196 protein-coding genes, 2 pseudogenes and 1 riboswitch (2 of these 199 cut by a window edge) are annotated in these 228537 nt (G+C 73.0%); of the genes and pseudogenes, 98 read left to right on the top strand and 100 right to left on the bottom strand.

Annotated features, from left to right (window positions below; translation table 11 throughout):
• The 3 genes from OHA99_RS01535 to OHA99_RS01525 all read left to right on the top strand — a co-directional run.
• A protein-coding gene (locus tag OHA99_RS01535) for a DUF1996 domain-containing protein (protein ID WP_405698875.1) crosses the window boundary here: on the top strand, nt 1-294 show its 3' end. Its footprint begins 1677 nt before the window's first position; only the last 294 of its 1971 coding nucleotides appear in the window; the start codon falls outside the window, past its left edge; its stop codon occupies nt 292-294.
• A 247-nt stretch (nt 295-541) separates the two neighbouring features.
• Nucleotides 542-1228 carry a lytic polysaccharide monooxygenase gene (locus tag OHA99_RS01530; RefSeq protein ID WP_165683685.1) on the top strand — a complete coding sequence of 229 codons (687 nt, stop codon included), beginning with the start codon at nt 542-544 and terminating at the stop codon, nt 1226-1228.
• A gap of 133 nt (nt 1229-1361) precedes the next feature.
• Nucleotides 1362-3059: a hypothetical protein gene (locus OHA99_RS01525; RefSeq protein WP_405693584.1), complete on the top strand. Its 1698-nt coding sequence runs from the start codon at nt 1362-1364 to the stop codon at nt 3057-3059.
• A 16-nt stretch (nt 3060-3075) separates the two neighbouring features.
• On the opposite strand, the gene OHA99_RS01520 is transcribed toward OHA99_RS01525, so the two are convergent.
• Nucleotides 3076-3651 (bottom strand): TerD family protein, encoded by a 576-nt coding sequence (locus tag OHA99_RS01520; RefSeq protein WP_087788390.1) that lies wholly within the window; start codon nt 3649-3651, stop codon nt 3076-3078.
• Between the two features lie 90 nt (nt 3652-3741).
• On the opposite strand from OHA99_RS01520, the gene OHA99_RS01515 reads away from it, so the two are divergent.
• The 6 genes from OHA99_RS01515 (at nt 3742) to OHA99_RS01490 (ending at nt 9337) form a co-directional block, all read left to right on the top strand.
• A complete protein-coding gene (locus tag OHA99_RS01515) occupies nt 3742-4170 on the top strand; it encodes a BlaI/MecI/CopY family transcriptional regulator (RefSeq protein WP_051005786.1) in 429 nt (142 codons plus the stop codon).
• Between the two features lie 6 nt (nt 4171-4176).
• Nucleotides 4177-5109, top strand: a complete 933-nt coding sequence (locus OHA99_RS01510; RefSeq protein ID WP_405693582.1) for a M56 family metallopeptidase — start codon at nt 4177-4179, stop codon at nt 5107-5109.
• Nucleotides 5110-5418: 309 nt separating this feature from the next.
• Complete coding sequence (locus OHA99_RS01505) at nt 5419-6078, top strand: fasciclin domain-containing protein (RefSeq protein WP_153176348.1); 660 nt, start codon at nt 5419-5421, stop codon at nt 6076-6078.
• Between the two features lie 60 nt (nt 6079-6138).
• Nucleotides 6139-6325, top strand: a riboswitch (cobalamin riboswitch).
• A 62-nt stretch (nt 6326-6387) separates the two neighbouring features.
• On the top strand, nt 6388-7500 hold the full coding sequence (locus OHA99_RS01500) for an ABC transporter substrate-binding protein (RefSeq protein ID WP_405693581.1): 1113 nt from the start codon (nt 6388-6390) through the stop codon (nt 7498-7500).
• Nucleotides 7497-8567, top strand: a complete 1071-nt coding sequence (locus OHA99_RS01495) for a FecCD family ABC transporter permease (protein WP_405693580.1) — start codon at nt 7497-7499, stop codon at nt 8565-8567. The genes OHA99_RS01500 and OHA99_RS01495 overlap by 4 nt, the downstream gene beginning before the upstream one ends.
• Nucleotides 8564-9337, top strand: coding sequence for an ABC transporter ATP-binding protein (locus OHA99_RS01490; RefSeq protein ID WP_153176345.1), 774 nt, complete (start codon nt 8564-8566; stop codon nt 9335-9337). Before OHA99_RS01495 ends, OHA99_RS01490 begins: the two co-directional genes overlap by 4 nt.
• 46 nt (nt 9338-9383) lie before the next feature.
• Here the strand turns inward: OHA99_RS01490 and OHA99_RS01485 are convergent, their stop codons facing one another.
• The 3 genes from OHA99_RS01485 to OHA99_RS01475 form a co-directional block, all read right to left on the bottom strand.
• Nucleotides 9384-9839, bottom strand: coding sequence for a flavodoxin family protein (locus tag OHA99_RS01485; RefSeq protein WP_164380973.1), 456 nt, complete (start codon nt 9837-9839; stop codon nt 9384-9386).
• Nucleotides 9840-9917: 78 nt separating this feature from the next.
• Nucleotides 9918-11552: a ribosomal protection-like ABC-F family protein gene (gene abc-f / locus OHA99_RS01480; protein WP_405693577.1), complete on the bottom strand. Its 1635-nt coding sequence runs from the start codon at nt 11550-11552 to the stop codon at nt 9918-9920.
• A 203-nt stretch (nt 11553-11755) separates the two neighbouring features.
• On the bottom strand, nt 11756-12523 hold the full coding sequence (locus OHA99_RS01475; protein WP_366471598.1) for an alpha/beta fold hydrolase: 768 nt from the start codon (nt 12521-12523) through the stop codon (nt 11756-11758).
• A 187-nt stretch (nt 12524-12710) separates the two neighbouring features.
• On the opposite strand from OHA99_RS01475, the gene OHA99_RS01470 reads away from it, so the two are divergent.
• From OHA99_RS01470 to OHA99_RS01450, 5 genes are read left to right on the top strand one after another with little or no spacing between them, the layout of a single operon-like run.
• Entirely contained in the window at nt 12711-13991 is a 1281-nt protein-coding gene (locus OHA99_RS01470) for an FAD-dependent oxidoreductase (RefSeq protein WP_366471599.1), read from the top strand.
• Nucleotides 13988-14731 (top strand): DUF1365 domain-containing protein, encoded by a 744-nt coding sequence (locus tag OHA99_RS01465; RefSeq protein ID WP_165683676.1) that lies wholly within the window; start codon nt 13988-13990, stop codon nt 14729-14731. Before OHA99_RS01470 ends, OHA99_RS01465 begins: the two co-directional genes overlap by 4 nt.
• A complete protein-coding gene (locus tag OHA99_RS01460) occupies nt 14728-16014 on the top strand; it encodes a cyclopropane-fatty-acyl-phospholipid synthase family protein (RefSeq protein ID WP_366471600.1) in 1287 nt (428 codons plus the stop codon). Before OHA99_RS01465 ends, OHA99_RS01460 begins: the two co-directional genes overlap by 4 nt.
• On the top strand, nt 16011-17321 hold the full coding sequence (locus tag OHA99_RS01455; RefSeq protein ID WP_405693574.1) for a class I SAM-dependent methyltransferase: 1311 nt from the start codon (nt 16011-16013) through the stop codon (nt 17319-17321). Before OHA99_RS01460 ends, OHA99_RS01455 begins: the two co-directional genes overlap by 4 nt.
• A complete protein-coding gene (locus OHA99_RS01450; RefSeq protein ID WP_153176336.1) occupies nt 17318-18166 on the top strand; it encodes a DUF1295 domain-containing protein in 849 nt (282 codons plus the stop codon). Before OHA99_RS01455 ends, OHA99_RS01450 begins: the two co-directional genes overlap by 4 nt.
• A 41-nt stretch (nt 18167-18207) precedes the next feature.
• On the opposite strand, the gene OHA99_RS01445 is transcribed toward OHA99_RS01450, so the two are convergent.
• On the bottom strand, nt 18208-18960 hold the full coding sequence (locus OHA99_RS01445; protein WP_366471602.1) for an anti-sigma factor: 753 nt from the start codon (nt 18958-18960) through the stop codon (nt 18208-18210).
• Entirely contained in the window at nt 18960-19544 is a 585-nt protein-coding gene (locus OHA99_RS01440; RefSeq protein WP_007442114.1) for a sigma-70 family RNA polymerase sigma factor, read from the bottom strand. The genes OHA99_RS01445 and OHA99_RS01440 overlap by 1 nt, the downstream gene beginning before the upstream one ends.
• A gap of 316 nt (nt 19545-19860) precedes the next feature.
• Here OHA99_RS01440 and OHA99_RS01435 point away from each other — a divergent pair, with 316 nt between their 5' ends.
• From OHA99_RS01435 to OHA99_RS01405, 7 genes are all read left to right on the top strand, one after another.
• Complete coding sequence (locus OHA99_RS01435; protein ID WP_405693571.1) at nt 19861-20373, top strand: GNAT family N-acetyltransferase; 513 nt, start codon at nt 19861-19863, stop codon at nt 20371-20373.
• 241 nt (nt 20374-20614) lie between these two features.
• On the top strand, nt 20615-21637 hold the full coding sequence (locus OHA99_RS01430; RefSeq protein ID WP_165683671.1) for a LacI family DNA-binding transcriptional regulator: 1023 nt from the start codon (nt 20615-20617) through the stop codon (nt 21635-21637).
• 48 nt (nt 21638-21685) lie between these two features.
• Complete coding sequence (locus tag OHA99_RS01425) at nt 21686-23284, top strand: FAD-dependent oxidoreductase (protein ID WP_153176332.1); 1599 nt, start codon at nt 21686-21688, stop codon at nt 23282-23284.
• A gap of 101 nt (nt 23285-23385) precedes the next feature.
• Nucleotides 23386-25515 (top strand): hydantoinase/oxoprolinase family protein, encoded by a 2130-nt coding sequence (locus OHA99_RS01420; protein ID WP_153176331.1) that lies wholly within the window; start codon nt 23386-23388, stop codon nt 25513-25515.
• Nucleotides 25512-26126, top strand: a complete 615-nt coding sequence (locus tag OHA99_RS01415; protein WP_405693568.1) for a hypothetical protein — start codon at nt 25512-25514, stop codon at nt 26124-26126. Before OHA99_RS01420 ends, OHA99_RS01415 begins: the two co-directional genes overlap by 4 nt.
• Before the next feature lie 3 nt (nt 26127-26129).
• Entirely contained in the window at nt 26130-27410 is a 1281-nt protein-coding gene (locus tag OHA99_RS01410; protein WP_153176329.1) for a TRAP transporter large permease subunit, read from the top strand.
• 40 nt (nt 27411-27450) lie between these two features.
• On the top strand, nt 27451-28455 hold the full coding sequence (locus tag OHA99_RS01405) for a twin-arginine translocation signal domain-containing protein (RefSeq protein WP_153176328.1): 1005 nt from the start codon (nt 27451-27453) through the stop codon (nt 28453-28455).
• A gap of 72 nt (nt 28456-28527) precedes the next feature.
• Here the strand turns inward: OHA99_RS01405 and OHA99_RS01400 are convergent, their stop codons facing one another.
• From OHA99_RS01400 to OHA99_RS01390, 3 genes are all read right to left on the bottom strand, one after another.
• Nucleotides 28528-30144: an MDR family MFS transporter gene (locus OHA99_RS01400; protein WP_153176327.1), complete on the bottom strand. Its 1617-nt coding sequence runs from the start codon at nt 30142-30144 to the stop codon at nt 28528-28530.
• A gap of 50 nt (nt 30145-30194) precedes the next feature.
• On the bottom strand, nt 30195-30836 hold the full coding sequence (locus OHA99_RS01395; RefSeq protein WP_153176326.1) for a TetR/AcrR family transcriptional regulator: 642 nt from the start codon (nt 30834-30836) through the stop codon (nt 30195-30197).
• Nucleotides 30837-30916: 80 nt separating this feature from the next.
• A complete protein-coding gene (locus OHA99_RS01390; protein ID WP_153176325.1) occupies nt 30917-31510 on the bottom strand; it encodes a rhodanese-like domain-containing protein in 594 nt (197 codons plus the stop codon).
• A 99-nt stretch (nt 31511-31609) separates the two neighbouring features.
• Here OHA99_RS01390 and OHA99_RS01385 point away from each other — a divergent pair, with 99 nt between their 5' ends.
• A complete protein-coding gene (locus OHA99_RS01385) occupies nt 31610-31888 on the top strand; it encodes a metal-sensitive transcriptional regulator (RefSeq protein ID WP_003978241.1) in 279 nt (92 codons plus the stop codon).
• Nucleotides 31889-31926: 38 nt separating this feature from the next.
• Here the strand turns inward: OHA99_RS01385 and OHA99_RS01380 are convergent, their stop codons facing one another.
• A complete protein-coding gene (locus OHA99_RS01380) occupies nt 31927-32670 on the bottom strand; it encodes a sulfite exporter TauE/SafE family protein (protein ID WP_153176324.1) in 744 nt (247 codons plus the stop codon).
• Nucleotides 32667-34049: a rhodanese-like domain-containing protein gene (locus OHA99_RS01375; RefSeq protein ID WP_153176323.1), complete on the bottom strand. Its 1383-nt coding sequence runs from the start codon at nt 34047-34049 to the stop codon at nt 32667-32669. Before OHA99_RS01375 ends, OHA99_RS01380 begins: the two co-directional genes overlap by 4 nt.
• A 417-nt stretch (nt 34050-34466) precedes the next feature.
• Here OHA99_RS01375 and OHA99_RS01370 point away from each other — a divergent pair, with 417 nt between their 5' ends.
• Together OHA99_RS01370 and OHA99_RS01365 are read left to right on the top strand one after the other, a co-directional pair.
• Nucleotides 34467-36857, top strand: coding sequence for a phosphoketolase (locus tag OHA99_RS01370; RefSeq protein WP_405693565.1), 2391 nt, complete (start codon nt 34467-34469; stop codon nt 36855-36857).
• Nucleotides 36854-39229 (top strand): glycoside hydrolase family 65 protein, encoded by a 2376-nt coding sequence (locus tag OHA99_RS01365; protein WP_153176321.1) that lies wholly within the window; start codon nt 36854-36856, stop codon nt 39227-39229. The genes OHA99_RS01370 and OHA99_RS01365 overlap by 4 nt, the downstream gene beginning before the upstream one ends.
• A gap of 21 nt (nt 39230-39250) precedes the next feature.
• On the opposite strand, the gene OHA99_RS01360 is transcribed toward OHA99_RS01365, so the two are convergent.
• On the bottom strand, nt 39251-39709 hold the full coding sequence (locus tag OHA99_RS01360) for a hypothetical protein (protein WP_153176320.1): 459 nt from the start codon (nt 39707-39709) through the stop codon (nt 39251-39253).
• Between the two features lie 283 nt (nt 39710-39992).
• Here OHA99_RS01360 and OHA99_RS01355 point away from each other — a divergent pair, with 283 nt between their 5' ends.
• Nucleotides 39993-40277: a hypothetical protein gene (locus OHA99_RS01355; protein WP_153176319.1), complete on the top strand. Its 285-nt coding sequence runs from the start codon at nt 39993-39995 to the stop codon at nt 40275-40277.
• A gap of 74 nt (nt 40278-40351) precedes the next feature.
• Here OHA99_RS01355 and OHA99_RS01350 read toward each other — a convergent pair whose 3' ends face one another.
• From OHA99_RS01350 to OHA99_RS01325, 6 genes are all read right to left on the bottom strand, one after another.
• Complete coding sequence (locus OHA99_RS01350; RefSeq protein ID WP_405693562.1) at nt 40352-41614, bottom strand: arginine deiminase; 1263 nt, start codon at nt 41612-41614, stop codon at nt 40352-40354.
• 120 nt (nt 41615-41734) lie between these two features.
• Nucleotides 41735-42598, bottom strand: coding sequence for a DMT family transporter (locus OHA99_RS01345; RefSeq protein WP_405693560.1), 864 nt, complete (start codon nt 42596-42598; stop codon nt 41735-41737).
• Nucleotides 42599-42674: 76 nt separating this feature from the next.
• On the bottom strand, nt 42675-43532 hold the full coding sequence (locus OHA99_RS01340; RefSeq protein WP_405693558.1) for a hypothetical protein: 858 nt from the start codon (nt 43530-43532) through the stop codon (nt 42675-42677).
• A gap of 154 nt (nt 43533-43686) precedes the next feature.
• A complete protein-coding gene (locus OHA99_RS01335) occupies nt 43687-44025 on the bottom strand; it encodes an SCO0607 family lipoprotein (RefSeq protein ID WP_381506582.1) in 339 nt (112 codons plus the stop codon).
• A 73-nt stretch (nt 44026-44098) separates the two neighbouring features.
• Nucleotides 44099-45070 (bottom strand): hypothetical protein, encoded by a 972-nt coding sequence (locus tag OHA99_RS01330; protein WP_381502624.1) that lies wholly within the window; start codon nt 45068-45070, stop codon nt 44099-44101.
• A gap of 24 nt (nt 45071-45094) precedes the next feature.
• Complete coding sequence (locus OHA99_RS01325; protein ID WP_228125998.1) at nt 45095-46126, bottom strand: GlxA family transcriptional regulator; 1032 nt, start codon at nt 46124-46126, stop codon at nt 45095-45097.
• Between the two features lie 227 nt (nt 46127-46353).
• On the opposite strand from OHA99_RS01325, the gene OHA99_RS01320 reads away from it, so the two are divergent.
• The gene (locus OHA99_RS01320) at nt 46354-47520 is read left to right on the top strand and encodes a GDSL-type esterase/lipase family protein (RefSeq protein WP_381502627.1); all 1167 of its coding nucleotides are present in this window, start codon (nt 46354-46356) and stop codon (nt 47518-47520) included.
• A 46-nt stretch (nt 47521-47566) separates the two neighbouring features.
• Here OHA99_RS01320 and OHA99_RS01315 read toward each other — a convergent pair whose 3' ends face one another.
• Together OHA99_RS01315 and OHA99_RS01310 are read right to left on the bottom strand one after the other, a co-directional pair.
• The gene (locus tag OHA99_RS01315; RefSeq protein WP_153176313.1) at nt 47567-48268 is read right to left on the bottom strand and encodes a type 1 glutamine amidotransferase; all 702 of its coding nucleotides are present in this window, start codon (nt 48266-48268) and stop codon (nt 47567-47569) included.
• 25 nt (nt 48269-48293) lie between these two features.
• Entirely contained in the window at nt 48294-49415 is a 1122-nt protein-coding gene (locus OHA99_RS01310; RefSeq protein WP_381502629.1) for a lipid II:glycine glycyltransferase FemX, read from the bottom strand.
• Nucleotides 49416-49681: 266 nt separating this feature from the next.
• Here OHA99_RS01310 and OHA99_RS01305 point away from each other — a divergent pair, with 266 nt between their 5' ends.
• Nucleotides 49682-50737, top strand: a complete 1056-nt coding sequence (locus tag OHA99_RS01305; RefSeq protein WP_366471612.1) for a Ku protein — start codon at nt 49682-49684, stop codon at nt 50735-50737.
• Nucleotides 50738-50766: 29 nt separating this feature from the next.
• Here OHA99_RS01305 and OHA99_RS01300 read toward each other — a convergent pair whose 3' ends face one another.
• From OHA99_RS01300 to OHA99_RS01290, 3 genes are all read right to left on the bottom strand, one after another.
• Nucleotides 50767-51612: an RNA polymerase sigma factor SigF gene (locus tag OHA99_RS01300; protein ID WP_366471613.1), complete on the bottom strand. Its 846-nt coding sequence runs from the start codon at nt 51610-51612 to the stop codon at nt 50767-50769.
• A 177-nt stretch (nt 51613-51789) separates the two neighbouring features.
• A complete protein-coding gene (locus tag OHA99_RS01295; protein WP_153176309.1) occupies nt 51790-52719 on the bottom strand; it encodes an anti-sigma factor RsbA family regulatory protein in 930 nt (309 codons plus the stop codon).
• Nucleotides 52716-53060 carry a hypothetical protein gene (locus tag OHA99_RS01290; protein WP_381502634.1) on the bottom strand — a complete coding sequence of 115 codons (345 nt, stop codon included), beginning with the start codon at nt 53058-53060 and terminating at the stop codon, nt 52716-52718. Before OHA99_RS01290 ends, OHA99_RS01295 begins: the two co-directional genes overlap by 4 nt.
• 183 nt (nt 53061-53243) lie before the next feature.
• Here OHA99_RS01290 and OHA99_RS01285 point away from each other — a divergent pair, with 183 nt between their 5' ends.
• Entirely contained in the window at nt 53244-53600 is a 357-nt protein-coding gene (locus tag OHA99_RS01285) for a PRC-barrel domain-containing protein (RefSeq protein WP_164141569.1), read from the top strand.
• A gap of 75 nt (nt 53601-53675) precedes the next feature.
• On the opposite strand, the gene OHA99_RS01280 is transcribed toward OHA99_RS01285, so the two are convergent.
• Both OHA99_RS01280 and OHA99_RS01275 read right to left on the bottom strand, forming a co-directional pair.
• Complete coding sequence (locus OHA99_RS01280) at nt 53676-54239, bottom strand: Dps family protein (RefSeq protein WP_007389544.1); 564 nt, start codon at nt 54237-54239, stop codon at nt 53676-53678.
• A 94-nt stretch (nt 54240-54333) separates the two neighbouring features.
• Nucleotides 54334-54939 (bottom strand): flavodoxin family protein, encoded by a 606-nt coding sequence (locus OHA99_RS01275; RefSeq protein ID WP_007389545.1) that lies wholly within the window; start codon nt 54937-54939, stop codon nt 54334-54336.
• Between the two features lie 44 nt (nt 54940-54983).
• On the opposite strand from OHA99_RS01275, the gene OHA99_RS01270 reads away from it, so the two are divergent.
• The 4 genes from OHA99_RS01270 to OHA99_RS01255 all read left to right on the top strand — a co-directional run bounded on the left by OHA99_RS01270 (nt 54984) and on the right by OHA99_RS01255 (nt 58340).
• On the top strand, nt 54984-55724 hold the full coding sequence (locus OHA99_RS01270) for a class I SAM-dependent methyltransferase (protein ID WP_405693554.1): 741 nt from the start codon (nt 54984-54986) through the stop codon (nt 55722-55724).
• Nucleotides 55725-55830: 106 nt separating this feature from the next.
• Nucleotides 55831-56622: a hypothetical protein gene (locus OHA99_RS01265; RefSeq protein WP_228125997.1), complete on the top strand. Its 792-nt coding sequence runs from the start codon at nt 55831-55833 to the stop codon at nt 56620-56622.
• Nucleotides 56623-56665: 43 nt separating this feature from the next.
• On the top strand, nt 56666-57469 hold the full coding sequence (locus OHA99_RS01260; RefSeq protein WP_405693552.1) for an alpha/beta fold hydrolase: 804 nt from the start codon (nt 56666-56668) through the stop codon (nt 57467-57469).
• A 148-nt stretch (nt 57470-57617) separates the two neighbouring features.
• Nucleotides 57618-58340 (top strand): FAD binding domain-containing protein, encoded by a 723-nt coding sequence (locus OHA99_RS01255; RefSeq protein WP_405693550.1) that lies wholly within the window; start codon nt 57618-57620, stop codon nt 58338-58340.
• Between the two features lie 28 nt (nt 58341-58368).
• On the opposite strand, the gene OHA99_RS01250 is transcribed toward OHA99_RS01255, so the two are convergent.
• Nucleotides 58369-59220, bottom strand: coding sequence for a lysozyme (locus OHA99_RS01250; protein ID WP_153176303.1), 852 nt, complete (start codon nt 59218-59220; stop codon nt 58369-58371).
• A gap of 320 nt (nt 59221-59540) precedes the next feature.
• On the opposite strand from OHA99_RS01250, the gene OHA99_RS01245 reads away from it, so the two are divergent.
• The 5 genes from OHA99_RS01245 to OHA99_RS01225 all read left to right on the top strand — a co-directional run bounded on the left by OHA99_RS01245 (nt 59541) and on the right by OHA99_RS01225 (nt 64043).
• Nucleotides 59541-61271, top strand: coding sequence for an ATP-binding protein (locus OHA99_RS01245; protein ID WP_405693548.1), 1731 nt, complete (start codon nt 59541-59543; stop codon nt 61269-61271).
• A 151-nt stretch (nt 61272-61422) separates the two neighbouring features.
• The gene (locus tag OHA99_RS01240; RefSeq protein WP_194280244.1) at nt 61423-61842 is read left to right on the top strand and encodes a roadblock/LC7 domain-containing protein; all 420 of its coding nucleotides are present in this window, start codon (nt 61423-61425) and stop codon (nt 61840-61842) included.
• Nucleotides 61839-62195 (top strand): DUF742 domain-containing protein, encoded by a 357-nt coding sequence (locus OHA99_RS01235; protein WP_164380896.1) that lies wholly within the window; start codon nt 61839-61841, stop codon nt 62193-62195. The genes OHA99_RS01240 and OHA99_RS01235 overlap by 4 nt, the downstream gene beginning before the upstream one ends.
• Nucleotides 62176-62784: an ATP/GTP-binding protein gene (locus OHA99_RS01230; protein ID WP_165683648.1), complete on the top strand. Its 609-nt coding sequence runs from the start codon at nt 62176-62178 to the stop codon at nt 62782-62784. The genes OHA99_RS01235 and OHA99_RS01230 overlap by 20 nt, the downstream gene beginning before the upstream one ends.
• The gene (locus OHA99_RS01225) at nt 62781-64043 is read left to right on the top strand and encodes a cytochrome P450 (RefSeq protein WP_164380894.1); all 1263 of its coding nucleotides are present in this window, start codon (nt 62781-62783) and stop codon (nt 64041-64043) included. The genes OHA99_RS01230 and OHA99_RS01225 overlap by 4 nt, the downstream gene beginning before the upstream one ends.
• Nucleotides 64044-64056: 13 nt before the next feature.
• On the opposite strand, the gene OHA99_RS01220 is transcribed toward OHA99_RS01225, so the two are convergent.
• Both OHA99_RS01220 and OHA99_RS01215 read right to left on the bottom strand, forming a co-directional pair.
• Nucleotides 64057-65280 (bottom strand): cytochrome P450, encoded by a 1224-nt coding sequence (locus tag OHA99_RS01220; protein WP_405693545.1) that lies wholly within the window; start codon nt 65278-65280, stop codon nt 64057-64059.
• A gap of 128 nt (nt 65281-65408) precedes the next feature.
• The gene (locus tag OHA99_RS01215) at nt 65409-66182 is read right to left on the bottom strand and encodes a FadR/GntR family transcriptional regulator (protein WP_153176297.1); all 774 of its coding nucleotides are present in this window, start codon (nt 66180-66182) and stop codon (nt 65409-65411) included.
• A 237-nt stretch (nt 66183-66419) separates the two neighbouring features.
• On the opposite strand from OHA99_RS01215, the gene OHA99_RS01210 reads away from it, so the two are divergent.
• From OHA99_RS01210 to OHA99_RS01185, 6 genes are read left to right on the top strand one after another with little or no spacing between them, the layout of a single operon-like run.
• Nucleotides 66420-67784: an MFS transporter gene (locus OHA99_RS01210; RefSeq protein WP_381502392.1), complete on the top strand. Its 1365-nt coding sequence runs from the start codon at nt 66420-66422 to the stop codon at nt 67782-67784.
• Entirely contained in the window at nt 67781-69547 is a 1767-nt protein-coding gene (locus OHA99_RS01205) for a dihydroxyacetone kinase family protein (RefSeq protein WP_405693543.1), read from the top strand. The genes OHA99_RS01210 and OHA99_RS01205 overlap by 4 nt, the downstream gene beginning before the upstream one ends.
• Before the next feature lie 11 nt (nt 69548-69558).
• Entirely contained in the window at nt 69559-70068 is a 510-nt protein-coding gene (locus tag OHA99_RS01200) for a ribose-5-phosphate isomerase (protein WP_153176294.1), read from the top strand.
• On the top strand, nt 70068-70859 hold the full coding sequence (locus OHA99_RS01195) for a triose-phosphate isomerase family protein (protein ID WP_153176293.1): 792 nt from the start codon (nt 70068-70070) through the stop codon (nt 70857-70859). Before OHA99_RS01200 ends, OHA99_RS01195 begins: the two co-directional genes overlap by 1 nt.
• A complete protein-coding gene (locus OHA99_RS01190; RefSeq protein ID WP_381502384.1) occupies nt 70859-71668 on the top strand; it encodes a sugar phosphate isomerase/epimerase family protein in 810 nt (269 codons plus the stop codon). Before OHA99_RS01195 ends, OHA99_RS01190 begins: the two co-directional genes overlap by 1 nt.
• Complete coding sequence (locus OHA99_RS01185; protein WP_381502381.1) at nt 71668-72543, top strand: phosphogluconate dehydrogenase C-terminal domain-containing protein; 876 nt, start codon at nt 71668-71670, stop codon at nt 72541-72543. Before OHA99_RS01190 ends, OHA99_RS01185 begins: the two co-directional genes overlap by 1 nt.
• Before the next feature lie 57 nt (nt 72544-72600).
• Here OHA99_RS01185 and pepE read toward each other — a convergent pair whose 3' ends face one another.
• Both pepE and OHA99_RS01175 read right to left on the bottom strand, forming a co-directional pair.
• Nucleotides 72601-73326 (bottom strand): dipeptidase PepE, encoded by a 726-nt coding sequence (pepE, locus tag OHA99_RS01180; protein WP_381502377.1) that lies wholly within the window; start codon nt 73324-73326, stop codon nt 72601-72603.
• 37 nt (nt 73327-73363) lie between these two features.
• Nucleotides 73364-74197: an IclR family transcriptional regulator gene (locus OHA99_RS01175; RefSeq protein ID WP_165683642.1), complete on the bottom strand. Its 834-nt coding sequence runs from the start codon at nt 74195-74197 to the stop codon at nt 73364-73366.
• A 131-nt stretch (nt 74198-74328) separates the two neighbouring features.
• On the opposite strand from OHA99_RS01175, the gene OHA99_RS01170 reads away from it, so the two are divergent.
• The 5 genes from OHA99_RS01170 to ykgO all read left to right on the top strand — a co-directional run bounded on the left by OHA99_RS01170 (nt 74329) and on the right by ykgO (nt 78426).
• Nucleotides 74329-75282: a DUF1177 domain-containing protein gene (locus tag OHA99_RS01170; protein ID WP_153176288.1), complete on the top strand. Its 954-nt coding sequence runs from the start codon at nt 74329-74331 to the stop codon at nt 75280-75282.
• Between the two features lie 2 nt (nt 75283-75284).
• Nucleotides 75285-76682, top strand: coding sequence for a cytosine permease (locus OHA99_RS01165; RefSeq protein WP_194279810.1), 1398 nt, complete (start codon nt 75285-75287; stop codon nt 76680-76682).
• Complete coding sequence (locus OHA99_RS01160; RefSeq protein WP_381502374.1) at nt 76679-78007, top strand: M20/M25/M40 family metallo-hydrolase; 1329 nt, start codon at nt 76679-76681, stop codon at nt 78005-78007. The genes OHA99_RS01165 and OHA99_RS01160 overlap by 4 nt, the downstream gene beginning before the upstream one ends.
• A gap of 104 nt (nt 78008-78111) precedes the next feature.
• Nucleotides 78112-78276: a 50S ribosomal protein L33 gene (rpmG, locus tag OHA99_RS01155; RefSeq protein WP_007389579.1), complete on the top strand. Its 165-nt coding sequence runs from the start codon at nt 78112-78114 to the stop codon at nt 78274-78276.
• A 27-nt stretch (nt 78277-78303) separates the two neighbouring features.
• Complete coding sequence (gene ykgO / locus OHA99_RS01150) at nt 78304-78426, top strand: type B 50S ribosomal protein L36 (protein WP_003978293.1); 123 nt, start codon at nt 78304-78306, stop codon at nt 78424-78426.
• A gap of 85 nt (nt 78427-78511) precedes the next feature.
• On the opposite strand, the gene OHA99_RS01145 is transcribed toward ykgO, so the two are convergent.
• Nucleotides 78512-80428 (bottom strand): TerD family protein, encoded by a 1917-nt coding sequence (locus OHA99_RS01145; RefSeq protein WP_381503332.1) that lies wholly within the window; start codon nt 80426-80428, stop codon nt 78512-78514.
• A 152-nt stretch (nt 80429-80580) separates the two neighbouring features.
• On the opposite strand from OHA99_RS01145, the gene OHA99_RS01140 reads away from it, so the two are divergent.
• Nucleotides 80581-81654, top strand: coding sequence for a polyprenyl synthetase family protein (locus OHA99_RS01140; protein WP_153176285.1), 1074 nt, complete (start codon nt 80581-80583; stop codon nt 81652-81654).
• Nucleotides 81655-81703: 49 nt separating this feature from the next.
• On the opposite strand, the gene OHA99_RS01135 is transcribed toward OHA99_RS01140, so the two are convergent.
• The 3 genes from OHA99_RS01135 to OHA99_RS01125 form a co-directional block, all read right to left on the bottom strand.
• Nucleotides 81704-83473: an urease subunit alpha gene (locus OHA99_RS01135; protein WP_405693536.1), complete on the bottom strand. Its 1770-nt coding sequence runs from the start codon at nt 83471-83473 to the stop codon at nt 81704-81706.
• The gene (locus tag OHA99_RS01130) at nt 83466-83810 is read right to left on the bottom strand and encodes an urease subunit beta (RefSeq protein ID WP_405698874.1); all 345 of its coding nucleotides are present in this window, start codon (nt 83808-83810) and stop codon (nt 83466-83468) included. The genes OHA99_RS01135 and OHA99_RS01130 overlap by 8 nt, the downstream gene beginning before the upstream one ends.
• Nucleotides 83811-83884: 74 nt before the next feature.
• Entirely contained in the window at nt 83885-84187 is a 303-nt protein-coding gene (locus tag OHA99_RS01125; protein ID WP_007389584.1) for an urease subunit gamma, read from the bottom strand.
• Nucleotides 84188-84407: 220 nt separating this feature from the next.
• Here OHA99_RS01125 and OHA99_RS01120 point away from each other — a divergent pair, with 220 nt between their 5' ends.
• Nucleotides 84408-85841 (top strand): WGR domain-containing protein, encoded by a 1434-nt coding sequence (locus tag OHA99_RS01120; RefSeq protein WP_165683635.1) that lies wholly within the window; start codon nt 84408-84410, stop codon nt 85839-85841.
• 25 nt (nt 85842-85866) lie between these two features.
• On the opposite strand, the gene OHA99_RS01115 is transcribed toward OHA99_RS01120, so the two are convergent.
• Complete coding sequence (locus tag OHA99_RS01115; RefSeq protein ID WP_153176282.1) at nt 85867-86967, bottom strand: DUF475 domain-containing protein; 1101 nt, start codon at nt 86965-86967, stop codon at nt 85867-85869.
• A 192-nt stretch (nt 86968-87159) separates the two neighbouring features.
• On the opposite strand from OHA99_RS01115, the gene OHA99_RS01110 reads away from it, so the two are divergent.
• The 5 genes from OHA99_RS01110 to OHA99_RS01090 all read left to right on the top strand — a co-directional run bounded on the left by OHA99_RS01110 (nt 87160) and on the right by OHA99_RS01090 (nt 93051).
• Nucleotides 87160-87615, top strand: coding sequence for a Fur family transcriptional regulator (locus tag OHA99_RS01110; RefSeq protein WP_153176281.1), 456 nt, complete (start codon nt 87160-87162; stop codon nt 87613-87615).
• Between the two features lie 24 nt (nt 87616-87639).
• Nucleotides 87640-89862 (top strand): catalase/peroxidase HPI, encoded by a 2223-nt coding sequence (gene katG / locus OHA99_RS01105; RefSeq protein ID WP_405693533.1) that lies wholly within the window; start codon nt 87640-87642, stop codon nt 89860-89862.
• 155 nt (nt 89863-90017) lie between these two features.
• Nucleotides 90018-91019: a phosphotransferase gene (locus OHA99_RS01100; protein ID WP_153176279.1), complete on the top strand. Its 1002-nt coding sequence runs from the start codon at nt 90018-90020 to the stop codon at nt 91017-91019.
• A 59-nt stretch (nt 91020-91078) separates the two neighbouring features.
• Nucleotides 91079-91345: a hypothetical protein gene (locus tag OHA99_RS01095; protein WP_153176278.1), complete on the top strand. Its 267-nt coding sequence runs from the start codon at nt 91079-91081 to the stop codon at nt 91343-91345.
• 107 nt (nt 91346-91452) lie between these two features.
• The gene (locus OHA99_RS01090) at nt 91453-93051 is read left to right on the top strand and encodes a molybdopterin-dependent oxidoreductase (RefSeq protein WP_381547061.1); all 1599 of its coding nucleotides are present in this window, start codon (nt 91453-91455) and stop codon (nt 93049-93051) included.
• Nucleotides 93052-93066: 15 nt separating this feature from the next.
• Here the strand turns inward: OHA99_RS01090 and OHA99_RS01085 are convergent, their stop codons facing one another.
• Nucleotides 93067-93963: an RNA polymerase sigma-70 factor gene (locus tag OHA99_RS01085; protein ID WP_165683630.1), complete on the bottom strand. Its 897-nt coding sequence runs from the start codon at nt 93961-93963 to the stop codon at nt 93067-93069.
• Nucleotides 93964-94107: 144 nt separating this feature from the next.
• Entirely contained in the window at nt 94108-94581 is a 474-nt protein-coding gene (locus tag OHA99_RS01080) for a carboxymuconolactone decarboxylase family protein (protein WP_153176275.1), read from the bottom strand.
• A 123-nt stretch (nt 94582-94704) separates the two neighbouring features.
• Between OHA99_RS01080 and OHA99_RS01075 the strand changes: the two genes are divergently transcribed.
• Both OHA99_RS01075 and OHA99_RS01070 read left to right on the top strand, forming a co-directional pair.
• Nucleotides 94705-95382: a hypothetical protein gene (locus OHA99_RS01075; protein ID WP_153176274.1), complete on the top strand. Its 678-nt coding sequence runs from the start codon at nt 94705-94707 to the stop codon at nt 95380-95382.
• Between the two features lie 147 nt (nt 95383-95529).
• Nucleotides 95530-97236: a cellulase family glycosylhydrolase gene (locus tag OHA99_RS01070; protein WP_405693530.1), complete on the top strand. Its 1707-nt coding sequence runs from the start codon at nt 95530-95532 to the stop codon at nt 97234-97236.
• Nucleotides 97237-97263: 27 nt separating this feature from the next.
• Here OHA99_RS01070 and OHA99_RS01065 read toward each other — a convergent pair whose 3' ends face one another.
• Nucleotides 97264-97485, bottom strand: coding sequence for a hypothetical protein (locus OHA99_RS01065; RefSeq protein ID WP_153176272.1), 222 nt, complete (start codon nt 97483-97485; stop codon nt 97264-97266).
• Here OHA99_RS01065 and OHA99_RS01060 point away from each other — a divergent pair.
• The 3 genes from OHA99_RS01060 to OHA99_RS01050 are packed head-to-tail and all read left to right on the top strand — an operon-like array spanning nt 97478 to nt 99896.
• Nucleotides 97478-97828 (top strand): hypothetical protein, encoded by a 351-nt coding sequence (locus OHA99_RS01060; RefSeq protein ID WP_228125996.1) that lies wholly within the window; start codon nt 97478-97480, stop codon nt 97826-97828. The two genes, OHA99_RS01065 and OHA99_RS01060, sit on opposite strands and share 8 nt — an antisense overlap.
• A 53-nt stretch (nt 97829-97881) precedes the next feature.
• Nucleotides 97882-98571, top strand: coding sequence for a response regulator transcription factor (locus OHA99_RS01055; RefSeq protein WP_007389603.1), 690 nt, complete (start codon nt 97882-97884; stop codon nt 98569-98571).
• Nucleotides 98568-99896, top strand: coding sequence for an ATP-binding protein (locus tag OHA99_RS01050; protein ID WP_405693528.1), 1329 nt, complete (start codon nt 98568-98570; stop codon nt 99894-99896). The genes OHA99_RS01055 and OHA99_RS01050 overlap by 4 nt, the downstream gene beginning before the upstream one ends.
• A 50-nt stretch (nt 99897-99946) precedes the next feature.
• Here the strand turns inward: OHA99_RS01050 and OHA99_RS01045 are convergent, their stop codons facing one another.
• Nucleotides 99947-100828, bottom strand: coding sequence for a CAP domain-containing protein (locus OHA99_RS01045; protein WP_381500969.1), 882 nt, complete (start codon nt 100826-100828; stop codon nt 99947-99949).
• A 465-nt stretch (nt 100829-101293) separates the two neighbouring features.
• Between OHA99_RS01045 and OHA99_RS01040 the strand changes: the two genes are divergently transcribed.
• The 4 genes from OHA99_RS01040 (at nt 101294) to OHA99_RS01025 (ending at nt 107357) form a co-directional block, all read left to right on the top strand.
• Nucleotides 101294-101572 carry an acyl carrier protein gene (locus tag OHA99_RS01040; RefSeq protein ID WP_405693526.1) on the top strand — a complete coding sequence of 93 codons (279 nt, stop codon included), beginning with the start codon at nt 101294-101296 and terminating at the stop codon, nt 101570-101572.
• A complete protein-coding gene (locus tag OHA99_RS01035) occupies nt 101569-102855 on the top strand; it encodes a beta-ketoacyl synthase (RefSeq protein ID WP_153176266.1) in 1287 nt (428 codons plus the stop codon). Before OHA99_RS01040 ends, OHA99_RS01035 begins: the two co-directional genes overlap by 4 nt.
• Entirely contained in the window at nt 102852-103853 is a 1002-nt protein-coding gene (locus OHA99_RS01030; RefSeq protein WP_405693524.1) for an ACP S-malonyltransferase, read from the top strand. Before OHA99_RS01035 ends, OHA99_RS01030 begins: the two co-directional genes overlap by 4 nt.
• 129 nt (nt 103854-103982) lie before the next feature.
• On the top strand, nt 103983-107357 hold the full coding sequence (locus OHA99_RS01025; protein WP_153181610.1) for a pyruvate carboxylase: 3375 nt from the start codon (nt 103983-103985) through the stop codon (nt 107355-107357).
• Nucleotides 107358-107420: 63 nt separating this feature from the next.
• Here the strand turns inward: OHA99_RS01025 and OHA99_RS01020 are convergent, their stop codons facing one another.
• On the bottom strand, nt 107421-109967 hold the full coding sequence (locus tag OHA99_RS01020; protein WP_405693522.1) for a discoidin domain-containing protein: 2547 nt from the start codon (nt 109965-109967) through the stop codon (nt 107421-107423).
• Between the two features lie 210 nt (nt 109968-110177).
• Here OHA99_RS01020 and OHA99_RS01015 point away from each other — a divergent pair, with 210 nt between their 5' ends.
• Nucleotides 110178-110546, top strand: a complete 369-nt coding sequence (locus OHA99_RS01015) for a hypothetical protein (protein WP_153176263.1) — start codon at nt 110178-110180, stop codon at nt 110544-110546.
• Between the two features lie 48 nt (nt 110547-110594).
• On the opposite strand, the gene OHA99_RS01010 is transcribed toward OHA99_RS01015, so the two are convergent.
• The 9 genes from OHA99_RS01010 to OHA99_RS00970 all read right to left on the bottom strand — a co-directional run bounded on the left by OHA99_RS01010 (nt 110595) and on the right by OHA99_RS00970 (nt 122759).
• The gene (locus OHA99_RS01010; protein WP_405693520.1) at nt 110595-112121 is read right to left on the bottom strand and encodes a CHAD domain-containing protein; all 1527 of its coding nucleotides are present in this window, start codon (nt 112119-112121) and stop codon (nt 110595-110597) included.
• A 28-nt stretch (nt 112122-112149) separates the two neighbouring features.
• Entirely contained in the window at nt 112150-113322 is a 1173-nt protein-coding gene (locus tag OHA99_RS01005; protein ID WP_153176261.1) for a M23 family metallopeptidase, read from the bottom strand.
• A gap of 129 nt (nt 113323-113451) precedes the next feature.
• Nucleotides 113452-116115: a SpoIIE family protein phosphatase gene (locus OHA99_RS01000; RefSeq protein WP_405693518.1), complete on the bottom strand. Its 2664-nt coding sequence runs from the start codon at nt 116113-116115 to the stop codon at nt 113452-113454.
• Nucleotides 116116-116382: 267 nt separating this feature from the next.
• The gene (locus tag OHA99_RS00995; protein ID WP_366471637.1) at nt 116383-117708 is read right to left on the bottom strand and encodes an alpha-glucosidase/alpha-galactosidase; all 1326 of its coding nucleotides are present in this window, start codon (nt 117706-117708) and stop codon (nt 116383-116385) included.
• Nucleotides 117705-118661: a carbohydrate kinase family protein gene (locus OHA99_RS00990; RefSeq protein ID WP_405693515.1), complete on the bottom strand. Its 957-nt coding sequence runs from the start codon at nt 118659-118661 to the stop codon at nt 117705-117707. The genes OHA99_RS00995 and OHA99_RS00990 overlap by 4 nt, the downstream gene beginning before the upstream one ends.
• Before the next feature lie 43 nt (nt 118662-118704).
• Nucleotides 118705-119604: a carbohydrate ABC transporter permease gene (locus OHA99_RS00985; RefSeq protein ID WP_153176257.1), complete on the bottom strand. Its 900-nt coding sequence runs from the start codon at nt 119602-119604 to the stop codon at nt 118705-118707.
• On the bottom strand, nt 119601-120551 hold the full coding sequence (locus OHA99_RS00980; RefSeq protein ID WP_007389616.1) for a carbohydrate ABC transporter permease: 951 nt from the start codon (nt 120549-120551) through the stop codon (nt 119601-119603). The genes OHA99_RS00985 and OHA99_RS00980 overlap by 4 nt, the downstream gene beginning before the upstream one ends.
• A gap of 14 nt (nt 120552-120565) precedes the next feature.
• Entirely contained in the window at nt 120566-121894 is a 1329-nt protein-coding gene (locus OHA99_RS00975) for an ABC transporter substrate-binding protein (protein WP_381500953.1), read from the bottom strand.
• Between the two features lie 37 nt (nt 121895-121931).
• Nucleotides 121932-122759, bottom strand: coding sequence for an endo alpha-1,4 polygalactosaminidase (locus tag OHA99_RS00970; RefSeq protein WP_366471639.1), 828 nt, complete (start codon nt 122757-122759; stop codon nt 121932-121934).
• Nucleotides 122760-123131: 372 nt separating this feature from the next.
• On the opposite strand from OHA99_RS00970, the gene OHA99_RS00965 reads away from it, so the two are divergent.
• The gene (locus tag OHA99_RS00965; RefSeq protein ID WP_054101081.1) at nt 123132-123353 is read left to right on the top strand and encodes a hypothetical protein; all 222 of its coding nucleotides are present in this window, start codon (nt 123132-123134) and stop codon (nt 123351-123353) included.
• A gap of 16 nt (nt 123354-123369) precedes the next feature.
• Here the strand turns inward: OHA99_RS00965 and OHA99_RS00960 are convergent, their stop codons facing one another.
• The 5 genes from OHA99_RS00960 to OHA99_RS00940 form a co-directional block, all read right to left on the bottom strand.
• Nucleotides 123370-124800: a cellulose binding domain-containing protein gene (locus OHA99_RS00960; protein ID WP_405693512.1), complete on the bottom strand. Its 1431-nt coding sequence runs from the start codon at nt 124798-124800 to the stop codon at nt 123370-123372.
• Entirely contained in the window at nt 124797-126416 is a 1620-nt protein-coding gene (locus OHA99_RS00955; protein ID WP_381500948.1) for a beta-N-acetylhexosaminidase, read from the bottom strand. Before OHA99_RS00955 ends, OHA99_RS00960 begins: the two co-directional genes overlap by 4 nt.
• Before the next feature lie 73 nt (nt 126417-126489).
• A complete protein-coding gene (locus OHA99_RS00950) occupies nt 126490-127341 on the bottom strand; it encodes a carbohydrate ABC transporter permease (RefSeq protein WP_405693510.1) in 852 nt (283 codons plus the stop codon).
• Complete coding sequence (locus OHA99_RS00945) at nt 127338-128252, bottom strand: carbohydrate ABC transporter permease (protein WP_153176251.1); 915 nt, start codon at nt 128250-128252, stop codon at nt 127338-127340. Before OHA99_RS00945 ends, OHA99_RS00950 begins: the two co-directional genes overlap by 4 nt.
• A gap of 29 nt (nt 128253-128281) precedes the next feature.
• Complete coding sequence (locus tag OHA99_RS00940; RefSeq protein ID WP_153176250.1) at nt 128282-129550, bottom strand: extracellular solute-binding protein; 1269 nt, start codon at nt 129548-129550, stop codon at nt 128282-128284.
• A 226-nt stretch (nt 129551-129776) separates the two neighbouring features.
• On the opposite strand from OHA99_RS00940, the gene OHA99_RS00935 reads away from it, so the two are divergent.
• A complete protein-coding gene (locus OHA99_RS00935; protein ID WP_153176249.1) occupies nt 129777-130622 on the top strand; it encodes a GntR family transcriptional regulator in 846 nt (281 codons plus the stop codon).
• A gap of 205 nt (nt 130623-130827) precedes the next feature.
• Nucleotides 130828-132249, top strand: a complete 1422-nt coding sequence (locus OHA99_RS00930; RefSeq protein ID WP_366471644.1) for a Gfo/Idh/MocA family oxidoreductase — start codon at nt 130828-130830, stop codon at nt 132247-132249.
• A gap of 36 nt (nt 132250-132285) precedes the next feature.
• On the opposite strand, the gene OHA99_RS00925 is transcribed toward OHA99_RS00930, so the two are convergent.
• On the bottom strand, nt 132286-133044 hold the full coding sequence (locus tag OHA99_RS00925; RefSeq protein WP_153176247.1) for a hypothetical protein: 759 nt from the start codon (nt 133042-133044) through the stop codon (nt 132286-132288).
• A 331-nt stretch (nt 133045-133375) separates the two neighbouring features.
• On the opposite strand from OHA99_RS00925, the gene OHA99_RS00920 reads away from it, so the two are divergent.
• Nucleotides 133376-133579, top strand: a complete 204-nt coding sequence (locus tag OHA99_RS00920; RefSeq protein ID WP_003978336.1) for a cold-shock protein — start codon at nt 133376-133378, stop codon at nt 133577-133579.
• Nucleotides 133580-133674: 95 nt separating this feature from the next.
• Here the strand turns inward: OHA99_RS00920 and OHA99_RS00915 are convergent, their stop codons facing one another.
• The 7 genes from OHA99_RS00915 to OHA99_RS00885 form a co-directional block, all read right to left on the bottom strand.
• A complete protein-coding gene (locus tag OHA99_RS00915; RefSeq protein WP_282880253.1) occupies nt 133675-134508 on the bottom strand; it encodes an alpha/beta fold hydrolase in 834 nt (277 codons plus the stop codon).
• A 34-nt stretch (nt 134509-134542) separates the two neighbouring features.
• Nucleotides 134543-135358 carry an SAM-dependent methyltransferase gene (locus tag OHA99_RS00910; protein WP_405693505.1) on the bottom strand — a complete coding sequence of 272 codons (816 nt, stop codon included), beginning with the start codon at nt 135356-135358 and terminating at the stop codon, nt 134543-134545.
• A gap of 108 nt (nt 135359-135466) precedes the next feature.
• On the bottom strand, nt 135467-136048 hold the full coding sequence (locus tag OHA99_RS00905) for a helix-turn-helix domain-containing protein (protein WP_381572243.1): 582 nt from the start codon (nt 136046-136048) through the stop codon (nt 135467-135469).
• Between the two features lie 97 nt (nt 136049-136145).
• Nucleotides 136146-136913, bottom strand: coding sequence for a respiratory nitrate reductase subunit gamma (narI, locus tag OHA99_RS00900; protein WP_405693502.1), 768 nt, complete (start codon nt 136911-136913; stop codon nt 136146-136148).
• Nucleotides 136910-137695 (bottom strand): nitrate reductase molybdenum cofactor assembly chaperone, encoded by a 786-nt coding sequence (narJ, locus tag OHA99_RS00895; RefSeq protein ID WP_405693501.1) that lies wholly within the window; start codon nt 137693-137695, stop codon nt 136910-136912. The genes narI and narJ overlap by 4 nt, the downstream gene beginning before the upstream one ends.
• On the bottom strand, nt 137692-139239 hold the full coding sequence (narH, locus tag OHA99_RS00890) for a nitrate reductase subunit beta (RefSeq protein WP_405693500.1): 1548 nt from the start codon (nt 139237-139239) through the stop codon (nt 137692-137694). Before narH ends, narJ begins: the two co-directional genes overlap by 4 nt.
• Nucleotide 139240: 1 nt before the next feature.
• Nucleotides 139241-142939: a nitrate reductase subunit alpha gene (locus OHA99_RS00885; RefSeq protein WP_405693498.1), complete on the bottom strand. Its 3699-nt coding sequence runs from the start codon at nt 142937-142939 to the stop codon at nt 139241-139243.
• A 483-nt stretch (nt 142940-143422) separates the two neighbouring features.
• On the opposite strand from OHA99_RS00885, the gene OHA99_RS00880 reads away from it, so the two are divergent.
• Together OHA99_RS00880 and OHA99_RS00875 are read left to right on the top strand one after the other, a co-directional pair.
• Entirely contained in the window at nt 143423-144487 is a 1065-nt protein-coding gene (locus OHA99_RS00880; protein WP_381606206.1) for an Acg family FMN-binding oxidoreductase, read from the top strand.
• 133 nt (nt 144488-144620) lie between these two features.
• Entirely contained in the window at nt 144621-145775 is a 1155-nt protein-coding gene (locus OHA99_RS00875; protein WP_405698873.1) for an MFS transporter, read from the top strand.
• Between the two features lie 123 nt (nt 145776-145898).
• On the opposite strand, the gene OHA99_RS00870 is transcribed toward OHA99_RS00875, so the two are convergent.
• Both OHA99_RS00870 and OHA99_RS00865 read right to left on the bottom strand, forming a co-directional pair.
• On the bottom strand, nt 145899-147128 hold the full coding sequence (locus OHA99_RS00870) for a globin domain-containing protein (protein WP_405693496.1): 1230 nt from the start codon (nt 147126-147128) through the stop codon (nt 145899-145901).
• Nucleotides 147129-147363: 235 nt separating this feature from the next.
• Nucleotides 147364-147828 carry a pyridoxamine 5'-phosphate oxidase family protein gene (locus OHA99_RS00865; protein WP_153176236.1) on the bottom strand — a complete coding sequence of 155 codons (465 nt, stop codon included), beginning with the start codon at nt 147826-147828 and terminating at the stop codon, nt 147364-147366.
• A gap of 240 nt (nt 147829-148068) precedes the next feature.
• On the opposite strand from OHA99_RS00865, the gene OHA99_RS00860 reads away from it, so the two are divergent.
• Together OHA99_RS00860 and OHA99_RS00855 are read left to right on the top strand one after the other, a co-directional pair.
• Complete coding sequence (locus tag OHA99_RS00860; RefSeq protein ID WP_405693494.1) at nt 148069-148761, top strand: response regulator; 693 nt, start codon at nt 148069-148071, stop codon at nt 148759-148761.
• A 94-nt stretch (nt 148762-148855) separates the two neighbouring features.
• Nucleotides 148856-150583 (top strand): GAF domain-containing protein, encoded by a 1728-nt coding sequence (locus OHA99_RS00855; protein ID WP_366471651.1) that lies wholly within the window; start codon nt 148856-148858, stop codon nt 150581-150583.
• 18 nt (nt 150584-150601) lie between these two features.
• Here the strand turns inward: OHA99_RS00855 and OHA99_RS00850 are convergent, their stop codons facing one another.
• The 11 genes from OHA99_RS00850 to OHA99_RS00800 all read right to left on the bottom strand — a co-directional run bounded on the left by OHA99_RS00850 (nt 150602) and on the right by OHA99_RS00800 (nt 164218).
• Entirely contained in the window at nt 150602-151060 is a 459-nt protein-coding gene (locus OHA99_RS00850) for a Crp/Fnr family transcriptional regulator (protein ID WP_153176233.1), read from the bottom strand.
• A gap of 228 nt (nt 151061-151288) precedes the next feature.
• Nucleotides 151289-152467 carry a hypothetical protein gene (locus OHA99_RS00845; protein WP_405693492.1) on the bottom strand — a complete coding sequence of 393 codons (1179 nt, stop codon included), beginning with the start codon at nt 152465-152467 and terminating at the stop codon, nt 151289-151291.
• Entirely contained in the window at nt 152464-153117 is a 654-nt protein-coding gene (locus OHA99_RS00840) for an ankyrin repeat domain-containing protein (RefSeq protein ID WP_405693490.1), read from the bottom strand. The genes OHA99_RS00845 and OHA99_RS00840 overlap by 4 nt, the downstream gene beginning before the upstream one ends.
• A 305-nt stretch (nt 153118-153422) precedes the next feature.
• The gene (locus OHA99_RS00835) at nt 153423-154076 is read right to left on the bottom strand and encodes a maleylpyruvate isomerase N-terminal domain-containing protein (protein WP_381594144.1); all 654 of its coding nucleotides are present in this window, start codon (nt 154074-154076) and stop codon (nt 153423-153425) included.
• 87 nt (nt 154077-154163) lie between these two features.
• Nucleotides 154164-155255, bottom strand: a complete 1092-nt coding sequence (locus OHA99_RS00830; RefSeq protein WP_153176229.1) for an AI-2E family transporter — start codon at nt 155253-155255, stop codon at nt 154164-154166.
• A gap of 93 nt (nt 155256-155348) precedes the next feature.
• The gene (gene glpK, locus OHA99_RS00825) at nt 155349-156872 is read right to left on the bottom strand and encodes a glycerol kinase GlpK (RefSeq protein ID WP_153176228.1); all 1524 of its coding nucleotides are present in this window, start codon (nt 156870-156872) and stop codon (nt 155349-155351) included.
• A 145-nt stretch (nt 156873-157017) separates the two neighbouring features.
• Entirely contained in the window at nt 157018-157848 is an 831-nt protein-coding gene (gene nadE / locus OHA99_RS00820) for an ammonia-dependent NAD(+) synthetase (RefSeq protein WP_153176227.1), read from the bottom strand.
• Between the two features lie 135 nt (nt 157849-157983).
• Nucleotides 157984-161001, bottom strand: a complete 3018-nt coding sequence (locus tag OHA99_RS00815; protein WP_405693487.1) for a family 16 glycoside hydrolase — start codon at nt 160999-161001, stop codon at nt 157984-157986.
• A 190-nt stretch (nt 161002-161191) separates the two neighbouring features.
• On the bottom strand, nt 161192-162511 hold the full coding sequence (locus OHA99_RS00810) for a DEAD/DEAH box helicase (RefSeq protein ID WP_405693485.1): 1320 nt from the start codon (nt 162509-162511) through the stop codon (nt 161192-161194).
• Nucleotides 162512-162642: 131 nt separating this feature from the next.
• Nucleotides 162643-163602, bottom strand: coding sequence for a chlorophyllase (locus OHA99_RS00805; protein ID WP_366471657.1), 960 nt, complete (start codon nt 163600-163602; stop codon nt 162643-162645).
• Nucleotides 163603-163783: 181 nt separating this feature from the next.
• The gene (locus OHA99_RS00800) at nt 163784-164218 is read right to left on the bottom strand and encodes a PGPGW domain-containing protein (protein ID WP_153176223.1); all 435 of its coding nucleotides are present in this window, start codon (nt 164216-164218) and stop codon (nt 163784-163786) included.
• Nucleotides 164219-164488: 270 nt separating this feature from the next.
• Between OHA99_RS00800 and OHA99_RS00795 the strand changes: the two genes are divergently transcribed.
• Nucleotides 164489-166354, top strand: a complete 1866-nt coding sequence (locus OHA99_RS00795) for a CocE/NonD family hydrolase (protein WP_366471658.1) — start codon at nt 164489-164491, stop codon at nt 166352-166354.
• A gap of 38 nt (nt 166355-166392) precedes the next feature.
• The gene (locus OHA99_RS00790) at nt 166393-166632 is read left to right on the top strand and encodes a DUF5302 domain-containing protein (RefSeq protein WP_153176221.1); all 240 of its coding nucleotides are present in this window, start codon (nt 166393-166395) and stop codon (nt 166630-166632) included.
• Between the two features lie 85 nt (nt 166633-166717).
• Here OHA99_RS00790 and OHA99_RS00785 read toward each other — a convergent pair whose 3' ends face one another.
• Nucleotides 166718-167665, bottom strand: coding sequence for a methionyl-tRNA formyltransferase (locus OHA99_RS00785; RefSeq protein ID WP_366471659.1), 948 nt, complete (start codon nt 167663-167665; stop codon nt 166718-166720).
• 189 nt (nt 167666-167854) lie between these two features.
• On the opposite strand from OHA99_RS00785, the gene OHA99_RS00780 reads away from it, so the two are divergent.
• The 9 genes from OHA99_RS00780 to OHA99_RS00740 all read left to right on the top strand — a co-directional run bounded on the left by OHA99_RS00780 (nt 167855) and on the right by OHA99_RS00740 (nt 188161).
• Nucleotides 167855-169210 carry a lysine N(6)-hydroxylase/L-ornithine N(5)-oxygenase family protein gene (locus OHA99_RS00780; RefSeq protein ID WP_405693482.1) on the top strand — a complete coding sequence of 452 codons (1356 nt, stop codon included), beginning with the start codon at nt 167855-167857 and terminating at the stop codon, nt 169208-169210.
• Nucleotides 169211-169221: 11 nt separating this feature from the next.
• Nucleotides 169222-170280, top strand: a complete 1059-nt coding sequence (locus OHA99_RS00775) for an iron ABC transporter permease (protein WP_164380754.1) — start codon at nt 169222-169224, stop codon at nt 170278-170280.
• A gap of 11 nt (nt 170281-170291) precedes the next feature.
• The gene (locus tag OHA99_RS00770; protein ID WP_194279806.1) at nt 170292-171383 is read left to right on the top strand and encodes an iron chelate uptake ABC transporter family permease subunit; all 1092 of its coding nucleotides are present in this window, start codon (nt 170292-170294) and stop codon (nt 171381-171383) included.
• 38 nt (nt 171384-171421) lie between these two features.
• Nucleotides 171422-172285, top strand: coding sequence for an ABC transporter ATP-binding protein (locus tag OHA99_RS00765; RefSeq protein WP_153176216.1), 864 nt, complete (start codon nt 171422-171424; stop codon nt 172283-172285).
• Between the two features lie 50 nt (nt 172286-172335).
• Nucleotides 172336-173388, top strand: coding sequence for an iron-siderophore ABC transporter substrate-binding protein (locus OHA99_RS00760; protein ID WP_405693480.1), 1053 nt, complete (start codon nt 172336-172338; stop codon nt 173386-173388).
• A gap of 2 nt (nt 173389-173390) precedes the next feature.
• Nucleotides 173391-175184 (top strand): ABC transporter ATP-binding protein, encoded by a 1794-nt coding sequence (locus tag OHA99_RS00755; RefSeq protein WP_153176214.1) that lies wholly within the window; start codon nt 173391-173393, stop codon nt 175182-175184.
• A gap of 64 nt (nt 175185-175248) precedes the next feature.
• Nucleotides 175249-186264 (top strand): amino acid adenylation domain-containing protein, encoded by an 11016-nt coding sequence (locus OHA99_RS00750; RefSeq protein WP_405693478.1) that lies wholly within the window; start codon nt 175249-175251, stop codon nt 186262-186264.
• Nucleotides 186251-187951: an ABC transporter ATP-binding protein gene (locus tag OHA99_RS00745; protein WP_194279805.1), complete on the top strand. Its 1701-nt coding sequence runs from the start codon at nt 186251-186253 to the stop codon at nt 187949-187951. Before OHA99_RS00750 ends, OHA99_RS00745 begins: the two co-directional genes overlap by 14 nt.
• A 132-nt stretch (nt 187952-188083) precedes the next feature.
• The gene (locus OHA99_RS00740) at nt 188084-188161 is read left to right on the top strand and encodes a 50S ribosomal protein bL37 (protein ID WP_370454205.1); all 78 of its coding nucleotides are present in this window, start codon (nt 188084-188086) and stop codon (nt 188159-188161) included.
• Between the two features lie 51 nt (nt 188162-188212).
• Here the strand turns inward: OHA99_RS00740 and OHA99_RS00735 are convergent, their stop codons facing one another.
• Complete coding sequence (locus OHA99_RS00735) at nt 188213-189319, bottom strand: alpha/beta hydrolase-fold protein (protein WP_405693475.1); 1107 nt, start codon at nt 189317-189319, stop codon at nt 188213-188215.
• A gap of 114 nt (nt 189320-189433) precedes the next feature.
• Between OHA99_RS00735 and OHA99_RS00730 the strand changes: the two genes are divergently transcribed.
• Entirely contained in the window at nt 189434-189646 is a 213-nt protein-coding gene (locus tag OHA99_RS00730) for an MbtH family protein (protein WP_007389609.1), read from the top strand.
• A gap of 44 nt (nt 189647-189690) precedes the next feature.
• On the opposite strand, the gene OHA99_RS00725 is transcribed toward OHA99_RS00730, so the two are convergent.
• Nucleotides 189691-192996, bottom strand: coding sequence for a family 78 glycoside hydrolase catalytic domain (locus OHA99_RS00725; protein ID WP_405693473.1), 3306 nt, complete (start codon nt 192994-192996; stop codon nt 189691-189693).
• A gap of 437 nt (nt 192997-193433) precedes the next feature.
• Here OHA99_RS00725 and OHA99_RS00720 point away from each other — a divergent pair, with 437 nt between their 5' ends.
• The 3 genes from OHA99_RS00720 (at nt 193434) to OHA99_RS00710 (ending at nt 196412) form a co-directional block, all read left to right on the top strand.
• The gene (locus OHA99_RS00720) at nt 193434-194579 is read left to right on the top strand and encodes a S1 family peptidase (RefSeq protein ID WP_405693472.1); all 1146 of its coding nucleotides are present in this window, start codon (nt 193434-193436) and stop codon (nt 194577-194579) included.
• A gap of 159 nt (nt 194580-194738) precedes the next feature.
• Nucleotides 194739-195839, top strand: a complete 1101-nt coding sequence (locus OHA99_RS00715; RefSeq protein WP_405693470.1) for a hypothetical protein — start codon at nt 194739-194741, stop codon at nt 195837-195839.
• Nucleotides 195840-195854: 15 nt separating this feature from the next.
• Complete coding sequence (locus OHA99_RS00710; protein WP_405693468.1) at nt 195855-196412, top strand: ATP-binding protein; 558 nt, start codon at nt 195855-195857, stop codon at nt 196410-196412.
• Between the two features lie 41 nt (nt 196413-196453).
• Here OHA99_RS00710 and OHA99_RS00705 read toward each other — a convergent pair whose 3' ends face one another.
• Nucleotides 196454-197026: a TetR/AcrR family transcriptional regulator gene (locus OHA99_RS00705; RefSeq protein WP_164380732.1), complete on the bottom strand. Its 573-nt coding sequence runs from the start codon at nt 197024-197026 to the stop codon at nt 196454-196456.
• 147 nt (nt 197027-197173) lie between these two features.
• Between OHA99_RS00705 and OHA99_RS00700 the strand changes: the two genes are divergently transcribed.
• Nucleotides 197174-198322 (top strand): FAD-dependent oxidoreductase, encoded by a 1149-nt coding sequence (locus tag OHA99_RS00700; RefSeq protein ID WP_405693466.1) that lies wholly within the window; start codon nt 197174-197176, stop codon nt 198320-198322.
• Here the strand turns inward: OHA99_RS00700 and OHA99_RS00695 are convergent.
• The gene (locus OHA99_RS00695; protein WP_405693465.1) at nt 198312-199064 is read right to left on the bottom strand and encodes a chitinase; all 753 of its coding nucleotides are present in this window, start codon (nt 199062-199064) and stop codon (nt 198312-198314) included. The genes OHA99_RS00700 and OHA99_RS00695 overlap by 11 nt on opposite strands.
• Nucleotides 199065-199189: 125 nt before the next feature.
• A complete protein-coding gene (locus OHA99_RS00690) occupies nt 199190-199708 on the bottom strand; it encodes a lytic polysaccharide monooxygenase auxiliary activity family 9 protein (RefSeq protein ID WP_007389633.1) in 519 nt (172 codons plus the stop codon).
• Between the two features lie 227 nt (nt 199709-199935).
• Between OHA99_RS00690 and OHA99_RS00685 the strand changes: the two are divergent.
• Nucleotides 199936-200324, top strand: a pseudogene (locus tag OHA99_RS00685) (hypothetical protein); the annotation flags it as partial.
• A gap of 173 nt (nt 200325-200497) precedes the next feature.
• Complete coding sequence (locus OHA99_RS00680) at nt 200498-201649, top strand: ferritin-like protein (RefSeq protein ID WP_405693463.1); 1152 nt, start codon at nt 200498-200500, stop codon at nt 201647-201649.
• 35 nt (nt 201650-201684) lie between these two features.
• On the opposite strand, the gene OHA99_RS00675 is transcribed toward OHA99_RS00680, so the two are convergent.
• Nucleotides 201685-203190, bottom strand: coding sequence for a SulP family inorganic anion transporter (locus OHA99_RS00675; RefSeq protein ID WP_153176204.1), 1506 nt, complete (start codon nt 203188-203190; stop codon nt 201685-201687).
• 429 nt (nt 203191-203619) lie between these two features.
• Here OHA99_RS00675 and OHA99_RS00670 point away from each other — a divergent pair, with 429 nt between their 5' ends.
• Entirely contained in the window at nt 203620-204060 is a 441-nt protein-coding gene (locus OHA99_RS00670) for a MerR family transcriptional regulator (protein WP_345964529.1), read from the top strand.
• Here OHA99_RS00670 and OHA99_RS00665 read toward each other — a convergent pair.
• The 4 genes from OHA99_RS00665 to OHA99_RS00650 form a co-directional block, all read right to left on the bottom strand.
• The gene (locus OHA99_RS00665) at nt 204044-204436 is read right to left on the bottom strand and encodes a VOC family protein (RefSeq protein ID WP_153176203.1); all 393 of its coding nucleotides are present in this window, start codon (nt 204434-204436) and stop codon (nt 204044-204046) included. The two genes, OHA99_RS00670 and OHA99_RS00665, sit on opposite strands and share 17 nt — an antisense overlap.
• Before the next feature lie 88 nt (nt 204437-204524).
• A complete protein-coding gene (locus tag OHA99_RS00660) occupies nt 204525-205601 on the bottom strand; it encodes a P1 family peptidase (RefSeq protein WP_405693460.1) in 1077 nt (358 codons plus the stop codon).
• Nucleotides 205602-205778: 177 nt separating this feature from the next.
• A complete protein-coding gene (locus tag OHA99_RS00655) occupies nt 205779-206729 on the bottom strand; it encodes an AraC family transcriptional regulator (RefSeq protein ID WP_228125993.1) in 951 nt (316 codons plus the stop codon).
• Between the two features lie 9 nt (nt 206730-206738).
• Nucleotides 206739-207575 carry an alpha/beta fold hydrolase gene (locus OHA99_RS00650; protein ID WP_405693458.1) on the bottom strand — a complete coding sequence of 279 codons (837 nt, stop codon included), beginning with the start codon at nt 207573-207575 and terminating at the stop codon, nt 206739-206741.
• Nucleotides 207576-207685: 110 nt separating this feature from the next.
• Here OHA99_RS00650 and OHA99_RS00645 point away from each other — a divergent pair, with 110 nt between their 5' ends.
• Complete coding sequence (locus OHA99_RS00645) at nt 207686-208279, top strand: TetR family transcriptional regulator (protein ID WP_381585777.1); 594 nt, start codon at nt 207686-207688, stop codon at nt 208277-208279.
• Nucleotides 208280-208291: 12 nt separating this feature from the next.
• Here the strand turns inward: OHA99_RS00645 and OHA99_RS00640 are convergent, their stop codons facing one another.
• On the bottom strand, nt 208292-209320 hold the full coding sequence (locus OHA99_RS00640) for an SMP-30/gluconolactonase/LRE family protein (protein ID WP_381497996.1): 1029 nt from the start codon (nt 209318-209320) through the stop codon (nt 208292-208294).
• Between the two features lie 164 nt (nt 209321-209484).
• Between OHA99_RS00640 and OHA99_RS00635 the strand changes: the two genes are divergently transcribed.
• On the top strand, nt 209485-211293 hold the full coding sequence (locus OHA99_RS00635; protein ID WP_405693455.1) for a flavin-containing monooxygenase: 1809 nt from the start codon (nt 209485-209487) through the stop codon (nt 211291-211293).
• Nucleotides 211294-211333: 40 nt separating this feature from the next.
• Here OHA99_RS00635 and OHA99_RS00630 read toward each other — a convergent pair.
• From OHA99_RS00630 to OHA99_RS00620, 3 genes and pseudogenes are all read right to left on the bottom strand, one after another.
• Nucleotides 211334-211492 (bottom strand): annotated as a pseudogene (locus OHA99_RS00630) (SDR family oxidoreductase); the annotation flags it as partial.
• Between the two features lie 242 nt (nt 211493-211734).
• Nucleotides 211735-212373, bottom strand: a complete 639-nt coding sequence (locus OHA99_RS00625) for an HD domain-containing protein (RefSeq protein ID WP_228125992.1) — start codon at nt 212371-212373, stop codon at nt 211735-211737.
• A gap of 101 nt (nt 212374-212474) precedes the next feature.
• A complete protein-coding gene (locus tag OHA99_RS00620; protein WP_153176196.1) occupies nt 212475-213443 on the bottom strand; it encodes a GlxA family transcriptional regulator in 969 nt (322 codons plus the stop codon).
• A 148-nt stretch (nt 213444-213591) separates the two neighbouring features.
• On the opposite strand from OHA99_RS00620, the gene OHA99_RS00615 reads away from it, so the two are divergent.
• Nucleotides 213592-214422, top strand: a complete 831-nt coding sequence (locus tag OHA99_RS00615) for an alpha/beta fold hydrolase (protein WP_153176195.1) — start codon at nt 213592-213594, stop codon at nt 214420-214422.
• An 11-nt stretch (nt 214423-214433) separates the two neighbouring features.
• On the opposite strand, the gene OHA99_RS00610 is transcribed toward OHA99_RS00615, so the two are convergent.
• On the bottom strand, nt 214434-215045 hold the full coding sequence (locus OHA99_RS00610) for an ABATE domain-containing protein (protein WP_153176194.1): 612 nt from the start codon (nt 215043-215045) through the stop codon (nt 214434-214436).
• Nucleotides 215046-215095: 50 nt separating this feature from the next.
• On the opposite strand from OHA99_RS00610, the gene OHA99_RS00605 reads away from it, so the two are divergent.
• On the top strand, nt 215096-216025 hold the full coding sequence (locus OHA99_RS00605; protein ID WP_153176193.1) for a ketopantoate reductase family protein: 930 nt from the start codon (nt 215096-215098) through the stop codon (nt 216023-216025).
• A gap of 13 nt (nt 216026-216038) precedes the next feature.
• On the opposite strand, the gene OHA99_RS00600 is transcribed toward OHA99_RS00605, so the two are convergent.
• The gene (locus tag OHA99_RS00600) at nt 216039-216908 is read right to left on the bottom strand and encodes an alpha/beta fold hydrolase (protein ID WP_153176192.1); all 870 of its coding nucleotides are present in this window, start codon (nt 216906-216908) and stop codon (nt 216039-216041) included.
• A gap of 140 nt (nt 216909-217048) precedes the next feature.
• Between OHA99_RS00600 and OHA99_RS00595 the strand changes: the two genes are divergently transcribed.
• The gene (locus tag OHA99_RS00595; protein ID WP_153176191.1) at nt 217049-217558 is read left to right on the top strand and encodes a CGNR zinc finger domain-containing protein; all 510 of its coding nucleotides are present in this window, start codon (nt 217049-217051) and stop codon (nt 217556-217558) included.
• Nucleotides 217559-217573: 15 nt separating this feature from the next.
• Here the strand turns inward: OHA99_RS00595 and OHA99_RS00590 are convergent, their stop codons facing one another.
• From OHA99_RS00590 to OHA99_RS00555, 8 genes are all read right to left on the bottom strand, one after another.
• Nucleotides 217574-218392, bottom strand: coding sequence for a siderophore-interacting protein (locus OHA99_RS00590; protein ID WP_194279802.1), 819 nt, complete (start codon nt 218390-218392; stop codon nt 217574-217576).
• Between the two features lie 15 nt (nt 218393-218407).
• The gene (locus tag OHA99_RS00585) at nt 218408-220696 is read right to left on the bottom strand and encodes a glycoside hydrolase family 3 N-terminal domain-containing protein (protein WP_405693451.1); all 2289 of its coding nucleotides are present in this window, start codon (nt 220694-220696) and stop codon (nt 218408-218410) included.
• The gene (locus OHA99_RS00580; RefSeq protein WP_153176189.1) at nt 220693-222627 is read right to left on the bottom strand and encodes a cellulase family glycosylhydrolase; all 1935 of its coding nucleotides are present in this window, start codon (nt 222625-222627) and stop codon (nt 220693-220695) included. The genes OHA99_RS00585 and OHA99_RS00580 overlap by 4 nt, the downstream gene beginning before the upstream one ends.
• A 68-nt stretch (nt 222628-222695) precedes the next feature.
• Nucleotides 222696-223739: a LacI family DNA-binding transcriptional regulator gene (locus OHA99_RS00575; protein WP_153176188.1), complete on the bottom strand. Its 1044-nt coding sequence runs from the start codon at nt 223737-223739 to the stop codon at nt 222696-222698.
• Nucleotides 223736-224563 (bottom strand): carbohydrate ABC transporter permease, encoded by an 828-nt coding sequence (locus tag OHA99_RS00570; protein WP_405693448.1) that lies wholly within the window; start codon nt 224561-224563, stop codon nt 223736-223738. Before OHA99_RS00570 ends, OHA99_RS00575 begins: the two co-directional genes overlap by 4 nt.
• Nucleotides 224564-224577: 14 nt before the next feature.
• Nucleotides 224578-225519 (bottom strand): carbohydrate ABC transporter permease, encoded by a 942-nt coding sequence (locus tag OHA99_RS00565; protein ID WP_153176187.1) that lies wholly within the window; start codon nt 225517-225519, stop codon nt 224578-224580.
• Nucleotides 225520-225595: 76 nt separating this feature from the next.
• Nucleotides 225596-226885: an ABC transporter substrate-binding protein gene (locus OHA99_RS00560; RefSeq protein ID WP_153176186.1), complete on the bottom strand. Its 1290-nt coding sequence runs from the start codon at nt 226883-226885 to the stop codon at nt 225596-225598.
• A 142-nt stretch (nt 226886-227027) separates the two neighbouring features.
• Nucleotides 227028-227927, bottom strand: coding sequence for an NAD-dependent protein deacetylase (locus OHA99_RS00555; RefSeq protein ID WP_153176185.1), 900 nt, complete (start codon nt 227925-227927; stop codon nt 227028-227030).
• A 157-nt stretch (nt 227928-228084) separates the two neighbouring features.
• Here OHA99_RS00555 and OHA99_RS00550 point away from each other — a divergent pair, with 157 nt between their 5' ends.
• Nucleotides 228085-228537 carry the 5' portion of a PP2C family protein-serine/threonine phosphatase gene (locus OHA99_RS00550; protein ID WP_153176184.1) on the top strand. The gene runs 378 nt beyond the window's last position, so the window shows 453 of its 831 coding nt (coding positions 1-453); the start codon lies at nt 228085-228087; its stop codon lies off the right edge, out of view.

The following is a 228537-nucleotide window of genomic DNA, read 5'->3' as shown; positions in this document are numbered from 1 at the left end:
GAGTCCGAGGGCACCGAGGCCTCCGCGAGCGCCGAGCCCAGGGCCGCGACGACAGCGGCCGAGGCCCCGGACGACGCGACCAGCGCCGAGGCCGCACCCGAGAAGAACGGCGACGCCGGGGACGCCGGGAACGGTCGCGACGGCGCCGCCGCCGGTTCGGCGCCCGAACCGCAGGCGCAGGGCGGGCTCGCCGAGACGGGCTCCGGGCTCGGCCTGTGGCCCGCGGCGGTCGGCGGCGTGCTCTTCGCCGGCGGATGTGTGCTGCTGGTCCGTTCCAGGCGGCGTGCCCTGTGACAGCAGTGGCAGCGGCATGACGACGGGTGGGCGGGGCCTCTTTCCCCGCCCACCCGTCGGGCCGGAACACGTCGAGCACGCCGAGGACGCCGCACACGCCACCGCGCGGCGGGAACTGTCTCATTCAGGGTGTTGCCAATCTCTCCACCCGGGCGCAGCCTGGTCTCCGACCGACCTTTGGGAGCGCTCCCACTCGCTCGGTCGGAGCCCTGCCCCGCACCGTCCCCCCACCGGAAAGAAGGACTCCATGGATTGTCATGAGCACTCCAAAAATGTGCCGGCCGGAAGGACCCGCCGGGCGACGACCCTCGCCCTCAGCACCCTGACCGCGGCCCTGCTCACCCTGATCCCCTGGAGCGGCACCGCCGTCGCCCACGGCTCGGTCGTCGACCCCGCCTCCCGCAACTACGGATGCTGGGACCGCTGGGGCGACGACTTCCAGAACCCCGCCATGGCGGACGAGGACCCCATGTGCTGGCAGGCGTGGCAGGACAACCCCAACGCCATGTGGAACTGGAACGGCCTCTACCGCAACGGCTCGGCCGGTGACTTCGAGGCCGTCGTGCCCGACGGGCAGCTCTGCAGCGGCGGCCGCACCGAGAGCGGACGCTACAACTCCCTCGACGCCGTGGGCCCCTGGCAGACCACCGACGTCACCGACGACTTCACCGTCAAGCTGTACGACCAGGCCAGCCACGGCGCCGACTACTTCCAGGTCTATGTCACCAAGCAGGGCTTCGACCCGGCCACCCAGGCCCTGACCTGGGACAGTCTCCAGCAGGTGGCGCGGACGGGCAGTTACGCGCCCAGCCAGAACTACGAGATCCCGGTGAGCACCTCGGGGCTGAGCGGCCGGCACGTCGTCTACACGATCTGGCAGGCGTCGCACATGGACCAGACGTACTTCCTGTGCAGCGACGTCGACTTCGGCTGACCCGCGCCACTCCCGTCCCCCCACCCCCGCCGGGCGCGCCGCGTCCGGCGGGGACACCGGTCGGGGCACGGCGCGGTACGGTCGCGGGCCGAAGCGCCCCGCGACCGTACCCGGGTGCGGTATACGTCCCCTCATGGACTACTACGACCTGGGTGGCCACGGCCGCCCGGTGACGACCTCGTCGCCCGAGGCCCAGCGGTGGTTCGACCGCGGGCTCGTGTGGACGTACGCCTTCCATCACGAGGAGGCCGTCGCGTGCTTCGAGGCCGCCGTCGCGGCCGACCCGGACTGCGCCATGGCCCACTGGGGCATCGCCCACGCACTCGGCCCCAACTACAACAAGCCGTGGGAGGCCTTCGACGCCGAGGAACTGACCCGGACGGTCGACCGCACCCACGCCGCCGTCGAACGCGCACACGACCTGGCCGGCCGGGCCGACCCCGTCGAACGCGCCCTCGTCGGGGCCCTGCGGGCCCGTTACCCCCGGGCGAGCGCCGTCGAGGACTGCTCGGTCTGGAACGAGCCGTACGCCGACGGCATGCGCGCCGTGTACGAACTGGCCCCCGACGACCTGGACGTGGCCGCCCTCTACGCGGACGCCCTGATGAACCTGACGCCCTGGCGGCTGTGGGACCTGCGCACCGGACGGCCCGCCGAGGGAGCGCGCACTCTCGCGGCGAAGACGGTGCTCGACCGGGCCCTCGCCGCCGACGGCGGCCGCGACCACCCCGGCCTCCTGCACCTCTACATCCACCTGATGGAGATGTCCCCCACCCCGGAGGCGGCCCTCACCGTCGCCGGCCGGCTGCGCGGCCTGGTCCCCGACGCGGGCCACCTCCAGCACATGCCTTCGCACCTCGAAGTGCTGTGCGGCGACTACCGCCGCGTGGTGTCGGACAACGAGGCCGCGATCACCGCCGACGAGAAGTACCGCGCACGGTCGGGGGCGATGAACTTCTACACCCTCTACCGCTCGCACAACTACCACTTCAGGATCTACGGCGCGATGTTCCTGGGCCAGTACGAGGTCGCCCTCGACACCGCGGCCCGCCTCGAGGCGTCCGTGCCCGAGGAACTGCTGCGGGTGGAGAGCCCGCCCATGGCCGACTGGCTCGAGGCGTTCCCGGCCATGCGGGTGCACGTCCTCATCCGTTTCGGCCGCTGGGCGGACATCCTCGCCCTGCCGCTGCCGGACGACCCGCGCCTGTACTGCGTGACGACCGCCATGCTGCACTACGCCCGCGGCGTCGCCCTCTCGGCCACCGGGCGGGTGGCCGAGGCGGAGGCCGAACGCGCGCTGTTCCGCGCGGCGGTCGCCCGGGTGCCGGAGTCACGCACGCTGTTCAACAACACCTGCGCGGACCTCCTCGCCATCGCCTCGGCCATGCTCGACGGTGAACTGGAATACCGCCGGGGCGACCACGCCGCCGCCTTCGCCGCCCTGGAGCGCTCGATCGAGCTGGACGACAACCTGCCCTACGACGAACCCTGGGGCTGGATGCAGCCCACGCGGCACGCCTACGGCGCCCTGCTCCTGGAGCGGGGCCGGATCGCCGAGGCCGAGGCGGTCTACCGGGCCGACCTGGGCCTGGACGACACCCTGCCCCGCCCGCTTCAGCACCCGAACAACGTCTGGGCCCTGCACGGACTCCACGAGTGCCTCGTACGGCTCGGCAGGGCGGGGGAGGCGCGGATCGTGGCGCAGCAGCTGAAGCTGGCCACCGCGCTGGCGGACGTGCCGGTCGAGGCGTCCTGCTTCTGCCGCCTCGGCACCGCCCGCGCCGCCCCGGCCGCCGACGGCGGCACCGGCTGCTGCGGCACGGACCACTGACCCCCCGGAGTCCGGGTCAGACGTTGACGCCGAAGTCCGCGGCGATGCCCGCGAGACCCGAGGCGTACCCCTGCCCGACCGCCCGGAACTTCCACTCGGCGCCGTGCCGGTACAGCTCGCCGAAGACCATCGCGGTCTCGGTCGAGGCGTCCTCGGACAGGTCGTAGCGGGCGAGCTCCTGGTTGTTCGCCTGGTTGACGACCCGGATGAAGGCGTTGCGGACCTGGCCGAAGCTCTGGCCGCGGTTCTCCGCGTCGTGGATGGAGACCGGGAAGACGATTCGGTCCACCTCGGCCGGGACCGTGGCGAGGTTCACCTTGACCGCCTCGTCGTCGCCCTCGCCCTCACCGGTGAGGTTGTCACCGGTGTGCTCGACCGAGCCGTCGGGGCTGGTGAGATTGTTGTAGAAGACGAAGTGCCCGTCCGAGAGCACCTTGCCCGCCGCGTCGAGGAGCAGCGCGGAGGCGTCGAGGTCGTAGTCGGTGCCCGTCGTGGTGCGCACGTCCCAGCCCAGACCGACCAGCACGGCGGTCAGGCCGGGCGCCTCCTTGCTGAGCGAGACGTTGCCGCCCTTGGCCAGGGAAACTCCCACTGCGTTCTCCTTCGTCGAGTTCGTCGAGTTCGTCGTACTCCGTGTTCCCGGTTTCAATCTACAACACTGTAGAAGAAAGCCTTCTATACGATGTCGCCCCGGAAGACGATCGGCGGCGGAAGGAGGCGGGCGGTGACGGATGACCGGCGTCCGCGGCGACGGGGCCAGGGTGAGCTGGAGGCACTGGTGCTGTCCGCGCTGCGCGGGGCGGACGGGCCCGCGACGGCCGGCTGGGTGCAGGAGCGCCTCGGCGGCGACCTCGCCTACACCACGGTGATCACGATCCTGACCCGGCTGCTCGAGAAGGGCGCCGTCAGCCGTGAGCGCGCGGGCCGGTCCTTCGCCTGGACGCCCGCCTCGGACCAGGCCGGCCTGGCCGCGCGGAAGATGCGCAAGGTCCTGGACGCCGAGAGCGACCGGGAAGCGGTGCTGGCCAGCTTCGTCACGGGCCTCGACCCGGACGACGAGCGACTGCTGCGCGCGCTGCTCGGACACGCGCGCGCGGCGGAGGACGGCTGACACCGCATGGGCGTCTTCGTCTTCCTGCCCCTGGTCCTGCCGCTGACGGCGTGGCCGATCGCCAGGCTGGCCGAGCAGCACCTGCACCCGCGGACCGCGACCAGGCTGCTCACCGCTGTCGCCGCCGTGATGGCCCTGTGCAGCACGCTCTGCCTGGCCCTGGTGATGGTGGTCGGCACCGCGCAACTGCCGGGCAACCCGCTGCCCGACGGCTGGTCGGACCCCGAGGTGCGGGCGGCGGTGCCCTACGACGAGGTCGTCGGCAAGGCGGCGATTCCCGCGCTCTGCGCGGTGGTCGCGGCCTCGGCGCGGGCCCTGTGGCGACACGGCAGGGTGTGCCGCCGTGCCCACCGTGCCCTGGCCGGGCTGCCGGGCACCGGGGTGGCCGTACTGCCGGACGACGTGCCCTACGCGTACGCGCTGCCCGGCGGGCGCCGGGACCGCGTGGTGGTGAGCACGGCCCTGCTCGACTGCCTCGAACCCGGCGAACGGCGCGCGCTGTTCGCCCACGAGCGGGCCCATCTCGCCGCCGGGCACCACCGCTTCCTGCTCGCCGTCCGGCTCGCCGCGCTGGCCAACCCGTTCCTGCGCCCCCTGCGGACGGCCGTGTCCTACACGGCGGAGCGGTGGGCGGACGAGGCGGCCGCACGGGCGGTCGGTGACCGGCGCGCGGTGGCGACCGCGATCGGCAAGGCGGCCCTCGTCTCCCGCGGCACCCCCGTCGCCACCCTCGCCGGCCTGGCGGCGCCCGGCCCGGTGCCCCGCCGGGTGGCCGCCCTGCTGGGCCCCGCCCCCGCCGTCCGCACCTGGCCCCCGGCGTTCACGTCGGTGGGGCTGGCGGCATGGGCCGCGGCCGCCGGAACCGCCGTCTCGGCGATGTCGTCCGCGAACGCCGCCGTCACGATGTTCCTCATCCTGCGGGCCGCGACGCCGTTCTGAGCGGCCCTCACTCCCTGACGGGCGGGATCGGGATTTCAGGAACGTGCAGGTCGCAGAGGTGCTGCCGAAACTTCCTCACTCGATCGGGTGAGGAACCAATCCGGGCCGGGGCCTGCTCCGGATTCCCCGTGTGAGGGAAGAACCGAGACCGTGCCGACAGCGAACCGGCGGCTGACCCCGGATCCGGGTCGGCCGGCCGCCGCGTAACGGCACCGCCAACTCGGCGGTCCGCCGCACACCACTTCAGTTCCGTACCACGCCTCCGCACCAACGCAGCCTTCGCGCTGCCCGTTTTCAGGGAGATTATCCATGAACGCCCGTATTCGTCGCTCTGCCGTCGCCGTCGTCGCGGCCGCCCTCCTGCCCCTGTCCCTGGCCGCCTGCTCCGACGACGGCGACAGCGGCTCCTCGGACTCCGCGCAGGCCGCCTCCTCGGCCCCCGCGGCGACCGACGACCAGTCGGCCGACACCTCCGGCGGCATGGAGGACTCCGACGAGCCCTTCGGTCCGGCCTGCTCCACGGTGCCGAAGGAGGGCGCCGGTTCGTTCGACGGCATGGCCAAGGACCCGGTCGCCACGGCCGCCTCGAACAACCCGGCCCTGTCCACGCTGGTGACCGCGGTGAAGAAGGCCGGTCTGGTCGACACGCTCAACAACGCCGAGAACATCACCGTGTTCGCGCCCACCAACGACGCCTTCGCCAAGATTCCGAAGGCCGACCTGGACAAGGTCCTGAACGACAAGGAGATGCTCACCAACATCCTGACCTACCACGTCGTCGGCCAGAAGCTCGCGCCCAAGGACCTGGAGAACGGCTCCTTCGAGACGCTTCAGAAGTCCAAGCTGACCACCTCGGGCTCGGACGAGTCCTACAAGGTCAACGACTCCGCCAAGGTCGTCTGCGGCAACGTGAAGACCGCCAACGCCAACGTGTACATCATCGACACGGTCCTCATGCCCAAGAGCTGACGCGCGGGCCCCGGGAGCGGGTCGGGCAGTGGCCCGCTTCCCGGCGGGGCGGTGGCCCTGTGGTAGCTTGCGGAAGCCAGTCGAACCCACCTGGTGGGTCAGGGAATCCGGTGCGAATCCGGAACTGACGCGCAGCGGTGAGGGGGACGGGCGGAACACGGGCCACTGGGCGGCGCAGGCCGTCCGGGAAGGCGTTCCGTCCGGCCGAACCCGAGTCCGAAGACCTGCTGGCACCCGTGCCGCGTGCGGCGCGGGCCGCATCGTACGGACGGGCTTCGCGCATGAGCCCTCGACGCCAGAGGATCCTCCTTGCCCGCAGCACGCCCCGCCGGCCCCCGGCGACTTCTCCTTCCCTGGCTTCCTCGGCATTCCCGGCTTTCCCGCCGCGCCCTCCGCGGTCCCGTACTGCTGCTGTCCGGCGCCCTGCTGGCCTCCGGCTGCGGTTCCGGTGCGGCCACCGACGACGCGGGTGTCGCGTCCGGGGCGACCGACGCGGCCGGCTACCCGCGCACCGTCCGGGACTGCGGGCAGGACGTCCGGGTCACCGCCCCGCCGCGACGGGCGGTCTCCCTCAACCAGGGCACCACGGAGATCCTGCTGTCGCTCGGCCTCGCCGACCGCATGGCGGGCACCGCCACCTGGACCGACCCGGTCATGAAGGGACTGGAGAAGACGAACGCCGGTGTCCCCCGGCTCGCCGACGACATGCCGTCCTTCGAGACGGTCCTGGACGCGGAACCCGACTTCGTCGCCGCCTCCTTCGCCTCCACCCTCGGCACCGGCGGGGTGGCCACCCGGGAACGGTTCACGGAACTCGGCGTGCCGGCCTACCTGTCCCCGTCCGACTGCGTGGGCAAGGACAACAGCGGCGACGGCGACGGCGTCCGGGACCAGGCCCTGACCATGGACACCGTCTACGGCGAAGTCCGCGACCTGGCCCGCCTCTTCGGTGTGGAGCGGCGCGGCGACGAACTCGTCGCCGACCTCAAGTCCCGGATCGACAGGGCCACGTCGGGCGTCGACGCCTCCGGTGTCTCCCTCATGTACTGGTTCGCCAACTCCACCTCGCCCTACCTGGCGGGCTGCTGCGGCGCACCCGGCGTCATCACCCGCGCGGTCGGCGCCGAGAACGCCATGGACGACACCCACGAGGAGTGGCCGCAGGTGGGCTGGGAGACCGTCGCCGACCGGGACCCCGACGTCCTGGTCCTCGGCGACCTCACCCGCAAGTCACAGACGGCCGAGACCGCGGCGAAGAAGATCGAGTTCCTGGAGTCCGACCCCGTGACCAGGAACATGACCGCCGTCCGCGAGAAGCGCTACGTGCTGCTCAGCGGGCAGGCCATGAACCCCACCATCCGGACCGTCGAGGGCGTCGAACAGGTGGCGGCGGCGCTGCGCGAGTTCGGGCTCGCCGAGTGACGTCCGCGAGCGAGGCGGCCCCCGCCTCCGTCCCCGGCGTCCGCGCCTCCCGCCGCGCGCCCCTCGCGTGGGCGGCGGCCGGGATCGTGGCCCTCGCCGCATCCGTGGCCGTGGCCGTCACCATCGGCCCGGCGGACATCGAGGTCGCCGACGTGTGGTCCGTGATCGCCGCCCACCTCGGCGCCGGCACCACCGCCGGGGAGGTGTCGCCGATCCGCGACGGCATCGTCTGGGACCTGCGGCTGCCCCGCACCCTCCTCGCCGCGGTGTGCGGTGCCGGACTCGCCGTGTGCGGGGCCGTGCTCCAGTCCCTGCTGCGCAACCCGCTCGCCGACCCCTTCGTCCTGGGGGTCTCCTCCGGCGCCTCGACGGGCGCCGTCCTGGTCGTCGTGCTCGGCGTGGGCGGCGGTGCCCTGTCCGTGCCGGGCGGGGCCTTCATCGGTGCGGTCTGCTCCTTCGCGCTGGTGCTGCTGCTCAGCCACAGCCTCGGCGGCACCACGGACCGCGTGGTGCTCGCGGGCGTGGCGGCGATGCAGCTCTTCTCCGCGCTCACCTCCTTCGTGATCATGACCGCCGCCGACGCCGAGACCACCCGCGGCGTGCTGTTCTGGCTGCTCGGCTCGCTCGGCGGCGCCGGCTGGAGCGACGTGTGGACCACCGCCGCGGTCCTGGCCCTCGTCCTGGCCGTGTGCCTCGGCCACGCCAGGACGCTGGACGCCTTCGCCTTCGGCCGGGACGCGGCGGCCGCGCTCGGCGTCCGGGTGGCCCGCACCCGGCTGGTGCTGCTGTGCGCCACCGCCCTGCTCACCGCCGCCCTGGTCGCCTCGGCCGGCGCCATCGGCTTCGTCGGCCTGGTGCTGCCGCACGCGGTACGGGCGCTCACCGGGCCCGGTCACGCCAGGCTGCTGCCGGTCTGCGCACTCGCCGGCGCCGTGTTCCTGGTGTGGGTCGACACCCTGGCCCGTACCGTCCTCGCCCCCCAGGAGGTCCCGGTGGGCGTGGTGACGTCGCTGATCGGCGTGCCGGCCTTCGTGCTCGTCCTGTACCGGGGCCGGAGGACACGGTGACCCTGAACGCCGAGCGGGTCTCCCGCACCGCCGGTGGCCGGCTCGTCCTGGACGGCGTCGACCTGAGCCCGCGCACCGGCGCCACGACGGGGCTGCTCGGCCCCAACGGCTCCGGCAAGTCCACCCTGTTGCGGCTGCTCGCCGGGGTACTCGCCCCGACCGCCGGCCTGGTCACCCTGGACGGACGCCCCCTGGACCGGGTGGCCCGCCGGGACGTCGCCCGGCGTGTCGCGGTGGTCGAACAGCAGACGGACACCCAGGTGGAACTGACGGTCCTGGACGTCGTCCGGCTCGGCCGCATCCCGCACCGCCGGGCCTGGGCACCGGCGTCGGCCGCCGACGAGGAGGCGGTCCTGGACGCCCTCGACCGCACCGGTCTCACCGACCGGGCCGACCGCCTCTGGCACACCCTCTCCGGCGGCGAACGCCAGCGCGTCCAGATCGCCCGCGCCCTCGCCCAGCAGCCGCGCGAACTCCTACTCGACGAGCCGACCAACCACCTCGACATCCAGCACCAGCTGGACGTGCTGGCCCTCGTCGCAGCCCTGCCCGTCACCGGCGTGATCGCCCTGCACGACCTCAACCTCGCCGCGATGTACTGCGACCACCTCGTCGTCCTCTCCGAGGGACGCGTCGTGGCCTGCGGAGAACCGGCGGAGGTGCTGACCACGGACCTGGTCGCGAAGGTCTACCGGGTCGACGCCGAGATCACCGGCACCGGCCCGGGCGGCCGCCCGCACGTACGCTTCCTGGGCACCCTGCCCGGCTAGGGCTCGGTGCGAGCGGTCACCCGGGGCGGCGGCAGCGCCCGGAGGATCAGTCGTCCATCAGACCGGCGGCGAGCGTGGCACCCAGCTCCCAGCAGGCTTGCAGCTCGGCCTTGCCCGGCTCACCGGCCACGTTCACCGCGGGCGCCGCACGCTGCCAGCCGAGGCCGGTCGTGACCGACTCGATGGCGCGCACCGCCCCCGTGGTGTCGCTGCCGCCGTGCACGTAGTAGCCGAAGGGGCGGCCACGCGTCTCGTCCAGGCAGGGGTAGTAGACCTGGTCGAAGAAGTGCTTGAGCGCACCCGACATGTAGCCCAGGTTGGCCGGGGTGCCGAGCAGAAGGCCGTCCGCCTCCAGCACGTCGACGGCCGTGGCAGCCAGGGCCGCCCGCCGGACCACCCGCACCCCTTCGATCTCGGGCGCGGTCGCCCCGGACACGACGGACTCCAGCATCGCCTGGCAGTTCGGCGACGGCGTGTGATGCACGATCAGCAAAGTGGCCACACCGGCAGCCTGCCGCCCGGCACCCTCCGACCGCAAACGGACACCGTGCCACCCGGCAGGTCCGCCCCCGCCGGCGACCTACTCCCCGGGCGCCCCCGCCTCCGTCAGCTCGCCGCCGGCCAGCCCCAGCCATCGGCCGACACCGATCTCGCGCAGGAACCGCCGGTCGTGGCTGACGACCACGAACGCACCCCGGTAGGAGTTCAGGGCGCTCTCCAACTGGCCCACACCGACCAGGTCGAGGTTGTTCGTCGGCTCGTCCAGGAGCAGCAGGTGCGGCGCCGGTTCCGCGCACAGCACGCAGGCCAGCGTGGCCCGCAGCCGCTCGCCGCCGGAGAGCAGGCCGACCGGCAGATGGGCGCGGGCGCCGCGGAAGAGGAAGCGCGCGAGGAGGTTCATCCGCTCGGCCTCCGGCCGCTCGGGGGCGTAGGCGGCGAAGGTCTCGGCGACGGTGCGCTCCTCGTCCAGCAGGTCGAGCCGCTGGGAGAGGTACGCGACCCGCCCGTCGGCGCGCCTGACGTCGCCGCCCTCCGGCTCCAGGTCGCCGTTGAGCAGCCGCAGCAGCGTGCTCTTGCCCGCGCCGTTGGCCCCGGTCAGGGCGATCCGCTCGGGCCCCCGGACCGTCAGGTCGACGCCCTGTGGGGCGAACACCTCGCGCTCGCCGAGCCGGATCCGGAGCCCCTGACCCAGGAAGAGGGTGCGGCCCGCGGGGACACGGGTCTCCGGCAGGTCCAGCGTGATGCGCTGTTCCTCCCGCAGCGACCGCTCCGCCTCGTCCAGCCGCGCCTTCGCCTCACCCACCCGGTTGGCGTGGGTCTGGCCCGCCCGGCCCGCGGACTCCTGCGCCCCGCGCTTCATGTTGCCCGCGAAGATGCGGGGGAGCCCGGCGCTCTTGAGATTGCGGGCGGCGTTGCTCGCGCGGCGGTCGGCCCGCTCACGGGCCTGCTGAAGTTCCCGCTTCTCCCGCTTCAACTCCTGTTCGGCGTTGCGGACGTTCTTCTCCGCGACCTCCTGTCCGGCGCGGACGGCCTCTTCGTACGCGCTGAAGTTGCCGCCGTAAAAGCGCAGTTCACCGCGGTCGAGTTCGGCGATGCGCTCCATGCGGTCGAGCAGCTCCCGGTCGTGGCTGACCAGGAGCAGGCAGCCGCTGTAGTCCGTGAGGACGTCGTGGAGTCTGCTCCGGGCGGCCATGTCGAGGTTGTTGGTGGGCTCGTCGAGCAGGAGCACGTCGGGCCGCTTCAGCAGTTGGGCGGCGAGTCCCAGGGAGACGACCTGACCGCCGCTGAGCGTGTTGAGCCGCCGGTCCAGGGCCAGGTCGCCCAGGCCCAGGCGGTCGAGCTGGGCGCGGGAGCGCTCCTCGACGTCCCAGTCGTCGCCGATGGCCGTGAAGTGCTCCTCGGCCACGTCCCCGGACTCGACGGCGTCGATGGCCCGGATCACGGCATCGACGCCGAGGACCTCGGCCACGGTCGGCCCGCCCGTGAGGGGGAGGGTCTGGGGAAGGTGGCCGAGGACACCGGAGACCGCCACGGAGCCCGCGGTGGGCCGCAGCTCGCCGGCGATCAGTTTGAGCAGGGTGGACTTGCCCGCCCCGTTGGGAGCCACCAGACCCGTACGGCCCGCGCCCACGGTGAACGACAGGTTCTCGAAGACGGGGGTGTCGTCGGGCCAGGAGAAGGACAGGCCGGAGCAGCGAAGGACGGCGTCGGACATGAAGACGACCTCGTGGAGATGAGGGGCAGGGAACAGACCTCTGCCCGGGAAGGAGGACAGGGAAAAGGGGACGACGACGGGGCCACTGCGACGGCGCTCCAAAACGCCCGCTGCGGCCTACCGGAACCGGGTCTCACCCGGAGATGTCGTCTTCACCCACCATGTCCGCGACTCCTCGCTGCACGATCAACGTCTCCACGAGCCTAACAGCCGGGCTTCCGCACCGGCCCCGGCGACTGGGGCCGGTCCGGCGGATCATGCCGTGCCGGGTGGAGAACCGGTGGCTCGGCCGCCGCGAGGGCCCGGACGAACAGCTCGCCGGGTGCCGCTTCCGGCGCGAGCAGGTGGGCGACGGCCGCGGTCGCGGTGCGGTGCCAGCCGGCGAGGTGGCGGAGCATGGCGTGGTCGCCGTCGGCCACGAGCAGCATGCCCGCCCGGGCCCCGGCGGCGCGGGCCCGGGAGACGTACGCGGCGGACTCGGCGGGGTCCGTGACGCGGTCGCGGTCGCCGTGCAGGACGAGCACGTCCCGCCCCCTCAGCTGGGCCACGGGCTCGCCCGGCGGGCACCAGGGAGCCAGGGCCACCACCCCGCGCACCCCGTCGGCGTCCGCCGCGCGCAGGGCCGCCCGGCCGCCCATGGAGTGGCCGAGCAGCACCACCGGTACGTCACCGACGAGGCCGCGCAACTCCGCGAGGGCACGCCGGGTGTCCCGCAGCGGCTCCGCGGCGGCGCCGTTCCAGCCGCGGCTGCGGTAGCGCACCTGGCCGAGGAACACGTCGTCGCGGACGGTGGCCGCCTCCAGCGCCCGCAGGAACGGGTGCATCCGCAGCGCCGCGAGCTGCCAGGGCCGTGCGGCGCTGCGGCTCTGAGCCCGGCCGCCGTGCAGCACCAGCACCGCGGCCCCGGTCCGAGGCGGCCGGCGCCGCACCCGCAGCGCGCCACCCGTCGACGGATCGTCCTCAACGCTCATGCCCGTCCCGTTCCCTTCCGCTTCCCACTTCGTCTCTGCCCCCGTCCCTCCCGGATGATCCGTCGCCGACCCGACTCCGGACTGGTGATGCGTCGGAAACGGTCCGCACCCTGCTCCAATCCGCCCGGCCCACGGCTCCGGATTACCCACGCAAGCGTTGATCACAGTGGGGTGGAGGAGCAGCGAAATGCCGCGAGCATCAGGGGAGGCCGGACGCCGCACCGCCGTCGTCGGCAGCGGAGTGGCGGGTCTGACCGCCGCGTACGTACTGGGCCGCGAGCACCGCGTCACCCTCTACGAGGCCGACGACCGCCTCGGCGGGCACGCCCACACCCACGACCTGACGGCGTCCGACGGCCGCGTCCACCGGGTCGACTCGGGGTTCATCGTGCACAACCGCCGCACCTACCCCAACCTGCTGCGCCTCTTCGGCGAACTCGGCGTGGCCACGCAGCAGTCGGAGATGAGCATGTCGGTGCGGTGCGAGGGCTGCGGCCTCGAGTACGCCGGCGCCCGCGGCCCCGCGGGACTGCTCGCCCGCCCCCGCAACGCCCTGCACGGCCCCTACCTGCGGATGCTCGCCCAGGTGCCCCGGTTCCACCGCGCCGCCCGCAGGCTGCTCACCGACGGCGCCGACCAGTCCCTGACGCTCGGCGAGTTCCTGGACCGCGAGGGCTTCTCGCCGTACTTCCGCGCCCACTTCATGACGCCCGTGGTCTCCGCAGTCTGGTCCTGCGACGCCGCCACCGCCCTGCGCTACCCGGCCGCCTACCTGTTCCGCTTCCTGCACCACCACGGCATGCTCGCCGTCGGCGGCTCCCCGGTGTGGCGCACGGTCACCGGCGGCTCCCGCTCCTACGTCGCCCGGATCGCCGAGCGGCTGCCCGACGTGCGCACCGCCACCCCGGTCCGCTCGGTGGCCCGGCAGGCGAACGGCGTGGACGTCACCGCCGCCGACGGCACCACCGACACCTACGACCACCTCGTCCTCGCCGTCCACCCCGGTCAGGCACTGGAGTTGCTGGCCGACCCCACGCCCGACGAGAAGGAGGTCCTCGGCGCATTCCGCTACTCCCGCAACGCCACCCTGCTCCACACCGACACCGCACTGCTGCCCCGCTCCCGGGGAGCCCGCTCCTCCTGGAACTACCTCATGCCGGCCTGCGACGCGGGCGCCGACCGGGTCCGCGTCAGCTACGACATGAACAGGCTCCAGCGCCTCGACGCCGCCGACACTTACGTCGTCACCCTCGGCGGCGAGGACCGCGTCGACCCCGGCCGGGTACTGGCCCGCATGACCTACGAACACCCCGTCTACACCCCCGAGTCGGTCGCCGCCCAGCGCCGCCTGCCCGAACTGCGCACCCCGGTCACGGCCTACGCCGGCGCCTACCACGGCTGGGGGTTCCACGAGGACGGCTGCCGCTCGGGGGTGGAGGCCGCCGCGGCCCTCGGAGTCACCTGGTGACCGCCGCCCCGACGGCACGACCCGGCCTCTACCCGTGCGAGATCGGGCACATACGCCTCGACCCGATCCGGTACACCATGCGCCACCGCACCTACATGTGGCTCGTCGACCTCGACCGTCTCCCCGAACTGCCGCGCCCCCTGCGCCCGCTGGCGGGCTTCCGCGCCCGCGACCACTTCACCGGTGACGCCCCCTCGCTGCGCGCGGGCCTGGACCGCTTCCTCGCCTCCCACGGCGTCGACCTGGAGGGCGGCCGGGTGCTGATGCTCACGCACGCCCGCGTCCTCGGACACGTCTTCAACCCACTGACCCTGTACTGGTGTCACGGCCCCGACGGCAGCCCGCGCCGCGTGGTCGCCGAGGTGCACAACACCTACGGCGAACGCCACGCCTACCTGCTCGATCCCGACGAGGCGGGCGTCGCGCACGTCGACAAAAGGTTCTACGTCTCGCCGTTCAATCCCGTCGACGGCGCCTACCGCATGCGCCTCCCGCTGCCCGCTGACCGCCTCGACCTGACCGTACGCCTGGACCGCCCCGGCACCCGGCCGTTCACCGCGACCGTACGGGGCACCCGGCGCGAGGCGAGCCCGGCCGCCCTCCTGGGGCTGGCGCTGCGGCACCCCTGGTCGACCCTCGCGGTGTCGGCCGGCATCCGCAAGCACGGAATCCGTCTCTACCTGCGCGGCCTGCCCGTCCAGCCGCGCCCGAGTCACCGCACCACGGAGAAGGCATCATGACCGCAATCCACCCACGTCCCGCCGCCGCGCCCCAGGTCCCGGGAGTCCGCGGCACCCCGGCCGACCCGCACCGCTGGCCCGACGTGGCCGCCCCGCCCCGGGCCTCCCGGCTCCGCCGCGCCACCGCCGCCGCCGTCATACGTCGCGCCCTGCACCGGCTGCCGCTGCGGGTCCGGTTGGCCGACGGCACCACCGTGGGCCTCGGCGGTCCGCTGGTGGAGGTCCACGACCCCGACGCCTTCCACGGACGGATCGGCGCCCAGGGCCTCATCGGCTTCGGCGAGTCCTACATGGCCGGCGAGTGGGACGCACCGGACCTGGTCGGCGCCCTCACCGTGCTCGCCGCCCACGCGGCCGACCTGGTCCCCGTCCCGCTCCAGCGGCTGCGCGGCCTGTGGCACCAGCGCCGGCCCGCCGCCCGGCGCAACACCCCCGAGGGCGCGCGGGACAACATCAGCAGCCACTACGACCTGTCCAACGACCTGTTCGCCCTCTTCCTGGACGACACCCTCAGCTACTCCTCCGCCGTCTTCCTCGGCTTCCCGGCCCGCCGCGAGTCCCTCGTCGCCGCCCAGCAGCGCAAGATCGACCGGCTGCTCGACCTCGCCGAGGTCCGCGACGGCACCCGGCTCCTCGAGATCGGCACCGGCTGGGGCGAACTCGCCCTGCGCGCCGCCGCGCGCGGCGCCCACGTCACCTCCCTCACCCTCTCCCGAGAGCAGCGCGACCGCGCCCTCGAACGCGCCCGCGAGGCGGGCCTCGCCGACCGGGTCCGGGTCGAACTGCGCGACTACCGCGAGGAGAAGGGCACCTACGACGCGATCGTCAGCGTCGAGATGATCGAGGCCGTGGGCGCCGAGTTCTGGCCGGTCTACTTCCGCACCCTCGACGAGCGCCTCGCCCCCGGCGGCCGGGCCGCACTCCAGGCGATCACCATGCCGCACGACCGCATGCTCGCCGCCCGCCACACCCACACCTGGATCCAGAAGTACGTCTTCCCCGGCGGCCTGATCCCCTCCACCGACGCGATCGAGGCGACGATCCGCGACCACACCGGCCTGCGCCTCGCCCGCCGCGACGACTACGGCGCGCACTACGCCGAGACACTGCGGCTGTGGCGCGAGCGGTTCACCGAGCGCGCCGCCGAGGTCGACGCCCTCGGCTTCGACGCGACCTTCCGGCGCCTGTGGACCTTCTACCTCGCCTACTCCGAGGCCGGCTTCCGCGCCGCCTACCTCGACGTCCAGCAGTACCTGTTCACCAAGGAGGGCCCCGCCCGATGAGCACCGTCCGCACCGCCAGGACCGGCGCCGCCCACCGGCTCGCCGCGCTCGTCGAGGACGCGCTCGGCGGTCCGCTCCCCGTCCGGCTGCGCGCCTGGGACGGCTCCGAGACCGGCCCCGCCGACGGCCCCGTGGTCGTCGTCCGCACCCGGCGCGCCCTGCGCCGCCTGCTGTGGCAGCCCGGCGAACTGGGCCTGGCCCAGGCCTACGTCACCGGCGAACTGGACGTCGACGGCGACCTGGCCGACGGCCTACGCCGGATGTGGGCGGCCACCCGGGAACGCCGGCTGCACCCGCCCCGGCTCTCCCTCGCCGACCGGGCCCGCGCGGCGGGCACCGCCGTCCGCCTCGGCGCCGTCGGCCCGCGCCCCGCCACACCGGACTCCCAGGCCCGGCTGCGCGGCGGACTGCACACCAGGTCCCGCGACCGCGCCGCCATCAGCCACCACTACGACCTCTCCAACGACTTCTACCGCCTCCTCCTCGACGAGACCATGGCCTACTCGTGCGGCGTGTGGGCGGACGAGTACACCGACGCGAACGCCGCCGACGCCCAGCGCGCCAAGCTGGAGCTGATCTGCCGCAAGCTGGGCCTCACCGCGGGCTCCCGCCTGCTCGACATCGGCTGCGGCTGGGGTTCGCTCACCCTCTACGCGGCCGAACGGCACAAGGCGAGGGTCACCGCCGTCACCCTCGCCGGGGAGCAGGCGGCGCACGTCCGCGAACAGGTCCGGGAGCGCGGCCTGGAGGACCGGGTGGAGGTCGTCCGCCAGGACTACCGCGACATCACCGGCGGCGGCTACGACGCCGTTTCCACCATCGAGATGGGCGAGCACGTCGGCGACGCCGAGTACCCGGCCTTCACCGCCTCGCTGCACCGCATGGTCCGCCCCGGGGGACGCGTCCTGGTGCAGCAGATGTCCCGGGGCCGCAACGCCCCCGGCGGCGGCGCCTTCATCGAGGCGTACATCGCCCCGGACATGCACATGCGGCCCCTCGGTGAGACGGTCCAGCTCCTGGAGGACGCCGGTCTCGAAGTGCGCCACGTCGAGTCGCTGCGCGAGCACTACGTCCGCACGGTCGCCGCGTGGGAACGCACGCTGGAGGAGCGCTGGGACGAGTTCGTCGCTCTGGTCGGGAAGGAGACCGCGCGGGTGTGGCGGCTCTACCTGGTGGGCGGCGCCCTCGCCTTCGAGCAGCGACGCATGGGCGTCGACCAGATCCTGAGCGTCCGGCCCACCGCCGAGGGCGTCAGCGGCATGCCCGCGACGCCGGGGGAGTGGTACGAGCGGCTGGACCGCCCGTGAACGGCTTCCCGTGGGGCGCGTTCGCCGCCGGTCTCGGCTGGGCCGCGGCGGCCGCGCTCGCCGTCATGCTGGCCACCTTCGGCGTCGCCGTGCGCAAGGGCGTGCACCGGGTCGTGGACGTGGCCTGGGGTCTCGGCTTCGCCGTCGTCGCCGTCGTGACCTGCGTGGTCGCTGCGGCGGGCGGGGAGGGCGATCCGGGGCGCCAGACGCTGGTGGAGGTCCTGACCGTCGTATGGGGTCTGCGGCTGGCCGGGCACATCGCCCGGCGCGGCCGGGGCCACGGCGAGGACCCGCGCTACGACGCGATGCTCGCCAAGGCCCGCGGCAACCGGAACCTCTACGCCCTGCGCATGGTGTACCTGCTCCAGGGCGCCCTGGTGTGGCTGGTGTCGCTGCCGGTGCAGGCCGCCTCGTACGGGTCCGGGCCCCTGTCGGTCCTGGCCTGGGCCGGGGCGGCCGTGTGGGCGGTCGGGCTGGCCTTCGAGGCCGTGGGAGACGCCCAGCTGGCCCGGTTCAAGGCGGACCCCGCCAACCGGGGCCGCCTCATGGACCGCGGACTGTGGAGCTGGACCCGGCACCCCAACTACTTCGGCGACTTCTGCGTCTGGTGGGGCCTGTTCCTGATCGCCTGCGACGCCGGCCCCGCCGCCGCCGCGGTGTCCGTCGTCTCCCCGCTGGTGATGACGTACCTGCTGATCGGCGGCAGCGGGAAACGGCTGCTCGAGCGGCACATGGCGGACCGGCCGGGATGGGCCGCGTACGCGGCGCGCACCAGCGGCTTCTTCCCGCGTCCGCCGCGCCGGTCCCCGGCCGCACACAACTCCACCCGTGAATCCCGCCCGTGAACTCCGCCCATGAGGGGTGAGGGCCGCGGCCCTCACCCCCGTCAGGCCGGCACGTTCAGCAGCGCGATCGGGTCCGAGGTCGGCTGCTTCGACCCGCCGGCCGGCTCGACCGTGATGCCCACGCCCGCCGCACCGTCGACGGGGCCCTCCATCAGCACCGCCTGACTGGTGCTCCCCGGGTCCATCAGGCCCGCCGGGCGCATCGTGCCGTGGTCGTCGAACCACAGCTGGTACACCTTGCCGCTCGGCGGCTCGGCCATGCCCGAGGCGAGGAAGACCGCCCGGTCCTGGCGTGCGGAGACGACCAGCGTCCCGCTCGCCCCGTCGGCCAGCCGCGCCGTACGGGACTCGGCGTCCGGTGCGGCCAGCACCCCGGCGAGGGCCTCGGCCCGCTGCTCGGCCCGCGCGGCCCGCTCCCCGGCGTCCTGCGCGCGTTCGTGCTGCCACGCCGCCGTACCGCCGAGGCCCGCCGCGGCGGCGAGGCAGGCGGCCAGCGCCCAGCGGGCCGGACCGCCCCCGCGCGGCACGGCACGCCGCGCCTTCTCCACGGTGCCGCCGCCCGGCGGGACCTGGCGCACGGTGGTGATGCGGTGCAGTACCCGGTCCTTGAGCACCGGTCCGGGCACGACCGTCGCGGCCAGCCCCAGCCGGGCCGTCGCGGCGGCGAACTCACGGGTCTCCTGCGCGCAGGTGGCGCAGCCCGCGAGATGGCGCTCGAAGGCGTCCCGCTCGTCGTCGGGCAGGGCGTGCAAGGCGTAGGCGCCCGTCAAACTGTGCAGGTCCTCGGTGCGCATCACGCGCTCACCCCCAGGCAGTCACGGAGCCGGATGAGACCGTCGCGCAGTCGCGTCTTGACCGTGCCGAGCGGCAGCGCGAGTGCCTCGGCGACCTGCCGGTAGGTCAGGCCGCGGTAGTAGGCGAGGGTCACGGACTGGCGCTGGATGTCGGTGAGGGTGCGCAGACAGCGCCGCACCTGCTCCCGCTCCAGCCGGGTCTCGACCTGCTCGGTCACCTCGTCGTACTCCGGCGTCCGGTCGAGCAGGGCCGCCTTGTGGTCACGGGCCGCGGCGGCCTCCACCGACCGCACCCGGTCCACGGCCCGCCGGTGGGCCAGGGTCAGGATCCAGTTGACCACCGTGCCGCGCTCCGGCCGGTAGCGGGGCGCCGTGCGCCACACCTCCACCAGCACCTCCTGCGCGACCTCCTCCGACTGCGCCTGGTCGCGCAGCACCGCCCGGGCGACCCCGAGCACGGACCCGGCCACCGCGTCGTACACGGCGGCGAAGGAGTCCTGATCGCCCAGGGCCACCTCACGGATCAGCTGCTGCAGATCGGGTTGGGACGATGGATTTCTGCCGATGTGTACGGCTTCCTTCACGACGGTTGCTCCAAAAGAATGTGCGACGGGCGGGGATCTCCCCGCGTAATCCGGGGCCGAGCGGTCCGCGGATTGGTCCCGCGCTCCGGAGAGCCGCGGTGACCTCGCCCGACGCACACCTTCCCACGACGCAGGCGGTGTACAGTGGGCGCCGTCCGCGTTCGACGGAGCTCCATGGGAGCGGAGGAAAGGGAGGTGAGGTTGATGACCGTGTTCAACGCTGCCCTTCGCGGCGCCCGGATCTCCCTCGCGTCCCGAGCGGCGGCCTGACCCCGCCTCCCACGAACGCAGACCAGAAACGGATCCCAGACCCGTCATGACCCTTTCCTGGAACACCCGCGCCGAGACCGGCGCCGACGTCTCCGCCATCCGCGACATCGTCCGGGCCGCCTTCCCCACCCCGGAGGAGGCCGCCCTCGTCGACGCGCTGCGCGCCGACGCCGGGGCGTGGATCGAGGGCCTGTCCCTCGTCGCGGTGGACGACGCCGACCTCCCGGTCGGCCACGCCCTGCTGACCCGCTGCCACATCGGGGACAGCCCGGCGCTGTGCCTGGCACCCGTCGCCGTCCGGCCCGAGCACCAGAACAGCGGTGCCGGAACGGCCGCCGTCCGGGCCGGGCTCCTCGCGGCCGCACGCCTCGGCGAGCACCACGTCGTCGTCCTCGGACACCCGGAGTACTACCCGCGCTTCGGCTTCGGCCGGGCCTCCGCCCACGGCATCGGGCTGACCATCGACGTCCCGGACGAGGCCGTGATGGCCCTCACCCTGGACGCCGCCCACCCGCTGCCCGCGGGCACCGTCCGGTACGCGGCACCGTTCGGCATCTGATCCGGCACTCCGTGGGCGGCGGGAGCCTCTCCCGCCGCCCACGGGCGTTTTCCTCCGCGCAACCCCTTGACCCGACGTCCTCGGTCCTTCACATTACTGGTTAATGCGCATGAGGTAATGCGCATTAACAGCGTCGGCGCGACGGAGGGAAGCAGGGGTGGCGAAGGAAGCCGCAGGACGGGCGAGGCCGGGGAGGGCCCCCGCGCCGGCCGGTCGGCGGGCCCGGCCGAGGCAGGCGGAGGTGGCCAGGCTCGCCGGTGTCTCACAGGCGACGGTGTCCCTGGTGCTCTCCGGGCGCGACCTCGCGACGGGGCGGCCGATCTCGGCCGAGACCCGCGCCAAGGTCCTGGACGCCGCCCACAGCCTCGGGTACGTCCCCGACCCGGCGGCCAGCCGCCTCGCCGCGGCCCGAAACAACCTGCTCGGCGTCTTCAGCTTCACCGCCACCTTCCCGACCGACGTGCGGCACTCCTACTACCCCTTCCTCGTCGGAGTGGAGCAGGAGGCCGCCGCCCAGGGCTACGACCTGGTGCTGTTCACCGGGTCGAGCACCGGGGGAGCGGGTGCGGGCGGAGCCGGCGCCCTCCACCGCGTACGGCTGGCGGACGGCTGCCTCTTCCTGGGCCGCCACGCACCCGCCGACGAACTGCGCCGACTGGTGGCCGACGACTTCCCGGTCGTCCACGTCGGCCGGCGCGACGAGCCGGAGGGCCTCGCCTGGGTCGGTGCCGACTACGTCAGTGCCAGCCGCGAGGTCGTCACCGCACTCGCCGCGCTCGGCCACCGCCGTGTCCTGCTCGTCCGCGAGGACGACGACGCGCCCGCCTCCACCGACCGTGAACGCGGCTTTCTGGACGGGCTCGGGGCGAGCGGCCTGCCCGCCGGGCCCCAGGCGGTCTTCCGCTCCGGCGACCCGCGCCGCGACCTCACCGCCGAGCGGGTCCGCGCCTGGGTGGCCGACGGCGTCACCGCCTTCGTCGCGGAGGAGACCGACACCGGCGCCGCCTGGCGGGCGCTGCGCGCCGCCGTCGACGCGGCCGGTCTGGACTGCCCCGGCCAGGTGTCCCTCGCACTGCTCGGCAGCCCGCCCGCCGACCTCGCCGACGGACCGGCGCCGATGGGCTTCGACATCCCGCGCCCCACGCTCGGCGCCGAAGCGGTACGACTGCTCGCTGCCCGTATCGCGGGCGGTCCCGCCGAGGGCACCCTCGTCGCCTGCGCCTTCAGACCCGGCGCGACCGCGGGGCCACCGCCCGCCCCCTGAACCGACCGCACCCCACAGCACCGACCGCACCACCTAAGGAGCAGCAGCGTGATACCGGAACCCGACATCCTCGTCGTCGGCGGCGGCCTGGGCGGCGTCGCCGCGGCCCTCGCCGCCTGCCGGGCCGGCCGCAGTGTCGTCCTGACCGAGGAGACGGACTGGATCGGCGGCCAGCTCACCAGCCAGGCCGTACCGCCCGACGAACACCCGTGGGTCGAACAGTTCGGCACCACCGCCACCTACCGGCGCCTGCGCGAGGGCATCCGCCAGTACTACCGCCAGTGGTACCCCCTGCGCGCCGAGGCCGCCGCCCTCACCGACCTCAACCCCGGCGCGGGCCGGGTCAGCAAGCTCTGCCACGAGCCGCGCGTCGCCCTCGCCGTCCTGGAGGGCATGCTCGCCCCGCACCGCGCCGCCGGACGGCTCACGGTCCTCACCGAGCACCGTCCGGTGGCCGCCGAGGCCGACAACGATGTCGTACGCGCCGTCACCCTGGAGGACCTCCGCGACGGCACCCGACGCACCGTCCCCGCCCGCTACGTCCTGGACGCCACCGAAACCGGCGAACTGCTCCACCTCGCCGGCGTCGAGCACGTCAACGGCGCCGAGTCCCGCGCCGAGTTCGACGAACCCCACGCACCCGACCAGGCACAGCCGGGCAACCAGCAGGGCATCACCGTCTGCTTCGCCCTCTCCCACCACGAGGGCGAGGACCACACCATCGACCGCCCCGCCGACTACGACTTCTGGCGCGACTACAAGCCCGACTTCTGGCCGGGACCGCTGCTCGGCTTCGAGGCCCCCGACCCGCGCACCCTGGAACCGGTGCCGCGCACCTTCGAACCCAACCCCGACCTCGACCCGCTCGCCGTCAGCGCCGACCAGAGCGCGGACGCGGGCGACAAGGAGCTGTGGGGCTTCCGCCGCATCCTCGCCCGCAAGCTGCACACCGACGGCGCCTTCGACTCCGACATCACCCTCGTCAACTGGCCGCTCAACGACTACTGGCTGAAGCCCTACATCGGCCAGGAGGCCGAAGCCCTGCGCGAGGCACGGCAGTTGTCCCTGTCGGTGCTGTACTGGCTCCAGACCGAGGCGCCCCGCACCGACGGCGGCACCGGCTTCCCCGGGCTGCGCCCGCGCCCCGACGTGACGGGCACCGCCGACGGCCTCGCCAAGGCGGCCTACGTCCGCGAGTCCCGCCGGATCAAGGCCGTCACCACCGTCACCGAGCACGACGTCTCCATCGACCTGCTCGGCCCCTACGGCCGCACCCGCCACCGCGACTCCGTGGGCGTCGGCAACTACCGCATCGACCTGCACCCCTCCACCGGCGGCGACGGCTACGTCGACATCGGCTCCGTGCCCTTCGAGATCCCGCTCGGCGCGCTCGTCCCGCGCCGGGTGCGCAACCTGCTGCCGGCCGGCAAGAACCTCGGCACCACCCACATCACCAACGGCTGCTACCGCCTGCACCCGGTGGAGTGGAACGTCGGCGAGGTCGCCGGAGCCCTCGCCGCGCACTGCCTCGCCGAGGACGTCGAGCCGCACCAGGTGCAGTCCGAGGACAAGCGGTTCGAGGAGTTCGCCAGGGTGCTCGACCGCGACGGCGTACAGCGTCACTGGCCCGACGTCAGGGGCTACTGAACGACTCCGCGCGCCAGGCGAGTTCGGGCGGGGCAGCACCACCTGCCCCGCCCGGTGACCGCCCGCGTGCGGACCGACCCAGCACAAGGAGGTGCCCGGACATGACCACCCACCGCATCCGCGTCGGCATCGACGTGGGCGGAACCTTCACCGACGCCGTGGCGGTCGACGCCACGACGCTCCGGCTCGTGGGCCAGGTGAAGGTCCCCACGAGCCACCATCACGAGGACGGTGTCGCGCACGGCATCGTCGAGGCGCTCGACCGGCTGCTGACGCAGACCGGACACGCACCCGCCGACGTGGCCTTCCTGGCACACGGCACGACCCAGGCTACCAACGCCCTGCTGGAGGGCGACGTCGCCACCGTCGGCCTGCTCGGCATCGGCACCGGCGGTGGCACGTACTTCACCCGCCGGCTCGCCACCCTCGCCAAGCTCGAACTCACCCCCGGCAAACGGCTTCCGCTGCACTACGCGCACGTGCCCGACCCCGAGGACGCCCCCGCCGTACGGGCCGCCGTCGAACAGCTCACGGCGGCGGGCGCCCAGGCCCTGGTCGCCAGCGAGCCCTTCGGCGTCGACCGGCCCGAGGGCGAGGAGGCGGTCGCCGACGCGGCCCGCACCACCGGCCTGCCGACCACCGCCGCGCACGAGATCACCTCCCTGTACGGGCTGCGCAAGCGCACCCGCACCGCCGTCGTCAACGCGGCGATCCTGCCGCGCATGCTGGCCACCGCCGACCTCGTCGACGCCTCCATCACCAAGGCGGGCGTCACCGCGCCGCTGATGGTGATGCGCTGCGACGGGGGCGTCATGTCCCTGGACGAGATGCGCCGCAGACCCCTGCTGACCGTGCTGTCCGGACCGGCCGCCGGTGTCGCCGGCGCGCTCATGCAGGAACGCGTCAGCGAGGGCGTGTTCCTGGAGACCGGCGGCACCTCCACCGACATCAGCGTCGTCAAGCGCGGCAAGGTCGCGGTGCGGCACGCCGTGCTGCTCGGCCGGACCTCCTATCTCAACGCCCTGGACGTTCGCACCGTCGGCGTCGGCGGCGGCTCCATGGTGCGGGTCTCCGGCGGCCGGGTCACCGGCACCGGACCGCGCAGCGCGCACATCGCCGGGCTGCCGTACGCCTGTTACGCCGACCCGGCCGACCTGCGGGACGCGAAGCTGACCACTGTCAGCCCGCTGCCCGGCGACCCCGCCGACTACGCCGTCCTCGACGCGGCCGGCGGCCGGTTCGCCCTCACCATGACCTGCGCCGCCAACGCGCTCGGCCGGGTCCCCGAGGGCGACTTCGCCCACGCCGACCCGGACACCGCCCGCGCCGCGCTGGCCCCGCTCGCCGCCGCCCTCGGCACCGACGTGGACACCGCGGCCGCCCGGCTCCTGGACGCGGGCACCGACCAGGTGAAGTCCGTCGTGGACGACCTGGTACGCGAGTACCGCCTCGACACCGACACCGCCGTCCTGGTCGGCGGGGGCGGCGGCGCGGCCTCCGTCACCCCGCACCTGGCCGCCCGCACCGACATGACCGGCCGCATCGCCCGGCACAGCGAGGTCATCAGCCCCATCGGCGTCGCCCTCGCCCTGGTCCGAGAACAGGTCGAACGGATCGTGCCGGGCGCCACCCAGGAGCAGATCCTCGCCGTCCGCGCCGAGGCCGAGCGCGCCGTGGTCGAACAGGGCGCCGCCGCCGACGGCGTCGAGGTCGAGGTCACCGTCGACCCGCAGACCAACGTCGTACGCGCCGTCGCCACCGGCGCCACCGAACTGCGCACCCAGGACCGGGCCCACCGCACCGACGACGCCGAGCGCCTGCGACTGGCCGCCACCAGTCTGAAAACCGACCCGTCGAAGGTGCACGTCCTCGCGGGCACCCCCGCCCACACCGTGTACGGCACCGACGTCCACCGCCGTTTCCGGCCGGTCCGCCACCCGGTGCGGGTCGTCGACGCGGACGGGGTCGTGCGCCACCACGCCCCCGACGCCCGGGTCGAGGCGACCACCGTCGCCGCCGCCCCCGAGGTGCTGGCCAAGCTGGTCGCCGAGCACACCTCCTACGGCGACGGAGGCGTCCGAGCCCCCGCCGTACGGCTGCTGCTCGGCTCCCGCATCGCCGACCTCTCCGGCGTCCTGGACCCGGAGCCGCTGCTCGCCCTCGCCCGCAGCGAACTGCGCTCGCGTGCCGCCGACGAACCGGTGGTCGCCGTACTGGAGGTGCGCGAATGACCGTCAGGAACGCCCCCGCGCGGGCGGACCTCGCCGCCACCGACGACATCGGCTGGGCCGTACGGCTGCTGGCCGCCACCCCGACCCACGAGCACCGCGACCCGGAGCTGCTGCGCCGGTGGGCGCGGGCGGCCGACGCGTTCGGCGCCGCGCTCGCGCCCGTCGGCTGCGAGGCGAGGGTCGTGGAGCGCGACGGCGGTCTGGAGCTGGGGCTGCTCGCCCGCTACACCTCCAGACCGCCCACGGTGGAGCTCTTCACCGACACCCTCGCGCTCGCCGAACGGGTCGTCGACGCCCGGGGCTGGCGCGACTGGTATCCGCCCGGTTCCGTACGGGCGGCCGCGCTCGCCCACGAGGCGGTGCACGTCCACCTCCACCACGGCCCCGCGAAGGCCGCCCTCAAGCACGCCCTGGGCCACAGTGCCCTGCGCCTGGGCCGGCTGCGCGTACCCGGCCACGTCGCCGGCGCCGAAGAAGTGGCCGCCCACGCCTACGCCCGTACCGTCTGCGGACTCGGGCGCAGCCCCCTGCTGCTGACCGCCGCCCTGGCCGCCGAGGTCGAGGGCACGCCCACCCCACCACCCGCACGTGACGCAAGAAGAGAGAACTGACCCATGGGTGTCGTCATCCTCCTCGTCATGGCGGCCGGCGTCGCCGCGATGCTCACCCGCAAGCTCCCCACCGCGTTCGCGCTGGTGCTGCTGGCCGTGGTCATCGCCTTCCTCTCCGGCGCGCCCCTGACCGGCGAGAACAGCGTCCTGGACACGGTGCTCCAGGAGGGCGCCCCGGCGCTCGCGGCGACGATGGTCGCCATCATCCTCGGCTCCTGGCTCGGCAAACTGCTCGACGAGACCGGCATCGCCGGCACCCTCGTCCGCAAGATCGTCGAGTTCGGCGGCGACCGGCCCACCGTCGTCGCCCTCGGCGTCCTCGCCGTCTCGGCGCTCGTCGGCACCGTCACCGGCTCCGCGCCGGCCGCGATGCTGGCCGGGATCATCGGCATCCCCGCGATGGTCGCGGTCGGCGTACCCAAGGTGACCGCCGCGGGCACGGTGCTGATGGGCATCGCGGTCGGCGTCCCCTTCGAACTGCCCGTCTGGCAGTTCTTCTCCACCGCCCTCGACCTGCCCGTCGACACCGTCCGCGGCTTCATGGTGAAGCTCTTCCCGTTCGCCCTGGTCGCCGCCGTCGCCTACGTCGTCATCGAGAACCGGCGGCGCGGCACCGAGCACGCCTGGTCGCTCAAGTCGGTCTCCGCCCGCCCGTCCTCGCGCCGCGAACGCCTCGGCGACGCACCCTGGTACGCGCTGCTCGCCCCGGTGATCCCGCTCGTCCTGGCCCTCGGCCTGGACGTGGCCATCATCCCCTCGATGCTGGCCGGTGTGCTCTACGCGCTGGTCACCACCACCCGGCCCGGCGAGATGAACAAGCGCCTGCTGCGCACCCTGTACGGCGGCTTCGAGGTGGCCGCGCCACCGCTCGCCCTGTTCGTGGCGATCGGCATCCTGCTCGCGGCCGTCAAACTCCCCGGCGCGGTGGACGCGCTGGAGCCGCTGATGAAGGCGGTCAGCCCGCAGAACCCGGTGCTGTTCGTCGTCGTCTTCACCGTGCTGGTGCCACTGTGCCTGTACCGCGGCCCGCTCAACGTGTTCGGGCTCGGCGCGGGCATCGCGGGCGTCCTCATCGCCACCGGCATCTACCCGGCCGTCGCCGTCCTCGGCATGGCCACCTCGTACAACCAGGTCTTCGGCGTCGCCGACCCGACCAGCACGCAGACCGTGTGGGCCGCGCAGTACGCGGGCGTCAGCCCGCAGCAGGTCATGGTCCGCACCCTGCCCTACGTGTGGCTGGTCGCCCTGGGCGGCATGTGCGTCACCGCCGCCCTGTACCTGTGACACATCCGCACGTGTTACATCCCCTCACCCAGGAGACGACATGCACGAGCCGCACCTCGACCGCCGTCTGTTCCTGAAGGGCACGGCCGCCACCGGCGCCGCCCTCGCGCTCGGCGCCACCGCCGTGCCCACCGCCTCCGCAGCGCCCGGCGGATTCCCCGACTACACCTACGTCCGCACCCTGCTCACCCCGTCCCAACTCGCCTACAACCCCACCGGCGAGATCATCTTCCCGACCGTCCGCGGCGTCTACGACCGGCTGCCCGCGAGCGGCCGGCTCGGCCGCTACTACCTCTACTACGCCCCGCACGATGCCCCCGGCGGCATCTGCCTGGCCTACGGCGACTCGCTGGAGGGCCCCTTCACGGAGTACCCGCACAACCCGATCGTCTCCAACAAGTGGTCGCCGCACTACTCCGTCAGCCACGTCTCCTCGCCGCACGTGATGTGGCACGCGGGGCGGAAGGAGATGTGGCTGTACTTCCACGGCGAGAACACCACGACCCGGCTCGCCCGCTCCGCCGACGGCATCCACTTCACCTACGACAAGGTCGTGCTGACCACCTCGATGCTGCCCTCCGGCACCACCGAGACCTCCTACGCGCGGGTCTTCCCGCACGAACTGCCCTCGCGCGGCGCCCACTACGTCATGGTCTTCATGGTCAACAACACGACCAACCACCGTGACATCGGCTGGGGATGGTCCGCCGACGGCCGCTCCTGGACGTTCGCCCAGGAGCCCCTGGTGCGCCACGGCGACGTCGGCGCGGTCAACGTGGGCGGCCCGCACCTGCTGCACCGGAACGACAGCACGTACGTCGTCTACAACAAGGACAAGGAGAGCGGCGGCGACCTGATGATCACCGAGGTCGGCAACGACTTCTCGCTCCGCAGGCACCTCGGCGTCTTCTACGACTCCCGCGGCTCCGCACCGGAGAACGGCCGCGCGGCGGCGCCGAGTTTCGGCACCGACCACGGGGTCCCGTACATGATCTACGAGGCGGGGGAGCGGCTGGCCGGATCGATAGCGATGGCCCGGGGCTGACGGGCGCCCGACGCGACAAAGGGGCCGCCCCGTCCGGATCGGACGGGCGGCCCCACCGCGGTCGGGTGCCTGCTAGGCGACGGGCGCCGCCGGGTCCTTGTCGACCGGTGCGGCCGGGCCCTCGCCGGACTCCTCGGCCAGACGCTCCATGCCGCTGGTGGTCTTCAGCGGCTTCTCCTTGATGAAGACGACGGCGACCAGCGCCAGCACCGCGAACGGCGTGGCGATCAGGAACAGGTCGGCCGTGGCGACCGCGTAGGCGTGCTCGACGATCGTCCGCATCGGGGCGGGCAGCGTGGACATGTCCGGGACGCTGCTCCCGCCGGAGCCCTCTCCACCCGGCACGGTGATGCCCGCGTCGCTCAGTCCCTTGGTCGTCTCACTGGCGACCCGGTTGGCGAGGATCGCGCCGAGGACGCTGACGCCGATGGTGCCGCCCATGCTGCGGAAGAACGACAGCACGGAGGTCGCGGCGCCCAGGTCGGCGGCCGGCACGTCGTTCTGGGCGGCCAGCACCAGGTTCTGCATCAGCATGCCGACGCCGACGCCCAGGATCGCCATGTAGAGGCTGAGCAGGCCGAAGTCGGTCTTCGCGTCGATCGTGGCCAGCAGCGCCAGGCCGACGGCCATGATCACCGCGCCCGCCACCAGGTACCGCTTCCACTTGCCGGTCCGGCTGATCACCTGTCCGGCGACGGTGGAGGACACCAGCAGGCCGAGGATCATCGGCAGGCTCATCAGGCCCGCGACGGTCGGCGACTTGCCCAGGGAGATCTGGAAGTACTGCGAGAGGAAGACGGTCCCGCCGAACATGGCGACACCGACCAGGAGGCTGGCGACGGTGGTGAGGGTGACCGTGCGGTTGCGGAAGATGCCGAGCGGGATGACCGGCTCGTCGGTGCGGGCCTCGACGAACACCGCCGCGACCAGCAGCAGGACGCCGCCGACCGTGAGGGCACCCGTCTGCCAGGAGGCCCAGTCGAACTCGTTGCCGGCCAGCGACACCCAGATGAGCAGCGCGCAGACACCGGCGACGATCAGGAAGGCGCCGAGCCAGTCGATGCGCGCCTCGCGCTTCACGGTGGGCAGGCGCAGGGTGCGCTGGAGCAGGGCGATGGCGAGCAGCGCGAACGGCACGCCGATGAAGAAGCACCAGCGCCAGCCCAGCCACGAGGTGTCCACCAGGACACCGCCGACCAGCGGTCCGGCCACGGTGCCCACCGCGAAGACGGCGCCGAAGATACCGGCGTACTTGCCCAGCTGGCGGGGCGGGATGACGGAGGCCATCACGACCTGCGCGAGCGCGGTCAGACCGCCCGCGCCGATGCCCTGCACGACCCGGCTGAAGATCAGCAGCCCGACCCCGTGCGAGAAGCCGGCCAGCAGCGAGCCGACCACGAACATGCTCAGCGACAGCTGGAGCAGCAGCTTCTTGTTGAAGAGGTCGGAGAGCTTGCCCCACAGGGGCACCGTCGCGGTCATCGCGAGCAGCTCGGAGGTGACGACCCACGTGTAGGAGGACTGGCTGGCGCCCAGGTCGGCGATGATCGTGGGCAGCGCGTTGGCCACGACGGTGCCGGCCAGGATCGCGACGAACATGCCGGCCATCAGGCCCGACATCGCCTGGAGTATCTGCCGGTGGTTCATGGAGGTGGGCGGCGCGTCGGCAGGCGCCTGTGCAGCGGTCACGGCTTCTCTTTCGGTGGTGGTCCTGTGGGGTCGCGAGCCCGGCGCGGAGGCTACGCGGAGGGTGCCGGGAGTCCGGCGGCGAGGAGGGTGAAGACCTCGTGGAAGACGTCGAGGAAGGCGGCTTCCTCCTGGTGGGCGGACCAGTGGTCCACGCTGGTGCGCACCGCGGCGCCCGCCACCGCGGCCAGCAGCCGCGGGTAGAGCCCCGACCCGTCCCCGCCCGTGTCGCCGTCCCCGCGCAGGCGCAGGGCGATGGCGTCGGCCAAGTCCGCCTCGGCCGCCATGTGGGCCCCGACGCCGCGCGCCAGGAGATGCGGCGAGGCATGCAGGACCTCGGCGTGCAGCCGCCACAGCTCGTGCTGCTGTTCCGCCTCGGCCAGCTCCGCCGCCATGGCCTCGCGCAGGGCTGCCAGCGGGGAGAGTCCGGCGGGTGCTTCCAGGACGGCGCGCCGCATGCGTGCGCCCGCGTCCGCGTCGATGACCACGAAGGCGTCGTCGCGGCTGTCGAAGTAGTTGAAGAAGGTGCGAACGGACACCCCGGCCGTGGCGCTGATCGCCTCGACGGTGACCTTCTCCGCCCCGTGCTCGGCGGCGAGACGCACCGCGGCCTCGGCCAGAGCGGCACGTGTGGCCCGCTTCTTCCGCTCCCGCAGACCGCCCCCCGCGGCACCCTTCTCCGACATAAGTTGCATGGTATGCAAAGATGCACGACATGCAAAATTGGCGGGCGCCGACCCCGGAAGGGATCGGCGCCCGCCGTCGTCGGTGCGGCTCAGGCGGCCAGCCGGGCCAGCGTCTCCTTGAAGGAGGCGACGTCCCCGGTGGGCCGGTTGTGGGGCAGCCGGGCCAGTGCCGCGGCCATGCCGCAGGTGTTGGTCACCCCGGAGAACACCAGTCCCGCGCCTATCGCGCCGGACAGCCAGTGGGCGGGCCGCCAGAAGCGTCCGGCCACGAAGCCGGCGGCGACGAGCGACCCGGCGGCGAGGCGCACCTGCCGGTCCATGGGCCACGGCGTACGCGCCCCGGCCGGACGCTCGACGGGGTGACCGGCCGCCGCCCAGGCGCTCGTGCCGCCCTCGAGGGTCGCCGCCGCGACGTCCCCCGCCGCGAGTTGCGCGCAGCCCTTGGCGGACCGGTTCCCGGAGGCGCACACGAGCAGCAGCGGCCCGCGGGCGGCGGCCGTCGCCAGGGCGCCGGCGGCCTCGTCGAGGCGCTCCAGCGGAACGTTGTGGGCGCCGGGCAGGTGGCCGCCGGAGTACTCGCCGGGGGAGCGGACGTCGACGACGGTGAACTCGGCCAGGCGGGCCGCCGCCTGCCCGGTGGTCAGTGTGGTGGGTGAGGTGGCGGGTGCTGCGGGGGTGTTCACGGAGCGAGACCTTTCTCGTTGTTCGTCCCCCCGCGCGGTAGGATACCCGCGGGGGTATGTGGGGTTCGGTGAGGTATCGGGTGGAGGAGAGGGAGAAGCGTGGAGCTCGACATGTCGGCCGACGAACTGAAGTCGGCGCTGAACCGGCTGCGGCGCGCCCAGGGGCAGCTCGCGGGAGTCATCCGGATGATCGAGGAGGGCCGGGACTGCGAGGACGTGGTCACGCAGCTCGCCGCCGTCTCCCGGGCCCTGGACCGGGCCGGGTTCTCGATCATCGCCACGGGGCTGCAGCAGTGCATGACCAGTGACGACCCGGAGGTCCGGGACTCGGCGCAGATGCGGGCCCGGCTGGAGAAGCTCTTCCTCTCCCTGGCCTGACGCCGGCAGGCGGGCCGGGCGGTGGGCGGGTCGGCGGGTCACAGTACCGCCGTCGCGCCCATCGCCACGGCCACGGCGAGCAGCACGGCACCGAAGACGCGCCGCAGCGTCCCCGGGGAGACCTTCGCGGCCAGCCGTCTGCCGTCCCACGCGCCGAGGACCGCGGCCGCCAGGAACGGCAGGAGCAGCGTGAGGTCCAGGTGTACCGAGGAGTACGCCCGGGCGGCGAGGGCCACCAGCGCGTTCGCCCCGACCACCAGCAGGCTCGTGCCCACCGCCGCGCTCATCGGCACCGCGAGGACGGTCACGAGCGCCGGCACCGCGAGGAAGCCGCCGCCGACCCCGAGGAAGCCGGTCACCGCGCCGAGGCCGGCCCCGGCCCCGGCCGCGCGCGCACCCGACACGGTGCCCTTCTCGCGGGGTGTGCGCCGGCCCAGCATGTGCAGGCCGGCCAGCGCGGCCAGCGCCGCGAACAGCAGCGTCAGCACCGTCTCCGGGACCCGTGCCGACAGGGCTCCGGCCCCGGCGGCGGGCAGCACACCCGCCGCCGCGAACAACAGCCCGGCCCGCCACCGCACGGCCCCTGCCCTGGCGTGCGCCAGCAGCGCGGTCACCGACGTGACGATCACGACGACGAGGCTCGCGGTGGTCGCCGCCGTCGGGGTGAAGCCGAGCAGGTAGATGAGCGCGGGCACGGTGAGGATGCTGCCGCCCGCCCCCAGCGCGCCCAGGGACACGCCGGCCGCGGCGCCGGCGAACAGCGCGAGGATCAGCGGCGTCATGCGGCGGCGTCGTCCGAGGGCGTCACGAGCGGGAGACCGGCCTCGGCCGCCGCGGCGAAACCGTCGTCGACCGCGACCACCTCCCGGTCGGCGGCGTCCAGCACGGAGGCGGCGACCGCCGCGCGCATCCCGCCCGCGCAGTGCACCCACACCGTGCCCGGCGGCACCTCGTCCAGGCGACGGTGGATCTCGTGGACGGGCAGATGCACGCTGCCTCCGACCCACCCCTGGGCGCGTTCGGCGTCCCGGCGCACGTCCACGACCACCACGTCCTCGTCGCGCCGCCGCGCCGCGGCCAGCTCGGCGAAGGTGGCACGGCGGAACGAGGCCGGCCGGTCCCCGTCCGCGACCCAGTCGGCCGGAGAGCCCACCGCCGCCGCGGCCGGCCGGTCGATGCCCACCCGGGCCAGTTCGCGCTGGGCGCGGGCCAGGTCGTCGGCGCTGTGCGCGAGCAGCGTCACCGGCCTGCCCCACGGGACCATCCAGGCCAGATACGTCGCGAGCTGACCGTCGACCTCGAAGTTGAGCGACCCGGCGACATGACCGGCGGCGAAGGCCACCCGGGAGCGCAGGTCCACGACCCACTCGCCGGCGGCGAGACGCCGGGCTATGTCGTCCGCGTCGGCGCGCCGGGGTTCGGTGAGGTCCAGCGGGGCGGGGCCGTCGGCGTTCACCGGCGCCATGTGCGCGTAGTACGCCGGCACGTCGTCCAGCCCGGCCAGCAGCTCCCGTACGAACGTCTCCACGTCCTGGACGAGCGCCGGGTTGGCGGCCTTCTCGGCGCCGATGGTGCTGTGCTCGCCGCCGGAGGCCGAGGAGGAGCAGAAGCTGCCGAAGCCGTGCGTGGGCAGCACGCTCACGCCGTCCTCGAGCTGCCCCGCGAGACGGTGCGCGGAGGCGTGCTGTGCGCGGGCCAGCTCCTCGGTGAGCCGCGGCTCCACGAGGTCGGGCCGCCCCACGGTGCCGATCAGCAGCGAACCACCCGTGAAGGCGGCCACGGCCCGCCCCGCCTCCTGGAGGACGTACGAGGTGTGGTGCGGGGTGTGACCCGGTGTGGCCACCGCCCGCAGCTCCAGCCCCGCGTCGACCGGCTCCACGTCGCCGTCGGCCACCGCCACCCGCGCGTACGCCACCTCGGCCCCGGCCGGCACCAGATAGCGCGCGCCGGTGAGGCGGGCCAGCTCCAGGCCGCCGGTGACGTAGTCGTTGTGGACGTGGGTCTCGGCGACGGCGGTGATCCGCACCCCGCGCCGGGCGGCCGCGGCGACGACGCGGTCGATGTCCCGCGGCGGGTCCACGACCACGGCCGAGCCGGGGCCGCCCGCCAGGTAGCTGCGGTTGCCCAGGCCCTCGGTCTCCAGGACGTCGACAAAGAACACGGCACGCTCTCCTTCCGTTTCCGGATTACCCCCTGGGGTATCTCTCTCGGCCACCGTAACAGATATACCCAGGGGGGTATTCTCGGGTGCTCGCGGGGCACGTCACGGGCCCACCGCGCCGCCGCCCCGGAGCCCTGCCGCGAATTCGGGACAACTCCTGTGTGTGACAGAGAAGTTGGGGTACCCGGTGGGTCGGCACGGTCGACACCGGGGTCGGCGCCGGTGACGGCCGTGCTGCTCTCGTCACGCACTGCCGCCCACCGCACCGCGCCAGCGGCCCTCCGTGACCCGTTCGGAACACCACGTGACCCGAACGGCCCTCTCGGGTACCCGCCCGGTCGGCGCAGGGTTGGGATGTGCACGGGCACCCCGTGCCCGCGCGCCCCGACCGGCTGTCCCGACACGGAAGGACCACCGATGTCCGTCGACACGCAGCAGGCGCCCACCGAACTCACCGACGAGGAGCTCGCCGGCCTGGACGCCCACTGGCGCGCCGCGAACTACCTCTCCGTCGGCCAGATCTACCTCATGGCCAACCCCCTGCTGGCCGAACCCCTGCGCGCCGAGCACGTCAAGCCGCGCCTGCTCGGCCACTGGGGGACCTCACCCGGCCTCAACCTGGTCCACACCCACCTCAACCGGGTGATCAAGGCCCGCGACCTCGACGCCCTGTGCGTCTGGGGCCCCGGCCACGGCGGGCCCGCCGTGCTCGCCAACGCGTGGCTGGAGGGCTCGTACACCGAGACCTACCCGGACATCACCCGGGACGCGGCCGGCATGGCCCGGCTGTTCAAGCAGTTCTCCTTCCCCGGCGGCGTACCGAGCCACGTCGCGCCCGAGACGCCGGGCTCCATCCACGAGGGCGGCGAACTGGGGTACGCCCTCTCGCACGCCTACGGCGCCGCCTTCGACCACCCGGACCTGGTGGTCGCCTGCGTGATCGGCGACGGCGAGGCGGAGACCGGCCCGCTGGCCACGTCCTGGCACTCCAACAAGTTCCTCGACCCCGTGCACGACGGCGCCGTCCTGCCGATCCTGCACCTCAACGGCTACAAGATCGCCAACCCGACGGTGCTCGCCCGCCTCCCCGAGACCGAGCTGGACGAACTCCTGCGCGGCTACGGCCACGACCCGATCCACGTCACCGGCGACGAACCCGCCGCCGTCCACCGCGCGACCGCCCGCGCCATGGACACCGCCCTCGACCGCATCGCCGCGATCCAGCGCGCCGCCCGCGAGGAGGGGGCCACCGGCCGCCCCCGCTGGCCCATGATCGTCCTGCGCACCCCGAAGGGCTGGACCGGCCCCGCCGAGGTCGACGGACTGCCCGTGGAGAACACCTGGCGCGCCCATCAGGTGCCCCTGTCCGCCGTACGCACCAACCCGGAGCACCTCGCGCAGCTGGAGCAGTGGCTGCGCTCCTACCGCCCCGAGGAGCTGTTCGACGACGCCGGGGCGCCGCGGCCCGCCGTCCTCGCCGCCGTCCCGGAGGGACCCCGCCGCCTCGGCGCCACCCCGTACGCCAACGGCGGCCTCCTCCTGCGCGAGCTGCCCGTGCCCCCGCTGGAGAAGTACGCCGTGCCCGTCGAGGAACCCGGCGCGCGCATGCACGAACCCACCCGCGTCCTCGGCGACCTGCTCCGGGACGTCATGGACGCCACCGCGGACCGGCGCGACTTCCGCCTCGTCGGCCCCGACGAGACCGCCTCCAACCGCCTCCAGGCCGTCTACGCCGCCAGCGGCAAGGCCTGGCAGGAGCGGACGCTGCCCGTCGACGAGGACCTGGACCGGCACGGCCGCGTGATGGAGATCCTGTCCGAACACACCTGCCAGGGCTGGCTGGAGGGCTACCTCCTCACCGGCCGGCACGGACTGTTCTCCTGCTACGAGGCCTTCGTCCACATCGTCGACTCGATGGTCAACCAGCACGTCAAATGGCTGCGCGTCACGCGACGCCTGCCCTGGCGCGCGCCGATCGCCTCCCTCAACTACCTGCTCACCTCCCACGTGTGGCGCCAGGACCACAACGGCTTCTCCCACCAGGACCCCGGCTTCGTCGACCACATCCTCAACAAGAGCCCCGAAGCCGTACGGGTCTACCTGCCGCCGGACGCCAACACCCTGCTCTCCGTCGCCGACCACGCGCTGCGCAGCCGCGACTACGTCAACGTGATCGTGGCCGGCAAACAGCCCTGCTTCGACTGGCTGACCATGGACCAGGCCAAGGCGCACTGCGCGCGCGGCGCCGGCGTCTGGGACTGGGCCGGCACCGAGGACGGCAGCCGCGAACCCGACGTGGTCCTCGCCTGCGCCGGCGACGTACCGACCCAGGAGATCCTGGCCGCCGCCCAGCTGATCCGCCGGCACCTGCCCGAACTCGCCGTGCGCGTCGTCAACGTCGTCGACATCGCCCGCCTGCTGCCCAGCGGGGAACACCCGCACGGCATGAGCGACTTCGAGTACGACGGCCTGTTCACCGCCGACAAGCCGGTGATCTTCGCCTACCACGGCTACCCCTGGCTGATCCACCGGCTCGCCTACCGGCGCACCGGCCACGCCCACCTGCACGTGCGCGGCTACAAGGAGATCGGGACCACCACCACGCCGTTCGACATGGTGGTCGGCAACGACCTGGACCGCTACCGCCTCGTCATGGATGTCATCGACCGCGTGCCCGGCCTCGCCGTGCGCGCGGCGGCCCTGCGGCAGCGGATGGAGGACGTCCGGCAGCGGCACCACGACTGGATCCGCGAACACGGCGTGGACCTGCCCGAGGTCGCCGACTGGACCTGGGAGGGGTCGCGGTGACCGCGACCCCGTCGACCTGGGACTACGACCACTACGACGCCGCCGAGGAGCGGCTGCGCGAGTCCCTGTGCACCCTCGGCAACGGCTACTTCGCCACCCGCGGCGCGCTGCCCGAGTGCGCCGCGGACGACACGCACTACCCGGGCACCTACGTGGCCGGCTGCTACAACCGGCTCACCTCCACCGTCGCGGGGCGCGAGGTCGAGAACGAGGACATGGTCAACCTCCCGAACTGGCTGCCGCTGCGCTTCAGGACCACCGGGGGCGACTGGCTCACGCCGGACACCGCCGAGGTGCTCGACCACCGCCAGACCGTGCACCTGGACTCGGGCGTCCTGGAACGGCTCACCCGCTTCGGCCTCGACGGGGAGCGCGTGCTCTCCGTGCGCCAGCTGCGGCTGGTGCACATGGCCGATCCCCACCTCGCCGCCCTGCGCACGGAGTTCACCGCCGAGGGCGGCCCGGTCGACCTGGAGGTGGAGGCCGCTCTCGACGGCGGTGTCACCAACTCCGGGGTGCCGCGCTACCGGGACCTCGACGGCCACCACCTCACGCACGTGCACACCGGAAGCGCCGACGACGACACGGTGTGGCTGCGCTGCCGGACCCGCACCTCCGACACCCGGATCGGCATGGCCGCCCGCACCACCGCCGGCGCGCCGGTCACCGCCGCGCGCGAGCACCTGTGCGTCACGCAGCGCGCCGCCCTGCGTGCCGAACCGGGCCGCACCGCCGTCGTCGACAAGGTCGTCGCCCTGCACACCTCGCGCGACCCGGCGATCAGCGACCCGCTCCAGGCCGCCGTCGACCGGGTGGCCGAAGCCCCCGGCTTCGACGACCTGCTGGTCAGCCACCGCACCGCCTGGGGACAGCTGTGGCGCCGGGCCGAACTGGAGGTCCCCGGCGAGGCGGGCAGCATCCTGCGCCTGCACCTCTTCCACGTGCTCCAGACCCTCTCCCCGCACACCGCCGACCTCGATGTCGGCGTACCGGCGCGCGGACTGCACGGGGAGGCCTATCGCGGCCACGTCTTCTGGGACGAGCTGTTCGTCCTGCCCTACCTGAACCTGCACTTCCCCGAGGTGTCCCGCGCCCTGCTCCACTACCGGCACCGCCGCCTGGAGAGGGCCCGCACCGCCGCCCGCGCGATGGGGAGGCGGGGCGCGCTCTACCCCTGGCAGAGCGGCAGCGACGGCCGCGAGGAGACCCAGCAACTGCACCTCAACCCGCGCTCGGGCCGCTGGCTCCCCGACCACTCGCACCTTCAGCACCACGTGGGCTCCGCCATCGCGTACAACGTGTGGCAGTACTGCGAGGCCAGCGGCGACGCCGAGTTCCTGCACACCAAGGGCGCCGAGATGCTGCTGCAGATCGCGCGCTTCTGGGCCGACTCCGCCACCTGGGACGAACGCCTGGGGCGGCACCGCATCCGGGGCGTGGTCGGCCCCGACGAGTACCACGAGGCCTACCCCGGCGCCGACCGGCCGGGCCTCGACGACAACGCGTACACCAACGTCACCGCCGCCTGGGTCCTGTCCCGCACCCTGGAGGTCCTCGACGGCCTGCCCGAACCCCGCCGCCGCGAACTCGTCGAGCGCACCGCCCTGGACGACACGGAACTGGAACAGTGGGACAGCGTCTCCCGCACCCTCCACGTGCCCTTCCACGAGGGCGTCGTCAGCCAGTTCGAGGGATACGGCGAACTCGCCGAACTCGACTGGGCGGGCTACCGCGAGCGGTACGGCGACATCCGGCGCCTGGACCGCGTCCTGGAGGCCGAGAACGACAGCGTCAACAACTACCAGGCGTCCAAGCAGGCCGACGTCCTGATGCTGGGCTACCTGTTCTCCCCGGCCGAACTCCGCTCCCTCTTCGGACGCCTGGGACACCGCCTGGACGAGGCGACCTGGCAGCGCACCGTCGACCACTACCTGGCCCGCACCAGTCACGGCTCCACCCTCAGCGGACTCGTCCACGGCTGGATCCTGGCCCGCGCCCGCCGCGCCGAGGCCTGGGCCTACTTCCAGGAGGCGCTCAAGGGGGACGTCGCCGACCTCCAGGGCGGCACCACCGGCGAGGGCATCCACCTCGGTGCCATGGCGGGCACCCTCGACCTGGTCCAGCGCGGCCTGACCGGCCTGGAGACCCGCGCGGGCGCGCTGTGGCTGGACCCGGTGCCCCTGCCGGAGCTGTCCTCGTACGGGTTCTCCGTGCGCTACCAGGGCCACTGGGGCGTGCGGTTCCGGCTGGAGCACGGCCGGCTGGAGATCGCCGTGCCCGCGGCCGGACCGCTGCCGATCGACGTCCGGCTGCCGGACCGCGAGGTGCGTCTCCAGCCGGGGGACACCTGCCGGCTGGTGCTGCCGGACTGACCTGTCCCGCCCGTCAGCCCGTCAGCCGGGCAGGGGGTAGGTCACCGTGCGCGGCGACCCGTCCGGCCTGCCGTCGGTGTAGGTGAGGGTGATCCGGGTGAAGTGGCGCTCGCCCGTCCCCTGCTCCCCGCCCGTCGGCATGTCGAGCCGCACGGTCACCGGGTACGAGTGGAACGCGCCCGCGGCGCAGTAGGGGTCGCAGTCGTTGACGGCGTTGGTGCCCCGGCCCACCGCGGCCTGCGGGTCCCAGCGGAACCAGCGCAGGGAGACCAGGCGGCTGTTGCCGTCCCCGCAGGCGAGGATGTACGAATCCGGCCCGATCTGCGGCTGCCCGGAGCAGTCGACCAGCACCGGATCCTGCGTCTGCTGGGTCCGCGCCGCCGGCTGCGCCGACGGTGCGGCGGAGGCCGTGCCCAGGGGTACTGCCAGCGCGGCGGCGGCACAGAGTGTGACCGCTGCCCTCATCGGGTTCCTGCCCATGTCTGCTCCCGGCCGTCTCGGGGTCGCTTGTCTCCGCTTCCCGTTTTCCCCGTTCGACCGTACGGCCGAGTTCGTGAACGCACCACTCGTACGGCGCAGCGGCCGGGGCCGCGGGGCCGTCGGCCTGGGCGTCCGCCCGTCCGGACGGTTCGTGCGACAAGACGCCGATTGCATCCGCCGTGTGGTCCTCGCGGCCGTCCGCAACCGAGGTCGGCGTCGCGGTGTCTCATCCCGTCAAGAACGGTGACCCGACCGAGTGACCCCTCAAGTGGAGGACCGCGGTATGCACACGACGACTGCTCCGACCGCCGCCGCCCCGACGCGCCCGCGCGCCTGCGACACCCGGGGCGACTTCCTGCTCCAGCCGCCCGACCCCGCCGAGCGCGTGCCCTGCCGCGTCGACCCCGTGGACCTGCGCCGTCTCGACCTGCTCGCCCTGCTGACCGCCGCGGGCATCGCGCCGTCCGCGGGGGACCGGGCCGCCATCGAACAGCTCAGCGTGCTCCCCGGCAGCGTGCACACGGCGCTGCACCGGTGGCTGGAGCAGGCGTACGGGTTCTGCCGCTGAGACCGCTGAGACCGCTGAGACCGCTGAGACCGCTGAGGCCGCTGAGACCGCTGAGGCCGCCCGGGCCGCCGGGGTCAGAAGTCCACGGGGTCCCGCACCAGGGGACACGTCATGCAGTGCCCGCCACCGCGCCCCCGGCCCAGTTCCGCGCCCACGACGGTGACGACCTCCACCCGGGCCTCGCGCAGCAGCGCGTTGGTCAGGGTGTTGCGGTCGTAGGTGAACACCACTCCCGGTTCCACCGCGAGGGCGTTGTTGCCGCTGTCCCACTGCTGGCGCTCGGAGGCGTAGGCGTCGCCGCCGGTCTCCACCACCCGCAGCTTCGGCTGCCCGAGGGCCTTGGCGACGACATCGACGAAGGGCGTCGTCCCCTCGTCGATCACGTCGAAGCCGGGAGCCCGGTCGCCCGGCCGCAGCGAGAAGGTGCGCACCGCGTCCATGATGCGCGGGTAGAGGGTCACCACGTCGCGGTCGGCGAAGGTGAAGACCGTGTCCAGGTGCATGGCGGACCGCAGTTTCGGCATCCCGGCGACGACGACGTGCTCGGCGGCGCCGTTGCGGAACAGGGCGGCGGCGACCTGGGTGACGGCCTGCCGCGAGGTGCGCTCGCTCATGCCCATGAGGACCACCCCGTTGCCCACCGGCATGACGTCACCGCCCTCGAGGGTGGCCTGGCCCCAGTCCCGCTCGGGGTCGCCCCACCACACCGTCGAGCCCCTGAAGTCGGGGTGGAAGGTGTAGATCGCTTTCATCAGCAGCGTCTCGTCGTGCCGCGCGGACCAGTACAGCGTATTGAGGGTGAGCCCGCCGTACAGCCAGCTGGTGGTGTCCCGCGGGTACAGGGTGTTGGGCAGCGGCGGCATCAGGTACTCGCGGGCGCCGGTGGCCTCGCGGGCCAGTGCGAGGTGCGGGGACCGGAAGTCCTCGGGCAGGTCACCGGTGGCGAGCCCGCCGACCAGGTACTCGGCGAGTTCCCGCGGCGACAGCGACTCCAGGTAGGCCCGGGTCGCGTCGATGAGGCCGGTGCCGACCTGGTTGGCGACGATCTTCCGGTCCAGGAGCCACGCCTTGGCCTCCGGGATCGCCATGATCTGCGCCAGCAGGTCGTGCAGCTCCACCACCTCCACCCCGCGCCGGCGCAGTTCGCCGACGAAGGCGGCGTGGTCGCGCTGGGCGTTCTCCACCCACATGACGTCGTCGAAGAGCAACTCGTCGGAGTTGGTGGGGGTCAGTCTCCGGTGCGCGAGGCCGGGAGAACACACCAGGACCCTGCGCAGCCTGCCGACCTCGGAATGGACGCCGAGCGCGGGCATCGCGGCGCTCATGTTGCTGGTCACACGGCCTCCTTGAAGGATGGTGCCCACTGTGCACCAAGAGGTCGCCGCGGGCATCCCGGTCACCCGCGCGGGCGGGGCACGGGGCGCGAGCGGCGAACGGCGTCGTGACGAGGGCGTACGTCACTGGGCGGTGCGCAGGTCCGCGCCGCGCCGGGCCAGGCTGAGGACCCCCACGACGACGAGGGCCACCCCGAGCAGTTGCGGCACGACCCACCAGTCGCCGCGTACGTCCTCCCGGTACAGGACCACGCCGAGCAGGAGACTCACCGTCGCGTCGCCCAGTGTGAGCGCGGGCTGCGAGGCGACCAGCGGACCGCCCTGCATGGCGTGCTCCAGCAGGAGCACGGCGCACACCCCGGCCGCGGCGAAGCCGTAGGTCTGCCAGGCGGTGAGGAAGCCGACGACGCCGTCGGCGTCCAGGACGCGCATGGAGTCCTTCATCAGTGCCGCCGTCAGCGCGTAGCACACCGCGGTGGCCGCGCCGAGGCACCCGGCGCGGGCCTTGCCGACGGGCCGTTTCAGACCCGCCGCCGCCAGCAGTACGGCCGCCCCGGCGCAGGCCGCCAGCGCCGGGGCCCAGCGGTCCAGGGGCACGTCGGCCTTCCCGCCGTCCGGCGCGGCCGAGGCCAGCGCGACACCGAGCCCCACGACCACCCCGCCCACGGCGAGCCACATGGCCTCCGGCATCCGGTTGCCGGTCAGCAGCGAGGCCAGCAGCAGGGCCAGCGGAAGCTCCAGCACGAAGAGGGGCTGTACGAGTGACAGCGGCCCCGTCGCCAGGGCCACCGCCTGCCCGACACCGGCCACCACCACCGCCAGCATGCCGCCGAGCCACACGGGCCGCCGCAGCAGATCGAGGACGAGCCCGGGGCGGAACCCCTGGGACTGCGGCACGCTCAGCGCGGCGCGTCGCTGGAGCACGGTGGCCAGCGCGTTGCTGAACGCGGCGAGGAGTGCGAAGAGCACCGGCAGGACAACACCCATCCACCGATACTCACCCCGTTCCCACCCGGCCGCGCGTCGCGTGCAGCCGGGGTGTGCCGGAGTGTGCCGGGGTCGCTCAGCCGCCGTTCCGCGCGGACGGGGCCTCCGAGGCGGGGTCCTGCTTCTGCGCGGACTGCTTCTGCGCGGACGCGGACGGCGACGCCGGGGCGGACGCGTCGGTGGCGGTGTAGTAGACCGAGGTGCCCTGCTTGGTGCGCTGGGCCTGGTTCCTGGCGACGAGTCCCTCGAGCGTGGTGCGCACGACCGTCGTCTTGACGGTGCGTCCGGCGTGGGCCTCGCCCAGCGCCGTGGCGACCTCGGCGGCGGAACGCGGTTCCCGCTGTCCGGCGAGGTGCTCGCGCACCAGCTCCACCAGCGTGGGCTGCGCGGTGGCCCGGGCCGGTGCCTTCTTCGCCGCGGACTTCCCGGCGGGCTTGGCCGCCGACTTGCCGGCCGGCTTGGTGGTCGTCTTCGCGGGTGCCTCGGTGGTCGTCTTCGCGGGTGCTTCGGTGGCCGTCCTGGCCGCGGCCGTGGTGGTCGACCTGGTGGCCTTCTTCGTGGCCGGCTTCGAGGCCGGCTTGGCACCCGGCTTCGCGGCGGCGGCGCGCTTGGGCGCGGTACCGGCCTTCTTGCTCCGCGTCCGCCTGCCCGGGGCCGGCTTCGGGGCGGTGCCGTCACGCGGTGCCGGCACGGTGGCCGCCTCGGCCGCGGGCTCCGGCGCCGAAGCCTGCGGCGGCGACGTGATACCGAGTGCCTGCTGCATGTTCACCAGCAGGGCGTGGTCGTGCTGGAGCGCGGCCAGTTGCTGCTGGAGAGCCGCGATCTCCGTGCTGACACGTTCCTGCTCCTTGATGTTGCGCTCCAGGTCGTCGGTCACCTGGACGCTGTACTGCGAGGCCAGTTCCGTGGCGGACTGCATCGTGCTCTCGGACATGGTGTTGACTCTCCTTGGTTCACGGCCGTGAAGGCTGACGCACAGCCCCGGTTGGTGCCCTGTTCACTGCCGAGTCGGTATACCACGTATGGTCGCCGTCGTGGTATGTGCCGCCGCAACCCAGAGCAGGTGTTCGGACCGTGGAGACCGGTGGTCACCCGCCCTCGGGCACCCGCACGACCTTCCCGTTCTCGTCGACGGTGTGCGTCTGCCAGTAGGTGTCCCACTCGTCGCCCACATGCTCCGGGACCTTGCCCTCGGGGTAGCGGGTGTAACCCTCGGGCGGCTCCTCGCCGTTGGGCGTACATGCCGAGCCGGTGCCCCCGACGCTCAGGACCGGGTACTCGCCCCCGCCGCAGACGGCCTCCTCCATGGAACAGCCGGTCAGAACCGCCGCGGCGGCGGCACCGGCCAGGGCCAGGGCGCCGACCGATCGCGCGGCGCCGACGGCACGCGCGATCGACGGACGGTGAACTCGGTTGGTGATACGCACGGTTGACTCCTTGTGGGTGGCTCGTGCGGCCAGCGTCCCCCGGTGGGGGGAAGCACCTCATGAGTACGGGTACTCAATCGAACGAGTCGTATGACCCGGCCCGGCCGCCCAAACGGTCCACCCGGCGCGCACTGGCCCGCGCCTCGCGCTCGGCCGCGGTCAGCGCGTGCGCGGCCGCACGGTCCCGCTCCTTCGCCTCCCGCCGGCCGCGTTCGGCCCGGTCGCGGTCCTCGTGTGCCGCCCGCAGCCGCTCCTCGGCGGCGGTCACCGTCTCCCGGACGCGGGCGAGTTCGTCGTCGGCCGTGTTGAGCGACTCCCGCGCGTCCGCCTGCTCGGCCCGTGCCTCCCGCAGCCGGCGCCCGGCACGCTCGGCCTCCCGCTCGGCCCCGGCCAGTTCCTCCCGCCGTTCGCGTCGCCGCTCGGCGAGTTCGTCCTTCGCCCCGGGCCCGGGCGAGGTGCGGGAGGCCTTCGGGCGCGGTGCCGGCTCCGGTGCCGTCCGGCCGGGTGCCGTCGGGGCGGTGGCCGAGGGGAAGGCCGACGGCGGGGTCAGGGAGACCTCCAGGCGGCCTCCGGCCCACTGGACGGCCGCGTCCGGGTCCGCGAGGACCGCGCCCAGGGTCGACTCGACCTCCCGCTGCGCCGCCTGGGACAGCCGCTGTCCGGCCTCGCCGGCGAGCTGTGCGGCCTGCCGGGAGAGGGCGGCCACGATGCGCCGGCGCTGCGCCGACAACTCCTTGAGCCCGGCGGCGTCCAGGGTGCGGTGTGCTTCGCGCAGTGCCCGCCCCAGCTCCAGGAACCGCCGGGTCTCCTCCGGCCGGGAGTGCGCCAGCAGGTTCGCCGCCCAGGCCGCCAGGGTGGGCCGGCGGGCGGCGTGGATGCGGCGGGCGTCCTCCTTGCGGCCGTCGGTCCTGGCCGCCGCCGCGCGTTCCTCGCGGCGGGCGACGAACGCGGACGGAGGCGTGCCGTACAGCTCGTCCAGGACCCGCTCGACCGCTTCCGTGTCCCGTGCGCCCGTATCTCCACGACGCCCGCCCTTGCGCTGCATGGCCCTCCGCCTCCGACTCGACCGCTACGACCGCCCCGGCCTCCTGTCTACGGTCACCGCGGCCGTGCCGCGACCCGGCCGGGGCCCGCGGCCGGGCGTGGTGCGGCCCGGCGGCCGTCGGCCGAAGGCGCGCCGGTAGGCGTGCGGGCTGACCCCCGTGGTGCGTTTGAAGCGGTCGCGGAAGGACGTCGGGGAGCCGAAGCCGACCTGGGAGGCGATGCGTTCCACGGAGTGCTCGGTCGTCTCGAGGAGGTGCTGTGCCTGCCGGATGCGGGCGCGGTGCAGCCATTGCAGCGGGGTGCTGCCGGTCTGCTCCCGGAAGCGGCGGATCAGCGTCCGCGTGCTCACCCCGGCGTGGGCGGCGATGTCGGCGAGGGCGAGGTCGCGGGCCAGGTTCTCCCGCAGCCAGGTCAGCAGGGGCTCGAGGGCGGAGCCGCGGGGCACGGGGGTGTAGTCATGGACGATGAACTGGGCCTGGCCGCCCTCGCGTTCCAGGGGCATCACCGACAGCCGGGCGGCGTGCGCGGCGACCGCCGAGCCGTAGTCGCGCCGGATCATGTGCAGGCACAGGTCGAGGCCCGCGGCGGCGCCGGCCGAGGTGAGGATCCGGCCGTTGTCGACGTACAGGACGTCCGGGTCGACGTCGATGCCCGGATGGGCGGCGGCCAGGGCGTCGGCGGCGGTCCAGTGGGTGGTGGCCCGCAGACCGTCGAGCAGCCCGGTGGCGGCCAGCGGGAAGGTGCCGGAGCAGATGGACGCGATCCGTGTGCCGCGCTCCGCGGCCTCGCGCAGCGCCTCGCCGACGGCCGGGGAGAGCGGGTCGGCCACGGCGGCCGTACCCGGCACGACGATCGTGTCCGCGTCCCGCAGTCCGTCCAGGCCCCAGGGCGCGCGGAGCGTGAAGGCGCCGGCGTCGGTCTCGGGGTGCTCGGCGCACACTCGGACCTGGTAGCCGGGTCTGCCGTCGGGGAGCCGGGTCCGGGTGAAGACCTCGAGCGGGGTGGACAGGTCGAACGGGATCACCCGGTCCAGCGCGACAACGGCGACGGTGTGCATGGCCGGAACGTACCTCCCCGCGGAACGGCGAGCGGCGCCTGTGGCGGTTTCCCGTTGGAACCTGTCATTCCTGCCACGCCAGGCGCATGCCAAGCCCACACCGAGCTCATGTCGAGCCACAGCGCAGTTTCCTGTGGTGACCAGCAGTTTGCCTAACCCTTTTAGGTTTGTGCATAATCAAAGAAGGAACGCGCGACCCAGCAACACGCACCACCGCCGGAGGCGACATGAACACCACGGACGACTGGATCACCACGCCGATCACCCCGGACCTCCTGCGGGGCGCCCTCGACCTGGAGCGCACCGAGCGCGGTCTGCTGCCCCACCGGCTGCCCGCCCGGGCCCGCGCGCAGAACACCGACGGCCAGCTCGCCATGGCCGAGTCCCAGCCCTCCGGCGTACGCCTCGCCCTGCGCACCCGCGCCACCGCCCTCGAACTGGACACGGTGCCCACCAAGCGGGTCTACGCCGGCGCCCCGCCGCGCCCGGACGGCGTGTACGACCTGCTCGTCGACGGCCGCCCGGCGGGCCGGGCCAGTGTGGCGGGCGGCAACACCCTGAGCATCGACATGGCCACCGGCACGGCGGACCTCGAGCCCGGACCGCCCGGCACCCTCCGCTTCGCGGACCTGCCCCCCGGCAGCAAGGACGTCGAGATCTGGCTGCCGCACAACGAGACGACCGAACTCGTCGCCCTGCGCACCAACGCCCCCGTCGAGCCCGCCCCGGACTCCGGCCTGCGGGTCTGGCTGCATCACGGCAGCTCCATCAGCCACGGCTCCGACGCCGCGAGCCCCACCACCACCTGGCCCGCCCTCGCCGCCTCCCTCGGCGGCGTCGAACTGGTCAACCTGGGTCTGGGCGGCGGCGCCCTGCTCGACCCGTTCACGGCACGGGCGATGCGCGACACCCCCGCCGACCTGATCAGCGTCAAGATCGGCATCAACGTCGTCAACGCCGACCTCATGCGGCTGCGTGCCTTCGGCCCCGCCGTGCACGGCTTCCTCGACACCGTCCGGGAGGGCCACCCCGACGCCCCGCTGCTGGTCGTCTCGCCCGTCCTGTGCCCCGTGCACGAGGACACCCCGGGCCCCCTCGCACCCGACTTCGCGGGGGGACGCGTGCGCTTCGTCGCCACGGGCGACCCGGCGGAACGCGCGAGCGGGAAGCTCACCCTGAACGTCATCCGGGACGAGCTGTCCCGGATCGTCACGGAGCGGGCCGACGACGACGAGAACCTGTACTACCTCGACGGCCGCGCACTCTACGGAGAGGCCGACGCGGCCGACCTGCCCCTGCCCGACGGCGTCCACCCGGACGCCGCCACCCACCGCCTCATCGGGGAACGCTTCGCCGAGCTGGCCTTCACCGACCGAGGCGCCTTCAAGGGCTGATCCCCACCGGCAGGGCCGTCTCACGGGCCGGTCTCACGGGCCGGTCTCACGACCCGGTGACGACCGCGGCGAAACGTCTGGCCACCTCGCGCCAGACCGCCTCGGCCGCGGGCTCGTCGAGTTCCGCCCGGCGGGAGAGCTCCACCGGATCCAGTCCCCGGGCGCGAAGCCGGCCGGCGTCCCACGACCTGACCCGGTCGGCTCCCGCCTCGGGGTGGAACTGAACGCCCCACGCACGCTCGCCGACCCGGAAGGCCTGGTAGGGGCACCGCTCGCTCGCCATGAGCCAGGTGGCTCCGGGCGGCAGCGCGGTGACGGCGTCCACATGGTGCTCGACTGCCGTCACCCGTTCCGGCAGCCCCCTGAAGAGCGGGTCGTCCCCGGCCTCCGGCCGCAGCGTCAAGGGCGTGCTGCCCATCTCCGGCTCGCCGTGTTCACCCCGCACCGTGCCGCCCGCGACCCTGGCGAGGAGCTGCCCGCCCAGACAGATGCCGAAGACCGGCACACCCCGCTCCACCGCCCGGGCCACCAGCGCCCGGGTGGGGGCGAGCCAGGGCGCGCGCACGTCGTCGTCGGGCAGGTAGCCGCCCCCGAGGACCAGTACGCCGTCGTGCCCGGGACGCCGGGGGAGCGGCGCACCGGCGTAGGCGTGCACCACGTCGGTCGACACCCCGTCCGCGCGCAGCCAGTCGCCGAACCGGCCCGGCCCGCCGCCCCGATGGTTCTGCACGACCAGCAGCCGCGACATCTCCCACCCCCTCGCGGCACGCCCCTCAGCGGCGCGCCAGGTACAGGGCCACGGCCTTGTGCAGCACCCTGTTCAGCGGATAGTCCCACTCACCGAGGTACTCGACGGCCTGTCCGCCCGCACCGACCTTGAACCGGAGCAGCCCCAGCAGATGGTTGTTCTCCTCCAGGGTGTCAGTGATGCCGCGGAAGTCGTAGACGGCCGCCCCCAGTTCACGGGCGTCGCACATCATCCGCCACTGGAGGGCGTTGTTGGGCTGCACCTCGCGCCGGCGGCCGGTGGACGCCCCGTACGAGTACCAGACGTGTTCGCCCACCGTCAGCATCGTGGCCGCCGCCAGCACCTCACCGTCGTGATGGGCGAGGTACAGGCGCATGCGGTCGGGGTCCTCGGCCGTCAGCGCGGTCCACATGCGCTGGAAGTAGGCGAGGGGGCGCGGCACGAACCGGTCCCGTTCCGCCGTCTCCACGTACAGCTCGTAGAAGGCGGGCAGGTCCCCCTGATCGCCCCGCACCACCTTGACGCCGGCCTTCTCGGCCTTCTTGACGTTCCGGCGCCACTGCTGGTTGAACCCGCTCTGCAGGTCCTCCGGCGAGCGGCCGGCGAGCGGCACCTGACACACGTACCGGGGCTGGCCCGCGGCGAAGCCGTCCTCGCCGCCCGACTCGGTGCGCCGCCAGCCCATCCGGCGCAGCCGTTCGGCGACGTCCTCCGCACCGGGCTCGCGCACCGTCGGCTCCACGTCGCCCAGCCGCCGGGCCCCGGGGTCGGCGATCGCCGCCTTCACGGCGTCGGCGCTCCAGCGCCGGGCCACCACCGGCGGTCCCATCCGCACCGAGAACGCGCCGCGCTCCCTCAGGTGCGCGAGCATCGGCTCCAGCCACCGCTCCAGACCGTCGGCCGCCCAGTCGACGACCGGGCCCTCGGGGAGATAGGCCAGGTAGCGCCTCGTCCTCGGCAGGGGGCGCAGCAGCACCAGCCCGGCGCCCACCAGTTCGCCTCCCTCGTCGAACCAGCCCAGGCTCTCCGCCCGCCAGTCCGGCTTCACGTCGCCCCAGGAGGGGACCTGAAGGTGACTGACGGAGGGCCGGGCCGTGACGAAGCGCAGATGCTCCTCGCGGGTGATCGGCTTCAGACGAAAGCTCATGGGGCGTCCCTCGGTTCGGCCGCTGGTGCGGCTCTGCTTCGGCGTCGTGCGACGGTCCGACGGGGGAGACGGCCGGGGCGCTGGGCGCGGTTGCCGTCCCGCACCTCACAGGGAACAACGGCCGCGGCCGATCCGCGCGCCGTCGCCCGGCCGGCCACCCGTGTGCTCCGTCCGGCGCGCGGGGACGTCAGCCCGATGGCAGCGTGTCAGGACCGGGCGGCGCCGGCCCGACCGGGGGCGCGGGCACGACACAGGGAGCGGACGCCATGGCACGGGCGATCTGGACGGGCGTGATCACCTTCGGGCTGGTCTCGGTGCCCGTCGGCCTGTACACGGCGACCGAGGACCACACGGTCCACTTCCACCAGTTGCAGCGCGGCACTTCGGACCGGATCCGCAACCGGCGGGTCAACGAGCGCACCGGCAAGGAGGTCGGCCCCGACGACATCGTCAAGGGCTACGAGGTGAGCGAGGGCGAGTACGTCGTCGTGGAACCCGAGGAACTCGACGAGATCGCGCCGGGACGCTCCCGCACCCTCGACATCACCGACTTCGTGGACCTGGACCGGATCGAGTCGGTCTACTTCGGCCGCACCTACTACCTCGCCCCGCGCGGCAAGGAGTACCTCAAGGTCTACGAACTGCTGCGCACCGCCCTCGCCGAGGCCGGCAAGGTGGGCGTCGCCACCTTCGTGATGCGCAACCGGCAGTACCTGACCGCCCTGCGCGCCGAGGACAGGGTCCTGCTGCTCCAGACGCTGCACTGGGCCGACGAGGTCCGCGACCCCGTCGAGGAACTGCCGGAACTGCCGTCGGACCGGGTGGGACGCGGCAAGGAGCTGGACATGGCACTGCGCCTCGTCGACGCCCTCAGCGGCGACTGGGAGCCCGCCCGCTACCACGACACCTTCCAGGAGAAGGTCCGCGAACTGGTCCGGGCCAAGGCCGAGGGCGAGGAGGTCGCCGTCGCGCAGGAGGCGCCTGCGGCCACCAATGTCGTCGACCTGATGGAGGTCCTGCGCGGCAGCCTGGAGCAGGCGAAGGGCGCGGGTGGCAAACGGTCCTCGTCCTCCGCCTCGCGGAAGAAGGCCGCCGCTCCTTCCCGCCCGTCCCGCGAAACCCGGCCGAAGCCGTCGGAGCGGGGCGAACTGCGGGACCTGAGCAAGGCCGAGCTCTACCGGCGGGCCACCGAACAGGACATCGCCGGCCGGTCGAGGATGAGCCGCAGGCAACTCGCCGACGCGCTCAGCGGCAGCCCCAGTGGCAGTGGCAGCGGTCGCGGCAGCGGCGGCCGTCGCAAGAAGAAGACGACCGCCGCCTGAACCGGACCGCCGCCCGAGCCGGACCGGGCTCAGGAGGTGGTGAGCATGCCTTCCCGCAGGCGGGTCAGCAGTCGCGAGATCAGCCGGGAGACGTGCATCTGGGAGACGCCGAGGCGTTCGCCGATGTCCTTCTGGGTCAGTTCCTCGACGAACCGCCAGTGGATGATCTGCCGGTCGCGTTCGTCGAGTTCGGCGATCATCGGTGCAAGGGCGTGGAAGTCGTCGACCAGGGCCAGGGCTGCGTCGTCGGTGCCGATGAAGTCGGCCAGTGCCGACTCGCCGTCCTCGCTGCCGCTGATGGTGGCGTCCAGGGACGCGGAGTTGTAGCCGTTGGCCGCCAGGCGGGCCTCGACGACCTCGTCCTCCGGCAGGCTCATCAGCTCGGACAGCTCCCCGGTGGTGGGGTTGCGGCCGAGCCGGCTGCGCAGCTCCTCGGTGGCCCGGGCCAGCTGGACGCGGGCCTCCTGCAGACGCCGGGGCACGTGCACGGCCCAGGAGGTGTCCCGGAAGAACCGCTTGATCTCGCCGACGATGTAGGGCACGGCGAAGGAGGTGAACTCGACCTCGCGGGTCAGCTCGAACCGGTCGATGGCCTTGATCAGGCCGATCATGCCGACCTGGACGATGTCCTCCATCTCCTCCGGACCACGGCTGCGGAACCGGCCGGCCGCGAAGCGGACCAGGGACATGTTCATCTCGATCAGCGTGTTGCGCGCGTACTGGTGCTCGGGAGTGCCCTCCTCCAGCACCGTCAGCTGCTCGAAGAACAGCTTCGACAACTCCCGCGCGTCCCTGGGCGCCACCTTCGACGGGTCCGCGATCTCCGGCATGCCCGTCGTGGTGAGTTCGGTGGCCTCTGCGGTCGTCGTCGTCATGATGTGCCCTCCCGGTGGATCGGTCGTCGTTGTCACCTTGTCGGCCGACGACCGGTCGCCTACCCCGTGTCAGGCCCCGCACACCTCGCACCACGCCGGCCGGGCGGCGAAGGACCCGCGAAGGGCGCGGGGATCAGGGACGCGCGGTGCCCCGGACGCCGAGGTCAGAGGTCGGGGTCAGACGTCGAGGTAGAAGCGGACGGCGGTGCCGTCGTCGGCCGTGTGCACCCGCACGAGATCGGCCACGTAGTGGACGAGCAGCAGCCCGCGGCCACCGATCTGCCCGCGCTCCGGGGGCCGGCGGCCGGCGAGCGGATCCGTCAGCCGCCCCGTGTCGCGGACCTCGCACACCACCTGCCCCGCCTCGGCCCAGACCGCCAGCGTCCCGCCACCGCCGCCGTGGACCACGCTGTTGGTGGTCAGCTCGGCCACCGCCAGTTCCGCGTCCTGAAGCCGCTGCCCGGCCAGCCCCAGCGAGGCGGCCCGGCCGACCGCGAAGCGGCGTGCCTCGGGCAGCTCCCCGGCCCCGAAGGCGAGGACACCGGCGTCCGGCGGACGGGTCAGCGCCTCGTTGTAGCGGGCGACCACCGCCTGCCAGTCGTACGCCTCGCTGACCCGCTCACGCCCCCGGGCGATGACCGTCGGATGGGTGACCAGGGCGTCGGCCAGGACGTCCGGGGCCAGCCGGGTCTCGTCGTACGGGCACAGGACGGTCGCGGGACGGCCCGCGAAGGCCGCGTTGATCAACGCCTCGTGCTGCGCGCACGCCGGGTACTCCGCGGCGCTGCGCCCGGACCAGACCGGCTCGCCCACGATCCGCACCCGCACCCGCGCGTGGGCGTCGGCGAACGCCCGCAGCACACCGGGGATGATCCGGCCCGGGTTGCGCCCGGCGTCGGTCATGTCCAGGAAGGTGACGTCCCGGGCGTCGCCGCCCAGCCCGGTCCTGACCAGCTCCAGGTTGGGGCCGGGCACGGCCACCGCCACCGGCTCGCCCGCGGCCAGCCCCTCCCGTACGAACGCCACCGTCCGGTCGGCATACTCGTCCTGCGAGCGGTAGAACAGGGCCGGATGGGTGAATGTCCCGTCGGTGGTCGTCATGCTCATCGTGGCGTCACCTCGATCCGGCGCAGGGACGGCCAGAAGAGGTCGAGCAGCCGCGGCAGCTGCGGCGGCGGCCGTTCCACCACCATGCGGCCCCCGGGCAGGTTGATGGCCGTGACGGCCAGCGCCGTCACCCCGGCCACGTCGACGAAGCGCACGCCGGACAGCTCCACGTAGGACACCTCGCTGTGCCGCCGGGACAGCTCGGTCAGGGCGTTCTCCCAGGACAGCCGGGTGCTCACGCCGATCTCACCACGGGCCCGGATGCCGGGACGGCCGGACAGCGAGCCCACGTCCAGCACCGCACCGGTCCGCACGCGGGCCGGGCCGCCTGCGCCATCCACACTCGATCCCCCTCCGGGAACTGCACCGGGTACCCGTCCGCCACCCGGGCGCTCCGTCCGGCCAGGCAGCCTATCCCGGACCGGACTCCGTACGCCGGTGAGGGGACAAACAGGCGACAGCCGGGCGAAGCGGGGAACACGACAGTGAGCGCGTCCCCGGAAGGTCGGAAGGGAAGACTGGGCATGTTTGAAGCCGAAAACATTCGTGACTGGCGCGGCCTCGACGTCGTGGACTACGACGGCCGCAAGATCGGGACCCTGGAGTCCATCTACTTCGACACCCTCACCGACCGGCCCGCGTTCGCCACGGTCACGATCGGCCTGCCGACCCGCCGGCGGCTCGTCTTCGTGCCGGTGGACAAGGCCACCGTGGGGCCGCAGTACCTGAAGGTGACCTACGACAAGTCCCTGGTCAAGGACGCCCCCGGGATCGACCCGGACGGTGAGCTCGCCGCCGAGGACGAGGGCGCGGTCTTCACCCACTACCACCTGCCCTACGAGCAGGGCAGCCGCGGCGAACGCCGCCTCGGCCGGCGCTGAACGGCCCAGGGGCCCGTGTCCCGGCCACGCGGCCGGGACACGGGCCCCGCACACAGCCCGGCGGACCCGACCCGGTTACGAGACGTCCGCCCCGCGTGCCGCCGCCTCCGTCTCGGACGTCGCACTGCCCGTCGCAAGGGTGCCGCCCGCGCTCTCGAGATGGGCGCGCACGAACCACTGGAACTGCTCCAGGTCCCTGAGCTGGCCGATCAGCAGGTCCTCCGTCGCCGTGTCGATCTTGCCGGCCTCCTCGACCGCCGCGCGCATGTCCTCGACCACGCCCGTGTACACGACGTCGAGCGCGCCGAGGTGGGCGATGGCGTCGGCCCGGCCGATGGAGTAGTCGTCCCACTTCCGCTCGCTCACCAGCGCCCCGGGCGTGCCCTGGGCCACCCCGCCGAGCGCGGCGATGCGCTCCGCGACGTCGTCGGCCATGTCGCGCACCTGGTCGACCTGGGGGTCGATCATCTCGTGCACGGCGATGAAGTGCGGACCCACCACGTTCCAGTGCACGTGCTTGAGGGTCAGGTGCAGGTCGTTGAGGGCGTGCAGGCGCAGCCGCAGCACACCGATCAGCCGTCCGGCGGCCTCGCGCTCGATCCCGGGGACCGTGTACTTCGGGGTCAGGTCGTGCGTCATGGCGGACCTCAGCTCCTCAATGCGTTTCGTACGTCGTTGCTCGTGCACGAATGCCCCGTATCCGCCCCGGCAGACATGCCGGGCGGCGCCGCGATCAGGACGGCGGAGCCGGCAGGGGCATCGCACCGAGGGCGCGCGCGGCGTGCACGAGGTTGGACGCCATGGCCCGGCCCGTGGACACCGACCAGTCGTGGCCGCGCTCGTCGTCGAGGAAGTCCGGACCGGGACCGGGGCCGAGGTGCCAGTAGGTCCAGGCCTGGCCGGGAATGGTGTAGCCGATGTCCGCGAGCCCGCCGCTGATCTCGCTGATGACGTGGTGGGCGCCGTCCTCGTTCCCGGTGACCAGGACACCGGCGACACGGTTGTAGGCGACGGGGCGGTCCTCGTCGTCGGTCTCGCCGAGCATGGCGTCCATGCGTTCGAGGACCCGCTGGGCGACGGACGAGGGACGGCCGAGCCAGGTCGGCGACGCGATGACGAGGATCTGCGCGGCCAGCAGCTTCTCGTGCACGCCCGGCCAGTCGTCCCCGTCGCCCATGTCGGTCTCGACCCCCGGTTTGAGGTTCAGGTCGACGGCCCGTACGACGTCCACCTCCGCCCCGTGGCCTTTGAGCGCCGCGATGACCGTGGCGGCCAGCGCCTCGGTGTTCGACGGCTGGGGAGAGGGCTTGAGGGTGCAGTTGACGACGAGTGCGCGCATGCCTACCCCTGTTCCCCGGCGGGCCCGGCACTATCGTCGGCCGTATGGCTGACGAGTGCTTCCGGCATCCGCGGCTCGCCGCGCTCTACGACGTGCTCGACACCGACCGCGGCGACCTGGGTCCGTACCTCCGCATGGCCGACGAGTTCGGCGCCCGGAGCGTGCTGGACATCGGCTGCGGAACAGGCGTGTTCGCCCTGCTGCTGGCCGGCCGCGGCCGGGACGTCGTCGGCGTCGACCCCGCCGGGGCCAGTATCGACGTGGCCCGGTCCAAGGCGGGCGCCGGCCGGGTGCGCTGGATCCGGGGCGACGCCACCTCGCTCCCCGCGCTGCGCGTCGACCTGGCGACCATGACGGCGAACGTCGCCCAGGAGATCACCGGCCGGGACGCGTGGCTGGGGACGCTGCGCGGCGCGTACGAGGCCCTGCGCCCCGGAGGGCACCTGGTGTTCGAGACGCGGGACCCGGCCCGGCGCGCCTGGGAGCGGTGGACCCGCGAGCACACCCACCGGGTGGCGGAGGTCCCCGGCACGGGCACCGTCGAGAGCTGGTGCCGGCTCCTCGACGTGAGCGGACCCCTGGTCACCTTCCGGTGGACCTACGTCTTCGGTGCGGACGGCGCGGTGCTGACCTCCGACTCGACGCTGCGTTTCCGCGAGCGGGACGAGGTGGCGGCCGACCTGACCGGACAGGGGTACGCGGTGCGGGAGGTGCGTGGTGCCCCGGACCGCGAGGGCCGGGAGTTCGTCTTCGTCGCGCGCCGTCCGGACGCGGACGGACCCTGACACCGCCCCGAACCGCGCCGGCCTCCGGAAACCGGCAGCCAATGCCGCCCCCTCACTGCCCGGCCGCCCCCTGACGCGGCACCCCTCGAGCCGCCATCCTCAGCGCATGGCCCGTTTTCAGCACACCGTGATCCTCGCCCCCGTGCCGCGCCGCTGGTTCGAGTCGTGCGTGGCCACGCTGCACGACCTGGCCGAGGACACGGACGCCGAGGGAGCGTGCCTGCGGCTGCCCGACGGCCGCCCGCTGCCCGGTCTGGTGCTGGCGCAGGGGCGGCACCTGAGGCCGGGCGCGCGGTACCGGCCGGTGAACGAGAAGGACGGGGAACCGGACGCGGACCAGTGCGTCACCGTGCTCTCCTGGGACCGCCGCCGGGAGACCGCGCTGGAGGTCGTCACCGTCGACGACGACCCGGACCGTCCCGCCCGGCTGGACTGCGCCCTCGGGCTCACGAGCGCCGAACGGCCGCGCGAGGTGCGGCTGTCGGCGACGCTGCGCCCGAGCGGCGGCAAGGGCGCCAAGTACCTGGGCGGCACCGCAGGCGCGCACCTCGACCTCGGCGGATGGTGGCAGGCGACCGGCGACGGCCGCCGCCCCTCCCGCGCACCCCTGAGCGGGACCCTGACGCACGCACTCGCCCGCGTCACCGTCACGGTCGTACCGCGCCCCGCCCCGGACGGACGCTGGCGGGTGACCGTGAAGGCACGGGTCACGGGCCGCTCCGTCGCCCGCCCGCTCCTGCCCCTCGCCGCGGCCGTGCTGGGAGGCCGCGCCCGGCGGGCCTGCGCCGAGGCCCTGGACCGGGCCGCGGCGACGTGGAACGCCCAGGTCCCCGAACTGGTCCGCAAGGACGGTGAACTACTGCGTGCCGAACTGGCCGACGCGCTGCTCGGCCCGTGAGACGGCGTACACCGCGCTCCGCCCGGGACCTAGGGTCCCGTGCATGGACTCCACCACCGTGCGCGGCGCCACGCTCGAATACGACGACTTCGGCCCGGGCGACGGGCTCCCCGTCCTCCTGATCCACGGTCACCCCTTCAACCGCACCCTCTGGGCGCCGCAGGCCACGGCACTGGCGGCGGCCGGCCACCGGGTCCTCACCCCCGACCTGCGCGGTTACGGCCGCAGCAGCGTCGGCCCGGACAAGGTGCTGCTCGCCGACTTCGCCGACGACCTCGCCGGGCTCCTGGACCACCTGGGGATCGAACGCGCGGTGGTCGGCGGCGTCTCCATGGGCGGACAGATCACCATGGAGTTCCAGCTCCGCCACCCCGGGCGGGTACGGGCCCTCGTCCTGTCCGACACCTCCGCCCCCGCCGAGACCCCCGAGGGCAAGGCGTTCCGCAACCGGCTCGCCGACCGGCTCCTGGCCGAGGGCATGGACGGCTACGCGCACGAGGTCCTCGACAAGATGCTCGCCGGCTACAACGTCACCCGGATGCCGGAGGTGGCCGCCCGGGTCCTGGAGATGATGTGCGCCACCGACCCCCGAGGCGCCGCGGCGGCACTGCGCGGGCGGGCCGAACGACCCGACTACCGGGACGTCCTGGCCGCCGTTCGGGCACCCGTCCTCGTCGTGGTCGGCGCCGACGACGCCTACACCCCCGTCACGGACGCGGAATCCATCCACCGCCTGGTCCCGCACTCCACCCTGGCCGTCGTCGAGAAGGCCGGCCACCTCCCGGGCGCCGAGCAGCCCGACCGGTTCAACACCGTGCTGCTGGAATTCCTCGACACGCTCGGATGACGGGGCGGCGCGTGAAGGGCGCACACGGGAAACGCATGAGCCCTGTACGCGCCCCCTCGGCGGTACGGACAATCCCAGTGACCGTGATCACCCGGCGGAAGACGCGGAGTCGTCCGGCCGCCGACTCCCGGGAAGCAGGTCGATCGCCATGCTGCTGCGTCAGCCCACGACCGTGTCCGAAGCACAGGAGTGCCTGGCGCAGGGGGCGGTGCCCGTCGGCGGAGCCACGCTCGTGTGGGCCACCTGGCAGCGCGACGGCTTCCCGGACCTGGCCATGTCACTGCGCGGACTGCCCGAGGCGACCGCCGTCGAAGCCGAGTCGCTGGGCGCGGCCGTGGTGCTGAACCGGATGGGCGACCGGGTGCCGGAGGTGCTGCGCCGGGCGGCGGGCTCGGTGGGCACCGGAGCGGTACGCCGGACGGCCACCGTCGGCGGCAACCTCGTCGGCAGCAGCCTGCGCTGTCTGCTGCCCGCGGCCCTCGTGCTGGACGCCCGCGCCAGGGTGCTGGGCCCCGACCGCCCCTACGAGACCGATCTGGCCGAGGTGATGGCGAAGCGTCACCTGCTGCTCGGCCTTCGCTGGCGCACCCCGCTGGTCAGCGGCTACCGCAAGCAGCCCGCCGAAGCCGGCGGCCCGCCGCCCCTGGTGGTCGCCACCGCCGTGCACGCCGACGGCGGGGGCCGGCACCGGCTGCGCGTCGCCGTACGCGAGGGCTACGACGTGCTCAGCGAGAGCACCGCGTGCGACGCGGGGGCCGACGAGGCCCTGGACACCCTGGAACGGACGGACATCGGCGCCCTGCCCGCCGGCACCCGGGACGTGGTGCGCGAGCAGGTCGCCGACATCCTGGCCACCCTCGCAGGCCGCTGAACGGCGGCCGGCGCTCCACCGGTCCGCGTCAGCCGTTGGCCAGGGCCTTGACGCGGTCCAGCGCCCCGTTGAACTTGTCGTGGTCGCCCACGGTCGGCCCGGACGAGGTGTACTGCCACATCGTGTGGAAGTCCCAGCCGGCCGGAAGCGCCCCCACGGTCGAGGCGTACCGCGCGATCCACAACGGATTGCTCGCGCCGAACCCGCTGTAGTTCCCGGTGCACTGCGTCCACCAGTTGGTGGAGGTGTAGATGGCGGCGTGGCGGCCGGTGCGCTCCTTGTAGCGGTCCAGGAAGGCCCGGATCCAGCTCACCATCTGACTGTGCGTCCGCCCGTAGCAGGTCGCCCCGTACGGGTTGTACTCGATGTCGAGGACGCCCGGCAGCGTCCTGCCGTCCTTGGACCAGGCACCGCCGTGATCGACGAAGTAGTCGGCCTGGGCGGCGCCGCCGGCGGTGTCCGGGGTCGCGAAGTGGTACGCGCCGCGGACCATGCCGGCGTCGTACGAACCGCCGTACTGCTGGGCGAAGTACGGGTTCCGGTAGGAGGTCCCCTCGGTGGCCTTCACATAGGCCCACTTCACGCCGCTCTTCCAGAGGGTCGACCACGCGACGTTGCCCTGGTGGCTGGAGACGTCCACCCCCTCGGTCTGGGCGACACGGGTGCCGACGGGCCGGCCCTGGACCCCTTCGTGGGCGAGGACGCCCTCGCCCATGTGGGCGGTACCGCGAGCGGGCGTCCGGGTGTCGTCGGTCGGAGCCGGGGGCGAGGCCGAGGCCGGGACCGCGGACAGGGTCAGGAGAAGTGACTGGGCGGCGAGGATGACGCCTGAGGTGAGCAGGCGTGAGTGGCGTTTCGCCACGGCTATGGGTCTGCGCATGGCACCCATCCGAACCGGAGTCGGGCCCCACCGCATCCCACACTCGTCCAGACGGTGTCCTCGGACGGCCCGTCCGGGAACACCCGCCCCGACAAGAACGCCAGTACCACATCGCTGCGTTCGATCGGCGAGATGTCGGGAAAGTTCGCTCCTCGGTGGGGTCTGTGGCCGGTCCGGCATGCGCGGCCGACGCGCTGACTAGCATGAGCCGCAAGCCCGCCGGAGTGATCACCACTCACCCGGTGACACGGCTCCGGCCCGCGGCCGCCGCAGGTCGACCGGCCTTTCTCCCCGCTCTCAAGGACCCGAGGGACCGCGGAATGTCAGTGTCTGCACCCCCCACCCCGCCCCGGACGCAGAAACCCGGCCGCTCCGCCCCGGCCGTCCCGCTGCTCGTGCTGCCGGCCACCGCCGCGGCCGCGGGCGCCGCCTGGGCCGCCGCTCCCGAGACCGCCCGGAGCTGGACCGCGACCCTCGCCGTCACGTCCTGGCTGTGCGTCGCCGTGTCCGTCGCCCTCGGCTCCTACCTGGTCGGACGGGCACGCCGGACGGCGGCGGACCGGCGGACGGAGATCAGCGCCCTCAAGGGCCGGCTCGCACAGGAGAACGCCGGCCTCGCCCACCTGGTCAACGTCGCGCTGCCGGGCATCGCGCAGCACGTGCGCGACGGCACCGGCGCGGACGAGGCCGTCGCCCGAGCCGCTCCCTCCTCCGGCCCCCACCTGCGGCAGGTCGTCCAGAGCTTCGCCGTACTGGTGGAAGACGCCGTACGCCACGCGGCGGAGGCCGAGTCCCGGCGGCAGCAGGCGGTCCAGGAGGCACGCGGAGGCACCGCCGAGCTGGAACGGCTGACCGACAGCACCCTGCCCGCCGCCGTGGAGAAGCTGCGGGACGGCACCTCGGCCGAGATCGTCCTCGCCGAGCTGGAGTGGCCGCGCGGAGCGGGGGCGCGGGCCTGCGCCGAGCTGTTCGTCCGGGAACTGGCCCACAGCGAGCGGCGCACCGCCGCCGCCCAGGCCGCCTCCGCCAAGTCCCTCAGCCGCGTCCAGGCCAAGGCCGTCAGCATGCTCGCCGACCTGAGGGACATGCAGGATCGTCACGGCGAGGAGGTCCTCGGCGACCTGCTGCGCCTGGACCACAGCACCTCGCAGCTCGGTCTCATCACCGACCGCCTGGCGCTCCTGATGGGCGGGCGCTCCAGCCGGGCCTGGAACAGGCCCATCGTGATGGAGAGCATCCTGCGCGGCGCCGTCGGCCGGATCGCCGCCTACCAGCGGGTCCGCATGCACTGCTCCAGCGACGCCGCGATCTCCGGCTACGCGGCCGAGGGTGTCATGCACCTCCTGGCCGAACTCATGGACAACGCCGCCAACTTCTCGCCGCCCATCGACGAGGTCCACGTCTACGTGGAGGAACGTACCGCCGGAATCGTCGTCACCATCGAGGACAGCGGGCTGAAGATGGCCGACGCCGCCATGCGCCACGCCGAAGAGGCGGTGTCGGGGCGGATGAACGACCTGGCCTCGCTCCAGGGCACCCGCCTCGGCCTCGCCGTGGTGGGGCGGCTGGCCGCCAAGTACGGCGTCGGCGTGAGCTACCGGCCGTCCTCGCGCGGCGGCACGGGCGTCGTCGTCCTCGTACCGCCCCAGCTGCTCGCCCAGCAACGGGAACCGGGGCCCGCCCTGACCGGCCGTACCTTCGGGGGCGGCGGCGTCTCCGCCTTCCCCGGTCCCGCCCCCGCCGCGGAAGCCACGGGAATCGCACGGCGCGTCCCGGACGTCCGGCCGGTGGAGCGGACCGGCCTGCCCGGACAGACGGCGCGATCCGCTCCCGCGGCCGCCACGCCGGGCGGTCTGCCGATGCGGGCCCCCGGCCGCACGATGGCCGAGGCGGAGGCCGAGCGGGAACGCCGCGACCACCACCGGCCGCCCCCCGGCCCGGCGGTGCCGGCCTCTCGCGACGCCGGAGCCAGCTTCGGCGCCTTCCACCGCGGGCGCCGGTCCGGGGCGACCGGCGGCGCGCCGGACTCCGAGCCGCCGGCCCCGGGATAGGCGCGCCGGACCGCTTCCCCCTCGCACCCCATCCGCGGCGCGCCGCACGGCGCGCACCGGTGCCCCTCGCTCCCACCGCTCGTGTCGCTCGTGAGATTGGAGGAACGGGCCGGTGACCCCAGCACCAGCAACCACCGTCCCCGCACCCATCATGCAGACCACCGACAACAGCCTCACCTGGCTCCTCCAGAACCTCCTGGACCGCACCCCCGGTACCCGCCACGCCCTCGTCCTGTCCCGTGACGGCCTCAAGCTCTGCTGGACCGAACACCTCACCCTGGACCGGGCCGACCAGCTCGCCGCGATCTGCTCGGGCATCCAGGCCCTCGCCCAGGGCGCCTCCGTCGAGTTCGGCAACGGGACCGGCGGCGTACGGCACTCCATGACCGAGTTCCACGGCGGCCTGCTGTTCATCGTGGAGGCGGGCGAGGGCGCCCACCTGGCCGTCGTCGCGGTGGAGGACGCCGATCCCGGCGTGGTCGGCCACCAGATGACCGAGCTGGTCGACCAGATCGGCGACCACCTGAGGGCCGAGCCCCGCCACGCCGTCCCCGGGAGCGGCTCGTCGTGACGCGCAGGCCCGTGGACACCGGCGCACCCGACCGGCTCTACACGGTCACCGGCGGGCGCAGCCGCGCCGACGACTCCTTCGACCTCGTCACCCTGGTGGTCGCCGAGTGCGGGCCGTCGGCCGGCATGCAGTCGGAACACGTCCGCATCCTCGACCTGTGCCGGCACCCCACGGCCGTGGTCGAGATCGCCGCCGAGCTGACCCTGCCCATCACGGTGGTCCGCATCCTGCTCGGCGACCTGCTCGCCACCGGAAACATCACCGCCCGCCATCCACGCCTGGGGCAGACCGCCGCGTCGCACCCCGATACCGCCCTGCTCCAGGAGGTGCTCCATGGGCTCCGCAACCTCTAACGGCCGCAAGCCCCTGACCGACGCCGCGGAGACCGGACTCAAGATCGTCGTCGTGGGCGGCTTCGGCGTCGGCAAGACCACCCTCGTCCGCTCCGTCAGCGAGATCCGGCCGCTCAACACCGAAGAGGTCATGACCCAGGCCGGAGTCGGCGTCGACGACACCGGCTCGGTCACCGCGAAGACCACCACCACGGTGGCCTTCGACTTCGGCCGCATCAGCCTCAACGACCGCATGGTGCTGTACCTGTTCGGCGCCCCCGGCCAGGAGCGCTTCTGGTTCCTGTGGGACCGGCTGTTCTCCGGCACCCTCGGCGCGGTGGTTCTCGTCGACACCCGCCGGATGGACGACTCCTGGTACGCGATAGACCGGCTGGAACACCACCGGACCCCGTTCGTGGTGGCCGTGAACCGCTTCGACGACGACACCGCCCGGCACTCCCTGGACGAGATCCGGCTGGCCCTCGCGCTGCCCGACCACGTGCCGCTGATCGACTGCGACGCGCGGGTGCGGACGTCGGGCAAGAACGTGCTGGTCACCCTCGTGGACCACCTCTACCAACTGGCCCTGGCCCAGGAGAGCGCATCGTGACCGACCTCGACCCCGCACCCCGCCCCGTCGCCGCCCCGGGCTGCCCCGCGCACCCCGACGCCGTGCCGCTGGCCGGCCTGGAGTACCAGCAGACACCGTCGGACCTGTACCGCGGACTGCGCGCCGAACACGGTGCCGTCGCGCCCGTGCTCCTCGACGGCGGCATCCCCGCCTGGCTGGTCCTCGGTTACCCCGAGGTCAGCTATGTGACCAGCCACGACGACCTGTTCGCCCGGGACTCGCGCCGCTGGAACCAGTGGGGGAGCATCCCGCCCGACTGGCCCCTGCTGCCCTACGTCGGTCATCAGCCCTCGGTCCTGTTCACCGAGGGCGAGGAACACCGGCGGCGGGCCGGCGTCATCACCCAGGCACTGGCCGGCATCGACCAGTTCGAACTGGCCCGGGACTGCCGGCACCTCGCCGACCGGCTCATCTCCGCCTTCGCGGGCAGCGGCCGCGCCGAGCTGATGAGCGGCTACGCACACCCCCTGCCCATGCTCGCCGCCGTACGCGTGTGCGGGATGCCGCACAACGGCGCCGAGACCCGGCAACTCGTCGAGGACCTGCGCGTCTCCCTCGACGCGGCCGAGGGCGACGACCCGGTCGCCGCGTACACGCGGGTGGGCGAGCGCATCCACCAACTGGTCCGCCACAAGCGCGACCGGCCGGGACCCGACGTCACCTCCCGGATGCTGACCCACCCGGCGGGGCTGACCGACGAGGAGATCGTCCAGGACCTGATCTCCGTCATCGCCGCCGCCCAGCAGCCCACCGCCAACTGGATCGGCAACACGCTGCGGCTGCTGCTCACCGACGAGCGCTTCGCCCTCAACGTCTCCGGCGGCCGCCTCAGCGTGGGAGAGGCCCTCAACGAGGTGCTGTGGCTGGACACCCCCACGCAGAACTTCATCGGCCGCTGGGCCGTCAACGACACCCAGCTGGGCGGACGGCAGATCCGGGCCGGCGACTGCCTCGTCCTCGGCCTCGCCGCGGCCAACACCGACCCGCAGCTGTGGCCCGAAGCGCACGTCGGCGCCGAGAACTCCGCGCACCTGTCCTTCAGCAACGGCGAGCACCGCTGCCCCTACCCGGCACCCCTGCTCGCCGACGTCATCGCCCGCACCGCGGTCGAGACCCTGCTGGAACGCCTCCCCGACCTCGTCCTCGCGGTCGAACCGGGCGAGTTGACCTGGCGCCCGTCCATCTGGATGCGCGGTCTGACGACGCTGCCCGCCGTCTTCACGCCCGTCGTGGCCTGACGCGTACGGCCCGTCAGGCCACGGGAGTGAAGCGCACCGGCAGCGACTGCGGGCCACGGGTGAACACGCCCCGCTCCACCACCTCGAACCCGTCCTCCGTCCGCAGGCCGGGCAGGGCGTCGAGGAGCTGCCCGACCCCGGTCTCGACCTCCGCCTTCGCCAGCAGCGCACCGACGCAGAAGTGCCGGCCGAGCGCGAAGGCGAGATGGTCGGCGGCGGCCGAGAAGGCGGTCGTCGTGGTCAGGTCGTCGCGCATGATGTCGAAACGGTCCGGATCGCGGTAGCGGCTCTCGTCCCGGTTGGCCGCTCCTATGAGGCAGGTGACGGTGGCGCCGGCGGGTATGGTGCCGCCGCTGAGCGTGACGTCCGTCGCCGTCTGACGCATGATCATGTGGACCGGCGGCGTGTAGCGGAGCGTCTCGGCGAAGGCCCGCGGGATCAGACTGCGGTCCTCGCGCACGGCCGCCAACTGGTCCGGGTGGGCCAGCAGGTTGGCGAAGATGCCGGCGATCGCCTTGTCGGTGGTCTCGCCGCCCGCCGCGAGCAGCAGGCTGCAGAACGCCTTGATGTCCTCGTCGCTCATCCGCACGCCGTCCACCTCGGCGGCGCACAGCGTGGACAGCAGGTCGTCGCCCGGCTTCTCGCGGCGCTCCCTGATGATCGGGAACATGTACTCGGCGAACTCCACCCGGGTGCGCGCACCGGCGGCGGCGACCCGCTGGTCCCCAGAGAGGTTGCCCAGGAAGGCGATGACCGACGTGTACCAGCCGTGGAACCGGTCGTGGTCGGCCTTGTCCAGGCCCAGCATGTCCGCGATGACGTTGACGGGGAACCGGGTGGCGTAGTCGGCGACCAGGTCCGCGCGGCCGGTGTGCCGGAACGCGTCGATCAGCTCCCGGGAGTTGCGCTCGATCACCGGCAGGAACCGCTCCTGGAGATCGGCGCCGCGGAAGGCCGGGGCGACCAGCGCACGCCGGACCGCGTGCTCCCGGCCGCTCAGCTGGAGGATCGTCCGGCCGTGCACCGGCTCGATCTGCCAGTCGTAGTTCTCGGTCGTGAACTGCCCGCCCCGGTCCTTGAAGACGCGCTCCACGTCCTCGTAGCGCGAGACGATCCAGCTCTGGGTCGCCTCGTGCCGGATGAGGGGAGCGCTGTCCCGCATCGTCCGGTAGGCCGGATACGGGTTCGCCGCGAACTCGGGGGAGAGGATGTCGGGGACCTGCTGCGCGGTGGACATGAGGCTCCTCGGTCGACAACGGCCTTGACCCACCAGGCTATTGACGACGCGACGACTCCGACAGACCGCGCGCGGCAGGGGCGAGAACCCGTCAGGCCTCGCCGTCCGCGGAGCCGTCCACGGAGCCGTCAGGCCTCGCCGTCGGCGGAGCCGTCCACCGAGGCGCGCAGCCGTGCGCTGGCCATCCGCATGTGCTCGGCCATCGCCCGGTCCGCCGCCTCCGGATCGCGGGCGCGGATCGCCTGGAGCACCGCGTCGTGCTCGCACAGCGTGCCGCTGACCGTCCCCTCGATGTCGCTGACACGCTCCATCCAGACCTGGAGCAGCGCCCGGATGCTGTGCAGGATGTCGCTGAGCACGGTGTTGCGGGCGATACGGGCCGTCTCCAGGTGGAAGGCGATGTCCGCGTCGATGAACGCCGTGACGTCGTCGCCCGCGTCGCGCATGTGCTGGAGGTGCCCCTCCAGCAGGGCCACGTCCTCGTCGCTCGCGCGTTCCGCCGCCAGCCGGGCCGAGACACCCTCCATGTACGTGCGGACCTCGACCAGGTCCTGGGTGCGCCGCTGGCCCAGCATCAGGCCCCAGTTGATCGCCCGGGGCAGGAACTCCGAGGTGCCCTCTCGCACGTAGGACCCGGAGCCGGGGCGGATCTCGATGATCCCGAGCACGTCCAGCGCCGAGAGCGCGCCGCGCACGCTGGACCGGGCGACGCCGAGCGCCTCCGCGAGCTGCCGCTCGGCGGGCAGCCTCGTGCCGGGCCGGATGTCGCCGGCCGAGAGGTGGTCGAGGAGGCGCTTGGCGACCTCGCTGACGGACGACTCGCGCACCACGGGACGCAGCAGCTGCGCGAGGTCGGGCGCGGCGGCGGAGCTGTGCTGATCAGGCTGACTGGTCACGGTCACCAGTCAACCAGATGCCACGCGTGCACGGCTGACCAGGCAGTTCATCGCGATTTCGGGTGTGGTTTGTCAAGGGCTGGGTCATGGGAAGATCTATGACCCTCGCCACACTGGTAAATTGGTGACCAATTTGGTTCCAGAGGCTTAGCGTGAACACGAACCGGTCGGCCGCCCCCGTGGCGGACCACCCGGAGTGACCCACCCCGGACGGAGTTGTCCGGGCGAGCCGAGGAGTCGCCCATGGGTGCCCAAGCGCCATCCACGGCAGTCGAGAGAACTGCCATCAAGAAGGTCTCAGTCCGCCTCGTGCCGTTCGTGGCGCTGATGTTCTTCGTGAACTACCTGGACCGCACGGCCGTCTCGTTCGCCGAACCGAACGGCATGGGCCAGGACCTCGCCCTGACCGCCGCCCAGTTCGGCTTCGCGTCCGGGATCTTCTTCCTCGGCTACATCGTGCTCGAGGTCCCCAGCAACATGGCCCTGCACCGCTTCGGAGCCCGCCGCTGGCTGGCCCGGATCATGGTGACCTGGGGCATCGTCTCCCTGCTGTTCACCTGGGTGAGCAGCAGCGAGCAGCTCTACACGCTGCGCTTCCTGCTCGGCGTCGCCGAGGCCGGGTTCTTCCCCGGCGCCATCCTCTTCCTCAGCCAGTGGGTGCCCTCCCGCCACCGGACCAAGATCCTGGGCCTGTTCTACCTGGCCCAGCCGCTGACCACGGTGTTCGGCGCCCCGCTCGCGGGCTGGCTGATCGGCCGGCACGGGCTGTTCGGCCTCGAGGGCTGGCGGGTGATGTTCCTGTTCGTGTCGCTGCCCGCGATCATCCTGGGCGTCGTCGCCTGGTTCTACCTGATCGACAAGCCCGCCGACGCCAAGTGGCTCACCCCCGCCGAGCGCGACTGGCTGACCACCGAACTGGCCGCCGAGAACGCCCGGAAGACCGGACACGAGAGCAAGCACGCCAAGGGCGACCTCAAGAAGGCCTTCGGCAGCGGACGCGTGTGGACCCTCGCCGCCGTCTACTTCGGTTTCGTCTACGGCCTGTACGCCCTCGCCTTCTTCCTGCCGACCATCATCAACGGCTTCCAGGACCAGTACGACACCACGTTCAGCGTCATGGACAAGGCCTGGATCACCGCCATCCCGTACCTGCCCGCCGCCGTCGTCCTCTTCTTCTGGACCCGGCACGCCACCCGCCACGGCACCCGCACCTGGCACGTGGCCGGACCGGCCGTCGTCGGCGGCGTGTCCATCCCGCTCGCCCTCTACATGGGCTCCCCGGCCGCCACGGTCGCCGTCATCACCGTCACCGCCTGCGCCATCTTCGCGGCCCTGCCGGTCTTCTGGTCGGTGCCCTCCCGCTTCCTGACCGGAGCCGCCGCCGCGGCCGGCATCGCCCTGATCAACACCGCGGGCAACATCGCCGGGTTCGCCTCCAGCTACATCACCGGCTGGCTCAAGGACTGGACCGGCGCCTACTACGCACCGCTCTACCTCGTCGGCTTCTTCATGCTGCTCTCCGCCGCACTGATGATCGTGCTCGCCGCCCGCCACCGCACCGACGAACCGGCCGTCGCCGAGCACCAGGCCAAGGAGGCCATAGGATGACCCGCCTGTTCAACGACCCCGCCGCCTTCGCCGACGAGGCGCTGGAGGGCTTCGCCGCCGCGCACCGGCGCTGGGTGCGACCGGTCACCGGCGGAGTCGTCCGGGCCGCGGCCACCCCGGCGGGCCAGGTCGCCGTGGTCGTCGGCGGCGGCTCCGGCCACTACCCCGCCTTCTCCGGCCTGGTCGGGCGCGGCCTCGCCCACGGCGCGGCCGTCGGCAACGTCTTCGCCTCGCCCTCCGCCCGGCAGATCCACTCGGTGGCCCGGGCCGCGCACGGCGGCGCCGGAGTCCTGCTGATGTACGGCAACTACGCGGGTGACGTCCTGCACTTCGGGCAGGCCGCCGAGCGACTGGCCGCCGACGGCATCGAGGCCCGGACGTTCGCCGTCGCCGACGACATCTCCAGCGCGGGCCCCGACGAGTCCGCCAAGCGGCGCGGCATAGCCGGTGACCTGCCCGTCTTCAAGGCGGCGGCCGCCGCGGCCGAGCAGGGCCTGCTCCTGGACGAGGTGCTCCGCGTCGCCGAACGGGCCGGCGCCCGCACCCGCTCCTTCGGCATCGCCTTCTCCGGCTGCACCCTGCCCGGCGCCGACCACCCCCTGTTCACCGTCCCCGAGGCCCGCATGGCCGTCGGCCTCGGCATCCACGGCGAGCCCGGCATCGGCGAGGAGGCGCTGCCCACCGCCGACGAGGCGGCCCGGCTGCTGGTCGAGACCCTCCTCAAGGAACTCCCCGAGGATGTCACCGCCCCGGCCGGACAGCGTGCCGCCGTGATCCTCAACGGCCTCGGCTCGGTCAAGTACGAGGAGCTGTTCGTCGTCTACCGCGAGATCGCGGCGCTGCTCGGCGAGGCGGGCGTGGAGATCGTCGACCCCGAGGTCGGCGAACTGGTCACCAGCTTCGACATGGCCGGCGTCTCGCTGACCCTGACCTGGCTGGACGAGCGGCTGGAGGAGCTGTGGCGGGCCCCGGCCGACACGCCCGCCTACCGCAAGGGCGCCCTCGCCGCCCCGGAGCCCGACCAGGACCGGGCGGCCTCGACCGCCGGGGCCCGGGACACCGCCGCATCCGACGCGGCCGCCTCCGGAGCCACCGCCGTACCCCCCGCATCCGACGCCTCCCGCGAGGCCGCCGCCACCGTCCTGGCCGCCCTGGACGCGGTGGCCCGCGTCGTCGACACCCACGCCGACGAACTCGGCCGCATCGACGCCGTCGCCGGCGACGGCGACCACGGCATCGGCATGCGGCGCGGATCCACCGCCGCCCGGCGGGCCGCCACCGACGCCCACGGGCTCGGCGGGGGAGCGGGCACCGTCCTGGCCCGGGCCGCCGACGCCTGGGCCGACAAGGCGGGCGGTACCTCCGGCGCCCTGTGGGGCACGATCCTGCGCTCGCTCGGCACGGCCCTCGGCGACCGGGACGCCCCCGACGCCCGGCGGGTCGCCGACGGGGTCACGGAGGCCTCCGCCGCCGTACGCAGGCTGGGCGGGGCCGAGGTCGGCGACAAGACCATGGTCGACGTCCTGGTCCCCTTCGCCGACGCGCTGGCCGCCGCCACCGCCGAGGGCCTGCCCCTCACCGACGCCTGGGACCGCGCCGCGGGCACCGCCGCCGCGGCGGCCGCCGCGACCGCCGACCTGCTGCCCCGCCGGGGCCGGGCCCGCCCGCACGCCGAGAAGTCCCTCGGCACCCCCGACGCGGGCGCCCACTCCCTCGCCCTGATCACCCGCGCCGTCCACGGCGCACTGCTCGAACACCACTGAGGAAAGCCGCCATGACCGACAAGCTCCGCATCGTCGTCGGCTCCGACGACGCCGGCCACCAGTACAAGGAAGCCCTCAAGCAGGACCTGCGCGACAGCGCCCTGGTCGCCGAGGTCACCGACGTCGGTGTCGACGCCGACGGCCACACCGCCTACCCGAAGGTGGCCATCGCCGCCGCCGAGATGGTCGCCCGCGGCGACGCCGACCGCGCCCTGCTCGTGTGCGGCACCGGCCTCGGTGTCGCCATCGCCGCCAACAAGGTCAGGGGCATCAGGGCCGTCACCGCCCACGACTCCTTCTCCGTCGAGCGGGCGGTCCTCTCCAACAACGCGCAGGTCCTCACCTTCGGCCAGCGCGTCGTCGGCCTGGAACTCGCCCGCCGCCTGGCCGCCGAGTGGCTCACCTACCGCTTCGACGAGAGCTCGGCGTCGGCCGCAAAGGTCCAGCTGATGAGCGACTACGAGACCGCCGACGGCGAGACCGGCCAGGACAGGACCGCCGGAGACGGGGCGGCCGCCTGATGCCCGCCCCCGCACCGTCACCCGTGCTGCTGGGGGTGAGCCTGAAGATGTACTTCGGCCACCACCAGACGCTCAACTGGTCCCGCAGGATCGCGGCCCTCGCCGAACACCACCCCGCCGTCACCTCCGGCGCCGCCCGCCTCTTCGTCCTCCCCGCCTTCCCGTCCCTGGTCCCCGCCACCGGCATCCTCGCCCCCTACGGCGTGGCACTGGGCGCCCAGGACGTCGCCACCGAGGACAGCGGCCCCTACACCGGCGAGGTCGGCGGCCCCCTCCTCAAGGAGATCGGCTGCCGCTACGCCGAGGTCGGCCACGCCGAGCGCCGCCGCCTGTACGGCGAGGGCGACACCGTCGTCGCCGCGAAGACCGCCGCCGCCCTGCGCAACGGCCTCACCCCCGTCCTGTGCGTCGGCGAACGGGACGAGGCCGACCCGGCCGACGCCGCCGCCCGCACGGTCGCCGAGGCCGAACGGCTGCTCGCCGGCCTGGAGGGCACCGTCGTCCTCGCCTACGAGCCGCAGTGGGCCATCGGCGCCCCCGAGCCCGCCTCCGCCGACCACATCGCCACCGTCTGCACCGCCCTGCGCGGCTGGCTCGACTCCCGCCCCCGGCACGCCGGTTCCACCGTCATCTACGGCGGCAGCGCGGGCCCCGGCCTGCTGACCCGCCTGGCCGGCACCGCCGAGGGCCTCTTCCTGGGCCGTTTCGCCCACGACCCGGCGAACGTCGCGGCGATCCTCGACGAGATCCGCTCACCGGCCACGGCGACGGCTCCGGCGGCGGTGGCGTGATGGCGTACGGCATCAGCACCTACGCCTACTTCTGGCGTCTCTCGTCCCGCGCCCCCGAGCCGATGGGCCTGCCGGACATGCTCCGCGACGCGGCGGAACTGGGCGGCGAGGTCTTCCAGATCTGCGACTACGCGCCGATCGAGTCCTACGACCGCGCACGCCTCGCCGACCTCCGCGCCACCGCCGACGACCTAGGCCTGACCCTGGAACTCGGCACCCGCGGCATCCGCCCCGACCACCTGCTCACCTACCTCGACACGGCGGGCGAACTGGGCGCGACCCTGGTCCGCTCCATGCTCAACACGGCCGGCCACCGCCCGGACACCGCCGAGGCGGTGACCCTCCTGAAGGAGGCCGTGCCCCGCTACGCCGCCGCGGGCGTCACGCTGGGCCTGGAGACCTACGAGCAGGTCGCCACCGACGACCTGGTGAGCGTCGTACGCGCCGTCGACGACCCGCACCTCGGCATCGTCCTGGACCCCGGCAACAGCGTCGCCCGGCTGGAACGCCCCGCCGACGTCGTGACCGCCACCGCGCCGTACGTGGTCAACATCCACGTCAAGGACTTCGCCTTCACCCGCCGCGACGGCTGGGTCGGCTTCACCTACGCCGGCTGCCCGCTCGGCGAGGGCCTCCTCGACTACGACGCCATGGTCGTCGCGGTGGGCGCCGCCCGGCCGGGGGACCGCGGCGTCAACCAGATCGTGGAGCACTGGCTCCCGTGGCAGGACGAGGGCTACGACGCCACCGCCCGGCTCGAACACCAGTGGACGCAGCACAGCATCAACACCCTCCTGAGGAGCGAGTAATGGCCACCGAGATCCAGACCCGGGCCGACGTCACGACCGTCGCCGTCATCGGGGCCGCCGGCAAGATGGGCCAGCGTGTCTCCAACAACCTGGTCGAGAGCGACTTCCGGGTCCTCTTCAGCGAGGCGTCGCCCAAGGGGCAGGAGCTGATCCGCGACCTGGGCCGCGAACTGACCGAGTCCGCGGCCGCCGCGGCCGAGGCGGACGTCGTCATCCTCGCCGTGCCGGACGTGGTCCTCGGCAAGGTCTCCGAGGAGCTCGTGCCGCTGATGAAGCCTGGCACCGTCGTCCTCACCCTCGACCCGGCCGCCGCCTACGCCGGTCTGCTCCACGCCCGCGACGACATCCACTACGCCTGCGCCCACCCCTGCCACCCCTCGGTGTTCCTGGAGCGCACCACCAAGGAGGAGTGGCAGGACACCTTCGGCGGCATCGCCGCCCCGCAGGAGGTCGTCGCCGCCTACGAGGGCGGGGACGCCGCCAAGCGGGAACTCGCCGACTCCGTCATCCGCGTCATGTACGCCCCGGTCGTCGACGTCCACTGGGTCACCGTCAAGCAGCTCGCGGTGCTGGAGCCGACCCTCGTCGAGACCATCGCCTGTATGGTCGGGGCCCTGCTGACCGAGGCCCTGCACGAGACCGTGCACACCGTCGGCGTCCCCGAGAAGGCCGCCCGCGCGATGCTGCTCGGCCACACCCAGGTCGCCCTCGCCAACACGCTGAAGGGCTCCAACCCGTTCTCGGACGCCTGCCTCATCGCCATGGACTACGGCCGTGAGTCCATCGTGCGCGAGGACTGGAAGAAGGTCTTCGAGGATGAGGAGCTGGACAAGGTCATCACGCGCATGCTGAAGATCAAGGAGATCAGGCGCTGACCCACCCCACGGGCGACGCCGGACGCCCGCACGGGCCTCCGGCGTCGTCGCGTGCGCTCAGGACCGGGTGTCGAACTCGCCCCGTACGCCGAGCAGTTCGGACAGGTCCGAGCCCACCGCCAGCTCGCGCGGCGGCGCGCCCCGCCGGAACAGCCGGGCGTCGCGCTCGCCGCCGAGCACTGCCAGCTCGCCCACGACCCGCAGCCAGGAACCCTCGCGCAGGCCCAGTACGGGCACGTCGTTCTCCTCCAGGAACTCCCTCAGCCGCTCCTCGCGGGTCTCGCCCTTGTGCGTCGAGCCGGGGTCCGGGTCGAGGTAGTGCGGGTTGATCTGGAACGGGACCAGGCCGAGCGCCTCGAAGGACGGCGGCTCCACGATCGGCATGTCGTTGGTGGTCCGCAGTGAGGGCGCGGCCATGTTGGTCCCGGCGCTGGCCCCCATGTACGGCAGCCCGCCGCGCACGGCCTTGATCAGCGCCTCCCGCAGTCCCGTCCGGTACAGCGCGGAGAGCAGCCGGAAGGAGTTGCCGCCGCCGACGAACACGGCGTCCGCCTCCCCGAGCCGCGCGAGCGGGTCGCCACCCTCGTGCACGCCCCGCACGTCGATCCCGGCGCCGGTGAGCGCGTCCCGCACCCGGGCGGTGTAGGCGTCGTGGTCGGCGAGCGCGTACGGGACGAAGGCCAGCCGTGCCCCGGAGGGCAGGAAGCCGGTCACGGATTCGAGGGCGTGTTCCAGGTAGCCGCGGCCGTGCTGGGTGGAGTTGGACAGGAGCAGGAGGTTCACGGGTTCTTCCTCGTCGACGGGGTGGATCGGTGGTGCGTCAGGACGTACGGGGTGAACGCGGGCGCCGCTGGTTCTGGGGCGGGTGCGTCAGACGCTGCTCCAGCAGCCGGGCGGCACGGCGCAGTACCTCCAGCCGGTCCTCGGGGCCGTCGGGGAAGCGCTCCTTGGCGGCGCCGAGGCTGAGACTGCCGTAGGGCTCCGCGCCGAGGAAGACCGGCATGGCGACCGTGCCGATGCCGGCGTCGTACTCGCCGACCGTCCAGGCGTGGCCCTGTGCGCGGACGGTGCGGAACTCGCGCTCCAGCTGGTCCGGGTCGGTGACCGTGCGCTCGGTGAAGCGCGCCATCGGGCGCCCCCGGAAGAGCCGGTGGCGCTGCTCGTCGGGCAGGAAGGCGTAGAACGACTTGCTGGTGGCGCCCGCGTGCGCCGGGTACAGCTCGCCGACCAGCGGGTAGTAGCGCAGTGGCCCCTCCTCGCCCTCGACGGCCGCGACACAGCGCATGTGGAAGCTGTCGGGCAGGCAGAAGAGCACCGTGTCCCCGGTCGCCGTCCGCAACTCCTGGAGGACCGGTTCCGCGAGCAGCTCCAGGGAGCCCGAACGCTCCCAGAGGCGGCCCAGGCGCAGGGCGGCCGGGCCGATCCGGTAGCGGCGGGTCGCCGGGTCGGAGACCAGGAAGCCGCGGCCCGCGAGCGTGGACAGCAGGCGCTGGGCGACCGAGGTGTCCCAGCCGAACTCGGCGGCGATCTCGGTGACGCCCCAGTCCGGACGGGTGCGCTCGAACGCGAGCAGCACCAGCAGGGCGCGGTCGACGGTCTGGAGCGCCCCGGCGGGCGTCTTGCGGTCCGCGGGCTGAACGGGGCGACCGGTCACGGCGGCTCCTCTCCCTCACATCTCACCATGCAGACCCGTATTGCAGATAACGGGAAACAGTTGCGGACAACGCTAGTCGATCCCGAACCTGCTGTCAGCACCGCCCCCGGTGCGGATCAGGAGAACTGCCCATGTTGAAGTACGTCCTGGACCTCGTGGATCTGCTCGACGATCCCGACGTCGACGGCAAGCGCGTCGCCGCCCACCTCGACTCCGTGGCGGGCCCCGAGGGCTCCGGCGCCGAGGTCACCACCGTCACCGGCGAGCGCGGCTCGACGGACTTCGTGCTCGTGCGGATACCGGGCCGGGCCGGCCGTACCCGGGGCGGCTCCGCGCGGACGCTCGGCGTGGTGGGGCGGCTCGGCGGCGTCGGGGCCCGACCGGAGGCGGTCGGCCTCGTCTCCGACGCGGACGGCGCCGTCGCGGCGCTCGCCACCGCCGCCAAGCTGCTCGACATGCGGCGCCGGGGCGACGTGCTCGACGGCGACGTGATCGTCGCCACCCACATCTGCCCGAACGCCCCGACCGCGCCGCACGACCCGGTGCCCTTCATGGACTCGCCCGTCGACATCGCGACCATGAACCGGCACGAGGTCACCGGCGAGATGGAGGCCGTGCTCTCCGTCGACACCACCAAGGGCAACCGGATCATCAACCACAAGGGCCTCGCCCTGTCGCCCACCGTCAAGGAGGGCTGGGTGCTCAAGGTGAGCGAGCGGCTCGGCGAGCTGCTGGCCGTGGTGACCGGTGAGCCCTTGGTCACGTACCCCGTGACCACCCAGGACATCACGCCGTACGGTAACGGTGTACACCACATCAATTCGATCCTGCAGCCCGCCACGGCGACGGCCGCACCGGTGGTCGGCCTCGCGATCACCTCCGCGGCCGCGGTGCCCGGCTGCCAGACGGGCGCGAGCCACGAGACCGACATCGCGGCCGCCGCCCGGTTCGCCGTCGAGACCGCGAAGGCCTACGGCGGCGGACTGCTCGACTTCCACGACGACCAGGAGTTCGACGCGCTCGTGTCCCGCTACGGCTCTCTCACCCGGCTGCAGACCCTCGGCCGCGAACCCGGGGGGTCGTGATCATGACCATGGACAAGAACACCGCAGCGGAAGCGGCCACGGCAGCGGGCACGGGAGCCGTGGGCAGCGACGACTACGCCCTCTCCCGCGTCCCGCGCGACAAGCGGCTCGGCTTCTGGACCATGCTGCTGCAATGGCTCGCGCAGTCGGGCTCCATCTCGCAGTTCACCCTCGGCGCCACCATCGGCGTCGGCATGACCTTCGGCGACGCCTTCCTCGCCTTCACCCTCGGCGCGGTGATCCTCGAAGTCGTCATCTTCGCGATCGGCCTGGCCGGCATGCGCGAGGGGCTCGCGACGCCCCTGCTCACCCGCTGGGCGGGCTTCGGCCGCAACGGATCGGCGCTGGTCAGCCTGGTCATCTCGGTCAGCCTCGTCGGCTGGTTCGGCGTACAGAACACCATCTTCGGCGACAGCGTCTCCGCGCTCGTCGGCGGTCCCTCCTGGCTGTGGTGCACGGCCGCCGGTGCCGCCATCACCGTGCTGGTCATCTTCGGCTTCCGGTACATGGCCGTCTTCGCGAAGATCGTCACGCCGCTGTTCTTCGCCATGGTCGCCTGGTCGGTCACCGACGCGCTCAGCGACCACTCCTTCTCCGAGCTGATCCACTCCCCGCCGCCCGGCGAGACCATCCCGCTCGCCGTCGCCGCGACCGCCATCGCGGGCGGCTTCATGACCGGCGCGATCGTCTCCCCGGAGATGACCCGCTACAACCGCAAGGGCAGCCACGTCTTCCTGCAGAGCGCGTCGTCGATGATCCTCTCCGAGTACATCGTCGGCCTGACCGGCGTCCTGCTCGGCCACATGGTCGGCAGCGGACAGGTCTCCCAGATCGTGCTCTCCACCTCCGGCGTCTTCGGCGTGCTCGTCGTCCTGATGTCCACCGCGAAGATCAACGACTGGAACCTGTACGGCTCCTCGCTCGGCGTCGTCAACTTCTTCCAGGTCGTCTTCGGCAAGCGGGTGCACCGCGGCGCGGTCACCATCGTCCTCGGCATCGCGGGCACCCTGCTCTCCGCGATCGGCATGATGACCCACTTCACCGACTTCCTGTCCGTGCTGGGTGTCGCCATCCCGCCGGTGGGCGGCATCATCGTCGCCGAGTACTGGGTGGTGCGCCGCATGCGGGCACCCCTGGACGCCACCCGCGACGCGGAGACCCTGCCCGCCGGCTCGCCGACCTGGGTGCCGATGTCCCTGGTCATCTGGGCCGCCGCGTTCTGCGTCGGCAAGTTCTACGACGGCGGCATCCCCGCCCTGAACTCCCTGTTGACCGCCTTCGTCCTCTACTGCGTCCTCGGCCTCGCCGGCTGGATCAGGACGTACGGCACCACGGCCCTGGACGACACCACCGAACCCACCCCGGCCGCCTCCGGCACGGCCACCGTAGGAGCACCGTGAGCACCACCGCATCCGCCATCGTCCCGGCCTCCGAGGAGGCACAGCGGGAGGTCGTCGACCTGTGCGCGGAGCTGATCCGCTTCGACACCTCCAACCCCACCAGCGACGAGCGGGCCTGCGCCGACTGGGTCGTGGCCCGCCTCGCCGAGGCCGGCATCGCCTCCGAGCTGGTGGAGAGCGCCCCGGGCCGCGCCAACGTCGTCGCCCGCATCCCCGGCGCCGACACCTCGCGCGGCGCCCTGCTGGTCCACGGCCACCTGGACGTCGTACCGGCCGACGCCGCCGAGTGGCGGGTGCCGCCGTTCTCCGGGGAGATCAGGGACGGCTACCTGTGGGGCCGCGGCGCCATCGACATGAAGGACACGGTGGCCGTCATGCTGGCCACCGCCCGGCACTTCGCCCGCACCGGCACCCGGCCCGCCCGCGAGATCGTCCTCGCCTTCCTCGCCGACGAGGAGGCCGGCGGCAAGTACGGCGCCCACTGGCTGGTGGAGCACCGGCCCGAGCTGTTCGCGGGCGTCACCGAGGCGATCGGCGAGGGCGGCGGCTTCAGCTACGCCCTCGACGACACCCGGCGCCTCTACCCGATCGAGAACGCCCAGCGCGGCATGGCCTGGATGGAGCTGACGGCGTCGGGCCGCGCCGGGCACGGTTCCTCCCCGAACGACGAGAACGCCGTCACCGACCTCGCCGAATCCCTCACCCGCATCGGGCGCCACACCTTCCCCGTCCGGCTGATCGAGCCGGTGCGCGCCCTGCTCGCCGAGGCGGCCCGCCTCCAGGGGGTCGACCTCGACCTCGACGCCGAGGACCTGGACGCCGAACTGGCCAAGCTCGGGCACGTGGCCGACTTCATGCAGGTCGTGCTGCGCAACTCGGCCAACCCGACCATGTTCACGGCCGGATACCAGACCAACGTCATCCCCGGCCGGGCCACTGCCCGCGTCGACGGCCGCTTCCTGCCGGGCCACGAGCAGGAGCTGATCGACACGATCGACGCCCTGCTCCTGCCCTCGGTCTCCCGGGAGTGGGTCAACCACGACATCGCCATGGAGACCTCCTTCGACGGCCCCCTCGTCGACGCCATGTGCGCCGCCGTGCGCGCAGAGGACCCCGACGGCCACCCGGTGCCGTACTGCAACCCGGGCGGCACCGACGCCAAGGCCTTCACCAAGCTCGACATCCGCTGCTTCGGCTTCAAGGGGCTCAAGCTGCCCCACGACCTCGACTACGGCCGTCTCTTCCACGGCGTCGACGAACGCGTGCCGCTGGAGGGTCTGCGCTTCGGGGCGCGGGTGATGACCCGGCTGTGGCAGGAGTGCTGACGGGCACGGCCGCGGGGAATGTCCCCGCGGCCGTCGGCGTTGTGCCGCGTGACTGACATGCGCGGGACAGAACCGCGGCCCGCGCCGAGGTCGGAAGGAGCACCATGGCACGCAGCACCGCACGCCCGGTCGTCAGGCTGAAGTCGTCCGCCGGGACCGGCGTCACCTACGTCACCCGCAAGAACCGCCTCAACGACCCCGACCGGCTCGTCCTGCGCAAGTACGACCCGGTGGCGGGGGAGCACGTGCCGTTCCGCGAGGAACGCTGAACGGCCCCGACGAGCGAGGAGGCAGTCGTGAAGGTCCGCAACTCTCTGCGCGCCCTCAAGGCCAGGCCCGGCGCCCAGGTGGTGCGCCGCCGGGGAGTGACCTACGTCATCAACAAGAAGGACCCGCGCTTCAAGGCCCGCCAGGGCTGAGCGGACGCGCGCTTCCCGGCCCGGCCCCGCGATCGGCGGGGCCGGGCCGCGGTGCGTCCGGGCGCGGGCGGGGACGCGGCCGGGATCAGTCGGTCACGTCGACGCCGTAGCTCCGGGCGAGGGCGTCGAGGCCGTGGTCGTAGCCCTGGCCGACCGCGCGCAGGCGCCAGCTCTCCCCGCGCCGGTAGATCTCCGCCAGGAGCATCGTGCGCTCGGTGGTGGCGGCGTCCAGCGTGGCCTGGGCGAGGGCGGCCGCGCTGGTGCCGGGGCCGGAGACGATGTGCAGCGCGCCCACGTCCCCGAAGGCCGGGGAGCCGTCGATCGCGGCGGCGACGACGACCTTGCGGGCCGAGGGCGGCAACGCGGAGAGGTCCAGGCTGACGGTCTGCTCGGTCGGGCCGTCGCCCAACAGCCGCACCGTGCCGCCCGGGTTCTCCGGGGCGCCGTAGAAGACGAAGTCCTCGTCGAAGGAGACCTGCTCGTCCTCGTCCAGCACGAACGCCACCACGTCGATCTCGCACGCCGTCTGCTGGGCCCACGAGGCGGTGACGGTCCAGCGGTCCGCCGGTCCCCGCCCCTTCGGCAGGGGGAGGTCGACGACGCCGCCGCGCGGCAGCACATGGGCGGCCGCGCGCCCGCCGCCCGCCCCGGGCGCCTCCGTGACCACCGGTGCGACCAGCCATGCCGCGTCGTGGACGGGCAGGAGCAGCGCGGTGATCCTGGTCAGCCGACGGTCCGCGTGGCCGCCGTCGAGGACGACCACGTCGGTGACACCGGCGGACAGGTTGATGGCCGCGGCCCCGCCGAGTTCGACGACACGGGTGCGGGCGGCGACCGCCTCGGGGTGGGTGCCGCCGAGCACGAGGACCCGCCGCCCGGAGAGCGGCCCGCGCGGCTTCGCGGCCCGCTTCGTTCCGGGGTGCGGACCGGCGGCGGCCTCGCCCGGCTCCGGTGCGCGCGGCGTCGGTACGGCGGGCAGCGCGGGGGAGGGCGCGGACTCCGGGGCCTGCACGGCTCCCGGGGCCGCTTCCGTTTCCGGGGCCGGCACGGCCCGGGCGGGTCCGGGCAGCGCCGCGCCCTCGTGCGAGGTGCCGGGGCGGACGTCGCCCAGCAGTCGCAGGAAGGCCGACTCGTCGATCACCGGGACGCCCTCGGCCCGTGCCCGGCGGGCCTTGGCCGAGTCCGCGGCGGAGTCGTTGGTGACCAGGGCACTGGTGTGCCTGCTGACCGAGCCCATCATGTTGAGCCCCGCCGTGACACCCCGCAGCATCAGGTCGGAGCGGGCGGTCCGGGTCTCCCCGGTGACGGCGACCTTCATGCCCTGCACCAGCGGCCCGCCCGGAGCGAGCCGGCCCGGGTTGCGGAAGGCGCACGGCGTCTTCGGCGGCTTCGGCGCGAACTGCGGGTCCTGCCGCGGTGGGCAGGCGACCAGTGGCAGCGGCAGGTCGAGTCGCGCCGCCTGACGCAGCGAGGCGCGCAGCACCCCCGCCAGTACCCGCGTGTCGTCCAGCGCGTCGTGCGCCTGGAGCTGGGGCACGCCGTAGTGCGCGGCGAGCGTGCCGAGTTTCAGGTCGTCGGTCGGCGGGTCGACACGCCGGTTCAGGGCGAGGGTGCACAGCCGCCTGGCCACGGGCAGCCGCAGCCGGGCCCGCGCGAACTCGTGGGCGAGGAAGTCGTAGTCGAACTGGGCGTTGTGGGCGACCAGCACCCGGCCCTCCAGCAGCGCGCCGATCCGCTCGGCCACCTGGTCGAAGGCCGGTGCCCCGCGCAGCCGCTCGGCCGTCAGGCCGTGCACATGCACCGGCCCAGGATCGCAGCCGGGATCCAGCAGGGTCGAGAACTCCCCGGTCTGCGCACCGTCCGGACCGAGGGTCACCACGGCCACGGACAGGACCCGGTCGCGGCGCGGTACGAGACCGGAGGTCTCCACGTCGACCAGAGCCCATTCGAAGGCGTAGTCGCGGAGGTCGGACAGATCGGGGGCGGCAGGCGCGAGAGACATGGAGGAAGGATGGAGGTATATCCACATCTCCTTCAACTCGAACGACCATTGATCCCGTTTTGCGGTGCCCTCGACCCGTGTCGCCCGGCCCTCCGGACCTCCTGACACACTGCTGGACGCGCCACCCGCCCAGGAACCAGGAGGACTTCGTCATGACCGAGCAGCCGCCGGACCGCGTCGCCCGGACCGAGCGCCGGTTCAACACGCTCTTCGCGGAGTACTTCGACACGCTGGGCGCCACCCTGGACGCCCCGTCCTTCAGCCGCTTCACCCCGGAGTGCGTCGGCCTGCTGCGCGACCTGTCGCTGCGCGGCGGCAAACGGATGCGGGTCGTGCTGCTGCACGAGGCCGCGCGCCTGGTGACCGCCGAGCCGGTCGAGGGGCTGGACGCGGCGGCGCTGAGTGTCGAACTCCTCCAGACCCACGGCCTGGTGCACGACGACCTCATCGACGACAGCGCCACCCGCCGGGGCGGCCCCACCACGTACTACGCCTACCGGGAGAAGTTCCCCGGGCACCCCCGGGCCGCGCTCGCCCTGACGGTGCTCGCCGGTGACCTCGCACTGGCCCTCTCCCTGCGCGTGCTCCTGGAGGCCCGGCTGCCCCTCGACGTGCGCCAGGCCATGGTCGAGGTGCAGACCCGGGCCGCGGCCGACACGTTCGTGGGTCAGATCGTCGACCTGGAACGCGACTTCACCACCGCTGTCCCGGACGACGACGTCCTGCACGCCGTCGCCGACCACAAGTCCGCCCGGTACTCCGTCCTGGCCCCCCTGCGCCTCGGACTCCTGGCCGCGGGCGGGCAACCGGAGGCCTACGAAGCCGAGTTGAGCGGCTACGCCCGCCTGCTCGGCATCTGCGGACAGATGCGCGACGACTATCTGGACCTGTTCGGTGACGCGGAGACGATGGGCAAGCCGACCGGCACCGACATCCGCGAGGGCCGGCGCACGTACACCGTGGCCCGCCTTCTCTCCGCCGTGAGCGGCGCCGAGCGGGACTTCGTGAACCAGGCCCTGGGAGACCCCGCCTGCACCGCGGAGACCGTCGCCGAGATCCGCGCGATCGGCGAGCGCACCGGCGTCGCCGACCGCATGCGCGCCGACATGCGGCAGTACGCCGAGCGGGCCCGCCTGGTGGCGGCGGGCTGGCGTCCGCGGTGGCGCGAGGACGCCGTCGCCTTCTTCGAGCGGCTGCCGCGGTGGAGCGTCGAGCGGACCGGGTGATCCGCTCACACCCCGGCCGGCCGGAGGGCGGCGGACTCGTGCGTGCCGGTCAGCAGACGGGCCGCGGCGTCGTCGAGCCGCTGCCGCAGGGTGGCCGTGTCGGGGGCGAGGGCGCTGAGCAGCCTCGCCCCGCCGCCCAGCTCCATGAGGGCGGTGCCGGAGTCGCGGAACGCGTCGGCCGCGCTGTCGCCGGCCGCCGCGTCGGGATCCACGACCAGCAGCGTTCCGGCCGCCGGGCGCCCCGCGGTGACGGCCGGACCGTCCCATCCGGGAGCCGTCGGCCCCGTGGAGAGTTCCTGGTCGTAGAGCGGGCCCTGCCCGGTCTCGACACGTACCCGCTGGCGGTATCCGCCGCAGGGCTCGCCGTACCGGCCGAACACACCTCCTCCTGCAGGACGAGCCGGGCACCCGGCTCCTGCACCGCGGCGTTGGGGTCACCGAGCAGTGCCATCGCGGCCATGCCCGACTTGTAGACGGCCGTCGGCCGCACCCCGAACAGCGCGGGCTCCCACAGGACCAGGTCGGCGAGCTTGCCCGGCTCGACGGAACCGACCTCGCGTTCGAGGCCGTGGATCGTCGCGGGGACGATCGTGTACTTGGCGACGTAGCGGCGGGCGCGGTGGTTGTCGGCCGGGCCGTCGCCGGGCAGCGAACCGCGCAGCTTCTTCATCACATGGGCGCTCTGCCAGGTCCGCCGCACCACCTCGCCGAGCCGGCCCATCGCCTGGGCGTCGGAGGTCATCGCGGAGATGGCGCCCATGTCCTGGAGGATGTCCTCCGCAGCCATGGTCGACGCCCGTACCCGGCTCTCGGCGAAGGCCAGTTCGGCCGGGACGTTCGGGTTCAGGTGGTGGGCGATCAGGCAGATGTCGAGCTGCTCGTCCGCGGTGTTGACCGTGAAGGGCGGGGTCGGCGTGGTCGAGGACGGCAGGACGCAGGACTTGCCCGCGATCCGGATGATGTCCGGGGCGTGGCCGCCGCCGGCGCCCTCGGTGTGGAAGGCGTGGAAGGTGCGGCCGCCGACCGCGCGCAGCATGCCCTCGACGAACCCGGCCTCGTTGAGGGTGTCGCTGTGGATCGCCACCTGGACCCCGGCGGCGTCGGCGACGCGCAGCGCGGTGTCGATGACGGCCGGAGTGGCGCCCCAGTCCTCGTGGACCTTGAAGCCGCCCATCCCCGAGCGCAGTTGCTCCCACAGGGACTCCTCGTTGACCGTGCTGCCCCGGCCCAGGAAGAGCACGTTGACCGGCCACGGCTCGAACCCCTCCAGCATCCGCTCCCTCCACCAGCCGCCCGGCGTCGCCAGAGCCGCCTTCGACCCGTCGGTCGGGCCCGTGCCGCCACCCACGAGAGTCGTGGTGCCGGCCTCCAGGGCGACGATCGACATGTCGGGGGAGACGAAGTGGACATGGGTGTCCACCGTGCCCGCCGTCAGGATCAGTCCGCTGCCGTTGACCATCTCGGTACAGGGACCGACGACCAGGTCCGGATGGACACCGTCCATGATGTCGGGGTTCCCGGCCTTGCCGAGCGCGACGATCCGCCCGTCGCGGACGCCCACGTCGGCCTTCACGACGCCCCAGTGGTCGAGCACCACCACGCCGCCGATCACCAGGTCCGGAGTCCCCTCGGCCCGGGTGGCGTGCGACTGCCCCTGCGACTCCCGCCCGGACTTTCCGCAGCCGAAGACGGTCTCGTCGTCGCCGACGCACCGGTCCTCCTCGACCTCGATGAGGATGTCGGTGTCGGCGAGCCGGATCCGGTCGCCCTTGGTGGGCCCGAGCGAGGCGACGTAGTCGCGCCGGTCGATCTCAGCCATCGAGGGATCCTCCGCAAGCGCCGCGCAGCCCGCGCACGATGCGCCGGCCGCCGAGTGGAACGAGTTCGACCTCGACGGTGGCGCCCGGGTCGAAGCGCCGCATACCGCCGGCCAGGATGTTGAGCCGATGCCCCCAGGCACGTTCACGGTCGAAACGCAGCGCCGGGTTGACCTCGGCGAAGTGGTAGTGCGAACCGACGCTGACCGGCCGGTCGGCCGTGTTGACGACCGAGACGCTGATCACCGGACGGCCCGCGTTGATGGTCACCGGACCGGCTCCGTAGATGATCTGACCCGGCGCGCCCGGCTCCTCGGCCGACTCCGCCCCGGGCTGCACCAGCCCGGTCGACTCCCCCTTGCCCGACCCAGGAACGAGAGACTTGCCGCTGCCCGGACGCCGCTGCCGCTCACTCACTGGATCGGCCCCTGCACCGCGATCAGCTTAGTGCCGTCCAGGAAGGTCGCCTCGACCTGCACCTGGGCGAGCATCTCGGCCACCCCGTCCATCACCTCGTCGCGGCGCAGCACACTGCGGCCCGCGTCCTGAAGCTCCGCCTTGGTACGTCCGTCCCGGGCCCCTTCGAGGAGGAAGGAGGAGATGATCGCCGTGGCCTCCGGCAGGTTGAGCCTGAGGCCGCGGTCCCGGCGCTCCTGGGCGAGTCTGGCCGCCGTGTAGATCATCAGTCGCTCCCGCTCCTGAAGACTGAGCAGCATGACGGTCTCCGCTCCGTCCGTGCCGGCACGGACCGGCTGTTGCCTGTACCGGGAGCCAGCCCGACACGGGGGCGGTCGGAGGGCGGGGTGATGTTGCGCCAGTAGAGGACCCCACGACGTCCGGGCCGCCCACCACGGCCGATTGTCAGTGGCACCTTCTACGGTTCTGTCAGTGGAACCCGCGGAACACGCCGCGGGACCGACCGGGGAGAGGTCTGCCATGTCGAGGACGTACCTGGAGCTGTCGCAGGACGACGGGAGCGCGCACAAGTTCTACGAAGTCATCGTCCAGGGACAGGTCGTGTCGGTGCGCTACGGCCGGATCGGCGCCGCCGGGCAGACCCAGACGTCCACCTTCCCCACCGTCCAGAAGGCCGAGGCCGCCGCGGCCAAGAAGATAGGCGAGAAGATCCGCAAGGGCTACGAGCCCGCCGTGCAGGGACAACGCGCGCCCCGCGCCGTCACCCGCCGGCAGGTGGCCTCCGCCCCCTCCACGGCCCGCGCGGTCGCCCCGGTCCTGTGGCGGTTCCGCACCGGCTCCGCCGCGTTCGGCATCCACATCGACGAGGACAAGTGCTGGGTGGGCAACCAGGCGGGTGATGTCTACACCCTCGCCCACGGCGGCGAGGTCCTCGCCCGCTACCAGCTGCCGGACGGCGTCAAGTGCCTGGTCGCCGACGACTTCTGGATCTACGCGGGCTGCGACGACGGCCGGGTCTACGACCTGTCGTCCAAACTGCCCTTCGCCGCCTACGACATCGCCGCCGACGTGGACATCTTCTGGCTCGACATCCACGAGGGCGTGCTCAACGTCGCGGACCGCGCCGGGCGGCTCACCGTCATCGACCACGAGGACGAGCACCAGTGGTCGCGCGGCGGGCGCGGCGAGCACGCCTGGATGGTGCGCGCCGACGACCGGGCCGTCTACCACGGCCACACCCGCGGCGTGACGGCCCACGCCCCCGACGGCGGCACCGAGCTGTGGCACACGCCCACCCAGGGGGCCGTGCTCTTCGGCTGGCAGGAGGACGACGCGGTGTACGCGGGCACCGCGCGCCACACCGTTCAGCGGCTGTCCAAGGCGACCGGAGCCGTCGAGGCGACGTACCACTGCGACAGCCCGGTCTACTCGTGCGCCACCTCGCCCGGCGGCCGGTTCGTCTTCGCCGGGGACTCCGCGTCCTCGGTCTACTGCTTCGACCGGGACGGCACCCGCCTGTGGAAGCTCGGCTCGGGCGGCGGCTCCGCACTGTCCATGCAGTACCGCGACGAGCGGCTCTTCCTCGTCACCACGGACGGCTCCCTGGTGTGCGTCGACGCGAGCGAGACGGCGGTCGCCGCCGCGCAGCAGGGCTCGGTGCCCGTCGCCCGCGACATCAAGCTCGCGGCCACCCTTCCGACGTACGCGCCGGCCACCGCGGCCGCCGCCGTCGCGACCGTGACCGCGGCGCCCGCGGGCTCGGTGGTCGTCGAGTGCGTCCAGGAGAACGGCCGCACCCGGATCCACGTGGTGTCGGAAGGGTACGACCACGGGTGGAACGTCCAGTTCCCGAGGGCGATCAGGGAACCCGGCGCGCGGTACGTGGTCGACGCGCTGCACGCCGCGTCGGGCGGCTTCTACCGGGTGCGCGGGGACATCAGGCGCCTCCAGTGACGTGCGGCGACGGGGGAGAGCGGCGTCAGGCGGCGGTCCGCAGGGCGCGGTTGCGGCGCACGGACGACCAGAACGACGCACCGATCAGGACGACGCCGACCAGGCCGGTGACGACCTCGTTGATCTGGTACTGGATGGTGACCAGCAGGATCAGCGACAGCGCGCCGATGGCGTAGTGGGCGCCGTGCTCCAGGTAGACGTAGTCGTCGAGGGTGCCCTGGCGGACCAGATAGACGGTCAGGGACCGCACGTACATGGCGCCGATGCCGAGGCCCAGGGCCATCAGGACGATGTCGTTGGTGATGGCGAAGGCACCGATGACGCCGTCGAAGGAGAACGACGCGTCCAGGACCTCCAGGTAGAGGAACATGAAGAACGCGGCCTTGCCGGCCAGCTTGACCGGCGTGTCGCGCCGCCCCGCGCGCCGCGCCTCCTCCTCCGCCTCCTGCTCCCGCTCCTCCTCGTCCTCCAGTTTCTGCTCGAAGAATCCGGAGAGGCCACCGACGACCATGTAGGTGATCAGGCCGGCGACGCCCGCGAGCAGGACCGTCTCCGCCTTGTCGGCGTGCGTGCCCCCGTGCTGGTGGGCGTGGGCGCCGAAGGTGACGGCGGAGACCAGCAGCACGATCAGGGCGATGCAGACCGACAGCATGTCGACGCTGCCCAGCCTGGCCAGCGGACGCTCCAGCCACCCCAGCCACTTGATCTCCCGGTCCTCGAAGACGAAGTCGAGGAAGATCATCAGAAGGAACATGCCACCGAACGCGGCGATCGACGGATGCGCGTCCGTCACCAGCTCCTGATAGCGGTCCTTGTCGGTGAGCGCCAGGTGCACCGCGCTCCAGGGATTCAGCCGCGCACTGATCGCCACGATCACCACCGGGAAGACCAGCCGCATCCCGAACACCGCGATCACGATCCCGACGGTGAGGAAGATCTTCTGCCAGAAGGCGTTCATCTTCTTCAGGATCCCGGCGTTGATCACCGCGTTGTCGAAGGACAGCGAGATCTCCAGGACGGAGAGGATCGCCACGATGCCCAGCGCGGTCCAGCCGTCGTAGAGCACGCCCGCGGCCAGGCCGAGGGCGGTGACGGCAAAGGCCCAGCGGAACGTCTTCCAAAGCACCGGCAACTCATTCCTGTCGTAGCGCCGTACGGGGGGCATCCCATGCCGGTGCCCGCCACGCACGTTGTCTACCACGTTCGTCCCGAGGCGCCCGGACAGGCGTTCCGGACGACGCCCGGGAGCGGCGACCTTCCAGAGTGGAGTCACTCTTTTCCTTGAGTCGTTCGTGTTCCGGAGAGTAGGTTCGCCCCCATGACGGCATCCCGGCACTCCCGGAATCCGGCCACCGCCGACGAGCTGCGCAGGGCGGGACTGCGGGTGACCGCCGCCCGCGTCGCGCTGCTCGAGACCGTCCGGGAGGGCGACCACCTCGACGCCGACGCCCTCACCTCGGGGGTGCGCCGACGGGTCGGGCACGTCTCCCTCCAGGCCGTGTACGACGCCCTGCACGCCCTCACCGCGGCGCGGCTCGTGCGCCGTATCGAACCGCCCGCAAGCCCGGCGCGGTTCGAGGGACGGGTCGGTGACAACCACCACCACGTCCTGTGCCGGTCCTGCGGCGCCCTCGCCGACGTCGACTGCGCCGTCGGCGACGCGCCCTGCCTGACGGCCTCCGGCGACCACGGCTTCGTGATAGACGAGGCCGAGGTCATCTACCGGGGCCTGTGCCCCGACTGCTCCACCCCCGGCAGTTCCCCAGCACCGTGATCCGCCCCGTTCGGAAGGATTCCCATGTCCGAGAACCACGACGCCATCGTGACCGACGCCAAAACCGAGGAGACGGGCGGCTGCCCGGTGGCCCACGGACGCGCCCCGCACCCCACGCAGGGCGGCGGGAACCGCCAGTGGTGGCCGGAGCGGCTCAACCTGAGGATCCTCGCCAAGAACCCGGCCGTCGCCAACCCGCTGGGTGAGGAGTTCGACTACGCCGCGGCCTTCGACGCCCTCGACCTGCCCGCCGTGAAACGGGACATCGCCGAGGTGCTGACCACCTCGCAGGACTGGTGGCCCGCCGACTTCGGCAACTACGGCCCGCTGATGGTCCGGATGGCCTGGCACAGCGCCGGCACCTACCGCATCAGCGACGGCCGCGGCGGCGCGGGCGCCGGCCAGCAGCGCTTCGCCCCGCTCAACAGCTGGCCCGACAACGGCAACCTCGACAAGGCCCGCCGCCTGCTGTGGCCGGTCAAGAAGAAGTACGGCAAGAACCTCTCCTGGGCCGACCTGCTGGTCCTCACCGGCAACGTCGCGCTGGAGACGATGGGCTTCGAGACCTTCGGCTTCGCCGGCGGCCGCGCCGACGTCTGGGAGGCCGAGGAGGACGTCTACTGGGGCCCCGAGACCACCTGGCTCGACGACCGGCGCTACACCGGCGACCGCGAGCTGGAGAACCCGCTCGGCGCCGTCCAGATGGGCCTGATCTACGTCAACCCCGAGGGCCCCAACGGCAACCCGGACCCCATCGCCGCCGCCCGCGACATCCGAGAGACCTTCCGCCGCATGGCGATGAACGACGAGGAGACCGTCGCGCTGATCGCCGGCGGCCACACCTTCGGCAAGACCCACGGCGCCGGCCCGGCCGACGCCGTCGGCGACGACCCCGAGGCCGCCGCCATGGAGCAGATGGGCCTCGGCTGGAAGAGCACCCACGGCACGGGCAAGGGCGGCGACGCCATCACCTCCGGTCTGGAGGTCACCTGGACCAGCACGCCCACCCAGTGGGGCAACGGGTTCTTCAAGAACCTCTTCGAGTTCGAGTACGAGCTGGAGCAGAGCCCGGCCGGCGCCAACCAGTGGGTGGCCAAGGACGCCCCGGAGATCATCCCCGACGCGCACGACCCGGCGAAGAAGCACCGCCCGAGGATGCTCACCACCGACCTGTCGTTGCGCCTCGACCCGGTCTACGGGCCGATCTCCCGCCGGTTCTACGAGAACCCGGAGGAATTCGCGGACGCCTTCGCCCGCGCCTGGTTCAAGCTGACCCACCGTGACATGGGCCCGAAGTCCCTGTACCTCGGCCCGGAGGTGCCCGAGGAGACCCTCATCTGGCAGGACCCGCTGCCCGAGCCCGAGGGCGAGGCCGTCGACGCCGAGGACGTCGCGACCCTCAAGACCAAGCTCCTGGAGTCCGGCCTGTCCGTGGCGCAACTGGTGTCCACCGCCTGGGCCTCGGCGTCCACCTTCCGCGGCAGCGACAAGCGCGGCGGTGCCGACGGCGCCCGCATCCGCCTCGAGCCGCAGCGCGGCTGGGAGGTCAACGAACCCGACGAGCTGGCGCAGGTCCTGCGCGTCCTGGAGGGCGTCCAGCGGGAGTTCAACTCCGGCGCGGGTGCCAAGCACGTCTCCCTGGCCGACCTGATCGTCCTCGGCGGCTCCGCCGCCGTCGAGAAGGCCGCCAAGGAGGCCGGATTCGAGGTGGAGGTCCCCTTCGCCGCGGGCCGCGTGGACGCGACGGAGGAGCACACCGACGCCGAGTCCTTCGAGGCGCTCGAGCCGATCGCCGACGGGTTCCGCAACTACCACGGCAAGGGCAACCGGCTGCCGGCCGAGTTCCTCCTCCTGGACCGGGCCAACCTGCTCACCCTCAGCGCGCCCGAGATGACCGTCCTGGTCGGTGGCCTGCGCGTGCTGGGCGCGAACCACCAGCAGTCCCAGCTCGGTTCCTTCACCCGCACGCCGGGCTCGCTGACCAACGACTTCTTCGTCAACCTGCTCGACCTCGGCATCACGTGGAAGGCGACGTCCGAGGACCAGACCACGTTCGAGGGCCGCGACGCGGCCACGGGCGAGGTCAGGTGGGCCGGCAGCCGTGCCGACCTGGTGTTCGGCTCGAACGCCGAACTGCGGGCGCTCGCCGAGGTCTACGCGAGCGACGACGCCAAGGAGAAGTTCGTGCACGACTTCGTCGCCGCCTGGGTCAGGGTTATGAACCTCGACCGCTTCGACCTGGCCTGATCCGCCTCGTCCGCCCCACGGCCGCAGGACCGGCCGGACCGGCACCGGCCGGTACCGGTCGGCCCGGCCGGCACCGGCCGGTACCGCCGGCCCGGGCGGCCTTCGCGGGGCGGAATCCGGTGGCCCCGCACGGCGCAGGATGGTGGGATGGCCCGATGCTCAGTGATGCGCCGGTGGCCGTGGACCGGGGGCGGTACCAGGACACCGTCACCCCCTGGGAGGAACCGGCCTGGCGCGCCGAGGCACTCGACTGGGTGCGGGCCGGGCTCACCGCCCACGGCATCCGGCCGACGGGACGGTGGCGGGTACGGCTGCGACCCTGGTCCGTCGTGCTGCGGCTGTGCGTGGCCGGACAGGACCCGGTCTGGTTCAAGGCGAACCCGCCGGCCAGCGCCTTCGAGGGCGCGCTGACCGCGGCACTGGCCCGCTGGGTCCCCGGGCACGTCCTGCGGCCGTTGGCGGTGCACACCGACCGGGGCTGGTCACTGCTGCCCGACGGGGGACCGCTCTTCCGGGACGTCCTCGCACGGGAGACGGTCGCTCCCGGTGCGTGGGAAGAACTCGTGCGCCAGTACGCGGCCGTGCAGCACGCCCTGACCCCGCGCGCGAGCGCGATCGCGCGCCTGGGCGTACCCGCCGTGCCCACGGGCGCGCTGCCCGGCGTCCTCGACCGGTTCGACGCCACCACGCTGCCGCCCCGCGACCTGAACGCGCTGCGGGAACTGCGCCCCCGCCTGCTCGAATGGTGCGCGGAACTCGCGGACCTGGGCGTGCCCGACTCCCTCGACCACACGGACCTGCACGACGGCCAGTTGTTCCGCCCCGCGCCCGGCAGGTTCACCTTCTTCGACTGGGGCGACGCCGTCGTGGCCCACCCCTTCGGGGGCCTCGCCGTCCCCGCCCGCCGGGCCGTCGAGCACCACGGACCTTGGGTGCTGCCGCGCCTGCGCGACGCCTACCTCGAGCCCTGGACGGGCGCCGGGCGTTCGACCGCCCAGCTGCGGCGTGCGGTGAGCCTCGCCTGGCGGCTCGGCGCCCTGAACCGGGCCGCCGCCTACGGCAGGCTCTTCCCCACCGCCTCCGGTGCCGCCGGCGCCGCCACGGCCGCGGCGGGCGCACGCTGCCTCCTCGAACTGCGGGACGAACCCCCGGTCTGACGGCGGCCCGCCCCTGCGCGCGCGGGCCGTTGTCAGTGGCGGGTGCGAGGCTTCACCTCATGGATGAGGTGGAGTTCATGCGCGGCAGGGTCTACGGCGCCGACCACGACAACCCCGGACCGCGCGCCGGACGCGTCTACGCGCATCTGGTGGGCGGTCCCCTGGACGGCCTGCTGCTGGACGTCACGGACCTCACGGAACAGGAGCGCGGCCGCGGGGTGGCACTGGCGACGGAGATAGGCCGTTACGGGCCGGGCGGCCGGGCCTCCTACACCCCGAGGCCGGGCGACGCACGCCGCTTCGACTGGCGGGGCGACGTTCCCTGAAACCCGGCACCGCGCCCGTCCCGGCGCCCGCCCGTGCGCGGACCGGGTGCCGCGCCTGCTCGCCGGCGGTCACCAATCCGCGTGCCGCGCGGCCCCGGATTACCGACGTGACTGACGAAGACAAGACCCCACGGAACGCGTCGGCCGGAACCTGGAGCCGCCTGGGTCTGGGGGCGCTGAGCGGACTCCTGGCCGGGGGCGCCGCGCTCGCCGTCGCCGAGTTGACGGCGGCGGCCCTGCGCCCGCAGGCGAGCCCGGTCGTCGCGGTGGGCGGAGCCGCGATCGACCGTACGCCGACCGCCGTGAAGGACTGGGCGATCCGCACCTTCGGCACCAACGACAAGCTGGTGCTCCAGCTCGGCATTCTCGCCGTGCTGACCCTGTTCGCCCTGGCCCTCGGCGCGTTCGCCGTCCGCCGCCGGCGCACCGGCGCCGCGGGAGTCCTCGTCTTCGGAGTCGTCGGCGCCGCGGCGGCCCTCGGCAGGCCCGACTCCGCCGGCGTCACGGACGCCTTCCCCTCCGTCCTGGGGGCGGTCGCCGGCGCGGTGCTCCTGTACTTCCTCGTGGGGCTCCTTCCGGCACCGCCCCGGCAGGCACCGGCGGAGCGGGGCGAGGGCTGGGACCGGCGCCGCTTCGTGATCGCGGCGAGCGCCGCGGCCGCGGCCTCGGCCGGTGCGGGTGTCCTGGGCCGGGCCCTGAGCGGTGCGGGCGGCCGGGAGGCGGTCGCCTCCCGTGAGAACGTCACCCTTCCGCCGCCCGGCTCACCGGCCCCGGCGGTGCCCCGCGGCGCACAGGTCAGGGTGGCGGGCGTCAGCCCCTTCGTCACACCCAACAGCGACTTCTACCGGGTCGACACCGCCCTGGTGGTCCCCAAGGTGGACGCCACGGCCTGGCGGCTGCGCATCCACGGCGACGGGGTCGCCCGGGAGAGGACGCTGACCTTCGACGACCTCCTGCGGCGGGAGCTGATCGAGCGGGACATCACCCTCACCTGTGTGTCGAACGAGGTGGGCGGCCCGTACGCCGGCAACGCCCGCTGGATCGGCGTCCGCCTCGCCGACCTGCTGGAGGAGTGCGGCGTCCGGCCGCCGTCCGGAGGCGGCCCGGCGGACCAGCTCGTGGCCCGCTCCGTGGACGGCATGACCATCGGCAGCCCCGTCGAGGACGTCATGGACGGCCGCGACGCCATGCTCGCCGTCGGCATGAACGGCGAGCCCCTGCCCTTCGACCACGGCTTCCCCGTCCGCATGCTCGTGCCCGGACTCTACGGCTACGTCTCGGCCTGCAAATGGATCGAGGACATCGAGCTGACCACCTTCGACGCCTACGACTCGTACTGGGTCAAGCGCGACTGGGCCCGCGAGGCACCGATCAAGACCCAGTCCCGGATCGACACCCCGAAGCCCTTCGCCCGGCCGAAGGCGGGCACGGTGATGGTCGCCGGAGTCGCCTGGGCCCAGCACCGCGGCATCGACAAGGTCGAGATCCGCGTCGACGACGGCCCCTGGCAGGAGGCCACCCTGGCCGCCGAGGACTCGCGCGACACCTGGCGGCAGTGGTCGTACGCCTGGCAGGCCACCAAGGGCGGCCACAACCTCACCGTGCGGGCCACCGACCGCACCGGCGAGGTGCAGACCGAGAAGCGCACCCGCACCGTGCCCGACGGCGCGAGTGGATGGCACTCGGTCGTGGTGACGGTGGACTGACGGCCGGACCGCCGTTCAGCGGGCGGGCGAGTCCGCGTAGGCGGACAGCTTGGCCGGGCTCATCACCCACATGATCCGGTCGATGCCCTCCGGCGAGACGTCCACGGACAGCAGGGCCACCGCGTCCTCGCCGGCCTGGACGAGGACCGCGGGACGGCCGTTGGCCTCGACCGGGCGGACCCGCGAACCCGGCCAGAAGCGGGGCGCGAAGGCCACCAGGTACCTGGCGACGCGCGACCGGCCGACGACCGGAATCCTGGACGCGCCCCGCATTCCGCCACCGTCGGTGTAGCTCACCACGTCCGCGGCGAGGACGTCCTCGAGCGCCCGGAGATCACCGGTGCGCGCCGCGGTGAGGAACACGTCCAGCAGACGCCGGTGTTCGGACGCGCCGACCCGCTCGCCGCGCTCGGCGGCCAGGTGCTTGCGGGCCCGGCTCACCAGCTGGCGGGTGTTGGCGGGGCTCGTCTCCAGCATCTCGGCGATCTGGCCGTAGGGGTAGTCGAACGCCTCCCGCAGTACGTACGCGGCCCGCTCCACCGGGTTGAGCTTCTCCAGGAGGTGGAGCACCGCCAGCTCGACCGCCTCCGCCCGCTCGGCACCCATCTGCGGATCCGCGCTCGTGTCGACCGGCTCGGGGAGCCAGGGCCCGACGTACGTCTCCCGCCGCACCCGGGCGGACCGGGCCGTGTTGATCGAGAGCCGGGTCGTCATGGTGGCCAGGAAGGCCGCCGGCTCCACCACCCCGGCGCGGTCGGCCTTCTGCCACCGCATCCACGTCTCCTGGAGGACGTCCTCGGCCTCCACCGTGCTGCCGAGCACGCGGTAGGCGATGCCGAAGAGTCGCGGGCGCGCCGCGACGAAGTCCTCGGTCGCCTTCTCGAGGGCGTCGACGTCGTCCCCGGCGTGCATGGACGTTCCTTCCGGCCTGGAGGCCCCCCACACTACAACCGGCACGAAGCGCCGTCCTGTTCTCCCGGAGCGAGCCCCGGGACGTCTCGTCCACGGACCGGGTGCGGGCCCGGCCGGACGGGCCGGCCGGGCGGGCGGTGCGGGTCAGCCGAACTGCCCGGGCCGGTAGCCGCCGGCGGGCTGCTGGTTGATCACGTTGATGCGGTTGTACGCGTTGATGATCGCGACGAGGGAGAGCAGCGCGACGAGCTGGTCCTCGTCGTAGTACTTGGCCGCGCCGGCCCAGGCCTCGTCCGTGACGCCGCCCGCCGCGTCCGCGATACGGGTGCCCTGCTCCGACAGCTCCAGCGCGGCACGCTCGGCCTCGGTGAACACCGTGGCCTCCCGCCACGTGGCGATCAGGTTGAGCCGCTGCTGGGTCTCACCGGCGGCGGTGGCGTCCTTGGTGTGCATGTCCGTGCAGAAGCCGCAGCCGTTGATCTGGCTGGCGCGGATCTTCACGAGCTCCTGGGTCGCTGTGGGCACGCCCGACTCGGAGGCGGTCCTGGCCGCCGAGTTGATGTGCTTCAGGATCTTGCCCGCGAAGGGGTTGCCGAAGAAGTCGAGACGCGGTTCCATCAGGTTCTCCCGGTCGTTCGAGTGGTCGTTACGCCCTACTGACAGCGCAGCCCGGGAATGTGTGACAGGAGCCTCCTCCTCCCCCCCCGCCTCGCGCCCCGCGCGCCGCGAGAGAATGCGTGTATGACTCCTTCCCGTTCGCTCGCCACCGCCGAGGAGATACACGCCCACCTCGTCGACCAGTTGAACCAGGCGCTCCGCAAGACCGGCATGTTCGGGGGCGAGTTGGCCCTCCGGATCCTGCTGGAGCACCTGCTGTTCGTCGAAGGCCGGCCGGAGGCGTTCGCCCGGCAGCGGCAGGACTGGGAGGACCGTGGTCTCTGGTCCGCCACCGGTATCACCGGGGCCTTCCGCGAGGTGATACCCGGGCGGAACTACGAGTACGGCATGGCCTCGGTGTACGCGGAGTTCGCGCAGCGAAGCGGCTGGCTCGAGCCGGACCGGGTCCTCGGACAGGAGGAGTACGCGTCCCTCACGGCCCGGGTCCGGCAGTGGGCCCGGGAAGACCGCACGTGGGAGGATGTGACGGCGGAGTTCGGCGCTCCCTCGGTGCTCTTCGGGAGCCCCAACCCGCGCTACGGCAAGACGCTCGGCTACCTCGGCAGGGACCCGGAGCGGCCGATGGTGCTGTTCCACCTGTGGAACGGCAGCGACTCCGAGCCCGGCGGGTGGCCGCCCGACCACGAGCAACCGCTGCTCCTCGCGGTGCGCTTCGGCGAGGGCCCGTTCCACGGCTCCCTCACCTTCACACCCCAGGGCGAGCGCAGGAAACCACCGGCCGACCAGTGCCTGCCGCAGTAGCCGGGCCGGCCTGGCAAGCGTTTTCTGCCGGACTCCTTGACGTGTACGCGGCGCGATGAGTTTCATGGTGTGCCGGTCGTGTGGGAGCGCTCCCACACGTCTCTTCCCGTCGTCGCCCGTGTCCGCACTACCCCAGTTGGAGTCGCCGTGCGCACAGCAAGACGCGATACACCAGCCCCGAAGACGCTCGTCGCCCGCCTCCTGACCGGCCTGGCCGCGCTGGTCGCGCTGGTCGTCGTCGGCGCCCTGGCCCCGGGGGCGGCCGTGGCCCAGTCGCCCGGGGCCGGTACCGCCGGAGACCGGTCGGCCGCCGCGCCCGCGGCCGGCCTGCACATCGGTGAGGGCCGGCTCCTCGAGGGCAACGGCAACGACTTCGTGATGCGCGGGGTCAACCACGCCCACACCTGGTACCCCGCCGAGACGCAGTCGCTGGCGGACGTCAAGGCACTGGGCGCCAACAGCGTCCGGGTCGTCCTCTCCGACGGGTACCGCTGGAGCGAGAACGGTCCCGAGGACGTCGCCGCCGTCATCGAGCAGTGCAAGGCCAACCGGCTGATCTGCGTCCTGGAGGTGCACGACACCACCGGGTACGGCGAGGACACCGCGGCCGGCACCCTCGACCACGCGGCCGACTACTGGATCGGCCTCAAGGACGTGCTGGCCGGCCAGGAGGACTACGTCGTCGTCAACATCGGCAACGAGCCCTGGGGCAACACCGACCCCGCCGGCTGGACCGAGCCGACCGTCGCCGCGATCGGGAAGCTGCGCGCCGCCGGACTCCGGCACACCGTCATGGTGGACGCGCCCAACTGGGGCCAGGACTGGCAGGGCGTCATGCGTGCCAACGCGCAGAGCGTCTACGACGCCGACCCCACCGGCAACCTGATCTTCTCCATCCACATGTACAGCGTCTTCGACACCGCCCAGGAGATCACCGACTACCTGAACGCCTTCGTCGACGCGCGACTCCCCCTCCTCATCGGCGAGTTCGGCGGCCCCGCCGACCAGTACGGCGACCCCGACGAGGACACCATGATGGCCACCGCCGAACAGCTCGGACTCGGCTACCTGGCCTGGTCGTGGAGCGGCAACACCGACCCGGTCCTCGACCTGGCGACCGACTTCGACCCGAGCAGGCTCAGCGACTGGGGCGAACGCATCTTCCACGGCGTCAACGGCATCGCCCAGACCTCGAAGGAGGCCACCGTCTACGCCGACGGCGCCCCGGACGACACGCAGGCCCCGACGCCTCCCGGCACACCGGGCGCCACCGCGGTCACGGACACCTCCGTCACGCTCGGCTGGACCGCCGCCACCGACGACACCGCGGTCACCGGCTACGACGTCGTCCGGGTCGACGACGGCACCGAGACCCGGACCGCCGCCTCGACGACCACCACCGCCACCGTGACCGGCCTCACCGCCGGCACCACGTACACCTTCGCCGTCTACGCCCGCGACGCGGCCGGCAACCGCTCCGCCCGGTCCGCCGCCGTGGAGGTCACCACCGACGAGGGCGGCGGCACCCCGGACGGTGCCTGCTCCGTCGGATACCGCGTCGTGGGCGAGTGGCCCGGCGGCTTCCAGGGCGAGATCGCCGTCCGCAACACCGGGAGCACCGCCATCACCCCCTGGACGCTCGCCTTCGCCTTCCCGGACGGCCAGACCATCACCCACATGTGGGGCGGCACCGCCACCCAGAACGCCGGCGCGGTGAGCGTCGCCCCCGCCTCCTACACCGCCACCATCCCGGCCGGCGGCACGGTCACCCTCGGCTTCACCGCGCAGAAGGGCGCCACCAACACCGCACCGGCCGCGTTCAGTCTCGACGGGGCGGCCTGCGCCACGCCCTGACCGAGCGGAGGGCGCGGGTGAGGAACGTCACCACGACACCTCGCGGACGTCGGCCCGGCTCTGCGGCTGTGTCGTCGCGGTGATCTCCGAGCGGTGACGGCTCGCCGTGAACGTCACCTTCAGCGTCTGCGGCGCGCCCTGCTCCGTACTCACCGTGAAGCCCCGGTTCGGCACCGCCGAGATCAGGCACACCCCGCCGCCACCGAACCGTACGGTCGCCTTGCCGCCCTCGGACGGCACCGTGTACACGCCGGCCCCGCCCTCCTCGCATCCCTGGTCGCCCCCGCCCGTGGGCGGCCGCGGGGGAGTGGTGCTGGGGCTCGGCGTCGGCGTCGGCGTGGGTGTCCGGGTGGGCTCCGGCGGCTTCTCGCCGGTGCGGGACGGCGGCGGGCTGGGCCTCCGGCTGGTCGGCGACGGGGACGGAGAGGGCTTCACCGTCTTGGAGACGGTCGGCCGGGGTGAGGCCGGGAGCTCCTTCGGCGCCGTCTGCGCGACCGGCGCCGTCGGCCGGGTCGAGCCCACCACGAAGTGGATCGTGATGATGACGGCCGTGACACTGGCCGCCGTGCAGGACAGCCAGATGATCAGGTAGCGCAGGAGGCGGGACACGACACCATAGTGACGGACCGGCTAACGTGCCTGCCCATGGCCTCCGTACTTGTCGTCGAGGACGACCCTGTGATCCGGGCCGCGCTGATCGAGGTCCTCACCGGACACGGCTATGCGGTGAAGACCGCACACCAGGGTTTCGAGGCGCTGCGCGACATCACCCAGAGCCCGCCGGACATCGTCGTGCTCGACCTCGGGCTGCCCGACCTCGACGGCCTCGACGTACTGCGGATGATCCGGGGCATATCCCGCGTCCCGGTGCTGGTCGCCACCGCCCGGGACGAGGAGTCCGAGATCATCCGGCTGCTCAACGCCGGGGCCGACGACTACATGGTCAAGCCCTTCTCCGGCGGCCAGCTCGCGGCCCGGCTCGCCGCCGTGCTGCGCCGCTCGACACCCGACGACCTCAGGGCCGTACGGCGGCCCGTCCTCCAGGTCGCCGACCTGCGCATCGACCCCACCGCCCGCACCGCCCACCTCGCCGGCCGGGAACTCCCCCTCACCCGGCGCGAGTTCGACCTGCTCGCCTACCTGGCCGCCAACGCCGACCAGGTCATCTCGCGACAGCGCATCCTCGCCGAGGTGTGGCAGCAGCCGTACGTCGAGGACCAGACGGTGGACGTCCATCTCTCCGCGCTCCGCCGCAAAATGGGCGAGAAAGCGCGAAAGCCCCGCTACCTCCACACCGTGCGGGGCATCGGGATCAAGCTGGTCAGCGCGCCATGAGACGTGCCCTCGCCGGGATCGCCCTGGCCGTCACCTCGATGGTGGCGCTGTCCTTCCTCATCCCGCTCGCCCTCCTCGTCCGCGAGCAGGCCCGGGACCGGGTCACCACCGCCGCCGAGCAGCGTGCCGCGGCCCTCTCGCCGGTGCTCGCCCTCACCACCCGGCGCGCCGACGTCCAGCAGGCCGTCGCGGAACTCGGCTCCGCCGACCAACTGGTCGTACGGCTGCCCGACGGCGGCTTCGTCGGGACCCCGCACGCGCCCGAGGAGGCGCTCGACCGGGCCGTACGGGGGCGCGAGACGCTCGCCGTGGACACTCCGCACGGCTGGGCGTACCTCCAGCCCGTCGTCCTGCGGGGCGAGCGGGTCGCGGTCGTCGAGGCCTACGTGCCGGCCGCGGACCTCACCCGGGGCGTCACGGCCTCGTGGGGCGTGATGGCCCTGCTCGCCGTCGGCCTGGTGGGCGGCTCGGTGCTGGTCGCCGACCGGCTGGGTGCCCGCGTGGTCCGCTCCTCCCGCGGTCTCAAGCGGGCCTCGCTCGCCCTCGGCTCCGGCGACCTCGGCGTACGGGTGGAACCGGACGGCCCACCGGAGCTCCAGGAGGCGGGCGTGGCGTTCAACACCATGGCCGACCGGGTCGTCGACCTGCTCGCCGTCGAACGCGAACTGGTCGCGGACCTCTCGCACCGGCTGCGCACCCCGCTGACCGCCCTCTACCTGGAGGCCGACCGGATGGGCGCGTCGCCGAGCGCGCGGCGGGTCACGGAGGCGGCGGGGCAGCTCGAGCGCGAGCTGGACTCGATCATCGCGGCGGCCCGCACCCCCTTGGCGTCGGCGCAGGTCGCCGGGGCCGGTGCGGGTGTGTCCAAACCGTGCGACGTGGCCGAGGTGGTCGCGATGCGCCTGGACTTCTGGTCGGTGCTCGCCACCCAGCAGGAGCGGCCGTTCGAGCGCTCCCTCACCCCGCGTCCGGCGCCCGTGGCCTTTCCCGAGGACGACCTCGCCGCCGTCGTCGACGCCCTGATCGGCAACGTCTTCCGGCACACCCCGCGGGGCACCCGCTTCCTGGTGCGCGTGGAACGGCGGGAGAGGCACGTGCACCTCACCGTCGACGACGCCGGACCCGGGGTGGCGGATCCGGAGGCGGCACTCACCCGGGGCGTCAGCGTCGGCGGTTCCACCGGGCTCGGCCTGGACATCGTGGCCCGGGCCGCCCGTACGGCGGACGGCGAACTGACGATCACCCGCGCGCCGCTCGGGGGCGCGCGGGTGCGGGTGTCGTTCGCCCTGGCGGACGCGGGTGCGGGCGGCAACGGGCAACGGTAGGCGTGTCGCAGGGGGAGCGAGGGTTTCGGCGGGTGGTGGGGTGACCGCCGTCAGCGGCCGGTGCCGAAGTCCTGGGTCCACCAGGGGCCGCCGTCGCCGAAGTGGACGCCGACGCCGAGCTCCTTGAAGGAGCAGTTGAGTATGTTCGCCCGGTGTCCCGGGCTGTTCATCCAGGAGTCCATCACCGAGGCGGCGTCCGCCTGGCCCCGGGCTATGTTCTCGCCCAGCGTCGACCACTGGTAGCCGGCGGCCTCGACCCGGCTCGCCATGGTGGAGCCGTCGGGGCCCGTGTGGGACATCACGCCGCTGCTCGCCATGACGTCGCTGTAGTCGTCCGCCGCCCGGGTCAGCCTGTCGTTCGCGGTGACCGGGGAGCAGCCCGCCGCGGCCCGCTCCTCGTTCACCAGCGCGAGGACCTGGGCCTCGGCTCCACCGGTCGCGCCGGAGTCGGAGCCGGTGCCGGAACCCGAGCCCGATCCGCTGCCCGCCGCCGATCCGCTGCCGCCGCCGGACGACCCGTTGCCGCCCGACCCGTCGCCGCCGCTCTTCTTGGTGGCCCTGACGGGCGTCTTGGACGCGGGTGCGGGCGCCTTGGCGGCGCTGGTCGTCGGGCTCGCCGTCTTCTTCGGCTTCTTCTCCGGCTCCGCGCTCTCGCTCGGGGAACCGCTCGCCGTCACGCTCGGGCTCGCCGACGCGGACGCGAGCGGTGCCGCACCGCCCGCCGCGTCCTCGGCGTTCGGTGCCCGGTCCGCGGCGTTCGCCGTGACCCGGTCCGAGGCCCCGCCGTCGTCGCCGTCGGTGACGGCCAGCGTGATGCCGACGCCGGCGGTCAGGGTGACGGCGCCGAGGGCCAGCGCGGTACCGCGGGTCCTGAGCCCGCCGCGGGGACGGGCGTGGGAGCGGGACGGGCGAGCGGCTCGGCGGGAACCCATGCGCAGGACACCTCGGCTTGTCGGTCGGCTGACGGAACCCCCGTACCCGGTGGACGCGACCGCGCCCACCGGGACTGTGGGGGGTGTTCGAGAGCCTAGGACGCGACCGGCGTGGAAACGGCCTTCGAAGGTCATCTTCAGAAAGCCTTAAAGGAGCCGCCAAAGTCCGTTGAGGAACCGCGGCGCCATCACCACCCGCCCCTTACGCGCCCGCCGCCCGGCACCCTCGGTCCGCGGCGGGGCGCTTCACAGTGAAAGAAGGACAGGGGGGCCCGCACGACCCCCTGGTGTGCCCCCGACGCACCGCCGTCACCCCCGGCCCGGCGCTTGCCGCGCCGGACGGCCGGACAGCCTGTCGGCGTGCGACCGGCAGATCGCCGGACACCGCCGGCGCACCCGAGGGGACCGGGTCCTCCCGCCCACCGCCCCCGGGTGCGCCGTGCACGGACCGAGGAGGAACCGGACATGCCGCCCACCGCCGACGAACGACAGCTGCTCGAGGAAGTACGGGACCTGCTGGCCGCCACGGTCGAGGACCTCACCGTGGAGGAGATCGGACCCGACTCCTCCCTCCAGGACGACCTGGGCGTCGACTCGCTGGCCCGACTGGAACTGGTCGCCGCGATCGAGGACCGCTGGCAGATCGAGGTGCCGCAGGAGCAGGCGGAACGGCTCACGACGGTGCGGCAGATCGCCGAGCACCTCGCCGAAGCCGTCGCCGCCCCCACGGGCGGCACCGCGTGAGCCCACGGCACGCGGCCGACCCGGCCCCGGAGGACCGGGCCGCCGTCGTCACGGGGCTGGGACTGACGACCGCGCTGGGCGGAGACGTCCCGGCCACCTGGCGGGCCCTCCTCGACGGCGTGTGCGGTGTCGAGCGCGTCGACTTCGCGGAGCCGGAGGGGCCCGCGCAGGTGTACCTCGCGGCCCCGGCCGCGGTCGACCCCGGGGCAGCTCTGCCGTCCGCCAAGGCGGCGCACTGCGACCGGGCGGCGCAGTTCGCCCTCGTCGCCGCCCGGGAGGCCGTCCGAGACGCCGGGTTCCCGGACGTGTCGGCGCTCGCCGCGCAGGGCTCGCGGGTGGCCGCGGTCGTCGGGGTGGGGCTGGGCGGTCTCACCAGCATCCTGGAGCAGAACCGCCGCCTCCAGGACCAGGGACCGGGGCGGGTGAGCCCGCGCACCATCCCGGTCATGCTGCCCAACCACCCGGCCGCCGAAGTGGGGCTGATGGTGGGCGCCAAGGGAGGGGTGCACGCCCCGGTCAGTGCCTGCGCCTCCGGGGCCGAGGCCCTCGCCCAGGCGCTCGGCATGATCCGGGACGGCCGGGCCGACCTCGTGGTCGCGGGCGGCGCCGAGGCCGCGCTGCACCCGCTCGCCCTGGCCGGGTTCGCGCGACTGCGGGCGCTCTCCCGGCGCCACGACGACCCCAAGGGGGCGTCCAGACCCTTCGACGCCGACCGGGACGGTTTCGTGATGGGGGAGGGGGCCGGCATGCTCGTCGTCGAGAGCGCCCGGCATGCCGCGGCCCGCGGCGCCCGCGTCCACGGCCGGCTGACCGGAGCGGGCATCACCAACGACAGCCACCACGTGGCCCAGCCCGCGCCCGGCGGAACGGGCTGCGCGGCCGCCGTCGACGCCGCGCTGCGCGACGCCGGCCTCCTCCCGGAGCAGATCCGGCACGTCAACGCCCACGCCACCTCCACACCGCTCGGCGACCTCGGCGAGGCCCAGGCGCTGCACAGCGTCTTCGCCGGGAAGGCGGACGACATCGCGGTCAGCGCCACCAAGGGCGCCTTCGGACACACCCTCGGTGCCGCCGGCGCCATCGAGGCGGTCCTCACCGTCCTCGCCCTGCGGGACAGAACCGCACCGCCCGCGTGCAGCCTCGAACGGGTGGACCCCGAGATCCGCCTGAACGTCGTCGGCCGCGACCCCGTGGCCCTGCCCGCGGGACCCCTCGCGGCCGTCACCACGAGCATGGGTTTCGGCGGGCACAACGTCGCGCTCGCCTTCGCCGACGCCTCATGAGGGACAACGTCCCGGCCCCCACCGGCGGCACACCGCGCACCGTGCTGATGTGCCCCGGCCAGGGGGCCTACCTCCCCGGCGCCCTGCGTCACCTGGGCGACGTCCCGTCCGTCTCACGGGTGCTCGGGGAGGTGGACGCCCACACCGGCGCACTCGGCGGCACCGGACCACCCGTCGGCCGTCTCCTCACCGACGTGGCGGCACCCGCCCCCGACCGACTCGTACGCGCCCACCCCCTGGCCTTCGACCTGGCCACCTACGCCGCGGTCGTCTCCTGCGCCACCGTCCTGCTCGACCTCGCGGCCCCACGCGTCCACGCCGTGCTCGGCCACAGCGTGGGCGACCTCGCGGCCCTCACCGTGGCCGGGGTCGTCACACTCGAACAGGGCGTGCGGCTGCTGCACGTCCGCGACCGGCTGCTGCGCGACGCCGCGCTGCCGGCGGCGGGCCTGCTGGCCACCGACCTGACCGCGGAACTGGCGGCGGACCTGCTGCGCGCCGAGGACCTGCCGCAGGTGCGGATCGCCGCCCGCAACGCCCCCGGCCAGACGGTCCTGGCCGGACCCGACGACCAGTTGGCCGCCGTCCGGAGCGCGGTCCGGACGCTCGGCCGGCGCGCCACCCCGCTGACCAGCCGCACGGCCTACCACCACCCCCTGCTCGCCGAGGTGCAGCGGGCCTTCCGGCGCCTCCTGCGCGCCCAGCCCGTCGCCCCGCCCACGCTCCCCGTGTACACGGCCGCCGCACCGGGGCCCGCCCGCACCCCGGCCCAGCTGCGCACGGTGGCGGCCGCCCACCTCTCCGAGCCGCTCGCCTTCCACCGGACGCTGCGCGCGCTGCGCCTGGCCGGATTCACCACCTACCTCGACAGCGGCCCCCGGGCGCTGCTGAGCACCCTGGCCAGGGCCGGCCTGCCCGGCTGCACCACGGCGGCCCCCTCCCGCACACCGGCCGGCCTCGACCGCATCCGCCTGCGCCTGACCGCCGTCCCGCGGTGAGGAAGGCGGTCGACACGCCCGGCACGGCACCGGTACTTGACAACGCCGGGAGTGGCCCGGCTCACATGGCGTACCGAGGGCGGCGCCGACACCATGGTCTCGTCACCCGGCAGGCTGAAGGGATCAAGAATGTTCCGCAAGGTGCTGGTCGCCAACCGCGGTGAGATCGCGATCCGTGCGTTCCGTGCGGGCTACGAGCTCGGCGCGCGCACCGTCGCCGTCTTTCCGCACGAGGACCGCAACTCGCTGCACCGACTGAAGGCCGACGAGGCCTACGAGATCGGGGAGCAGGGGCATCCGGTGCGCGCGTACCTCTCCGTGGAGGAGATCGTCCGTGCCGCCCGCCGTGCGGGCGCCGACGCCGTCTACCCGGGCTACGGGTTCCTGTCCGAGAACCCCGAACTCGCCCGCGCCTGCGAGGAGGCCGGGATCACCTTCGTCGGACCCAGCGCCCAGATCCTCGAACTGACCGGCAACAAGGCCCGTGCCGTGGCCGCCGCCCGCGAGGCGGGCGTACCGGTGCTCGGCTCCTCCGCGCCCTCCACCGACGTGGACGAACTCGTGCGCGCCGCCGACGACGTCGGCTTCCCCGTGTTCGTCAAGGCGGTCGCGGGCGGCGGCGGGCGCGGCATGCGCCGCGTCGAGGAGCCCGCCCAGCTGCGCGAGGCCATCGAGGCCGCCTCCCGTGAGGCCGCGTCCGCCTTCGGCGACTCCACCGTCTTCCTGGAGAAGGCGGTCGTCGAACCCCGCCACATCGAGGTGCAGATCCTCGCCGACGCCGAGGGCAACGTCATCCACCTCTTCGAGCGGGACTGCTCCGTGCAGCGCCGCCACCAGAAGGTCATCGAGCTGGCGCCCGCGCCCAACCTCGACCCGGCCCTGCGGGAGCGGATCTGCGCCGACGCCGTGAACTTCGCCCGGCAGATCGGCTACCGCAACGCCGGCACCGTCGAGTTCCTCGTCGACCGGGACGGCAACCACGTTTTCATCGAGATGAACCCGCGCATCCAGGTCGAGCACACGGTCACCGAAGAGGTCACCGACGTCGACCTGGTCCAGTCCCAGCTGCGCATCGCCGCCGGCCAGACGCTGGCCGACCTCGGCCTCGCCCAGGAGAACATCACCCTGCGCGGCGCCGCCCTCCAGTGCCGGATCACCACCGAGGACCCGGCCAACGGCTTCCGCCCGGACACCGGGCAGATCAGCGCCTACCGCTCGCCGGGCGGCTCCGGCATCCGCCTCGACGGCGGCACCACCCACGCCGGCACGGAGATCAGCGCCCACTTCGACTCGATGCTGGTCAAGCTCTCCTGCCGGGGACGGGACTTCACCACCGCCGTGAACCGGGCCCGGCGTGCGGTCGCCGAGTTCCGCATCCGCGGCGTCGCCACCAACATCCCCTTCCTCCAGGCGGTCCTGGACGACCCCGACTTCCAGGCCGGCCGGGTCACCACCTCCTTCATCGAGCAGCGCCCGCACCTGCTCACCGCCCGGCACTCCGCCGACCGCGGCACCAAGCTGCTGACCTACCTCGCCGACGTCACGGTGAACAAGCCGCACGGCGAGCGGCCCGAGCTGATCGACCCGCTGACCAAGCTGCCGGCCGCACCCGCCGGTGAACCCCCGGCCGGCTCCCGCCAGTTGCTCACCGAGCTGGGCCCCGAGGGCTTCGCCCGCCGACTGCGCGAGTCGTCCACCATCGGCGTCACCGACACCACCTTCCGCGACGCCCACCAGTCGCTGCTCGCCACCCGGGTGCGCACCAGGGACATGCTCGCCGTGGCGCCCGTCGTCGCCCGCACCCTGCCCCAGCTGCTGTCCCTGGAGTGCTGGGGCGGCGCCACCTACGACGTCGCCCTGCGCTTCCTCGCCGAGGACCCGTGGGAGCGGCTGGCCGCCCTGCGCGAGGCGGTGCCCAACATCTGCCTCCAGATGCTGCTGCGCGGCCGCAACACCGTGGGCTACACCCCGTACCCGACCGAGGTGACCGACGCCTTCGTGGAGGAGGCCGCCGCCACCGGCATCGACATCTTCCGCATCTTCGACGCCCTCAACGACGTCGAGCAGATGCGGCCCGCCATCGAGGCGGTACGGCAGACCGGCACCGCCGTCGCCGAGGTCGCGCTCTGCTACACCGCCGACCTGTCCGACCCCTCCGAGCGGCTCTACACCCTCGACTACTACCTGCGGCTCGCCGAGCAGATCGTCAACGCCGGTGCCCATGTGCTGGCGGTCAAGGACATGGCCGGACTGCTGCGGGCCCCGGCCGCGGCGACCCTGGTCTCCGCGCTGCGCCGGGAGTTCGACCTGCCGGTGCACCTGCACACCCACGACACCACGGGCGGCCAGCTCGCCACCTACCTGGCCGCGATCCAGGCGGGCGCCGACGCCGTCGACGGAGCCGTGGCGTCCATGGCGGGCACCACCTCGCAGCCGTCGCTGTCCGCGATCGTGGCCGCCACCGACCACACCGACCGGCCCACCGGACTCGATCTCCAGGCCGTCGGCGACCTGGAGCCGTACTGGGAGAGCGTCCGCAAGGTCTACGCGCCCTTCGAGGCGGGCCTCGCCTCCCCGACCGGCCGCGTCTACCACCACGAGATCCCCGGTGGCCAGCTCTCCAACCTGCGCACCCAGGCCGTCGCGCTCGGCCTCGGCGACCGCTTCGAGGACATCGAGGGCATGTACGCCGCCGCCGACCGGATGCTGGGCCGCCTGGTGAAGGTCACCCCGTCCTCCAAGGTCGTCGGCGACCTCGCCCTGCACCTGGTCGGTGCCGGTGTCTCCCCGGCCGACTTCGAGCAGGACCCCGACCGGTTCGACATCCCCGACTCGGTCGTCGGCTTCCTCCGCGGCGAACTGGGCACCCCGCCCGGCGGCTGGCCCGAGCCCTTCCGCACCAAGGCGCTGCGGGGCCGCGCCGAGGCCAGGCCGCTCGCCGAGCTGTCCGAGGACGACCGCGACGGTCTCGAGAAGGACCGGCGGGCGACGCTCAACCGGCTGCTGTTCCCCGGCCCGGCCCGGGAGTTCGACACCCACCGGGCCTCGTTCGGCGACACCAGCGTCCTCGACAGCAAGGACTTCTTCTACGGGCTGCGTCCGGGCAAGGAGTACACGGTCGACCTCGATCCCGGCGTCCGGCTGCTCATCGAGCTCCAGGCGGTCGGCGACGCCGACGAGCGCGGCATGCGCACCGTGATGTCCACCCTGAACGGGCAGCTCCGCCCCATCCAGGTCCGCGACCGGTCGGCCGCCACCGACGTCCCGGTGACGGAGAAGGCCGACCGGGCGAACCCCGGCCACGTCGCGGCGCCGTTCGCCGGCGTGGTGACCCTCGCCGTCGCCGAGGGCGACGAGGTGGAGGCCGGGGCCACCGTGGCCACCATCGAGGCGATGAAGATGGAGGCGTCCATCACCGCGCCGAAGTCCGGCCGGGTGACCCGGCTCGCCATCAACCCCATCCAGCAGGTCGAGGGCGGCGACCTCCTCGTCCAACTGGCCTGAGGGACGCGGACTTCCGACCCGGACGGGTGACGCGCCCCGCACCACTGCGGGGCGCGTCGTCCCTCACGGGAACTGGACGACCTTGGACGGCACGGTGTCCGTCCCCGACGTGGCCGCGCCGGTGTCGTTGACGACATGGCGGTACTGGCCCATGCCGCCCAGCGAGATCACCTGGAGGTTGCGCATCCTGACCCCCGGCTTGACCGGCACCTGGAACCCGTGGTGCTGGACGATGGTCGGGTCGGCGGTGAAGTTGCAGTAGCTGCCCAGTGCCACCGCGTCGTGCTCGTTCACCGAGTCGGCGACCTTGTAGGCCGCGTAGCCGACGATGCCGTCGTGGGTGATGGCGGCCTCGTTCGGGGCGTCGTAGGCCTTCTCGTTCTGGAAGAAGATGGTCCGGCCGCGCTCACCGTTCCAGTAGACGTCGTACTTGTTGAAGTGCTCGACGAACAGTCCCGTCGCGAGGACGTCGTCGCCGTTGACCCTGAGGCCGTAGTCGGCGCGGTTGGTCTCCCAGCCGACGCCCTCGCCGTGGTCGGCACGCCAGATCCAGGTGTGGTCGATGATCACGTCGTCGCTCTCGACCACGACGGAGTCGGTGGCCCTGCCCGGTCCCGCGCCGCCGATGCGGACGAACACGTCCTGCATGGTCGTGGGGTTGGCGGAGTGGTCGGCGTTCCCGCCCGGCGTTCCGATGCGCAGCAGGGTGTCGGAGTTCTGCGGACCCGCGTCGATGAGGAAGCCCGCGAGCCGCACGCCGTCGACGTCGGCCACGTGCATGGCGTCGACGCCGCCGTCCGGAATGATCGTGGCCAGACCGAGGCCGAGCACGACGGTGTTGGCGCGGTCGACCTCGATGGTCTGGTCGATGTGGTAGACGCCGGGCGTGAACAGCAGGTGGAGGCCCTGGTCGAGCGCGGCGTTGATGGTCGCCGCCGTCGCGCCCGGCTTGACGACGTAGAACTGGCTGAGCGGCAGCGAGGTGCCACCGGCGTTGGCGGGCCAGGACACGCCGCGCGCGTTGGTCCGCTTGGCCGGGACCCGCACCTTGTACTCGTCGCCGTCCAGGTACAGGAACGGCTTCTCGCGGGAGATCGGCGTGGTGTCGAGCGTGGTGTACGGGCCGGTCTCGAAGTTGCTCGCCGGCGCGCCCTCGACGCCCGTGAACGTCATGTTCCAGACGCCGTTGGTCCAGCCGCCGACCGAGCTGTCCCGGGTGTACCACTGCTGCTGGGAGTAGGGGCCGACGGTGCCGTCGATCTTCGAGTCGGCGATGTAGCCGCCGGAGGCCCAGCCGTAGCCGTTGGGGGCGAGGTTCAGACCGCCCTTGACGTGGATCCGGCGGAACGGGGCCGCCTGGGCGACCGCCCACCGGTCGGTGCCGTTGGACGGCGTGATGGCGAGGTTCTCCGCCGAACGCCAGAAGTTCTGCGTCGCGTTGCCGTTGAACCAGCCCGCGTCCACGGTGATGTCACCGTTGATCTGCGTGTCGTCCGGGTTGAGGCCGAGACCGGAGATCGAGGTGTAGAAGCCCAGTTGGGCGTTGATCCCGTTGTAGGTGCCCGGCTTCAGCAGGAACTGGTAGCGCCCGCTGCCGAACTGGTTGGACTCCTGCTGGGCGAAGACCTGGTCGAACTTCTGCTGGAGGTTCGGCGTGGAGGGGTCCACGACGATGACGTTCGGCCCCAGGTCGCCGCCGCCCTCGACCGGGGGAGTGCCGGTGGTGCCGGTGTGCACGGCGACCTCCCACAGCGAGTAGCCGTAGCCGGTCGCGCGGGCCGTGCCGTGGATGCGGACGTAGCGGCCCGAACCGCCGACGTCGTAGGAGGCCTTGCCGCCGGTGGCGCCCGTGACGCTCTTCAGCGTCTGCCAGCTCTGCCCGTCGGAGGACGCCTCGATCCGGAAGTCCTTGGCGTAGGCGGCCTCCCAGCTCAGGTCCACCTTGCACAGGTCCTTCACGGCGCCCAGGTCGACCCGCACCCACTGCGGGTCGGCGGCCTGGCTGGACCAGCGGGTGCCGGGGTCGCCGTCGAAGGCCGCCGCGGCCGGTGTCCCGGCGTTCTCCACGGAGGAGGCCGAGGCGGGCCTGCCCTGCGCGGCGTTGGCGGTGTCGCAGGAGCCGCCCGGTGCGGTGCCGCCGGTGGTGCCGAAGACCTGGAACTCCCACAGGGAGTAGCCCCACGGGGTGGCCCGGTGCACGCCCTGCATGCGGACGTAGCGACCCTGGCCCGAGATGTCGAGGGTGTCGGTGCCGCCGTCGCCGCCGGTGACGGTCTTCGCGTCGGTCCAGGTGCTCCCGTCCGGCGAGAGCTGGATCTTGTAGTCCTTGCCGTAGGCCGCCTCCCAGTCGAGCACGACCCGGGTGACGGAGGCGGTGGCACCGAGATCGACCTGCAGCCACTGGTCGTCGCTCGCGGCCGACGACCACCGGGTGCCCATGTCGCCGTCGACGGCGTTCGCGGACGGTGTGCCGGCGTTCTCGGCCGACGACGACGTGGCCGTCCGGCCCTGGGAGAGGGGGGTGTCGGCCGCGTTGGCCGCCATCGGGGCGGGGAGGGTGACGAGCGCCGCCGTGGCGACGAGCGCGACACCCAAGGATCTGAGTCTCATACGAGAGCCTTCCGGGGTTGCGGACAGGACCGGCCAACCGCTCGACGCGGAGGCTTAGTTCAAGGTGTGATTTAAGTGGTGAGTCATCGATCCGGCAAGACTCCGGACAGGAGTTGTCAGTGCCGTGCTGAAGAATGCGGCCCATCGAGATCAACTCCGGCCGGACCGGGTAGGCGTTCTCGAGTCACTGACCTGGAAAGGCCACCGCCGATGCCGCTCACCGCCGCCGCCCGACCGCAGACCGCCGACCTCCGTGGGGCCCGGCGCCCCGACCGGCTCGGTGCCGCCGAGGCCGAGATACTGCGCATCGTCACCGACGCGCGTACACCCGTCTTCGTCACCGTGCGGGCGGGCGGGCGGCGCCGGTACAGCTACTGGCGCCCCCTGGACTCCGCCACCGGCCGGGGCGGCTGCTACGTCGCGCTGCCGACCGCCGCGTGCGACGCGCTGCACGCCGCGGGCCGGACGGTGCTCGGCGAGCCGCTCGCCGACCCGAACCGGATCATCCACCGGGTCAGCGCCACCCGCACCCCGGCGGCGCCGCTGCGCGCGCTGCCCGAGCGGGCCCGCGCGGCGTGAGTCCGGCCCGTCCCGCACACTCGTGAACGGCCGTCGTGCGTGGGCGAGTCAGGGTTCGAGCGGTGCCCGCAGCGCGGGATCCGACGCCGCCCGCCACACCTCGGGCAGCTCCCGCTGCCGGGCCTCGGCCCCCGCCCCTTCCCGGCCGTGCAGCAGTCCCCAGGTGAACGCGGACTCGCCCGCCCCGTGGGCGGCCACCGCCAGCCCTCGCAGGGTGTCCTGGGCGACCACGGCGTCCTGGTGCTCACCGAGCAGCTGCTGCACCGCCTTGGCGTGCTTGCCGAGCCGGGCGGCCGGCTTGCCGAGCGCGGGACGCGCGACCTCGGCCGCGTAGCGGAGCTTCTTGGCGGCCTTGCGCGCCTCGTGCAGCCCCGCCTCCCGCGACCGGCCGGCCGGCTGCGCCGCCGCCTGCTCCATCCGCCCGGCGAGACGGCCGTACTCCTTGAGCACCGATCGGGACATCGTAGGGGCGGGCTTGCCGGTGGCCCGGGCGCGCAGGGGTGGTTGCCGGACCAGGGCGTCCAGCGCGTCCAGGAGGCGCAGATAACGGGATGTGGCCAGGGCCTGACGCGTACGGGACCGCGCCTCGACGCCGTGGGACACCTCCCAGACCCGCAGACGGGCGGCGACGGGCCCCAGCACCAGGTCGTCCGGCAGCTCCGCCAGCGCGGCCCCGATCCGCTCGCCCAGCACCTCCTGGTCCCGCGCCACACCCAACTCTCCTGCCAGCCACCGCAGTTCCGTGCGCAGCGGATCGGTGACCCGCCGGTCGAGCACGGAGCGGTAGGAGCGCAGGCAGGCGCGCAGCCGCCGGCACGTGACGCGCATCTGGTGCACGGCGTCGGGCAGGTCACGGCGGACCGCCGGATCCAGTGACACCAGCCGGCCGGCCTGCTCGGCCACGTACGCGAGCACATACGCGCCGGGAGACCCTGCCCCCACCCCCGAAGGGTGCGCCCGCTCCACCGCCGCCCCCGTGTCCCGCAGCGCGCGGGCCAGCTTGGACGGGCTGTCGGCGCGCACGATCCCCTTCTTCCGGAGCTTCTTCTCGACGACGTCCAGCAGCCCGGGGTGCACACCGTCGGCCAGTTCGACCTCCAGCTCGCTCCACCGGGCACGGCCACCGCCGGAGGCCGCCGCGTCGGCGCGCACCTCGTCGAGGCTCAGCTCGGCGAGCAACCCGCCCTCCGCGTCGCGCAACTGCCGCACGGTCCGGGCGGACCGGATGCGTACGACGGGACGCAGCTCGGCGCCCCGTGTGCGGGACAGGACCAGCTCGCGCAGCGACTCGGGCACGTCGTCCGACAGGGGAGCCCACACCTCCTCCCGGGTGTCCCCGGTCAGTGGCAGCTTCAGGTGCCAGCCCGCGTCCGGACCGCCCGTACGGCGGCGCAACGTGGCCGAGGAACCGGCGAGCCGCTGATCCTCGGTGTCGTGGTACACCGCGTCGAGCTTCTCGGGCCCGGTCGCGGTGACCGAGGCGACGGGCCCGACGCCGGTGAGGTCGGGCAGCCCGGCGGCGCCGCCGGGGGACGGTTCGTACTTCCGCTCTGTCTCGCGCTTCGACTGGGTCATGTCGATTGCTTCGACAGGATCCGCCGGATCAAACCCCGTCCGGCACGACCCAGGGGCGCGGATCGGTGTAGTACCCGTCGAGGACGACCTCGAAGTGCAGGTGGGGGCCGGTGGACAGGCCGGTGGAGCCGACCCGCCCGATCGGGGCCCCGGCCTCCACCGTCTGTCCGACCGTCGTCTCCAGGGAGGAGAGGTGACTGTAGGTCGTCTCCACCCGCTTGCCCTGGATGGTCCCGTGGTCGATCACGATCCGGTTGCCGTACGCGCTGGTGAGCGCGGCGAACACGACCCGGCCCCGCCGAGCCGCCACGACCTGCGCGCCCTGCGGCGCGGCGAAGTCCACGCCGGTGTGCAGTTTGGTCACCCCGGTCAGCGGGTGCTCCCGGGACCCGAAGGGCGAGGTGATGGTGAGCGGGCTCACCGGCGGGGTCAGCAGGGCGCCGGCCGTCCCGCCCGCGCCGCCGGAGTCCTCCCGGTCGAGTGCCTCGTAACGGGGCACCAGGGCCTGGACCTCGTCGAGGTACGTCCTGGCCGCCGAGGGGACGCGTCCCGCCTCGGTCACGGCGTCCGGTCCCGCGGCGTACGCGGCCAGGGTCAGCTCCACGAGATCGCCGTTGATCCGCCCCTCGGTGCGCAGTTCGGTCACCTTTGCGGCCAGGGAGCAGTCCCGCCGGCCCAGCGCCATGATGGCGTCCGCCGGATCGCGGGGCGAGGACCGCCCGTTGCCGTCGTCGTCCTTGCCCCAGGTCCGCCACTCGTCGTCGGTGAAGGCGGCGATGCCCTTCTGACCCGAGAGTTCGTCCGAGTCGTCGCTCCAGCCCGAGAGCTGGTCGATCTGCGCGGCCAGGACGGACGGTTCGAGGACGGTGCAGGCCGAGGCCGCCTTGCGCAGCCAGGGGATGTACGACGGGTCGATGTCGACCGCGGCGGACGGGTCGGCGGCGGAGTCGTCGTCGGTGGCCTGGCCCGGCAGTCCGCCCAGCGCGAGGAAGGCCGCCACGCCGGTGACGGTCACGAAGGCCGGCAGCAGCAACAGGGTGACCGGCCCGGGGCCACGGCGCTTTCGCTTGCGGGGCGGCTCCGGTTGCTCCGGCTGTTCCGGCGGGAGCAACCGGTCCGCTCGTCCGGGTTCGGACATGTCCGGTTGTGGGGCGCCCGTGCCGTCGGCCGCCTGCGCCACGGTCAGCCGCTCGTCGTTCACCTGGCCGCTCGCCGGGACGTGATGCTCACGAGGGGACGGTATCTTCGCCCCGTCACCGGCGTCAGGAGCCGCCGAGGCAGAAGGAGATGCCCGAACGGGCAGGGCGGGCGGAGCCCGGTGCCCCGGTCGTCACCCCCCGGCCGGTCCCGGCCGCCGCGACGGGGGCGGCGTGGGGCGGACGGCGAGGACCGCGATGTCGTCCGTGCTGTCCGCGCCCAGGCCGATCAACAACTCGTCGCAGAACGTGTCGAGGGGCTCGTGTGCCAGGTCGGCGGCGTGCCGGCGCAGTCGCTCCAGGGCGTCGTCGATGGGCTCGTCACGACGCTCGACGAGGCCGTCGGTGTACAGCACGAGCGTCGAGTGGGCCGGCAGCTCGTGCCGCGCCGTGTCCCGGGCCATGGCGGGATCCATGCCCAGTAGCAGGCCCGCGCCGCCACCGAGGTAGCGGGCCCGGCCGTCCCGCGTGGTGAGCAGCGGCGGCGGATGTCCCGCGGAGGAGTGCTTCAGCTCCCACGGGCCGTGCGCGGAGCCCTTCAGCAGACCGTAGACACAGGTGGCGGTCGCCTCCTGGCGGAGACTGTGGTTCGCCACGTCCAGCCGGCGCAGCACCTCGGCGGGCGGCTCCTCGCGGTCCACGGCGATCCCGCGGAGCATGCTGCGCAACTGGCTCATCGTGATGGCCGCGTCCAGGTCGTGCCCCGTGACGTCGCCGATGACCAGCGCGGTGTCCCCGTGCGGCAGGACGAAGCAGTCGTACCAGTCCCCGCCGACCTGCGCGGTGGTCGAGGAGGCGGCGTAGCGGGCGGCCATCCGCAGCCCCTCGACCTCCGGCAGCGCCGGCAGCAGCGAGCGCTGGAGCCGCTCGGCGATGGAGCGGGTGTCCTGGTAGAGACGGGCGTTGTCCACCCCCAGCGCGAGGCTGTGGACCAGGTCGTCTACGAGCGTCAGGTCCTCTTCCGTGAACGGCCGCGCGCCGGGCGCGCGGGCCAGCGTCAGCGCGCCGGAGATCCGGCGGCGCGCCCGCAGCGGAGCGACGACGGCGCTGCCCGCCCCCAGCTCCCGGAACAGTCCGACGTACTCCCTGTCCAGCGCGCTCTCGGTCTGGCCGGGCTGCGGGGCGTCGACGAGCAGCAGCGGACCGGCGCCGCGCAGTACCCGGGCCAGCGGGCCGCGCGAGTCCTCGGAGACCCCCGGGAGCGCGCCCTCGTACGCCCCGGGGCGCAGGGCCCGGGGATCCCGGTGGACGACACAGGCCCGCTCCAGCCGGGTGTCGTCGGTGAACAGGTCCACCGCGCACCAGTCGGCCAGCCGCCGCGTCAGCAGCCGGCCGGCCCGCTGCAGTCCCTCCTGCAGGTCCAGGGTGTTGTTGAGCTGGGCGCCGAGCTCGGCCAGAAGAGTGAGCCGGTCCAGCGGCGACATGCCGCCCTGGACCCTGGCCCTCCTGGCGCCGCTCTCCGGGACGGCGGGTGACCGGCCCCCGTCGGGCTCTCCGACGGCGGCCTCCCTGACCCGGCCGGAAGTCCTCGGCGCGTCGAGGAACGTGGTCGCCCGCGGGACGAGCTGGGCGACGAACACGGTGCGGCCGTCGGCCGTCTCCTGGGTCTGGATGTACAGCCGGACCGGGACCAGCCGGCCGTCACGGTGCAGTGCCGGAAGCGGCACGGAGCGGCCCACGATGCGTGTGCGGCCGGTGAGCAGCATCGAGGTGAACGCCGCCGTGTGCCGCGCGCGCAGGTGCTCGGGCACGAGGGTGGTGAGGCGGCGTCCGACGAGGTCCTCCGGTGCCCAGCCCAGCAGGTCCGCCGCCGCCCCGTTGGCCGCGACGATCCGGTTGCCCTCGTCCGCGGCGATGGTCGGCGTCCTGCTGGCCCGCACCTGGCCGACGTCCCACGGCACGAGCTCGGCGGAGCTGATCTCCGGCTCCCGGGGGACCACGGTCCACGCGGTGGGCCGGCCCCCGGTGAGCTGTCCCGAGATCTCGTCGAAGAGCCATTCCTGGAAGGCACGGCCGCGAGGCAGGGCCGGCAGGGTGAGCAGCCGCTCCTGGCGCGCCCGCTCCTCGGCCAGGCCGAGGACGCGGCGCAGGGTCTCCACCGCCGGCACGGCGTCGACGGGCAGCGCGAGGGGCAGGGTGTCCAGCCCGGAATCGGCGGCCGGTTCCTCCAGCGCCGCCGTCACACCGGCACTGATCACGTTGTTGACGTCGTTGGCCGTCGCGAGGTCCTCGGGTGCCGCCCCGAGGAGGTCTCCCGCGGACGCGGCGAGGGTGAGCTCGCGCAGCACCCCGTGCCGGTGCTGCCGGCACGACGCCTCCAGGGCGGTCGGCACGTCGACGAGCGTCACCGTCCGTTCGTCGGGCCGCGGCGGCACGGCGGTCTCCCACCCGGAGGACGGCGGCGACGGCCCGTCGTGCCACAGCTCGAACCACACCGTCTTGCCCGCGTCGTCGCCGTCCGCCCCGTACCGCGAGGCCAGCTGCTCCACCAGGGCCAGTCCCTGACCCGTACCGGCGTACGGCGAACAGCGCTGCGGTACCAGTCCGCGGCCCGGCCGCCCGTCCCCGACCCGTACCCGCACCCGGCCGTCGAGGCGTGCCACGCTCACCTCCACCACGGTGCGCGCGTGCAGCACCGCGTTGGTGACCAGCTCGCTCACCAGCAGCTCGGCCGTGCCCACCCGGTCCGCGGGGGACCCGTCCAGCGCGGCACGCACGAACCGGCGTGCCGCCGCCACGCTCCGCGGCCCGTCGGGAAAGCGCCGTGACACCGCCGTCGGCGGATCGGAACCACCCATGACCTCAGTGTGTGCCCGGTACGGCGGGCCCCGCAGCGCGCGCCGCCCGGACGCCCCGCGCTCCGGGGAACGATCCCGTCCGCCGGTCGGGTGACGCATCCAGTGAAACGCGGGGTGGGAGCGCCGCCGCGGGGCGGGGGTGAAAGGTTCGGGCCGGTCGCCGCGCACCGGGTCTGGCAGGCGGCCGGTTACTCCGATAGCTTGCTGGTGCGGCCCCGCGTTCTCCCCCGTACGCGGGGCCGCACCAGTGCGGCCGTGCCGGTCGGCTCAGAGGGCGAGTGCGCCGCGCAGCCCCGGTTGCAGCAGGTCCCCGTGGGCGCGGACCATGTCGTCGCACAGCCGCCAGATCTCCTCGACCGTGAGGGTCGCCGCCGTCGCCGGGTCGGCCATCGCCGCGTGCCTGATGTGCCGCGGATCGTCCTCCGTCGCCGCCCGCACCACCAGGTCGGTGGTGCTCAGGTAGGCCCGGTTGAGGGCCGCCAGCTGCGGGGGCAGCGCGCCGATCCGGGTGGGCCGGACGCCCGTGGAGTCGACCAGGCAGGGCACCTCGACGGTGCCCCGGGCGGGCAGGTTCTCGATCAGGCCGTGGTTGGGCACGTTGCCGTAGACCGTGCGGGGGGTGCCGGTCACGATGCTGTGGATGATCTGCGGGGCGTACTCCATCGTGCCCTCGACCGTGAGCGGCGCCCCGCAGGCCAGGGCGTCGCGGGTGCGCTCGTACTCCGCCACGTTCTCGTCCACGATGCCCAGGTAGGCGCCGACGGGCAGCCGCAGCCGGTCGATCTCGCTGTCGTGGTGCAGGTACCAGGGGACGTACTCGGCCGAGTGCTCGCTGGTCTCCGTCGGGTAGTGGCCCAGGCGCCGGTACATGTCCATGCGGACCCGGCGGCGCAGTTGCGGGTCCTCGTCGATCAGGGCGTCGAGGCGCGGGTGGAGGTCCCGGCCCCCGTGCTCCAGGCGCAGCACCCACGCCTGATGGTTGACGCCCGCCGCCTCGTAGGTGACCTCCTCGTAGGGGACCTTCAGCAGCTCGCACAGGCCCTGGATCGTCCAGTAGACGGAGTGGCACAGGCCCACCACCCGCGTCAGCCCGGTCGCCTCGGCGAGGTACTGGACGTTCATCGCCATCGGGTTGGTGTAGTTGAGCAGCCAGGCGTCCGGGCAGACCTCGACGATGTCCTCGCCGAGCGCCCTGAGCAGCGGGAAGGTGCGCAGCGCGCGGAAGACCCCGCCGACGCCGAGGGTGTCGCCGATGGTCTGGCGCAGTCCGTACCGGGCCGGCACCTCGAAGTCGGTACGGGTCGCCTCGCCCATGCCGACCTGCACGATGTTGATGACGAAGTCGGCGCCGGCCAGGGCCTCGCGGCGGTCGGCGTGGGCGGTGACGCGCGGCCGGGCGCCGCGTTCGGCGGCGATGTACTCGGCGGCCGCGCGCGCGGTGGCCAGGCGCTCCGCGTCGATGTCGTGCAGCGCGATGTGCGCGGACTTCAGCTCGTCGAACGCGAAGAGGTCGGCGAGCAGGCCCTGGGTGAAGACGACGCTGCCGGCTCCGACGAAGGTGATCCTGGGTGCGGTCGGGTGGGCGGTGCTCATGCGGGGTTCTCTCCGTTACGGGTGACCTGGGCGAACGCTTCGTCCCAGGTGGGCTGGGCGGTGGTGCCGCCGTGCGCGCGGGTGGACAGCGCGCCGCAGACGGCGGCGAGTCCGAGGGCCTCGGGCAGGGCGAGCCCGGCGAGGAGCGCGGCGACGAAACCGGCGTCGAAACTGTCGCCGGCACCCACCGTGTCCACGGGCCGGGCCGGGACGCCGGACGTGGTGAGCAGGGTGCGCCCGTCGTGGCACAGGGCGCCCTCGGCGCCGTTCTTGACGACGACCGTCGGCCCCCGGCGGGCGAGCGCGGCGGCGCACTCGCCGAGGTCCGGGGTGCCGATCCCGGCCAGCTGCCGGGCCTCGGCCGCGTTGGGCAGCAGATAGTCGGTGTGCGGGAGTACGGCCTCCAGACCGGCCGGGTCCCAGCGGCCGGCGGGGTCGTCGTTGGTGTCGAGGGACGTCGTCGCACCGTGGGCGCGCGCGGTGCGCAGCAACTCGGGCAGCGCGGTGGCGAGTCCGGGGAGCAGGAAGTACGACGCGGCGTGCACGTGCCGGGCCGTGCTCAGCAGTTCGGCCGGAACGTCCGCCGCCGTGGTGGCCGGCAGCGTGCCCGGCGCCGTGACGATGGCCCGGTCGTCCTCCCGGGTGAGGACCACGGTGAGCGGGGTCGGCAGCCGCGGATCGACGAGCAGGGCGCCCGTGTCGACCCCGTGCGCGTCGAGGGTGTCGCGGACGTAACGGCCGGCGTCGTCGTCGCCCACGCGGCCGGCGAACGCCACCCGCAGTCCGAGGCGGGCGGCGCCGCACGCCATGATCGCGGCGGAGCCGCCGAGGGTGAGGGCACCGTCGGGGACGAGCTGTTCGCGCTGTCCGAAGGCGAGGGGGGAGTCGAGGGGCCCCACCACGACGTCGGGATTGGCGTCTCCGACGACGAGCAGGTCGAGGCTGTGCGGCATGGGTCTTCCCTGGAGTGACGGCGGACGGGCGGAGGGCGGGTGGTCAGCCCTTGAGCCCGCTGGAGGTGATCGACTGGATGAAGGTCTTCTGCGCGCCGAGGAAGGCGAGCAGGACCGGCAGCACGGTGATGACGTTGCCCGCCATCACGGCCGCCCACTGGGTGTGGTGCTGCCCCTGGAACGTGGTCAGGCCCAGTTGCAGCGTGTACTGCGTGTCGTGGTTGATGGCGATCAGCGGCCAGGTCAGGTCGTTCCACGTGGTCAGGAAGGTGAGCACGGCCACCGTGGCCAGCGCCGGACGGGACAGCGGCAGCACGATCCGCCACAGCACCCGCAGCCGTGAACAGCCGTCGATCCAGGCGGCCTCCTCCAGCTCCCTGGGCAGCGAGAGGAAGAACTGCCGCAGCAGGAAGACCGCGAACGGCGTGACCAGCGACGGCACGATCAGCGCGCCCAGGGTGTCGATGAGGCCGAGCTTCTTCATCACCAGGAACGTCGGGATCATCGTCAGCTGGAACGGCACGGCCATCGTGGCCAGCATCAGCCCCAGCAGCACCCGGGACCCCGCGAACCGCATCCGGGCGAACGCGTACCCGGCGAGCGAGCCGAAGACGAGGTTCGCGGCGACCGTGACGGCGGAGACGATCAGCGAGTTGGCGAACCAGCGGGGGAACATCGCGTTGCCCAGCACGTACCGGTAACCGCCGAGGTCGATGCCGGACGGCCACAGCGCCGGCGGGAACCGGTTGATCTCCGCGTTGGTCATCACCGAGCTGAGCACCAGCCACACCAGCGGCACGGCGAAGACGAGGGCGAGCGGGGCGAGCAGCAGGTGCCACGGGCTGAACGGGAGCCGCGGACGGCGCCGTTCGACGCCGGCCGGCGGCTCGAGGACGTCGCGGACGGAGTCGGCGGTGCCCGGCCGGGTGGAGGTCGCCGTCATGATCGGGCCCCTTCGAGACGGTGGCGTCCCCGACGCCGGACGAGACGGACGGCCCCCGCGACCAGAGCGAGCGCGACGGCCAGGACGTACGCGGCCGAGGCCCCGTACCCGGCGGTGGCGTTCTTGAAGGCCTGCTCCCAGATGAAGTAGACGATCACCGTGGTCGACCCGAGGGGACCGCCCTTGGTGGTGACGTACACGAGGTCGAAGACCTGGAGGGACTGGATGGCCTGCCACAGCACCAGGAAGACGGTGACCGGGGTGAGCGTGGGCAGCGTGACGTGGCGCAGCAGATGCCGTCGGCCCGCCCCGTCGAGACGGGCCGCCTCGATCAGGGACTGCGGCACGTCCTGGAGGGCGGCGAGGTAGACGACGACGCAGAACCCGGTGCCGCTCCACAGCGTGATCGCCACCAGCACCAGAAGTGCCTGGGAGGGATCGGACAGGAAGCCCTGCGACGAGACGCCGAGACGGTGCAGCACCGAGTTGGCCGCGCCGAACTCCGGGTCCAGGATGAAGGAGAACAGCACCCCCTGTGCGGTCGCCGACAGCACGAACGGCACGAAGATCAGGGTGCGGTAGAGGCCGACGAGGCGGATGCGCCGGTTGAGGACCAGGGCGAGGGCCAGGCCGAACAGCAGGCTCAGCGGCACGTACAGGACGGTGTAGAGCAGCGTGTTGCGGACCGCCTGGCTGAAGTTCGGGTCCTGGGCCAGGGCGCGGTAGTTGTCCAGGCCCACCCAGCGGCTGGGCGTGACCAGGTCGCTGGCCTGGAACGAGAGCAGCAGCGACCAGATCACCGGGACGATGCTCAGGCCGAGGACGATCAGGACCGCCGGCGAGACGAACGCCCAGGCGGTGCCGGTTTCGCGGCGGCGCTTGCGGCGCAGCGGGCGAGGGTCCGGCGGCGGGCCCTCGACGGTGATGGGGCGGGGGAGGCGCGGCATGGCGGTGTGGCTCCTCAACGCGGAATGAGCAGGGCGGCGTTGGCGTCATCGGCGCAGGCCCGCAGCGCCTCCTCGGGCGTGCTGCGCCCCAGGAGCACGGCGACGACCGCCTGCCCGAGCGCCTGCGAGACCTCCGGGTACGCCGGGTGGACGGGGCGTACGCGCGCCGTCTCCAGTGCCTTGGTGAACACGCTCAGGCCCTCGGTGCGGGCGACCTTGTCCTGCCAGGCGGGCAGGGCCTCGGTACGGCGGCTGAGCGGGAGACTGCCCGCCTCGATGTCCCAGCGCACGTCCTGCTCCGGCCGGGCCAGCCAGCTCAGGAAGGTACGGGCGGCTTCGGTGCGTGCGTCGCCGTTGTCGAACATGGTCCAGGTGTCGGGCCCCGAGATGGTGACCGGGCGCCCGCTGAAGGACGGCAGGGGGACGACGTGGTAGTCGATCCCGGCGGTCTCGATGTCGGGCAGCTGCCACGGCCCGGTGACCACCATGCCCATGCGGCCGGACTGGAAGACCTGGTACATCTGCTCGCTGCCGGGCTTGGGGTCGATGTAGACGCTCTTGTCCCGGGCCAGGTCGGCCACCACCTGAAGCGCCCGGGCGCCGGTGTCGGCGAAACCGATGTTCTTGCCGCCGTCGTCGACGACGTCACCGCCCAGGTCCCAGATCAGCGGCCACAGGCGCCACACGGTGTCCTCGTCGCCGGTGCCGGGCCAGCCGGTGCCGAACCGGCCCCGGCCCGAGCGGGTGAGCGTGCGGGCGCAGGAGACGAAGTCCTGCCAGCTCCAGCCGGCCTTCGGCAGCGGCAGACCGGCCTCGCGGAACAGCTTCCGGTTGCAGACCACGGCGAGCGAGTCGAGCACCGCCGGAGCGGCCCTGACCCTGCCGTTGAGCGTGACGGCGTCTCTGGAGGCCGCCCAGTAGTTCTTCCACGGCACGGGCCCCGACGCGACCATGTCGGTGAGGTCGACGACCTGCGGGCTGCGGGCCACCCGGGCCAGGTCCGACCCGAAGATGTAGGCGATGTCGGGGTAGGAACCGGCGGCGAGGGCGGCCGTCACCTTCTGGAGCATCACGTCCGACAGCACGCCGCCGCCCAGCTTCACCCTGATCTTCGGGTGCGAGCGTTCGAAGTCGGCGACGAGCCCCTCCAGGGCCTTCTTCGCCGTGTCCGCCTGGCCGTGCCACATCTCGACGGTGACCGTGCCGTCGGCCGCGACGCCGTCGTCCGTACCGGCCCCGCAGCCGGTCACCGCGCTGCCCGCGACCGCCGCGAGGGCGGCACCCCCGCCGGCCCGCAGCACGCCCCGGCGCGAGGGGCGTGCGGCACGTCGGACCGCATCCATCTGTACCTCCAAGGACTTCGCCGGCCGTCGGGCGGTGTCAGCAGGTCTCACGTACGTAGCCGCTGCTGCCCTTGGGCGACACGTCCAGGTCGCGCCGGACGATGCTCAGCTCGTCGCCGAAGCCCGCGCACGCCTTCGACAGGCCCTTGGCCGTGTACTCGATGACGATCACCCGGTCGCCGAACCCGGCCGTGTAGTCGCCGCACTCGTCCCACTCGCCGCACTCCTCGGCGACCGCGAAGTCCAGCCCGTTCTCCTCGCGGTTCGGGGCCAGTTCGACGGTGTTCTTCTGCCCGATCGCCAGGCCGTCTGAGTGCGCGCGCTCGGCCAGCAGCCTGATCAGCCCCTGGGCGTCGGCGGCGTCCAGCAGGTCGCCCGCGCGGGTGTAGCTGTCGTAGTTGTCCGGCTCGACGGCCTGGAAGCCCTTGTCGGCGCAGCCGTCGATCCACGTGCCGACCTTCTCCGCGATGCGCTCGCGCTTGTCGGCCGTACGGATGTCGAGGAAGGCCTCGCCCCAGTCGGTGTCGTAGACGACCTCGCCGTTCGCGTCGCGCAGCAGCAGGTCGTCGTCCCAGTCGCCCTCGGCGCCGGGCTGGGCCTGGAAGGCGTTGACGTAACAGATGTTGTACAGCCCCGGTGCGGGAGAGGCCGAGTGGTCGCGGCTGACCACCTCCACCCCGGCCGGCGGGGTGTAGGCGCCGCCGATCTGGTAGTCGAAGCCCGCGTGCGCGGGGGGCGGGGAGTAGGCGGCGGCCTCGGCCGGCGTGCTGCCGGGGACGAGTGCGGCGGCGGTGACGAGGACGGTGGTGGCGCCCAGGCCGGCCAGCAGCGGCTTCCTGCGGGTGTGCGCCTGCGTACGGCTCATGGTTCGAGCTCCGGAGAATGGTGGGCACGTCCCCGCCTCGGAGGCGCGTGGCCGTCCTGGCGACTCAGTCCGGGCTCCTGGCGCGAAGCCAGCTACCGGCTGGGCGTACCTCTGCCGCCGATCAGACGACATCGGCGTTGACCGGGAGTAAATCGACCGGATCCAGGCCCTGTCAAGGGTTCGAAGCGAGAGAGCGGGTGCATGAAGGTGATCGAAAGGTGCTCAGTTTTTGCAGAATCAATCATGATGCGTCGGTCTCCGGCAGCCTGGGAACGATGCATGCGTGCCAGGTGGGAGCCGTGATCGCACGGCTCCCACGAGGCTGGTAGCGTCGCGTGGTCGCGGCGGGCGGCGCGAGAGAGGTGTCGGTGCGTGGGAGAGCGGCAGGACCGTGAGTGGGTGGCGATGACGCCGGGCGACTTCGACCGGGACGCCCCACTGGTCCTCAACGTGAGCACGGGGCCCGCCACCGTCCCGGCCGAGCCGGACGAGTACGGCACCGCCCCCCTGTTCGGCGAGACGGCACCGGCCTCCGGAGCCCGGCCGCGCGCCCGGCGGGGACGGCCCGCGGACGGTCAGGAACGCCTGTTCTGACCGCCCCCGCCAGGGATCACGGGGCGGGCACCTCGTCCACGAACCCGGTCCCCTCGGCGCGGTACCCGGCGACCTCGGCGGCGACCTCGGCCGGGCCGAGCACCCGGTCCTTGACGTGCAGGACGTAGTCGACCTGCTGGTCGTAGGCGCGCGGGGTCGTCGACGTCTGGCCGTTCAGGTCGATGAACCACTGGTTGAAGTTGATCGACATCGGCCGCTCGGGCAGGTAGCGCGCGTCGTGCGTGCCGAACAACTGCCCGTCCACGTAGTACGTGATGGCGCTGTCGTCGATCGTGACGACGAGATCGTGCCATCCCGCGTAGCTGCCGCGCTGCTCGGAGTGCTGGTTGACGGCCTGCCAGGGGTCGGGGTCGTAGGTCTCCCAGGAGGTCGTGTACAGGATGTTCGACGGTTCGCCCCACCCTCCGTTCGGCAGGTACTCGAAGTCGTACTCGGCGTAGTCGTCGGCCATCGGCGCCTTGAGGTCGTTGATGGTGAAGAACGTCTGCACCAGGTGGTCCCCGTCGGGCCCCGACCCCGGCGCGTCGGAGAACCTCACGCGCGCGGCGTAGGTCCCGTTCTGGAACTTCGTGGCCTTGGTCAGGATCTCCGTCTGCGAGGTGGACGCGCCGGTGCCGGCCGTGGACGTCTCCAGATTCATCACCGAGTTGCCGCCGGCGGAGACGAAGGTGACCTTCGACGGGTCCCAGGTCGCGCCGGGGACGCCGGGCCCGCCGCTGTTGGAGCGCACGTTCCAGCCGTGCGCCGAGAGCGCGGGGTCGGTGTGCGAGTCGTAGTCGAAGTCGTCGAACAGCGTCTGACCACCGCCGGGAGGGTCCGTCGGGTCCGTCGGATCGGTCGGGTCCGTGGGGTCGTTGCCCTCGGGTGCCGCGCCCCAGACGGTGGCACCGGCCAGTTGGGCGGTGACCCTGTCCCAGTTCGCGTACGAGGTCTGCGCGCCGTCGAACGAGTAGTCGTCGCTCTGCCGCAGCGTCTGCCAGTTGCTCTGGTGGAAGCGCAGTTGCAGGTCGCCGGTGTCCGCGCCGGGCGCCAGGGTGCCGGCCGGCGGGGTGAAGCCGATCTCCAGGTAACGGTCGGCCGTCGCCGTCGGGTTGCCCAGGGTGCCGAACGTGCCGGTGACGGCGGCGCAGCCGCGCACCGCCCAGGAGCAGGCGAAGCGGTAGGTGGCGCTCGGGGAGTCCGCCTTGAAGTAGTAACGGATCTTCACCTGGCTCAGCGGCACGGTGGACGAGCCGGTGTTGCGGACCTTGAACCAGGGTTCCGTCTGGTCCGCGGTGGCTCCGCTCGCGCTGGTGCGGTACTGGACGGCGAGCCCGTCGGCGGCGGGAGCGGCCTGGGCGGGGAGGGCGGTCAGGGCGCCGCCCCCCAGGAGCACGGACAGGGCGAGCGCCAGACGGGCGCGGCCCGCGGTGGGTCGGTTCCTCATGCGGGATCCTTTCGGCACGGCTCCCGCCTGCGCGGGAGCGTCGGTGGGTGGTGCGCGGTGTGGGGGAACGACAGGGGGAGACCGGCCGGCGGGGTGGCGTGCGGGACGTCCAGGGCGTCCAGGCGGGCCCGGTGACCGGCCAGCCGGGCGGTGAAGCCCGGCCAGTCCGCAGTGCCGCCCCAGACCCGGTCGGCCAGTGCGCACAGCCGCGGGTAGGTCAGGTACTCGATGTGCTGCGGCGTCCGTACGAACTCCGTCCACAACTGCCCCTGGGCGCCCAGGACGAGGGACGCCGCCTCCGGCGTCGGCGGCGCGAGGTCCACGTCGTGGACGGCGCGCAGGTCCACGATGCCGCCGGGCTGGGCGGGCGGTTCTCCCGGACCGGGGCCGCGCGCGTAGTCGAAGTAGGCCGCGCGGTGGTCGGCGTGGACGACCTGGTGCCCGCGCAGTGCCGCGGCGCGGGCGTGCGCCGGTTCGCGCCAGCTCATCATCGTGCAGTCCAGGGGGAGCGCGACGCCGCTCTCGGCCCAGACCACCGGCCTGCGTCCGGCGCGCACCAGGTGCTCGGACAGCCGTGCGATGAACCAGGGATGCAGCGCGCGGGGCCCCGCCAGCCCCTCACGGACGGCACGGGCACGCGCCCGCGGGCTCCGCTCCCACTCCGTGGTGGGCACCTCGTCCCCGCCGATGTGCACGTACGCAGAGGGGAAGACGTCCATCACCTCGTCCAGGACGGTGCGGAAGAAGTCCAGGACGTGGTCGCCGGTGCCGAGGACGTTCTCGCACACGCCCCAGTGCGTCCACACGTCCAGACGGCGGGCGGGGTCGGTGCCCAGCTCGGGGTAGGCAGCGAGAGCGGCGCGGACGTGCCCCGGCACGCCGGTCTCCGGCAGTACGCTCACGCCGCGTTCGGCCGCGTACGCCACCAGGCCCCGCAGCTCCGCCCGGGTGTAGGAGCCGCCGTGCTCCACGCCGTCGAAGCGGGAGCTGCCCGCGGGACCCACCATCGACTCCGCGCGCCGGCCGCCGACCTCGGTGAGCCGGGGGTACGCGGCCACCGGCATCCGCCAGCCCTGGTCGTCGGTGAGGTGGAGGTGGAAGACGTTCAGCTTGTGCAGCGCCAGCAGATCGACGTAGCGCCGCAGATAGGACACCGGCTGGAAGTGCCGGGCCACGTCGAGCAGGGAGCCGCGCCAGGCATGGCGGGGCACGTCGGTGATCTCCACGGCCGGCAGCTCCCACGGCACCGCGCGCACCGGCCGGGCGGACAGGGCCTCGTAGGGCAGGAGTTGCCGCACCGTCTGCACCCCGCTCAGGAGACCGGCCGGGCGGGCGGCCCGCAGCAGCACACCCTGGGGGCTGACGGTCAGGCCGTACCCCTCGTCGCCGAGGCCGGTCAGGGCGGGGTCGAGGGCGAGGACGAAGGCGCCGTCGTCGGCGGCGTCCAGGCGCAGTCCGGTGGCCGGGGCGAGCAGGGTGCGCAGCAGTGCCGCGGCCGGACCGGCGCCCGGCGTGACCCGCAGCCGGGTCGTGCCGTCGAGGCGGAAACGGCCGGAGCGGGTGGACAGCCGGGTCGGGCGGGGGACGAGGGCCAGTTCGGGGCGTGGCAGGTCCACGGGACGACTCCGGTGGTCGGCGGTGCACGGCGGGCGGGGAGAGGCGCGAAGCGTGGAAGGACGGCGGACGCGGTCAGCCCTTGACGCCTCCCGAGGCGAGCCCGGCCGTCACGTGCCGTTGCAGGGCGAGGAAGATGATCAGCGCGGGGAGGGCGAAGAGCGTGGCGGCCGCCATGGTGGCCCCCCAGTCGGTGCCGAAGGTCGACTGGAACGAGGAGAGCCACACCGGAAGCGTGCGGCTGTCCTGCTGCTTGATGATGAGGAAGTTGGCGTACGTGAACTCGTTCCAGGCCGTGATGAAGCCGAACAGCGAGGTGGCCATGAGGCCGGGGGCGAGCAGCGGGAACGCCACCCTGCGGAAGGCCCCGGCCCGGGTACAGCCGTCGACCTGCGCGGCCTCCTCCAGCTCCGGCGGGATGCCCGCGATGAAGCCGCGCAGCACGACCACCGTGAACGGCAGCGTGATCATGAAGTAGATCAGCGTCAGTGTCGGCAGCCGGTCGAGCATCCCGGTGTCGCGGGAGATGATGTAGACCGGGATGATCAGTGACTCCCAGGGCGCCATCTGGGCGACGAACACCGCCAGCATGAACTGCCGGCGCCCGCGCCAGCGCATGCGGGCCACGGCGTAGGCGGCGCCCAGGGCGACCAGCAGGGCGAGCAGGACGGCGCTGAAGGTCACCAGGATGCTGTTGCGCCAGAACAGGACGAAGCCGTCGGCGCTCACCGCCTCGTGGAAGTGGTCCAGCGTCCAGGCGCGGGGGATCAGCCGGGGATCGTAGGACTGGATGTCCGTGGACGGCTTGAAGGCCGTCGTGACCATCCAGTACACGGGGAACAGGCAGATCACCACGGTGAGCGCGGCGGCGGCGTTGAGCGGGAGGCGGCGCAGCACGCGGCGCAGCGGGGAACGCGGGGTGCTCACAGCTGCTCGCCCTCCTGACGGAACAGTTGGCGGAAGTAGAGGACCAGGACGCCGCTCATCAGCAGGACCGTGAGCATCGAGGCGGCGGAGCCCAGGTCGTAGCGCTGGCCCGCCAACGCGGTCTGCACGGCGTACACCGGCAGGATGGTGGTGGCCTCGCCGGGCCCGCCTCGGGTCATCACCCAGATCTGCACGAACGCCTTGAACGTCCAGATCACTTCGAGGGACAGCACCAGCATGAAGATCGGCCGGATCAGCGGGAAGGTGACGGAGCGGAAGACGCGTGCGGCCCCCGCGCCGTCCATGCGTGCCGACTCGTACAGCTCGGCCGGCACCGTGACCAGCGCCGAATACAGGGTGATCGCGGCGAACGGCACGGACTGCCAGACGATCAGCACCACCACGATGCCGAACGCCGCCCCGCCGTGCGCGAACCAGGGGTAGCCCTCGTACGACGCGAAGCCGAGGCCGGTGAGGGTCTCGTTGACGATGCCGAACTCGGAGTGGAACAGCCACTGGAAGACGGTGGTGGCCGCGACCACCGGCACCGCCCAGACCAGCACCAGGGAGCTGAGGACCACTGTCCTGGCCGCCCGGCCCAGCCGCTCGGTCATCAGGGCCACCAGGGTGGACAGCACCATGACGGCCACCACACAGACCGCCATGAACACGAAGGTGCGGCGCACCACCTCCCAGAACACCGGATCGCCGAGCAGGGTGCGGTAGTTGCGCAGCCCGACGAAGTCGGCGTCGCCCAGGATGAGCTGGCGCAGCCGGAAGTCCTGCAAGGAGATCAGTACGGCCCGGGCCAGGGGGTAGAGCAGCAGGTACAGCATGCCCAGCACCGCGGGAGCGATCAGCAGGTACGGCAGGCGGCTGCCCGGCAGGCTCCGCTCACGGACGGTCGACACGTCGCCTCCTGGTGTCGTGGACGGCGGGGTCAGGAGTCGCCGCCCAGCGTGTCGGTGATGGTCCGGGAGGCCCTCGCCGCCTCGGACTCGGCGTCCTTGCCGGTGAGTACGGCCGTCATGTACTCCTTGATCGGGTTCTTGGCCTCGACCGCCGCCCACTGGGGCGTGTTGGGCGTGGCACGGCCGTGCGCCGCGCCGGCCGCCATGGCGGCGGTGCCGGGGTCGTCGGCGACGGCGCCGGCCAGGGTCGTCTTGTTCGGCACGTAGCTCATGGCGACGGCGAGCTTCTTCTGCCAGGCGTCGCCGGTCAGTTCGCGGATGAAGGCGAAAGCCTCCTCCTGGTGGGCGGCGACGGCCGGGACGACCAGGTCCGAACCGCCGGTGAAGACGGCGCCCGGACGGTCGGGGGTCTTGCCGGGGATCGGGAAGAAGCCGAGCTTGCCCTTGAGGCCGGGGTTCTTCTCCTCGATGACCTTGGCCCCGCCCGGCACGGCGATGATCTGGGCCACCTGGCCCTTCGCCATCACCTCCGCCTGCGGCGGCTGGGCCTCGTCCGAGTCCTTGGGGCCCTTGCCGAGGGCCTGGAGGCGTCGGTAGAAGTCCATGGCGCGCAGCGCGGCCGGGCTGTCGAGGCCGCCCTTCCACTCGCCGCCCGACTTCACGGCAAGGTCGCCGCCCTCGTCCCAGACGAAGCCGGACAGGACATACCAGTTCTGGCCGGGCAGGTAGATCCCCTGGGTGCCGCCCCTGTCCAGTTTGCGGGTGGCGGCGATCCACTGGTCCCGGGTCCTGATCCGCGAGGCGTCGACACCGGCCTGCTCGAACAGGTCGGTGCGGTGGATGACGACCCGGTTGGCCGCGTAGTACGGGATGCCGTACTGCTTGCCGTCGTACGATCCGGGCTCCGCGAGCCCTTCCAGCCAGGCGTCGCCACCCAGCTCCGCCACCCGGTCCGAGAAGTCGGTGAGGCCGCCGCTCTGCGCGTACTGCGCGACCTGGGTGTTGCCGACCTCGATGACGTCCGGGGCGTCGTTGCTGGCCAGGGCGGCGGTCACCTTCTCGCCGATGCCCTCCCACTCCTGAATCTGGATCTTCAGGTCGATGCCCGGGTGGGCCTTCTCGAAGCCCGTCTCGAACTCCTTCTGGAACTCGGCGGAGACGCTGTCGCGCATGAGCCACACGTCGAGCGCGGTGCTGCCGCCGGCGCCGTCCGAGGCGGAGTCGCCGGACGAGGAACACGCGGTGAGCCCGGCGCCGAGCACCAGCGCGGAGAGCAGGGCGAGCGAACGGTACTTCACGGTTCACCTCTGGGAGAGCTGGAAGGGTCGACGCGTCCGCACTTGACCAGTAAGGGGTACGAGGCTTACCAGTTGGCGTTGCTCGAAGGTGGCATGGACCAATGAGGGCGTCAACCCCTCGCGTATGTACGGGTTTTCGGCCGAGTGCGCCGGGGGAGTGGCTGGTTCACGCCCGATGTGGACAGGTAAGCTCGGCTGACCAGTGGACCAGTTACGGGAGTACTGCATGGAGATCGACGCCGCCGCCTCCGGTGCGGTGCTCAAGCGGGAGCGCGTCCGCGACGCCATCCTGGAACTCGTCGAGGACCGGCGCCCGGGCGACGCGATCCCCTCGGAGCGCACCCTGTGCGCCGAACTCGGCGTCTCCCGGCCCACCTTGCGCGCCGCGGTCGACGAACTGGTGGTCGCCGGGCTGCTGGTGCGCGAGCACGGCCGGGGGATGTTCGTCGCCGCCGAGAAGATCACCCAGGAACTGGTCTCCGGCCGGCAGGCCTTCAGTCTCCCGCAGGCCTCCGGTGCCTGGACCAGCAGGCTCCTGGAGGTCCGCACCCTGCCCGCGGGCGCCCGGGTGGGCCGCAAACTGCGCATGTCACCGGCGGCGCAGATCCACTACGTGGCCCGCCTGCGCCTGGTCGACGGCTCACCCATGGCCATCGAGTACCTGCACGTCCCCGCCGGTCTCGTCTCGGACCTGACCAGTGAGGAACTGGAGCAGGGCGACCTGTACCAACACCTGGGCGACCGGCACGGCGTCCGGGTCAGCGAGGCCGTGCAGTCCATCGAACCCACCGTGGTCACCCGCGCGGAGGCCGACCTGCTCGACGTGCCCGAACTCTCCCCGGCGCTGCTCTTCGAGCGCCTGACCACCGACACCCGGGGCGTGCCCGTCGAGTACGTGCACTCCCTCTACCGGGGCGACCGGTACCGGATCGTCTCCCGGCTCACCCTGGGCCCGCGCGACCAGGCGCCACCACCCGGCGAGGGCCACCACCCGGGCATCCCGCCGGGGGACTTCACCACCAAGGACCCCGTCACGCTCTCCACGCGGGGGGTGGTGCAGGACGGGATGTAGCGGCGCCGCTGTCGGCGACCGGCCGCCCCGAAGTGCCCGGTTGTGCTCGGAAGTGCTCGGAACGGCCGCGCATCGAGCACGTATTGACATGTCACGGCAGAGCCCGCAGAGTCATGCCCCGAAAGTGTTCGACAGCTCGACGTTGCCCGACAACGCCCGACCGCGCCCCGACCGTGATGCGAACGCCACGAGGAGTGTTGCCGTCATGTCCGAAACGCCCGCTGTCTCACGCCGACTGCTCCTGGGCTCGGCCGCCGCCACCGGAGCCCTGGCGGCCGGGATCGGAGCCGCCGCCCCCGCAGCGTCGGCGGCCGAGCAGGCGCCCCGCCGCAGGCCCGGCCAGAAGTCGATGATCGGCGTGCCCTTCGCCGCCCACAGAACGGTCCGCGTCGGCATCATCGGACTCGGCAACCGCGGCGGAAGCATGATCACCGGCTGGGCGGCCGTGCCCGGCTGCACCGTGACCGCCGTCTGCGACATCCGCGCCGACCGGGCCGAGCGCGCCGCCGACCGCCTGGAGAGCAAGGGCAAGCCGCGCCCCGCCGAGTACGGCGGTTCCGCCGACTCATACGCCCGGATGCTCCGCCGCGACGACATCGACCTCGTGTACATTGCCACGCCCTGGGAGTTCCACTACGAGCACGGCCGGGCCGCGCTGCTCAGTGGCAGGCACGCCGTCGTGGAACTTCCCGTCGCGACCGAACTGCGGCAGCTGTGGGATCTCGTCGACACCTCCGAACGCACCCGCAGGCACCTGCTCCTGTCCGAGAACTGCAGCTACGGCCGCAACGAGCTGGCCATGCTGAAGGCGGCCCACGACGGCCTGTTCGGGGACATCACCAACGGCCACGGCGGCTACCTGCACGACCTGCGCGAACTCCTCTTCTCCGACACCTACTACACCGACTCGTGGCGACGCCTGTGGCACACCCGCAGTACCGCCTCCTTCTACCCCATGCACGGCCTGGCCCCCATCGCGGCCGCCATGGACGTCAACCGCGGCGACCGCATGACCACCCTGCGCGCCACCACGACGGCCCCGAAGGGGCTGGCCGACTACCGGGCCCGCTTCGTCCCCAGGGACCACCCGTCCTGGAAGGAGACCTACATCAACGGTGACCTGGTCACCTGCATGATCGAAACGGCGAGGGGCAGGACGATCCGGGCGGAGCACGACGTGAGTTCGCCCCGGCCCTACAGCCGGATCAACACCCTCGCCGGCAGCCGCGGCATCGTCGAGGACTACGCGGGACCCGCCCCGACCGGCGCCCGCGTCTACGTCGAACCGGACCACAGCGGCCACACCTGGCGCGACTTCGAGGGTTACCGCAAGGAGTACGACCACTGGCTGTGGCAGAAGGTCGGGGACGACGCCGCGAACAACGGCGGCCACGGCGGCATGGACTACGTGCTCCAGTGGCGCACGGTCCAGCTGATGCGCGCGGGTCTGGTCCCGGACATCGACGTCTACGACTCGGCCGCCTGGTGCTCGCCCGTCCCGCTCAGCGTCACGTCGCTGGCCAGGGGCGGCCGCCCGGTCGAGATCCCCGACTTCACCCGGGGCGCCTGGCGGGAGCGCAGGGCCGGCCTCGACTCCGGGCCCACCGACATGCCGCCCGTCGGCTGAGCACGGCGCACCGGCCGCGACACCGGCCGGGACGCCCTACCGCGACAGGACCTCCTCCGGGCCCATGACGACGACCGGATCCCTGTCCGGGTCCAGGACGGTGAGCAGCACCCGCATGTGCTCCTCGCTCAGGGACACGCAGGCGTTGGTCGGCCCGTCGTGGTCCACGTGGATCCAGACCCCGCCGCCCTTGTCCTCGCCCATGGGGCGGGTCTTGTCCAGCGGGGTGGTGCCGGGCACCCGGTTGTAGTCGATGGCGACCACGTAGTCGAAGGATCCCTCCAGGGGCTCGCCCAGATAGCCGGTGCCCGACACGGAGAACTGCGGATCCTCGTCGTAGGGGAGCAGGGTACCCGGGTCGGGCAGCCTGCCCCCCGCGTCACTGAGGCCGAAGACACCGATGGGCGTGTGCAGATCGCCCGCCTCGTGGTCGTCGGTCCAGCCGCGCAGGCCGTTGTGGGCGGGCCACGGACCCGCGACGGCGCGCCAGCCCTCGGCCGGATACCGCTCGTAGAGCACCACCCGGGCCTGCGACGAGCTCTCGGTCTCACCGGTGACCACCAGGGCCTGCCGGGTGCCGGCCGGGAGACGCTCCCGCATGACCGGCCCGATCCCCGGCAGCGGCCGGGGGAAGGAACGCGGGGGAGCGGGGCGCGGGGCCGGGGAGGCGGAACTCCCGGGCGCGTGCGCGTCCTGCGACGAGGCGCCCGTGTGCTCCCGGGCGCAGCCGGTGGCCAGCACGCCGGTGCACACGACGGCGCCGATCACCAGGGCCAGCGCTTTCCTGACGGTCATATCGATCTCCGACTCCGTGGGTGGTCTCTTCATAGCTAGACCACTTCCGGAACCGGGTTGTGCGGCCGCCTCGCCGTGTCCCCCGGATGGCGCAGCGAGGGCCCGCGAGGCGGTGGCCGGGGGCCCCGGTCTGCAACAAGGTTCCCGCTCACACCCCTTACTCACTGGTGAGGCTCGGACATGCCGTGTAGCGTCAGCATCAGATGTCGTGGTTCGCCCAGACCGCCCGCGCCGGAGTGCGGGCGGTTTGCTGTGCAATGCCGGAGGACCAGGACGACCACCTCCGGGTTCGCGCGGTGCGAATCCGATAACGGCTGAAAGGCAAAAAGGCATGGCCAGCGGAACTGTCAAGTGGTTCAACTCTGAAAAGGGCTTCGGCTTCATCGCGCAGGACGGCGGCGGCCCCGACGTCTTCGCGCACTACTCCAACATCAACGCTCAGGGCTACCGCGAGCTGCAGGAAGGCCAGGCCGTGACCTTCGACATCACCCAGGGCCAGAAGGGCCCGCAGGCGGAGAACATCACCCCCGCCTGACCGGGAGATCGTCAGCGGGGCGGGCCCCCGGGAACTTTTGTTTCCCGGGGGCCCGCCCTTGTGGCACACCGCCGCCCGCGGGACGCGCGCGGACGTCAGGGAGCGCGGCGGAAGAAGTCGAGCAGGGCCGCCGTCAACTCGGCGGGCGCGTCCTCCTGGACCAGATGACCCGCATGGGCGATCGGCTCCCATCGGGCACCGGGGACCAGACCGGCCAGTTCACGTCCCTTGGCCACGGGGATCCAGGCGTCGTCCTCGCCCCAGCAGATCAGCGTCGGCACGTCGATCCCGGCATACCGGTCCTGCATCTCGTCCGTGTACCGCTGGTCCGCCTGGGCGATCTGCCGGTAGAAGGCCGGCTGCCCCGTTTCGCCCAGCCAGGGCTCGACCAGCCGGTCCAGGACCGCCGGGTGCAGTCCCGGACCGCCGGTGGAACCGACGTACTCACGCACCAGCGCCCGGTGCAGCGACTCGGGCAGCCGCGCGAAGACCTCGGCGTTCTCGCGGACCAGCCGGAAGAACGGCGACCCCCAGGGCGCCAGTGCGACCGGGTCGACCAGGGCGAGCGCCCCGTAGCGGGCACCGTGCAGCAGATGCGCCCGCAGGGCCACGGCGCCGCCGAAGTCGTGGGCGGCCACGAGAGGATCCTCGAGCCCCCAGTGGTCCAGCAGCCCGGCGAAGACCCGGCCCTGCGCGGCCAGCGACACGTCCTGTCCGGCGGCCTTCTCCGACCTCCCGTAGCCCGGCATGTCCCAGACGAACACCTGGTGGTCGCGGGCCAGGGAGCGGGCCACCGCGCGCCAGACGTACGAGGAGAACGGCGTACCGTGCAGCAGGACCAGCGGACGCCCGCCGGGGCCGCCCAGCCGGTTCCAGCGGACGGTCCCCGAACCGCTGGGGAACGACTCGGGCAACGGCCATGCGGACATGGTGCGGTCTCCTTCCGGTCGGGCGCGGGTCACGTCACGGCTTGCGGGCGAGTCCGCCGTGCTCGCCGATGGGCCTCGGGGCCTCGGCGCCCGCCTCGGGACGCCACAGGGTCACCGTGACCACGCCGGGCTCCACCAGTTCCAGCCCGTCGAAGAACGCCGTGATCCGGTCGACGGTGCGCAGGACGTACGGCGCGGCACCGCTCTCGTTGTAGGCGTCCTGGGCGCGCTCGAACTCGGGGTCGACGCCTCGCGAACCGTCGTTGACCGAGAGGTAGCTGCCGGTCGGCAGGGCGCCGACCAGCCGGGAGACGACGGATCGCGCCCGGTCGTAGTCGGGGATGTGGCCCAGGATGTTGCTGAGGATCAGGGCGATCGGCTTGTCGAAGTCCAGCGTCTCGGCGGCGGCCGCCAGAACGGCGTCGGGGTCGAGCACGTCGGCGTCGATGTACGCGGTCGCGCCCTCGGGCGTGGAGTAGAGCAGCGCGCGGGCGTGGGCGAGGACCATCGGGTCGTTGTCGACGTAGACGATCCGCGTCTCGGGCGCGATGCGCTGGGCGACCTCGTGGGTGTTGTCGGCGGTCGGCAGTCCGGTACCGATGTCGAGGAACTGCCGGATGCCCGCCTCGGTGACCAGGTGGGTGATGTTGCGGCGCAGGAAGGCGCGGCTGCTGCGCGCGATGGTGACGATGCCGGGGAAGACGGCGGTGTAGGCGTCGCCGGCCTGCTCGTCGACCGGGTAGTTGTCCTTCCCGCCCAGCCAGTAGTTCCAGATCCGGGCCGAGTGCGGCACGGACGTGTCGATCTTCTGCTGCGTCGCGTTGCCGGGTGTCGTCGAGGGGTCGCTCATGAGTGCGGTCCGTCTTTCAGCCGAGGCGTGGGTGCTTGACCACAACCTACGTCGCAACGGCCCCTTTCTGTACACCGGTTGCCCGACGGCCGGGGCCCGGCCGCGCGGCTAGCCGGCGCCCACCGCTCCCTGCGTGGACGCCGTACGGAGCACGTCGAAGCACTCGGCGAGCAGTGGCCGCAGCGGCCGCTCCCGGCCCCCGTCGATCCAGCGCCGGAAACCGACCTTCAGTACGGCGATCGCCGCCTCGGCGGTCAGCCACGCGCCCAGTTCGTCCACGCCGCGCTCGCGCAGCGCGTCGGCGAGTGCGCCGGACAGCGACGCGAGCTTGATCAGCTCTCTCTCCCGCAGCTCCGCGTTGGCGTCGATCACGCTCTGCCGCAGGCCGACCAGATCGCCGCGCTCCTCGAAGACGCCCGCCGCGGCGTCGAGGGCGGCGGCCACCGCCGCCATCGGCGCCGCCGTCGCGGGCGCCGCCGCGACGGCGCCCGCGCACAGCTCCTCCAGCATGCTCGAGCCGGCGAAGAGAACTTCCCGCTTGTCGGCGAAGTGCCGGAAGAACGTCCGCTCGGTCAGGCCCGCACGCTTGGTGATCTCGGCCACCGGGGTCTGTTCGTAGCCGCGCTCCACGTACAGCTCCAGCGCCGCCTGCTCCAGGCGGCCGCGCGCGTTCGGCTCCCATCGACCCATGCCGCGGAGTCTACGCGAGGGCAGGCACTGTCATGCCGGGGCGCGGTGTGCCGACCGTCCGGTGGCGTGGCCCCTGCACAGGGCCGCCTCGTCGCCGTCACCGGACCGGCTTCCGGCCGTCCGAGCGGGCCCGTGACACCGGCGCCAAAGTGGCGCGGCGCCGGTAGACCACATAGGGGCGGACCAGGTATCCGACCGGGGCGCTCCAGACGTGCACCAGCCGGGTGAACGGCCAGGCCGCGAAGAGCAGGCAGGCGCTCAGCGCGTGCAGCCGGAAGAGCAGCGGGGCGTCGGCGATCGCCTCCGGCCGGGGCCCGAGCACGAACAGGCCGCGGAACCAGACCGACACCGTGCCCCGGTAGTCGTAGCCGCCGCCGAAGACGTTGCGCGCGGCGGTCGCGGAGATGCCCAGCAGCACCGTCAGGGACAGCAGCGGGAACAGCACCTTGTCGCTGCGGTCGGTGCCCAGCCGGATCCGCCGGGACAGCAGCCGCCGGGCGCACAGCATGCCCAGCCCCGCGACCATCGCCACGCCCGCCACCGAACCGGCCCACACCGCACCCGCGTGGTAAAGGTGCTCGTCGACGCCCACGGCCTCGGTCCAGGAGGCGGGCACCGCCAGCCCCACCACGTGACCGGCGATCACCATGAACGCGCCCAGGTGGAACAGCGGACTGCCCCAGCGCAGCCACCGGTGCTCGAGGAGCTGACTGGTGCGCGACGTCCAGCCGAACTGGTCCTGCCGGTAGCGCCACACGTGCCCGGCCACGAACACGGCGAGGCAGACGTAGGGGACGGCGACCCACAGGACGAGATCGGCTCCGGACGCCGACGCGCCGGCGAGGGACGCGGAGGTGGTGTTCATGAACGTCCTTCGGGGCGAGGGCCGTCCGCGGTGAGCGGGGCCCGGGTGAGCGGTGCGGCCGTCGGCGGCACGAAGGCGGACGGCGGGGCGAACTCGCCGTCCCCGTAGGGATCGAGGCCCACCTCCTCCTCGGGCGGTCCGTCCGCGGCGAGCTTCGCCACCGCCGCCCGGTCCGCGTCGGTCGCCGGCGGCAACAGGCCGAGCAGCGCCGCCAGCAGGTGCCGGTACGGGGAGCCGGACTCGGTCAGCGCGTGCCGGATCAGCTCCAGCCCGCGCCGGTGCATCCGCAGCGGCGCCTCGCCCGTGCCGGGACCGGCCAGCGCCGCGAACTCCAGCACGACCGGCAGATGGTCGGGCAGCTCCGCGCCTTCGGTGTCCCACCCCGCGGCCCGGTAGCGCCGGGCCAGGGTGAGCAGCGCCATGCCCCGGCGCCGGGTGTCGCCGTGCAGGTAGTACGTGAGGTACAGGCTGCTCCGGCGGCGCAGGTCGAAGGTCTCGACGTAGTGCCGGGCGAGCGCGTCGGGCTCCTGGGCGGTGAACCAGTCCATGAAGGCGCTCAGTTCCGCGGCGGCCGGCGACCGGGGCAGCGCCGCGACGGCGGACGCCAACCCCGGCCGGTGCACCGCCAGTTCCTCGTCCGGGTACTGCGACAGCAGCGACAGCAGACGCAGCACCAGCGCACGTTCCTCCGCCTCCCGCAGGGACAACGGAGCCCGGCGCCGGACGGCCGCGCGGACCCGGGTGCGGACGATGGCGGGGACGGTGGTGGGCAGCGGGCTCATGCGGGGCCTTCCGACGAGGTGCGGCGCAGGGTGGGCATGCCGAGGGCGACCCCGCCGCCGGCCGGAGCACCGGCCGACTCCACGGGGCAGCCGCTCTCCAGGGCACTCAGCGCGGCCGCGTCCTCCTTGTGCGCGGCCGGAACGACGTAGCGGTCGGCGTACTTCGCCACCGCCAGCAGCCGGTGCAGGTCCCGGGCCTCGACGGCGTCCAGCCCGACCGCGCCGAGCGGCGCCTCGTCCCCTTCCTCGCCGAGGGACACGGCGCGCATGTACGAGCGCAGCGCGGTCAGTTTCATCAGCACCCCGCCCACCACGTCCGGGTCCCCGGCCGTGAACAGGCTCGCCAGGTATTCGAGGGGGATGCGCAGCCGGGTCACCGCCGCGAACACGTGGTCCGGGTCCTCCTGGTCGCCGCCCGCCACGCCGACGGCGTCCAGGACGGGGGAGAGCGGCGGCACGTACCAGACCATCGGCAGGGTGCGGTACTCCGGATGCAGGGGCAACGCCACCCGGTACCGCGCGACCAGGTCGTACACCGGCGAGCGGCGGGCCGCCTCCAGCCAGTCCTCCGGGATGCCGGACGCCCGCGCCGCCGCGAGCACCCCGGGATCGCGCGGGTCCAGGAAGACACCGCGCTGGGCGTCCAGGAGGTCCCGCTCGTCCGGGGTCGCCGCCGCCTCGCCCACCCGGTCGGCGTCGTACAGCAGCAGGCCCAGGTAGCGCAGCCGGCCGACGCAGGTCTCCGAGCAGACGGTGGGCTGGCCCGCCTCGATGCGCGGGAAGCAGAACGTGCACTTCTCGGCCTTGCCGGTGGCGTGGTTGACGTACACCTTCTTGTACGGGCACGCCGTCACGCACATCCGCCAGCCCCGGCAGCGGTCCTGATCGACCAGGACGATGCCGTCCTCCACCCGCTTGTACATCGCGCCGGACGGACAGGCCGACACACAGGCCGGGTTGAGGCAGTGCTCGCACAGCCGCGGGAGGTGGAAGAGGAAGGTCTGCTCGAACTCGAAGCGGACCTTCTCGGCCCACTCCCCGCTCAGGTTGGGATCGCCGCCCGCGTGCTCCGGCGCACCGCCCAGGCCGTCCTCCCAGTTGGCGCCCCAGGTGATGTCGGCGGGCCGGCCGGTCAGTACCGAGCGCGGCCGGGCGACCGGCAGGTCGGGTCCTGCGGGCGCGCTCACCAGGTTGTCGTAGTCGTAGGTCACCGGCTCGTAGTAGTCCTCGATGACCGGCAGGTCCGGGTTGGAGAACAGGGACAGCAGCCGCCTGACCCGGCCGCCCGAGCGCAGCACCAGCCGCCCCCGGCGGTCCAGGGCCCAGCCGCCCTTCCACTTCTCCTGGTCCTCGTAGCGGCGCGGATAGCCGATGCCGGGCTTGGTCTCCACGTTGTTGAACCAGGCGTACTCGACGCCGGTGCGGTTGGTCCAGGTCTGCTTGCAGGTCACCGAACAGGTGTGGCACCCGATGCACTTGTCGAGGTTCATCACCATGGCGACCTGGGCCATCACCCGTCCGACGGTGGCTTCGCCACGGGGCATGTCAGTACTCCACTCGCTGGCTTCGGCGGCGGATCACGGTGACCTCGTCGCGCTGGTTGCCGGTCGGCCCGTAGTAGTTGAAGGCGTAGGTCAGCTGGGCGTGGCCGCCGGCCAGGTGCGTGGGCTTGAGCAGCAGCCGGGTCAGCGAGTTGTGCATGCCGCCGCGCCTGCCGCTGATCTCGGTCCTCGGCACGTTCACGGTCCGGTCCTGGGCGTGGTACATGTACACCGTGCCCTCGGGCATCCGGTGGGTGACCACGGCACGGGCGGCCACGACGCCGTTGCGGTTGTAGGCCTCGACCCACTCGTTGTCCCGGACGCCGATCCGCTCCGCGTCGGCCGTGGACATCCAGATCGCCGGGCCGCCCCGGGAGAGGTCGAGCATGTACTTGTTGTCCTGGTAGTTGGAGTGGATGGACCACTTCGAGTGCGGGGTCAGGTAGCGGACGGTGACCTCCGCCCGGCCGTCCTCGCGCAGGTGCTCGTCGCCGTAGTGCCCGATCGCGTTCAGCGGAGGCCGGTAGACGGGCAGTTGCTCGCCCAGCTCGGCCATCCAGTCGTGCTGGACGAAGAAGTGCTGGCGGCCGGTGAGGGTGTGCCAGGGCTTCTTGTGCTCGACGTTGATGACGAACGGCGAGTAGCGGCGCCCGCCCGCCTCCGAGCCCGACCACTCGTACGAGGTGATCACCGCGCGGGGCTGCGTGCGGGTGTCGGCGAAGGTGATCCGCTCCGCCTCGCGCTCGGCGGCCAGCTCCACCAGGCCCTCGCTCCCGGTCTGCCGCTCCAGCTCCCGGAACCCCTCCGTCGCCAGCCGGCCGTTGGTGGTGCCGGACAGGGCGAGGATCGCCTCGCACATGTCGGACGCGGTGGCCAGCGAGGGGCGCCCGGCGCCCGCCCCCTCGCGCACGGTGCCGCAGCGGTGCCGCAACTCCTCGACCTCCCGGCCGGGGTGGACGGTGACGCCCTTCGTGGTGGTGCCGAGCGTGTCCAGGAGCGGGCCGACGGCGCGGATCTTCTGGGCGACGGCCGCGTAGTCCCGCTCGACCACGACCAGTTTCGGCATCGTCCGCCCCGGCACCGGTTCGCACTCACCGGCCCGCCAGTCCCGCACCACGCCGCCCGGCTGGGCCAGTTCGTCCGGGGTGTCGTGCTGCAACGGCACCGCGAGCACGTCGGTGCGGGTGCCCAGGTGCTCGGCCGCCAGCTCGCTGAAGCGGTCGGCGATGCCCAGGAAGGTGTCGTAGTCGGTGCGCGACTGCCACGGCGGTGCGATGGCCGGGGTGAAGGCGTGCACGAAGGGGTGCATGTCCGTACTGGACAGGTCGTCCTTCTCGTACCAGGTCGCCGCCGGCAGCACCACGTCGGACAGCAGCCCCGTCGAGGTCATCCGGAAGTCCATGGTGACCAGCAGGTCCAGCTTCCCCTCCGGCGCCCGCTCGTGCCACACCACCTCCTCGGGCCGCTGCTCCGGCGGTGTCTCGGCCGAGCGGACGGCCGCGTCGGTGCCGAGGAGATGGCGCAGGAAGTACTCGTTGCCCTTGCCCGAGGAGCCCAGCAGGTTCGCCCGCCACACCGTGAGCACCCGCGGGAAGTTGGCCGGGTCGTCCGGGTCCTCGACCGCGAACCGCAGCCGTCCGGCCTTCAGCTCGTCCACGACGTGCTCGGCGACCGGGCGGCCCACGGCGGCCGCCTCGTCGGCCAGGTCCAGCGGATTGCGGTCGAAGCCCGGGTGCCCCGGCGTCCAGCCCAGCCGCACCGCCTGCGCCAGGCAGTCCGCGAAGCCCTTCCCCCCGAACCGGCCCTCCCCGAGCGGCGACGCCAACTCCTCGGGTCCGAAGGCCTCGTGACGCCACTGGTCGGTGTTGAGGTACCAGTACGAGGTGCCCGCCATGTGCCGCGTCGGCCGCTGCCAGTCGAAGGCGAACGCCAGATGCTGGAAGCCGGTCAGCGGGCGGACCTTCTCCTGGCCGACGTAGTGCGCCCAGCCGCCGCCGTTGACGCCCTGGCAGCCGGTCATGGTGGTCAGCGCCAGGAACGCCCGGTAGATGGTGTCGGAGTGGAACCAGTGGTTGGTGCCCGCACCCATGGCGATCATCGAACGGCCGCCGGTGCGCTCGGCGTTGCGCGCGAACTCGCGGGCGATGCGGGCCGCCTGCGCGGCCGGCACCGAGGTGATCGTCTCCTGCCAGGCGGGCGTGTACGGCTGCTCCGCGTCGTCGTACGAGGCGGGCCAGCTGCCCGGCAGACCGGGCCGGGACACCCCGTACTGGGCCAGCATCAGGTCGAAGACGGTGGTGACCCGCCGGCCGCCGATCCGCCGTACCGGGACTCCGCGCACCATGACCGAGCCGCCCTCGGTGGCGCCCTCGTCGAACCGGGGCAGCGCCACCTCCGCCATCTCCTCGGCCGTCTCCAGCAGGCTCAGCTCGGGCTCGACGCCTTCGAGGTCGAGGTTCCAGCGGCCCCGCCCGGCCTCCCCCCACCGGAAGCCGAGCGAGCCGCCGGGGACCACCGTCTCGCCGGTGGCCCCGTCCAGGAGCACCGTCTTGAACCGCGCGTGCTCCTCCTCGCCGCCGAGGTCGGCCGCGGTGAGGAAACCGTCCGGGACCAGCCCGTGACCGCTCTCGCGCAGGGTCACCAGGAACGGTGCGTCGGTGTAGGTGCTCAGGTAGTCCCAGAAGTACGGCACCTCGCGGTCGACGAGGAACTCCCGCAGGATCACGTGCCCCATGGCCATCGCCAGCGCCCCGTCCGTGCCCGGGTGCGGGGCCAGCCACTCGTCGGCGAACTTCACGTTGTCCGCGTAGTCGGGCGAGACCGCGACGACCTTGGTGCCGTTGTAGCGGGTCTCGGTGAGGAAGTGCGCGTCCGGGGTGCGGGTCACCGGGATGTTGGAGCCCCACATCACCAGATAGCCCGCGTTCCACCAGTCCGCCGCCTCCGGCACGTCCGTCTGGTCGCCGAAGACCTGCGGGGAGGCGGGCGGCAGGTCGGCGTACCAGTCGTAGAACGACAGCAGCGTGCCGCCGATCAGGGACATGAAGCGCGACCCGGCCGCGTACGACGCCATCGACATCGCCGGGATGGGCGAGAACCCCGCCACCCGGTCCGGGCCGTACGCCTTGACGGTGTGCACGTGCGCGGCGGCGACCAGCTCGTTGACCTCGTCCCAGTCGGCGCGTACCAGACCGCCCTTGCCGCGGGCCCGCTTGTACGCCCGGGCCTTCGCCGGGTCACCGGTGATCTCCGCCCAGGCCGCCACCGGATCGCCCAGGCGGCGCCGGGCCTCGCGCCACAACTTCAGCAGCACGCCCCGGACATATGGGTAGCGGACACGACCGGGGGAGTAGGTGTACCAGGAGAACGACGCCCCGCGCGGGCAGCCGCGCGGCTCGTACTCGGGGCAGTCGGCGCCGATGGAGGGGTAGTCCGTGGCCTGGTGCTCCCAGGTGATGAGGCCGTCCTTGACGTACACCATCCACGAGCAGGACCCGGTGCAGTTCACCCCGTGGGTGGAGCGCACCACTCTGTCGTGCGACCAGCGGTCGCGGTAGAAGCCCTCCCAGCGTTCGTCGCCCTCGCCGAACACGGCGCGGCCGTCGGCCGACACCTCCCGGCGGGTCAGCAGCCTGCGGGCGGCCAACGGCCAGTTCTCCGCGACGCCCGACTGCCGGCGCCGCCCCTCGCGATCGTTCTCCATGGCCTGGAACGCTAGGCCGCGCCCGCCGGGCACACCCGGGGTCCCGCGGCCCCCGCCCGCCGGGCGACCGGCCCCCTTCCCGAGCCCGGTTCAGGGACCAACGGCCCTGCCAACAGGGCCGGTCGGCGCAGGGCCCGGCATGCACCCCGGTGCATGCTGACGGTGATCGATCGGGCGCTGCCCGTCGGTCCGACACACCCGCGGGCCGCCGGCCGCTGAAATCCCCCGTCCCCGGCCGCGGCACCCGGGTGCGTCGGGGCGTCCGCCCGGACGGTCACGCGTCCGGCCGTCCACCACGGCCGGACGCGATCAGCACGACGAGGGCTCGTCACCAGGACGGGCGCGCGACGAGCCCCGCCCGCCGCGTCACGCGTCCGGCGGGGCCACCCGGCCCTCCGCCGGGGGCCGTTCAACCCTCTCCCCGGGCACGGCGGCGACGCAGGGTGAACGGGAAACGGGCGCAGCTTTCGCGAAGGAGCCGCCATGCAGACCCGGGAAGTCGACGCCACCGCCGTCCAGACCCTGCTCGCCGCGGCCGTGGCGGCACCGTCCGTGCACAACACGCAGCCCTGGCGGTTCGGCCTGGACGCGAACAGCCGGACCATCCAGGTACACGCAGACCACGCACGGTGGCTCCCGGCCGCCGACCCCGGGCGGCGCGCCCAGCACCTGTCCGTGGGCGCCGCCGTCCTCAACCTCCGCCTGGCCGCCGACCACCTGGGCTGGGACCCGGTCGTCGAACTGCTGCCCCCGGTCGGCGACCCGAGCCTGCTGGCGACCGTACGACTGGCCGAGCGCCCGCCGAACGGTGCGCGGCGGTGGCCGGGGGAGCCGCCGCGGCCGGGCGCGCTGTACGAAGCCGTGGAGCGCCGGCACACCAGCCGGATGCCCTTCACCGGACGCCCGGTGCCCGATTCCGTCGTCACCGAGATGGTCGGCGCCGCCCGCGCCGAGGGGGCGTACCTGGACGTCCCCGACATCGTCGCGACCCGCCGCCTGCTGCGGCTGACCGCGGCCGCCGAGGGCCGCAACGCCGCCGACGCCGAGCGCGTCGCCGAAACCCGCGCCTGGCTCACCGCGCCGGGCTCGGCCTCCCCGTACGGCATCCCCGCGACCGCCCTCGGACCCCGCGACGGCTCGGGGCGCGTGCCGATGCGGGACTTCGCCGCCCCGCTGCCCGCGCTCGGCCGCCCGGCCCCGCGCTTCGAACGGCACGTCCAGGTGGCCCTGTTGTGGACCTCGCACGACCGGCGCCAGGACTGGCTGCGCGCCGGGCAGGCCCTGCAACGCGTGCTGCTCACCGCCACCGCGCACGGGGTGCGCACCTCGATGCTGCACCAGGCGATGGAATGGCCCGACCTGAGGGCGGCGGTGAGCGGCACCCGGCAGCGCCACCACCCGCACCTGCTGATCCGCTTCGGCTACGGACCGGAGGGCGGCCGCACCCCGCGCGCCGCCGGGACCCCCGGCCCTCCCGCCGGGGGCCCTCCGACCGTCGGCCGGGACCCCCGGCCCATGCCGCCGCACTGCCGTACGCCGCGAGAGTGATCAAGGACGAACTCCGCGACGGATGACGGAAACGAGGACGGACGGCATGGTCCAGCAGGTGAGCGAAGAGCGGGACACGGCACCACCGGAACGCCCGGACGGGCCCGGGCCCGCACCCGGCCGGGCCTGGCCGATGCTGGCCCTGGCCACGGCCGGGTTCGCGGTCAACTTCTGGGCCTGGGCACTGCTGAGCCCGCTCGGCCCCCGCTTCAAGGAGAGCCTCGGGCTGACCTCGTTCGAGCAGTCGCTGCTGGTGGCGGTGCCCGTCGTGGTCGGCTCCCTCGGCCGGATCCCGGTCGGCGCCCTCACGGACCGGTACGGCGGGCGCGTCATGTTCCCGCTCGTGTCGGCGGCCACCATCGTGCCGGTGGTCTATGTGGGTCTGGCCGGGCACTCGTCCTTGGCCGCACTGCTGGCCGGCGGCTTCCTCCTCGGGATCGGCGGCACCTCCTTCGCCGTCGGCGTGCCCTTCGTCAACGCCTGGTTCCCGCCCGAGCGGCGCGGCCTCGCCATCGGCGTCTTCGGCATGGGCATGGGCGGCACCGCGATCAGCGCCCTGTCGACGGTGCGGCTCGTGGACGCCTACGGCACGTCCGCCCCGTTCCTGATCACCGCGGCGGTGCTGGCGGTCTACGCGGTGGCGGCGGCGCTGCTGCTGAGGGACGCCCCCGGACGCGCCGTCCCCACCGAGCCGCTCGCCCGGCGGCTGGCCTCGACCCTGCGCCTGGGCACCACGTGGCAGGCGTCCGCGCTGTACGCGGTGGCCTTCGGCGGCTACGTCGCCTTCTCCGTCTACCTCCCCACCTACCTGAAGACCGGCTACGGCCTCACCCAGGCCGACGCGGCGAACCGCATGGCCGGGTTCGTGCTGCTCGCCGTGGCGATGCGCCCGGTCGGCGGCTGGCTCTCCGACCGGATCGGACCGGTACGGGTGGTGACCGGCACGCTGGTGGTGGTGCTGGCCGCGGCGCTCGTCCAGTCCTCGGCGCCCGCGCTGACGCCGGTCGGCACCGCCGCCTTCCTGTCCCTGGCCGCCGCGCTCGGCGCGGGCAGCGGCGCGGTGTTCGCCCTGGTGGCCCTGCTGGCCCCGGCGAACAGGCTCGGCTCGGTCACCGGCGTCGTGGGCGCCGCCGGCGGCCTCGGCGGCTTCGTGCCACCCCTGGTCATGGGCTCCCTCTACGGCACCTACGGCTCGTACGCGCTCGGCCTGCTCCTCCTCGGGGCCGTCGCCGCCGCGGCACTGACCTACACCGCCACCCGGCTGCGCCGCACGGCTGTCGGCCGCTGACCTCGATCGCCGCCCCGGTGAACATGACGGGCGCTGATCAGCCGGGTGCCTACGGCCCGTGGCGGGGGCGGGCAGCGCGCTGCCCCCTCCGGCCGCGTGACAGGAGGGGGCAGGGCACCGTCGTCAGGCCCGCGGCTGCGCCGGGTCCGCGGCGTCCGCCAGCCACAGGTCGGGGCCGAACACCTCGTAGCGGATGCGGCGGGCCGGGACACCGGCGGCGAGCAACCGGGCGCGCACCTCGCGCATGAACGGCAGCGAACCGCACATGAACACCGAAGCCCCGTCGGGCAGTTCGAGCCCGGACAGGTCCATCAGGCCACCGCGCGCCCCGGGCTCCTCAGGGCCGGGGCGCTCGTACCAGAACACGGCACGGGCGTCCGGCAGCCGCTCGACCAGCTCCCGCGTCTCGGCGCGCAGGGCGTGCTCGGCGGGGGACCGGTCGGCGTGCAGGACCAGCACCGGACGGGTCGACTCCAGAGCGGCTAGGTGGGACAGCATCGCGGTGAGGGGCGTGCAGCCGATGCCCGCCGAGACCAGCACGACGGGGGCCCGGTCGCCGGCGTCGTCGAGGACGACGTCGCCGGACGGCGTCGACAGGGTCAGCTCGTCACCGCGGCACACGTCACCGAACAGCAGGTTGGAGACCTCGCCGTCCGGTGACCCGTCCGTGCCGGCGACCCGCTTGACGGTGATCCGGCGCAGCTCGCCGCCGGGTTCCGCGGACAGGCTGTACTGGCGCAACTGCCGTACCCCGTCGGGCATCAGCACGCGCACGCTGACGTACTGGCCGGCGCGGGCGCGCGGGGCGGGCTTCCCGTCGGCCGGGCGGATCACGAAGGACACCACGTCCGCCGTCTCCGTGCGGCGCTCCACCACCGTCCAGGGCCGCCAGACCTGGCCGGGCCGCAGCCCCGCGGCGTGGTACAGACGCGCCTCCATGGCGATGAGCGCACCGGCCATCAGCCAGTACACCTCGTCCCAGGCAGCCGCCACCTCCGCGGTGACCGCGTCGCCCAGGACGTCGGCTATCGCGGCGAACAAGTACTTGTGCACGATCGTGTACTGGTCGTCGGTGATGCCGACGGAGACGTGCTTGTGCGCGATGCGCTCCAGCAGGGCGTCCGGGCGGGTGTCCGGGTGGTCGAGCAGAGCGCCCGCGAACGCGGCGATCGAACCGGCCAGCGCCCGGCGCTGGGCGCCGCTGGCCTGGTTGCCCCGGTTGAACAGCCCGTCGAGCAGTTCCGGCCGGTCGTGGAACATCGTGGCGTAGAAGCGCGAGGCGATCTCGTCGAGCGCTCCGGTCACGGCGGGCAGCGTGGCCCGGACCACGGACGCGGACTCTGCGGACAGCATGGAACCTCCCGTAAGGGGATGGAGGAGTCGATGACCGCGGCACTGGATGCGGCGGCGACTTCCTGTGTAGCAGCGGCCGGCCCGCGTTCTTGCCCCGTTTCGCCCCGGGCGGCGTACACGGGACCAACGGACGCCGGAACAGGGCCGTTGGTCCCCATGGGGTCGCCTCCCGCCGGGGCTCAAGGTCCCTGGGACCGGCCTCCCTGCGGCCCTGCCCCCGCGCCGTCGGACGGTGTCACGCCGTCGGCGAGGGCCGCGCCTCGGTGAGCCGGACGCCGGTGATCAGGTCGGGGACGATCCGGATCGCGTAGTCCATAGACCGGTCCACCCAGGGGCGCAGCAGGGCCTGATAACGGGTCAGTTGCTCGGGGTCGGTGACGGGTTGCGCGTAGCCGGTCACCACCACGCTCCATCCCAGGTGTGTGTCCGGGTCGATGGAGTCGGCCTCGTAGGCGACCACGACCCCCGGATCACCGGCCTTCTGCGTGCGGGAGGTCAGGGCCGCCCCCTCGTGGGTGCGGATCACGATGTCGCCGTCGTCCAGGACGTGGTTGACCGGCCGGATTGTCGGCAGCGCCTGCCGCGTGAAGACGACCCGTCCCAGGGACACGCTGCCCAGCAGCGCGAGGGCCTCCTCGGCGCCCAGCTCGATGCTGCGCCGCGGCGCCACCGGTGCCGAGGGGACGTGCTCGCAGGTCATGGCATGCTTTCGTCTCGGTCACAGGTACGGTCGCTTCATTGGAGCGCCGTCCGTGAGCCGGGCGCTAGGGCCGTTCGGCCCCCGGAACGGCTCTGCCCGGCCCGGCGCGGACCCCGCGCGCGAGACGGGGCCCGACCGGCCCTGGTCCTTCGGCCCCGGGCGCTGGAGGATCTCCGTAAGAGGAGCCGCCGTCCCCACGGAATGCGGCTCGCCACGAGAGCGCAGACGAGGAGCACGTCGATGGCGGACACCGAGCGGCCCGGCCCCGCGGACCCGATCCAGGTCTTCCTGCTGGACGACCACGAGGTCGTGCGGCGCGGAGTGCGCGACCTGCTCGACGACGAGCCGGACATCAGCGTGGTGGGGGAGGCGGGCACCGTGGAGCAGGCCCTCGTCCGGGTCCCCGCGCTCCGCCCCCGGGTGGCGGTGCTCGACGTACGGCTGCCCGACGGCGACGGGGTGAGTGTGTGCCGGGAGCTGCGCTCCCGCATGCCGGAGCTGGCCTGCCTGATGCTGACCTCCTTCGACGACGAGGAGGCCCTGCTGGACTCGATCATGGCGGGCGCGGCCGGGTACGTGCTCAAGCAGATCCAGGGCTCGGACCTCGTCACCGCCGTGCGCACCGTCGCCGCGGGCCAGTCCCTGCTCGACCCCAGCGCGGCGACCAAGCTGATGGCGCGGCTGCGCGGCGAGCAGGCCAAGGAGGAGGAGCCGGACGCCCTGCCGGGCCTGACCGACCGCGAACGGGAGATCCTCGCCCTGATCGGCGAGGGCCTGACCAACCGTCAGATCGGACAGCGGCTGTACCTGGCCGAGAAGACGGTCAAGAACCACATCTCCCGGCTGCTGGCGAAGCTGGGCGTCGAGCGCCGCATCCAGGCCGCGGTGATCGCCACCCAGGCGCAGGACCGGCTCCGCCGGGAAGGACACTGATCCGGAACGGACGGCACCGACCGGGGCCCGTTACCGTGGAACGAGACCGGGGTGGCCGGCTGCCGGCGCGTCGGAAGGATCTGGAGGATCACCCGTGGACAGCCCTGACCAGGCGGAAGCCCGGGTCCGCCTGCCACAGCTGCGGCTGGACGAGCTGCTGGAGGAACTCCAGGCCCGGCTCGACGCCGCCCGGGGCACCCGCGACCGGGTGCACAGTCTGCTGGAAGCGGTGCTCTCGGTGGGCCGGGAGCTGGATCTCGAGCACGTCCTGCACAGCATCGTGGAGGCCGCGGCCGCCCTCGTCGACGCGCGGTACGCCGCCCTCGGCGTGATCGGCCCCGACGGCAAGCGGCTCTCGGCCTTCCACACGGTCGGCGTCAGCGAGGAGCAGATCGCCCGCATCGGCCCCTACCCGGAGGGCCACGGCATCCTCGGCGAGCTGATCCGCCATCCCGAGCCCCTGAGGCTGTCCGACCTCTCCGAGCACGCCGCGTCGTACGGCTTCCCCGCGAACCACCCGCCGATGCGCACCTTCCTCGGTGTCCCCATCCGGGTCCGCGACCAGGTCTTCGGCAACCTGTACCTGACCGAGAAGCGGGGCGGGGCGCAGTTCGACGAGGAGGACGAGTCGGTCCTGTCGACGCTGGCCGTGGCCGCGGGCGTCGCCATCGACAACGCCCGCCTGTACGAGCAGTCGCGGCTGCGGGAGCGCTGGCTTCAGGCGAACGCGGAGATCACCCACAGTCTGATGTCCGGCAGCGAGCGCGGCGCGGCACTCGGCCTGATCGCGGAGCGGGCCCGGGAGATCACCGGCGCGGCCCTGGCCGTGCTCACCATGCCGATGCCGGACACGGACTCCCTGGTGGTGGAGCTGGCCACCGGCCAGGGCGCCGAGGACCACCGCGGTCTGGTCCTGCCCATCGACGACAGCCTCACCGGCCTGGCGTTCTCCACCGCCGAGCCCGTGCGCAGCCCGGACATCACCCGGGACGTACGGGTGTCCGCCGCGGCCCCCCGGTTCACCGGGCTCGGACCCGCGGTCGCGGTGCCCTTCGGCGCCGCCGGCGAAGGGGTGCGGGGCGTCGTCCTGCTGGTGCGGCAGGCGGGCAAGGCGGTGTTCTCCGCCAAGGAGACCGAGCCGTTGCAAGGGTTCGCCGCGCAGGCCGCCCTCGCCATGGAGCTGGCGGAGCGACGCCGGGACGCCGAGCAGATCGCGGTGCTCCAGGACCGGGACCGGATCGCCCGGGACCTGCACGACCTGGCGATCCAGCGGTTGTTCGCCACCGGGATGACGCTCCAGAGCGCCGGCCGCCTGATCGACAACGGCTCCGCGTCGGAGCGGGTGCTGCGGGCGGTGGACGACCTGGACGAGACCATCAAGATCATCAGGTCGACGATCTTCGGCCTCCGGTCGCGCGGTGGCGCCGCCGGTGCCGGGCTAAGGGGCCGTACGGTGCGGGTCGTCGGCGAGGCGGCCCCGGTTCTGGGCTTCGCCCCCAGCCTCCGGATGGAGGGCCTGCTGGACACGGAGGTGCCCGGCCGGATCGCCGAGCACGTGGTCGCGGTGCTCTCCGAGGCCCTGACCAACGTGGCCCGGCACGCGCGCGCCGGCCGGGTCGCCGTCGTCCTGGAGACCGACGGCCGCGAGGTGCGGCTGAGCGTCACGGACAACGGCGTCGGCATACCGTCCGGCGGGCGCCGCAGCGGGCTGCGCAACCTGGCGGAACGCGCCGCTCAGCTGGGCGGCGAACTGCGGCTCACCGGCCCCGCGGACGGCGGCACCGTGCTGGAGTGGCGGGCACCGGTGCCGGACGAGGACTGAACGCGGGGGCCCGCCGGGTCAGAGCAGCCCGCCGCTGCCGTACGGCCCGTACAGGTCGAGCAGCCGGACCCGGGCCGCGTGCAGCCGGTGGGCGACGACCTTGCCGACCCAGACGGCGACCGTGCGGCCGAACTCGGGATCGCGGGCGCACAACTCCCGCACGACGTCCGCGTCGAACTCCCAGGCGCGCACCGGGGTCGTGGCCTCGCCGCCCAGTTGCCACAGGTAGGGCGGGAAGTGCCAGGACCAGCCGACGAGTTCCCCGTGGCCCAGGGTCTCGATGACGGGGGCCCGCCGGCCCGGGACGCGCAGGTCGAGACTGACCGTGCCGGTCCGGACGATCCAGAACCGGTCGGCGTGCCGGCCTTCCTCGAAGAGGCGGGTGCCCTCCGCGACGGTGACCTCCCGCGCGACACGCATGAGGCGCTCGCGGTGGTCGCCGTGCAGGGCCGCGGACAGGGTGGTGGCAGAGGTCATCGCTCCGGCTCCTTTCGTGCGGTCACCGCGGACGGACGGCGGGGGAAGCACTCGGCGGGACGATCGGCCCGACGGTCCGGGACCGCCGCTCGTCCGACCGCCTCTCGCCGTTCCCCTCGGGTGCGTGCCGGGGCTGTCGACTCCAGCGTCCCGCCGGCCGGACCGGGACACCAGGGGCCGCCCGGTCCCCGGCATGGGCCGTTCGGCCCCGGTTCGGCCCGCGGGCGCTCAGGCGCCGCCGGTCCCCTCCTCGCCGCCGAGGACCGCGACGGCCAGCGGCCGCTCGCCCACCGGGAGCCGGGTCACCCGGCCGGTGCCGATGTCGACGACGCTCAGGCCGTTCCAGTAGCCGTCGCGGGTGAAGCCGCCCGAGACATAGGCGGTGCGGCCGTCGGCCGAGAGGGTGACGGTCTCGTGCGGGCCCTCCAGCGGGACGACCCGCTCGTCGCCGTCGGGCGTGCGGACGGTCAGGGACGGGCCGTCGTCCTCGGACGGGTCGATCGGGCCGGTGCCCACCACGTACAGCGTGCCGTCGGCGCCCGCCGTGACGCCGTGCTGGTGGGTGTTGGCCGTCATGTCCTCGATCCGGACCCGCCCGGTGCCGGGATCGACCACCGCCAGGCGTTCGCCCTCGAACGGCAGCAGCAGGGCCCCGTCGGAGGGGCGCACGGCGGTGTAGTGCGGCTTGAGCCAGGAGCCGAGGCCGCCCTCGGTGCCGTACGGGGCGACCTCGATGCGGCGCGCCGTCCACTCGCCGGTGTCGACGACCGTCACGTCGAAGGAGTCGTGGTTGGTCGCGTAGACCTGCCGTCCGTCGCGCGAGACGTCGACGTCGAACGGGCGGCGACCGACCGGGACCACCCGCGTCACCTCACGCCGCTTCGTGTCGACGACCTCCAGGGTGCCCTTGCCGCCGGGGACGGTGACCCCGACGTAGACGCGGCTGCCGTCGGGGGACAGGGCGATGCCCATGCCGCCGCCCCGGTACTCGCCGGTCGTCACCGGTCCCGTGTCCGTCCGGTGGGGGACGAGGCCGGTGCGCTCGCGGGTGCGGGTGTCCACGGCGGCCACGCCCTCCGCGGTCGCCACCCACGCCGTGCCGTCCTCGCCCAGCGCGATCCCGTACGGCGCCGTCCCGACCCGTACCGAGCCCAGGTCGGCCGCATCGCCCCGCCCGGCGGGGTCGACGAAGGTGACGGTGTCGGCGCCGAAGTCCGTGACCAGCAGGGTGCCGTCCGGCGTGCGCGCCGGGGCGCCGCCGGACTCGGGCGCGCGCGGGGACGCGGTGGCCGGCGGGTCGGACACCGGGGGAGCGGACCGGTCGTCGCCGTCCGACGCGCAACCGCCCAGTGTCGCGGTGACGGCGGCCAGCACGGCGAGGCGGCCCGCGAGGGAACGCCGGTTCACCGCCCGCCACCCCCAGCGCGAGGGCCCTCGCCGCCCTGCGACTCCGCCCGCCGCAGCAGGTCCGCGACGGCCTCGAAGCCCCTGCGTTCGGCGTGGGCACGGGCCGTGACGCCGTCGCCGTCCGGCAGCGCGGGGTCGGCGCCCGCGGCGAGCAGGGCCGCCACGACGTCCTGGTGCGCGCGGCCGCCGTCGCCGAGGACGACCGCTTCGAGGAGCGCCGTCCAGCCGAGCCGGTTGACGTGGTCCACGTCGATGTCCGTCTCCGCGAGCACGGCGCGTACGTAGGCCACGTGGCGGCGTTCGCTCGCCGGGACGACCGAGACGCCGCCGAAGCGGTTGGTGAGCGTGACGTCCGGACCGCCGGGCAGCAGCGTCCGCATCATCGCGACGCTGCCCGTGACCCCGGTGACCAGCCACGCGCTGTCGTCCCGCGCGTCCTGCGCGTTGACGTCCGCGCCGGCCCCGACCAGGACCTCGGCGACCGCGACCCGGTCGGCCAGGGCCGCCAGGAGCAGCGGCGTGCGGCCCTGTCCGTCGCGCCGTTCCCGGTCGGCGCCGGCCCGCAGCGCGGCCCGGGCGGCATCGGCGTCGCCGCGGCCAACGGCGTCCGACAGGGCGAGGTCGGCGGGGGTGGGTGGCTTGGCGGTCATGGTCGGACAGCTCCACGGTGTCGGGGACGTGTGCCTCCAGCGTGGACCCGCGTGGCCCCGGCTGAGATCGACGCACCGGCTCCCCCGCGGCTGCCGGGCGGACGACGCCCCTGTCGTCCGATCGGACGACCCACCGGACTGCCGGGCGACTCACCGGACTGCCGGGCGACTCACCGGACCACTGGACGGCCCGCCGGCTCGCGGGGGCCGCCGGACCGGCGATCGCGCGCGCCGACCGGACGCCGACCGGCCGAGTCCACCGAGTCCATCAAGCCCACCGGGCCCCACGCGTCCGACGCAGCCGGTCAGCCGACCGGGAACGGGAGCCGTGCCGCCGGCGTGCCCAGCGCGGCCTCCTCCGCCGGGGTCGGCGTCCGGCGTCCGGTGCCGACCAGCAGCGCGTCCCGGTCGGCGAACGACGCGGGGAACGCCGCGCCGACGACCCCTTCGAACAGCTCCCGCGCGCGCCCGAGCCCCTCGGCGGGAGGCGCCGCCGCCTCCGGAAGGTGCGCGACCAGGTCCAGATGGTGCAGGGACCATTCCAGGACGTACGCCGAGAGGTAGTCGCCCGCCGTGAGCACCTGGCCCTGCGTGCCCACCCGGCCCGTGGGATCGGCCAGCGCCGCTGCGCGCCCCGCGGCGGAACCGACGTCGTCGAGGTGGAACTTGAGCAGCTCCGGCTGCTCGTAGGCGGCGGCCAGGCGGACGATCAGCGCGTCGAGCGGGTCGTCCCCGGTCGGGGGCTCGACGACCTGCCAGTAGGTCACCGCGTCCCGGGTCGGCTCCTCGGCGGTCGGGGTGGCCAGGGTGATCAGGACGTCCTGGGCGTCGACGACCAGGTGGCACACCAGGTCCCGGACGAGCCAGCCGGCACAGCCGGACGGCCGGGCGAAGTCCTCGTCGGAGAGGTCGGCGACCGCGGCGAGCAGGGCCGACCAGGAGCGGCTGAAGAGATCCACGCCCGACAGCCAACACCACCGCCCGCCCGGTGGCGACCCCATTCGCACGAGCGGCCCGGCATCGACGTGAGGGGACCGTCCGCCGGCTCAGCCGTCGGCGGTCGCGGCCTCCTCGGACGGCTCGGCCAACTGCTCGCGCACGTAGTTCCACACCACCGCGATCAGCGCGGCGAGGGGGACGGCGAGCAGGCTGCCCACGATCCCGGACAGGCTGCCGCCCAGCGTCACCGCCAGCAGGATCACCGCCGCGTGCAGACCGAGGCCACGGCTCTGGATGATGGGCTGGAAGACGTTGCCCTCCAACTGCTGCACGACCACGATGATCGCGAGCACGATGAGGGCGTCCGTCAGGCCGTTCGACACCAGGGCGATCAGCACCGCCACGAAACCCGCGAACAGGGCGCCCACGATGGGCACGAACGCGGACACGAACGTCAGGACCGCCAGGGGCAGCACCAGCGGCACGTCCAGTATCCACAGGCCGAGGCCGATGAACACGGCGTCGAGCAGTCCCACCAGGGCCTGCGAACGGACGAAGGAACCCAGGGTCTCCCAGCCCCGCAGCGCGACCACCGGGACGTCGGTGGCCAGCCGGCCGGGCAACTGGCGGGCCAGCCAGGGCAGGAACCGCGGCCCGTCCTTGAGGAAGAAGAACATCAGGAAGACGCCCAGAACCGCGGTGATCAGGCCGTTGACCACCGCCCCCACCCCCGTCGCCACGGCGGTGGTGATGCTGCCGACGCTGTCCTGGATGCGGGCCACCGCAGAATCCATCGCACCGGTGATCTCGTCGTCACCGATGTTGAGGGGCGGTCCCGCCGCCCACTCGCGCAGCCGCTGGATGCCCTCGACCACACCGTCGGTCAACTCGTCCGTCTGGGAGGACATCGGCACCGCGATCAGTGTCACGATGCCCACGACGACCAGCAGGAAGGCCACCGTCACCACCGTCGCGGCCAGAGCCGGACGCCACCCGTGCCGTCGCAGGAAGCGGGCCGAGGGCCACGTCAACGTGGTGAGGAGCAGACCGACGAGGAGTGGCCACACCACCGACCACATACGGCCGAGGACCCACAGGGTCACCGCGAGCATGACGAGTATCAGCAGCAACTCGCCCGAGACGCGCGCGCTGGTGCGCAGCGCGGCCCGGGTCCTCGCCGCGCTCAATCCGGCAGACATGGGATCACCCTATGCGGACGCCCGTGCGCGGGACCCGGGGGCCCGCGGAACCTCCGGCACCGCGGGCCCCGTTGGCGGTGATACGCCCTCGGATCAGCTCTCCGGGACCTTGACCCAGTCGAGGGTGCGCTCGACCGCCATCTTCCAGCCCGCGTACCCCTGCGCGCGCTGCTCCTCGGACCACTGGGGCTCCCAGCGCCTGGACTCGCTCCAGTGGGTGCGCAGTTCGTCGGTGTCCCGCCAGAAGCCGGTGGCCAGCCCCGCCGCGTAGGCGGCGCCGAGAGCGGTGGTCTCCGCGACGACGGGACGGCTGACGGGGACGCCGAGGATGTCCGCCTGGATCTGCATGCACAGGTCGTTGGCGGTCACCCCGCCGTCGACCCTGAGCACGTCCAGGTGGACCGAGGAGTCCTGCTCCATGGCCACGACCACGTCGCGGCTCTGGTAGCAGATGGACTCCAGCGTCGCCCGGGCCAGGTGCGCGTTGTCGTTGTACCGGGCGAGGCCGACGATCGCGCCCCGGGCGTCCGAGCGCCAGTACGGGGCGAACAGGCCGGAGAACGCCGGGACGAAGTACATGCCGCCGTTGTCCTCGACCGTGCGGGCGAGTTCCTCGCTCTCGGCCGCGGTCTTGATGATCTTCATCTGGTCGCGCAGCCACTGCACGGCGGACCCGGTCACCGCGATCGAGCCCTCCAGCGCGTAGACCGGCGGGTTGTCGCCGAACTGGTAGGCCACGGTCGTCAGGAGACCGTGCTGGGAGCGGACCAGCTCGGTGCCGGTGTTGAGGACCAGGAAGTTGCCGGTGCCGTAGGTGTTCTTGGCCTCGCCGGGCGAGAAGCAGACCTGGCCGACGGTCGCCGCGTGCTGGTCGCCCAGGACCCCGGTGATGGGGACGGCGGCGCGCAGCGGCCGGGAGGTCCGGGTCGTGCCGTACGCCTCCGGGTGCGAGGACGGGTTGATGGTGGGCAGCATGCCGCGCGGGATGCCGAAGAAGCCCAGCAGTTCGTCGTCCCAGTCGAGCGTCTCCAGGTCCATCAGCATGGTGCGGCTCGCGTTGGTCACGTCGGTGGCGTGGATGCCGCCGTCGGGGCCGCCCGTCAGGTTCCACAGGACCCAGGAGTCCGTGTTGCCGAACACCGCGTGTCCCTGCTCCGCGGCCTCGCGGACGCCGTCGACGTTCTCCAGGATCCACTGGATCTTCCCGCCGGAGAAGTACGTCGCGGGCGGCAGCCCGGCCTTGCGGCGGATGACGTCGCCCCGGCCGGTGCGCTCCAGGTTCGCCGCGATGGCGTCGGTGCGGGTGTCCTGCCAGACGATGGCGTTGTAGTACGGCCGGCCGGTGCGCGGGTCCCAGACCACCGTGGTCTCCCGCTGGTTGGTGATGCCGATGGCCGCCAGGTCGGACCCCGACAGACCGCCGTTGCGCAGGGCGTTCTGCATCACCGAGTTGGTGCGCTCCCAGATCTCCACCGGGTCGTGCTCCACCCATCCGGAGCGGGGGAGGATCTGCTCGTGCTCCAGCTGGTGCTTCGCGACCTCGTTGCCCCCGTGATCGAAGATCATGAACCGGGTGCTGGTGGTTCCCTGGTCCACCGCGCCGATGAAGTCCGCCATGTCCGTTCCGCCTCTCCGGCCGGTGACCGCCCTGGTTCGGGCACCTCCTCGGACAGACTAAGGCGACTCACGGCAAACCGCACATAAAGGACATGGCTGGCGTGGTGGTCGCCGGTGGTGGCCGTCGCCGCCACCGGCGGTCGGGTCAGGGAGCGATCGGCATCCGGCGCTTGTGGTCGGTCTGCCGGTAGCGGGTCACGATCGTCTCGAAGACCTGCTCCTTCACCGGCCTGCCCTCCAGGAAGTCGTCGATCTCGTCGTAGGTGACCCCGAGGGCGTCCTCGTCGGCCTTGCCCGGGTCGAGGGTCTCCAGGTCGGCCGTCGGCACCTTCCGCACCAGCTCGGCGGGGGCGCCCAGCGCGTCCGCGACGGCGCGCACGCGGCGCTTGGTCAGGCCCGTCAGCGGTACGACGTCGGCGGCGCCGTCGCCGAACTTGGTGAAGAAGCCGGAGACCGCCTCTGCCGCGTGGTCGGTGCCGACGACCAGGCCGCCGTGCGCACCGGCCACCGCGTACTGCGCGATCATGCGCTGCCGGGCCTTGACGTTGCCCTGCACGAAGTCCTGGTGGTGGGCGTCGCGGAAGGCCACGTCGGCGGCGAGCAGGGTCTCGAGCATCGCGTCGCTGGCGGGCTTGATGTCCACGGTCAGCACCTCGTCGGGCCGGATGAAGGAGAGCGCGCGCTGGGCGTCGTGCTCGTCCGCCTGGACCCCGTGCGGCAGCCGCATCGCGTAGAAGCGGGCCTCGTGCCCCTCGGCGCGGGCCCGCTCCACGGCGAGCTGGCAGAGCCGGCCCGCGGTGGTCGAGTCGACACCGCCGCTGATGCCGAGCACGAGGGCGCGCAGACCGGCGGAGGTCAGCCGCCCGGCGAGGAAGGCCACCCGGCGCTCGATCTCCCGTTCCGCGTCGAAGGTCTCCGCGACCTCCAGTTCCCGGGCGATCTCCTTCTGCAGGGCGATGGACGCCGGCTCGCTCAATTCCGCTCCTTCTTCGACGGGCAGGTGTTTCTCGCTTCAGCCTACCCACAGGCGCCCGCGGCACCGGATCGCCCGCCGGAACCGTGGAGCGGCCGTGCGGGGCGGCGTTCAGGGACCGCCCCGCACGGCTTCGGGTCAGTCCAGCGGTTCGACCCGGATGGCGCGGAACCTGACCTTGTTGCCGTGGTCCTGCAACCGGATCGCCCCGGCGGCCGGCGTCTCGGACCGGCCGGCCGCGGTGGGCCCGTCGAGGGCGACGTCGTCGTGGACCGTCTCGCCGTTCCACACCACCGTCACCCGCGCGTCGGCGGTCTTGGCGCCGTTCTCGTCGAAGCGCGCGGCCCGGAAGACGATGTCGTACGTCTGCCAGGTCTCCGGGGCCGTCGCCGCGTTGGTGTCGGGTGCCTTCTTCAGGTAGATCGCCCCGGCCTCGTTGGTGTCCGGGGTGGTGTCACCGTAGGAGTCGAGGATCTGCAGCTCGTAGCGGTCCTGGAGGTAGATGCCGCTGTTGCCGCGGTCCTGCCCGGTCACGTCGTCCGGCAGCAGCGGCACCCGGAACTCCACGTGCAGCCTGAAGTCCTGGTAGGCGTCCTTGGTGCGGATGTCGCCGCAGCACACCTCCATCGACCGCTCCTCGGTCAGCGGCCAGGCCACCTTCCTTCCGTCCGTGTGCTGCCACTGCTCCTGCGAGGTGGCGGTGCCGTCGAACAGGGGGACCGGGGCGCCGTGCGGGCGCACGGTGATCAGGTCGAGGTTGACGTGGCCGGTGTCGCCGGGGTCGTAGCGGTAGGAGACCGTGTTGTGGCCGGCGCGCAGCCGCAGGCTCTCGGTCCGTGTGGACCAGGTGTCCCAGTCCCCGGTGGACGGGAGCTGTGTCTGGCGCACCTTCTTCCCGCCCGCGTACAGGGAGAGCGACTTGGTGCCCTCGAAGGGGTTCGGGCCGTTGGAGTAGCGCAGGCCCACGTCGTAGGTGCCGGTCTTCGGGACGGTCACGTCGAAGGTCGTGGTGACGTCGCCCTCGGTGGCGTAGCGGTCGACGAAGCCGCTGCCGGAGTAGCCGACGTGGTCGGTGTTGACGCCCGCCTTCCCCGTCAGCCGGGCCTCTTCGGCCTCGTACAGGGTGGCGGCGGGCGGCTGCTTTCCGGGCATCTCGTTGAGCGTGTACCAGGCCTCGGTGCTCCACAGCGTCTCGCCGGAGGCCGAGGCGAAGGGGCGCGGGGAGCGCACGTGCACGACGCGGTCCGGCTTCAGGCCGTCCAGCCGCAGCCGGACCGTGCGGCCGTCGTCCGAGAGCGTCGCGGACCGTACGGTCAGGTCCTCCTCGGCGATCTTCGGGCCGCCGTAGTCGGAGGTCGGCGTGTAGCGCCACTGCTGGGCCTCGTAGCGGGCCGCGAGGTCGGCGGCCGTCTCCTCGGACACCGGCTGGGTGTACGTGAGGTCGAAGCCGCCGGGCACGGCCCGCATCTTCTGGACGTCGAAGGTGTTGCCGCCGTTCGGCGTCAGCTTCTGCAGGCCGAACTTCAGCTTGCCCTCCTGGCCCCAGTTCCCGTCGGCGCCCAGGCCGCCGGTGTAGATCGCGCCGTCGGGGCCCATGGAGACCCGGTTGACGCCCGCCTCCAGGCCCTGGGTGTAGCGGAAGACGGCGCCCTGGTACTGGCCCTTCACCTTCTCCAGGTAGGCGCGCTGGAGGCCGCCGTAGGTGACGTCACCGATCAGCAGCTGGCCCGCGAACCTGCCCTCGGTGAGGTAGAGCGGGGTGGACGGCGAGTTGCCGATCTCGTTCTGCGGCAGCCACAGCACCGGCTGGGTGACGGGGGAGTCCTCGAAGGGCCCGGCTGGCTCGGTGTAGTGGTTGAAGAAGCGGTCCTGCTTGATCTGGACCAGCTTCGAGGCGGGGAGCCAGCCGCCCTGGTTGTCGGTGGTGAACAGGCCGCCGCCGGGGCCCCAGCCGATACCGTTGGGCGTGCGCAGACCGCCCGCGATCGGGCTGATCTTCCCCGTCTTCTTGCTGATCTTGTAGGTCGTCCCGCGGTTGGGCGCGGGCTGCGGGTCGGTGGTGGCGCCGCCGAGGTCGATGGCGACGGAGAGGTTCACGTAGAAGTAGCCGTCCCGGTAGAGCAGGCCGAAGGCGAACTCGTGGAAGTTGCCGCCGTAGGGCCAGGTGGCGACCGTGCGGTACTCGTCGGTCACGTCGTCGCCGTCGCTGTCCACCAGCCGGGTCAGCTCGTGCTTCTGCGAGACGTAGAGCGAACCGTCCACGTACTTGATGCCCATGGGCTCACGCAGCCCGCTCGCGACCTTCTCGACGGTCACCTGGTCGCGGCTGGTCTCGCCGGTGACGTTGTCCAGCAGGTACACCTCTCCGGCAACGTTGTCGGTGCCGCCCCAGGTGCTGATCGCCAGGCGCCCGTCGGGCAGCCAGTCCATACCGGTGACCTGCGGTTCGAACCCCTCGGGGCGCAGGTCGGTGAGGTCGAGGTCGGGGCGCACGGAGGTGAGCGGCAGGCCGTCGCCGGGGGTGTCGCGCCCGGCCTCGCACTCCTTGCGGCCCGGCGCCGTCACCCGGACGACCCCGGCGTCGGTGCTCAGCGCCTCGGTGGGCACGACGCTGAACCCGCTCTCGCCCGGCGGCATCCAGGACAGCTGGAGCTGCTGGCCGCCGCCGCGGTCGAAGTGCTCCACGCGCAGCGGGTGCGCTCCCGCGGTGAGTTCGACCGTGCCGTCCTTCGGCTCCGCGCCGTGCAGTCCGTCGTGGTCGATCACCGTGGTGCCGTCGAGGGTCAGCCTCGATCCGTCGTCGCTGACGAGCCGGAACACGTAGGTGCCGTCACGCGGGGCGACCAGGTAACCGGAGGCCTCGGAGACGAAGTTGTCGGCGATGCCGCCGAAGTCGGCCGTGGTGGACCAGTCGACCGTCGGCATCAGCTTGTCGTGGTTGGGCGTCTGGCCCGGTTTGAGGGTGCACAGCTCTTTCAGTGGCGTCTGTACGTCGAACACGCGCAGCGTGACCCCGGGTTCCTGCGGCGGGATGCCGGCGGCGGCCGCCGGGGAGGCCGAGGCCGCCGGAGCGGCCCAGGCGCCGCCGGCCGAAACGGCCGACGCGAGCAGGAGGATGAGGTGTCTTCGGGCACGCGACAACAGCCGATGGCGCATTGGTCCTCCGGAAGATGGGGACCGGACCGTGCCGGATATCGCTCCGGTCTCGTGCGGTATGACGGACGTTCCGCCGCCAAGGTAGGAGACTTCCGCTTGACATGTCCATACTTTGTCATCGGTGTGTTCAAAGTTCTTGGCGTCGGCGTCGGCGTCCGAGTCGGGGCGGGCCGGAGCGGGACTCCCGCGGTCAGCGGCCCCTGCGTACCCGGGCCGCCGCGCGGGCCTCCGCGGCCTTGCGCGCCTCGGCGGCCTTGCGCGACCCCTTCGCGGCACGGCCCGGGCGGGTGCCCATCCCGCGGAAGGGCGCGTTGCCGCTCTCCTTGCCGGGACCGGCCGGCGGGCGCTTCGCGCCGGTGAGGTCTGTGAGCGTCTGTTCGCCGGAGCGCACCGGGGTCACCGTAGGCCGGATCCCGGCCTCGGACATCATCCGGTTCACGTCGCGCCGCTGGTCGGGGGTGACGAGCGTGACCACGCTCCCCGCCCGACCGGCGCGCGCCGTGCGCCCGCCGCGGTGCAGGTAGTCCTTGGCGTCGGCCGGCGGATCGACGTTGACGACGAGGTCGAGGTCGTCGACGTGGATGCCCCGCGCCGCGACGTTGGTGGCCACCAGCACGGTGACCCCGCCCTCCACGAACCGGGCGAGGGTGTGGGTGCGCTGGGGCTGCGACTTCCCGCTGTGCAGGGCGGCCGCGGCCACCCCGGCGGCCCGCAGCTGCCGGGTGAACCGGTCGACGCCGGCCTTCGTGTCGAGGAACATCAGCACCCGGCCGTCGCGGGCGGCGATCTCGGTCGCGGTCGCGTACTTGTCGGCGGGGTGAACGGTCAGTACGTGATGCTCCATCGTGGTCACCGCGGCCGACGCAGGGTCGACCGAGGCGAGTACCGGGTCGTGGAGGCGGTCCCGCACCAGCTGGTCGACGTCGCGGTCGAGAGTGGCCGAGAACAGCAGCCGCTGCCCGTCGGAGGGCACCTGGTCCAGGAGTCCGGAGACCTGGGGCAGGAACCCCATGTCGCACATCTGGTCCGCCTCGTCCAGCACCGTGATCCGCACGTGGTTCAGGTGGCAGTCCCGCCGGGCCACCAGGTCGGTCAGCCGGCCCGGCGTGGCGACGACCACTTCGGCGCCGTCGCGCAGCGCCTGGGTCTGGCGGTTGATCGACAGCCCGCCGACGACCGTCGTCAGGCGCACGTCCAGGGCCCGCGCGTACGGCGTCAGTGCCTCGCTCACCTGCTGGGCCAGTTCCCGGGTCGACACCAGGACGAGGGCCAGCGGCCGCTTCGACTCCGCGCGCCGGCCCGCCGTTCTGGCGAGCAGGGCCAGCCCGAAGGCCAGCGTCTTGCCGGAGCCGGTCCGCGCCCGGCCGAGGATGTCGCGCCCGGCCAGGGCGTCGGGCAGGGTCGCCGCCTGGATCGGGAAGGGCTCCGTCACCCCCAGGCCGGTCATCGTCTCCACCAGCACCGGCGGCAGCCCGAGGGCGTCGAAGGATGCGGTCGGCTTCGCGTTCATGGGGGACCTTCCTGTTCAGGCGCCCGGAACGCGACCGGGTCCGTACCCCTCGGTACGGACCCGGGCGCCTCAAAGCGTGGGGCCATTTTACCAGCGGGCCTCCCCGCGCCCCGCGGCCGAGCGTCCGTGCCCTACTTGGACTCGATCCGCCCGAGCGGGTCGGGGCCGGCGCTCAGCGCGTCCCGCGCCGCCTGCCAGGCGGAGTCGCCCGGGTACAGCTCGGAGCGCAGGTAGGCCCAGGTGAGCCGCCGCACCGCGGCCACCCGGCCGGGGTCCTCGTCGGTGGTCTCCGCCACGTCGTACCCGGCGACCCCGCCGAGCCCGTGGCCCGCGCCGAACAGGGTGAGCAGGGCCTTGGGGCCGGGGGAGAGGACGTACGGGTCGGCATGCCACCCGGGTCCGCGCACGGTCAGGTGGGCGGAGTCGTCCTCGTCGCCGGCGACGACGAGTGCGGGGGTCCTCATCCCGGAGAAGTCCGTGGTCAGGAAGAAGGGCATGCTCTCGGCCGCGGACGCGCTGAGGGCGTCGCCGCCCCGGCCGGGCGCGGCGAGCAGGACGCCCGCCCGGATGCGGGGCTCGGTCAGGTCCACCTCCGAGCCGTCGTCCGGATCGGTGAGCCGGGCGCCCAGGAGCAGGCTCGCGGTGTGTCCGCCCATCGAGTGCCCGGCGACGGCGACCCGGTCCCGGTCCAGCCGGCCGGCGAGCTGGGGGACGGCCCGCTCCAGGTCGTCGAGCCGGTCGAGGACGCGCGTCATGTCCTCGGCGCGCGACCGCCAGAACAACGGCGCCCCCGGGGTCCTCGGATCGAGCGCCAGTGACCTCGAACTCAGATGCGTCGGCTGGATCACGACGAAGCCGTGCGCCGCCCAGTGGTCGGCGAGGGGCGCGTAACCGTTCAGGGAGGAGAGGTGGTTCGAGTAGCCCTGGCCGTGCGAGAGCAGGAGGACCGGCAGACCGGTCCCGGTCACGGGCGCCGAGACCCGCACCTGGAGCTCCACGGGCCGTCCCGGGGCGGGCAGCACGACCGGGGCGACGGAGAGGACGGGCACGGGCGGGGAGACGAAGTCGGTGGGAGATGTCGGTGCACTCATGATGCGGATGTCCGTTCGATGGATCGGTGGTTCGGGGGCTCGTGGGCCTGGTCGCGACCGGCCGCCGTGGCGGCCGGTCGTGCGGGACTGCGGCGGCCGAGGCCGTTCCAGGAGGGCGCACGTCGGCACGGGAAAGCGGAACGTCGTCCCGGTTAAATATACGGAACACTGTCCCGTTTGGTCAACGCGTACCTTCCGAAGCGGGCGCCGAGTCGCGTCGGTCCGCCTGAACGCGGCGGTGGCTCCACACGAGCAGGGCGAACAGCGCCACGCTGGAGATGATCAGACTCGCCCCGGTGGCCCATCCGGAGTACGGCAGCTCGGGGACCAGGCCCCACGCCAGACCCGCCGCGAGGAGGAACAGCCCCACCGACACCGAGCCCGCGATGCGCCACCAGGAGGAGACGCTCTCCTCGGCCGCGCGCATCGCCCGGACGCGGACGGGGGCGACGAACCGGTCCAACGCCGGGACGGCCCGCGCCAGCAGCACCACGCCGGCGAAGACGAGCAGCAGGCCGGGTCCCGGCAGCACCAGGAGAGCGACGCCGAGCAGCAGCAGGACGGCCCCGAGGGCGCCCAGGGCGGTGCGCCGGATCGACTCGACACCCCGCGCCATGGCGCCCCACTCTCCTGCGGTCGGGAAGAACTCCGGTCTCCGGTTCCGTCGGCGTCCCAACCTTAGGCAGCAATCGACGTGCGGGCGATTCCGGCGCGGACACGGCGGTCCGGGCCCGAGGGGGCGGGCGCGGGCCGGTCCGCCCCGCCCTGTCCGTCAATGCCCTTTGTGCGCGGGGTAGTTGCCGGGACGCCCCATCGACGTGCGGGCACTTCGCTGCTAGACCTGCACCACCCGTACCATCTGCACCCACCGTCCAAGGAGGAGCATGTGAGACCACGTCGCGCGGTCGTCCGGACCGCCTCGGCACTCGTCGCCGCCCTCGCCCTGACCGCGGGCCTCGGCGGCCCGGCCGTCGCGGCCGAGGGTGCGGAGCCGGCCGCCACCGCCACCGGGGCCGGTCCCGTCACGCACGAGGAGAACGACCGCGTCCCGGAGGGTTCGGTCTGGACCCAGCACTACTTCCCGTCCTCCGACCGCTCGGACACCCGCCTGCACGCCGACGTACTGCTTCCCGAGGGACTGAAGCGCAGGGAGAAGGTGCCGGTCATCCTGTCGATCGGCCCCTACTTCGCCCACGCCGGCCAGACCGGCCCCGAGGGCTGGAGCCACACCGGGCCGTCCGCACGCTTCCAGGACTTCATCGAGGGCACCGACCTGTTCGACCAGGGGTACGCCTTCGTCATGGTGGACCTGCGCGGCTTCGGCGGCTCCACCGGCTGCCTGGACTGGGGCGGGCCGGGCGAGCAGGCCGACGTGAGGGCCGCGATCGACTGGGCCGCGAAGCAGCCCTGGTCCACCGGCGCGGTCGGCATGTACGGCAAGTCGTACGACGCCGTCACCGGCCTCATCGGCAACAACCTGGACCAGCGGGCGCTGAAGGCCGTCGTGGCCCAGGAACCCGTGTGGGACATGTACCAGTACATCTACTCCAACGGGGTGCCCCGCCCGAACGTGACCGGCACCGCCGATGCGTACAACTCCATCGCGTCGATGCCCGCGATGGCGGACGACGATCCCCGCTACCGGGCCGCGGCCCGGTACGAGGAGAGCCACCCGGAGTGCCTGACGGAGAACTCGGCCGGATACCGCATATCCGACCAGCGGGACGAGCACTGGACCTCCCGTGACCTGGCGCGGATGGCGAAGGGCAGCGACACCCCGCTCTTCGTCACGCAGGGCTTCGTCGAGAACAACACCAAGCCCGAGGAGATGGAGGAGTACCTCGACAACCACCGGGGCCCCGAGCGCGGCTGGCTCGGCCAGTGGGACCACGTGCGCGGCGGCGACCGCGTCGAGGACGGCCGCCTGGCCATGGGCCGCGAGGGCTGGTACGAGGAGACCCTGTCCTTCTACGACCGGTACCTGAAGGGCGTCAGGCCGACGGTGCGCTACCCGGCCTACGCCGTCGAGGACTCCACCGGCGCCTGGCGCGCCCAGCGCACGTGGCCCGTCACCGAACGGTCGGTCACCGTTCCGCTCGGCGGCGGCTCCTACGTGGACGACGGCGGCGCGTCCGCCCGCGCGGAGCTGACCGCGTCCGGCACCCCGGCGCCGAAGGCGCCGCCGCAGCCGCCCGGCAGGTGGGACATGGAGAACGCGCCGGCGACCGAGCAGCCGGCCCCGGCCGGGCTGGCCGCGGGACTGGCGGAGCGTCAGCGCGCCGGTGAGGTCGGCTCCAGCTTCTTCGTCTGGTCGAAGCCGCTGAAGAGGGACACACGCGTCACCGGCACCCCGCAGGTCTCCCTGACGGCCCGCGGCGAGGGCAACGTCATGCTCAAGCTGTACGACGTGGCCCCCGACGGCACCGCCGTCATGTTCGACGAGCAGGTCTCCCTGGTGAAGCCCGGACGGATGAGCGTCGACCTGAAGGCGACCGACTGGACCCTCGCCGCCGGGCACGTGCTGGCCGTGGAGATCGGTTCCATCCAGACCGGTTCCTGGCGCGACACGCCCTCCGGCGAGACCGTCCGGGTCAGGGGTGCCAAGCTGCGGCTGGCCCTCGACGGCCCGGCCGACGACGTCGCCACCCAGGGGGACCGGTCGCCGTACCTGGACACGTATCTGCGCCGGTACACGGTGGACCTGCCGGCCGGCCCCGGCACATTCTCGGTGGTTCCGGGCGGCCGGCCGTGACAAGCTGTGCTCTTGTTGTCCGAGCCCAGGAGGTCGCCATGACTGAAGAGTCTTCATCGCAAGCAGGTTCGGAACCGGCGGAGGCCGAGAGCACCGCCCTCACACCCGATGCCAACGGTCAGTACGACCTGAAGGACAAGTTCCGGCAGGCGCTGGAGCGCAAGCGCGGCAAACAGGCCGAGGCCGCTGCCCTCGCCACGAACGCCGACGTGGCGAAGATCCGGGGCACCCACGGTCCGGCCGCCGGACAGCGGTCGTTCCGGCGCAAGAGCGGCTGAGGCCGCGCAGGACCCGCAACCCGGCAGGGCCCGACCGTGACGGCACGGTCGGGCCCTGCCCGTCATGGGTGTCCGGTCGTGGCGCTCAGGGGCGGGCGGTCAGGTAGCCGCCCATCGAGGTGAAGTACTCCGTCGCGGCCAACTCCCGCCCGTCCTCCGTCCGTACGCGCGTGACGGCGAGGCCGTGATCGCGTCCCCGGCGCGCGTCGGCCCCGGCGACGATCACCACGCCCTCGCCCTCCCGGTAGAAGATCCGGCCGGGGGTGCCGCCGTAGCGGCCCTCCGAGACCACGGCGGCGAGGATCTCCAGCCGCCTGCCCCGGTGGAAGGTGAAGGCGCTGGGGTACGGCTCGGACTGGGCCCGGACCAGACGCTCCAGGTCCTCGGCCGGCCAGTTCCAGTCGATGCGGATGTCCTCGGCGGACCTCTTGTGGAAGAAGCTCGCCGCGGAGCGGTCCTGCTTGGTGAACTCGGTCTGCCCGGCCGCGATGAGTCCGAGGGCACCGATGGTGACCGGGGCGATCAGGCCGACGGTCTTGTGGAAGAGGTCGGTGGCGGTGTCCGTCGGCCCGACCGGGACCGCCTCCTGGCGGACGATGTCCCCGGCGTCCAGCTCGTCGTTCATCATGTGCGCGGTGACGCCCACCTCGGTCTCGCCGTTGAGCAGCGCCCAGATCAGCGGGGAGAACCCGGCGTACTTCGGCAGCAGCGAGTCGTGCACGTTGAGGGTGCCGTGGCGAGGCAGGCCGAAGATGCGCGGGGGGATCCAGGTCCGCCAGTTGTTGGCCACGACGATGTCCGGATCGGCGTCCTTGAGACGCTCGAACAGCTCGTCGTCGTCCGGGCGATTGCGGATCAGCACCGGGACGCCGTGCTCCTCGGCGAGGTCGGCGACGGAGTCGCTCCAGATCTTCTCGTACGCGTGCTCGCTCTTGGGGTGCGTGACCACGAGGACCACGTCGTGCTCGGAGTCCAGCAGGGCTCGCAGGGTGCGGTGCCCCCAGGTCTGGTAACCGAACATGACGACCCGCATGGGGGTTCCTCCTCAGGACAGGTGCTGAAGGCAGGGACTGACCCGGGCAGTTAAGCAAGCCTTACCTTAGTGTGCAACACCGCGATGGGGTCTGCCTGTTGGCTCGAATCGATCCCCGGTGTGCCCTATCGACAGCCCTACCTCGTTAGCTTAGGCTCACCTAAGTTTCCGGCGCACGAGGGGAGTGACATGTCACAGGTTCTTCCTGCTGACCCAACGCTGGTCCACGACCTCATTGGTATCGGCTTCGGACCGTCCAATGTCGCCATGGCGATCGCGATCCGCGAACACAACGCACGGGCCGGCGGGCAGAAGGCGCTCGACGCCCGCTTCTTCGAGCACCAGCCGCGCTTCGGCTGGCACCGCGGCATGCTGATCGACGACGCGACCATGCAGGTGTCCTTCCTCAAGGACCTGGTGACACTGCGGAATCCGGCCAGCGAGTACAGCTTCCTCTGCTACCTGAAGAGCAAGGGGCGGCTGATCGACTTCATCAACCACAAGAACCTCTTCCCGCTGCGGGTCGAGTTCCACGACTACTTCGAGTGGGCCGCGGCCAAGGTCGACGACATGGTCTCCTACGGCCACGAGGTCGTCGGCGTCGCGCCCGTCGTGCGGGACGGAGCCGTGGACCACCTGGAGGTGACGGTCCGTTCGGGGGAGGGGCTCGAGGTCCACCGGGCGCGCAACCTCGTCGTCGGCACCGGGCTGCGCCCCCTCGTGCCGGAAGGCGTGGAGCGCGGCGACCGCGTCTGGCACAACTCCGAACTGCTGACCAGGGTCGACGCGTTGGAGGGCACCTCACCCTCCCGGTTCGTCGTCGTCGGCGCCGGCCAGAGCGCCGCCGAGAACGTCGCCTACCTGCACCGCCGCTTCCCCGACGCCGAGGTCTGCGCGGTCTTCGCCCGCTACGGCTACAGCCCCGCCGACGACAGCGCGTTCGCCAACCGGATCTTCGACCCGGCGGCCGTCGACGACTACTTCGCGGCGCCCGGCAGCGTCAAACGCCGGCTGATGGAGTACCACGGCAACACGAACTACTCCGTGGTGGACATCGACCTGATCGACGACCTGTACCGGCAGATGTACCGGGAGAAGGTCCTCGGCACCGAGCGGCTGCGGTTCCTCAACGTCTCCCGGCTCACCGACGTCAAGGAGACACCGGACCGGGTGCGCGCCACGGTGACCTCCCTGGTCACCGGTGAGGAGACCCTCCTGGACGCGGACGTCCTGGTCCTCGCCACCGGCTACGGCCCCGCCGACCCCCTCGGCCTGCTCGGCGAGGTCGCGGACCGCTGCCTGCGCGACGACGAGGGCCGGGTGCGCGTCGAGCGCGACTACCGCGTCGCCACGGACCCGGCCCTGCGCTGCGGCATCTACTTGCAGGGCGGCACCGAACACACGCACGGCATCACCTCGTCGCTGCTCTCCAACACCGCCGTCCGGGTCGGCGAGATCCTCGACTCGCTCCTCGACCGGGGGCTCGAGTCCGGTTCCGACGAGGCCCGTACGGTCGCCGACGGGACCGGCACCGGCGCGCGTTAATGTACGGCGCTATGACCACGACCGCGGTGGAGCGACCCGCACCCGGAGGCGTAACCGAGGCCCGTAGACGCCGGGTTGCCGGTTTGGGCTTCCTCGCGGCGCTGCTCGTGGTCGTGGCCGCGGCGTCGCTGGCGGTCGGCGCGCGGGCGCTGAGCCCCGCCGAGGTCTGGCACGGGCTGGTCGCGGCGCCCGAACCCGACCAGCGGCTCACCGAGATCAGGCTCATCGTGCGGACCGTGCGGGTGCCCCGCACGGTCCTCGCCGTCGTGGCGGGCATCGCGCTGGGCGTCGGAGGGGCGCTGATCCAGGGGTACACACGCAACCCCATCGCCGACACGGGGTTGCTCGGGGTGAACTCCGGTGCCTCGTTCGCCGTGGTGTCCGGCATCGCCGCCTTCGGGTTCACCAGCCCGTTCCAGTACGTCTGGCTCGGCTTCCTGGGCGCGGCGGTCGCCGGTGTCGTCGTGTTCGGGCTGTCGAGCATCGGCCGGGGAGCGGGCAACCCGCTCACGCTCGCGCTGGCCGGGCAGGGCGTCACGGTGTTCCTCGCGGCGATGACCACGGCGGTCGCGCTGACCGACAAGGCCTCGCTGAACGCCCTGCGGTTCTGGAACGCGGGCTCGCTGACCGGGGTCGGCTTCGACGTCATCTGGCCCGTGTCGGCCTTCATCGCCGCGGGGCTGCTGCTGGCGCTGACCACGCTGCCCTCGGTCAACCTGCTCAACCTGGGCGACGACGTGGCACGGGGGCTCGGGGTGAACACCGCGCTGACCCGCACCGTCGGCGTCGTCGCCATCACCCTGCTGGCCGGGGCGGCGACGGCGGCCTGCGGCCCCATCGCGTTCCTGGGGCTCATGGTGGCCCACGTGGCCCGGTACCTGACCGGCCCGGACTACCGCTGGCTGGTCCCGTACGCCGGTCTGCTCGGGGCCGTGGTGCTGCTGGTCTGCGACATCGTGGGGCGCCTGGTCGTGCGGCCGGGGGAACTGGACGCCGGGGTCGTCGTCTCGCTCCTCGGCGCACCGTTCTTCGCCGTCCTGGTGTGGCGCGGAAAGTTCAAGAGCGCGTGAACGGGGCGGACATGAGGGCGGACGGGGCGGACGCGGCTGTGGACGCGAAGGCGGAGGTGCGGGCGTCGGTGGCGCCCGGGGTGCGGTTCGGCGGCGTGTCGTTCGTGTGGCGGCCCTGGATCGCGGGGGTCACCCTGCTCCTGGCGGTGGCGGGCTTCCTGGTGTTCTGCCTGTCCATCGGCGTCGGGGACTTCCCCATCGCCCTGCCCCGGGTCGTCGCCACCGTCCTCGGCGGGGGCGAGCAGGTCGACCGGTTCGTGATCATGGACCTGCGGATGCCGCGCGCCCTCGCCGGGCTCGTCGTGGGCGTCGCGCTCGGGGTCTCGGGCGCCCTCACCCAGTCGATCGCCCGCAACCCGCTGGCCAGCCCGGACGTCCTCGGCATCACCAGCGGGGCCGGCGCCGTCGCCGTGTTCCTGGTGACGGTGTCGGGCGGCGCCGCGACGGCCGTCGTCGACTCCGTGGGCCTGTCGGCGGCGGCGCTCGCGGGCGGCCTCGGCACCGGTCTGCTGGTGTACTTCATGGCCTGGCGCCGGGGGATCGACGGCTTCCGGCTCATCCTCATCGGCATCTCGGTCAACGCCGTGATGCAGGCCCTCACCACGTGGCTGCTGGTCACCGCCGACATCAGGGACGTGGCCCGGGCCCAGGCATGGCTGGTCGGCTCGCTGGACAACCGGTCGTGGGAGGAGGTCCACGTCGCGTTGTGGAGCACGCTCGTCCTCCTGGTCGTCGTGGCCTGTGTCGCCTTCCAGTTCAAGCCGCTGCACTTCGGCGACGAGGTCGCCGCCGGGCTGGGCGTCCGGTTCGGGGCGGTGCGCGCGGTCCTGCTGCTGTGCGCCGTGCTGCTGGCCGGCGTGGCGGTGAGCGCGGCGGGTCCGGTGCCGTTCGTCGCGCTGGTGGCGCCACAGGTGGCGATGCGGCTGGCCCGGTGCCCGACACCGCCGCTGGTGGCCTCCGGCCTGGTGGGCGCGCTGCTGCTGACCGGCTCCGACCTGGTCGCACGCACCGCCCTGCCCGTCTCGCTGCCGGTCGGCGTGGTCACCGCCGCCATCGGCGGACCCTTCCTCGTCTACCTGCTGGTGCGGGCGAACCGCCGATAGCTGGTACAAAGTAAGGCGAGCCTAATCGAGGGGGCCTTGTGGTCGTTCAGTCCATCACCGGGACCGGTACGGGAGTTGACGGCGCCTCACGGCTGACGGCCCGGGGAGTCACCGTCGGGTACGGCGCACGGACCGTCATCGACGGCCTCGACGTGGCGATCCCGCCCGGCGTGATCACCACCATCATCGGACCGAACGGCTGCGGCAAGTCGACGCTGTTGCGCACCCTGTCACGGCTGCTGAAGCCGACCGGCGGCACGGTCGTGCTGGACGGCGAGGACATCGCCGCGCTCAGGACCCGCGACGTGGCCAGGAAACTCGGCCTGCTGCCCCAGGCGCCGGTCGCTCCGGAGGGGCTGACGGTGTCCGACCTGGTGGCCCGGGGCCGCCATCCGCACCAGAGCTGGCTGCGGCAGTGGTCGTCGGACGACGCCGAGGTCGTCAAGCGGGCACTGGCCATGACCGGGGTGTCCGACCTAGCGGACCGCCCGGTCGACTCGCTGTCCGGCGGGCAGCGCCAGCGCGTGTGGATCTCGATGACCCTCGCCCAGGGCACCGACCTGCTCCTGCTGGACGAACCGACCACCTACCTCGACCTGGCCCACGCGGTCGACGTGCTCGACCTGGTCGACGACCTGCACGAGTCCGGGCGCACCGTGGTCATGGTGCTGCACGACCTCAACCTGGCCACGCGCTACAGCGACAACCTGGTCGTCATGCGGGAGGGCGCGATCGTGGCGCAGGGGCACCCGCGCGACGTGATCACGGCCGACCTGCTGCACGAGGCGTTCGGGCTGCGCGCCAAGGTGATCGACGACCCCGTCGGGGACCGCCCCCTCGTCGTGCCGATCGGACGGACCCACGCCGAACTGCATCAATCGACACCGCAGTTGATGAAGTGAGGGTAGGCTAACCTCACACTGGTCGGCGCGACAGCAAAGGGATGCCCGGGATGCTCCTCAGAACGACGCGTATGAAGCCGTGGCGACGACTGGCGGCGGCCCTGTCCGCCGCCGCGCTCGGCGTCGGACTCCTCGCGGGGTGCGGTTCCGACTCGGACGACCCGGCGGACAAGGCCGGCGACGGCACCCCGGCCGCCGCCGGTGCCTTCCCGGTCACCGTGGAGCACGCGTTCGGAACGACGAAGATCGACAAGGCGCCCGAGCGGGTCGTCTCCGTCGGCTACACCGACGACCAGACCGTCCTGGCCTTCGGCATCAAGCCCGTCGGCATGGTCGACCAGTACCCGAACCCGGCCGGTCAGAGCCCCGACATCAACACCCAGTGGCCCTGGGTGAAGGACAAGTGGGGAGACACCAAGCCCGAGGTCATCATGAAGAACGGTGACACGGGCCCCAACTACGAGAAGATCGCCGCCCTGCGCCCCGACCTGATCGTCGCGGTCTACTCCGAGATCGACCGGGCCGCCTACGACAAGCTCTCCAGGATCGCGCCCACGGTGGGCCGCACCAAGGGCGAGAAGGAGCCGTTCAGCGCTCCCTGGCAGGACAACGCGCTGCACATCGCCAAGGCGCTCGGCAAGGCCGAGGAGGGCGAGGAGATGGTGGCCGACATCCAGGGCAAGCTGGACGCGGCCAAGCAGGCCCATCCCGAGTTCGCGGACCAGACCGCGGTGGTGCTCTCCTGGTACAAGGACTCGGTGGCGCCGTTCACCTCCACCGATGTGCGCGGACGGCTCGTGACCGGCATCGGCTTCAAATACCAGACCGAGATCGACGAGGTCGCCGGCGGCGACTTCTACACCACGCTCTCGCCCGAGCGCGTCGACCTGGTCGACGTGGACCGCGTCTTCGTCATCAACGACAAGGCGGACCAGGACGCGCTGAAGAAGTTCAAGCTGTTCACCAACCTGGACGCCGTAAAGAACGGCAAGGTGTCCTACCTGCTGGACAGTGAGGGCCTGGCGGTCGGCGCGGCCATCTCCCAGGGCACCCTGCTGTCCATGCCGTACGCCGTCGACGAACTCGTCAAGGCGGCCGGGTAGGGGTGAGCGTCACCGACACCCGCGTCCCGACGGCCGTCCTGCGTACGGCGACCGGACGCGAGGCCGGCCGATGGGTCGCGGCGCACTGCCGCGAGGTGCCGTGGCTGACGGCGACCACCGTACTCACCACGGTGGCCGGAGCGGCGCTCCAGGTGCTTCCGGTGCTGCTGCTCGGCCGCGTGGTCGACGCGGTGGCCGGGGGAGAGTCGCGGTCCGTCCTGGTCACGATCGGGTCCCTGATGGTCGCCGCCGCGCTGCTCGGCGCGGCGGCGACCGCGGTGTCGACCTACCTCGTCGGACGGCTGGGCGCCGACCTGCTCGCCCGGCTGCGGGAGGGCGCCGTCCGCGCCGTGCTGGGCATGCCCAGCGCACGGGTCGAGCAGGTGGGACGCGGAGACGTGCTGTCCCGGGTCGGCGACGACGTCGCCGTGATCTCCAAGGGCATCCGCACGGCCGTACCCACGGTGTTCTCCGCGGGCGTCCTCGTCGTCATCGCCACGGCCGGCATGTTCGGCCTCGACTGGCGGCTCGGTCTGGCGGGCGCCGGCGCCCTGCCCGCCTACGCGCTGGCCCTGCGCTGGTACCTGCCGCGGTCCGCGCCGCTGTACCGCAAGCAGCGGGTGGCCCAGGCCGACCGCGCGCAGGCCCTGATCAGCGGCCTGAACGGCATCGACACGGTCCGGGCCTACCGGCTCGAGGGCGCCTTCCGCGAGCAGGTCACCCGACAGTCCTGGCGGGTGCGCGACCTCGGCATCGAGGTGTTCCGGTTCTTCGGCCGCTTCGTCGGCAGGGAGAACCGCGCCGAGTTCATCGGGCTGACCCTCATCATCCTGGTGGGCTACGCGCTGCTGGAGGCGAACGCGGCCACCCTGGGCGAGGTGTCGGCGGCCCCGCTGCTGTTCCACCGGCTGTTCACCCCGCTGGGCGCCATCATGTTCACCTTCGACGAGGCGCAGAAGTCGGGCGCGAGCCTGACCCGCCTGGTCGGCGTGCTGGGCGAGGAGGCCGAGGACCGGCTGGTGGGCGACGAGTCCGTCGACGCTCCGGCCGGACCGTACCCGGTGACGGTGCGCGGGCTGACGTTCACCTACCCGGGTGCCGAGCGGCCGGTCCTCAGCGACGTCGACCTGGCGATTCCGGCGGGTGGCTCGCTCGCCCTGGTGGGCGCCACGGGCGCGGGCAAGACGACCCTGGCCGCGCTGGTCGCGGGCATCGGGACGCCGCAGGCGGGGTCGGTGCGGGTCGGGCCGACCGACCTGGCCGGACTGGACGAGGCCGGGGCGCGGGCCCTGGTGAGCATCCTGACCCAGGAGACCCATGTGTTCTCCGGGCCCCTCGCCGACGACCTGCGGCTGGCCGCGCCTGGGGCCACCGACGACGAACTCCTGGACGCCCTGCGCACCGTTGGGGCCGCCGGGTGGGTCGAGACCCTGCCCGAAGGGCTGGACACTCCGGTCGGTGAGGGCGGCGAGCGCCTGGACGGGACCAAGGTGGCGCAGATCGCGCTGGCGCGGCTGGTGCTCGGCCGGGCACCGGTCGTGGTGCTGGACGAGTCGACCGCCGAGGCGGGCAGCGAGGGCGCCGCCGAGCTGGAACGGGCCGTACTGGCCGCGTGCGCGGGCCGCACCACGCTGTTCGTGGCGCACCGCCTGACCCAGGCGATGGCGGCGGACCGGATCGCCGTCCTGGACGCCGGACGGGTCGTCGAGGAGGGCACGCACGAGGAGTTGGTGGCTCTCGGGGGGCGCTACGCCCGGCTGTGGCGGGCCTGGCGCGAGGGCGGCCGGGCGGGGTAGTTAGGCATGCCTTAGTTAGGTTAGCCTGCCTTCATTCCTTGGCTGAAGGGGCGTTGAGTCTTCGATGATGGAACCGACCGCTTCTCTCGTCCGGCTTTCTCTTGGGCAGCTGACCGACATACGCCGGCGCACCGGCGACTTCTCCGACCGGGTCGTCGCCGAGGCGTGCGCCGTCGGACTGTCGTACTGGGCCTCGGGCAGCAGCCCCGCCGGCCTCGACCTCACCGCGGGCACCCTGTTCACCGATGTGCTCGCCTGGGTCGACAACGGCGGTACGGCACCGGGTGGTTGGGGCGTCGGCGCCGACGGCCGGAGCATCACCCTCCCGGACGGCGCCGTACCGGACGGCGCGCAGCTCGCGCTCGACGACCTGGCCGACTTCCCGGACCGTCCGCTCGGCACCATCGGCCCCTCCGCTCCGGCCCAGCGGCTGGAGAACCTCGCCAGGTGGAACGACACCGACGCCGACCGGGTCCGTCCCACCCTGGTGGCGATGTTCCGTGAACAGGCGCGCGCCAGGCCGGACGCCGTGGCCGTCGTCGACGACCGCCGCACCCTGACCTACCGTCAGGCGGACGAGCTGTCCGCCCAGCTGGCGCATCATCTGATCGCCCGCGGGGTCACCGCGGAAGACGTGGTCGGCATCTCCCTCGAACGCTCCGCCGACATGGTGATCGCGTTGCTCGGGGTGCTCCGGGCGGGCGGCGCGTTCGTCCCGCTCGACCCGCACTGGCCCGCCGAACGCAGGGCCGTCGTCGTCCAGGACGCCCGGGTCGTCGTACAGCTCAACCCCTCGGGCGAGCACGCCCCCAACGAGCCGGAGGCCGTCGCCGTGGACCTCGGCGACTGGCGGTTCGGCGACCACCCCACGGAGGGGCCCGAAGTCCCCCTCCCCGGCGACGCCCTGGCGTACGTGATCTTCACGTCCGGCTCGACCGGGCGGCCCAAGGGCGCCATGATCCGGCACGAGGCGATCAGCGAGCGCCTGCTCTGGCAGATCCACGAGGTCCTGGGCTTCGGCCACGACGACGCGTCGCTGTTCAAGGCGCCGCTGTCCTTCGACATCTCCGTCAACGAGATCTTCCTGCCCCTCGTCAGCGGCGGCCGGCTCGTGGTCCTGCGCCCCGGCGGCGAACGCGACCCCCACCACCTGCTCGGCGTGATCGCCGAACAGCGCGTCACCTTCACCTACCTGGTCTCGTCCATGCTGGACGTGCTGCTCGAGATGGCCGGTGACTCGGGGCGCCTCGACAGCCTCCGCCACGTCTGGTGCGGCGGCGAGGTGCTCACCCCTGAACTCTACGAACGCTTCCGCGCCCGGCTCGACATCCCCCTGTACCACGGCTACGGCCCCGCCGAGACGACGATCGGTGTCTCCCACGTCGTGTACCGGGGAGCGGCGGAGCGCCTGTCGACGTCGATCGGCAGGGCCAACCCCAACACCCGGCTGTACGTCCTGGACGACGAACTGCGTCCGGTGCCGGTCGGTGTCGGCGGCGAACTGTACGCGGGCGGACTGCTGCTGGGGCGCGGCTATGTCAACGCGCCCGGCCTCACTGCCTCCCGCTTCGTGGCGAACCCCTTCGCGAACGACGGCTCCCGCCTGTACCGGACCGGCGACCTCGCCCGCTTCGCCCCCGACGGCTCGCTCGACTTCCTCGGCCGCGCGGACAACCAGGTCAAGATCCGCGGCATGCGCCTGGAGATCGAGGACGTCGAGGTCGGCCTCGCGGAGCACCCGGGAGTGCGCCACACCTGCGTCGTCGCGAAGAAGAACCCGGCCGGCGGCACCTACCTGGTGGGATACGTCATCCCGGCCGCCGGCCACGAGGAACTGCGCCCGGACGAGGTCAAGACCTGGGCCGGCGCCCACATGGTGGAGTACATGGTGCCCGCCCACGTCGTCGTGATGACGGAGTTCCCGCTCACGGCGAACGGCAAGCTCGACCGCAACGCGCTGCCGGAACCCGTCGTCGGCACGCCCTCGGCCGTCCCGCCCGCCACCGACGAGGAACGGGCGGTGTGTACGGCGGTCGCGGCGCTGCTGCACCTCGACGAGGTCGGTGTCGACCAGGACTTCTTCCAGCTCGGCGGGGACAGCATCCTGGCCATGTCACTGCTGGGCGCGCTGCGCGACGCCGGGCTCCACGTCACGGCCGGGCAGATCCTCACCCACAGCACCGTGGGCGCGCTGGCGGCGGTGGCGAGCCGCGAGGACACCGCGACCGTGGACCACCGCGACGTGCCGACCGGGCCCGTTGCGGGATCCCCCGTGGTGCAGTGGCTCGGTGAAACCACCGACGCCGTCGACGGCTTCGTCCAGTCCGTCGTGCTCAACACCCCGGCCGGCCTGACCGCCGGAGCCCTCGACGCGGTCCTCGCCGCCGTCGTCCGCCGGCACCCCATGCTGCGGGCCAGACTGGTGCGCGGCGAGCGCTGGGGATTCGACATCCCGGAAGCGGACGACACGGAGGCGGAGGCGGACACTGGCGGCGTCCCGGCCGCGCACCTCTGGCAGACGAGCGACCGGCCCGTCGAGGAGTGCGTCGCCCTCGCCGCCCAAGGGCTGGATCCGGAGGGCGGCGCGATGCTGCGCGCGGTCTGGCGCCGCGAGACACGCCACCTGGTCGTCGTCGTCCACCACGTGGTGATCGACGGTGTGTCCTGGCGGGTGATCATGGAGGACCTGGCCACGGCATGGCGACGGTTCACCTCGGGCGCACCCGTCGAACTCCCGTCGACGGGAACGTCGTTCCGGCGCTGGACCCAGCTGCTGGAGCGCGCCGCGTTCGACGCGGACAGCTCCTGCTTCCGGCGCCCACTGCCGGGGCCGGACGAGCCGCTGGGCCGACGCGCTTTGACCCCGGACGACACGGTCGCACGCGAGCGCGTCCGGACCGTCCCGGTCGACGCCCGGACCACGGCCGCGCTCCTCGGCGAGACACCCGCGAAGTTCCACGCGGGCGTCAACGACGTACTGGTGACCGCGCTCGCCGTCGCCCTGGCCCGACGGCGCCGCGACCTCGGCCAGGACCAGACCTTCGCGCACATCGAACTCGAGGGCCACGGCCGCGAGCCAGGCTTCGTCGCCCCCTCGGCCGGCTTCGAGCCGGAACTCTCCAGAACCGTCGGCTGGTTCACCACCCTCTTCCCGGTGACCGTCGACCCCGGCCCGGCCACCGACCTCACCGCACCCGGCTACCTGGCCGCCGCCCTCAAGGCGGTCAAGGAAGACCTCGCCCGCGTCCCGGACAACGGCGTCTCCTACGGCGCCCTGCGCCATCTGGCCCAGGTCACCTTCGACGCCCCCGCTCCCCAGGTGCTCTTCAACTACCTGGGCCGCTTCGACGCCGGCTCGTCGGACGACTGGCAACTCGCCCGCACCACGGGACAACTGGGAGAAAGGCGCGACCCGCGCATGCGCCTGCCCCGCGCCCTGGAATTCAACGCGATCGCCGAACCCGGGCCCACCGGCGGGTACGAACTGGTCACCGCCATCTCCTGGCCCGACGGTGTGTTCACCGACGCGGACATCGCGACCCTCGGCACCTACTACCAGGAGGCGCTCACCGGGCTGGCCGCGCTGGAGAGCGGCGGCCACTCGCCCAGCGACTTCCGCCCGCTGCCCCTCACCCAGGCCGACGTCGACGCCCTGGACGGCCCCGCGCTGCGCGACATCCTCCCGCTGACGCCGTTGCAGGAGGGCCTCTACTTCCACTCGGTCTACGACGGCGAGGCCACCGGCAGCTACGTCGAACAGCAACTGCTCACGCTGGACGGCGAGGTGGACCCCGGCCGGCTGGCGGCGGCGGCCACCCGTCTGCTCACCCTCCACCCGAACCTGGCGGCCCGCTTCGTGGCCCTCGCCGACGGGCGCGTCGTCTCCGTGCTGGAGAGCGGAGCGGAGGCGCCCTTCACCCTGCTGGACCGCCCCGGCATCACGGACGACGAGATCCGCGCCCACGCCGAGCGCGACCGCCGCGCCGGATTCGACCTGGCCGCCGGCCCGCTGATGCGCTGCACACTGATCCACGCCGGAGCCCGCCGGCACGTCCTGGTGCAGACGGTGCACCACATCGTCGCCGACGGCTGGTCGGTGCCGCCCATGCTGCGCACCCTGCTGGCCGAGTACCACTCACCCGGTTCCGGGTACGCCCTCGGCGGCTTCCCCGACCACACACGCCGCCTCGCGGCACGCGACGACGAGGCGAGCGACCGGGTGTGGGACGGGCAACTGGCCGGACTTCCCGGCCCGTCGCTCATCGCCGAAGGACGCACACCCTCCGAGCACTTCGCCGACATCGCCGCGACGGCGGACACCGACGTCGACGCCGCGGCCCGGTCGGCCGGTGTGCCGCTGAGCGTCGCCGTGCACAGCGCCTGGGCGCTCACGCTGGGCGGCATCCTGCACCGCGACGACGTCGTGTTCGGCTCCACGGTGTCCGGCCGCGACGCGGACGTGCCCGGCATCGAGGACATGGTGGGCCTGTTCATCAACACGGTCCCCCTGCGCGCCCGCTGGACCGCCACCACGACCGCGGGAGAACTCCTCGCCTCCGTCAGGGCGCACCAGAGCGCGGTACTGCCGCACCAGCACGTCTCGCTGGCGCGCATCAGCCGCCGGGCCGGCGCCGGTGCGCTCTTCGACACCCTGGTCGTCTTCGACGTGGCGACCGACGTGCACGCGCTGCGGCGGCCCGGCGACACCCTCGTCGTCACCGGCATCGTCAACGAGGGCGCCCCCCACTACCCGCTGACCCTGGTGGTGGAGCGCACGCCCGACGGCGGCCCGCGCTTCAACCTCATCCACGACGCGGAGCTGCTGCGGGAGACCGAAGTCCGCGAGATCCTGCGCACGTTCACCCGCAACCTCACCGGTCTGCTCACCCGGCCGGACGCCCCCGCCGGCGACCTGGCATCCGGGGGCGATGGACACGTCGAGCCGGTCGCCCCCGCCACCCTGGGCGAACTGCTCGACACCGCGGCGCACCGTGACCCGGCCGCCACCGCGGTCACCCAGTGCGCCCTCGACGGCAGCACCCGCTCCCTGACCTACGGCGAACTGACCGAACGGAGGGACGAGCTGGCCGCCGTACTGCGCGCGGCCGGTGTCGGTCCCGGCCGGCGGGTCGCCGTCGCCGTGCCGCGCTCCGTCGAGCAGGTGGTCGCCCTCGTCGCCGTCGTCGGGGCGGGCGGCGCGTACGTACCCCTGGACCTGGCGTACCCGGACGAACGCCTCGAGTACGTCCTCGCCGACTCCGCCCCGCAGGTCGTTCTCGTGGAAGCCGAGCACCGCGACCGGTTCACCCGGCTGCTGGCCCGCGCGGGCGTGCCGGCCCGCGTGCTCGTACCGGGGGAGGAGCACGCGCCCACCGTCGCGGAGCCCGCACCCGCGGCCCGGTGGCAGGACCCCGCGTACGTGATCTACACGTCCGGCTCGACCGGCCGGCCCAAGGGGGTCGTCGTCCCGCACTCGAGCGTGGTGACCCTGCTCGCCCGCACCCGGCCCGCGATGGCCTTCGGCCCGGACGACGTGTGGGTCCAGTTCCACTCCTTCTCCTTCGACTTCGCCGTCTGGGAGCTGTGGGGCGCACTCACCCACGGCGCCGAGCTGCTGATGCCGGAGTACGGTCTGACCCGTTCCCCGGTCGACTTCCACCGCCTGGTCCGCGAGCGCGGGGTGACGGTGCTCAACCAGACACCGTCGGCCTTCCACCGCTTCGCCGAGGCCGACCGGCACGCGGGCGAGCCGCTGCCCGCACTGCGCCGGATCGTCTTCGGCGGTGAGGCGCTGGACCTCGGGCGGCTGCGCGACTGGGCCGAGCGGCACGGCACCGACTCGCCCGAGCTGGTCAACATGTACGGCATCACCGAGACCACCGTCCACGTCACCCACCGGGTGCTGACCGCCGCCGACTTCGCTCCCGGCGCCGTCGGCACCAGCCCCGTCGGCGGCCCGGTCCCGGGCCTCGTCACCCACCTGCTCGACGACCGGCTCCGGCCGGTGCCGCCCGGCCGGGTGGGCGCCATCTACGTCGCCGGTGACCAGGTGTCCCTCGGCTACCTGGGCAGGCCGGGGCTGACCGCGGGCCGGTTCGTCGCGAATCCGTTCCGGGCGGACGGCTCCCGCATGTACCACACGGGTGACCTGGCCCGCCGGACGTTCGACGGCGAGCTGGAGTTCGTCGGCCGCGCCGACGACCAGGTGCAGCTGAAGGGGTTCCGCATCGAGCCGGGCGAGGTGGAGTCCGCGATCCGCGACCTCGACGGCGTGGTCGACGCCGCGGTCACCGTGGCGGACAGCGAGGACCACCTGGTCGCGCACGTCGTGGGCCGGGTGCCCGCGGACCTCACCGCGCTCCTGGCCTCGAAACTCCCGGCGCACATGGTGCCGGGCCGGGTGCTGCCCGTGGACGCACTTCCGCTGACGCTCAACGGCAAGCTGGACCGCAGGGCGCTCACCGAGCGCGCGGCGCCGGCCCCGGCGGTGAGCGGTGGTACCGCCGTCGGTGGTGTGGCGAGCAGCGGCGTACCGCACAGCGGCGTACGGGACAGCGGCGCGCCGGACGGCCGGGACGGCTCCGCGCTCGCCGTCGTCGTCGGCATCTTCGCCGAGACACTGCCCGGCTCCGCCCCGGACGCCGACACCGACTTCTTCGCCGCCGGAGGCGACAGCATCGTCGCCATCACGCTCATCAACCGGGCCAGGGCACTCGGCCTGCCGATCGCACCCCGCGACGTGTTCCTGCTCCGCACCCCCCGCGCACTTGCCGGGCACCTGGACACCCGCGCCTCCGGGGTCACGCCACCCGCCCCCGCCCGCCACGAGGACGGCCCGCTGCCGCCCACACCGATCATCCTGCGCCGGCGGCGACTGGGCGGATCCCTCGCCCGGTTCGCCCAGGCCAGAACGCTGACGGCACCCGACGGGACCGGCTTCGCCGACGCGGAGCGCGCCGCGCGGGCCGTCGTCGCCACCCACCCGGCGCTGCGACTGCGCCTGCGCGTCGACCACGGGGTGTGGTCCCTGTCCACGGAACCCCTCCGCGAGGTCACCGTCGCCCGCGCGGCCGGCACCGACACGACGACCGCGGCCGACGAGGCGGCCGGACGGCTCGATCCCGAGACCGGCGGCGTCATCGCCTTCACCTGGCTGGAGGCGAGCCGCACCCTCGTGGTGGCGGTGCACCACCTCGCCGTCGACGCCGTGTCCTGGCTCATCCTGCTGGACGACCTGGCCGACGCCATGCGCGGTGCGGCCCTGGCACCGCCGACCACGTCCTACGCCGACTACGCCCGAGCACTCACCCACCGGTCCGCCCAGGAGACCGACATCCTGGCCCGCTGGCTCACCACGCTCCAGGCCCCCGCACCGCTGCCCGCCGCCGGGAACCCGCGCGAGCGGACGGCGGTACTCGCCCCCGAGGTGAGCACCCGCGTCACGCGCACCGCGCCCGCCGCACTGGGCGTCGGCCTCACCGAACTGCTGTGCGGAGCACTGCGCGCCGCGCTGACCCGCGTCCAGCCGGCGCCCACGGACCTGGCGGTCGATCTGGAGCGGCACGGCAGGGTCCCGGCCCTCGACCACCACGACTACACCCGCACCGTCGGCTGGTTCACGTCCATCGCGCCGGTACGGCTCACCGCGCACACCGACCCCGTCGCCGCGGCCCGCGAGGTCGCCGAACGCCAGCCGGACGAGCGCGCGCACGCCGACTACGGCGGGCTCAGGTACCTCAACCCGCAGACCGCCCCGCTGCTCGCCACCGCCCACCCGCAGGTCCTGTTCAACTACCTGGGCCGCGGCGGCGAGTCGGAGGTCCCGCGGATCACCGGTGGCGACGGCGGCAGCCCGTACGCCGTCGAGGTGAACGCGTGGACCGACGCCGCCACCGGCAGCCTGCACGCGGCCTTCACCCTCGCCGAGGGCGTCCCCGACGAGATCACCGAGCACTGGCACCGCGCGCTGGAACGCATCGCGGACGCCGCCGCGACGGCCGAGCGGACGGCGCCGGTCACCCCCCTCCAGCGCGGGCTGTACTTCCAGGCGCAGCTGACGGGCCCGGCGGGACACTACGTCGCCCAGAGCTGGTTCACCTTCGAACGGCGCCTGGACGCCGACGCGTTGTCCCGGGCGGTGGCACACGTGCTCGCACGGCACCCGGCCGCGGGCGCGGGCTTCACCACGGACGAGGACGGGAACCCCGTCCAGGTCCTCGCCGCGGGACGCCGGGCCGACGTGCGCACGGCCGAAGCGGCGACCGAGGAGGAGGCGGAAGCCCTGCGGCTCAGGGACCGGGAGACGGGCTTCGACCCCGGTGAACCGCCGCTGATCCGGCTGACCGTGGTCCGCCTGCCCGGCGACCGCGACGGACTGCTGCTCAGCTACCACCTGCTGCTGTGGGACGGCTGGTCCCGCGAGATCGTGCTGCGCGACCTGTTCGACGCCTACCGCGCCGTCCTCGAGGGCACGCCCCTGGACGCCGTACCGGCCGACCCGGGCTTCGAGGACCACGCGAGGGCCCTCGCCGCGAAGGACCCGGCCGCGTCGGAACGCTTCTGGGCGCGGCACCTCGCCGGTCTGCCCGGCCCGACCCTGCTCGCCGGACCGGCGCCGTCCCTGCCCGACGGCCTGCCGCGGGCGCTCGTGCGGACGCTGACCACCGGGCAGTCGGACGCCCTGCGGGAGGCGGCCCGGACCCACGGCGTCACCCTGAACACCGTGCTGACCGGCGCCTTCGGCCTCTTCCTCGGCGCCCGCACCGGCCGCGCCGACGCCGTCTTCGGCGTGACCGTCTCCGGCCGGGAGGGCGAAGGACTGGCCGACGTCGTCGGCGTCCTGCTCAACACGGTGCCCATGTGGACGCGGGCCCGGCCGCACGACACGGTCCGCGCCTACCTGACGGCCGTACAGGCGGCCCGGATCGAGGCCATGGAGCACGAGCACCTCGGGCTGGGCGAGATCCAGCGGGCCGGCGGCCACGACACGCTGTTCGACAACCTGTTCGTCCTCCAGAACTTCCTGGACCTGGACGCCTTCGCCGCCATGAACGCCCGACACGGCATCACCTCGGTGCGGGCCGACGACTCGACCCACTATCCGTTCACCTGGGTGATCACCCCCGGCGACCGGCTCACCGTCAAACTGGAGTACCGCGACCACGACACCGCCGGTGCCCGCGGCCTCCTCGACGCCTACCTGCGCGTGCTCGACGACCTGACCGGGACCGCCGGGCCCACGGGGACGATCGGGTCCCTTCCCGGCCCGGTGCCCGCGCCCGAGCCCGCCGCACGCACCGACGTCGGCACGGAGACCGTCGTGGACCGCTTCGACCGGGCGGCCGACCGCGCCCCGCGACGGACGGCGCTCGTCGCCCACGGCTCGGCCATCACCTTCGCCGAACTGCGGGACCGCAGCCGGGCACTGGCGGGTGTGCTCGTCCGGCGCGGCATCGGCCCGGAGACGACGGTGGGCCTCGCGATCCCGCGCTCCCTCGACTCGATCGTGGCCCTCTTCGCCGTACTGCGCACCGGCGCCGCGTACGTACCGCTGGAACTGGACCACCCCGACGAGCGGATCGCCGCGATCGTCGAGGACGCCCGCCCGGACGCCGTACTCACCCTGAGCACCGTGGCGCATCGCCTCGCCGGCGCCGTCGGCCTGATCGAGCTGGACCGTCCGCTGCCCGGGGCCGAGCCGTTCGTGACGTTCGCGCCGGACGACCCGCACCGGCTGCGGCACCCCGCGTACACGATCTACACCTCCGGCTCGACCGGCCGGCCCAAGGGGGTGGTGACCGAGTACGCCGGACTCACCAACATGCTGGTCAACCACCAGCGGCGGATCTTCGGACCGGTCCTGGCGGCGCACGGTCACCGGACCTTCCGCATCGCCCACACCGTGTCGTTCGCCTTCGACATGTCGTGGGAGGAACTGCTCTGGCTCGCCGACGGCCACGAGGTGCACATCTGCGACGAGGAACTGCGCCGCGACGCACCCAGGCTGGTCGACTACTGCCTGGAGCACGGGATCGACGTCGTCAACGTCACCCCGACCTACGCGCAGCAACTGGTCGCCGAGGGACTGCTCGACGACCCGGACCGCCGGCCCGCGCTGGTGCTGCTCGGCGGCGAGGCCGTCACCCCGGCACTGTGGACACGGCTCGCCGAGACCGAGGGCACCGTCGGCTACAACCTGTACGGGCCCACCGAGTACACCATCAACACCCTCGGCGTCGGCACCTTCGAGTGCCCGGACCCGGTGGTGGGGGTCGCGATCGACAACACGGACGTGTACGTCCTGGACCCGTGGCTGCGCCCCGTGCCCGACGGCGTCCCCGGCGAGCTGTACGTCGCGGGCGTCGGCATCGCCCGCGGCTACCTCGGGCAGCCCGCCCAGACCGCGCACCGCTTCGTCGCCTGCCCGTTCGGCGCACCCGGCGAGCGCATGTACCGCACCGGCGACCTGGCGGTGCGGCGCCCGGACGGGAACCTGAGCTACCTCGGCCGCACCGACCAGCAGGTCAAGATCCGCGGCCACCGGGTCGAACTCGGCGAGGTCGAGGCCGTGTTCGCCGCGCACCCGGCGGTCCGGTTCGCCGCCGCCGTCGCCCAGCCCGACCCGCAGGTCGACGGCGCCCACCGGCTGGCCGCCTACCTGGTGCTGGACGGTGCCGATCTGGCCGAGGTCGCCGCCGAAGTGGGCGCCACACTCCCGGACTTCCTCCGTCCCACGCACTACGCCCGGGTCGACGGCATCCCGCTCACCGTGAACGGGAAGGCAGACACCAAGGCGCTCCCGGAGGCCAAGCCGCTGGGAGCGCTGACCACGGCGGGGGAGCGCCCCCCGGAGACGGAGACCGAGACCACGGTGTGCGCACTCTACGCCGAGGCACTGGACCTGGACGACGACGAGGTGAGCGCCATGAGCGACTTCACGGCCCTCGGCGGCCACTCCATGCTGGCGGTGCGGCTGACCGGGCTGCTCCGCCGGGAGTACGGTCCAGTGATCACCATCCGCGATCTGTTCACCCTGCGAACCCCGGAAGCGATTGCCCGCCACCTCGATGACCACTCCTGACACCCAGCGGCCCCGCGCGGGGGCCGACATCCTCCGTACCGCCCTGCGGCGCAACGTCGGCGCGATGGCCTGGGGCACCCTCCTCATGGGCCTCTACCAGGCCGGTGAGACCGCCTTCCCCATCGCGCTCGGCCTGATCGTCGAACACACCATGCGGCACCGGAGCCCGGAGGCGCTCGGCGTCTCCGTCGCCGCCCTCGCCGTGATCATCACGACCGTGTCGCTGTCCTGGCGGTTCGGGATGCGGATCCTCCAGAAGGCCAACACGACCGAGGCGCACCGCTGGCGGGTCCGGGTGGCCGGCGCGGGGCTGCAGCCGGTCGCCGGGGACGTCGACCTCAAGTCCGGCGAGGTGCTGACCATCGCCACCGAGGACGCCGACCAGACCGCCGACATCATCGAGGTGGTGCCGCTGCTGATCAGCTCGCTGGTCGCGGTCCTGATCGCGGCGGTCGCCCTGGGACTGGCCGACGTCCGGCTGGGGCTGCTGGTCATCGTGGGGACGGTCGCGATCCTGTCGATCCTCAGCGTGATGTCCAAACGCATCGGCTCCAGTACCCGCGAGCAGCAGGCGCGGGTGGCGCGGGCGGGCGCCAAGGTCGCCGACCTCATCATCGGCCTGCGTCCGCTGCACGGCTTCGGCGGCAACCACGCGGCGTTCCGCGCCTACCGCCGGGTCAGCACCGACGCGAAGCGCCAGTCGGTCACCGTCGCCCGGGTCGGCGGCGTCTACGCGGGCACCGCACTGGCCCTCAACGCGGTACTCGCCGCCGCTGTGACCCTCACCGCGGGGTGGCTGGCCTTCGAGGAGCGGATCAACATCGGTGAACTCGTCATGGCCGTGGGCCTCGCGCAGTTCATCATGGAACCGCTGAAACTGTTCTCGGAGATGCCGAAGTACGTGATGATCGCGCGCGCCTCCGCCGAGCGGATGGCACTCGTACTCACCGCACCACCGGTGACGACACCGGGGACGGAGCGGCCCGCCCGGGGCGTCGGCCTGGAGGTCGACTGCGTCCGCCACGGGACGCTGCGCAAGGTGCGGTTCCGGGTACCGGCCGGCGAGTTCGTGGCCGTCGCCGCGTACCAGCCGCGCGCCGCGGCCGACCTCGCGGCGGTCCTCGCCCTGAACGTCCCGCCGGACGCCTACGAGGGCACGGTGCGGGTCGGCGGACGGGACCTCGCGGACCTGGCGGTCGAGGCGGTCCGTGAGCACTTGCTGGTCAACCCGTACGACGGCGAGATCTTCGCGGGCACCCTGCGGTCCAACATCGACCCCTCCGGCACCAGCCGCACCGTCCCCGAAGCGGTCGAGGCCTCGATGCTGACCGACGTCGTCGCCCTGCACCGGGAGGGGCTCGACTACGCCGTCCGCGACCGGGGCGCCAACCTCTCCGGAGGCCAGCGCCAGCGGCTCTCCCTGGCCCGCGCCCTCGCCGCCGACACCGACGTCCTGGTGCTGCGCGACCCGACCACGGCCGTCGACGCCGTCACCGAACAGCTCATCGCGCGGGGCGTCGCCGAACTGCGCCGGGGCCGCACCACCCTGGTGATCACCAGCAGCCCCGCCCTGCTGGACGCCGCCGACCGCGTGCTCGTCCTGGACGACGGCGTCGTCACCGCCGAGGACACCCACCGCCGCCTCCTGGCCACGGACGAGGAGTACCGCCTGGCAGTGACCAGATGACCGGCTCGCCCGTTGAGCAAGTGCCCCCGCGCCGGATGTTTGGCCCGGCGCCGACGGGAAAGGGGCTCTGTGATCACCGGAGATGACAATCCGGTGCAAAGCGTGTGGAAAAGCAACCGCAAGGAGGTATCGATGTCCTCGAAACGACGCCGCAAGAAGAAGGCCCGCCGCAAGAACGGCGCCAACCACGGCAAGCGCCCCCAGAGCTGAGGACGCCACGCCGCAGCGGGCGGGCGGCAGCCGTGTCGCCCGCCCTCGCGTTCAGGCCGTGCGGTCCCGCGCCAGAGCCCAGGCCACGTCCCTGACCAGGGCGTGCCGCCAGCCCGCCCGGTCGTGGCCCGACGCCGACCGGGAGACCCGTACGGTCGCACCGGCCCGCTCGGTCAGGTCCTCCACGAGGGCGCAGTGCGGGAGCATCCGCGTCTCGTGCTCGCCCACGTCGAAGGCGATCCGCAGGCCGGAGAGATCGGGGCGCTCGCGCAGACGAGCCGCCAGGGCACCACCGGGCGGGCCGCCCAGCGGGTCCGCCCCGTGCACCGCACCCGGCGTCCACCACACCGACGGCGACTGGCAGGCCACCCGCGACACCAGACCGGGGAACTCCACGGCCGCGTACAGCGCGCTCAGTCCGCCCAGGCTCTGCCCCGCGACCACGAGCCGGTCCCGTTCGGCGGGCACACCGCTCCGGGCCACGAGCGGCAGCACCTCGTCCCGTACCGCCTCCCACAGCCCGGGCCTGCATCCGAACTCGGCCGCGCGGTCCCCGGCGGGCAGGAACACGAGAGTGACCGGCGGCATCTCGCCGCTCGCGACGGCCGAGTCGAACGCGGTCGTGGCCGGGTGCAGGTACAGCCAGTCGTCCCCGTCGAGCAGCAGCACCACCGGCCCGCCCCCGCCCGCCGCGTGGACCCGTACGGCACGCCGCCCACCGAGCCGCTCGCTCGTCCAGCGCAGCCGGGTCCGGGGGAGGGGCAGGACGACGTCGGCACCGACCGCGGGCCAGTGCGGCTGGAGCGGCGCGTCCGGCGTCGCGGCGACGGACCGGTCCCCGCCCGCGCCGGCCGGGTTGAGCGGGTCGGCGTACGCCGCGTCGCCCACCAGGAACCGATACGTCACCCGCAGCCGCGCCGGCATGCGCACCTCGGCGTACCAGCAGTCCGTGGCACCCCACCGGCGCAGCGGCACCGGATCCGACCAGCTCTCGAAAACGACGGTCGCCGCCTCGGACCCGCGCCGCAGGAACAGGGTCGCCCAGCCGTCGCCGTCCGGCACCGACGCGGGCGTGCGCGCGGCGGCCCAGAAGGCGTCGGTGCCGGGAGCCCCGCTCAGTCCGAACCCGGCGAACGGCTCTACCCCCGTCAACTCCATGAAGGTCTCCCGATGAAGGTCCTCTGGTGAAGGGCTCCTTGTGGAGCGCGAAGCCCGAAGGCTAAGCTCGCCTCATTAGGCGAGCCTAACCTAATTCCCCGGGAGGCTTCGGGCATGAGCACCAACCCGTTCGACGACGCCGACGGCCGTTTCCTCGTCCTCGTGAACCACGAGGGACAGCACTCGCTCTGGCCGTCCTTCGCGCAGGTGCCCGGCGGATGGACCGTCGCCCTCGAGGAGAACACCCGGGACGCCTGCCTGGAGTACGTCGAGACCAACTGGACGGATCTGCGGCCCCGTTCCCTGGCCGAGTCCGCCGACTCCTGACCGGCACCGCCCGCGCCGACGCCCCTCGACGCGGGCGGCGCACCTCAGGCGGACCCCGTGAACTCCCAGGTGCCGTGGGCGACCCGGTGGACGTCGAAGCCGGGCACCGACCGCAGGAACTCGGCCCCGCCGGGCGCCCCGGCACGTGACCCCTCGGCCACCGGGACGTGGACCTCGGCGTGCGACCCGACGGGTACCCGCACCGTCAGCCGCAGTCTGCCTCCCACCGCGGACCACGCCACCGACGCCTCCCCGCGCACGGTCCGCACCGAGGTCCGCGCCCAGTCGACGCCCGTGCGCGCGTCCGGGCGGACACTGAACGTGCGGTACCCCGCGTCGCCAGGCCGCAGTCCGGCCACGTTCTCGTACAGCCACTGGACGACGGTGCCCTGGAAGTAGTGGTCGCGCGAGCGGGAGTCCAGCGGCCACATCTCCCACATGGTGTCGGCGCCGTGGTCGTGCCAGTAGCCCCAACCCGGATACGTGCGCTGGGTGGCGACGGCGTGGGCGACGTCCGGGCGGCCGTGCGCGCACAGCACCCGCAGCAGCACGCTGGTGCCCAGCGCGCCCGTGTTCAGGTGGTCGCCGCGCTCCTCGATGTCCGCCACCAGGCTGTCGAGGACGGTGCCCCGGGCGCCCGCCGGCACCAGCCCGAACGCCAGCGGTATCGCGTTGGACGTCTGCCGGTAGTCCGGGTCCTTGGCCGTGCGGTAGTGACCGTCCGGCCCGAGGAACGTCTCGTTGAACGCGCTCCGCAGCTCCTCGGCGGCAGCCCGGTAACGCCGGGGGACATCGTTGTCGCCCGGGAGTCCGGACAGCGCCTCACCCAGCTCCGCGGTGTGCAGCAGCGCCCGGTACAGATAGGCCGTCGCGGTCAGCCGGGTGTCCTCCGGCGGGTTGCCGCCGTACCCGGGGGCCAGATAGTCGCCGAGCGCGGTGACGGCCAGCCCGTCCCGCAGCCGGGCGAGTTCCCAGTCCAGGTAGCGGGTCAGGGTCTCCCAGTGCTCCCGGGCCGCCCGTTCGTCCCCGTACACCCGGTACAACTCGCGGACGACGAAGGGGTACACGGTCGTCCACTCCGGGGACGGGCCGAGATCCCCGTACCCCCAGCCCCCGCTGGGCACGATCACCGGCAACTGTCCCTCGCCGGTCTGGCTGTCGGCGAGGTCGCCGAGCCACTTGGACAGGAAACGCTGCATCCCGAAGGCGTGGGTCATGACAGGCGTGCCGAGCTGGGCGTCCCCGGTCCAGCCGTTCTTCTCGTACATCGGCGTGTCGGTGGGGATGCCGTGCAGGTTGTTCAGCACGGTGCGCCGCATCGCCCGGTCCAGCCACTCGTAGAACGGCTCCGAGCAGGAGAAGGAGCCGACCTCGTCCACGCGGGAGTGCACCAGCCGGCCCAGCACGTCCCCCGGCTCCGGCCGCGCGGGCAGCCCGTGGACCTCGACGTACCGGAAGCCCTTGTACGAGAAGGCGGGCTCCCACACCTCCTCGTCCCGGCCGGCGCACACGTACTCGTCGGTCTGGAAGCGGCCCGGCACGTGCCCCGTCTCGGCGTGCACACCGCCGTCGTCCTCGCGCTTCTCGCCGTGGACGAGCCGGACCACCGTGCCCCCGGTGGCCCCGCGCACGGTCAGCCGGGTCCAGCCGGCCATGGTGCGGCCCATGTCCACGACGTACACGCCGGGGCGCAGCTCCTCGATCGCCTTCGGGCGGACGGTGCCGACGACTTCGATCGGGTCGTGCGGCTGCGCGCGCAGCGTGCCGCCGGGCGCCTCGCGCACCCCGGCCGCCCTCCACCCCGAGTCGTCGAACCCGGGCCGGGTCCAGCCGTCGGGTGCCCGTCGGGCGTCGTAGGTCTCCCCGGCGTACAGGGAGTTGGACCGGGTCGGTCCCTCGGTGATGCGCCACTCGCCGTCCGTGGCGACGGTGGTGCGGGTTCCGTCCGGGTGGTCGATCTCCAACTGCGCGAGCAGCCGGGGCTCGCCGTGCCAGGGAGCGCGGTGCCAGTTCCAGACATTGGGGGTCGTCATGCCGTAGAAGCCGCGCCCGAGGGTGACGCCGATGGCGTTCTCACCGCGCCGCAGCAGGCCGGTCACGTCGTGGACGGCGTACAGCACCGTCTCGTCGTAGTCGGTGAACCCCGGGTCGAGGACCTGGTCGCCGACGCGGCGGCCGTTGATCTCGGCCTCGTAGTAGGCGAGTCCGCTGATGTACAGGCGGGCGCGCGCGACGCGCCCCCGGACAGCGAAGGAGCGGCGCAGCAGCGGGGCGGGCGCCTCGGGGGCGGCGACCGTCACGCCGTCGCCCCAGGGGCCCTGGCCGTACGGGGCCAGGACGGCGGCCGGCTGCCAGGCGCCGTCGTCGAACCCGGGCCGCTCCCAGCCCTCCTGCGCCGTTTCGGCGGTGCGCCAGCCGTCGCCGGTGCGGAGTTCGTGGGTGCGTCCGTCCTCGGTCTCGACGACGAGGCGGGCGAGGAGGCCGCCGGGGTTCACGGCGGCACCGGGCCGGTTGGTGGCGAGGGCGGCGACGACGACGCCGTCACCGGCCGAGCGGACCGTCTCCGTGACGTCGGCGGTGCGCCCGGTGCGCCAGCCGTCGGTCTGCCGCGGCGCGTGGAGCACCTGCTGCCCGTGGACGTAGAGGGTGAAGTCGTCGTCGGCCGTGGCGCTCACCACGGCCCGCCTCACCACGGAACCCGTCGGCAGGGCGAGCACGGCGCGGAACCGGCGTTCGCCCTCCGGGGCGTCCGAGGAGGTCGCGCCGGAGGACCAGATCCAGGACGCGCCCTCCAGGGACGGCGGCGCGGGCGGCTCCTCGGCGCCGATCCAGCTCGCCCGCCAGCCGTCGGCCGGCAGTGACGTCTCCCACCAGCGGGCCTCGCTCCAGCCGGAGCGCCGGCCGGCGGCGTCCCAGACCCGGACCTGCCAGTGGTAGCGGGTACGGGGGAGCAGCGCGGGACCGCCGTAGGGGATGCCGACACTGCGGTCGGAGGTGACCCTGCCCGAGTCCCAGACCGTGTGGGTGCGTCGGCCCCGGCCCACGGAGTCCCGGGTCACCCGGATGTGGTAGGCACTCTGGCGGGCGCCGTGGCCCGGGGCGGCCAGTTCCCACGACAGGCGCGGGCGTTCGACGTCCGTGCCGAGCAGGTCTCCGGCGTACTCGACACTCGTCCGGACGACGTGGAGCCCGGTGGCCGTCTCCGGCCGGCCGTCGGCCGGTGCCGTGACGCCCGGCGCGGCACCGGCCGCGAAGGCCGGTCCGCCGGCGGTCAGCGCCGTGACACCGGCGGCGCCCGCGGTCGCCACGGCGCCGCGCAGGAAGATTCTGCGGTCCCAGCCCTCGGTCATGTGTGTCCGCCTTTGCTCGTCGTGCCGACGCGGCGGGGAGGAACCGTGCGGGTGACTCGCGTCGGCTGCCTGAAACCATGAGTGAAACGATTCAATGAAGCGTCTTCACGATCCTAGGCATGTCCTGTGGGGCGCGGCAAGGTGTCCGACGGCGGCCATCGCCGCGGCGGGCCCGGGCGGGGCATCGAGGGCGGCTCGGTCCGCGTCGCCCATTCCCGCCCCTTTTCCCCTTCCGTGAAATGTGCCTGACGGGGCGTCGGTGAATTGCCGTCGGAATCAGAAGTCCGCAGTTCTGTTAATTTTTGCGCCGCTCACCGATCTTGTCATGAGCGCGTCCGACTAGGAAGGTTCTCCGTGCGGACAGGGACTTCTTCCCCGCCCCGATCCGCACTTCCCCCACAAGCCGCCGCGGGCGGCTGTCCGGAAATGGAGAAAAGATGCTTCGTCTACGCGCGATCATGGCGTCAGGTGCCGCGGCGGCGGCGCTGGTCGTGTCCTCGGGCGCGGTCTCGGCGCACGGCACCACCGGGGCGGACTCTCCCGCGTCCGGCGGGAGTTACGAGGCCCGGATGGTGCGGGCGCTCGGCGACTCGCTGGGGATCAGTGACGCGAGCGCCGCCCGGCGGCTCGACTCGCAGGCCCGCCAGCAGTCGGTGCTCGGGACCCTGCGTTCCTCCGGTGTCGACCCGCGCGGAGCCTTCTTCGACGACGACGGCCGCCTGACGGTGAACGTCACCGACGCGAGCACGGCCCGCGAGGTCGAGGCCGCCGGGCTCGAGGCACGCACAGCACGGCACACCGTCGGCGAACTGGACGCCGTCAAGGCGGCGCTGGACGAGGCCGCGACGCGGGAACTGCCCACCGGCGTCCAGGGGTGGGGCGTCGACCCGGTGACGAACAAGGTGGTCGTCCAGGTGCGCGACGCGGCGACGGCGGCCGACCGGGAGTTCCTGGACAAGGCCGCGTCCTACGGGTCCGCGGTCGCCGTACGGGACAGCGACGGCAAGGCCGTCTCGATGGCCGGCACCGTCTATCCCGGCAGCCGGATGGACTACGGCAACCACTACTGCTCGGTCGGCTACGGCGCCCGGGACGCGTCGGGCCGGCAGGTCCTGGTCACCGCCGGACACTGTGTCGAGAACCTGCCCGACCTGTACTACGACGGCTCGCACTTCGCCAAGGGCACCACCACCCGGTTCCACCACGGACGGAACAGTGTCGACATGGGCCTCGCCTCCGTCGACGCGGGCTGGACCGTCGCGCCCCGGGTCGGCACGTGGAACAACGGCGGCGACATCGCCGTCGAGGGCAGCCGGCGGGCCCCGGTCGGGTCCGACTACTCGGTCACGTACACCGACCCCGGGCAGCCGGCCACCCTCGTGACCAACCTCGGGCTGAGCAACGCCTGCGACCTGGGCGGGGACAGCGGCGGTCCCTGGATATCCGGCAACCAGGGCCAGGGCATGACCTCGGGCGGCCAGACCGACAACCGGTGCAACGGCGTCTACGGGCAGGGCACCTCGTACTTCCAGCCGCTGGACGACACGCTGCGGTACTACGGACTGAGCCTGAACACCGCCTGACCGATGCGCGGGCCGTGCCCGGCGCGACGCTCTCCCCAGGCGCCGCGCCGAGCCGGTGGACCACCCGTACCCTGTGGTGATCCACGACGGCAGGGCTGCCCCGCCCACCTGCGGCCGCAGCCCTGCCGGCCCCCTGACAGAACCGTTCGGGAGCCGTCGATGAACCAGCGGGACGACCGGCCGGAGACGGACCGGCCGGAGACGGACCGGCCGGAGACAGACCGGCCGGAGACAGACCGGCCGGAGACAGACCGGCCGGAGACGGACCGGCCCGAGGGCGCGCGGCCCGAGGAGCACCGGCCCGAGGAGGCGCGGTGCGCGGACGGGGCCACCTTCGGGGAGGCCCTCCACCGGGCGCTGAAGGGGCGCGGACTGTCCTTGCAGCGTCTGCACCACCACCTCGGCGAGCGCGGCATCTCGGTGAGTCCGGTGACGCTCAGCCACTGGCAGCGGGGCCGCAGTCAGCCCGAGCGCCGGCAGTCCCTGCGGGCGGTGGCGGAGATCGAGGTGATCCTGCACCTGGCGCCGGGAACGCTGCAGACCCTGCTGGCCCACCGGCGCCCGCGCGGCAGGGCGCTCGCCCCGACGAACCGTGTGCCGGACGCCCTCTCCCGCGTCCTGAGCCCCGGCGCGCCCCTCGAGCGGGCCCTGGGAGCGGACGCCTACCGGTTCAACGAGAACCTCCTCACCCTGTCCGTGTCGGAGACCGTGCACCTCGACGACCACGGGTGCATCGAGCGCTACACGGTCTGCCACGTCGTGCGCGCCACCCGTGACGACGTACGGCACCTGACGGCCCACCACAACCTGGACGATCCCGGCACGCCCTCCGTGCAGGTGACCGTCAACTGCGGTCGCCTGGAGACGCTGTATTTCCGTCAGGAAGTCCGTTCCGCGGTATTCGACATCGGATTCGGGCGCGCTCTTCGCCGCGGGGAAACCGCGATCATCGACTACACGCTCGACATCGGCCCGCGGTGGAAACCCTCCAACCACCACGAACGCACTCTGCCCGTCCCGGTCCGGCAGTATCTCCTGCACATCTTCTTCCACCCCCGGCACCTTCCGTCGGCCGTGCACGGGTACTACCGCCACAACTCGGAAGCGGAGCGGGAGCAGATCCGCCCGCTCGGTCTGGACGCTTCCCACAGCGTCCACATACTGCCCGCGAAATGCCAGGCCGGTATTTACGGAATCGCCTGGGGCCGGCAGGAGGACGCCGGACCCCACGAGCGGCCACCGCAGTACTCAGCCGACTGACGCACGCCGCCGACGGTGCGCGTCCCCGCCAGGAGACGACGATGCTTCGATCCCGCTTCACCCTGGAAGCCACCCCCCGCCACCGTCCGCGCCGCGCGCAGGAGGATCGCCGCCACCGTGCGGTCGTGGGGTGTCCCGCTCTCCGAGGAGCAGCGCGTACGTCTCGAACTGGTGGGCTCGGAACTGCTCACCAACGGGCTGCTGCACGCGGGGGGACGGCTGGCCGTGGACGTCGTCCTGGACGAGCACCTCCTCGTCGTCGAGGTGTCCGACGGAAACCCGTCCCTGCCCCGGCGGCGCCGTGCGGGCCCCGACGCCGAAGGGGGACGTGGGCTCACCGTTCTCGACGGACTCTGCCTGCTGCGGGGCGCGGAGGCCACGGAGACCGGGAAGCGCTGCTTCGCGGTGCTCGACCTGAACGCCCCCGTCCGGTACGAGGAAGTACCGCCGCCGGATGCCCTCGTCGCCGGCGACGCCGGGCACGCGCGGTGGTCGCTCACGCCGGCCGGGGGACGGCTGCTGGGGGCGCTGCTCCCGGCGCCGGAGCGGCCGTCCCGGCCGTGGCCGTCGTAGGGCGGGGTCCGCCGGCCGCGCGGGTGTCGTGCTCGCGCGGCCTACCGCCACCCGTTCAGGAGCAGATCGAACACCGTCTCCACCGTCGCCCGCGGATCGTGCCGTCCCGCGGTCAGGGCGGGCACCTCGAGGACGAACCGGGCCAGGGCCGCGCACGCTGGGTCGTCCGGCTCCCGGCCGAGGTCCTGCGCGATCACGGTGCCCAGCGCGTCGGCGTGCCGCATCCACATGCGCTCCCCGTACTCCCGCAGCGCCGGAGTGCCGTTGACCAGTGCGGTGAAGCTCTCCCGGCGCGGATCGGTCGCGATCGGCACCCAGGACTCGAGGGCGTGCGCGCGGAGCGCCTCCACCACGCCCTGGCCCTCGGGCCGTTCGCGGACGGCGGCGGCCAGCGCGACGTCGACCTCCTCCTCACGGTCGAAGACCAGCGCCTCCTTGCTCGGGAAGTGCGCGAAGAGGGTCGTCGTCGAGACATCGGCCCGCTCGGCGACGTCGCGGACGCTGACGCGGTCGAAACCGTGCTCGAGGAAGAGCTCCAGGGCGGCGTCCGCGATGGCCTGCCTGGTCGCGGCCTTCTTGCGCTCGCGCCGGCCTGGGGTCGGAGAGTCGGGCATGGCGCCACTCTACCGCACGACCGGAACGACACAGAAAGTGTTCCCGAACAAGAAGATGACTGAGTAAGTAACTGGAACAGTTGCAGTTTCTCACTGGTTTCTGCTTTGGTGGTCGCACGGGGGACCCACCGACGGAAGGAACCCGCCATGAACTCTCCGGCACCCGCGAGCGCGCGGATCAGCATCATCGGCGCCGGCCCGGGAGGGCTCACCTGCGCACGTGTCCTGCGGCGGCACGGCATCGCGGCGACGGTGTACGACCGGGACCCGGACGCCGGCTCCCGTGATCAGGGAGGCTCGCTCGACCTGCACGAGGAGGACGGCCAGCTCGCACTCCGCGAGGCGGGCCTGCTCGAGGAGTTCTTCGCGCTCGCCAGGTGCGAAAGCCAGGAAGAGCGCCGCATCGACACCGCGGGGCGCCTCCTCGGCCACCGGCTGCCGGCCGAGGGCGAGACGGCCCGCCCGGAGATCGACCGCGGTCAGCTGCGGGACCTCCTGCTGCGGTCGCTCGACGCCGGGACGGTGCGATGGGGGCACGCGCTGGAGTCGGTGAGCGGCCCGGCCGGCGGGCCGCGGGTCCTGACGTTCGCCGACGGGAGCACCGTGGAGACGGATCTGGTCGTCGGAGCGGACGGTGCCTTCTCCCGCGTCCGCGCGGCCGTGTCCGGCGCCGTGCCGCGCTACACCGGGGTCGGCTTCCTCGAGGCCTGGTTCGACGAGGTGGACTCCGCGCACCCGGAGGCGGCCGAACTGGTCGGCCGGGGCAGTGCCCACGTGGCCGACGGGGAACGGGGGCTCTTCGCGCAGCGCGGCAGCGGCGGCCACATGCGCGTCTACCTCATGCGCCGGGTCTCCCTGGACTGGATGGCCGCGGCCGGCCTCCGTCCGGAGGACACCGAGGGCATCCGCGCGCGGCTCCTCGCCGACTACGCGGGCTGGTCACCGCGGATACTCCGGCTGATCACCGACAACGACGGCGCCTACGTCGACCGCCCGCTCTTCGCCCTGCCGGTGCCGCACACCTGGCGGCCCACGCCCGGCGTGACCCTGCTGGGGGACGCCGCGCACCTGATGCCGCCGCTCGGGGTCGGCGTCAACCTCGCCATGCTCGACGCCGCCGAACTCGCCCTCGCCCTCGCCCTCGCCGGCTCGGCCACCGTCGACGACGCCGTGCGCGCCTACGAGAAGACGATGCTCCCGCGCTCGGCCGAGATCGCCGGAATGCTGGAGGGCGGCGCCGGGTTCCTGCTGGAGGAGCCCGACGCCGAGGAACTCGCACGGCTCGCTAGCAGCTGAGGTTGCCGCCCGGCTCCACGCCGAGGAGCTGGGTGAAGCGCTCGTAGTTGTCGATGCGGCTCTGGACCTGCCCGGGATTGCCCCCGTCGCACTCCAGGCTGCCGTTGATGGCACGGATGGTCTCCCCGAACCCGGCGCCGTCGACCATGGCGTCGTGCGGGGTCATGGTGCCGGGCCCGGACTGGGTGTTCCAGTACCACAGCCCCGTCTTCCAGGCCACGGCCGAGTCGTTCTGGACCAGGTCCGGATGGTTGAGCAGATCGATGCCGAGGGCGTCCCCGGCGGCCTTGTAGTTGAAGTTCCAGCTCAGCTGGACGGGCCCGCGCCCGTAGTACTTGTCGTTGCCGGCCGGGCAGCCGTAGGGCTGGGAGGCGTCGCAGTAGTGCGGGTAGTTGGCGGTGTTCTGCTCGACGACGTGCACCAGTCCGCCGGTCTCGTGGCCGACGTTGGCGAGGAAGGCGGCGGCCTCCTGCTTCCTGACCGTGTCGCTGCCCGTGTTGGAGAAGCCCGGGTAGGCGCTGAGCGCGGCAGTGAGGCCGCTGTAGCTGTAGAAGGAGTTCCGGTTCGGGAACATCTGGTCGAACTGGCTCTCGCTGACCACGAATTCGGCGGCAGCGGTCCGGGCGGCGGGCTTCCCGGCCTCCGCCGCCTTCTCGGCGACGGCCGACGGGGCCATGGTCAGGGTGCACAGGGCGGCCGCCGCGCCGGTGGCGGCCAGCAGTGCGAGCTTGCGGTGCTGCACGGTATCGACTCCTGCTCGATGGCTCGATGGCTCGATGGGAGGGACGGCGGGGGAGGACGGGCAGGGGGAGCGACGGCGGCCCCGGGAGGGACGCAGTCGCTCCCGGGGCCGCCCGTCCGGCCCCGTCAGCCGCCGACGTTGACGTCGATGCAGGCGTAGAACGCGTTGTCGGTGTCGGCGACGTTCCACACGGCGAGCACCTTCTGCTGCCCGCTGAGTCCGCCGAAGTCGACCTGGTGGTTCACCACGGCGCCCGGCTTCGCACCACCGTCGTCGAACAGCGCGATCCGCTGACCGCCGACGTAGTACTCCCAGGTGCTGGTGGCGTGCTGTGCGGTGAGCTGCCACGAGAACGTCGTGGTCTTCGACACCGGGGTGACCTGCCACCCCTTGCTGTCGTCGTCCAGCTCCGCGAACCGGCTGTTGCCGCCGCTGCAACTGGTCAGGCCCTTGGGGCCCTCGACGCTCTGCGGCTCGTACTTGATGTCGCCGCAGGACACCGTGCCCGCCGCGCACTGGGCCTGTCGGCTGGGCGGGTCGGAGATGTAGCCGTGGGCGCTCGCCGAGGAGGCGGGCAGGCTCACGGCGACGACGGGGGCGAGAACCGCGCCGATCAGGGCAGCGGTCTTCCGGCGTGCGTGCATGGGGAACTCCTTCACATCCGGCCGTCCCGGGCCGCGCGCGGTCATGTGTGGGGGTGACCGCGCACACCGGGGTACGGCCTCTCGTGGGTGGGGCCAGGAGGCGCGAAGGTGCGCGTACTCGCCGTCCTCGCGGGGGAGTGGGACCCCGGCAAGGCTCAACTCCGCAAACGGAGCGGCGAGTTCTGTTGGACTAGACCATACAAGCGGTCGACGTGACCGTGTCAAGGGTGTGTACGGCGAACCACGGCCCGGAGAGGGGCGGTTGGCCGGGGGCCGGGCCCGCTCCGGCCGGTGCGGCGGCCGTGCGGACCCGGTACGGGCAGCGGCTGACCCGGATCGACAAGGGCGACGGGGACTTCGCCATCGCCACCGCCACCGCCACCGCCACCGCCATCGCCACCGCCACCGCCATCGCCACCGACGCCGACGCCGACGCCGACGCGGTGCGCGAGTGGCTGGTGGACTCCCTGTGCGGAACGCTCAACTACGCCGTCGGCACCGCGCTGGTGGCCGTCAACGTGGCGCTGCGCGACGGGCGGGACACACCACTGGCGCCCACCGCGGCCCCCCGGCTGGTCGACGTGACCTCGATCCGCCCTTCCCGGGCGCGCCCGCGGTGAGCCACTCGGGGCCGGCACCGGCCGTCGACGGTAGGGCCGACCGGGTAGAGGATGCCCCACTCCGTGCCGCACGCCCTGGAAACGGCCATGTCGCTGCTAGTTTCGCCAGCCGTCGGAGAAACGCGGACGTCTCGGTCGGAGACGGGCATCGCTTGCGGAGGGAGTACGGATGACTGGTGTGCACGAGGAGCCGTCGGGGACGGGCGCCCCGTTCGGGCGAAGGACCTTCATGGCGTCGGCCGTCCTGACGGCCGCGGCCCCCGTCCAGGCCGCGGCCCCCGTCCACGCCGCGCCCGCACGGGCGGCCGGGCGGCCGGAAGGTGCCGTGTCCGGCTGCCGGTCGGTGGCGCGGCTGCTCGCCGTCCCCCACGGCGGCCGCGGTGTCGACTGGCTGCGGGAAGCCCTTCAGGTCGCCGTGGCACTCGAACTCGCCACGATCCCGCCCTACCTGTGCGGATGGTGGTCGGTGGGGGACCGCACCAGCCACGTCGCGCGCCTCGTCCGGCGCATCATCGGCGACGAGATGTACCACATGGGCGTCGTCTGCAACCTGCTGGTGGCGGTGGGCGGCCGGCCCCGGATCACGGACGCGGCCCTCGCCTACCCGGGTCCCCTCCCGGGCGGGGTGCGCGACGGCGTGAACGTCTACCTGTCGGGCCTCAACAGGCCCTTCGTGCACGACGTGATGATGGCGATCGAAGCGCCGGAGGAGCCCCTGGACCGCGGCATCAGCGGGTCGCCCAGCATCGGCCGGTTCTACGACGACCTCATGCACGCGTTCCGGACCACGGCGCCCGAACTGACGGCGCACGGGCAGTTGTCCGAGCACATCGGTTCCGACGTCCTGGAGCCTGTGACCGACCTCGACGGCGTCGAGCGGGCGATCGAGATCATCAAGGAACAGGGCGAGGGCACCACCAGTTCCCCCGAGGACGCCTTCGGGGACGACTACCCCGCCCACTACTACGCCTTCGGCGAGATCTACCACGGACGGCAACTGCGCCGGGAGCACGACGGCTGGCGGTTCACCGGCGCCCCCGTGCCCTTCCCCGACGCCCGCCCCATGGCCCGGGTCCCGGCCGGCGGATGGCCCGACCCGCCCCAGCGGGTCCAGGACCTCCTCGACCGCTTCGACACCGCCTACGCCAAGGTACTGAGCACCCTCGAGGTGGCCTGGGCCGACGGCGACGCGCGCACCCTGCACTCGGCCGTCCGCACCATGGGCGCCCTGGAGGCCCCCGCACTCGAGCTGATGGAGACCGCCGTCCCCGGCGCGCACGGCAGCACCTACGGACCCCAGTTCCGCCCGCCGGGCGCGTGACGTCGCCGGCCCGCGCGTGACGTCGGCCGGGAGGGTCAGTGACCGCCGGTGAGGGCGCCGCCGATCCTTTCGCGCATCTCGGTGCTGTGCTCGTTGAGCCCGACGATCTCGACCCGCTTGCCGCGCTGCGCGTACTTGGTCTCGATCGCGTCCAGCGCGGCGACGGACGAGGCGTCCCAGATGTGGGTGGCGGACAGGTCGATGACGACCTGGTCGGGGTCACCGGCGTAGTCGAAGCGCGAGACCAGGTCGTTGCTGGAGGCGAAGAACAGCTCGCCGGTGACGGAGTACACGACCTGGCCGCCGTCGGGGTCGGTCACCGAGGTGACGTCGGCCAGGTGGGCCACCCGCCTGGCGAAGATCACCATCGCGGTGACGGAGCCGACCACGACGCCGATGGCGAGGTTGGAGGTGGCGACCACGACGGCGACGGTGGCCACCATGACGAGGATCTCGCCGGCCGGCATCCGCTTGAGCGTCCTCGGCGCGACGGAGTGCCAGTCGAAGGTCGTGAACGACACCATCACCATCACCGCGACCAGGGCCGCCATCGGGATGTCGGACACGACCGGGCCGAAGACGATGCACAGCACCATCAGGAACGAGCCCGCCAGGAACGTGGACAGGCGGGTACGCGCCCCGGAGACCTTCACGTTGATCATCGTCTGGCCGATCATGGCGCACCCGCCCATGCCGCCGAAGAAGCCGGTGACGATGTTGGCGACGCCCTGACCGATCGACTCACGGGTCTTGTTGGAGCGGGTGTCCGTGATGTCGTCCACGAGCTTCGCCGTCATCAGCGACTCCATGAGCCCGACCAGCGCCATGGCGAGCGCGTACGGGGCCACGGTCGTCAGCGTGTCCAGGGTGAACGGCACGTCGGGCAGCCCCGGCACCGGCAGCGCGTGGGGCAGCTCCCCCTTGTCACCGACGGTCGGCACGGCGATGCCGGCCGCCACGGTGATCACGGTCAGGACGACGATGGAGACCAGCGGCGCCGGGACCACCCGGGTGACCCGGGGGAAGAGCACCATCAGCACGAGCCCGCCGCCGGCCAGCGGATAGACCGGCCAGGGCACGTCGGTGAACTCGGGCACCTGCGCCATGAAGATGAGGATGGCCAGCGCGTTGACGAAGCCGACCATCACCGAGCGCGGCACGAACCGCATCAGCCTGGCCACCCCGAGCGCGCCGAGGACCACCTGGAAGACACCGGCGAGGATGACCGCCGCGACGAGGTAACCGAGGCCGTGCTCGCGGTTCAACGGCGCGATCACCAGGGCGACGGCACCGGTCGCCGCGGAGATCATCGCGCGGCGGCCGCCCACGACCGAGATGGTGACGGCCATGGTGAACGCCGCGAACAGGCCGACCTCCGGGTCGACCCCGGCGATGATCGAGAACGAGATCGCCTCCGGGATCAGCGCCAGGGCGACGACGAGCCCGCCGAGGACCTCGGTGCGCCACACCTTCGGATCGGAGATCCAGTCGGGCTTGAGGGCGCGCAGGCGTGCGGCGGGGGAGAGCACGGGAGCAGACAAGGGAGACGTACCTGTCGTGGTCGGGCACGCCCGGCAGCGGGGGACGTGCGGGGGAGCGCGAGGGCCGGGCCGGTCCTGCGCGGGGACCGCGCGGTGGCGGACCGAAGACGGGTGGAGACGGTGTCCCGACGGGGACGGCCGCCGCTCAGGGGCGAGGCGTCACGGCGGGCAGACGGCGGCGCGGGGCATCATGGACATGCGCTCGCTCTCCTGCCGGCGTCGGTCTTCGCCGGGGGCTTCCTCGGCCCCGGCAATGGCATGGTGGACCGGGTCTCCCGCACCGTGTCGGGTCTCCCGCACCATGGAGTGCCGAACGGCACAGCGGCCCGGCACCCGGGCAACTCTACCCTAACGTTACGGTAGAGATCCAAGCCGTCGCGGTGGCGGCGGGACGGACGACGAGGAAGGCGCGGCGTGAGCGGCGGGCACATGCAGATCGGCGAGGTGGCGGCCAGGACCGAGTTGTCGCTGCGCACGATCCGGCACTACGAGGAGACCGGCCTGGTCGTCCCGTCCGCCCGCTCCCAGGGCGGCTTCCGCCTGTACACGGAGGACGACGTCGCCCGCCTCATGGTCGTGCGCCGCATGAAGCCGCTCGGCTTCACCCTCGACGAGATGCGCGATCTCCTGGAGGCCACCGACCGCCTGGACCACGGCGACGGCCGGCTGCCGGCCGACGAGCGCGAGCGGCTTCTCGAGCGCGTACGCGTCTTCGAACGGGCAGCCCGGCAGCGGGTCGCCGACCTGCGGACCCAGCTGGCGCGCGCGGAGGAGTTCGCCGTAACCCTGGCCGACCGCATCGAGAGCGCGACGGCTCCCCGGACCGGGGACGCGCCGCCGGACGCCCCCGCGGCTACTGGCCCTGCATGATCTGGATCAGGTTGCCGCAGGTGTCGTCCAGGACCGCCGTGGTGACCGGTCCCATCTCCGTCGGCTCCTGGGTGAAGCGCACCCCGAGTCCGCGCAGCCGGTCGTACTCCGCCCGTACGTCGTCGACGGCGAAGGAGGCGGCCGGGATGCCGTCCTGGGCCAGCGCCGCCCGGTACGGCCCCACCGCGGGGTGACCGGAGGGCTCGAGCAGCAGCTCGGTCCCGTCGGGCGCCTCCGGCGACACCACGGTCAGCCACCGGTCCCCTCCCGCCCCCACGGGCACGTCGTGCTTCGTCACGAAGCCCAGCGCCTCGGTGTAGAAGCGCAGGGCATGGGCCTGGTCGTCGACGAAGACGCTGGTGAGGTGGATCTTCATGGAACTCTTCTCCGGTGTGTGGGGTTCCGGGCCGTCGGGTCGCGCGGTGCTCGGGCGGGCCGAAACCCTCCGGGACAACACCTGCCTATCAAGTGCCCGCGGGTCCGGCAACGGCCCGGGCCCCGGCCAGGGCGTCCGCCGGGAGCGCGGGTACGGTACGGCCGCCGAAGCCGGTCGTGGTGCTCGCCGCGAGCAGGGAGTTGAGCACCGCTTCCTCGACCCCGTCCAGCACGGCCTCGAACAGCGGGCCCAGGTCGGCGTCGGCCACCGGGCGAGCGGCGTCCGGCCGGGTGCCGAAGGCGACGGCGTAGTCACCACTGCCGTGGCCGTAGGCCGCGCCGGTGCGGGCCAGCGCGAACACGGCACGCCGTGCGACCCGGGTGAGCTGCCGGGCGTCGGCCGGCGCGTCGGTGGCCACCACGATCATGCAGGAACCGACCTCCGCGTCCGGCCCCGGGCCGCCCGGCCCCGTGCCCGGGGACCGCGGGACGAGGGTCCGGCCGAGCACCCGCAGCGTGCCGCCGAAGTTCGCCTGGACCAGTACGCCCACCGTGAAGCGCCGGTCGCCCACGTCCGGGGTGCGGGACGCGGTGCCGATACCGGCCTTGAAGCCCAGCGCGACGGTGCCGGTCCCCGCGCCGACGCACCCCTCGGCCACCGGACCGTCCGAGGCCGTGTCGAGGGCCGCCCACACGTGCTCCTCGTGGACGGGCCGGGCCCGGATGTCGGACAGGTGGCCGTCGTTGCACTCGCCCACCACCGGGTTGAGACTCCGCACCTCCTCGCACCCGGGCTGCCGCAGCACCCAGCCGACCAGGGCGTCGGCCACCCGGAACGCCGACAGGGTGGAGGTGAGCAGCACGGGCGTCTCCAGCGTGCCGAGCTCGGCGAGTTGGGTGGTGCCGACGAGCTTGCCGTAGCCGTTGCCGGTGAACACCCCGGCGGGGAGCGGCGTCCGGGGCCCGACGAGGTCGGGTACGACGGCGGTGACCCCGGTGTGCACGTCCGGCGGCCGGCGCACGGTGGTGTGCCCGACGCGGACGCCCGGCACGTCGGTGATCGCGTTCAGGGGCCCGGTGCCGCAGGACCCGATGACGACACCGAGGTCACGGGCCCGGCGCCGGGAGGCGCGGGGCGGGGAGTCGGGATGCTCCAGTGGTTCCATGCGCCGGACGTTACGCGCCCGCCCCGGAGACCGGACCCGGCACCGCGGACAGCGGCACCGGGACGGGCGCCCCCAGGACCGGGGCCGCCGGCCGTGTGTGGCGGCGTGCGTGCGGCGTGCCTTGTTCTTGCGGCACCGCTTCGAGGGCATGTGACGCCCTCTTCGGAAGGTGGCTGCTCAGTGCGTGTCCGTGCGGGCCGTCCACCCACGACTCCACGTACCCGTGGGCGGTGCCATTCGATGCGGTGCCGGCCGCCCGGCTCTCCCGGACGTGACCTGCGCGGGTGACGAGCCCGGCCATGCGACGTGGTCGACGGCGAGCCACGGTGCGCCGGCCACCGCCGTGGGAGTGAGCCCGGTGAACGCCTTCACCTCCCGGTGGAGGTGCGACTGGTCGGCGTAGCCGCTCTCGAAGGCGACGGTGGCAGGCGCGAGGCCGGCCGCGAGCAGGTGGGCGGCGTGGTCGAACCGCACCAGCCGGGCGGCCCGCTTGGGCGTGATGCCGAGCTGGGTGCGGAACCGGGCCGACAGCCGCTTGCGGCTCCAGCCGACCTCGTCGGCCAGACCGTCGACCCGCAAGCGCCCCCGGCTGCCGAACGTCGCCCGCCAGGTGTGCGCCACCTCCGGATCGACCGGTGGCCGGTCCGTCGCGCGGTGGCGGAGGAGGCGCGCCGCGACCGCGAACCGCTCGTCCCACGACCCGGCGGCGTGCAGCTCGTCCCGGACCCGCCCCGCACCGAGGCCCCAGACGTCCTCGAAGGACTCCACCCTGCCACCGAGCCCGGCCGACGGGCCGAACACCGCGGCCGCCACGACCGGTTGCAGGCGGATCTGCAGGCACTCGCCCACCCGGCCCGCCGCCCTGAGGCATTCCGGGGCGAGCCCCACGACGAAGCTGCCGTACCCGTGCCGGTCCCGGGCGTCGTACAGGAGGCCGTCGCCCTCGCTCAGATCGATGAGCAGGGTGACGGAGGGATGCGCGACCATGGCCATGTCCACGAACGCGGGTGCCCGCCAGCTGAACCCGGCCATGCTGACGCCGGGCAGCCCGGCCGAGGGGCGCGGGACGGCGACACGCACGCGCGACCAGTCGGGCGGCGTCTCGTTCGGTGCCCCGGTGGACGACACGTCACCAGTCTAGGTCTCGGGGCCGGCGGCCGGGACGTCAACGCCCCTTGCGTCAAGGCCCAGGAGCAGGCCGGCGGTCGCTTCCGGCGCCTCCAGCGGGGGCAGGTGCCCGACCCCCGGCAGTATCTCGAGCCGTGCGTGCGGCACCGATTCGTACCGGTGCGCGGACGACGGCTCCCAGCGCGGGTCCGAGGCACCGAAGACCACCAGCACCGGGACGGCGAGCGCGGCGAGGCGCTCCGGCACGCCACGCTCCGCGAGGTAGGCCGTGTTCCCGCGCAGCACCGTCCGGAAGGAGCGGTACGAGATGCCCCGCACGTCCTCGATCATGTCGGCGGGGACGTCCACGGGGCGGGCGGCCGTCGCGTCGATTCCCTTGCGGAGCATCGCGTCCGTACGCCGCGGCCACAGGAGCGGGCCGAACGGCGGGGCCAGCAGGAGCCGGAGGATCATCGGCTGCGGCAGGAGCGCGTCCAGCGCGGGACCCGTGCTGACCAGCGCGATCGTACCCACGAGGTCGGGACGCCGCTCCGCGAGCGCCGTGGCGACGTACCCGCCGCTGGAGTGGCCGACCACGGTCATGGAACGGAGCCCGAGATCGTCCAGGAGCGCCGCCAGCCGCGCCGCCTGCCGCGGCACGTCGTACGACTCGGTGGCCGGGGACCTGCCGCAGCCCGGCAGGTCGACGCGCAGGACGTGCCGGTGCTCGGCCAGTGCCGGGACCACCGGCCCCCAGGAGGCTCCCGAGGCGCCGGAGCCGTGGATGAGCAGGATGGGCGGCGCCTGTGGCGGGCCGTCATGGACCACGTGCATGCCGTGCGAGAGATCGGTGTCGTACTGACTCATACCGGGAGGGTGCACCGGGGCCGGGCGGCGGGTCTTGTACAAAAGTCGCCCGAGGACCGGCTCGCCCGCGCGGCACGTCGGCCGCCCGACCCTCCGGGTACCCTCTCGGGATGACGCAGCACCGTCTTCCCGGGGAGCAGCGGCCCGCGAACGAGGGGCGGAGGGCCGCCGCCCGCAACCGGGCCGCCCTGGTCGCCGCCGCGCGGGAGATCTACTCGGAGCACGGTCTGGACGCCCCGCTGTCCGCGATCGCGCGTCGCGCCGGGGTCGGCCAGGGAGTCCTGTACCGGCACTTTCCCGACCGGGAGGCCGTGGCGAGCGCGGTGCTGGAAGAGAACGTCCTGGAGGTCGAGCAGGCGGCGGCGGCCGAGGAGGCGAACCTGTCCCGAGTACTCGGGGTCCTGACCTGGCACCTGACGGAGTCGGCGGCGTTCATCGGGATCCTGCACGCCGACGGCGCGGGCCGTCGTCCCGGCGGACCGCCCTCCTACGCCCACGCCCTGTCCGAGCGGGTCGAGCGTGCCCTGCGGGCACATCTGCCGGACGGGCACCGGCTGGCCGCGGACGACGACCTCATGACCGCCGTGGCCATGGTCTCCGGTGCCGTCACCGGGCGCACCCGCGAGCAGCGGGAGCACCGGTCCCGTGCGGCGTGGCGGCTCCTCGGCGTCGAGGTGGGACCGGTGCGCGCCTTCCCCCGGTGAACGCGGCGGGCGTCAGCCGCCGTTGGACTGGCGGATGCCCTCCGCCAGTGCCTCGAAGGCGAACAGGTAGCCTCCTCCGGGTCCGCTCACCGTCATGTACGCCCTGGTCCCGCCGGGCGTGATGGCCACGTTGGTCGCCGACTCGAGTCCTCGGGCCGCGCGGGCCGGCACCTCCACGGTCGCCAGGCGCTCGCCGTACTTGTCGTACACCGCCATGGCGGGGCGGCCGTGCAGACCCTGGTACAGGTTGCCGTCCGCGTCCACGGCGATCGAGTCCGTCCGGGCGACACCGCCGTCGACCCGGACGGCGGTGTGCCGGGAGGCCGCTTGGCCCGCGCCGTCGAGGAGCAGGTACGAGATGCGGTTCCGGGTCAGCTCGCTGAACCACAGCCCGCGGTAGTCCGCGTCGAAGGAGATGCCGTTCGGCGACGCCAGCCCGTCCGCCAGGACGGTGGCCTGCTTCCCCGCACGGTCGATCCGCACCACGCGGCCCCTCGACTCGCCCTCGGACATGCCGAGTGAGTCGCTGAGATACAGGTTGCCCTCCCGGTCGAAGGCGAGGTCGTCGGGGTTCATCCGGGATCCGTCGACCTCGCCGGAGAAGAAGGTCCGCGGATCGCCTCCGTCCGGGGCCAGGCTCACGATCTCGCCGTGGGAGAAGTCGGTCAGGTAGATCCGTCCGTCGTACGGGCTGAACTGGGCCGAGGTGTAGGTGCCCCGAGCGTCGGTGTGGAGCTGCTCCGACGTCTTCTTCCGGACATTCACGCGCAGTACCTTCGCCTCCCCGGCCGGGGCGGTGACGTCGACGACGAGCAGCCGGCCCTCCTCGTCGAAGACCGGCCCCTCCAGCAGGGTCATGCCCGTCTCCTCGTGCACCTGCGTCAGCCGCATGACCTGCCGCGCGCGGATGGTCCGGTCGTCGCCGGGGCCGCCGGGTCCCACCGGCGCGCCGGCCGTCTGCGTACCGCACCCGGAAAGGGCCAGCACGCCGATCGTGACGGCCGCGGCCAGGGACCCGGTCGGGATTCCTCGCATGTGCATCACTCTTCCTGTCCGAAAGCATGCGGAAGCAACTCACAGGCAACCGGACAGTGTTGTCCGGTTGTTGTTACCGTAGTGCACGGCTGCTCAAGCCCCGTGATCTCTCGCCCGGTTCATGGAAGGGCGACTCCCCGGCAGTGAAGCGGAAGGAACGAGGCCCCCACATGGCACATGCACAGGAGTTGTCCCCCGAGGAGATCGCCGGGCTCAGGGCGCGTTACCGGGCCGAGCGGGAGCGCCGCGTGCGCCCCGACGGGACGAGGCAGTACCACGGCGCCGACGCCGAGTTCGGCTACTACGCGGCCGATCCGTACGCGCCGCCGGGCACCGGTCGGGAGCCGGTGCGGGACCGGGTCGACGTCGCGGTCGTCGGCGGCGGGTTCGGCGGCATCCTCGCGGGGGCGCGGCTGCGCGAGCGGGGCATCGAGCGCGTCCGCGTGGTCGAGAAGGGCGGTGACTTCGGGGGGACCTGGTACTGGAACCGGTATCCGGGCATCCACTGCGACATCGAGTCGCACGTCTACCTGCCGCTGCTCGACGAGACCGGGTACGTGCCGGAGTGGAAGTACGCGCCCGGCGAGGAGATCCGCCGGCACGCGGTGCGCATCGCCGAGAAGTTCGACCTCCGCGCGGACGCCCTGTTCTCCACCGCGGTCACCTCGCTGACGTGGGACGACACCGGCGAGGCCTGGATCGTCACGACCGATCGGGGCGACCGGTTCCGAGCCGCCTACGTCGTCACGGCCACCGGGACCCTCACCGAGCTCAAGCTCCCCGGCATCCCGGGCATCGAGACGTTCCGGGGCCACACCTTCCACACCTCGCGCTGGGACTACGGCTACACGGGCGGCACCCCGGACGGCGGGCTGACCGGGCTGGCGGACAAGCGCGTCGGTGTCGTGGGCACGGGCGCCACCGGGGTCCAGGTCGTCCCGAAGCTGGCCGAGGACGCGGGTCACCTCTACGTCTTCCAGCGCACCCCCTCCAGCGTGGACGTGCGCGCGAACCGCCGTACCTCCGCCCAGGACGTCGGCGCCGACCGCACGGGCTGGGCGCGTGAGCGCCGCGACAACTTCCTGCGCATCGTCTCCGGGGAGAGCGCCGAGGACGACCTCGTCGCCGACCGGTGGACGTCGTCGGCGGGTCTCCTCGAGAAGCTTCTGCCGAGCTTTTGCCGTCCGGCCGGCAGCGCCGGCTTCGAAGCGGCCTACGAGGTGGCGGACGCCGCCAAGATGAACGAGATCCGCGCCCGTGTCGAACGGGTCGTCACCGATCCGGCGACGGCGGAGCGGCTCAAGCCCTGGTACCGGTACGCCTGCAAGCGCCCCACGTTCTCCGACACGTACCTCCAGGCGTTCAACCGCGACAACGTCACCCTGGTCGACACCGCGGACACCCATGGGATCGAGCGCGTCACCGAGCACGGCGTCGTGGTGAGCGGTACCGAGTACGCCCTCGACTGCCTGGTCTTCGCCACCGGGTTCTCCGTCGGAGTCTCCGGCGTCCACTCCGGCCGGCTGCCCGTCCACGGCCGGGACGGCGTGCTCCTGTCGCGGGCGAGGGCGGAGCGGGGTCCGCGGTCCCTGCACGGATTCACCGGCAACGGCTTCCCGAACCTGATCCAGTTGGGCGCCTCGCAGAGCGCCGCCAGCGTCAACTTCACGCACGTGCTGGACGAGCACGCCGTTCACGCCGCCGCCCTCGTCGCGGCCGCCGAAGCCGCCGGCGCCCTCGTCGAACCGTCCCCGGGCGCGGAGGACGCCTGGATCGCCGCCCTCGGCGAAGACGCCCCCGACCACGCCTGGTTCCACGCCGAGTGCACCCCCGGCTACTACAACGGCGAGGGACGCGGCCGGCCGAACGGCCCCACCGCCTATCCCCACGGCGCCTTCGCGTTCCACAACCTCTTGAGGAGGTGGCGCGAGGAGTCCATGGACGAGGTCCTGCGGCCCAGGGCGACCGCACGGGCGTAGACCCCCGCCGCGGGACGCGCCCCGGGCGGCCGGCGCCGGTTCAGACCGCGGACCGGCCGTCGTCGACGGGCAGAATCGCACCTTTGACGTTGCTCGCGGCGCCCGAGGCGAGGAAGAGGATCGCCGCGGCCTGTTCCTCCGGCCGAGACACCCGGCCCAGGTTGGCGAAGTGCGGCCCGAGGACCGCCGGGCCGTGCGCCGGCCGTCTGGGCCGCCATGCTCAACGCCGCCCTGCGCGCGGCCGTGGAGCAGCACGCCCACCGCCCGGTCGAGCCGGGTTCCGGCCCGGCGGCCCCGCGGGCCGGCCTCGCGGCCGCTCTGCGGACCGCCTCGGGGCTCGTCGCGGCGGGGCTCACCCGACCGGGCGCCGACCGCGGCCCCGCAGCAGGCCGGCACGGGCCGAACGGCGTGTGGTCCGTGGCCGGCCCGCCGGGGGCGGGGTCACTCGGGCCAGGCGGAGTTCTGGATCACCTCGACGAAGTCCGTCCGCCGGAAACCGGGCACGAAGTGTGCGAGGACGTCCGCGTTCACCGTGCCGAAGGTGGTGTCCGGACGGTGCTTGAAGCCGTCCGTGAACGCCCGGAGGATCTCCTTCTTGAAGTCCGGACGCGGGTGCGCGGCCGTGACCGCGTCCATCTGTGCCCGGGTCAGGGCCGTGAGGTGGAGTCCGAGCACGTCCGTCTCGACGCCGGCGGTGGTCGCCGCGATCTCCGGCGCCAGCTTGTACGGGATCTCCGGGGTGGTGTGCAGTGCCACGGCCGTCCACACGGTGTCCGCGGCGGCCTCGGACGCGCCGTGGGCCAGCAGGAACGCCCGTGCCTGGTCCGCGCCGTCCATCTCGAATCGCTGGTCCTCACCGCGGTAGGGCGGCACCAGTCCGGTGTCGTGGAAGAGCGCGGCGACGTACAGGAGTTCCGGGTCCGGCCGAAGGCCCCGGGCGGCGGCCTGGAGGCTGCCGAAGAGGTAGACGCGGCGTGAGTGGTGGTAGATCAGCGGCGGTGTGGTGTCGCGGACGAGTTCCGTCGCCTCGCGCGCGAGCGCGCTGTCGGGGATGCCGATGCCGGCGATGGTCTCTGTCATGGTGGTTCTCCCCGGGGTGGTGCCTGCGGTGTCGGTCCCACCTTGCGCCGGACCACCGGGCCGCGTCCGCTGCCGGATGGCCAGGAACCCCTCGGAACCGGTCATGAGTCCCGCGTGGTGGTGGCGAAGCGGTGCTGGTAGCGGATGGGGGACAGCCCCAGGCGGCGGGTGAAGGCCCGCCGCAGGCTCTCGTAGCTGGGAAAGCCCGACAGGGCGGCGGCCTCGGTGGCGTTGTGCCCGGCGTCGAGCAGGGCCTTGGCCATGTCGAAACGGATCAGCTCCACGTACTTCATCGGCGTCGTGTCCAGTTCGTCCCGGAACATGCGCGTCAGATGCCGCGGACTGACCCGCACCCGTGCGGCGAGGGCCGCCAGCCCGTGGTCCGCCGTCGGATCGCCCTGCACCGCCTCCTGGACCATACGCAGCACCGGGGTCCGGGGAGGCGGGCCCTGGAGCGAGGCGGAGAACTGCGACTGGCCGCCGGCCCGCTGCATGTACACCACCAGCGAGCGGGCGACCTGCCGGGCCAGGCCGGGGCCGTGGTCCTCCTCCAGCAGGGAGAGCGCGAGGTCGATGCCCGCGGTCACGCCGGCGGACGTGTAGGTGCTGCCGTCCTTCACGAACAGCGCGTCGGCCTCGACCCGTGTCGAGGGGCAGCGGCGGGCCAGCGTGGCGGTGTGCTGCCAGTGCGTCGTCGCGCGCCTGCCGTCCAGGAGGCCCGCCGCACCCAGGACGAAGGCGCCGGTGCACACCGACGCGACGCGCCCCGCACGCTCCGCCAGGATCCTCGCGGCCGCGTGGAGATCCGGAGCCACCGGCGCCTGCGGCAGAGCGTCGCCGCCGACCACGACGACCGTGTCGTAGGCCGTGGCGGTACGCGCGTCGGTGTCCGCCGGCACGCGCATGCCGATCGACGAGCGCACCGGCGACCCGCTCACCGAGACGATGCTCAGCCGGTAGTCGGCACCGAACCGGTTGGCCTCGCTGAAGACCTCCGCCGGCCCGGACAGGTCGAGCAGCTTCATCCCGTCGAAGACGAGCACGCCCACACGGTGCGTTCCCGCTGTCATCGCTTCCTCCGCCGTCCGGTCCCACCGGTTGTCCTTCGAGTTCTGGCCGGGTCATGGTAATTCAGCCATACGGGCGAAAAGTGAGGTATGTCGGGTTCCGGCGTAAGGTGGCTGGCGCGGGTCAGTCACCTACGCGGAAGGATCAGCCATGGGCACCGTCACCACCTCCGACGGCACGGACATCTTCTACAAGGACTGGGGCCCGCGTGACGGCCTGCCGGTCGTCTTCCATCACGGCTGGCCGCTCAGTGCCGACGACTGGGACAACCAGATGCTGTTCTTCCTGTCCCACGGCTACCGCGTCATCGCCCACGACCGTCGCGGCCACGGACGCTCGGGCCAGCCGTCCGGCGGCCACGACATGGACACCTACGCGGCCGACGTCGCGGCGCTGACCGACGCGCTCGACCTGCGGGACGCCGTGCACATCGGGCACTCCACCGGCGGCGGCGAGGTCGCGCGCTACGTGGCGCGCGCCGAGCCCGGCCGGGTCAAGAAGGCCGTACTCGTCAGCGCCGTCCCGCCGGTGATGGTGAAGTCCGGGACCAACCCCGGCGGTCTGCCGATGGAGGTCTTCGACGAGTTCCGCGCGGCGCTGGCCGCCAATCGCGCGCAGTTCTACATCGACGTGCCGTCCGGCCCCTTCTACGGCTTCAACCGGGAGGGTGCGACGGTCTCCCAGGGGCTGATCGACCGCTGGTGGCTCCAGGGGATGACGGGTGCGGCCAACGCCCACTACGAGTGCATCGCGGCGTTCTCCGAGACCGACTTCACCGACGACCTCAAGCGGATCGACGTGCCCGTCCTCGTCGCGCACGGCACGGACGACCAGGTCGTGCCCTACGACGGCGCCGCACCGCGGTCGGTGGAACTCCTGCCGAACGGCACCCTGAAGTCGTACGAAGGACTTCCGCACGGCATGCTCTCGACCCATCCGGAGGTCCTCAACCCCGACCTTCTGGCCTTCGTGAAGTCGTAGTCCCGGGGACCTCAGGGGGTCGATTCCCGCAGACGGCGACCCGCCGCCTTGGCCTGGTTGCCGCAGCGGCGCATGGAACACCACTTGCGCGGCCGGCCGCCGTCGGAGTCGAGGCAGAGCATCCGGCACGTCTCGGAGGCGCAGGCGGTCAGCCGGGACCGGCGCGCGTCGTCGGTCACGAGATCGATCAGGTCCCGTGCCACCAGCGACAGCAGGGCCTCCTCGGACAGCCTCCGGCTCCCCTTCGCCACCCACCCGCCGTCGGTCGTGAACTCCAGTCGGGGGGACGGCGGTTCGGTCTCAGCCAGGGAGTTGACCAGGTCCACCGACCGCTGCCGCGGCCGGTGGCCGTCGACGGCGCCGGAGGCGATGTCGTGAGTGGCGGCGCGCAGTGCGTGCAGCGACCGCAGGACGTCCTGGGGGTCGTACCCGTGCTCCAGTGACACCCCCACCCCCCGGCACCAGGCTTCGAGGCGTTCGGCGTCGCCCATGCGCTCGACGGGCGCCTCGGGCCTGCGGCCCACGGTGGCCACCAGGTCCAGGCACAGGGTCCCGGCGTCGAAACGCAGCTCCCGCAGCCGGGCGGTGACTCTTCTGCGCGGCCCGTGCTGCTCGGTGTCCATGGTTCTATAGTAACCGTTCAGATGGTTACCTAGGGAGTGGGGGCGGAGCCATGCGTATCGCGGTGATCGGGGCGGGCGGCGTCGGGGGCTACTTCGGGGCCCGGTTGGCCGCGGCGGGGAACGAGGTCACCTTCGTGGCCCGCGGCGGGCACCTCGAGGCCGTGCGCCGGAACGGGCTGGTCGTCCACAGTCCCCTGGGCGAGCTGCGCACCTCACCGGACTCCGTCGTGGGGAGCGTCTCGGAGCTGGGCCCCACCGATCTGGTCCTGGTCGCCGTCAAACTGTGGGACACCGAGACGGTGGCCGACCAACTGCGGTCCTCGGAGGCGCGCAACGCCCCGGTGCTGTCGCTGCAGAACGGCGTGCACAAGGACGCCGTCCTGCGTGACCGGCTGACCGAGGAGCAGGTTCTGGGCGGCGTCTGCTTCATCTCCGCCTTCATCGAGGAACCCGGAGTGGTCAGGCACAACAGCCCGTTGCAGAAGGTCGTGCTCGGCCCCTACGGGCCCGGTCCGACGGAGACCGGCCGGGCCGTGCTGGCCGCGTTCCGCGACGCCGGGATCGACGCGGAGGGCAGTGACGACATCGAGAGGGTGATCTGGGAGAAGTTCGTCTTCCTCGTGGGTCTGTCGGCGACCACGGCGACGGTCCGTCGGCCGATCGGCGTCGTCCGCGCCCACGAGCGGAGCCGAGCGCTCCTGTACGACGTCATGGCCGAGACCGTGGCCGTGGCGCGGGCGTCGGGAGTGCGGCTGGACAGCGACTTCGCCCAAGACCGGCTCGACTTCTGCGACACGCTCCCCGCGGCCATGACCTCTTCCATGCACAACGACCTGGACAAGGGCAACCGCCTCGAACTGCCCTGGCTCAGCGGGGGAGTGGTGGAACTCGCCGGCCGGCTGGACGTTCCCGTACCGCGCAACCGGACGGTGGCCGACATCCTCGCGCCGCACGTGCTCGGCCGGCCGGCCGGATCGTGACCGCCGAGGTGCCCTACTTCCCGACCCGGGCGAGGAAGTCCCGCATGTGACCGGTGATCTCCTCCAGGTGGGTCTCCAGGGCGAAGTGCCCGGTGTCCAGGAGGTGGATCTCGGCGTCCGGCAGGTCGCGCCGGAACGCGTGGGCGCCCTCGGGGCCGAAGATCTCGTCGTTGGCGCCCCACACGGCCAGCAGCGGAACCTGTGTGTCGCGGAAGTACTGGTGGAGGCGGGGGTAGAGGTCGACGTTGCTCGGGTAGTCGCGGAACAGCGTGAGCTGGACGGCGTCGTTGCCGGGCCGGTCCAGCAGGGCCTGGTCGAGGGCCCAGGTGTCGGGGCTGACGAGGCTCCGGTCGCGGACCCCGTTCAGGTACTGCCAGCGGATCATCTCCGGCGACAGCGCCGCCCGGGCGGGAGCCTCGGTCTCGGGGGTCGGATCGTCGGTGTAGGCGAAGAGCCCGTCCCAGAACTCCTTGACGAAGCCGTCGGTGTAGCCGTTGCCGTTCTGCGTGACGATCGCGGTGACGCGGTGCGGGGTCCGGGTGGCGATCCGCCAGGCCACGGGCGCGCCGTAGTCCTGTACGTACACCGCGAAGCGCTCCGTACCGAGCTGGTCCAGGAGGCCGACGGTCACGTCGGTGAGGGAGTCGAAGCCGTAGTCGAACGCGTCGGTCGTGGGCATCGCCGAGTGCCCGAAACCGATCATGTCGGGTGCGATCACGTGGTACGTGTCCGCGAGCCGCGGGATCAGGCCGCGGAACATGTGGCTGCTCGTCGGGAACCCGTGCAGCAGCACGACGGTCGGCGCCTGCGGGTCACCGGCCTCCCGGTAGAAGACGTCCAGGCCGTCGACGGTGGCGGTCCTGTGGTGCACGGCGACGTTCATGGAAAACCCCTTCAATCACTTTTAGTGGTTAGGTAGAGTCCAGCACTCCACGGGTAACCTGTCAAGTGGAGTTTAGAGGTTAGGTGAGGCGGTGCTGTTGTAACCTGCCAATGTCAGCGGAACGGTTAGGGGTGAGAGCGGTGACCGACAGGGTCGCGGAGGACGTCCTCCTGGAGCTGCTCAACACGACTCCCGTCGTGCGGGGCTCGGTGAGCGACGCCCTGGGCACGCCCGGCCGGGGCCGCGCATGGGCCCGCGGTCACGGAGGGAGCGGGTCGGACGAGGAGGTCGCCCTGCTGGTCGCCGTGCGCGAGGCCCTCCAGGAGGTCGTCCGGGGGCGCCGGGACCCCGCGTGCCTGGGCGAGTTCCTCCAGGGCGTCAGCAGGGTGCCGGTCATCGGGGGCGGCGGGCTGCGATGGGTGCTCGAGGCGCCCGAGGCGCACCGCCTGGCCGTCGAACTGGTGCTGGCCTGGGCGCACGTCGAGGAGACCAGGCCCGGACGGCTCAAGCCGTGCGGCAACCCGGAGTGCCGGCGCTTCCTGCTGGACCGGAGCAAGCCCAACAGCGCCCGGTGGTGCTCCATGGCCGAGTGCGGGAACCGCATGAAGGCCCGGCGGCACTACCAGCGGGTCAAGGGCGCTCAGGCGTAAGGGAGTCGCCCGGCGTCAGGCCGCCGCCATCGCCTCGTGCTTCCAGAACCCCGAGAAGGTGATGCGGTCCTTCGGCAGGCCCAGGCGGTGCAGGTGCCTGCGTCCCTCGGTGGCCAGGGTCGACTCGCCCACGACGAAGGCGTATCCCGACGCGTCGGCGCGGGTCAGCCGGCGCAGTTCGTGCAGCGCGGCGGCGCCGGGGACCGAGGCGCCGTCCCGCCGGACGACCCAGGAGACGGTCACGCCGGCCGGGGCGTCCAGTTCGCGGCGGTCGCCGTCGGTGGGGATCTCCTGGATGAGTCGCCCCACGGTGCCCCGGGGCAGCGAGCGCATGATGCTCGCCGTGGCGGGCAGTCCGGTCTCGTCGGCCACCACCGTGACCTCGCGGGCGTCGTGCGGCCGGTCGAAGAGGACGCCCTGGTCGAGCAGGGCGAGGGTGTCCCCGGGCCCGGCGGCGCACGCCCAGATCGCGGCCCGGCCCTCGATCTCCCCGGTGGGGCCGCGGTGGACGACGAAGTCGATGTCGAGCTCGGCGCTCTCCCCGCGGTAGTCGGCCACGGAGTAGTTGGCGCAGTGCGGCCGCTCCTCCTCCGGGATCGCGAGATACGGCTGCCACCACTGGGAGCCGGAGAACTCCGGGAGACGCAGGACGCGTTGGTGGGGGAGGGGGAAGAACAGCCGGAACCAGTGGTCGTAACCCAGCCACGGGAAGCCGCCCAGCCCCGGCCCGGTGACCGTGACACGCTGCATGGAGGGGGAAACCCGCTCGGTCCGCACGACGCGGGCGCGGAACATCTCCGGGTGCTGGGGCGTGAGCCGCCGAACCTTCGCCATGAAGGGAAGGCTAGCCTAAGTTGCGTTCGATTCCGAGTCGGTGATCTCCAGTCGGACGCCCCGGGTCCGGTCGGACGCCGGGCCCGTCTCCAGCTCGACCGCCCCCGGCTCCACGGCGAGGCGGAGGTCGCGCCCCACCGACGCCAGCGTGTCCGCGCCCACCTCGAAGACCGCCTCGGCCTCGGCGCCGGGCGCGATGCTCAGCCGGACGAAACCGCGCAGTTCGCGCACGCGCGGCCAGGAGCTGCCCCCGGACAGGCGGCGCACATAGAGCTGGACCGTCTCCTCGGCCTGCCGGGACCCCGTGTTGCGTACGGCCACCCGGCAGGTCAGACGCGGTGCGTCCGCGCCGACCCGGGAACGCGACAGCCGTGGCGCCCCGTACTCGACGCTCGTGTACGACAGACCGTGCCCGAAGGCGTGGCGCGGCCCGGCACTCTGGTCGACGTACCCCCGGTAACGGTGGTCCTTGCCGTTGTAACAGACGGGCAGTTGGGCGGCCGACCGGGGCACCGAGACCGGCAGCCGGCCGCGCGGCTCGGCGTCCCCGAACAGCACCTCGGCCACGGCACGCCCCCCGCGCGGCCCCGGATACCAGGCGCTCAGCACCGCCGCCGCGGGCGTGTCCGTCCCGGGAAGGGCGTGGGGGCGCCCCTGGACCAGCACCACCACGACCGGGGTCCCGGTCGCCGACACCGCCGCCAGCAGGGCCCGCTGCCCGGGCGGCAGCGTCAGGTCCGCCAGGTCGACGCCCTCGCCGCAGGTCATGCCGGACGGCGTGCCGGCACCGGTGACGGCCGCACCGTTCGCGTCGAAGACCGTGTCCGGGGAACGGGCGCTGGAGCCGCCCAGCACCAGCACGGCCACGTCCGAGCCGGCCGCCAGCGCCACGGCCGCCGGCACGTCCGACACGTCGTCACCCACCAGACCGCACCCCTGGCCGTGCACCACCTCGGTCCCGGGCCGGACCGCCGCGCGGACGCCCTCCAGGACGGTGACGCCGCCGCCCGGCCGCTGCGGTGCCGTGTAGTCGCCGATCTGCTGCGCCAGGGAGTCCGCGTTCGGGCCGAGAACCGCGATCCGCCGCACCGCACGGGACAGGGGAAGCACCCCGCCCTCGTGGGAGAGCAGAGTCACCGAGGCGCGGGCGATGCGTTCGCCCAGCTCGGCCGGGTCCGGGAGGCCAACGGCCCTCGGTCCGGCCGGGGGCAGCGGCTCCTCGAACAGGCCCAGCCGGAACTTCAGCGTGAGGACCCGGGCCACCGCGGTGTCCAGCGCCGGCTCGGACACCAGACCGCGTTCCACGGCCTCGCCCAGCCGCGTGAAGGAGTCGTCCCACAGGCTCAGATCACACCCGGCGTCCAGGGCCAGCGCCCCGGCCGCCACCGGATCGCCGGTCAGCCGCACCAGCCGGTCCACCGCCGTGCCGTCCGCCATGACGACACCCTCGAAACCCCACTCCGCACGGAGCAGGTCGGTCAGCAGATACCGGTTGGCGACGCAGGGCAGGCCGTCGAACTCGTTGTAGGCGGCCATCAGCCCGTCGGCGCCCGCGGCCACCCCGGCGCGGGCCGCCGCCAGGTGCACCTCGTGCAGTTCACGCACGCCCAGTTCCGTCGCCGCGCTGTTGCGGCCGCCGACGGTGGCGCCCTGACCGGCGAAGTGCTTGAGGACCACGGCCACGCCCGCCCGGTGCGCGCCCTCGACCAGCGCCTCGGTCATCCGCGCGGCGAGGTACGGATCCTCGGCGAAGCACTCCTCGCTGCGCCCCCAGCGCGGATCGCGCACCAGGTCGAGGGCCGAGACCAGCGCGATGTGCGCGCCACGCGCCCGCAGTTCGGCGGCCGCCCCGGTCACCGCGTCGGCGTACAGGCCCGGGTCCCAGGTGGCGCCGACCGCGAGGTTCACCGGGAGCACCGTCCCGTCCAGCGCCTGGTGGCCGTGCGGCATCTCCTCCACCAGCAGCGCGGGGATGCCGAGCCGGGTGCGGTCCACGAGGTACCGCTGCACGGCCGCCGCCGTCCGCGCCCCGTCCGTCGCGTCGAGACCGTCCGCGAAGCCGACACCGGACCAGGCGTCGGCCCGCTGCAACCCGTACAGCGCCCCCATGCCGTCGAAGGCGGCCACCTCCGCGCGGAAGGCGTCCGTGAGGCGGTGACCCTCCCCGGCGCGCTCGTAGGCGTCCCAGCCGTACATGCGCTGGTTGAGCTGACCGACCTTCTCCGCGAGGGTCATACGGCCCAGCAGGTCACGGACGCGGTCCGGCACCGGTGCGGCCGGATCGCGGAAGCGCGGGACGGTCATCGCAGCTCCAGCACCGCGACGCCGTACGCGTCGAGCGGCACGTCCTCGACCGGTGCGCCGTCGGCGAGGCCGTGCAGCCTGCCCTCGGTGGCGGGACGGACGACGAGCGGCTCGGGACTCTGGCTGACCAGCCACACGAAACGGCGGCCGTCGGCGTGGACGAGGACGTCCGCCGAGACGTGCGGATCGGCGACCGTGACGGGCCGCCGCACGCCCGCCACCCGCGCCAGCGCGGCGTAGAGACGGTGCGTGGCCTCGGGGTTGACGCGTGCCGTGCGGGCCGCCATGTGCTCCAGCGGATACGTGGCCAGCACCGTCCGGCCCGCCCCGGTCTCGTGCACGATCAGGGCCGGCCGCCCGTGGGCGTCCACCGCGACGACCCGGCCCGCGCGTGGTACGACCGGAAGGTAGGCCCGGCTGTCCTCGTTCCCGGCGACCGGGAAGCGCAGCACCTCCCCGGCGCGCAGGTCGCCGAAGTCCTCGGTGAACGTCATCTCCAGCACGTCGTCCCCGATCGGCTCGGCGACGCCGTAGGACAGCTGCGACTCGACGCCGAAGAGCCCGTCGAGGTCGTCGAACCAGGGGCCGCGCGTGGCCGGATGCTCGCCGGAGCAGAACGACAGGTACACGGTGGCGCCCTCGGCGGCCCGGCGGGCCAGCTCCCTGCGGGTACGGGTGGTGAACTGCCGGGTGGCGGGGAGCAGGTAGAGCGACGCCTCGCCCGGCAGTCCGTCGGCCTCGCGGGTGAGGGTCACCGGCAGGTCGGCGGCGCGCGCGGTGACGTAACCCTGGTGCAGGGACGTGAAGATGAGCGGCCGGTCGGCGGGGCGGCTGTAGGGATAGCCCCGTTCGAGGAAGGCCGGGACGACCAGTGCGGCGTCGGCGTCCGAGCGGGCGCAGTGCGCGAAGTCCACCGCCTTCAGCACCTCGGCGAAGGCGGCCAGTTCCCGCAGCGGCTCCTTGGGCGCCCCGGTGGCGTCGGTGATGCCGAAGTGCATCTCGAAGGGGTGGTGGTCGTAAGGGGCCTGGTCCCACAGGTCGTCGTAGTCGGTGTTGTTCCACGCGAGCCAGCCGGTGGCGCCGCCCAGCAGCGAGTTGTGCAGGGTCTGCCGGTAGTACACGCCCGCGTTGGCGGCCGAGACGGTGTCCGTGGACAACCCGAACTCCTCCAGCACGACGGGCTGTCCGGTCACCGAGGCCAGCTCGCACTCGAAGGCGGCCCGGTAGTGCTGGCGCGGCCGGTCGGTGTCCGAGCGGTACACGTGCGGGCCCACGAAGTCGACGTACTCGGCCGTCTCGCGCAGCGAGAAACCGTTGTCGCGGCCGGTCACCTCGATGCCCCACGCGCCGTCGCCCAGCGACACCGGTTGCGTCGCGCCCGTCGCCCGCACCGCGTTGCACATGGCCTGGGCCCACGCGGTCACCACGTCCGAGGACGGCGGGTCGACCTGGTAGATCCGCCCGTAGCCGGGCATCTCGTTGGTGATCAGCCAGCCCGTCACCGCCGGGTGGTCCTTGAAGCGCCGCGCCATGCGGGAAACGAACCACGCCTGGCGGCCCACCATCCACACGTCCTCGTACAGGTCACGGCCGCCGCGCCAGACGGGGTCCCAGTTCTCGCCGGACATGTGGCCGACGATGAACGTCGGTATGGTCCCCATGCCCGTCTCCACGTGGGCGTCGAGGAAGTCCCCGAACCGCGCGCACAGTTCGTCGTCGATCCGGTCGGGCTCCGGGTGGAAGTCCGGCCAGTAGAAGAAGGAACGGGTCGTGTTGAGGCCGTGGTCGGCGAGCACCCGCAGTTCGTCACGGACGATCGCCGGGTCGTAGTTCCGCCACATCAGCGGGCCGCCGGTGCGGGACCAGAAGTTGGCGCCGAGCCAGGGCAGGACGTCGGGCTGGTGGGTGAGCTGGGCGCTGTGGCGTCGCATGGTCCTTCTCGGGTGGTGGGGGTGCGGATGGTGCGTGGCCGCGGCGACGTGCCGCGGCCGGGTGGTGGTCAGGCGGGGGCGGGCCCCGTCGACTCGCGTACGACCAGGCGCGGCCGTTCGGCGAGGGCGGTGTCCTCGACCTCCTCGCCGCACAGGGCGAGCAGCATGCGGGCGGCGGCCGCGCCCACCCGCTGCACCTGCTGGTCGACCGTGGTCAGCCGGGGGTGGAGCCAGCTGCCGAGCGGCAGGTTGTCGTAGCCGACGACGGACACGTCCCGGGGTACGGCCAGTCCGGCGCGCTGCGCGGTGCCGATGCCGCAGACCGCCATCGAGTCGTTGGCGTACACGATCGCGGTGGGCCGGTCGGCGGAGTCCAGAAGCGCCTCGGTGGCACCGACGGCGCGCCGCTCGCTGAAGTCGGTGGGCAGCACCGCGAACGGGCGCAGCCCCGCCTCGCGCAGGGCCCCCTCGAACGCCGCCCTGCGCACGCGGGTGTGCTGGAGTTCGGGCGGCCCGCTGACGTAGGCGACGCGCCGGTGGCCGAGGGCCAGCAGGTGCGCGACGGCCTCGGCGATCCCGGCGCCCTGGTCGCGCAGTCCGACGCGCGGGACGACGGCCGTGCCGTCCGGCGCACCGAGCAGCACCGCGGGCAGCCCGAGGCGGGCGAGCAGCGCGGGCCGGGCGTCGTCGTCACGGGCGTCGGTGAGCACGGCGCCGTCCACCCGGCCCTCGGCCGCGAGCCGCTCGTACAGCGCGTTCTCCTCGCGGTGACCGCTCACCAGGTGCAGCAGCAGTCCGTAGCCGCGCGGCGCCAACTCACCCTCTATGCCGGTGATCAGCTCACTGAAGTGCGGGTCGGAGCCCAGGACGTCCGTGGGCCGCCGCACCACCAGGGCGAGGCTGCGGGTGCGGGCGTTGCGCAGCGCCGCGGCGGAGGCGCTGGGCGACCAGCCCAGCTCCAGCGCGGTGTCCAGGATCCGGCGGCGCGTCGCCTCGGACAGCCGGCCCTTGTTGTTGAAGGCCTGGGACACGGCGGCCGTCGACACCCCGGCCGCCGCCGCGACCGCCTTGATCGTGGGCCGGCGCCCGGCCCGCTCGCTGGAGACGCTCACATCTTCACCGCCCCGCTGACCAGGGCGTGCTGCATGCGCTTCTGGAGCAGCGTGTAGACGACCCACACCGGCACCAGCGTCAGCACCGTGCCCGCCGTCAGCACGCCGTAGTCCGTGCCGGTGATCGACTTCAGCGTGGGCAGCGCCACCTGGACCGTACGCTGCGCCGGGTCGGGGCCGATGATGACCAGCGAGTACAGGTACTCGTTCCAGAAGGTCAGGAAGTTCAGCAGCAGCACCGTGGCGATGCCCGGCAGGCACATCGGCGTGTAGACGTGCCGCAGCACCGCGAAGGTGGACGCCCCGTCCAGCCGGGCGGCCTCCTCCATCTCCGGCGGGATGGTGCGCATGAACTGCACCAGGATCACCACCGACAGCGGCAGCGCCGTCGCGGGCAGGAACAGCACCATGAAGATCCGGGTGTGGAACAGCCCGGTGGCCGCCGCGAGCAGGAAGGTGGGGAAGAGCGCCGCGAACGTCGGGATCAGGAAGCCGAGAGAGAAGACCTTCTCGACGACACCCGCCAGCCGCCCGGTCGAACGCGCCAGCGCGAACGCGGCAGGGATCGCCAGCAGCAGGGTCAGCGCCAGCGAGAACACCGTCACCAGCGCCGAGTTGACGACCGCGAGCCCGAGGTCGGCGCTCTCGAAGGCGGTGCGGAAGTTGCCGAACCCCAGGGAGGACGGCGGGGCGAAGGGGTGCGCGAAGATCTCGTCGTTCGACTTGAACGCCGAGGCGAGGAAGTAGTACAGCGGGACGACGAGCAGCACCGCGTACGTCCACACCAGGATGTGGGCCGGGAGCCAGCGCTTGCCGAGCTTCATCAGTGCTGCTCCGATCAGTAGTTCTGGCGGAAGACGCGGCGGATCGTCAGCAGCCCGACGAGTCCGGCGAGGAAGAGGAGGACGCCGACGGTCTGGCTGTAGCCGAGGTCGGCGGCGATGAACGCCTTCTGGTAGACGAGGAACGACAGCGTCGTCGACGACGTGCCGGGCCCGCCCTGCGTGAGCAGCAGTACGTGCTGCGCGGAGCCGAACAGCGTCCACAGGAACTGGAGCATCGTCACCACGCCCACGTAGTCGCGGATGACGGGGAAGTGGACCGACCACATCGTCCGCCAGTGCCCCGCCCCGTCCAGCTGCGCGGCCTCGCCCAGCTCGTCCGGCACACTGCCCAGCCGGGCGGCGAACAGTACGGCGGTGAAGCCGATGCCGGCCCAGATGTCCAGGGCGATCAGACATGCCAGCGCCGTCGACGGCGAGGCCAGCCAGGCGTCGGCCAGGGAGCCCAGACCGATGCTCTCCAGCCCGCCGTTGACCAGGCCGTCCGGGGACAGCGCCGCGTAGAAGACCATCGCCTTCGCGGGCGTCGAGATGAGCCCCGGGATGAAGAGCAGATACCGGATGACCCGGTGGCCGGGCGGCCGCTGGGCGACGTAGTACCCGAGCATGAACGCGCAGACGATCATCACCGGGACGGCGACGGCCAGTTGCACGGCGGTGTTGCGGACCGCGTCCCAGAACACCGGGTCGTCCAGCACCACCCGGGCGTTGTCCAGGCCCGCGAAGGACACCGGCTGGAGCATGCCCGGCCAGTGCAGGGCCGCGATCACGAAGATCGCGAGCAGCGGCCCGACCATGAAGACCAGGTACCACACCAGCGCGGGCACCGCGAGGACGGTGCCGCCCTGCCGGGGCCGGCCCGCGGCCGGGGCGGGGGAGGGCGGCGGGACGGACCTGCGGGCCGCGCTCCCGTCCGGCGTCGTCGTGAGCGTCGTCATGCGGTGACTCCCGGGGAACGGGTGGGACGGGGGAGGGGGACGGAGGGGACAGCGGTACCGGAGGCGGACGGGCGGCTCATACGGACCGGTACGCGGACTCGAGGGCGGCGCGCACCCGGGCCGGGCTGGTGCCGCGGGTGAACGACGTGCTGGTCGCGGTGATCAGCGGTTGCGCGGCGGCGGGCGGCACGTACACGTCGGGCAGCAGCACCTGGCTCACCTCGGAGCCGAGCCGCTGGGCCGCCCCGACCAGCGGGAAGCCGGTGGAGACGGCGTCCGTGCGCAGGGCCATGTCCCGGCCGCTCTCGGTGACGAACCGCGCGACGACGTCCTCGCGGTACATGAACCGCAGGAACTTCTCGACCTGCTCGATCTTGCGGACGCCGTTGGGACTGATCCAGAAGCCGATCAGGGTGTAGGCGCGGATGACGGTGGGACCGTCGTGCGCCGCGCCGTCCGCGAGTGGCCAGCCGCCGACCTCCGTGTGCCGGGCCACCTTCTCGGGCACCTTGGCCAGCGCGGAGGACATCGCCGACTGGACGGCCGCCTCCTCGGTGTTGAACTGGGTGGTCATCGAGTCGGAGGTGAGGCCCTGGGCCTTGTCCGCGAACACACCGGCGTCGCGCAGGTGCGCGAAGTACTCGATGCCCCGGCGTGCGCCGCGACCGCCGAAGTCCCCCGTGGAGTAGACGTGCCGGGCCTCGTCCTGGGACAGGAACGTCTGGATGATCTGCGCCAGCAGCTTCTGGCCGGTCCAGTCGTTGCCGCCCACGGTCACCGGGGCGATGCCCTTGGCTCGCAGCTTGCGGGCCGCCGCGATCAGCTGGTCCCCGGTGGTGGGGATCGCGTCGACCCCGGCCCGGTCGAGCAGGGCGCGGTTGAAGGCGACGGGCCAGTTCGTGGCGAAGTAGGGGAAGGCCCGGACCCGGCCCTCGTCGTCCGTCCAGTCGGCCAGCGCGGCGGGCAGGACGCGCCCGCGCAGCCCCCAGTCGTCGAGATAGGGCTTGACGTCCACGGTCGCGCCGACGTCCGTCCAGGCCAGCGTCTTGTCGTACAGGTTGACCATCACGACGTCGGCCTCCTTGCGGGCCAGCCGTGAGGTCTCGTAGACCTGGGCGAGGTCGTCGCCGTTGACCAGGTTCTTGACCTTCACCCCCGGGTTCTCCTCGCGGAAGCGGTCCACGGCCGCGAGGTACGTGGGGGAGCCGGGCGCGGTGGTGCCGAGCTGGGTGTGGACGACGAGGGTGTCCGGGTCGGAGTCCGCCGACGCCAGCGACGAGCAGCCGGACAGAGCGGGCAGGGCAGCGGCCGCGGCCAGACCGGAACCGGCGGCGAGCAGTTCGCGCCGTGTCAGCGATGAGCGCACAGGGGTGGTCTCCAACCAAGCGGTTAACGATTGGTTAATCGATGTACCTCGTGAGGTGCGAGGACTGTATGGAGTGCCGGGACCACGGTCAAGGGGGTGACGCGGGGAGATTTCCGACCCGTGCCGGACGCGGACCGCCTGGTCAGGCCGTCGCCGCGTCCTCGACGGTCAGGCCCAGCCCCTCGGCCACCCTCGTCAGGGCCGGCCCCAGCGGGAGCGCGATCCGGGTGACGGCCAGCCGGTCCCCGCGGGTGGCGTCCCGGTTGACGATCAGTACCGGCTTGCCCGCCCCGGCCGCCTGGCGGACGAAGCGGAGCCCGGACATCACCGTCAGCGAGGAGCCGAGGACCAGCAGCGAGGACGCTGCGCGCACCAGCTCGCGGCAGTGCTCGACGCGGCCCGGCGGCACGTTCTCGCCGAAGAACACCACGTCCGGTTTGAGGATGCCGCCGCAGACCGTGCAGGGCAGCACCCGGAAGTCCCCGACCTGCGCGTCGGTGAGGTCGGCGTCGCCGTCCGGATTGATGCCGGCGGCCACCGGCGAGAAGCCCGGGTTGGCCTCCTCCAGCCGCCGGGCCAGGTCACGGCGCGCGCTGAAGACACCGCACGACAGACAGACGACCCGGTCCAGGCTGCCGTGGAGCTCCACGACGTCCTCGCTGCCCGCGGCCTGGTGCAGACCGTCGACGTTCTGCGTGATCACACCGGTGAGCAGACCGTGCCGCGCGAACGCCGCGACCGAGCGGTGCCCCGCGTTGGGCCGGGCGCGGCCGAAGGTGCGCCAGCCGAGATGACTGCGCGCCCAGTACCGGCGGCGGGCCTCGGGGGAGCCGGTGAAGTCCTGGTAGGTCATCGGCGTGTGCCGGCTCAGGCTCCCGCCCTCGCCCCGGTAGTCGGGGATGCCCGACTCCGTGGAGATGCCCGCCCCGCTGAGCACCAGGACGCCGCCCGTCCGCAGCGCGTCCGCGACCGGCTCCGGGTCCGTGGTGCCCGGCGGCAGGTCGGTTCCCGGGGTCCAGGTCAGCGTGGGGCGCGTGCGCATGCGGCAAGGGTACGGAACGCGCCGCCGCCCCGGGCCCGGCGGGCCGCGGAACCCGGACGGCTCCGCATGACCTTTTCCGCCCCGGGTGACAGACTTGCACTGTCCAGGGGGCCGAGAGGCCTCTGCCGGGAGAGGCGGCCTGGCGGGGAGTGGCCCGATGTTCCGCAAACGTCCCGCACCCGACGGTGAAGAGTTGCTCGACCGGCTGGCCTCGCTGACCACACAGGCGAGGGAGCTGGCCGAGCTGCGGCGGTCGCAGGTGGAGCTGGCGATCGCCCTCCAGCGCGACATGCTCCCCGCGGACCTGCCCTCCGTACCCGGCATCCACCTGGCCGCCTGCTACTCGCCCGCGTACGCCGGACTCAACGTGGGCGGCGACTGGTACGACGCCTTCACCCTCCCCGACGGCCGCATCGGCCTCTCCGTCGGGGACGTGCAGGGGCACGCCATCGACGCGGCCGCCTTCATGGGCCAGGTGAGGGTCGGTCTGCGGGCGCTCGCCTCCGTCACCGGCGAGCCCGGCGACCTCCTCGCCTGCACGAACGAACTGGTCCTCTCCCTCAACAAGGACCTGTTCGCCACCTGCACCTTCATGCGCTACGACCCGGCG

It is taken from the genome of Streptomyces coelicoflavus, assembly GCF_045041415.1.
GTDB lineage: Bacteria > Actinomycetota > Actinomycetes > Streptomycetales > Streptomycetaceae > Streptomyces > Streptomyces coelicoflavus.
Note: the sequence above shows the minus strand (reverse complement) of the source record. Positions and strands in the feature narration are given on the sequence as shown.

Bases quoted from the DNA above. Each gene is read 5' to 3' on its own strand.
- OHA99_RS00775 (WP_164380754.1), top strand. From the start codon at position 169,222: ATGACCACGACCGCGGTGGAGCGACCCGCACCCGGAGGCGTAACCGAG.
- OHA99_RS01505 (WP_153176348.1), top strand. From the start codon at position 5,419: ATGAACGCCCGTATTCGTCGCTCTGCCGTCGCCGTCGTCGCGGCCGCC.
- OHA99_RS00705 (WP_164380732.1), bottom strand. From the start codon at position 197,026: ATGCCCGACTCTCCGACCCCAGGCCGGCGCGAGCGCAAGAAGGCCGCG.
- OHA99_RS00615 (WP_153176195.1), top strand. From the start codon at position 213,592: ATGGGCACCGTCACCACCTCCGACGGCACGGACATCTTCTACAAGGAC.
- OHA99_RS01435 (WP_405693571.1), top strand. From the start codon at position 19,861: ATGACCCTTTCCTGGAACACCCGCGCCGAGACCGGCGCCGACGTCTCC.
- OHA99_RS01245 (WP_405693548.1), top strand. From the start codon at position 59,541: ATGTCAGTGTCTGCACCCCCCACCCCGCCCCGGACGCAGAAACCCGGC.
- OHA99_RS00905 (WP_381572243.1), bottom strand. From the start codon at position 136,048: ATGGGTCGATGGGAGCCGAACGCGCGCGGCCGCCTGGAGCAGGCGGCG.
- OHA99_RS00880 (WP_381606206.1), top strand. From the start codon at position 143,423: ATGCAGACCCGGGAAGTCGACGCCACCGCCGTCCAGACCCTGCTCGCC.
- OHA99_RS00580 (WP_153176189.1), bottom strand. From the start codon at position 222,627: ATGCGACGCCACAGCGCCCAGCTCACCCACCAGCCCGACGTCCTGCCC.
- OHA99_RS01100 (WP_153176279.1), top strand. From the start codon at position 90,018: ATGCTCAGTGATGCGCCGGTGGCCGTGGACCGGGGGCGGTACCAGGAC.
- OHA99_RS00650 (WP_405693458.1), bottom strand. From the start codon at position 207,575: ATGAGTCAGTACGACACCGATCTCTCGCACGGCATGCACGTGGTCCAT.
- OHA99_RS01030 (WP_405693524.1), top strand. From the start codon at position 102,852: ATGAGGGACAACGTCCCGGCCCCCACCGGCGGCACACCGCGCACCGTG.
- OHA99_RS01190 (WP_381502384.1), top strand. From the start codon at position 70,859: ATGGCGTACGGCATCAGCACCTACGCCTACTTCTGGCGTCTCTCGTCC.
- OHA99_RS01300 (WP_366471613.1), bottom strand. From the start codon at position 51,612: ATGACGACGACGACCGCAGAGGCCACCGAACTCACCACGACGGGCATG.
- OHA99_RS00985 (WP_153176257.1), bottom strand. From the start codon at position 119,604: ATGACGGCGACCTCCACCCGGCCGGGCACCGCCGACTCCGTCCGCGAC.
- OHA99_RS01010 (WP_405693520.1), bottom strand. From the start codon at position 112,121: ATGACCCAGTCGAAGCGCGAGACAGAGCGGAAGTACGAACCGTCCCCC.
- OHA99_RS00610 (WP_153176194.1), bottom strand. From the start codon at position 215,045: ATGGACACCGAGCAGCACGGGCCGCGCAGAAGAGTCACCGCCCGGCTG.
- OHA99_RS00745 (WP_194279805.1), top strand. From the start codon at position 186,251: ATGACCACTCCTGACACCCAGCGGCCCCGCGCGGGGGCCGACATCCTC.
- OHA99_RS00800 (WP_153176223.1), bottom strand. From the start codon at position 164,218: ATGGCGCGGGGTGTCGAGTCGATCCGGCGCACCGCCCTGGGCGCCCTC.
- OHA99_RS01230 (WP_165683648.1), top strand. From the start codon at position 62,176: ATGGGCTCCGCAACCTCTAACGGCCGCAAGCCCCTGACCGACGCCGCG.
- OHA99_RS01195 (WP_153176293.1), top strand. From the start codon at position 70,068: ATGCCCGCCCCCGCACCGTCACCCGTGCTGCTGGGGGTGAGCCTGAAG.
- OHA99_RS00625 (WP_228125992.1), bottom strand. From the start codon at position 212,373: ATGACAGAGACCATCGCCGGCATCGGCATCCCCGACAGCGCGCTCGCG.
- OHA99_RS00670 (WP_345964529.1), top strand. From the start codon at position 203,620: ATGCAGATCGGCGAGGTGGCGGCCAGGACCGAGTTGTCGCTGCGCACG.
- OHA99_RS01445 (WP_366471602.1), bottom strand. From the start codon at position 18,960: ATGCGCACCGAGGACCTGCACAGTTTGACGGGCGCCTACGCCTTGCAC.
- OHA99_RS00910 (WP_405693505.1), bottom strand. From the start codon at position 135,358: ATGAGCGACCCCTCGACGACACCCGGCAACGCGACGCAGCAGAAGATC.
- OHA99_RS00875 (WP_405698873.1), top strand. From the start codon at position 144,621: ATGCTGGCCCTGGCCACGGCCGGGTTCGCGGTCAACTTCTGGGCCTGG.
- OHA99_RS01395 (WP_153176326.1), bottom strand. From the start codon at position 30,836: ATGCAACTTATGTCGGAGAAGGGTGCCGCGGGGGGCGGTCTGCGGGAG.
- OHA99_RS01360 (WP_153176320.1), bottom strand. From the start codon at position 39,709: ATGGGCAGGAACCCGATGAGGGCAGCGGTCACACTCTGTGCCGCCGCC.
- OHA99_RS01185 (WP_381502381.1), top strand. From the start codon at position 71,668: ATGGCCACCGAGATCCAGACCCGGGCCGACGTCACGACCGTCGCCGTC.
- OHA99_RS00590 (WP_194279802.1), bottom strand. From the start codon at position 218,392: ATGGCGAAGGTTCGGCGGCTCACGCCCCAGCACCCGGAGATGTTCCGC.
- OHA99_RS01165 (WP_194279810.1), top strand. From the start codon at position 75,285: ATGACCATGGACAAGAACACCGCAGCGGAAGCGGCCACGGCAGCGGGC.
- OHA99_RS01280 (WP_007389544.1), bottom strand. From the start codon at position 54,239: ATGACGCACGACCTGACCCCGAAGTACACGGTCCCCGGGATCGAGCGC.
- abc-f (WP_405693577.1), bottom strand. From the start codon at position 11,552: ATGTCCGACGCCGTCCTTCGCTGCTCCGGCCTGTCCTTCTCCTGGCCC.
- narI (WP_405693502.1), bottom strand. From the start codon at position 136,913: ATGAACACCACCTCCGCGTCCCTCGCCGGCGCGTCGGCGTCCGGAGCC.
- OHA99_RS01020 (WP_405693522.1), bottom strand. From the start codon at position 109,967: ATGAGACTCAGATCCTTGGGTGTCGCGCTCGTCGCCACGGCGGCGCTC.
- OHA99_RS01085 (WP_165683630.1), bottom strand. From the start codon at position 93,963: ATGCACGCCGGGGACGACGTCGACGCCCTCGAGAAGGCGACCGAGGAC.
- OHA99_RS01420 (WP_153176331.1), top strand. From the start codon at position 23,386: ATGACCACCCACCGCATCCGCGTCGGCATCGACGTGGGCGGAACCTTC.
- OHA99_RS00635 (WP_405693455.1), top strand. From the start codon at position 209,485: ATGGCACATGCACAGGAGTTGTCCCCCGAGGAGATCGCCGGGCTCAGG.
- OHA99_RS00810 (WP_405693485.1), bottom strand. From the start codon at position 162,511: ATGAACGCGAAGCCGACCGCATCCTTCGACGCCCTCGGGCTGCCGCCG.
- OHA99_RS01125 (WP_007389584.1), bottom strand. From the start codon at position 84,187: ATGCTGCTCAGTCTTCAGGAGCGGGAGCGACTGATGATCTACACGGCG.
- OHA99_RS01275 (WP_007389545.1), bottom strand. From the start codon at position 54,939: ATGCGCGCACTCGTCGTCAACTGCACCCTCAAGCCCTCTCCCCAGCCG.
- OHA99_RS00840 (WP_405693490.1), bottom strand. From the start codon at position 153,117: ATGACCGCCAAGCCACCCACCCCCGCCGACCTCGCCCTGTCGGACGCC.
- OHA99_RS00870 (WP_405693496.1), bottom strand. From the start codon at position 147,128: ATGCTGTCCGCAGAGTCCGCGTCCGTGGTCCGGGCCACGCTGCCCGCC.
- OHA99_RS00935 (WP_153176249.1), top strand. From the start codon at position 129,777: ATGGAGATCGACGCCGCCGCCTCCGGTGCGGTGCTCAAGCGGGAGCGC.
- OHA99_RS00725 (WP_405693473.1), bottom strand. From the start codon at position 192,996: ATGACCGAGGGCTGGGACCGCAGAATCTTCCTGCGCGGCGCCGTGGCG.
- OHA99_RS01250 (WP_153176303.1), bottom strand. From the start codon at position 59,220: ATGCGCAGACCCATAGCCGTGGCGAAACGCCACTCACGCCTGCTCACC.
- OHA99_RS01045 (WP_381500969.1), bottom strand. From the start codon at position 100,828: ATGGGTTCCCGCCGAGCCGCTCGCCCGTCCCGCTCCCACGCCCGTCCC.
- OHA99_RS01315 (WP_153176313.1), bottom strand. From the start codon at position 48,268: ATGTCGCGGCTGCTGGTCGTGCAGAACCATCGGGGCGGCGGGCCGGGC.
- OHA99_RS01120 (WP_165683635.1), top strand. From the start codon at position 84,408: ATGTCGAGGACGTACCTGGAGCTGTCGCAGGACGACGGGAGCGCGCAC.
- OHA99_RS01410 (WP_153176329.1), top strand. From the start codon at position 26,130: ATGGGTGTCGTCATCCTCCTCGTCATGGCGGCCGGCGTCGCCGCGATG.
- OHA99_RS01285 (WP_164141569.1), top strand. From the start codon at position 53,244: ATGTTTGAAGCCGAAAACATTCGTGACTGGCGCGGCCTCGACGTCGTG.
- OHA99_RS00975 (WP_381500953.1), bottom strand. From the start codon at position 121,894: ATGGATGCGGTCCGACGTGCCGCACGCCCCTCGCGCCGGGGCGTGCTG.
- OHA99_RS00720 (WP_405693472.1), top strand. From the start codon at position 193,434: ATGCTTCGTCTACGCGCGATCATGGCGTCAGGTGCCGCGGCGGCGGCG.
- OHA99_RS00600 (WP_153176192.1), bottom strand. From the start codon at position 216,908: ATGAACGTCGCCGTGCACCACAGGACCGCCACCGTCGACGGCCTGGAC.
- OHA99_RS00690 (WP_007389633.1), bottom strand. From the start codon at position 199,708: ATGCACGCACGCCGGAAGACCGCTGCCCTGATCGGCGCGGTTCTCGCC.
- OHA99_RS01310 (WP_381502629.1), bottom strand. From the start codon at position 49,415: ATGAGCTTTCGTCTGAAGCCGATCACCCGCGAGGAGCATCTGCGCTTC.
- OHA99_RS01305 (WP_366471612.1), top strand. From the start codon at position 49,682: ATGGCACGGGCGATCTGGACGGGCGTGATCACCTTCGGGCTGGTCTCG.
- OHA99_RS00830 (WP_153176229.1), bottom strand. From the start codon at position 155,255: ATGTCTGCCGGATTGAGCGCGGCGAGGACCCGGGCCGCGCTGCGCACC.
- OHA99_RS01295 (WP_153176309.1), bottom strand. From the start codon at position 52,719: ATGAGCATGACGACCACCGACGGGACATTCACCCATCCGGCCCTGTTC.
- OHA99_RS00735 (WP_405693475.1), bottom strand. From the start codon at position 189,319: ATGGAGTTGACGGGGGTAGAGCCGTTCGCCGGGTTCGGACTGAGCGGG.
- narH (WP_405693500.1), bottom strand. From the start codon at position 139,239: ATGCCCCGTGGCGAAGCCACCGTCGGACGGGTGATGGCCCAGGTCGCC.
- OHA99_RS01260 (WP_405693552.1), top strand. From the start codon at position 56,666: ATGGACTCCACCACCGTGCGCGGCGCCACGCTCGAATACGACGACTTC.
- OHA99_RS00605 (WP_153176193.1), top strand. From the start codon at position 215,096: ATGCGTATCGCGGTGATCGGGGCGGGCGGCGTCGGGGGCTACTTCGGG.
- OHA99_RS00760 (WP_405693480.1), top strand. From the start codon at position 172,336: ATGCTCCTCAGAACGACGCGTATGAAGCCGTGGCGACGACTGGCGGCG.
- OHA99_RS00885 (WP_405693498.1), bottom strand. From the start codon at position 142,939: ATGGAGAACGATCGCGAGGGGCGGCGCCGGCAGTCGGGCGTCGCGGAG.
- OHA99_RS01380 (WP_153176324.1), bottom strand. From the start codon at position 32,670: ATGACGCCGCTGATCCTCGCGCTGTTCGCCGGCGCCGCGGCCGGCGTG.
- OHA99_RS01255 (WP_405693550.1), top strand. From the start codon at position 57,618: ATGCTGCTGCGTCAGCCCACGACCGTGTCCGAAGCACAGGAGTGCCTG.
- OHA99_RS01405 (WP_153176328.1), top strand. From the start codon at position 27,451: ATGCACGAGCCGCACCTCGACCGCCGTCTGTTCCTGAAGGGCACGGCC.
- OHA99_RS00970 (WP_366471639.1), bottom strand. From the start codon at position 122,759: ATGAGCCGTACGCAGGCGCACACCCGCAGGAAGCCGCTGCTGGCCGGC.
- OHA99_RS01015 (WP_153176263.1), top strand. From the start codon at position 110,178: ATGCCGCTCACCGCCGCCGCCCGACCGCAGACCGCCGACCTCCGTGGG.
- OHA99_RS00980 (WP_007389616.1), bottom strand. From the start codon at position 120,551: ATGCCGCGCCTCCCCCGCCCCATCACCGTCGAGGGCCCGCCGCCGGAC.
- OHA99_RS01055 (WP_007389603.1), top strand. From the start codon at position 97,882: ATGGCCTCCGTACTTGTCGTCGAGGACGACCCTGTGATCCGGGCCGCG.
- OHA99_RS01340 (WP_405693558.1), bottom strand. From the start codon at position 43,532: ATGTCCGAGAGCACGATGCAGTCCGCCACGGAACTGGCCTCGCAGTAC.
- OHA99_RS01470 (WP_366471599.1), top strand. From the start codon at position 12,711: ATGCCGCGAGCATCAGGGGAGGCCGGACGCCGCACCGCCGTCGTCGGC.
- OHA99_RS01265 (WP_228125997.1), top strand. From the start codon at position 55,831: ATGGCCCGTTTTCAGCACACCGTGATCCTCGCCCCCGTGCCGCGCCGC.
- OHA99_RS00585 (WP_405693451.1), bottom strand. From the start codon at position 220,696: ATGACCGTCCCGCGCTTCCGCGATCCGGCCGCACCGGTGCCGGACCGC.
- rpmG (WP_007389579.1), top strand. From the start codon at position 78,112: ATGGCACGCAGCACCGCACGCCCGGTCGTCAGGCTGAAGTCGTCCGCC.
- OHA99_RS00750 (WP_405693478.1), top strand. From the start codon at position 175,249: ATGATGGAACCGACCGCTTCTCTCGTCCGGCTTTCTCTTGGGCAGCTG.
- OHA99_RS01025 (WP_153181610.1), top strand. From the start codon at position 103,983: ATGTTCCGCAAGGTGCTGGTCGCCAACCGCGGTGAGATCGCGATCCGT.
- OHA99_RS01455 (WP_405693574.1), top strand. From the start codon at position 16,011: ATGAGCACCGTCCGCACCGCCAGGACCGGCGCCGCCCACCGGCTCGCC.
- OHA99_RS00640 (WP_381497996.1), bottom strand. From the start codon at position 209,320: ATGCACATGCGAGGAATCCCGACCGGGTCCCTGGCCGCGGCCGTCACG.
- OHA99_RS00730 (WP_007389609.1), top strand. From the start codon at position 189,434: ATGAGCACCAACCCGTTCGACGACGCCGACGGCCGTTTCCTCGTCCTC.
- OHA99_RS01145 (WP_381503332.1), bottom strand. From the start codon at position 80,428: ATGTCTCTCGCGCCTGCCGCCCCCGATCTGTCCGACCTCCGCGACTAC.
- OHA99_RS01270 (WP_405693554.1), top strand. From the start codon at position 54,984: ATGGCTGACGAGTGCTTCCGGCATCCGCGGCTCGCCGCGCTCTACGAC.
- OHA99_RS01320 (WP_381502627.1), top strand. From the start codon at position 46,354: ATGAACACCACGGACGACTGGATCACCACGCCGATCACCCCGGACCTC.
- OHA99_RS01170 (WP_153176288.1), top strand. From the start codon at position 74,329: ATGTTGAAGTACGTCCTGGACCTCGTGGATCTGCTCGACGATCCCGAC.
- OHA99_RS01080 (WP_153176275.1), bottom strand. From the start codon at position 94,581: ATGGAACCGCGTCTCGACTTCTTCGGCAACCCCTTCGCGGGCAAGATC.
- OHA99_RS01220 (WP_405693545.1), bottom strand. From the start codon at position 65,280: ATGTCCACCGCGCAGCAGGTCCCCGACATCCTCTCCCCCGAGTTCGCG.
- OHA99_RS01000 (WP_405693518.1), bottom strand. From the start codon at position 116,115: ATGGGTGGTTCCGATCCGCCGACGGCGGTGTCACGGCGCTTTCCCGAC.
- OHA99_RS00815 (WP_405693487.1), bottom strand. From the start codon at position 161,001: ATGCGCCATCGGCTGTTGTCGCGTGCCCGAAGACACCTCATCCTCCTG.
- OHA99_RS01040 (WP_405693526.1), top strand. From the start codon at position 101,294: ATGCCGCCCACCGCCGACGAACGACAGCTGCTCGAGGAAGTACGGGAC.
- OHA99_RS01460 (WP_366471600.1), top strand. From the start codon at position 14,728: ATGACCGCAATCCACCCACGTCCCGCCGCCGCGCCCCAGGTCCCGGGA.
- OHA99_RS00680 (WP_405693463.1), top strand. From the start codon at position 200,498: ATGACTGGTGTGCACGAGGAGCCGTCGGGGACGGGCGCCCCGTTCGGG.
- OHA99_RS01140 (WP_153176285.1), top strand. From the start codon at position 80,581: ATGACCGAGCAGCCGCCGGACCGCGTCGCCCGGACCGAGCGCCGGTTC.
- OHA99_RS01355 (WP_153176319.1), top strand. From the start codon at position 39,993: ATGCACACGACGACTGCTCCGACCGCCGCCGCCCCGACGCGCCCGCGC.
- OHA99_RS00860 (WP_405693494.1), top strand. From the start codon at position 148,069: ATGGCGGACACCGAGCGGCCCGGCCCCGCGGACCCGATCCAGGTCTTC.
- OHA99_RS00865 (WP_153176236.1), bottom strand. From the start codon at position 147,828: ATGACCTGCGAGCACGTCCCCTCGGCACCGGTGGCGCCGCGGCGCAGC.
- OHA99_RS00960 (WP_405693512.1), bottom strand. From the start codon at position 124,800: ATGAGGAACCGACCCACCGCGGGCCGCGCCCGTCTGGCGCTCGCCCTG.
- OHA99_RS01530 (WP_165683685.1), top strand. From the start codon at position 542: ATGGATTGTCATGAGCACTCCAAAAATGTGCCGGCCGGAAGGACCCGC.
- OHA99_RS00990 (WP_405693515.1), bottom strand. From the start codon at position 118,661: ATGCCGCACAGCCTCGACCTGCTCGTCGTCGGAGACGCCAATCCCGAC.
- OHA99_RS01135 (WP_405693536.1), bottom strand. From the start codon at position 83,473: ATGGCTGAGATCGACCGGCGCGACTACGTCGCCTCGCTCGGGCCCACC.
- OHA99_RS00770 (WP_194279806.1), top strand. From the start codon at position 170,292: ATGAGGGCGGACGGGGCGGACGCGGCTGTGGACGCGAAGGCGGAGGTG.
- OHA99_RS01095 (WP_153176278.1), top strand. From the start codon at position 91,079: ATGGATGAGGTGGAGTTCATGCGCGGCAGGGTCTACGGCGCCGACCAC.
- OHA99_RS00805 (WP_366471657.1), bottom strand. From the start codon at position 163,602: ATGAGTGCACCGACATCTCCCACCGACTTCGTCTCCCCGCCCGTGCCC.
- OHA99_RS00645 (WP_381585777.1), top strand. From the start codon at position 207,686: ATGACGCAGCACCGTCTTCCCGGGGAGCAGCGGCCCGCGAACGAGGGG.
- OHA99_RS00740 (WP_370454205.1), top strand. From the start codon at position 188,084: ATGTCCTCGAAACGACGCCGCAAGAAGAAGGCCCGCCGCAAGAACGGC.
- OHA99_RS01075 (WP_153176274.1), top strand. From the start codon at position 94,705: ATGACTCCTTCCCGTTCGCTCGCCACCGCCGAGGAGATACACGCCCAC.
- OHA99_RS00660 (WP_405693460.1), bottom strand. From the start codon at position 205,601: ATGGAACCACTGGAGCATCCCGACTCCCCGCCCCGCGCCTCCCGGCGC.
- OHA99_RS01345 (WP_405693560.1), bottom strand. From the start codon at position 42,598: ATGGGTGTTGTCCTGCCGGTGCTCTTCGCACTCCTCGCCGCGTTCAGC.
- OHA99_RS00620 (WP_153176196.1), bottom strand. From the start codon at position 213,443: ATGACAGCGGGAACGCACCGTGTGGGCGTGCTCGTCTTCGACGGGATG.
- OHA99_RS00925 (WP_153176247.1), bottom strand. From the start codon at position 133,044: ATGACCGTCAGGAAAGCGCTGGCCCTGGTGATCGGCGCCGTCGTGTGC.
- OHA99_RS01475 (WP_366471598.1), bottom strand. From the start codon at position 12,523: ATGAGCGTTGAGGACGATCCGTCGACGGGTGGCGCGCTGCGGGTGCGG.
- OHA99_RS00920 (WP_003978336.1), top strand. From the start codon at position 133,376: ATGGCCAGCGGAACTGTCAAGTGGTTCAACTCTGAAAAGGGCTTCGGC.
- OHA99_RS00555 (WP_153176185.1), bottom strand. From the start codon at position 227,927: ATGCGCACGCGCCCCACGCTGACCTGGACCCCGGGAACCGACCTGCCG.
- OHA99_RS01050 (WP_405693528.1), top strand. From the start codon at position 98,568: ATGAGACGTGCCCTCGCCGGGATCGCCCTGGCCGTCACCTCGATGGTG.
- OHA99_RS00790 (WP_153176221.1), top strand. From the start codon at position 166,393: ATGACTGAAGAGTCTTCATCGCAAGCAGGTTCGGAACCGGCGGAGGCC.
- OHA99_RS01510 (WP_405693582.1), top strand. From the start codon at position 4,177: ATGGGCGTCTTCGTCTTCCTGCCCCTGGTCCTGCCGCTGACGGCGTGG.
- OHA99_RS00780 (WP_405693482.1), top strand. From the start codon at position 167,855: ATGTCACAGGTTCTTCCTGCTGACCCAACGCTGGTCCACGACCTCATT.
- OHA99_RS01210 (WP_381502392.1), top strand. From the start codon at position 66,420: ATGGGTGCCCAAGCGCCATCCACGGCAGTCGAGAGAACTGCCATCAAG.
- OHA99_RS00995 (WP_366471637.1), bottom strand. From the start codon at position 117,708: ATGAGCACCGCCCACCCGACCGCACCCAGGATCACCTTCGTCGGAGCC.
- OHA99_RS00785 (WP_366471659.1), bottom strand. From the start codon at position 167,665: ATGCGGGTCGTCATGTTCGGTTACCAGACCTGGGGGCACCGCACCCTG.
- OHA99_RS01370 (WP_405693565.1), top strand. From the start codon at position 34,467: ATGTCCGTCGACACGCAGCAGGCGCCCACCGAACTCACCGACGAGGAG.
- OHA99_RS01240 (WP_194280244.1), top strand. From the start codon at position 61,423: ATGCAGACCACCGACAACAGCCTCACCTGGCTCCTCCAGAACCTCCTG.
- narJ (WP_405693501.1), bottom strand. From the start codon at position 137,695: ATGAGCCCGCTGCCCACCACCGTCCCCGCCATCGTCCGCACCCGGGTC.
- OHA99_RS01200 (WP_153176294.1), top strand. From the start codon at position 69,559: ATGACCGACAAGCTCCGCATCGTCGTCGGCTCCGACGACGCCGGCCAC.
- OHA99_RS00570 (WP_405693448.1), bottom strand. From the start codon at position 224,563: ATGAAGCTCGGCAAGCGCTGGCTCCCGGCCCACATCCTGGTGTGGACG.
- OHA99_RS00665 (WP_153176203.1), bottom strand. From the start codon at position 204,436: ATGAAGATCCACCTCACCAGCGTCTTCGTCGACGACCAGGCCCATGCC.
- OHA99_RS00700 (WP_405693466.1), top strand. From the start codon at position 197,174: ATGAACTCTCCGGCACCCGCGAGCGCGCGGATCAGCATCATCGGCGCC.
- OHA99_RS00715 (WP_405693470.1), top strand. From the start codon at position 194,739: ATGAACCAGCGGGACGACCGGCCGGAGACGGACCGGCCGGAGACGGAC.
- OHA99_RS01415 (WP_405693568.1), top strand. From the start codon at position 25,512: ATGACCGTCAGGAACGCCCCCGCGCGGGCGGACCTCGCCGCCACCGAC.
- OHA99_RS01515 (WP_051005786.1), top strand. From the start codon at position 3,742: ATGTCGCCCCGGAAGACGATCGGCGGCGGAAGGAGGCGGGCGGTGACG.
- OHA99_RS01110 (WP_153176281.1), top strand. From the start codon at position 87,160: ATGACGGCATCCCGGCACTCCCGGAATCCGGCCACCGCCGACGAGCTG.
- OHA99_RS00850 (WP_153176233.1), bottom strand. From the start codon at position 151,060: ATGACCTCTGCCACCACCCTGTCCGCGGCCCTGCACGGCGACCACCGC.
- OHA99_RS01525 (WP_405693584.1), top strand. From the start codon at position 1,362: ATGGACTACTACGACCTGGGTGGCCACGGCCGCCCGGTGACGACCTCG.
- OHA99_RS01205 (WP_405693543.1), top strand. From the start codon at position 67,781: ATGACCCGCCTGTTCAACGACCCCGCCGCCTTCGCCGACGAGGCGCTG.
- glpK (WP_153176228.1), bottom strand. From the start codon at position 156,872: ATGGCGGACTTCATCGGCGCGGTGGACCAGGGAACCACCAGCACCCGG.
- OHA99_RS01330 (WP_381502624.1), bottom strand. From the start codon at position 45,070: ATGCAGCGCAAGGGCGGGCGTCGTGGAGATACGGGCGCACGGGACACG.
- katG (WP_405693533.1), top strand. From the start codon at position 87,640: ATGTCCGAGAACCACGACGCCATCGTGACCGACGCCAAAACCGAGGAG.
- OHA99_RS00915 (WP_282880253.1), bottom strand. From the start codon at position 134,508: ATGTCCGCATGGCCGTTGCCCGAGTCGTTCCCCAGCGGTTCGGGGACC.
- OHA99_RS01325 (WP_228125998.1), bottom strand. From the start codon at position 46,126: ATGCACACCGTCGCCGTTGTCGCGCTGGACCGGGTGATCCCGTTCGAC.
- OHA99_RS00930 (WP_366471644.1), top strand. From the start codon at position 130,828: ATGTCCGAAACGCCCGCTGTCTCACGCCGACTGCTCCTGGGCTCGGCC.
- OHA99_RS00565 (WP_153176187.1), bottom strand. From the start codon at position 225,519: ATGACGACGCTCACGACGACGCCGGACGGGAGCGCGGCCCGCAGGTCC.